This window comes from Pseudoalteromonas sp. APC 3355 (genome assembly GCF_030407615.1).
In the GTDB taxonomy this organism is placed as follows: Bacteria; Pseudomonadota; Gammaproteobacteria; order Enterobacterales; family Alteromonadaceae; genus Pseudoalteromonas; species Pseudoalteromonas distincta.
The window spans coordinates 1-230,686 of the sequence record NZ_JASDDB010000010.1 but is presented as its reverse complement, the minus strand read 5'-3'; the positions used below and the strand labels follow the sequence as shown (position 1 = coordinate 230,686).

Here is a 230,686-nt window from a genome sequence, read left to right as displayed (position 1 = left end):
GTTTATTTTATCTAAATAGCCAATGAGTGTACTTGCATTGTCTGTTTCTCTAGCAAGTGAAGAAAAACCAATAACGGCGTTTAATGGTGTGCGTATTTCGTGGCTCATATTCGCTAAAAATTGGCTTTTAGCCTGATTAGCTAAATCGGATTGCTTCTTTGCTTGTGCGAGTGAGTGTGTACGCTCTGCAACTTGACGTGTAAGCGCTATTTGTTGCTGATTAAACAGCAGTAAAACCATTAAAATTAAAGAACATACGGCAACTTGAAGTATGAGTAATAATAAAGTTAGTTGACTATTATGTTGTGTTAAAAAGCTTTCTTTAAGGGCTACTTTTACAATCCATTTTTGCCCTGCAAAGTCCACATCAAACGACATTAAGCGGCTGCCTTTCGCTTGCTGAACATTTTGAGAGTAATTACTATAAAACGGCGGAGTGTTTGTATCTTCGTATATACCAATCGAAAACATATCAGACTGTTCTTTAGAAATTGCCTGCTCAATAATACTACGCACTAAAAACACACCAGTGGCATAGCCTTTAATTGTTTTTTCATCACTATGCTGGGAGTACACAGGGGCAAATAATAAATAGGCTGGTTTAGGTTGTTTGGTTTGCACCAACTGAATTATTTTAGTTCCTACTGGCATGTACTTTATAGCGGGGTTAAGCAGAGAGTTTTTTCGATCAGGGTTTGAAAATACATTAAAGCCAATAGCTTTTTGATTACCATTAAAGGGAGCTATGTATTTTACTATCACAAGGGGATCGCTACTTTCAAGAGGTTCGCCAACTACATCAATATCTAAATGATAAATGTTTGATATTTCTTGGGCAAAGACGTCGCGTTGATCTTGAGGTATTTTTGCGTTCCACGATAAGGCGTTAATAAATGCGTGCTGAGTTAGTAACTGGCTAGCATAAGAATAAAAATCTTGCTGGCTTAGCATGGGAGATGACTGTACCTGACTTGCTAGGCTCTGCACTGCAATAATACTACGATTTGTATATCTATAAAGGCTGTTTTCTATAACGTGGACTTCACGTTCAGCAATTTTAATAGTGTTTATACGATTTTCTTGATCGTATAACTGCGTTGTTACCGCGACTGATAAAAATAAAATAGAGCATACTGCAATTGTCGGAAACGCCGATATATTATGTTGATTAGACTTTTGTGGTAATAAAGAAAGTAAAAGCGGAGTCGCAATTAATACTCCTAATGTATCACCAAGCCACCAGTAAGTAACATTCTTCCAATGATTATCAACACTGTAAACCGAGTTGAATTGGCTTAAGGCAAATACGCCAAAGTTAGCCGAAATTAAGCTGACCAATATTGCTATAACAAGGATAAAGTAAATTATATTCTTGCGTTTTTTAAAGCGCAGCGGGTGCCCAAGCCAATACTTTAAAAGAGCTGCGCCGACCATTGCCTGTATAACAACACCAAAGGCGATATACATAGCCTCGTTAAATGAGTTGCCGACCAGGACTAGCTCATGAGCTGAACTATCAAAAATATTTAGGTTAAAGGCAATTGCAGCTACAAATAAAGGCGGGATAAAGCGCCACCACCAAATATAACAACCGACTAGAGCTATGCCGGCAGGTAACCAAATTGGAATGATTTGCGAGTTAAAAGCAAGTTTAGTGAGTGCTATGCCGACTAAAAAATATGCTAAAGCAAACATGATGTAAAAAATAATGGAATGATTTTTAGAGTTAAAATTTTTCACATAAGGTCCAAGCAATTATTATTGTCGTTTTGAAATATCAGTATAGCTAACAGTAAGTTATTTTGGTTATTTTTATAAAGGTAACTGTTTTTTGCTAAATGACTGCTTTAACACAACTGTTGATTCTATATTTGCGATACAGCTTAAGCCACCTAGTTGATGTTTTACAAACGTTTCGTAGCTCTCAAGATCATGTGCAATGATTTTTAATAAATAATCATAGCTTCCTGATATTACACAACACTCTAATACATGTGGTAATTTTTCTACATGTTGCTCAAATTGCTCTGCAGCACTTACCGAGTTTTGGCTTAATCGTACAAACGCATATACCAACACATTAAGATTAAGTGCTTTGGGATTTATGGCGGCGTGGTAGCCGGTAATAATGTTTTCTTGCTCTAACTTTTTTATACGCCTTAAACAAGGCGTATCTGATAGGTTAATACTGCCAGCTAAATCTGAAACCGACATACGAGCTTGGCTTTGCAGTGCAATGAGTAATTGCTGGTCTTTTTTATCTAACATAGTTGTCGGCTTTTATTAATTATTTTTATATTTGTAGTGATTATTGCTAAGTATTGCAGTTTTTACTAATTTTTTTGGCATTTTACCCTAATTGAACTCTGTTAGCATTTAACTATAAAAATAATAGAGCGCAGCAATGAACACACATACCGCTATTTTCGATCACTGGATACGAACAGAGTTTGTCACTTTAAATAGTGAATTAGAGCAGCTTTATTGGCAGCAAACCGATAAAGCAAATGTAGAAGGGGTAGGCGAGGCCTTAAAGCAACAATTAGAAAAAGAAGGCAACGTATTAATTAGCAATTTATTAGCCGAGGGAAACACAGATCAAGGCTTTGATAGCGCTTTTGACTTACTCGGTAACGTAGGATTATTTATGGCAGCGTGCAGGCGCCATGAAATTACTGAGCCAAGCAGAGAAACCAGCTCACCGCTAATAGAAGCCTCAGCGCTTGCTATGCATATAGGCGCATCCATTGGCGTAACCCCTCGTTTTGCTACCGCCCACTTAACTACTCATAACAAAGCACTTAACGGTATTTATAAACGATTTACTAATTTACCTGATGAAAAGCTGTTTCTTGATTATAACACTCAAGGCATTTTGGCCTATAAACGTGCAAGTGATGCTTTATTAAAAATATTGCCGTTAGGTATTTCACACCCCTTGTGTGGTGAGTTATTAAAAGTAGCTAAACAAGCGCTTATAGATGTAATTGAGTCAAACAATGTACTTTATTCTGAGCTCGATACAGATCGCTTTTTTAACTGCGTTCGCCCTTATTATAAACCGTACCGTGTAGGAAAAGAGGTTTACAGAGGGGCAAATGCTGGTGACTTTGCAGGTATTAACGTGATTGATATGCTGTTAGGGCTGTGTAGTGCAAACGAGCCTAGTTACTCGCAAATGCTGGTGGATAAGTTTTTATATATGATGCCAGAGGATCAACAAATCCTGCGAGAAGCCATGCGTATGCAAAGCTTTATGGATGACTTTTTACAAGCAGAGCAATATAAAAATACAGATTGGTTTAAAAGCCACGCAACGTTATTTATCCAAGTGTGTAAATTACATGGCGACACCGCAGTCGGTCATCATAATCAACTGGTTGAAAAGTTTATTGCTCAGCCCTCAAAAAATATGCAACAGCAGCATATGAGCAAGGTAACAGCAAGTGGTCCGCCGCTTCATGTGTTGCTTGATTCGCTCGAAAAATTAAGAGATAGGCGAGCCAGTGCAAAACGCGACGATATAAAAACACGTTTTGACGATCTAAACACACTTAAAGAATGGGTTAAATAGCATGCTTAAAAATGATTTTTGTATGGCTGATAGCTGTTATTTACTAAACCACTCGGTAGGGCGTCCTCTTAAAAATACGCAGCAATATTTAGCACAGCACTACTTTTTACCGTGGGAGAGCTCAAATAAAGAACCTTGGCAACAATGGCTGCCCGCAGTTGAGCAATTTACTACCGCGCTTGGTAAGTTATTTAATGCGCCTAGTTCGCAGTTTTGTCCTCAGGCTAATTTATCAAGTGGCTTAACAAAGTTGCTTATGTCGCACCCTCGATTACAGCAAAAAAATTGTAAAGTGCTTATGGCGCAAAGTGATTTTCCGAGTATGGGTTTTGCAATGCAAAAAGCGTTGCCAAAGTGCGCGCAAATCATATTTATACCTGAGCACGAAAACCTAACTGATATTAGTGTTTGGCAGCGTTATATAACCGCCGACATCGATTTAGTTTTTATAAGTCATGTATATTCAAATACAGGTGTACAGGCGCCTGTGTACGATATTGTAGCTATAAGTAAATTAACCAATAGTTTATCAATAGTTGATGTTGCTCAGTCAGCGGGGGTTATACCGCTTGATTTAAGCGTGCTCGATGCGGACTTTATGATTGGATCGAGCGTTAAATGGTTATGTGGTGGCCCAGGTGCAGCTTATTTATGGGTTAACAAAAATCAAATAGAGTATTGTGAGCCTAAAGATGTGGGTTGGTTTTCGCATCAAAATCCATTTGAGTTCGATATTAACCACTTTGAATATAACGCCAGTGCGCTCAAGTTTTGGGGTGGCACTCCCTCTGTAGCGCCTTATATTATTGCCGCAAATAGTATTGCCTACTTTGCAGAGCTAACAGCTCACAAGGTAAGGGTGCATAACTTAGCGATGCTTACGCTTATTCATGAGCAACTAGCTGAATATGTTGCATCACCTATGAGTGGTGATAAATGTAGCGGGACTGTTATTTTGTTTTTTAACAAGCAGCAAGACCATGTACTTACAGAGCTTAATAAAGCGAAAGTCAGTGTAGATGCTCGCAAATTTGGAATACGAGTATCGCCACATGTTTATAATACTCAAGAAGACGTTGCGCAGTTTATTTCTATAGTAAAACGAGCGCTTAAGGGTTTTGGCTAAGCTGCTGCTTTCTTTGCTTTAATGACTCTATTTTTTGCTGCGTTTGACTAATTGATGCGTCGTAGGCTTGTTTTAATGAATTTGTTTTAGTTGCGATAGCATCAGCAATAGACGAAGCGCCTAAACGATTGGCCTTATCTTGGGTCATATAATCTATTTGTTGTTTTTTAGCTGCGTATTCTTTTTGGCTTTGTTCAATAGATAGCTCAAGGCGCTTTATTTCACGCTCTATTTGCTGAACCTCTAAGTAGTCATCAACAGAGGTATCGGTTATACCTTTACCGGGCGTAGAGCTTTTATATGCTTCAATTACATTTATATCTTTTAGAGTAATAACTTGTGCATCTTTAGCGCAAGGCGTTTGGCTAAAAGTAGGAACGCCCTTAATTACACACTTATACACTGTTGTATTTTGTGCCAAGGTAAAAAATGGTGCTGCCGCGCAAAATGATAGCAATATGAACCGGATCATAGCTAAACCTAAAAGTGGCTAAAGTTGTGTTAATAATGCCCTAAGTTATTACTAGGCACAATTTGTTTAATTTTTATAAAATTTAGGCACAAAAAAAACCACAATTAAGTGGTTTAAATTAAGTATGGTCCAGAGGGAGGGATAGACTTGCTTACATCCATGTAATCAATCGCTGCGCGACGCTTGCAGCGGCCTAAAATGTTCCAGACATTTTGTCGAACCCTGTCGAGGGTTCTCACCCTCCCAATTTAGTATCGGTGTTAAATTTTAGGCACAAAAAAACCACAATTAAGTGGTTTAAATTAAGTATGGTGGAGAGGGAGGGATTCGAACCCTCGATAGAGCTACAAACTCTATACTCCCTTAGCAGGGGAGCTCCTTCGGCCACTCGGACACCTCTCCAACGCATAACCGGTTGTATTGATGGAGTAAAAAAAGCCACCAATTAAAATATGGTGGAGAGATAGGGATTTGAACCCTAGATGGGCTATAAACCCATGCCGGTTTTCAAGACCGGTGCATTCGACCACTCTGCCATCTCTCCGTGACGCAGAATAATACTTAGGTGATACCGCTGTGTAAATAGCAAAATGACTGTTTGCCTAAAAAACATACGTAAATGAGGTTTTTTTTGTAAATAAGGGGAAATTAAGGCAATTTTTAATAAAATAAATAGGTTGCAGCAAACAATGGGAGCTAAATAAGTGACTTCATTTAGTGGTTGAGTGTTCGCTGCACCGAAAAATAATCATGGTTGGGTGATTATTTATATTGAGCTGCACCGCTAAGTGCTAGTCTTTTACCAATAGTGTTAAGTTTAGCTAACATTCTTGCTTTACGGTTAGTTGGTTTAACGGCTACTTGCGCTGCTGCTGTTTGATTTAATGTATTAATTGGTTTCATTATTTTGCTCCGGTTGTATCTGTTGAAATCGCGTGCATTTTGCACGTTGTTTGATTAAAAATACAACGATAAAAATTGAGCCTGAGGGATTAGTTAAACTAATCTGAATTGATTTTATTAATATGCGATTCAGTAAGTTGCATTTCTGTTTTTGCATAGCTATTTATATGGCAGTTGGCTTTAGCCCCTTTACTGTTGGGGTTTTTACTTTTTTAATTTGTTTTTATGCATTTTATACAATGTTTTTTGATTATTTATTCAGATTAAAAAAATTTAATTAAACGTTTGTTATCTCACTCTAAAATACATTGCTGGAAACAAAAGCTTGTCACTACTAATAATTATTAAACCAAGTATCAAAAAACAGAGCCAAAAATCATTGGCATGGCTTAAAAACATCTGTAAAAAACGCAGCTTTTCTTATTGTATATTTACTACAACGGGAAGCTTTGACGATGACTGCGCTCAAATAAGGTTGTTGCTGAGTAAATTTACCAAAGTAGTTGCACTAGGTGGTGATGGGACATTGAACTTGGCGGTTAATGCGCTAATAGGGAGCAGTTGTTCGTTAGCATTATTACCTTGCGGTACAGGTAACGATTTCTCCAGAGGGTTTAATTGCAAAGAAGATGATTGGCGAAAGGCATTATTTAATACACCGACAGCAATTGATATAGGAAAAATTAATAGCCGCTATTTTATTAATATTGCAGGGGTAGGATTTGATGCTCATGTGATTAAAACTATTAACGATAAAGCTAATTTTTCATCTTTTGATTACAGTTGGACGAGTATCAAAGAGCTATTTTATTATCAAGCTCAGCAGTTACAAGGTACGTTTAATAACGATGCTCGGCAGTATCAAAATTTAATTACTGTATTTGCTAATCATAAGTACTTTGGTGGTGGGCTAAAAATAGCGCCAAAAGCGGATTTAATTGATGGCCAGCTTGAGTGTTATCAAATGCGAACGGGTGGGCTTTTTTATAATGTAATAAGCTTTATTAAGTTATTTTTTAAGCGTCATGAGTATATAAAAAACCTTACCTATAGTCGCTTAAATACAGCTTCCATAAATACTGAAGGGCTATTGATTGAAGCAGATGGTGAGCTGATAGGTAAGACTCCTGCAGTTGTTAGTGTGCATGGACAGGCCTTACTTTTTCATATGCCAATAAAAAAGCGCCTACAGTAAAGTAGGCGCTTTTGCGTTAGTTGCGTTAATAACGCGTCTAACTGGGGACGGAGCCACTTTTAGCTATTGCTCTATTAGCTAAAAAGGCGTTAATTCGTTTTGTTGGGGTAAGCACAATGGCGTTACCTAATAGCACTAAGCTAAACCCTGCAAAGGTATTTGCGTGCCATTCAAAGCCTTCAAAAAAGCTACTCAGTGTTACTGCCACTAATGGGAATAAAACAATAACGTAGCTGGCTTTTTCAGGGCCTATATTTTTTAGTAGTGCAAAGTAACAACCAAAAGCGATTACGGTGCCAAATATTGATAAATAAAGTAATGATAGCCAGTAGCTAGTTGGGGCGTTTAAACTAAATTGCACATCGTTCATTAATACATATAAAGCTAAGCCTATAGCACTATATAACATGCCCCATGCATTGCCCTGCAATACGCCAATTTGCTTACGAGAATTACGAACGCTTACCATGTTGCCCAATGAAGCCACAAAGGTGCCACCAAGGGCAAGTAGTAACCCGACCAATGCACCGTTACTTAAGTCGAACTGCTGTAACTGTGGCCAAAACAGACACGTAATACCTAATACAGCGAGTGCGGCACCGGTATAAATTCGTTTTGAGATAGGCTTACCAAAAAATAGTCGAGTGTTAACTATGTTCATAACCAGCAACAGTGAAAAGGCGATAGAGGTCATAGCGGAGGTTAAGTAATTCTGTGCCCAGTAAAGCATTAAGTAATTTAAGGCAAAATTACAAATAGCCAACAAAGCAAAAAAGCCATGATCGATTAATGAAAAGCGCATATCCGGTTTTTTGTACGCTACATATAACCACATTAAAAGCGCTGCAATAGCAAAGCGATAAAATAACGATAACTCTACCGCAATATCACCTAGCTGAAATTCGATGGCTAACCAAGTAGAACCCCAAATTAAAACGGTTGTAATGTATAGCGCTGCACTTTTCATGGTTACTCTCCAAAGCCCGATTGAATGGCTATTTTAAGACCTATCTGTATACTTACCATATACAGAAAAGTAAAAATGTAACCTATACAGATTTGGATGCGTGATGATAAGACAAAAAAATAGCCAGGGGCATGAGTTTCTATATCAGCAAGTTATTCAGTTGATCAGAGATATGAGCGCTCAACAGGTTTTACTCCCTGGCGAAAAACTTCCATCACTGCGTAAAATGGCAGATAACTTAAACATTAGTATTCCGACAGTGAAGCAAGCTTATCAAACACTTGAAGATCAGGGGTTAGTAGAGGCACGTGAAAAATCAGGGTATTTTTTAAAAGTCGTTAGCATGGCGCATAATTTACCTAAGCGAGTTAAATTAAGTCGCGAACCTGTTGTGGTAAATAAACAAGCCTTAATAGAGCAGGTATACAGTGCGATTCATCAAGCTAATGTAGTTCCTTTTGGTATCGCTAACCCAATTGCTGCTGCACCTACCGATAAAGCACTGGCCAGAAATATGCGCCGAGTAATGACTACAGCTGGCAGTAAAGCTATTAACTATGGACCAACAGATGGGTTTGTGCCGCTGAAAAAGCAATTGGTGCATCGCTATTTAGATTTTGGTATTGGTATAAATATGGACGAGCTTGTGATCACCAATGGTGCACAAGAAGCCATGGCTATTGCACTTAAGTGTGTAACAAAGCCAGGCGATGTAGTTGCCATTGAGACGCCTTGCTATCACGGGATTATCGAGTTAATAGAAAGCCTAGGGCTTAAAGCGCTCGAAATACCACTGTGCCCAGATAATGGTATTTGGTTAAGTGATTTGGAACGCGCTTTAAATGAGCATGACATAAAAGCGTGTTTATTCTCGACTGCAATTAGTAACCCTGTGGGCAGCTTTATGCCTGATACAAATAGACAGCAGCTGGTGGAGCTACTTGAAAGTCATGACGTAGTGCTTATTGAAGATGACGTATATGGTGATTTATATTTTACGGCAAAACGTGGCACACCTGCTTTAGCGTACTCTAAAAAAGGATTAGTGATTAGTTGCTCATCTTTTTCTAAAACGGCAGCGCCGAGCTATCGTGTAGGTTGGTTAGTTGCGGGTAAATTTGCAACGCAAGCAAGGCGATATAAAAGAGCACTAAGTTGCTCTGCTTCGTTAATAAACCAATGGACGTTATCTGAGTTTATTGCCAGCGGCGAGTACGACCGAAATTTAAAAGTACTTAGGCAACGCCTGCGCGATAACAAAGAGCGTATGCGATGGTGCTTACAACAAGCTATGCCAAAAAATACACGTATAAGCGATCCAAAAGGAGGCTGCGTTATGTGGCTAGATTTAGGTGGCGAGTACGATAGCCAAACATTGTTTTTACTTGCGCTTGAGGTTGGTATTAGTATTACCCCTGGGCTTGTTTTTTCGGCCTCTAATAAATATAAAAGCTGCGTAAGGTTAAGTTATGGTGTGCAATGGAGCGCGCAAATTGAGCACGCAATAGTTACATTGGGTAAGCTCACTTTATTAGCTAAAAAGTAATACCAATCTGCTTATATATGGGGTCTATTTAACGTTAAGAAAATTACGCTAGAACTAGGCAAAAGCTTTTGTATCTAGTTGTTCTAAATAAAAATTTTTAACGAAGTTATAGTGCAATTTAATTCATTAAATTGATCAAAGATTTATGCAGGTTGGTATAAATTTGCGAAACACAAAAAAGCAGCATTTAAGTAAACTTAAGTGCTGCCAAAGGGATGTTAAATAACGTTTGCTGTACTAATTTTGTTTAAAGCTAAATAACTGGTAACCTTCTAGCTCAGGCACTTGCATTACTAATTGCTCTTCTTGTTTTGCAATATCAGCAAAGTTTCCACATAAAGAGTTAGCACGTTCTTCAAGTGCGCTTGCATGTAGCTCTACTTTTTCTTCTATTTGTGCACCCATATTTTCCATACGTTGTTCAAAGGCATCCATATCACCGCCTGAACCAAGTAACTCAGAACCTAAAGCTACTAAAATACTGCCCATTGATTGCATCACTGCTGATTCAACCGCTGTTTCTATCTGCTGCTCAAATTGTTGTTCAAAGTTTTCGCCAAATTGATTAAAACTTTGTTGGCCCATCACAAATGTACCTTGTTGGTAAAATGTGTTTTCTACTTCGATTTTAATGTCATCCATAAGCTCAGACATATTATCAAGACCGTCAATATTAAATGCATTGCCTACTTCTTCTAATGCTACTCCGGCAATTTTAACACCCTCAAGCGCTATATTAGCTACTTCAGGTAATTGAGTGCGTAAGCTATCAGAGTACTTGGTTAGCGCGTCGCGCTGCGAATTATTCAGCGCTACAAGTTCGCCATTTACGGTTAAGTCACCATAGGTATTAAACTGCATGGTTTTATTGTTGGCGGTAAAAATTTCCAATTCGTTTGGCTTAATGCGCACATCATTTTTAAATTCGACGTTACATTCATCATTACTAAATGAAATTGCAGAATCGTTATCGTTATGAGCCATAGCGGCTGGTGAACAAATTAATGCGCTAACTAATAGTAATTTTTTCATGTTTTTTCTCTACTTTTTGTTGATGACGATTAATTAATAACAAGTTTGATGCCAGTTTTATTTTTTAATATAAAACATATGCTTAACTGTTTTTGTTTGTTTTTTAGTAAATGAAATTAATTAATAAATAACTATTTTTTAGTCAAATTGGCTAACTAATAAAAATTAATAAATTTTATTTATCGATACGATAAAAAACTCTCACTTTCCTCAATTCAAATTTAGCGCTATTTATTCACATTACTGACATGAAGACTATTTACAGTAGTCACGTGGCTTTATTTTGATGTTAATTTGCACAGCATTTTGACGTTAAACATTTTAATTTTACCGACTATTGCGATAATAAAATCCTTGGTTGGTCTCAAACACTTTATGGAGTGGGTTGTGGGTAAGACATTTAGTTACGATGCGCTAGATGACGATTTTGTTGAAGACGAGTACGAAATGCTCGGCCGTAATCAACACGATAAGAACAAGCAAAAGGTTAAAAAGAAGTTGGAAGACTACCTTGAGCAAAAACGCTTGCGTAAAAATCTAGGCGAAGACGATTTAAGCGATTACACCGATTAAATTTCACTAGTATAAATAAAATACCAATTAATATTGAGAGTTTAAATGTGCAGTTATGTGTATGTTTAAGTTTCAATAGTATTGGCAATAAAGAGGCCTTGCGCCTCTTTATTACTTTTTAAAGCGTGCTTTTAGCCTGTGCCAAAGCTTTTTGAATTGTAAGTTCTAGCTTTTCGGGTTTAGTAAAAGGTGCATAACGTTTAATTGGCGTGCCATCTGCGGCAATTAAAAATTTAGTAAAATTCCACTTTATTTTACGTGTTAAAAAACCAGGTAAAGCCGATTTTAAATAACGAAAGACTGGGTGAGCATGCTTACCGTTTACATCTACTTTGGCCGCCATTAAAAAACTCACACCAAAATTAATTAAACACCCTTGCTCTATCTGTGTAGCGTCGCCGGGTTCTTGCTGACCAAATTGATTACACGGAAACCCTAAAATAACTAAACCTTGGCTGGCATATTTATTATGCAAAGCTTGAAGCGACTCGTATTGGTAGGTAAATCCACATTTACTTGCGGTATTAACAATAAGCACAACCTTACCTTCAAAATCACTAAAGTTAATAGGTTGACCCTGCAAGCTTGTTGCGCTTAATTGATGGAATTTGTGCATATTGGCGTCTTTTTTATTATTGTTATCGGTATTTTAACCTGAGTACAGTATTTCATAAAGTATAAAGAGCGCTCTAATTTAAAATTAGAAATAGCCCCATACCGGCAAGCGTTGTGTAATAAATATTATGTGTTTTATAGGCAACAATGATGGCGACTATCGCTGCGCTTAAATAAGGGTTTTGCCAGTTTAAGTTAATGCCATCTTCATTCAAAAACACGATAGGCACCCAAATTGCTGTAAGCACCGCAGGTGCGCTAAAGCTTAAAAATTGCTGCATTTTAGGACCTACTTTAAACGGTAAAGCGCGGTGCAAAAATAAATAACGCGTAAAAAATGTAATGCACGCCATGAGTAAAATAGTTGTCATCATAGCGTTGCTTCCTTTTTAGCGGTTAGCCTTGCTGTGCTATAACCTGCGGCCATTGCCTGCAGCGCTGAGCAAACAAGCCATAACTCAAATCCGGTACTTTTTAAAAGCGTTGCGCTAACGCCTGCTACAATTACCGTAACGAGTGAGGCCAAATTTTTGATTCCCGGAATAACCAACGCGATAAACGTGGCAGCAATCGCAAAGTCGAGCCCTAAATTAGTTAAGTCGGGCAGCATTGTGCCCGCTACAATGCCAATTAACGTCCAAATATTCCATGCAATATAAAAGCTAAAACCAGCGCTCAATGCGTATATTAAGCGTGTTTTTGTTCTGTATGCTTTTCGATGATGAGAAAACGCAAATAGCTCGTCGGTTAAAACAAAGCTCACCGGTAAGCGCCAACGCATAGGTTGATCAATGACCTTATGACGCACAGCTAAACCGTATAAAAAGTGCCGAGAGCTAATAATAAATGTTGTGAATAAAATTGTGAGCAATGGTGTGTTGCCCGCCATAAGTTCAATCGCAACAAGCTGTGCAGAGCCTGCAAATACTAATAACGACATTGCTTGGGTTTCAAAGGCGCTAAAACCATTTTGAATCGCTAAAGAGCCGCATAAAATACCCCAAGGAACAACGGCTAAACACAGTGGTAGCATATCTAAAAAGCCTTTTAAAATAGCTTTTTTAACTGGTTGCATGATATTTACTCTCACGGCTTGTAGAATGGCTCATAAGGATACCTTAATATTATGATGTTAAAGTAGTTAACAAATTAAATAATACTGTTTTTTTAAGGATAGGCACAATGACGACGTTAAAAGTGTGGGATGGGTTTATTAGATGCTTTCATTGGTTTTTGGTTGTAAGTATTGCAGTGCTTTATTTTAGTATTGAAGAGGGCATGATTGAGCTTCACTTTGTCGCTGGTTTTTTTACTTTAGCACTTATAGTAACACGTTTAATATGGGGTGTTATTGGTAGCAAAACCGCGAGATTAAGTGGGTTACTGCACTCTCCTAGTGCTATTTTAAAGGCGCTAAAAACACCAAGCGACTCGTTAGGCCATTCAGCACCCGGTAGCTGTATGGTGATAGTGTTTTTTATATTAATCATAACGCAACTTGCAAGTGGCTTAATGAGCAGTGATGGTATTTTAACTGACGGGCCGCTTGCTCAATATGTGTCTAGCGATACGATTGATTTTGCCAATTGGCTACATGAGCTGAATTTTGACATTTTACTTTATGCTATTGGCTTGCATGTATTAGCTATTATTGTTTATAGAATAAAAGGCAAACCGCTAGTTAAGGCGATGATCACAGGCTCAAAAGAGTTAAAAGCGGATGACTCTGAGGCTAAAGTAACTAAAGCGTCTTGGCCTGCGTGGTTAATATTTATATCTTTATTGGTGTTGCTGGTATTTACGTGGGCGAAAGAGCCTTTAACTTATTTATTTAGTTAAAAACACATTAAACCAATCTTAAAGGGCTGGTTTTTGTTTTTGGTTACATTCTTTTGTTTGATTGTTATGCGGGGTCGAATTATAATCGCCGCATTGCTGGCAAACTAGCCGAAAGGTTAGGACGCAAAGTTTCCGGTCTAAGGCTTTTTAAAAGCTATGGTAGCGGGACTACTGCATAACGTGTTGTTATGTATCACTTGCCCTCAGTGTATTTTTTGTGTATCCATAGTGTATGGATAAGATTTTGTAACTCTTAAGGTGTTGCCGTGTTTATGCATACGTCGTTGGCCTGTGGAAAGTGGTCAACAATAGGTTGCTTAAATCATCATACCCAATTATTTATTGGTGATGTGGTGAGTGTAACCTTTTACGACATGCAAGGAGAGCTGGTTAGTTTATCATTTGATTACAAGATCACCTCGCTTGAGCAAGGTGAGCCCCACGCATGGCCACGTTTAGTTGCCGAGCATATTAATGTACATGTTCCTCTGGTTAGCGCAGGTAAAATGACCGAACAGGGTTTAATTGTAGCCTATAGAAATAATGAAATTTTTGCTTTGCAAAGCAGTGGTATATGTAAAGCACACGTCGACTTTCATTGTATTGCAAAATGCGATGAGCGTGTTGTTAATAACCTTGATACTTATGATTACGTGTACCCTGAAAATTGTGAAAACTATAATGCGGGTACAAAGGTATTGCAGCCAAAAACTGGGCATGTATATCAATGCAGGCCTTGGCCATTTAATGAGTTTTGCCGCACGAATGACGACAATAAGTCTATGTTCGAACCCGGTGTAGGGCAAAGCTGGGCTATGGCTTGGCAGCAAATATAAAGCTTAAATTATCTTCCCAAAGGTATAGCGGTTTTAGTAATGAAGCGTTTACCGTTTTAGCCCATCCAACTATTGGATGGGCTTTTTTATTTTTATGATAAACTGCAAATCACATTATTTTTTTAATTGGTTTTGTTGTGTCTCGTCCTGACTACTCTTTAAGTTTATTACCTAATTTCCCGATTGCTAAACAGCAAGCCCATACATTAAGTACTCATAATAAGATACGTACCGATAATTACTATTGGATGCGCGATGACGATCGCCAGGATGAGCAAGTACTTGCGCATTTACATGCCGAAAATGCGTACTGCGATGAACAGTTAGCTGCTATGAAGCCACTACAAAATACACTTTTTGAAGAGTTAAAAGCACGCATTGTAAAAGATGATAATTCGGTACCCGTTAAAGACGGGAAATACTGGTATCACTCAGAAGTTCGTGGTGATGATGAATACTCGCGTCATTATAGAAGTACGAGCATAAAGGCCGATAATAAAGAGCTTTTACTCGATGTGAATGTATTAGCTGAAGGATTTGAGTTTTTTGAGCTGGGCGAAGTCGCACTAAGTCCATGCGAGCAGCTTATGGCTTACTCTGAAGATACTGAAGGTCGTCGTATTTATAATGTTCGCTTTAAAAGCTTAGCGACCGGTGAGATGCTACCTGATGTACTTGAAAACACAGAAGGGCAAGTTGTTTGGGCTAATGACAATAAAACCGTTTTTTATGTTAAAAAAGATTTAAAAACATTATTAGGCTATCAAGTGTTTCGGCATGAGCTTGGTAGCGAGCAAAGCCAAGACGTAATGGTTTACGAAGAGCAAGACAGCAGCTTTTTTATGGGGCTTGGTAAAAGCCGCGACGAAAGCTTAATTATTATTGATTTAGCATCGACAGAGACCAACGATACATGGGTGCTTGATGCTAATAAGCCCACTGGCGAATTTGAAGCATTAATGCCGCGTGAAGATGGCCACGAGTTTGACGTAGATAAGCTAGGTGACACATTTTATATTGTGACTAACTGGCAAGCTAAAAACTTTAGATTAATGACGGCAACAAACGAAACGATTGCTGATAAAACACAATGGTTTGAGCATACAGCTCACAGAGAAAATGTCCTGCTTGAAGGTGTTGAGTTATTTAATGACTTTTTAGTATTGAGTGAACGCGAGCAAGGGCAAGCTCGATTTGTAGTTGTTAATAGGCAAGGGGATCGTATGGCACTTGAGTTTGCCGATCCTTGTTATTATGCTGCAATAGCAATGAACCCAGAGCCAGACACACGCACTGCGCGTATTTATTACTCAAGTTTAACAACACCAGGCTCTTTATATGATGTTGATTTAGCAACTGGCGAAAAAACACTACTTAAACAGCAAAAAGTACTCGGTAGTTTTAATGCCGATGACTATCAGTCTGAGCGATTAATGGTAACTGCTCGCGACGGAGTTAAAGTACCTGTATCAGTTGTTTATCGAAAAGACAGCTTTAAAAAAGATGGCTCAAATCCGTTATTTCAATACGGCTATGGTGCGTATGGCTATACGATTGATCCAAGTTTTTCAAGTTCATCGCTGAGCTTGCTCGATCGTGGTTTTGTTTATGTAATAGCACATGTTCGAGGCTCTGAAATGCTAGGTCGCGAGTGGTACGAACAAGGTAAAAAAGAGCATAAACAAAATAGCTTTAGTGACTTTATTGATGTGACAAAAGCGCTTGTTGCACAAGGCTATTGTGATAGCAGCAAGGTGTTTGCCTCAGGCGGCAGTGCAGGTGGTTTATTAATGGGGGCGGTTGTAAACCAAGCACCAGAGTTATATTGCGGTGTTGGCTGTCATGTACCATTTTTAGACGTATTAACCACGATGCTTGATGAAAGTATTCCGCTCACAACAAATGAATATGATGAATGGGGTAATCCAAATGAGCCTCAGTTTTACGATGTAATTGAAGCTTACTCGCCGTATGACAATATTCGCGCCCAAAACTATCCGAACATACTCGTTACTACCGGTCTTCATGACTCACAAGTGCAGTATTGGGAGCCTATGAAGTGGGTTGCAAAAATGCGTGAACTTAAGACTGATAGTAATATTTTAGTATTTAAAACCGATATGGATGCAGGGCACGGTGGTGCATCAGGTCGCTTTAAAAGTTTAGAGGAAAAAGCACTCGAAATGGCCTTTTTTATTGCTTTATTAAATTAACTGCAAAATCGGAAAATTGTATTATCCTATATATAGAAGTTGATATATGTAAGGCGATTTATGTTTGGTGCACATGGTGAATTTCAAATTTGTTCACAGCCCCCTCAGATGTATTTAGAATTGAAAGGGAGCTTTAATAATGAAGGCATTACGCTGTTAACTAATGGAGTTGTTCAGGAGTTGAGCACTCACCCTGAAAATACGATTAAGTTTGTGGTTGTTAATTTAAAAGAGTTTGAGCTGTTAACTTTGGATGGCCTCGATTCATTAGAGGCCTATTTTGCCGGTGTAAAAGAACGTGGCTATCAGCGAGTTGACTATATAAACATTAATATCATAGCTAAAAATATGTTTGAAAAAGTATGGAAAAATAGCGATGTAGAAGTTAATTTTTATAAAGATACCGAAAGCTATTTATTAGTGCACCCAAATGACAGTTATATAAAACAGAACTGGTAATTAATATGAGTATTATAAACCGCTATTGAAGAGGGCTTATAATACTCTCTAAACACCCTTTATAGCGCCGTGAAAGGTTTAAACACATATCGTTTTTCAGCCTTACTCTATAATCGCCACTGTCAGTAGGCATCAGTTCGCAAATAGCTTGTTTTCTTACCAGCGTAGAGCGGTGAATGCGAACAAATCCTTCTGGTTCTAGTTGTTGTTCAATATTTTTCATGGTTTCGCGATGTAGTACCGGCGTATTACCTTGGGTAAAATGCAGCTCTACATAGTTGCCCGCGCCATTAATCCAAATAATATCATTTATATCAATTAGCCTTACCTTACCTACATCTTTAACCACAATATGTGATGATGGCTTTTCAGCTTGTGCGCTTTGCTGGTATTGGCGTTCGGCCGCACTTGCAATCGGGCAAAGGTGAATCAGCTTATCAAAGCACTTATCAATACGTGATGCAGTTGAATCTAATATTAAAAAATCAACAGCGCCAACTTCAAAGGCAAAACTCGCAAAATGTCCCGATTGAGCAATAATGACTAACTTCAGCTTTTTAGCAAGCTCAGTTAAATGCACTATTTGCATAGGGTCAGCTAGGTTGGTTAGTTCGTAAAACAGTACGTTGTATTGATCTGTGTCTATTTGATCTAATCTATTTGTTTGAAGAAAAGATTGAGATTCAAAGTGCCGGTGATCTTGCACACGCTTTGTTAAAAATGTTGCAAACTTAGTGTTACTAACAAAAGTTAATGCATGAAAAGAAGCGATCATTATTTTATATCTCTTGCTGTATATAATAATAAAGACCGTGCTTAGCGGAAAAACTGTTATGAAAAGTACAATATATTTATAAAATAATTGTGACGTACTGATTCATCCCATAAAACCTGCTATTCGTACCAAAGACTACGCCTCATAAATAATGCCCGTAGAGTGTTTAAATAAATCCCCTTACTGTAATCCGCGAAGTAACCATTTAGTTACAAAAATAACAATTCAGGGGAATTATATGACATTAACTAACAAAGGTAGCGCGCGCTTATTTAAAAAATCGTCGTTAACAGTTGCGCTAAGCAGCGCGATACTTGCAAGCTTTTCATTTCAAGGTGTTGCAGCAGAAGATGACGAAATAACTAAAATAGAACGCGTACAAGTTACAGGTTCTCGAATTCGTTCAGCTGAGGCAATGTCATCGGCTCCTATTCAAGTTGTAGATAGTGCCGCTATTGATGCATCAGGGTCGTTAAATATTCAAGACTTATTATTAGAGAACCCTGCATTTGGTACACCAGCTATTAGCCGTACTAACTCAAACTTTAATACCGCAAGTGCGGGTGTTGCTACTGTTGATTTACGTAATTTAGGCTCTAACCGCACATTGGTTTTAGTGAATGGTCGTCGTTATGTATCAGGTGTACCAGGTAGCTCTGCTGTCGATTTAAATACTATTCCGAGTCAATTCATCGAACGAGTTGAAATTATGACAGGTGGTGCTTCATCTGTTTATGGTTCTGACGCTGTTGCTGGTGTAGTTAACTTTGTACTAAAAGATGATTTTGAAGGTATTGAATTCGAAGGCCAATATGGTGAATCAAGCGAAGGCGATGATGAATCACGCCAATTTAACTTTACCTCAGGCTTATCAAGCTCAGATGGGAAAGGGCACGCGATGTTCCATCTTGGGTATTCTGATCAAGGTGCTGTTTTTTCACGTGATCGTGACCGCTCGGCAGTAGACCAATTTTCAGGTATCTTCTTTGAAGATGATCCAGTAGCAAACCCAGGCTCTGTATTTGATGCTGTAAGCCCATTTTTATCTTCATTTCCGCCACAGGGTCGCTTTAGCGCTGGGGATGAAACATTTACGTTTAATGATGCAAACACCCTACAAAACTCGTTTAGTACTAACGGTGGCGATGGCGTAGCTGCAAATGGTTTTAACCGAAGTGGCGTACGTACGATAGCGATACCTACAGAACGTTACTTATTTGCCTCAAATGGTAGCTACGAGCTAAGCGACAAGCATAGCTTTTTTTATGAAGGTACTTACGCTGCAACAACAACCGTTTCTGAATTAGAGCCATTCCCTTTTGCCTCTGACGACATCTATGCAAATGGCCAAGTACCAATTGAATTTAATGTAAACGGTGAAATATTGCGTAACGCATTTGTACCTGATGATATATATAACGCAGCAACCGACACCGACGGTGATGGTATGCGTGATATCTTTTTTGCAAAGCGCTTAAGTGATATCGGTAACCGTGGAGCACGAGCTGAGCGTGATACATTCCGTTTAGCACTAGGCTTTCAAGGTGAAATAGCAGATGGTTGGTTCTACGATACTTACTATGTATACGGTAAAACAAAAGAGCAGCAAGTTTCTGGTGGTTTAGTTAACGTACAAAGCTTTCGTCAAGGTTTAGAGGCTGTTATCGATAGCCAAGATTTAGATGGCGATGGTATTACTGATGAGGCTATTTGTATCGATGCGACAGCACGTGGCTTTAACTGTGCGCCGGTAGACATTTACGGTTTCAATTCGCTATCGCAAGGTGCTATTGATTTTGTAAGTGCACCTAGCTCACTTTCAACGTCGGTTGAGCAAGAAATCATTGGTGGTAATATTTCAGGTGATTTATTTGATTTACCGGCAGGTACGGTAGGTATCGCTGCTGGTTTTGAATACCGAGAAGAGTTCTCACGTAGTGAGTTTGATGCTCTACAGCAAGCTGGCCTTAATGCGGGTAATGCAATTCCAGCAACAGAAGGCTCGTTTGATGTAACTGAATATTATGTAGAAGCAAACATCCCCGTGCTTGATTCTGTAACAATGAATGCAGCAGTTCGTTTGTCTGACTACTCAACAGTAGGCAATACTGAAAGTTGGAACGTGGGTGTAGATTGGGAAGTAATGGATAGCTTACGTTTACGCGCTACCCGTGCACGTTCAACACGTGCTCCAAATATCGATGAACTATTTTCTCCACCTTCACAAACTTTCCCAAGTGGTTTAAACGATCCATGTTTAGGTGTTACTAATAGTGGCGGTGGTGCTGCAGGTGATGCTTGTCGTACAGATGTTGGTGTTACAACTAATATCGCCTCAAATGGCGAGTTCACGCTTAACCAGTCTGACTTACAAGGTATTAGTGGTTTTAACCGTGGCAACCAAGATTTAAAAGAAGAAGTTGGTGACTCTGTAACAGTAGGTTTAGTATTTACACCAGAAAATCTAATATCAGGCCTAGACATTACGCTTGATTACTTTGATATCGAAATTACAGATGCAATCGTATCAACACCTCGTCAGTTTATTCTTGACCAATGTTATGGTGGTGGCGATACAAGCTTTTGTGACTTTGTAACTCGTCGTAGTGCGCCATCAGGTAATAATAGTGCTGGTTCACTAGAGTTTATTGATAGTGGTGTATCTAACAGTGGTGGTTTAGGTACAGAAGGTGTTGATTTAACACTAACGTACTCTACTGATATTGGCCCAGGTGCGTTTAGAACTCGCCTTGCTTATACTTACCTAATCGATGGTTATAGCATTCCACTTCCTGGCGCTGATAAAGATGAGTTTGCTGGAGAAATTGGTGCATCAGAGCATAAAGCTAACTGGAACTTTGGTTATAAACTTAACGACTTTGATTTTAACTGGAGCTTAACTTACATTGGCGCTGCAGACTTTGATGATCAATTCTTAAGTGGTTTTGGTATTGCTCCAGGTGGAGTTGGGATTGGTTCAGTGACATATCATGATGTTCAAGCAAGTTACCATATCAGCGATTCAACAGAGCTTTACGCTGGTGCGAGTAACTTATTTGATAAAGAGCCACCACGCATTTTATCGGGTGTGAGCGGTTCAAGTACTGGTACTGAAACAGATGCAGGTACGTATGACCCAATTGGTCAATCATTCTACATAGGTTTTAGAAGTAAATTCTAACCAACAATAACGACACTAATATAGTTACTTAATTAGTAACGTTCACAAAGCCTCAGTATTGCTGGGGCTTTTTCATGGGGAAAAATAATGTAGTAGTAATGCTTATACATTGTTTATCCCAATATATGAGCATTACACCCACTTAAACCCAAAACAACGCCACTGGTAACAGGGGCGTTGTTTAGTATGGGGAGGAGGCTAATATAGTAACCGAATCGCTTGATTATTTAACGATTTATCCCTATTTGTGGCCCTCTTCATTGAGGGCTTTTTTTTTGCTGGTTTAGTCTAAGTAAGCCTTTAGCATCCAAACCAGTTTTTCTTGCTCTGAGATGTAATCGCTCATTAGTGAGGCTGTACCTTCATCGTCTGCATCACCAGCTTGGCTTAAAATATCACGCTGCATGTGAATTAATGTACTGTAACCAGCAAGTAGGTTTTCTACGGCTGTAACGCCATCACTAATACCTTTAGCTTCTTTAATTTTACTTACTTCAAGGTAATCAGAAAATGCATGTAGAGGTGCGCCATCTAACGTTAAAATACGTTCTGCAACTTCATCTACTTTGAGAAGTAGTAAGTTATAAATTTCTTCAAACTTAACGTGTAGTTCAAAAAAGTTACGGCCTTTAATATTCCAGTGAAAGCCACGCGCGTTCATGTATTGAATCTGGTAGCTACTCAATAATGTATTGAGTGACTTTATGATGTCTTCGCTTTTTGCGCTGTTTAGACCAATTGCGTTTACATGTGACATAACTTGCTCCTGAATAACCGTTTGTTTGTGAACTTGTGATAAGTATTACTAATTTCGATAAATTAGTAAAATCGTTTAAATATATCTAGTTAATAGTTTTAACCTATTAGCTGTTTTTGATACCTGTATTCACTTTAGACTATTAATAGAAATGGGACTGATTAATAAAAATACTACCCCTCAAAAATAAATAAAACCCAGAAGTATATAAATCATGATCTAAAACAAACTTTATTCAAGGTAATAACTTAGCTATTTTTTTATTGATGCAGGTCAAAAATCATCCATCCTAACGGCGCATAATAATGTTGTCGAAATAATTAGGAGAGATAACATGCATGCAAAAACAGCGAAACAAAATAAAGCAGAGTTAATAGTGGTAGGAATTGCAGTCATCGCATTTGTGCTTGGGCTAGTAGCGCACTTAGCAGGAGCAAGCTTTGCGAACTCAGATTTTTTTGGTTACATTGCGGCGCCCATTCCGCTGATACTGGCTGTGATATTTTTAATTAGTTATAAAATAGCAGCCAATGCTGAGGATTAATCTTTCTCGTTTAAGCACTTTAAAATGTAATCGAGTACTTGGCGCGAGTAAATCATACTGGTATGGCTTAAATGAAACACTTTGTGTTCGGCCATACCTTTAAGTTTGGTTTCATCTAGTAATACGGTGCCATCTGACTGGCTACCTTTGACTATTAAAGGCATAAGCCCAATAGGTAAATCGCCTGCGATACTATAAAGCTTAGCTTTAAAAGGCCAATTACCATTTTTAGTAAGCAAAAACTCAACACTATTTTTTAAAAATGATTCAAACCCTTTTTGCTTCATTTTTTGCGCTATATGGCTGCCTTTATGTGGAGTACCCAGTGTAATTACCTTCGTAATATTCTGGCTAGCAGGAGAGTTTGCCTCTAGATAAGCACGTGCAATCAGCCCTCCCATTGAGTGGCATACAAGCGCTGCAGGTTCGTTAGAAATACACTCATCAATTTGTGCAAATATGGTATCGCGGTGAGGGTCGAGCGTATTGTAGGTAATGTTTAATACCGTCATACCCGACTCTTCAAGTCGTGAACAAAGTGGGCGCATAACAAAGCCAGACATATACAAGCCATGTAAAACAATAACGTGTTTAACTTTCATATGCTCCCTAATACCAATTTTATTAAAAACATGATCATTCTAGCGTATTAAATAATCCGCTACCTGCGTTAAAAATTATTTATATAAAACAACTACATGTCATAATTTTCGCCTTGTTATCGACTTATTTATTTGTCGCTATAATAGATAACTAATTTAATGCAATTGGTATAACTACCGTAATTACATTAACTGTAGCGGTTTTATTTCAATATTGGTTGTATCGGTATTTACCCATACTTCACCATCTTGAATGGTAATGGCGAGCTTAATTCCACGATCAACCAAAGCAGCAAGTGCTTGTGTTGCTGCGTAATCAAGGCTAAAAATACTTAGATTTTTAAATTCATACAATTTAGGTTGATGTTTTTGCCACCAAATTGCTTGATTGTTTTCACCATAAGTATACAGCACCACTTTTTTAGATTTATTACAGGCTTTTTTAAGGCGTTTCTCATCTGGTAACCCAAGTTCAACCCATAGTTCTATTTCTTCACTATAGCTTACATGCCAAAGTTCAGGCTCATCATCAGCACTTAACCCTTTAGTAAATTCTAAACCATCACAGCTATTTAGCGCAAAAGCGAGTAAGCGAATCATCAACCTTTGGTCGGTTTCTGATGGGTGTTGAGCCAAGGTTAAATTAAAATCTTGATAAACGTGGCGGTCCATATCGCTAAGCGATAACTGCACTTTCATAATGGTGGATTTAAGAGCCATAACAACTAATCTGAAAAAATTTGCGCCAGTATAGCGCAATTAAATGAATTGCCAGTTAAAATAGCGGTTAATTATACGTTAGGAGTTAAAAATGGCTATCCAGTGGTTCCCTGGGCACATGAATAAAGCCCGCAATGAAATTAAAGAAATAATGCCACAAATGGATGTGATCATTGAAGTGCTTGATGCGCGCATTCCCTACAGTAGTGAAAACCCGATGGTGGCAACCTTGCGTGAAGGTAAGCCGGTCATCAAAATTTTGAACAAAGCTGATTTAGCTGATCCTAAAATGACTCAAATCTGGAAAGATTATTTTGAGCAAGAAAACGGTGTTAAAGCGATTTCTTTTGGGCATGATAAAGCAGCTGAAGTACACCGTATAAATGAGCTTTGTAAAAAGTTAGTGCCGCATAAAGTGGGTGCCGATAAGCAGATTAAAGCCATGATAATGGGTATTCCTAACGTGGGTAAATCTACGTTAATTAATGTACTGGCTGGGCGTATAGTTGCAAAAACAGGTAATGAACCTGCGGTAACCAAAGCACAACAACGCATTAAGCTTGAAGACGGTATTATGCTTTACGATACGCCAGGTATGCTTTGGCCAAAAGTAGAGAATGAAAACTCAGGTTATCGTTTAGGCGCTACCGGTGCCATTCGTGATACGGCGCTTGAGTATGAAGAAGTAGCAAGTTACACAGCTGAGTACTTATTGCGTGCATACCCTGAGCTTTTAAAAGCGCGTTATAAAATAGATGAATTACCAGAAAGTGATTGGGAATTTGTTGAAATGGCGGGTAAAAAACGCGGCTGTATTCGTGGTGGTAATCAAATAGACACATATAAAATGTCTGAAATACTAATCAACGAATTACGCGACGGTATTATTGGCCGTATTACTATGGAAACTCCGCAAATGCGTGAGGAAGAAGAGGTAATGGTTGCTGGTCTACGCGCCGCTGCAGAAGCTAAAAAACAAGCTAAAGAAGAAGAGAAAAAACAACGCCGAGCACGCGCACGTAAAAACCGTCGTTAATTGATTTAGTTTAATTTAACCAACTAAATTACAGATATAAAAAAAGCCCGTAAGGGCTTTTTTAGTTTCATATCTACCGTCACCGATATGAGCAATGTAGCAAGTAAAATAGTAGGGCGGTTACTCATCATCAACATCAAGGGGCGTTGCGGTTCATAACAAGTAACCATAGCTGTTTACGTGCGCCACACGTTGTTTCAGGGTCGAGAAACAAATCAATTCATTCCTTAACAAGTGGTATGCAATCCGTCTTGTTGATATTGATTATCAGTTAGATCTAACTATCTGTCAATACCTAAATGCAAATAATTCTTATTATTGTGGCGCTTGTTTTTTATTCATATATAAATCGACTAGTGAGTACTAAAGTACATGCTTAATTTCATAAAAATTTAGACTCATGCGGCGGTACGTTAGAAATTGGTGAGTCAGACCTACTTGGTGCAAGACTAAGTGTTTATATTCCAAAATAATAAGAGCATTAAACATGACGTATTCAGTAGTAATAATTGAAGACGAAGTAGAGGTAGCACAGCTTTTAGCGCAGTACTTGTTATTACCAAATGGTATTGCAGGCAATCAAACGCCAAAGCAAAGTTTAAGGCAAGCACAGTATCAGGTAGTGGGCATTGCAGGTAATTTAAGCACGGCAACAGCTTTGCTGCATGCAATTGAACCTGATTTAATTTTACTCGATATACACCTGCCTGATGGTAATGGCTTAGATTTGTTAACTGATTTACGACGACGAACAATTAAAAGTGAAGTTATGCTGCTCACGGCTGCAAAAGAGGTTGAAACCCTTGAAAAAGCAATGCAGTTAGGCGCATGCGACTTTTTAGTTAAGCCATTAATGTTAAACCGACTAGATCAAGCACTTGCACGTTTTGAATCACGTCAGCAATGTTTTTCTGATGCAAGTGAAGTAACGCAGTCAATGGTTGATACGTTATTTGGCTCAAAGCAGCAAACCAATATTTCTAATCGTTTACCAAAAGGGGTCGACCAACTTACCCTGCAAAAAATACATGATGCTTTTGTAGAGCACGCAACCACTGCATTTACTGCTCAGCAAATGGGCGATTTGGTCGGTGTGAGTCGCTCTACAGCACGCCGTTACTTAGAGTATTTGCTTGAATCAGGTAAGTTAACAGCGGATCAAAGTTATGGCAGTATTGGCCGTCCTGAACGTTGCTATAAAATAGCGAAGTAACTTGGTGCATCTGAAACTTAAGTATTAAACACTATTAATTTCAATGTCTTGCGTTTTTTTTGTTATGTTTGATATTTAATAGATTCTGACGATAAAAAAAATATGTTGAATTGATTGCATTTTAAGCGGCTTGTATGGTGATGTTCGCATTAAGTGATGTTATACTCCTGCCGAATAATTTATCGACTTTATTAAGAGTAAAATTAATGGCAGATTTATCGAAGTACAGAAACATTGGTATTTTCGCGCACGTTGATGCGGGTAAAACCACGACTACTGAGCGTATCCTAAAGCTTACTGGTCAAATCCATAAAACAGGTGAGGTTCATGATGGTGAATCTACTACTGACTTCATGGAACAAGAAGCTGAGCGCGGTATTACTATCCAGTCTGCGGCTGTAAGCTGTTTCTGGAAAGATCACCGTTTTAACGTTATCGATACTCCTGGACACGTTGACTTCACAGTTGAAGTATACCGTTCACTTAAAGTATTAGATGGCGGTGTTGGTGTATTCTGTGGTTCTGGTGGTGTTGAACCACAATCAGAAACTAACTGGCGCTATGCTAACGAATCAGAAGTTGCACGTATTATCTTTGTAAATAAATTAGACCGTATGGGTGCTGATTTTTACCGTGTAACTGAGCAAGTACGTAAAGTACTTGGCGCAACTCCACTAATCATGACTTTACCAATCGGTATCGAAGATGAGTTTGTTGGTGTTGTAGATGTTTTAACTAAAAAAGCGTACGTATGGGATGACACTGGTCTTCCAGAAAACTACGAAATCACTGACGTTCCTGCAGACATGGTAGAAAAAACTGATGAATACCATGAAATGCTTATCGAAACTGCTGTAGAGCAAGACGATGATCTTATGGAAGCGTACATGGAAGGTGAAGTACCTTCTATCGAAGATATCAAGCGTTGTATCCGTAAAGGTACTCGTGACCTTGCTTTCTTCCCTACGTTCTGTGGTTCTGCTTTCAAAAACAAAGGCATGCAACTAATCCTTGATGCTGTTGTTGACTACTTACCTGCTCCAACAGAGGTTGATCCTCAACCTCTTATGGATGAAGAAGGTAACGAAAATGGCGAATTCGCAATCGTATCTGCTGACGAACCTTTCAAGGCGCTAGCATTTAAGATAATGGATGACCGTTTTGGTGCATTAACTTTCGTACGTATCTACTCAGGTAAGCTTAATAAGGGTGACACTATCCTTAATGCGTTTACTGGTAAAACTGAGCGTGTTGGCCGTATGGTTGAGATGCAAGCAGATGACCGTAACGAATTAACTAGCGCACAAGCTGGTGACATCATTGCTATCGTAGGCATGAAAAATGTGCAAACTGGTCACACTCTATGTGATCCTAAGCACCCAGTAACACTTGAGCCAATGGTATTCCCAACTCCAGTAATCTCGATTGCTGTACAGCCTAAAGATAAAGGCGGTAATGAGAAAATGGGTGTTGCTATCGGTAAAATGGTTGCAGAAGATCCATCTTTCCAAGTTGAGACTGATGAAGATTCAGGCGAAACTATCCTTAAAGGTATGGGTGAGCTTCACTTAGATATCAAAGTTGACATCCTTAAGCGTACTTACGGTGTAGACCTTATCGTTGGTCAACCACAGGTTGCTTACCGTGAAACTATCACTCGTGAAATCGAAGATAGCTACACGCATAAGAAACAATCTGGTGGTTCTGGTCAGTTCGGTAAAATCGACTACCGCATCAAGCCAGGCGAAGTTGCTTCAGGCTTCACGTTTAAATCATCAGTTGTTGGTGGTAACGTACCTAAAGAATTCTGGCCTGCAGTTGAGAAAGGCTTTAAGTCAATGATGGGCGAAGGTGTTCTAGCTGGCTTCCCAGTATTAGACGTTGAAGTTGAACTTTTTGACGGTGGTTTCCATGCCGTGGATTCATCAGCAATCGCGTTCGAAATCGCTGCTAAAGGTGCTTTCCGCCAATCGATCCCTAAAGCGGGCGCACAACTTCTTGAGCCAATCATGAAAGTTGACGTGTTCACTCCAGAAGATCACGTTGGTGATGTAATCGGTGACCTTAACCGTCGTCGTGGTATGCTAAGCGACCAAGAAGCTGGTTTAACTGGCGTTCGCATTAAAGCTGACGTTCCGTTATCAGAAATGTTCGGTTACATTGGTTCACTACGTACAATGACATCTGGTCGTGGTCAGTTCTCTATGGAGTTCTCACACTACGCACCATGTCCACAAAACGTAGCTGACACAGTAATCGCTGCAGAAAAAGAGAAAAAAGCTGCTAAGTAATTAGCTCTTTAACTCTTTAAAAAAACCCGCACATGATGCGGGTTTTTTATTGCCTATAATTTGGTTTTATTTTTTATAGTTTTTTATAACTGCTCTTTATTATTAATTAGTCCTATATTTTTAATTAATAAAAAGGTACTAGAGAGCAATTTATTTATATTGTTACAAAGCAGGGATTTGCTATACACGTATATGCACAGAGCGTTATATCAATAGTGAGGAAATTACTGTTGTATCATTTAGCTCGTTTTTTCTTTTCACTATTTTAAAGTAGAACTGGAGAATGGTAAGGTTTTTCATTTTTATAACTGGCAGCTTGATGATGAAACGCAATCAGCTATTTCTAAAATGTACTGTAATAAGTTAGCTAGAAAAATAGAAAAAATTAGCGGTAAATGCAGCGCGTGATTTTTAATTTAGATAAAAAAAGGAGCAATTAATTGCTCCTTTTTTGTTTTTATTTTATAACGCGCTAATTAAACTTTTTTATAGCCTTAGCTTTTAGCGCTTTCATCTTTAGCCTGCGTGGCTTTTTAAAAGATTGTATAGGCATTGATACCATATGCTCTTGTGGCAGTGCCGGAATTGTTTGTGGGTAAGTTCCTTCCTCTGGCACGGAAATCTCTTTTAGATGTACTTTAAGCGCCTCTAGAGTTGAGTCGTTATCAACTTCACTAGGGCAAATAAATATACCTAACTTTCTTAGCTGTACGCCGAGTTTGATACTACTGGTATAACGGATAATTGGAGCACCTAATACTAAGCCTAATAATATAGGTGATAGCCACCAAAAGAATACAGGTGTGAAGTAGTAGGCTGTGCTACCCCATGCTATAGCCACAATAGTAGAGAATAACGTATAACCAAACGCTTCTTTCCACGGAACCATACGACCTTCGCGCGGTTGTGCATCCCACTTCACTTTTTTACCTAAAAATACGCAAAGTACAAAGTAAGCATGAAATACCATCATTAATGGCGCAACAATAATAGCAAATACGGTTTCAATGATTGAACCTAGTATGAGCTTAATTGAACCACCAAAGCGTTTGTTTCTATGTATTAGGGTGACTATTACGCCCATTAATTTAGGCATTAATAAAATAACAATAGTTAAATACAAGAGTGAATCAATAAGATCGGTTTTAGCTATTTGCCATGTAGGAAATAATTGATAAACACGATTAAAGTACACATCACTATTTAATGCGCGCGTTACTGCATCAATAGTACTTAGCGCTAGCATTGAGAGCCAAATTAGTGATGAAATATAGGCTGTTGCACCTAATAGAAAGTGCAGCTTACTCATTAATTTTAATTTAGATGACGATAGTAAACCTAAGTGCTGAATATTACCCTGTACCCAGCGTCTATCGCGTACAGCATAATCGAGAATATTACTTGGTACTTCTTCGTAGCTGCCTTCAATATCTGATAGTAATAGTACATCCCAACCTGCACTATGAAGTAGTGATGCTTCTACAAAGTCATGACTTAAAATCTCACCGCCAAAGGGTGCGTTACCTTTGAGTGTTGGCAAGCCACAGCACGTTATAAATGCTTCAACTCTAATGATTGCATTATGACCCCAGTAGTTGGCTTTATCTGTTTGCCAAAATGCTGAGCCAGTAGCGAGCATTGGGCTATATAGCACTGATGCAAACTGTAAAAAACGACCAAAAAAGGTATCTTGACGAACAGGGATTGGAATCGTTTGGATCAGGCCTGCTTGTGGGTTGTTTAGCATGCTTGTAGTAAGTTCTAACATACATTTACCGGTCATTACGCTATCTGCATCAAGCACAATCATATGGTCATAATTACTTCCCCAGCGCTCACAAAAGTCGGTTAGGTTACCTACTTTGCGGTGTTTGTTATCTTCGCGACGACGATAAAAAACATGCTTTGCTGTATCCCCTAAACGTTCGCACAATGCATGCCATGCACTTAGCTCGTTTTTAACTATTTGAGGGTCTTGTGTATCGCTTAATAAATAAAAATCAAAATTATCAAGCTGACCAGTTTCTTTTAACGATTGTAGACTTACTTCAAAGCCCGCGATAACACGGTGGGTATCTTCGTTATAAATAGGCATTACAACGGCGGTTTTCTGAGCGTTAATTGCCTCGTTATTGAACTCAATTGGTTTAATACGTTTTAACGTAAGCGGGTCAATTCGAAACAACTGTAGTACAAAGCCGATTGTGCCACTACAAAAAGCCGTTACAATCCAAGCAAATGTGATTGAGAATAATACTAAAAGGGCATACTCAAGTAATGTCATACCGTTTGAGCTTAAAATCTCAAACATAATAGATATGCCGTAGCCAGATGTGCCAAGTGCCGCAATGGCAAATAGCCATACTCTTAGTGTTTTGAATGGCATTGGAGTGCCCCTACCTTTATTACTTGATGTCATTTGGGTACCAAACATAGCTCCATACCTCGCTAATTTCTTTGTCACGTAGTTTTAACGATAAACGCATATCAACGGGTTGATCGTCCTGTGGTGCAATTTTAAAGGCTACACGCCATCCACGTGAATCCGGAAGTTTTTGTACATTCACGTCGGTTACTTCGCCTGTTGTAAGTTGAATGTCGGCATCTAGTTTTAACTGTTTAGACAGTTGATTTATTTCTGATCCAGTAAAATCAACAGTAAATTGGCGGTGGCTTTTTGGTGGTGGGTTGTCCTCACCTGGTAAAGCGGCGCTACCAATTCTTGTACGTAGTACACGTGCTTTCTCGTGCTGAGTTAAAACTGAATTAAAGGTCGTCATTTTGTAGCTTAATTTTAATGAATCTCCGGCCTTCATTGGTTTTTCTGGTACCCAGTAACTTACGATATTGTCGTTAGTTTCTGTATCAGTCGGTATTTCTACAAGCTCTACACGACCATTTCCCCACTCACCTTGTGGTTCAATCCATAGGCTAGGGCGGTCGTGGTAATGTGCTTCTGTGTCTAGATAGTTATTAAAGTCTCGGTCTCGTTGAGCTAACCCAAAACCTTTTGGGTTATTGTACGAAAATGAAGTAACGCTGAGTTGTGATGGGTTGTTAAGAGGACGCCATACCCACTTGTCATCAGCAGATTGAGTTAATAGGCCGTCCGAGTCATGAACTTCAGGGCGATAGTCATCAAAAAATTTGGTGCTGTTTTCGCCGTGATAAAACATACTCGTTAATGGTGCTACACCTAGTTTTTTAATATCTTTACGCGCAAAAATCTGCATATCAACATCAACTAGCATATTAGTTGTAGGGTCGACGCTAAATTTGTACGCACCAGAAATAGATGGACTATCCAACAATGCAAAAATGGTGATTTGTGTTTGCTCTGGCTTTGGTTTAACTAACCAAAACTCTTTGAACATTGGAAATTCTTCACCCGAATTCTCAGCAGTATCAATGGCAAGGCCTCTTGCTGATAAGCCATAAACTTGTTGAGGGCCAACGACTCTAAAATACGATGCTCCCTGAAATACCATTACTTCGTCTTTATACTCGTTAGTATTTATTGGGTAATGTAAGCGAAATCCAGCATGGCCCAGTTGAGTGCCCGCCACACTTTTAGCTATTTCTTCTTGTAGTGGTGCAGCAGTGCCATCGTATTGGTAAAAGTCGGTGCTGAAAGGTAAGCGGCTACGTTTAGAGTCGCTATCAACAGTATTTATTGTTACAGGTGTTTTATATAAAAAACCAGGGTGGAATAATTGCAGCTCGTACAGGCCTTCATCTTTCCACACCGCTTTGTCTTTTTTAAATCGAATTGAACGGTAGTCTTGATAATCAATATTATTTAGCGCTTCAAGCTCTATGTTTTTAGGTGCAACATATTCTTCGCTTGCTAACTTTTTAGCGCGAGCGCTAATTACATCAAATAAGCTACTTTGTGGAATTGCTACATCAACAGTTGCAGCAATCGCTTGGTTGCTATTGCCCCAAGTCGAAAAAATAATAAGTAGACCCAGTAGTGGTGCTGACTTTTTTTGCCATTTAGGCAAGTTTTGGGTTAGTTGTTTCATTCTCATTCCTTTATAAAAACACGACTTATTTTTACGTTTAGGGTAAATATTGATTTGTTTTGTAAGTATCTTCTAATTTACTTAAAGCAAAATGTGAACCTTTATAAAAGTTCATATTTTTCAATAGGAAAACCAATATACGTAACTCACTGAGGTTTTTGTTGTGTAAAATTCACTCAATCTTATGTAGTTGTTACTGATTAATTACTAGAAGACTCACTAATCGTATGAACATATTACGGGGAGTTTAATGAAGCTTGTCTGAATTACATTTGTATAAAATAAAAAAAGCCGCAAAAGCGGCTTTTTATATGTTTAGATTTTACTTAATTATTTCTTTTTAAATCGACGCACTATTGATAGTGGTGCTAAAAGAAGTGATAACCATAGTAATGAACCTGCATCATTATCATCATCTGAGCGTAAGTTATTTACCTTAACGGCTACTTTTTCAATGTTTGATAAGTTACCAGCACTATCTTGAGCTTGTACTGTTAAAGTAATACGATTTTCGAATTCGTAATCAATCTCTCCAGCAACAATTAACTGCCCCTCATTGTTAATAGAAACGCTGTCATTATCAGATGTAATAAATTTAACAACAGGTGATTCATCGGCATTTGGATCACTAAAATCGAGCGTGCCGATAATTGTGCCAATTGCGCTGTTTTCATCGATTGTAAAAACTTGATCGGCTGCAATTACAGGTGTTTGCTCTTCAGGGGTTAAAGTAATTTCAGATTTAATATCAATGATCACAGGGTCATGGTCTGATGCGCGGTATGCACTTTCAGAGTACAAGCTAGATTGTTGACCTTCGCTTTTAAACTCTACATTGTAATCAAGTGAAATAGGTTCATCTGCGTTGATATGCCAATCTGTTGCAGCGACAACTTTGCTAAGTAATGATTGTGTAGCTACTGCATGGTCTAAACTTCCTGCACGACCAGAAAAGCTATAAGAATAACCAAGTGTATCACCATCAATTTCAGCAACTACATTTTTGTAGCCTTTATCAGCAAATGCACGTATTGGATCTTCCATTGCGTAAGCATTCATATCGCCGACTAAAATAGTATCTTCGTCATCAACACCGGTTGGTTTGCTATCAAGCCAATCTGCGAACGCATTAGCACCTTGCGTGCGTATTTCATTCCAACAGCCTTGGCCATCACCTAAATCTGCATTATTTCCAGAAGCACTACCACAACTTTTAGATTTAAGATGTGACACAGCAACAGTAAATACTTCATCAGTTTCTATTGATTTAAAGCTTTGTGCAATTGGAGCACGGTTACTAAAATCAAATGGAGCCTCAGTTGTAATGGCAGCAGTGCCTACTTCTTCTACTTTGTTAGCACGATAGATAAGTGCGGTAGTAATTGCATCGGTACCAATTTGATCTACGTTAAAATCAACAAATGCATAGTTGTTAGCACTATCTGCATCATTTAATGCATCTACTAAGCTAGCAATTGCACTAAATTCGCCAAAGCCATCATTCTCAATTTCCATTAAACCAACAACATCGGCTTCAATAGCGCTAATGGCACTTACAATTTTAGCTTCTTGACGAATAAATTCAGCTTCAGTATCTGCACCTCGAGATGTAGGGAACCCTCCGCCTTGGCCATCACCATTGAAGTAATTAAGTACGTTAAAGCTAGCTACACGTAAATCTGCTTCAGCATTAAGTTCAGGCGCATCTTCACGTGCATTTGTTGCAATAAATGAAGGCGCTAAAGTTGGGTGAATTCGGTAAAGACCGAAGCTATAAGCAAGTGCCCCTGTCACAGTATTAACAGTATCGCCAGTTCGTAAAGTATTTTCTGCCGATAAGCCTGGAGTTGGATAAGCTGTAGGGTCTAAGTTTTGTACTGTAGAGCCATCATCTATTAAAATCTTTTTAAGTAGATTTTCAGTTTCAACTGCATTAGCAGCATCGCCAGGTAACGCAACCTGGGTACCTTGGTACAAGCGCTCTGTTGCTAATTCAACTTCACCATATCGACCAAGACCAAAGTTATTAGTCACTACTAATGGTTGCTCTAATGTAACTAACATACCTTCAAAAGCTTCTAAATCAGTTGTATTAGCTAAAGGTAAAGTGATTTTTGTAGCTGCTGCAGCTAAACCAGTGCCACACACCGCAACTTGGCTAACACTGCCAATTTGTGTTGCATCAAAATATTCTTCAACAGTACCTTGTACACGTACATGGTCGCCTACATTCACGTCAGTATCTGCAAAATATACAAATACACCTTCAGAGGTAAGTGGGTCTGCATCTATATCAGCAGCCAGTGAGTTAACAAAAAAGCCTTTTAATTGTTCATCACCTTGAAAATCGGCGCTTACAACACCTTCAAGTTCTACTAATGTACCTACAAGTGGGCTAGCAGAGCCGTCACCTTGAATAGCATTTATTAGTGTTTTTTCTGCACCACAAACTAGTGGTTCAAGTGGCTCTGGTTCTGGAATTGGTTCAGGTGTTGTTCCACCATTACCTGCATGTGAACCTAAGCCATCAAAATCATCTTGATCGAACTGTACCCATTCTTCACTTGGGTTGAACTCTGCGTCAGGTGTTGTTCTGCCTGCGGTAATACTATCTTTTCTACGAAGTGTTTTATTTTGTGTTTGTACTGCGCCTTCAGACCAAAACGAACCGGGATCTACACCGCGCTGGCCGAAGCTATCGACTACGGTACTACCTTGCATTAGGACTAATGCATCATCACCATTAAAGCTAGCAACACTATGTTCTAAATCGGCTTTTTCTTTTAGTGCATCATTTGAACTTGAATGAACGATAACAAAGGTACTGTTAGCTGCCAAAGTACCAGACAAATCAAGAGTTGATTGAATTGTAGTTTTGCCATTTACATACAAACTTAGTGAGTATTGATCAAGAGAAAGCTCCGTATCAGCGTTATTATAAAGCTCAATTGCTTTATTATTACTGCTTCCCTCTATATATTCTGAAATGATTAGATCAGCGGATGCTGGTGCACTGAGACTTGCTATAACAAGTGCGAGTGGTGTTATTTTTGTTTTAAACATTTTTTATTATTCCCGTGTATTAATCCCAAAATGGGACACCAGTTTAGAGAATAAATATGACGGAAATAATACAAAAATGTAAACGAATGTAAATAAAAGGCGGTTTAACCGCCTTTTAATAGAAAATTACTTTTTAGCTAGATATTTTGCGGCTTGCTTAGCAAAGTAGGTTAATATTCCATCGGCTCCTGCACGCTTAAATGCAAGTAAAGATTCCATTATTGTAGCCTCTTCACTTAACCAACCGTTATCAATTGCTGCTTTGTGCATTGCATACTCGCCACTTACCTGATATGCGAAAGTAGGTACACCAAATTCGTCTTTAACACGCCGTACAATATCTAAATAAGGCATACCGGGCTTTACCATAACCATATCAGCGCCTTCTTGTAAGTCTAATGCGACTTCACGTATTGCTTCATCAGAGTTTGCTGGATCCATTTGGTAAGTTTTTTTATCAGCACCTTTTAAGTTACCAGCAGAGCCTACAGCATCTCTAAATGGGCCATAGTAGCTAGATGCGTATTTAGCTGAGTAGGCCATAATTCGAGTATGAATAAACCCATCAGCTTCAAGTGCTTCGCGAATAGCGCCAATACGACCATCCATCATATCAGAAGGGGCAACAACATCAGCACCAGCTTCTGCATGGGAAAGTGCTTGTTTAACTAAAATTTCAGTAGTGACATCATTAATAACATAACCTGAATCATCAATAATACCGTCTTGGCCATGCGTAGTGAAAGGGTCAAGTGCTACATCAGTAATCACACCCAACTCAGGAAAAGCTTCTTTTAACGCTCTTACGGTACGTTGTGCTAAGCCATCATCGTTATATGCTTCTTCGGCAAATAATGATTTTTTATCCGCAGGCGTTACTGGAAAAATAGCAACGGCAGGTACGCCAAGTTCAACGAGTTCTTTTGCTTCAACAAGCAGTAAATCAATTGATAGGCGCTCAATACCAGGCATTGATTCAATTACCTCGCGGCGATTTTTACCATCAAGTACAAATACAGGGTAAATTAAATCATTTACGCTAAGCTGGTTTTCAGCCATTAAGCGGCGAGAAAAGTCGCTGCGGCGCATTCTGCGCATGCGAGTATATGGGAAAAGGTCTAATCCTGATTGGGCCATATTAATATGCTCCTACTGTGGTAATGGAAAAGTGATTACTTGATTACGGCCATGCTGCTTTGCGTAATAAAGTGCTTTGTCGGCGCACTCAGTAAAAATTTGAGGGTTGCTAACATCATCAGCAATGCTGGTGTATACACCAGCGCTAATAGTAAATTGAATATCATTATTGGCAACCGTTACTGTACTTACTGAGATATCAGCTCGTATTTTTTCAGCTATGTCTTGTGCGCCTTCACTAGGGGTATTAGGTAATAGCACAACAAATTCTTCACCGCCATAACGGGCAACTTCATCGAGTGGTCGTTTTAAATGGTCTTTTATAAGGTCAGACACTGCTTTAATAACTTGATCGCCTATGATATGGCCGTACGTGTCGTTGATATTTTTAAATCGATCTATATCAAGCATAACAATGCTAAGAGGAGTTTGTTCTCGACGAGAACGACGAAGCTCCATTACCAGTTTTTTATCAAAAAAGCGTCTGTTTTTTATTCCAGTCAATGCGTCTTCAGTATTTAGTAACTCAAGTGAGCGGTTTTTTTCTTCAAGCTCTCTAAGCGTCACTTGTAATTCAAAGGTGCGCTCGTCCACCTGAGATTCAAGTTCTTGGCGAGTTTTTTCTTGTAATTTTAAGCGCTCTTTAAGTAGTGTATCTTGTGCTGTGTTTTCAGCAATCAAGGTCTGTTGGGCAATCACTTCTTCATCGCGTTGTAAAATAAATAACTTCATTACGCTGTAGCATAAGCAAAAAGTGCAACCAAAAAAGCATGCAAATACAAATGCGAGCGTACTTCTGTCAAAGGCGTATAGGCCCATTACTGCAACAGTAAAATAAAGCATTACCACCAAGAAAAAAACCAATACAAGTAATAGTGCTTTGTTTGGTTTAGAAGGCGTTAAACGCACGCACATAAACGTAGTTACAATATAAAAGCCTAAAACGATTGGAGTAGTGATTAAACAAAATAATGTAACTATGTTGTTTGGAAGTAGCCAAATAAATAATAACGAAATGGCTAAAGCGTTAACTACAACTTTTTGAATAGTTAGCAGAAGAGAGGGCCTGGGATGGCAAACTTGCTTCTGCAAAGGCAAAAACATTAAAGTGATAAGCATAAGCAATATAGGGATCATAACTTGCTGTAATGCAGGCAAATTAGGATGAACGTACCTTAAGCCAAAACCACAAAGGTAGGCTAATACACTACCTAATGTGAGAGATATAACCCCAGCATAAACAAAATAACCTTTACGTGAAAAACCATATAAAACTATGCAACTCACACCCAAAGAAAATATAAAACCAATCAATAAGCCATAGAGTAAATTGAGTTTTCCTTTGTGTGTCAAATAAGCTTCTGGTTGCCACAGTGTTAAAGGGACTCGCAAGCCTGAACTATTCGCCACTTTCATTATAATAAGCGTTTCGCTATTTGCAGGGCTGAGCAGTTTAACTAATAAAGACTCACTTTTAATTTTGCGCTTATATAAGGGGTAGGCATCACCAATTTGAGTATAAGAAAGTAATTGCGAGTTATGTAATTGATATACTTGAACGTCGTTTAGCAAAGGATTGTTTAGTGACAATATTTGCTCAGTATTATAACTAAGTGTGTTTTTTATTTTAAATTTTATCCATACAGGACGCTGCTCTAGTCCTAAATTAAGGGGTTTTCCTGTGTTTTTTTGCCACTGTATATGGCTACTTTGTTGTGCGCTTAATAGCGACGTTGGTTCAAAAGAGTAATACAGGTTATTAATGTTTTGAGAGTTAAAATCGTGTTTTATTATTACTGGGTTTGCGAAAGAGCAAAAAGTGCAAAGGAATACTAATAGGCTTAAAAGTGCCTTTGCATAGGCCATTAACGATCTTCTAAACCAAAAACACGGTGAAAGTTTTCTGTAGTTTTACGGGCCACAACTTCTTCATCTATTTGATAAAGTTGTGCAACCGTTTGACAGATATAAGGAAGCAGGGCAGGTTCATTTTTACGTGATTTAGGTTTTGGCTTAACTGTTCGTGGAATTAAAAATGGTGCATCAGTTTCTATTAATAATCGATCTAGAGGAATGCTAGGCACTAGCTGTTGTAACTCTTTTCCACGCCTTTCATCACATACCCAACCCGTTATACCAATATATAGACCTAAATCTAAATATTGCTTTAGAGCTGCTGAGTTACCCGTAAAGCAGTGGAGTACACCGCGAATATTAAACTCATTTAATATACTTAACATGTCGTCACTTGCATCACGTTCATGCAAGTAAACAGGTAAATCTAATTTTTCAGCAAGTGCTAATTGGCGCCTAAAAACACTGCGCTGTACATCGCGAGGCGAAAAGTCGCGGTTATAATCAAGGCCACATTCACCAATAGCGATAACATGCTTACTATTTGCAAGTACAGTTAGTTGTGCTTCTAGTTCATTAGTGGCTGATTTTGCATCATGCGGGTGGATACCCGCCGTAGAATATTGAAGGTGCTTTGTTGCAAGTTCAAGTGATTGCTGACTGCTTGCAATATCACAACCAATAATAAGCATATTTGTAACACCCGCTTCATTGGCACGGGTAATTACATCGTGATGCTGCTCATCAAATTGATGATTAGTTAAGTTAACTCCAGCATCAATTAACGTATATGACATTACTTAGTACGTTTAACGCGAATAGAGCGGTTTTCACCGTCAATTTTAAGTAAAAATGAGTTAAAAACACCACGGCTAATTACAATCGTATCGTTCTTTTTCAAACGCATGCTGTCAGAGCCAATTTGACGCCATTGTTGACCGTTATCTAGCGAAATAATTAACTCGCCGTAAGCAGCTTCTTCAACTGAAGCAACCATCGCTTTAATTTCAGCGTCTTTTTCTGTCTGTGATTTTTTGTACTCTAACCCAAACTCATCAGCTGTTGTTTTTACTTCTGTTGGTGTTGTGGCTACTGCCTGAGGTACATTATTAGCTGTTGGTGGTGTGAGTGTTTTTGTTACTGATGGCTTAACCAGCGACTTACCCGCGATGGTATTGTCGTAACAAAGTAAGCGGTTAAAATCGTTTTCGATAAAGCTACATGCTTGTAACGCTTGAGTATTAAACTCTGTTTGCGCAGCAAAAGTTGGTGCGCTTAATAAAACCAATAGTGAGAGTAGTTGTTTTTTCATTTTATTCCTCAGATTCTTTTTGTGGTTTAGCGGTATAAAACTTTGCTAAAATTAGACCTAGTTCAAACAGAAGAAGCATCGGAAATGCTAGCAATGTTTGTGATAATACATCAGGCGGTGTTAAAAACATCGCGACTACAAAAACACCCACGACGATATAAGGGCGCTTTTCTTTTAAGCTTTTTGTTGTTGTTGCGCCACTCCAGCATAGCAACATAATAGCCACTGGAATTTCGAAAGCGACGCCAAATGCAAAAAACAACTTTAATACAAATCCTAGATAACTACTTATGTCAGGTGCAAGGGTCATCATTTCGGGACCGGTACTTGTAAAAAATCCTAAAATAATTGGCAGGACTACAAAGTAACAAAAGGCTATACCGCCATAAAATAATATTATACTTGAGGCGAGAATAGGCATGAGCATTTTCTTTTCGTGCTGATATAAACCCGGCGCTATAAACCCCCAAACTTGATGCAATATCCATGGAATCGACGCAAATAAAGCGACAAATAAAGTAAGTTTGAAAGGTGCAAAAAAGGGAGCTGTTACATCGGTTGCAATCATGGTTGCCGTACTTGGCAAATGCGAGACTAACGGCTGTGCAACAAAAGCATAAATATCATTTGCAAAATATACTATGGCAATAAAAATAACAAAAATGCTTAGTAGCGCTTTTATTAGCCGATCACGCAACTCAATTAGATGAGCTACAAACCCTGATTTTACTTCCTCAGCCATTATTTTTTATACCATGTAGTAAGTTGACCACAAAGTGAGAAATAAATTTCACTTTTTCTCATCAATTTGTTGGTTATTTGATGTATCAGATTGTTGTTTCTTGTAGCTGTGAGTAACTGATTCAGCCGCTTTTTGTAGCTCTGTTAGTGAGCTTTGTAACTCAGGGCTTAAATCTTTTAATTCTTGCTGTTCTGCTTTTTTAAGGTTTTCGTGCAGCTCATGAATGCGAAGCTCTTCACTTACTTCGGCTTTTACTGAGTTGGCAAGTGATTTAGCGGTTTTAACCCATTTACTCACTGTTCTAATCGCAACAGGTAAGCGCTCAGGGCCGAGCACCACTAAACCAACAATAAAAATAACAACAAGTTCCCACATGCCCATACTAATTAAACCTTATTGTTATCTTTGTTTTTTTCAGTATCGGTTGAGTTGTCAGCAGTGTTTTTTTCTGATTGTTGAATTTGCTCGGATTTCTCTTTCTCGCTCATTTGATCATCCGACATTGCTTTTTTGAAGCCCTTTACAGCGCCCCCAATATCGCCACCCATACCGCGTAGTTTTTTTGTGCCAAAAAGTAAAACTATGATCGCTAAAACAATTAATAATTGCCAAATACTAATACCACCAAAACCCATGGTTTTCTCCAATATATAAAACGGTTAAATGTTTATTTTAAATACTAATTATACGCTCACTAGCGCAAATAGCACCCAGTTTATGCGCTGCGCCATGCCGCTATAAAGCTAATAGCCGATAAGCTTATTGCAAGACTTGCAGCTATTAAATCGTGCTGTAAATAACAAAGTGTTGCCATAATCATTGTAGCACTACCAAATAAACTCAATATTAAAGGTTTGTGAGAGACCTTTTGTTCTTGAGGTTGAATGTGTGGTGCACGCTTTAAATTTTGATAAATTAGATCCGGTAACTCAGGCATTTTTTCAGCCCAAAATGGCAAGTTAGCATACATTTGCTTCAGTACTGATAGCGGTCCAACTTGTTGCTTTACCCAGTCTTCTAAAAAGGGCTTAGCTGTTTTCCATAAGTCGAGTTGCGGGTAAAGCTGACGCCCTAATCCTTCAACGTATAATAAAGTTTTTTGTAGTAGTACTAATTGCGGCTGTACCTGCATGTTAAAACGACGTGCAGTATTAAATAGATTTACGAGTACGTGCCCAAATGAAATTTCGGCCAAAGGTTTATTAAATATAGGCTCGCAAACTGTGCGAATCGCAAATTCAAATTCTTCAATGCTAGTATCTGGTGGTACCCAACCAGAATCAACGTGTAGCTGTGCAACTTGGCGATAATCACGATTAAAAAAGGCGATAAAGTTTTCAGCTAAATAGCGTTTATCTTCTTTGCTTAACGTACCAACAATACCGCAATCAATACCGATATACATTGGGTTTTCAGGGTGCTCTCGAGAGACGAAAATATTACCCGGATGCATGTCGGCATGAAAAAAACTGTCTCTAAACACCTGCGTAAAAAATACTTCTACGCCACGCTCAGCAAGTAATTTCATATTAGTGTTTTGCGCCATAAGTGCATCGGTATCAGAGACGGGTATGCCGTAAATACGCTCCATCACCAGCACATTGCTACGGCTGTAATCACTGTAAACTGCAGGGATGTATAATGAATCAGAGCCTTCAAAATTGCGTTTTAGTTGAATGCCGTTGGCACCTTCTCGCATTAAGTCGAGCTCGTCTAGGAGTGTTTTTTTATATTCTTTAACTACTTCAACCGGGCGCAGGCGTTTTGATTCGTTATGTACTTTTGCAAGTACCTTTGCGAGCTTTTCCATTAACGCTAAATCGGCATTAATTTGCTCATAAATATTGGGTCTAATAACCTTAATTACGACATCTTGCTCAATACTGTGCTCATCAATCAGTTTTGCTGTATGTACTTGCGCTATAGATGCAGAGGCCAGTGGAGTTTGTGAAAACTCACTAAATAATTCACTTATATCGTTAATTTCGAGCGCTTTTTCTATTATTTTTTGTGCAAGTTCGCCTTCAAATGGTTGAACTTGATCTTGTAAAAACGCAAGCTCTAAAGCGATATCATGAGGGAGTAAATCACGACGAGTAGAGAGCATTTGACCAAATTTGATCCAAACAGGACCAAGCTCTTGCAATGCTAAACGTAAACGTAGCCCTGCCGGTTTTTCTTTGTGCTGATTACGCAGCCAAAATAAACTGCCACGGGCTACTTTACCAAACCAAGGTACTTTATGCTTTGGAATTAGCTCGTCTAGTCCATAGCTAAGTAACGTTTTGGTGATGTTATACAAACGTGCAGTCGACACAAAAAATCCTTAGCGGGTGTTTGAAGGTAAAAAAGAATTTAAGAGGGCGTTAATGCGTTGCTCAACGGCAGCGACTTGTCCTTTGAGTTCTCTATTTTTTTGTTTAAATTGCTCAAGTTCTAATGGATGAATAGTAATTGCGAGCTCATCTTGGCATAAACTTGTAAGCATGGTACTTATTTTAGTATTGGTTTTGCTGCTCTTTTGTTTTAGCTCTTTTAAGTGCAGGTATAACTGCTGAGCGGGGGCATCGCCAATGTATTTAGAAAGTTGTTCAGGCCAATCAATATCAATACCTGAAAATGCATTGCTATAAGTTTGCGCAATGTTTAAATCGCCTTGTAAGTCGAGCTTATCTTGGCGAATTAATTGGGTAAGTATTGCAGGGTTTTTGAGCGCTAAAAGTGTCTCTATATCTGCGCTGATCATACAATCTGCATTTTCATTGCTTTGAGCGCTGTATAAGTGTAATTGATCAGCACTATAAACGAGTTGGATGCTTTGTTGCCAATCTCTTATTTCAACCACTAAGCGCTTATGTTTAACTGCGTTTAGCTTTTGAGATAATTGTGGGTCAAGGCTAAGCGCTTGATTTAGTACACGCTCAATAAGCGAAAGTACAAAATTGGGTAACATAAAAAACTCAGATGACATTGCACCATTATTGCTTTTTGTTATTTTTTCAAGCGCCATAACTGCTAGCCTTAATATTTAAAACCACGATGCAGTGCAACAATTCCGCCTGTGAGGTTTTGGTATGTTGTTTGTTCAAAGCCCGCATCTTCCATCATCGCTTTTAATGTGTCTTGATCTGGATGCATACGAATAGACTCAGCTAAATACTTGTACGATTCACTGTCGTTAGCAACTAGCTTACCCATTGTTGGCAATAAATTAAATGAGTAAAAATCGTAAGCTTTACTAAGTACGTCATGCTCTGGTTTTGAAAACTCTAAAACAAGTAATCTGCCACCTGGCTTTAAAATACGGTACATAGAGCGTAATGCTTTGTCTTTATCGGTAACGTTACGTAAGCCAAAGGCAATAGTGATCACATCAAAGCTATTATCTGGAAATGGCAGCATTTCTGCATTCATTTGTACGTAGTCAATATTGCCTACTAAGCCAAGATTGTGTAGTTTTTCACGACCAACCTTAAGCATAGATGAATTTATATCGCCCAAAACAACTTGACCGGTCTCGCCAACTAGTTGACTAAATTTTGCCGTTAAGTCGCCAGTGCCACCGGCTAAATCGAGTACATGATGGCCTTTACGAACACCTGAGCTTGCAATAGTTTGACGTTTCCATAAACGATGCACACCAAAAGACATTAAATCATTCATTACATCGTATTTTGCAGCTACTGAGTGAAATACATCAGCAACCATAGAAGCTTTGTCGCCCTCGGCTACTGTTTTATAACCAAAATGCGTGGTCTTTTGTTCGGTTTCGTTCATGATTAATCTCTATCGTGACAATAGAGGTTAGTGTACTTTATTGTACGCAGTAGGTGCAATTTGAATATGATTTATCAGGTAATTTATTGCCCTGCAGTGTAGCTACTTTGCCCTAATGACCGCGCTTTAAAAGCCGCATGAGACGCTTTTTTAGCTAACTGGTTAAAATCATCTTCTTGTAGATGTTGAGCAATTCCTAGAGATAAGCCAATACTAGGTAACTTAATCCCTGTTTTTGAACTAACAAAGCGAAGCTTTTCGACTCCATTTCGGACTTTTTCAGCTATAACATTGGCTGTTTCTGGGTCTATATCGGCGAGTAAAACAGTAAATTGATCTTTAGCTGTGCGGCCAGGCAAGCCACTTTGAAAAACATATTTTTGCACTTGTTTAGCTACTTTATTCAAAATAACTTCACCAATTATATCACCGTAATTTTCAGTAAAGTGATCAAGGTTATCTATTTGAATCGCAATGGCGCAAATAGACTTTTTTTGATTAGTCCATACTTGAGTTTGTTGCGTTAAATAATGGCGTTTATAAAGCCCTGTTTGGCTATCAATAATATGTTGTTTACGAAGTTGATTTAGCTGCTTTTTTGTTTTTTCGTGTAGTTGTTTAGCTTTACTTAGTTCTTGCTTAAATTGCTTGTGTTGATTTAGTAATTCGGCGGTTTGATTATGAAGTACTTCAAGCGCTTGACGGCTTTGTTCTATGTTGTTCTCATCTAGTGAATGTACGCATTCGCTCACCTGACCCGCAAAGCGAATTATCTGTTTTTCAGTAGCTTGAGAGTTTTGAGAAAGTGAACTTATAACACCATCAACATTTTGAATCATGTTGACTTGCTCTGTGTGACCGGTATTTAAAAATTCAGCATGGAGCTGTTCAATTAAAACACTGTCTATATTATCTTCAACCGCAATAGCGCGGTCTAAGGCTTTATTCAGCTCAAGGTTAGTTTGGCTAGTATAGGTATAAACAACTTGATAATTGAGCGGCGTAGGAGAAAGTGCATAGCGCTCTAAAAACACACACACTTTAGTCATCTTCTCTTGTGCAATAGCCATGGAATCATGGAACATCATTTTAAATACCAACTAAGTACGCATAAGTGCAAATTTTAAAATATCTCATTCCATGAGGCGGTTATGCGTCCGAGCTTTTTATTATTTTTTTATACAGTAATCATTATCCGCGCTATTTAAAAGCAAAAACGATAGTTAGGGAACTTAAATTTTACTTTAGCAGCCCAATCGCTGTTTTTCTCATCAATTCGGCTGGTTTTTACTTCTGTTAACGTATGTAGCATTATTTCAATATGCTAGTTTGTCTCATTTACTTGCTATTTCTTTAGCCTACGATAGTTTTATGCAATCTATTGCATCATCAAGTTAAATAATAATGAATCTTTTTTTACCAAAAACGCTTCGCCAAACGCTTCTTGGCATAACTGCTTTATGTTCGTTAAGTGCATGTCAAATAACCACACCCAATGCGAATGAGCAGTTTACTCAAGTAGCACAATCTATTGTTCAATATAGAGAAAGTATAAACCCTTATAGCACTTCAAAAGGGTTTGATGGCTATTTACTTGCCAATTTATCGCCAGAATTTCTAGCAGAGCAGTACAAAAGTAATACTCAATTATTAGCAGACTTAGATGCCGTCGATGCAACTAAGCTTAGTGACGAAAATCAAATTAACTTAAGTATTATTCGTGCTCAGGTACAAAATAGCGTAGACGAATATGTGTTTAATGCGCATTACATGCCGCTTACATCTGAGTATGGTTTTCACTCCGGTCTGTCGTACATCGTTAACAGTTCTCAATATAAAAAAGAGCAAGATTTAGAGACATACCTTGCACGTTTAGCACAAATCCCCCGCTTTTTTGAGCAAAATATATATTGGATGAAAAAAGGGATAGAAACAGGTCTCACCCAACCAAAAGCAGTGTTAGAAGGATACGAAGACTCCATAAGTACTTATATTGTTGATGATGTAACTCAATCAGAATTTTATAAACCGTTTTTAGCTAACACTGCCAGTTTAAGTGATAGTGACTTTTATGCACTTCAACAGCGAGCTAAAGTTGTTTTAAAAAATAAAGTAATACCAGCATATAAAAGCTACTTAACGTTTTTTACTGAGCAATACCAACCGGGCGCCCGCACAAGTATTGGTATTTCAGAAACCCCTAATGGCAAAGCTTTTTATAAAAACCGTGCTAAGCATTACACCACTACCGACATGACACCAAAAGAGATCCACGAGCTAGGCTTAAAAGAAGTTGCTCGCATTCGAGGTGAAATGGAAGCTGTAATAAAAGAAGTTGGTTTTAAAGGCTCATTTGCTGAGTTTATTCACTTTTTACGTACCGACCCACAGTTTTACGCAACAACACCTGAGCAACTTTTGAAAGAAGCATCTTACATTGCTAAAAAAATGGATGCACAGCTGCCTAAGTTATTTCATACCTTACCGCGCAAACCTTATGGCGTGGCACCGGTGCCCGCAAGTATTGCCCCTAAATACACAACAGGTCGGTATTCTGGCTCTAATCGAGATGATGAAGCTGGATACTACTGGGTAAATACTTACGCTTTAGATAAGCGCCCTTTGTATGTTTTAGAAGCATTAACGTTGCACGAAGCAGTGCCAGGTCATCATTTACAAATATCACTTAATGCAGAGCTTGAAAATTTGCCGAGCTATCGTCGTGATGCTTACCTTTCGGCATTTGGCGAAGGTTGGGGGCTTTACTCTGAATATTTAGGTTTAGAGGCAGGCTTTTATCAAGACCCATATAGCCGTTTTGGTCGCTTAACTTATGAAATGTGGCGAGCAGCACGTTTGGTTGTTGATACAGGGATGCACATGTATGGCTGGAGCCGCGAGCGAGCTATGAACTTTATGAGCGAGAACACCGCGCTTTCGCTGCATAATGTTAAAACAGAAACTGACCGTTATATATCTTGGCCAGCTCAGGCACTGTCATACAAAATTGGTGAGTTAACTATTAAACGTTTACGTGTTGAAGCAGAGCAAGCGCTTGGACCAAATTTTGATATTCGCGAATTTCACCATCAGGTTCTCCGCCATGGTTCAGTGCCCTTGTCAGTATTAGAAACACAGGTACGTTTATATATAAAAAATGAGTTAACTAAGCTGCAAAATTAGCTTTGTAGGGCTTATAAACCTTGAACAAACAAAGGTGTTGTGTCATTTTGACCGCAACACCTTTTTTATACCACAGACCTAGTAATGTAGTTTATTTTAGCGACTCCAATCGTCAAAATATTCACATACTACGCATTAGGTATTATTTAAAAATATAGCCATCAAGGGGCCTTAGATGAGCAATTTCATTATGTTTAGTATTGACGTATTTGCGAGTATTTTTATTATCGCACTTGGGTTAATTGTGCTTACTGTTATTATTTTTTACTTTCGCGATATAACACAAACAAAACATGCTATTAGGCGTAACTACCCAGTAATTGGCCGCTTTCGATATTTTTTTGAACGCCAAGGTGAATTTTTCAGACAATACTTTTTTGCCCTCGATCGAGAAGAAATGCCATTTAACCGCGCTGAGCGCAGTTGGGTTTACCGCGCAGCAAAAGATGTCGATCGCACCGCTGCATTTGGTTCAACACAAAGCTTAGAAGTGACGGGTACGGTTATGTTTATGAACTGTGCTTTTCCTACTTTAGATGAAGAGGCACTCGACCCGAGTAATGTTACTTTAGGTCCGTATTGTAAAACACCTTACACCACTAATTCGTTATTTAATGTGTCGGGCATGAGCTTTGGTGCGCTTTCAAAGCCTGCTGTGCGCGCTTTATCAAAAGGTGCTAAATTAGCAGGTTGCTGGATGAACACAGGTGAAGGGGGCTTAAGCCCTTACCACCTTGAAGGTGGCGCCGATTTGGTATTTCAAATTGGTACAGCTAAATATGGTGCCCGAGACGAGCATGGAAACTTAAGCACCGAGAAACTTAAAGAAATAGCAGCTCACGAACAAGTCAAAATGTTCGAGCTAAAAATGAGCCAAGGTGCAAAACCAGGTAAAGGCGGTATGTTACCAGGGCGCAAAGTTAACGCCGAAATAGCTAAAATTAGGGGTATTCCAGAAGGGCAAGATTCGATTAGCCCAAATGGACACCCTGAAATTAAAAACCCAGCCGATATTCTCGATATGATTGCCACTGTACGTAATGCCACAGGAAAACCAACAGGCTTTAAAGCCGTTATTGGTGATTACACCTGGTTAGAAACGTTATTTGCAGAAATAAATCATCGTGGCATTGAGTCGGCACCCGATTTTATAACAATTGATAGTGCTGATGGTGGTACGGGGGCTGCACCGCAGCCGCTTATGGATTCGGTGGGTTTACCTCTTCGCGAAAGCTTGCCACTTGTAGTTAATATGCTTGAAAAGCACGGCCTTAGAGATCGCGTGAAAATTATTGCTTCGGGTAAGTTAATCGTCCCTTCAAAGGTTGCATGGGCATTAGCGCTTGGTGCTGATTTTGTTGTATCGGCTCGTGGTCATATGTTTGCACTGGGTTGTATTCAGGCAATGCAATGTAATAAAGATACCTGTCCGACGGGTATCACTACGCATAACGAGCGTTTGCAACGCGGCTTAAATGTAGCTGATAAAGCGCAACGAGTAGCTAACTATAATAAATACATTCATTACGGAGCCGGTTTAATTGCTCACTCATGCGGTGTAACAAGTGCACGTGAGTTAGGCCGTAAACATGTTCGGATAGTACAAGAAAGTGGGCTTTCAGAGCCGCTTGATAAGATTTATGAAAACTACAAGTAAGTTTTAACTAACTAGAAGGCGCTTATAGCGCCTTTTTTAATGCTTGTTAGTTTAATTGGCTTATTAATAAACTAAAGAATGCTTCTTTGTTGTTGCATGTTTGTGCATTTAAAATAAGTTGCTCGCCTAGTGCTAATGTTTGTTTTTGCACTGTAAGGCGCGCATTGTCATCACTAATACTATCTATATCGCTTACGTGCGCAAGCCCAATAGTACGCCTAATTAACTCAGCACCACAGTAACCAACAGCATCTTGCAATACGTTTTTCATAAAGTATTGCGCATAGCCTACTGGCGCTAGTGATTCATCTAATGTTTTAGTGCGTATTAATTCAAGCCATTGCTGCTCAAATAAACTATAGGTGTCTACGATACAGCTAAGTAAATGTGTTTGGTAATTACGACGTGCTACAAAGTCTTCAATATGCCCTGCTTGTGCGCAGTAATTCAATAGTAAATTACCAATAAAAGAGCCAATATCGAACCCAATAGGCCCAAAAAAGCCAAACTCCGGGTCAATCATCTTTGTATTATTACAATCAACAAAAATGCTACCGCTGTGCATATCGCCATGAAGTAATGTTTGCGGGTTAGATAAAAAATTAGCTTTTAGTTTTGCTATTTCTAACTTCAATGCGTTGTTTTTTTGTATTGCGTCAACTTCGTTTTGTAGTTGCTTTGGGTAGTTATTGCGTTCGTGCTCAATGTACGGATCGCTAAAAAATAAGTCTTCAGTGATTTGGCAAAGCTCAGGATTAGTAAATTGGCTAACGAGTGCTTTTTTAGTTTGCGCGGTTAAGTAAAAATCTGAATTATAAAAGCCGGTGTGGCTTAAGTAGGTCGCTACGTGCTGCGCTAATTTAGGGAATTGCTCTGCATTATTTTGTGCAGTACGCAATATTTGTAAATTACCTAAATCTTCTAAAATAGTCAGCGCTTGCATTTCACTATAATGTAAAACATTAGCAGTATAAGTAGGGCAAATAGCACCATGGTTAAGTAAAACTTGTGCTTCTATACGGGCTCTATCAAGCGTTAATGGCCACGACTCACCCACGCAACGCGCGTAAGGCAGAGCTTGCTTTAAAATAACACTATTGTTTTGCTCATCAGTAATTCTAAATACTAAATTAAGATTGCCATCACCAAACTCATATGCCGATAAGGTTTGTCCGGAATCAAAAAAATTACATTGTTTAGATTCAATTAATGTCGATACGTAATCGATAGCGCGCTGTGCATTAAAAGCAACATAGTTAGTCATGGTTTAAATCTCAAAAATCAGCTTTTAAGCATTCTATACTTTTAAATGTTTAGATGTCTACAAGTCTAACTTGAGAGTTATTCAAAGTGGTGTAAAATAACGTTACGCATTTTTAATACCTTAAGCATTATGCAAAACTTAATCGCAAGCAGTTTAAAATATGAAAACGGGTCGCTTAGTGTGCTCGACCAATATTTACTACCTCACCAGCAGGTATGGCATCAGTGCCATGATGTAGAAACCATGAAAGAGCTGATCATTAACTTAAAAGTGCGTGGAGCCCCACTTATTGGTTTAGGCGCGAGCTTGTTAGTGGCGTATTTAGCTGAGCAAGGGGTAGTGAAAAGTGAGCTTGAAAAAGCAATCAATGAACTAGAAGCCACTCGTCCAACGGCGGTTAATTTAATGCATTGTATGGCGGCATTGCGAAAAGCTTTAACGCAAAGCGATTATGTTGCCGGTATTGTTAGTACTGCTGAGCGGTTGTTTATTGAAGATATTGAGCTGTGTGAACGAATGGCAAACCGTGGCGCCGAGCTTATAAATAGTGGCGACAACATATTAACTCATTGTAATACAGGGGCGCTTGCAACCGCTGGTATTGGTACTGCACTGGGTGTTATTTACAAAGCGCAGCAAAAACATGGCAACGTACATGTGTGGGTTGATGAAACACGACCATTATTACAAGGCGGCCGCTTAACTGCCTTTGAGCTTGAGCGCTGGGAAATACCGTACACATTAATTTGCGATAATATGGCGGCAAGTTTAATGGCTGCAGGTAAGGTAGATAAAATAGTAGTAGGGGCTGATCGTATTGCTGCCAATGGTGATTTTGCTAATAAAGTGGGCACCTATAATTTAGCCGTACTTGCGTATTTTCATAACATTCCATTTTATGTAGTTGCGCCTATTACCACGCTTGATACCAACACCGCGTGTGGTGATGATATAGAAATAGAGCAACGTAATCCTCAAGAAGTGCGCGGAGTTAGCGGTAGCTTTGGCGAGGCTCTATGGGCTCCCATCAATGCTAATGTATATAACCCTGCATTTGATATAACGCCGGCAAAACTGGTCACAGGGTGGGTGTTAGATACTGGTGTGTATAACCAAAGTCAGGTTGAAAATGGCGATCTCATAAAGCTTAAGTAACTTCGCGATATTTTTGGTCCACGTTATGTTTATCAGTGTGGACCAAGGTTTTTAATGAATAACTTACGTTAATAGCGGAAATTGCTCTGCAATAGACGAGTCAGTGCTTTTTGCTACCCAGCCCTCTGTATTGTTAAATAAGCGAATGGCAGTAAACTCAGGGTCACTTCCCATATCAAACCAATGCGGGGTAAGTTCAGGCACTGAAATTAAATCGCCTTGTTGGCAAAGTACCTGGTAAACCTTATTGCCTAAATGCAGGCAAAATAGCCCTTGGCCTTTTACAAAAAAACGCACTTCGTCTTCACTATGAGTATGTTCAAATAAAAACTTTTTGCGCAGCTCTGATGCGCCAAGATTACCTTTCGCTAGAGATATAACGTCTACTGTTTGATAGCCATTTTCGGTTTTTAACCGTTCTATATCGTTTTTGTACGCACTAATAATTTGCTCGTGGGTGGTGTGCTCATTAATATCTGCATTTGCTTGCCACTGTTCAAAACGTACGTTTACTTTAGCTAGTTGCTTTGTAATATCATCAGCATTTGATGTGCTTACAAGTGCTTTGGTTGCATCGTTGTCAGCATATATTGTTAATTGGCTCATACTAATTGCTCCAATTTAAATTGGCTAAAGTCATTAATATAAGGGTGTGCTTTAGTGCTTGCTTGCCCATCACGAATTAAATGTAGTGTTTTTAAGCCCGCAGCTTGCGCGGCATCAAGCTCACCGGCTACATCACTTAAAAAGAGTATTTCTGCTGCTTTAAACGGTAACAGCTCAACAATGGTGTTATAGGCCATTTGCTCTTGTTTTGCGCCAACTTTGGTGTCAAAAAAGTCAGTAAACAAGTTGCGAATGTCACCATAATCACTGTATTTAAAAAGTAGCTGCTGCGCTTTTACTGACCCTGACGAGTACACATATAAAGCTATATGGTTGTTGTACTGAGCTTGTAAAAAATCAAATGCATCTGGGTATAAATGACCCTTAAAATCACCGTGTTCATACCCTGTTTGCCAAATTAAGCCTTGTAATTGCTTAAGTGGAGTGATTTTTTTATCTTCATCAATCCAGGTAAGTAAAGTGCTAATGACTTCTTCAATATCGGCGTTTGGCTTTTCGATAAGGGCTTTTATGGCACTAATTTGCTCAGCTACATCTGGCTTACTAGCATTGGCACGTACAAAGGTAGGTAACTGTTTTGCTGCGTAAGGAAACAACACCTCTTTAACAAACGAGATACGGGTTATTGTGCCTTCGATGTCGGTTAAAATGGCTTTAATCATTTAGTTACTCCCGCTTGAATGCCTATTATTTTTAGGCGCTCTAGTTCGCAGCTAAATAAAAACTCTAAGGCTTCTAAGTGGCGACGAACTTCATCAATATTACGTCCTACTGCATATAAACCATGACCACGTATCAGTACGCCATGCTCTATAGGCGTGTGTAAATGATGGTCACTGACTAGTAGGCTTAATCGGTCAATATCTTGATCGTTATCGAAAATAGGAATGCTCAGCGTTTCTAAATGCGAAGTAAAGCCGCTCAGTGCTTTTTGCATTTCATAGCCTGTTAAATCAAGCTGATGCCCTTGGGTAATTTGCGACAGTACGGTAGCGGCTACAGAGTGAGTATGCAAAACACACTGCGCATCAGGTATAAGCTGATACAAACTTAGGTGTAATTGTGTTTCTGCCGATGGTTTTACAGCTCCTGCTAGGCGCTCGCCTTGGTGATCTAATTGCAAAAAATGCTCTTGCGTCAGTGAGCCTTTATCGTGCCCACTTGCTGTAACAACAAAGCCAGTGCTAGTACGAGCTGAAAAGTTTCCGCCTGTTGCGGGTACCCAGCCTTTTTGGCTAACCCATTTTCCGGCTTCAATAAGTTGTGAAATAGCGGTATTGTTTTGCATACATTCCTCACTAATGAGCGTAAAGTTAATTGTTTTTAGACGGCTATACTTCTGTTTTAAGCAATGATAGCATCGCTTTAAGCGCAAAACCATCATTAAGGGCATCACGTGTTTGAAAGTAAATTACCAAATTTAGGCGTTAGTATATTTAGCCAAATGAGTGGGTTGGCTAATGAGTTTTCGGCAATTAATCTCTCTCAAGGCTTTCCTGAGTTTGATGCTCCTGATCTTTTAAAAACGCAGTTAAATTATTATGTGCAGCAGGGCGTTAATCAATATTCACCTTCAAGTGGTGTACCACGATTACAGCAACAAATTGCTGATTTAGCAAAGCGCAAATATGCAGCTGATATAAACGCGGCTGATCAAGTGACTGTTACCTCAGGTGCAACAGAGGCATTGTTTGTGGCTATTCAAACAATTGTGCGCCCCAGTGATGAAGTGATTGTATTTGACCCTGCATATGACTCTTACCAACCGGCAATTGAACTCGCTGGTGGAAAGTCGGTACACATTGCTTTAAGTGCGCCAAATTACACTATTGATTGGCAAGTAGTAAGCCAAGCAATTACTAAAAATACCCGTGCAATTATTATAAATACGCCTCATAACCCAAGCGGTAAAATATTACAGCCACCAGATATAAAGCTCTTAAAGAGTTAGTTAGTACTCACAATTTGTATGTAATAAGCGATGAGGTATATGAGCACATTACGTTTGATCAGCAACCGCATTTAAGTGTATTACGCGATGATGAATTATTTACCAAAAGCTTTGTTATATCGAGTTTTGGTAAAACGTTTCACAGCACGGGCTGGAAAATGGGTTACTGTATTGCACCTGCCGATTTAGCTGTCGAATTTAGAAAAATTCATCAGTACGTTACGTTTTCTAGTTTTACCCCTGCACAGCATGCGCTTGCCGATATGCTCGAGCAGCAAGGTGAGCATATAGATGAGCTAAGCGGGTTTTATCAGCAAAAACGTGACTTATTAGCGAGTCATTTAAGTAACAGCCGTTTTAAAATTTTACCTAGCCAAGGCACTTACTTTTTATTGTTAGATTACAGTGATATATCGGATTTAAACGATGTTGAATTTTGCCATTGGTTAGTTGAGCAAGCCGGTGTTGCGGCTATTCCGTTAAGTGTTTTTTATCAAAATCCACCAACCGACAAAGTAATTCGTTTATGCTTTGCTAAAAACGACAACACTCTCATAGAGGCTGCGCAAATATTATGTCAACTTTAACCATTACAGCATTGCAAAGCTCGCTTTATTGGCTTGATAAAGACGCTAATTTAGCCATGTTTAATAAACAGCTTGAAGCAATTACGCATCAGCCCGATCTTATTTTACTGCCAGAAACATTCTCGACTGGCTTTGCTATTAATTTAGATTGTGCAGAGCCCGAAAATGGTAAAGTACTGACGTGGTTAAAGGCGCAGGCTCATAAACATAATGCGGTTATTGCGGGTTCGGTACTTGTTGCGCAAGGCGATAAAAAAGCAAATCGGTTTTATTGGGTAAAACCCGATGGTGAGGTGAGTTATTACGATAAGCGCCATTTATTTCGCTTAGGCAGTGAGGGCGACTACGTTGTAGCAGGGCAAGAGCGCAAAGTTTTTGAAATCAATGGTTTTAAACTATTACCGCAAGTATGCTATGACCTGCGCTTTCCGGTATTTCAACGTAATAATAACGACTACGATGTAATGATAAACGTAGCAAATTGGCCTGCTGTACGCCGCCATATTTGGGATACGTTACTTATGGCGCGTGCAATGGAAAACCTATGTTACGTAGTAGGTGTTAATCGCGTGGGGGAAGACGGTAATGGTGTGGCGCACAATGGCGGTACAGCGGTATACGACTTCAAAGGCGATGCATTAACTAAAGCGCAAGATAACGCTGAGCAACTAGTTACTATAACACTTGAAAAAGCGCCACTGGATGAGTTTAAAGCAGCGTTTCCTGCCTATTTAGATGCAGACTCTTTTACATTAATATAGACACGTTAATTTAGCGCAGAGCCAATAAAGTGTTAAAATAGTCGCTGATATTTTTGTTGGCGGCTAATGTACATTATGAACACTTTAATCACTCCTGTAATTTTAGCTGGTGGCATAGGCTCTCGCTTGTGGCCGCTTTCTCGCCAAGCAATGCCTAAACAATTTTTACCACTACTTAGTGAAAGCACGTCATTACTGCAAAGTACATTGACGCGTGTTTCCAATGAGTTGTTTGATAATGCTATTTTAGTGTGTAATGAGCAGCACCGGTTTATTGCCGCCGAGCAAGCTGCAAGCTCAACTCCTACTGCGTTATTACTCGAACCCAAAGGTAAAAATACCGCGCCTGCTATCGCATTAGCCGCCCACTATGCACTGCAAAATGGGATTACCGGCCCGCTATTAGTGATGCCTGCCGATCATCATATTAAAAACTTTGATGTATTAACGGCTAAGCTCCCTGAAGCTGTAAAACTTGCTGAGCAAGGAAAGCTAGTGACATTTTCTATTACTCCTACAGAGCCTCATACCGGTTATGGCTACATAAAACAAGGCGCGGCTATTGCTGGAACGGGTTGTTACGATGTTGCACAATTTAAAGAAAAGCCTGACGTAGATACAGCGAACCGTTATTTAGCTCAAGGTGGTTATAGCTGGAATAGCGGCATGTTTTTATTTACCCCCACAGCCTATTTAAAAGAGCTCGAGCGGTTTGCGCCAAAAATAGCAACGAGTGTCGCTGCAGCGGCGCAATTTACCAAAGATTTAGGGTTTACCCGCCCAAGCAATAGTGCGCTTGAGCACTGCCCAAGCGATTCAATTGATTACGCTATTTTAGAGCGCAGTAATAACGTAGTTGTTATGCCTGTTGATTTAAAATGGAGTGATGTAGGTAGTTTTTCATCCCTTGATGCGCTTACAAAAAAAGATGAAAACGGTAATAGTTTAAATGCTAATTATATGGCTCAAAAAAGCACTAATAACTTAGTTATTAACGAGGCTGAGCACACTATTGCCACGCTTGGAGTAAGCAATTTAGCAATTATTCATACTCATGACGCCACGTTAATTGCAAACCAAAATGAGCTAGATTCTCTGCCTTTGTTGCTTAAGCAAATTGCTACAACACAGGCTGATAAACTTAACCATCATCAAGTGGTTTTTCGCCCATGGGGGAATTACCGTACTTTGGTTGAAGGCACTGGCTTTAAAGTTAAAAAAATTACTGTTAACAGCGGTGCTAAGCTTTCGACGCAGCGCCATCAGCATCGTGCTGAACATTGGGTGGTGGTTTCGGGTATTGCAGATGTGTGTATTAATGAGCAAGCGTATACGCTAACGCATGACCAATCGTGTTATATCGCGGCTAAGCAAATTCATAGTTTGGCTAATAATCAAAAAGACCCGTTAATTGTCATTGAAGTGCAAACCGGTGCTGTACTTGATGAAAGCGATATAGAGCGATTTGATGATAAATATGGAAGGGATTAATCATTAGCTTTTTTAAAGCTAATTCACTATTACTCTAACTGCCCACGCACAAACTTTAAATATTGCTCTAAGCTGCGTTGCCACAGATCTAACGCTTCATCAAGCATATTGTTGTGTGGTTTTTTATCAAGTAAACGGCGCTCTATTTTTTTAAGCTCAATACCATAGCGATTAAAACCAAGTTGCAGAGCGGTACTTGCTTGGCGATGTAAAAGTTTAATGCATTGCTCTGGATGTTGATCAATAAGCTTTTGACAGCGAATTAGCTTGTTGCGGGCTGAAAGCACAAATTCATTATAAATTGAAGACACTTCATCTTCACTAAATGAACTGGTGAGTGTTTCGGCCGCTGTTTTGTCATACAAGGTATCAATAAGCTCTACTGCAATACTCGCAGTTTGATTAGATTGAGAGTCGCTAAGTGCTTGTCGAAGCTTTTCGTGCTTAATAGGCTTGCCTACAATGTCTTTTATTCCTAATTCTAAATACTCTTTTACTTCGTCAGGGCTAAGGCTTGCAGTAAATGCGAGTACTGGCGTTCGTTGATTTTTATGATCAATGCGTTTTAGACGTTTAAGTACTTCTTGGCCTGTTAAATCAGGTAGGTTCATATCAAGCAAAACAACATCGAAGTGGTGAGCTTGCATGAGCTCTATGGCGCTTTTTCCATCTTTTGCGAGCTTAATTTTGTGTTCATCGTCGGCCATAAATTCTATAGCAATTTTTTGATTTAAATCTAAATCTTCAACCAGTAATACATCAAGACCTGTTAAGTAATCTTTAGTTTGATGGCGCTGCTCTACAAGGCTTAATTCACCTAAAGTAAAAGTAACGGTAAAGCTAAATACACTACCAGTACCAAGCTGGCTGGCTATTTCGAGTCGGCTACTGAGTTTTTCAAGCAGGCGGCTAGTAATAGCTAAACCAAGGCCGGTTCCGCCTTTCTCTTTGCCTGCACTACTTTGTACATAAGGTTCTGTTAAGTAGGCTATCTCATCATTTTCAATACCTGGCCCTGAATCTTTTACACTAATTTTTATCGTGTGCTCAAGTTGTTTTTCTAATACTAAATCAACCTGAATTTTAACGGTTCCGCGATCTGTAAATTTAATAGCGTTACCGACTAAATTAATAATTATTTGTCTAAGTTTTTGTTGGTCGCAGTAATAACAGGCTTGCTCAGGAATATTATAGATAAGCTCAAATTTTAGCTGCTTTTGCTCGGCCATTGGGCTTAGTAATAAACATAAATTATTAAGCCATGTTTTAAATTCTACATCTTCTTCGTAAAGCGCTTCGTCACTTTGATCTAGGCTCGCGTAATCAAGGACCTTATCTACTAACAAGTTAAGTGATTCGGCAGAATTTATAATCGCCTCGCAATAGGCTTTATTGCGGATATCACTTGTTTGGTTCATAACAAGTTGGGCGCTGCCTAAAATACCGTTTAGTGGGGTGCGAATTTCGTGGCTTATTGTTGATAAAAAGAGCCCGCGTATTTCTAAGTCTTTTTGTGCTTTATCGGCGAGTTTATTGAGGTGCTGCTCTCTGCGCTCATTACATAATAAGGCCATACCTGCAGCATAAAACATGGGTGCAATTACGCCATTTAAAAATAATAAAGAGCTAAACCAGCCGTTTACTAAAAGATTTTTTTGTTCAATGTTATCCATAAATAACGAGCGGCCAATAAAGCTTAAAGCAACAAGCGTTAAAATGGTTATGTATACAATGCTGCCATTAGGGTAGGGTTTGCGCGCGTACTTAATAAATATAAAGAGTAAAAAGCCGGCTTCTGCTATGTGCTGTATATCGGATGCAATCACTCTTTCGTGTAAAGATGGGTCAAAAAAGGTGTAATAACCAAGCATTACAGTGCAAAAAGCGGTCACTGAGCAAAGTAATTTAAAACCAATACCGTGATAATTTAAAAACTGACTGAGCGATAAACAATGCACTATTGATGCGGCAAACATCATGCTACTAGCAGCGCTAATAATCACTAAATTATGTGTATCACCAACAAGCGTAAAACCAATAACAGAGCCTAAAAGCAATATAGGATAGAAAATGTATAGCAGCGTGCCCGATATTTGTTTGTTCGTTCGCCATGTTAAAAAGTTAAGTAAGGTCATTACAACCATGATGGCGATGCTGGCAAAATAAAGAGTGAAAGAGTCGAGCATTAATATTCCAGCAAAGTAGTTTTAAACTAAGATTATCAAAAGTATACACTTATACCAATTATCAAAACAGATCACTTAGGCAAGCAAATTGGTATTAAATCAGTGTGTAACACATACAAAAACAGACACCTAAGTGTCTGTTTTTAATTTTAAACTAAATATATGATTAACGAATTTCATCAGGGATATTTTGTTGTGCCCAAGATAGGAGCTCAATACGGTTACGACATTTAGTTTTTCTAAATGCGCTATATAAATGTGTTTTAACTGTGTGTGGACTGATACTTAAATCTTCTGCGATTTCTTTATTCTTCGAACCTTTACTCATTAGTGAGATTATTGCTTTTTCTCGCTTAGTAAGTTTAACAGGCTCAATATCGCCTTCGGTTAGTTTATGCAGCGCATCTTTATTAAATTGCAGCATACGATTTAATGCATTACACATAATATCGCGACGGTACCAAAGCTGATCTTCAAGTAGTAAGCGAATACCTTTCATCAATACATCGGCGTTATCTGTTGTGTAAAATACGCCACGAATACCGCTCAACAATGCACGATTAGCAAGCTCAGGGTTTTCGTCTAGATTAAATAATATGATATCGCATTTAATACGTAGGTTTACTAGTTGTTCTTTTAGTTTTCCCCATGCATCCTTGCTAGATGTTTCGATAAACAAAAGTCGAGTCCCTTCAGGTATATCTAAAATATTAGTACCCGTGGTTACGTCAAGGCCTTGCGTTTTTAACAAAGGTTCTAAAACGTTAATACCAATAGTGTTAATTGGCTCTTGATCTAATAACAAAAAGGCTGAACTGCTCATGTTTTTATACTCTTTTATAAAGCTGACTGTTTAAGTTTATCACGACTTCCGCACCTTTTGTATTAGAAAGTCGCTGAAGCACTCAATAACAAATACGATTTTACGATTATTTAAACATAAAATGTTGCAAATAAGTAACTATTTATTCTTTATAACCATGAAAAATCATAACATTTGTAACTAATTGGCTGAGCAGAATAGTTAGATAAAAAATCTTTAATTAATTTACTTTTTTTACATTTTGGTAAGGTGGCCATCCCATTTCTTTACCGCCAAGCATATGTAAATGTATGTGATAAACGGTTTGTCCACCATGTTCGTTACAGTTCATGACTACGCGGTATCCGTCCTCAGCAAAATTGTGTTGCTTAGCTAATTTTGCCGCAACAACGTATAAATTGCCTACTAAATGTGAGTTTTCAGGGTTTATATCATTTATAGTAGCAATTGCTTTTTTTGGAATAATTAACACGTGAAATGGTGCTTGTGGGTTTATATCTTTAAATGCGAGGGTGTCTTCATCTTCGTAGACAATGTCGGCCGGAATTTCACGATTAATTATTTTGGTAAAAATAGTCTCTTGGCTCATAGTGTGTTCCTAATTAAGTGTTATGAATTTTAAGCTCACTAATGACAAACTTTCAAAGCAGTGTCAAACTGAAATCAAATAAAGGAGTTAATATGCTTAAACCAATTTTAATAAGTAGTGCAGTTGCATTACTACTTAGTTTTTCGGCTAATGCTGAAAACATTCACTTTCCAGAAGAAATTGTACCACTACAAGTGGGCGATAAAATGCTAGAAAGCTCTTTGTTTAGCCGTATTGATGATGTAGAGCTTGCGCCAGGAACTTACCAGCTTAGGCTAAAATATACCGATTTATATGAAGATGATTATGACACGCATGAAGTTGTGGAGTCGGAACCATTTTGGGTAAGTGTAACTGTTGAAGCAGGTAAAGATTATACCTTAGTGTTTAATCGTGCTGAAAATGCAGTATCTGCAAAAGTATTTGCAGAAGCACCACAAGTTAGTTTAAAAGCAAAAAGTAGCGCTGTTGCTAAGCCTTTAAGTGTTATTTCTAACACGCAGCTAGCAAGCAATAAACCGGTAATGCAAAATACAATGCCTGCAGGACCTTCACGTCCTAGTCAGCCAATAAAGCCGATAGCACCAATTACAGGTAAAGGCATGCCAAGTGCGCCGCAAATGCTTGATTTTTGGTGGCAACAAGCCACAACTGCAGAGCGTAAAGCTTTTTTAGAAAAAGTGACAAAGTAGAAAAATAGCAAAACAAAAGGGCCAAATTTGGCCCTTTTTAGTTTCTAGTTAACGCTATTTATTCAAATAATGCGTCAATAGTACCTTGTGCAAGTGGGTGATAACCCGGGCGTGCTTTTAAGTACACGCTTTGTGCCCACTCTTTTTTACCGTTAGTGATAAGGGATTTATATAACGGTACAATTAACTTACGACGGCCAATGCCTGATAAGTGCTTATCAAGTGCAGGGTAAATTGGTTGATAACCATTTCCTACTGCTAGCATAAACCAAGCAAATGCACGTTCAGCATTAGTTGACTGTGTTAGGTTAAATTCTGAGTCAAGCTCTACCATGTGCTCTTGGCTTAAATCACGTGGTAAGTTATTTAAAAAGTGTAGCCACTCATGCACAGACCAATTAGCTGTTGGCAGTTGAGCTGCAGTTGTGTCGCCTTTTAGCCATGCTGCTGTTGCAGTATCTACCTTATCAAACGCATCAGAAGTAGGGTTTGGCGCATCACTTGGTAATCCAGGTTCAAAAATCCATTCGTTTACTTTATCCATGCTTACAACACCAGGATACTTTTCAATTAAGTTAGCTTTTAAGTAAGTAACAAATTGCGCGGTAGTAAGTGATTTAAACGAAAACTCTTTAAAGTACGCTTTTACAAACGGGTCAAACTTATCGCGACCATATTTGTTTTCTAGGTAAATTAAAAATAATTGACCTTTAGTGTAAGGCACTGAGCTGAATGCATCGTCTGGGTCGCGGCCGTTAAGTTTTAAATTAAGGCGTGTATCTGGTGCATCAATTGTTTTAAGTTGTGCGCGTAAAGACGCTGAATCAAGTGCTTGTTCCATAACCGCACGGTCACGACCAAATACTTCTTCCATGATGCGGTTTTCAACGTACGAGGTAAAACCTTCGTTTAACCATAAATCTTCCCACGTTGCGTTCGTAACTAAGTTACCTGACCAAGAATGAGCAAGCTCATGGGCAATAAGGTTAACTAAGCTTTTATCACCAGCAACAACCGTTGGAGTTATAAACGATAAGCGTGGGTTTTCCATGCCACCAAACGGAAAACTTGGTGGTAGCATTAATAAGTCGTAGCGACCCCATGCATATTCGCCGTACATCGCGTTTGTTTTATCGATCATGGCTTGGGTGTCGTCAAATTCAGCAACTGAGGCATCTAAAATTGTCGGTTCAGCAAATATGCCTGTTTGATGCGACATTGCTTTAAATTCTAAGTTACCTGCGCCAATAGCAATTAGGTAAGGTGAAATTGCTTGTGGCATATCAAAAATGTAGTCGCCATCTTTATAAAGCGCATCTTTGTTATCGGCACTCATTACAGCACGTATATCTTTTGGTGTATGAATTCGTGCAGAGTAAGTTACACGCATTGCGGGTGTATCTTGCACTGGGATCCAACTACGTGCATGAATTGCTTGCGATTGGCTGTACATAAATGGATGCGTTTTACTTGCCGTTTGCTCTGGTGTTAACCATTGCAGGCCTGAAGCTTCTGGACGACTGTTGTAATAAATACGAACTACTTCAGCTTGGTTTTTAAACACAATAGTAAGCTTTGAACCTTTAACGTCATCTCGCTTAGCTAAATCAAAAGTCGCTTTTTTCCAGTTACCGCTTTGATCTTTGTACATTACTTTATCAATGTCTAAGTCGCGGGTATCAAGTACGAGAGTTCTACTTTTGCTGTTGTTCCACTGAAGAGTATGCTCTACAAAACCTTCTAACTGCTTGTCGGCAAAATCGACATCTAAATCAAGGTTTAAGTGAGTAGTAACAACATCATCAAGGTTAGCATACGAGTTTTGGTCAATCGCATTAGCCATTGCTTGCGAACACATACCCGCCATAGCGAGGCTTAAAAAAAGAGGTTTAATTTTCATCATTACTCTGAACACAAATAAAAAAGTGCTGGTTTTATATCACGATTGACACGGCGGGTTGAGTGATTTTTACAATCTAGTGCCACATTTGCGACGATGAGGTAAACTATTGCGATTAGTTACCGGTATTTTTAGAGAGCTTTGTGGCGCATTCATTACACTCCTTACATACATTCGCATTAAACAGCCAATGCCAAAATTTTGTTGAAATTACTCAGCTTGAGCAACTTAAAACGCAAAGTTTTAGTGCACCGTTTTGTTTGCTGGGCGAGGGCAGTAATACCGTATTTTTAAATGACTACATGGGTACGGTTATAAAAATAGCTTTAAAAGGTATTAAAATTACCGAGCGCGAGAGCGACACACTAATAAGTATTGCCGCAGGCGAAAACTGGCATCAACTAGTTAGCTATTTATTAGAGAAAAATATACCAGGGCTTGAAAATCTAGCACTTATACCGGGCACTGTTGGCGCATCGCCGGTACAAAATATTGGTGCTTATGGCGTTGAGATAGCTAAATTTGTTGAGTTGGTAGAGTACTTTGATATAACCACTAACACTATGCATTCATTAAATAACGAGCAATGTGAATTTGCTTACAGAGACTCAATATTTAAACATGCCCTTAAAAATAAAGCGGTGATCACGCAAGTACACTTAGCGCTCCCAAAAAAATGGCAACCAGTATTAAATTATGGCCCTTTGCAGCAGCTCTCAAGCATCACCCCGCAAGCTGTATTCGATCAGGTTATAAAAACGCGTAATAGCAAATTACCTAACCCATATACACTTGCCAATGCGGGCAGCTTTTTTAAAAATCCAATAATAACCAACCAGCAGTTAGCTGAGCTATTAAAGCAATTTGCCGATTTACCTCATTACGAATATGGGCAAAGTCATCACAAGGTCGCAGCAGGCTGGCTAATCGATCAAAGTGGTTTAAAAGGGCACCGCGAGGCTGGTATAGAAGTGCATCAACAACAAGCTCTAGTACTTGTTAATCATGGAAATAGTGAAGGCAGCGACCTAATAAAAATGATTAAACACATTCAGCAAGTTGTTTATAGGCGTTACAACATTAAGTTAGAGCATGAAGTACGTTTAATTAATGCACGCAGCGAATGCCATATTAACGCGGAGCCTAAGTAATGAAAGCACCTGATGGGAACAAACTCGCTATTTTAAATGCACTCAACCAAGGAGGCTTTGTATCTGGCCAAGCCTTGGGTGAAACGCTAGGTATTAGCCGGGCTGCGGTAAGTAAACATATTAAAACGTTACAAGAAATGGGCTTGGATATTTTTAAAGTGACTGGCAAAGGCTATTGTTTGAATAGTCAGGTGGGCCTTTTAAATAAAACGCAAATTGATCAGCACTACAAAGCGCTAGGTGCAAATACTGCCGATGTAGAAGTACACCCTATTATTGATTCGACCAACAGCGAGCTTATGCGCCGCATACAGGCCAAAACAACGCTTGAGTCTGGCACTGTTATTGTTGCTGAAATGCAGCAAGCAGGACGTGGCAGACGCGGCCGTGTTTGGCAATCCCCATTTGGTGCTAATTTGTATTACAGTTACTTTTGGCGTTTAGATGACGGCTTACAAGCTGCAATGGGCGTATCAATTGCGGTAGGCCTAGCTGTTTATGATGCTATTAAAGCGTTATACCAAGTTGACGTAGAACTTAAGTGGCCTAACGATATTTATATAAATAAGCAAAAACTTGCAGGTGTATTGGTTGAATTAGATGGACAACCGCAAGGACCTTGTCAGTTAGTGATTGGTATCGGTATTAATTTACAAATGCCTGAGAGCTTTAGTCAGCATATAGACCAAGCGTGGACCGACTTAAATCAACATACTCAAAAGCTTGATAAAAACCAACTTGTGGCTTCTCTTACTCACCACTTAGAGCAGCGTTTAGCGCAGTATCGTCAAACAGGCTTGCAAGCTATGTATGAGCAATGGAATTCGCTCAATGCGTTTGCTGGTGAATATGTTGAACTAAACACAGGACACCGAAGTTGGCGTGGAATATGTGAAGGTATTGACGCACAAGGTGGAATACGAATTCGCCAAGACGGGGAAGTAAAAAGTTATTACGGTGGGGAAGTCTCCCTTAGAAAGGCGCAATTATGAGATTATTGATCGACGTAGGAAATACATCATTAAAAGCTGTGTTGTGGCATAACGAGCAAGCACAACCGGCAGATATAAATAACCTGCCTTGGTTACAAATAACCGAAGTGATTTATGCATGTGTAGGGCGCAGTGATTTACTAAACGATATTCTCGCGCAAGCGGCTAGCAATAATATTATTTGTTTTGAAGCCAAGGTAACCAAAACGCTTGGAAATCTTGTATGCGCTTACGAGCATGTAGCTAACTTAGGCATAGACAGGTGGCTTGCGCTTATTGCTGGATTTACGTTATATCCAAACACAGCATGCATTGTTGTTGATGCGGGTACTGCGACAACAATTGATGTGCTTAGTAGTGAAGGGTTGCATTTAGGTGGCTGGATTTTACCTGGGCTTGATTTAATGACCTCATCACTTACACAAAATACTCAACGTGTTTTTGATGATAGTAAAACTCCATTTACCAATGAACTGGGTAAAAATACGCCTAATGGTTTAAAAAATGGTGCTTTAGTGGCAACCATTGGAGCAATTGAGCAAGCTAAGTTGCACTTAACGGATAAAAAAACAGAACAAAAAGTACAAATAATTTTTGCTGGTGGCTATGGCTTGCTTTTACAACAGCAATTTGAGGGAAGTATTTTTGATTCATTACTCGTAATGAAGGGGTTAAATTACTGGCACCAGCTAAGCAAAACAACATAAAAAAGTGCAAAAAACGTGTTTTCGCATGAATATTGAGCATTTAAACTAAAAATTTACACTTTTTTTAATTTTATAGTTGCATCCCAATAAACCTTACTCTAATATCTCGCCCCGTACTAAAGCAGTGCCGACTTAGCTCAGCTGGTAGAGCAACTGACTTGTAATCAGTAGGTCAACCGTTCGACTCGGTTAGTCGGCACCACTTTCCTTTTACCGGAAGTGAATTAGTAGAGAATTATCGTGGAGGGGTTCCCGAGCGGCCAAAGGGATCAGACTGTAAATCTGACGGCTCAGCCTTCGCTGGTTCGAATCCAGCTCCCTCCACCACTTTATTCTTGACGGTTAGAGGTAGTTTAAGAACAGATTTTTATGCGGGCATCGTATAATGGCTATTACCTCAGCCTTCCAAGCTGATGATGCGGGTTCGATTCCCGCTGCCCGCTCCAGTTCTTGTGTTGCTGATATAGCTCAGTTGGTAGAGCGCACCCTTGGTAAGGGTGAGGTCGGCAGTTCGACTCTGCCTATCAGCACCAGTCCTAAGAATCTCCTTGATTACTTCCTTTATCTGTCAGAAAATACTATTTGAAAAAGATTAACTTAATCTACCTTTGGTGGATTATTTTCATATGTAATTTAGATACACAAAACTGATAGGTTCCGTCATGGCAAAAGAAAAGTTTGAACGCGTAAAACCGCACGTAAACGTTGGTACAATCGGCCACGTTGACCACGGTAAAACTACACTAACTGCAGCAATCACTAACGTACTTGCAAAAGTATACGGCGGTGTTGCTAAAGATTTCGCATCAATCGACAACGCTCCAGAAGAGCGCGAACGTGGTATCACTATTTCAACGTCTCACGTTGAATACGATACTCCTACACGTCACTACGCACACGTAGATTGTCCTGGTCACGCCGATTATGTTAAAAACATGATCACTGGTGCTGCTCAAATGGATGGCGCGATCTTAGTAGTTGCTGCGACAGATGGCCCTATGCCACAAACACGTGAGCACATCCTTCTTTCTCGTCAAGTTGGCGTTCCTTACATCGTTGTGTTCATGAACAAATGTGACATGGTTGATGACGAAGAGCTACTTGAACTAGTAGAAATGGAAGTTCGTGAACTTCTTTCTGAATACGATTTCCCAGGTGATGACTTACCTCTAATCGCTGGTTCTGCGCTTAAAGCGTTAGAAGGCGAGAAAGAGTGGGAAGATAAGATTGTTGAGCTTGCAAATGCACTTGATTCTTACATCCCAGAGCCAGAGCGTGACATCGATAAGCCATTCATCATGCCTATCGAAGACGTTTTCTCAATCCAAGGCCGTGGTACTGTTGTAACTGGTCGTGTTGAAGCTGGTATCATCAACGTAAATGACGAAGTTGAAATCGTTGGTATCAGAGAGACTACTAAGTCTACTTGTACTGGTGTTGAAATGTTCCGTAAGCTTCTTGACGAAGGTCGTGCTGGTGAGAACATTGGTGCACTTCTACGTGGTACTAAGCGTGAAGACGTTGAACGTGGTCAAGTACTAGCTAAGCCTGGTTCAATCAACCCACATACTACATTCACTTCAGAAGTATACGTACTTTCTAAAGATGAAGGTGGTCGTCATACTCCATTCTTCAAAGGTTACCGTCCACAGTTCTACTTCCGTACAACTGACGTAACTGGTGACGTACAGTTACCAGAAGGCGTAGAAATGGTAATGCCTGGTGATAACATCAAGATGACAGTAACTCTAATCGCACCAATCGCGATGGATGAAGGTCTTCGTTTTGCTATCCGTGAAGGTGGTCGTACTGTAGGTGCTGGTGTTGTAGCAACTATCGTAGAGTAATAATTAACTTTTAAGTTAATTGTTAGAAAAAGGTCACTCAGGTGGCCTTTTTTAATGCCTGAAGAAAAGTGATTTGCTCCTAGGTATAGAATTATTGCCGTAGCTTGGGTTGAGTTTTACGAAACCCGAGGGGGAAATAGCACCGAAGATAACTATGCTGGTAAATATAAAAAAGCACGGCTAGGCCGCGCTTATATTGAGTTAGCTCTTGGTCTTTTAGCCAATTACTAATATATGATAAAAGCTTTAGTGCTTCTTCGCATACTCTTGCGCTTGTTTTAAAACTCTTAATAAATTGCCACTTAAAATCTTTTTAATATCTTTGTCGCTATAATCTCTATCCATTAAACCTTGGACAAGATTTGGGTAGCTAGATACGTCTTTTAAGCCGATAGGTAATGAATCGCCAACTCCATCATAATCAGAGCCAATACCTACATAATCAATACCAATTAGCTCAACTACGTGATCAATATGGTCAAGTACTTGCTCAAGACTTGCAAATGGATACGGATTTTTAGCACGGTACGCAGCATCAAAATCTTTACTTAACTTAGTGCCTTCTTTTTTAGCTGACTCTTTTGTACTTTTTAATTGCTTGCCCCAACTACCTGCTTTAGCGGTAACAAAGCTTGAGCCAAAATTGATTTGAATAACACCGCCATTTTCTTTAAGTGCTAATAACATATCGTCATTCATATTACGCTCAAAGCCAGGCGTGTATTTACGAAGTGATGAATGAGAGGCAATTACTGGTGTTTTAGAAAGCTCCATAACCTGATAAAACGCATCATCAGAAATATGCGATACGTCAATTAGCATGCCTATATTATTCATTTCAGTGACAAGCTTTTTACCAAATGGGCTTAAGCCTTTCCATTTACGGCGTATATCGTAAGACGAATCCGAAATATGGTTGCTTTGAGAGTGCGCTAGCGTGATGTAACGAATGCCGCGGTCGTAAAAGTGCTGAAGGTTTTTCATATCACCTTCGATTGGAGAGCCATTTTCCATACCCATGGCTATAGACAGCTTACCTTGTTTAAATTGCTCTTCAATATCAGTGCTTGAGCTAGCAATAGCAAACTTATCGGGTGCGCGCTGGACTATGGCTTCCATACTATCAATCATTTGATTGGCTAGCTGGTAGCTTTTTCCTTTACCCTCAAACTCTAAATGCGCAGGAATATAAATCGACATAAACGGTGCGTTTAAACCGCCTTTTACAGCGCGAGGATAGTCAAAATCGCCATCACTAGTTGCTTTGGTTACATCAACCCAGCTTTCATGAATTCGATAAGGTACGTCAATATGGGTATCAATTAAAATGGTATCTTTAGCGAGTTTAATTGCCTTATCAGATGCTGTTATTGTTTGTTCTGCTTGGGCTTGGCTAGTTAAAGCTAGTGATATGGCTACCACTAGAGTGCTGAGTTTTATCATGTTTTGGCTCTTTGGGTAAAAAGCCATTGTGTACGTTCAATTCAAAAGTTACAAGTACTACGCCCTAATCAAACGACTGTGCTTGATGCTCTTCACTTTGCAGGGCTTTAAATTCGCCTTTTGAAATTATAGTTACAGACTCGTGTAATTCTGAGAAAAACACCATCGCTTCGCCATTTTTAAGCTGCAGCTTTACTTGGCTTACTTTAGATTCGATGCTTGCCTCTACTTCACCATAATCGGTACCTTCGCGTAATACGTAGCTTTCGATTAAGTTATAAAGAGTGTCTTGATCGAGTTGTTCAAAAGGGATAATCATTACTACTTGTTACTCGCTTTATTTGATACGTGCTGGCTAAAATAATGAGGGACGGCTTTTTCTAACCAAAATATAGGCTTAAACGGATTTTTACCGCTAATAAAACCAACGTGTCCGCCTTTGTCAGAGATGCGCAGCGTAACATGCTCACTTACGTCTTGCCTACTCGGTACGGCTTTAATTGAGAGCATAGGGTCGTCTTTGGAATGAATAATAAGTGTGGGCACAGCGATATCTTTCAAGTACGGCATAGCACTGGCTTTACGGTAGTAATCGTGTGCGTTTTCAAAACCATGTAGAGGGGCTGTTAACTGATTATCAAACTCTAATAAATCGTCAATTTTCATTAACTGTTTTGGCGTTAATGAAATTTGCTGCTTAATTTGTGGCAGCTTTCGCTGCATTGATTTTTTCATCCGATCGAGCAGATATTTTTGGTAAATTTTACCTAAGCTTTTACGAATAACATCGCTCGATGACGACAAATCATAAGGAGCAGATACCACCGCTGCTGCACTTAATGGGCATTTTTCGCGTTCTTCACCTAGGTATTTGGCAAGTACGTTACCGCCCAATGAAAAACCAACAGCGACCATAGTGCGCTTAGGAAATTGCAGCTTTAAGTGATTTATAAAAAAAGCTAAATCGGCGGTGTCACCGCTGTGATAAGCACGTGGTAGGCGATTTACTTCGGTTGAGCAATTTCTAAAGTGCATAAGCACAACTGCATAACCTTGTTTTTTTAATGCCTTCATCATGCCTTTGGCATAAAAGCTATTTATATTGCCCTCAAGGCCATGCAAAACAACAGCAAGTGGTGCGGTTTCATTATGTGGAAGTGACCATGCAAGCTCAATAAAGTCACCATCAGGTGTATCAAGTTGCTCAAGTTCGTAGGACGTATTGTGAAATGGGCGGAAAAAACGCGGCATTATGGTCTGAACGTGACGATTGGTCATCCACCATGCTGGTTTGAACTGAGAGATCATGTTTGTACTACGTATTTTGTATTAAACGAAAAGCTAGTGTATCAAATTTTTCGCTTCAGAAAATAAAAAGCGCCTAACTAGTAAACTAATAAGGCGCTTTAGTGCGTCGTGCTTAATTTTGTTCGGGAATTTCTGCGTCATGTATTTTTTTCAAAAAGAAAAAAGCAAAAAAGATACACAAAGAAACAACGATGGTTAAAAACCCAAAAGACATAAATAAAACTGGATCTGTAAAAAAGTCTCTAAAGAATACGTTCATGAGTTGCTCCCCTCGTTGTTGATGGGTTAATCATAGGCTGTGTTTGCAGGTCGCAACGTGATCGAGATCAAGTTATTTTTCTAAGCAGGTGTAGGAGTGAAGCTAAGTTGATTTAGATCATGTTTTAAGGGTTGGTAAGTTATTACCACTGAGAGCTAAGAGAGTTTTTCACTTTACCTAAAAGCGTAGCGCTTTAAACTTTTTTGAGTAAACCACTTAAAGATTTTTTGCACAAAGAGAAAAGAATGAGAAGTAAATGAGGGTAGAGCAACAAACTGCTCAATATTTATATCTAAGTTATTTTGTTTTCCTCTAAAAGCGAAGCGCCTCTTAACCTCTTTGTGAGTAAATTACTTGAAGGTTTTGTGCACAAAGAAAATAAGAAGTGGAGGAGGGTATAAAAACTAATACCCTAAGTGGCTTTCACATATAGCTCAATGTTGTTTGGCTCTGAAAGTTTGACTAATTCAAGCTCATTTACTGTTTCAATCAACATATGTTGCTGTTGTTTTTCAAGCTTCAGCTCAGCGCTTAGCAACTCTGCACGTATTGTGACGTAATTACTTATCGCATTCTGGTTAGCTTTTAAATAGCTACGAGCGGCGCGCAGAGGTTGTAATGCGTGAGTATCAAAGTCACTAGTTACGTTTATTAACTCGTTTAGCTGTTGGGTATTAACACTTAAATTTAATGAGTCTAAATAAAGCAGTAATAAGCATAAATTAACATTTTTTCCTTGCTGGTTTTGTAGTGCCAGCAAGGTTGTTTGTTGCTCAGGCTTTGCGTACAAAGTGCACGCAAATTGCCAAAAATGGTCGCTATTGAGCAAGTTCATCGGCGAATGCCTGCTCTTTTTCTTCCATTTCTTCAAGTGCCATAAGTAACTCTTCTTCAACGTCGTTAAGTTTAGGCGTAAGGGTTGCTTGCTTGGCTAATAACTCTTTAAGCTTGGCTTTGTTGTCGTCGTTGTAGAGTTCGTTATCACCTAAGGTCACTTCCACTTCACTTAATTCCGCGGTGAATTTATCGAGTTGCTTTTCAAGCTTTTCAATTTGCTTTTTAAGTGGTTGAGTGGCCTTTCTAAACTCAGCCTCTAAGCGTTTTTGCTCTTTGCGGTTAACACCCGGGTTTGCTTTAGGCTCGTCGCTTTGCTGCGCTTTAACCGCTTCTTTATTGGCATTGAGTAACCATTGGTAATACGCATCTAAGTCGTAACCAAACTGGGTTACTTTGCCGTCATCGACTAGGTAAAACTCATCGGCGGTATTTTTAAGCATATGGCGATCATGCGATACGGTAACCATAGCGCCTTCAAAGCCTTGTAGTGCCATCACAAGTGCATGGCGCATTTCTAAATCAAGGTGGTTAGTTGGCTCATCGAGAAGCAGTAGGTTTGGTTTTTGGTATACCAACATGGCAAGCACTAAACGTGCTTTTTCGCCGCCCGAAAACGGGGCTACAGGCTCAAGTGCTTTATCGCCAATAAAGGCAAAACCACCTAAAAAGTCACGTAGTGATTGCTCAGTGGCTTTTGGATCGAGGCGTTGTAAATGCATTATTGCACTGGCTTTTAAATCAAGGGATTCAAGTTGATGCTGCGCAAAGTAACCAATATTTAATCCGTGATGCTGAACAACTTCGCCCGCTTGCGGCTCTAAATCACCAGAAAGCAGTTTAATTAACGTTGATTTACCTGCGCCATTTCGACCAAGTAAAGCAATTCGGCTGCCTGGTACAAGGTTTAGCTCTATATTATTTAAAATAGTGACGTCACCATAACCCGCTTTGGCTTTATCTATCGTCATTAGTGGGTTTGGCAATGCTTTTGGCTCTGCAAACTCAAAGTTAAACGGCGAGTCGGCATGTGCCGGCGCCAGTTTTTCCATGCGTTCAAGCGCTTTCACACGGCTTTGTGCTTGTTTAGCTTTACTGGCTTTTGCTTTAAAGCGCGTTATAAACTGCTCAAGGTGAGCAATTTGATCTTGTTGCTTATCAAACATTGCTTGTTGTTGTAGTAAGCGCTCAGCTTTTTGGCGCTCAAACTGCGAGTAGTTACCTTTGTACACGTTAATAAGTTGCTTATCTACATGCCAAATTTGATCAACCACCGCATCTAAAAACTCACGGTCATGCGATATAAGTACAAGGGTGCCGGTATAAGCACGCAAAAAGCGTTCAAGCCAATAAACGGCATCTAAATCAAGGTGGTTTGTTGGCTCATCGAGTAATAGTAAATCGGCGTCGCGTATTAATGCTTGGGCAAGGTTTAAACGCATACGCCAACCACCAGAGAACGAGCTTACTGGATTTTCTATAAGGTTATTGGCAAAGCCTAAGCCGTGTAATAGCTCACCTGCGGTTGATTCAATGCTATAGCCTTTAATGTTTTCAAGCTGAATATGTACTTTAGCTTGTGTGTCGCCATCGTTGTTTTTCTCGGCCTCACGCAGTGCTATACGCATTGCGTAGTATTCTGGGTGGCCTTGAAGTACATAATCAATCGCGCTTATTTCAAGTGCAGGTGTCTCTTGCTTAACAGAGGCGATAGACCAATCTTTTGGAATGCTGCAGTTACCGGCATCTAGTTGTAGTTCTGATTTTAGTAAACCAAATAACGTTGATTTTCCACAGCCATTAGCGCCAACAAGGCCTACTTTGTGTTCTGGAAATAACGTAGCTGATGCGTTTTTTAATAAGGCTTTACCGCCACGAAGTAGTTCTATTTCTGAGATTTGGATCATGAATGCGTTACTTTGCTGTGCCCTTGTTAAGTTGGCGCTATCATAACATAGAACTTAATGCTCTTATCAAGCGTATCAACAAGTGAAGTTATACGATAAAATGACAGCAGTTCAAACCACAGGAAAAATGTTGTGAGACAAAAGAAGCGATTTATTGCTGGTGCATCGTGCCCTGACTGCAAAGCCATGGATACTATGATGCTATACAGAGAACATGATGTTGAAAAAGTAGAGTGTGTTGAGTGTGGTCATAAAATGGCGCAACCCGATAACGCTGTTCAGGCGTCTACTCGCCAATTTGAACAAGTAATTGGTGTGTTTAAACCGGGCGACTAACCCGGTTTTTTATTGCCTAATTTTTACCGGTTTTAGTAATGCGGTGGAGGTGGCTCAGGTACTTCAGACATCATAGACGATGATGACTGCGACTCTTTAATTTTTTCTGCTAGCAGCTCGGTTTGGCGTTTCATTTTTGCTAACAGCTGTTGGTGCACTTTTATTTCATCATTTAAGACTTCAATCGTTTCGTCTTGAAAAGCCACTTTGGCTTCAAGTTCCATTAAGCGATGTTCAATTGTGTTCATTATTCTCTCGTATAATAAATCGCTCTGCGATCCCGCTGGAGCTTTCGGTTAACAACGACTTACCGTTATCTGTAAATGTCACATCTAGCACCACCGCCGATTTAGGCTTACTGCCTTCGCGCGGGGTAACCTGCCAAGTTTGAATTTTTTCACCGCTTGGTATTTGCCACAAATCTACGCGCTTATTTGGCGAGCCGGTTGCAAGCAAAGTGCCTTGTCCGTTAAAACGCACAGCAGTAAAAATTTTCTGACGCGCAATATACTTCAGTTTACTCACAAGATCACCTGTAGTCAGCTTCCATACATTTGCTTGTGCCATACTATCGGCCGTAAACGCATAGCGACCTTGTGGATCGAGCGTTACTTGGGTAACACGCGTTGGGTGATTAAAACGATGAATTACTTGGCCTGTACGTGTATCCCAAAAGTAAGCAACATAATCGTTAGAGCCACTTAAGGCAAAGCGTCCGTTAGGTGAAAGGTCAACGGTGTTAACTTTATCTTGATGACCTAAAAACTCAATACGACGTCCGGTTTCTAGGTTTACAAATACGACAACGCCGTCGCTACGGCCGTATAAAACACTACGGCCTTGATTGCTAATGGCAATATCGCGAATACTGGCTTTTTGTATTTTGTAATAACCTTTATTTTTGCCTGTGGTTATATCCCACACAGCAAATGTGGTTTTTTCGGCGGTAACTGCCACGCTGTTATCAAAAGCAATGGCAACAGCGTACACTAGGCTGTCTTGTGACTGCTGCTGAAACCATTGGTATTTTAGCACCTGCTGTTGATTATCCCACAGAGCGACCCCATGGTTGATAGAGGAGATCAAACTGTATTTACCATCGTTTGAAACTGTTGATGAAAACGCACCTTGTGCAGCATGTTCGTAACTTGCTACAGCGTGTTGTTTTTTATCGGTACAGGCGATGGCTAAAAAACAGCTAAATACGATTAAAAAAGTACGAAATATCGACATATTACAGGTATTTCCCCTTAACTCTTAGTGACTGAGAGGTTAGACTAGGACGCGTTAAATGCCTAGGTTGTTTGTCTAATCACTGGATATGTTTTTAGTTTAGCTAACAATATGGAATTTAGTCATTAAACAAGCAGCCTATCATGTGGGCCGTTAATCTTTCACTAGTAATAATACATTAAAATGACAACTGCAAAGTGTGTCGGAGATTTAAAATGAAAAAGACGATTAGATTGTCATTGATTGCAGCGTCAGTTTTAGCGCTTACAGCTTGTAATCAAGAAGCAAAAAAAGAACAAGCTGAAGTTAAATTAGACACTGTAGAACAGCAACAAGCATACGGTATTGGTGCATCTGTAGGTAACTTTTTAAATAAAGACCTAGCAGACAAAACAGAAATTGGTATTGAACTAGACCAAGCACTTTTAATTCGTGGTTTTGAAGATGCGCTTGCTGGCAATGCAAAAATTGACGAAGAAAAAATTCGCGAAGTATTAACTGCACTAGATACATCAGTACGTACTAAGCAAGAAGAAAAAGCTAAAGTAGAGTCTGAAAAAAGTAAAGAAGCAGGCGCTAAATACCTAGCTGACAACGCTAAAAAAGAAGGCGTTACAGTAACTGAGTCTGGTCTACAGTACGAAGTACTTAGCGAAGGCGATGGCGAAAAGCCAGTGGCAACTGATGTAGTTAAAGTACACTACAAAGGGACTTTATTAGACGGTACTGAGTTTGATAGCTCATATGCACGTAACGAACCGACAACTTTCCCTCTTAACCGCGTAATTGCGGGTTGGACTGAAGGTTTACAACTTATGTCAGTGGGTTCTAAGTACAAGTTCACTATTCCTTCAGAACTTGCTTACGGCGACCGTGACTTAGGTAAGATTCCAGCTAATTCAACTCTTGTATTTGAAGTTGAATTACTTGAAATTCAAAATGAAGAAGCACCAGCACAATAATAAGCTTATTGTGTAAATGCAAAAAGGGACCTTAGGTCCCTTTTTTAATATGCGTAAGTAACGTATTAATTCGTGTGATTAGAAAACAAGTTATCAATAAGCTCATCTTCAAGTGCAAAACGTGCTTCTAATGCCTCACCAATAACAGATAAGTCATTATCAAAGTCTTTCAATAAGTCTTCTTTGTCTACTTCTGCGTACTTATCATTAAAATCTAACGCCACATCGGTTGTGCTAGAAATACGCGGGTAAATAGAGTTTGCAAGCTCTTGGCTTTGTAAGCCCTTTTTTTCGCATGCTTTTGCTATATCGTCATATACTTCAAAATGGCCTGCAGATAGGTAATCCATTAAAAGCTGGCAAAATGATTCAATTAGTTTTGGCTCTGGCAATGCTTGATCTTGCTTTTCGTACGGCGTAAAGCCTGCAATTTTGCAGTAAAGTACAATAAGTTCTTGGCGTTCGTTTAGCCATTTATCAATTACTGTGTGGCTACCACCCCATTTCTGTTGAGCTTTTTCTACACGCGTCAGCATAACTGTTCTCCTAGCTGGGTTGGTTTTTAATTTAAATATAATAAGTTTATGTACATCAAGATATATTTAATTTGCGCGTATATCAACAAGTAAAGTTGAGCTACTTTGAGGGTTGTACCTTTTTATATAAACCGAGGTGAGGTATTTTATTTTAGGCAAGAAAAAACCACCAGTTACGGTGGTTTAATTTCTTTCAGTGACTTGTTATAACAAGCTTTCTTATTTTTATGAGATGATTTTTATTGTTATTATTTTAAAACATTTATTTTTATTGTTTTAAGATTTTTATTATTGTTTTTGTTAACGCGGGACAAACAATAACAAGGATTTTGTAATGTTGCAAACATATTAATAAAAAGTTTTAAATGTTATTCCTTTTTGTTTGTTTTATAGTCAAAAGGGATTAAAAAACTCTATTCTATTGATCTACCTCTAGGTAAAGCTGTTTTCGTCCCTAAGCAATAGAGGGTCGGAGAATATGGTGGTACAATCTTGCACAATTTATACAAGTCTTAGGATCATTTACGCCATGAGCGAATTAAAAAACGACCGTTATTTACGTGCACTTGCAAAACAACCTGTTGATGTAACTCCGGTATGGATGATGCGCCAAGCAGGACGCTATTTACCAGAGTATCGCGCTACACGTGCACAAGCGGGCGATTTTATGAGCCTGTGCCGTAATGCTGAGCTTGCATGTGAAGTAACACTGCAGCCACTACGTCGCTACCCGTTAGATGCCGCTATATTATTTAGTGATATTTTAACGATTCCAGATGCGATGGGTTTAGGTCTTTACTTTGAAACTGGCGAAGGCCCTAAGTTTGAACGTCCTATTTCATCTCTTGCTGATGTTAAAAAAATTCCAAAGTTAGACCCTACAGACGAGCTTGGCTACGTAATGAACGCAGTAAGCACTATTCGTCGTGAGCTTAAAGGCGAAGTACCACTCATTGGTTTTTCTGGTTCACCTTGGACGCTAGCAACTTATATGGTTGAAGGCGGTAGCAGCAAAGTATTTGGTAAAATCAAAAAAATGGCGTTTGCAGAGCCGCAAACACTTCATTTATTACTCGATAAGTTAGCTGACTCAGTTATTGATTATTTAAATGCTCAAATTAAAGCTGGCGCGCAATCGCTAATGGTATTTGACTCATGGGGTGGTGTATTAAGCCCGCGCGATTACAACGAATTTTCACTGCAATATATGCATAAAATTGTAGATGGCTTAATTCGTGAATACGATGGTCGTAAAGTACCGGTTACTTTGTTCACTAAAAATGGTGGTCAATGGATTGAAGCTATTGCAGCAACTGGTTGTGATGCAATTGGTCTTGATTGGACTATTAATATTAGCGACGCTAAGCGCCGTGTGGGTGATAAAGTAGCTCTACAAGGTAATATGGACCCATCTATGTTACACGGTACACCAGAGCGTATTCGCCAAGAAGTAGGCACTATTTTAGAAGACTTTGGTACAGGCAATGGCCACGTGTTTAATTTAGGCCACGGTATTACACCAGATGTAGACCCTGAAAATGCTGGTGTATTCATTAATGCAGTACATGAGCTAAGTGCTAAGTACCATAAGTAATAGTCACTTAAACAAGCTTTAAAACTGTTTAAAAGTAAAAAACCCGCTAAGTTGCGGGTTTTTTGTTACCTATTTATAAAGGCTTTTAAAACTTCTTAGTTAAGCAGTTATTTAAATAAGCGATTTAAACCATTTAATGCCGCAACACGGTAGGCTTCAGCCATGGTCGGGTAGTTAAATGTGGTATTTACAAAGTAGTCGATATTATTACCACCATTTTTTTGTTCCATAATAGCTTGGCCAATGTGAACAATTTCAGAGGCACGTTCGCCAAAACAATGTACGCCAAGTACTTCTTTGGTTTCGGTGTGGAATAATATTTTTAAACTACCTACTTCAGTACCTGCAATTTGCGCGCGAGCCAAATGCTTAAACTGAGCACGGCCAACTTCATATGGTACTTTAGCGGCTGTAAGCTCTTGCTCGGTTTTACCGACTGAGCTCATTTCTGGGATGGTATAAATACCAGCCGGAATATCAACAATCAGCCTGTCATCGCAGTTACCACATGCAATTGCATCAGCAGCTATACGACCTTGGTCAAACGCAGCACTTGCAAGGCTTGGATAGCCTATTACATCACCTACAGCGTAAACGTTATCAATTTCTGTTTGGTATGTTTCGTTAACTTTTAATTGGCCACGGCTATCGGCTTTTAAGCCAATGGCTTCAAGATTTAGTGTATCAGTGTTACCAGTACGACCATTAGCAAATAAAATACAGTCAGCTTTTACGCGTTTACCTGATTTTAAATGCATTATAACGCAGTCGTCACGGGTCTCTATTCGGTCAAACTCTTCGTTATGACGAATAACAATACCGCTGTTCCAAAAGTGGTAGCTAAGCGCGTCAGATATTTCAGCATCCATAAAAGCAAGTAGTCGGTCACGTGTATTAACTAAATCAACTTTAGCGCCTAAACCTTTAAATATTGACGCGTACTCACAACCAATTACACCTGCACCATAAATCAGTACACGATGAGGGTCATGCTCAAGGCCAAGTATTGTGTCACTTTCGTAAATACGAGAATGCGTAAAATCTACCTCTGGTGGGCGATAAGGGCGTGAACCCGTTGCTATAACAATCGTTTTAGCAGTCAGTCGCTCAGTTGAACCATCATTTCTTTTTACTTCAATTGTGTGCTTATCTACAAAGCTCGCATCACCTTGAAACATATGAATGCGGTTACGATCGTAAAAGCTGCTACGTAAATTAGATTGCTTAGAAATAACAGAACTTGCGTGACGTAAAATATCAGGAAATGTTAAGCGGCTAGGGCGCTCACCAACATTAAATAACGGATTTGCTTTGTATTCAATATAGCGGCTAACAGAGTGGCGAAGCGCTTTTGAAGGAATTGTTCCCCAATGTACACAACCGCCACCAACTGATTCTTGGCGTTCGATAACCGCTACTTTTTTATCGTTTTTTGAAAGGTTCATGGCGGTACCTTCACCGCCAGGACCCGTGCCAATAATTATTGCATCATATTGGTATGTCACGGGTACTTTTTTTTGTTCTGGTTGTTTGGCCACAGCCACTCCTAAATTAATTAAAAGAGGCTTTTAATAACCTCGCATTAAGTGCTAGCCATGCCTGTTTTTGATTTTCCCAGGCGGCTTCCAACTCATGGTATTGTGCCATTAATGCTGAGCGTTCACACTGCTTTGCCATGTTATTTTTTTTAACTTCTAACACTTGTTTTTGTAGTGAACAATAATTTTGCAGTTTTTTCAGCAGTAAATCGTACTCTTGTTGTAATAATGTAATCTTATCTTGTGCTAAAGGCAATTTTGCAAGACGCGTTTGCGTTTTGCTCATGAGCGTTTCGGCCTTCGCTTTTTCTATACGTTCAACAGGAGTACGCTTTAACTTATTGGCTAAACCAACAGCTGCTAAAGAGCGGATCATCCATTTTGTTGGATCGTAATGAAACCACTTAATACCATTACGGTAGTCGCTTGCAAAAATATGGTGGAAGTTGTGATACCCCTCACCGTATGTAAATAACGCTAAAAAGCCGTTATCACGTGCCGTATTTTTTTCGGTGTATGGGCGAGAGCCCCAAATATGTGCAACTGAGTTTATAAAAAAGGTAAAGTGTTGACTCAGTACTAAGCGTAGTAAACCTGCAAGAATTAACATCCCCCACACATCACCAACCAATAAACCAAGTGCTAGAGGCAAGCCTACGTTCATAGCAATCACAAGCTTTAAGTAATGTTTGTGTTGCCACATAACAATTTTATTGCGCTGTAAGTCGCGACAATTACTATAATCACCGTAGCTATCGCCTTGGTAGTCACGTAACATCCATCCGATATGGCTATACCAAAAACCATTGGTCGCCGCGTAAGGGTCTTTTATTGGGTCGTCAACTTGACCGTGATGTATACGGTGATCGCTACTCCAATGCAATGCACTGTTTTGCAGCGCAAAAGCACCGCCAAGCGCAAAAATAAATTCAACTGCAGGGTGTGCGTTATAGGTTTTATGTGCCCATAATCGATGGTAGCCGGCAGTAATTGATAAGCCTGCATAAAACATGCAGGCTACAAAAGCAATCCAATGCGCGCTGGTAAATCCGTAGCTAATGGCGTACCAAGGTACAAGTGTGGCAGCCGCCAAAAAGGTTAGGCTAAAAAATAGGACGTTTGTCCAAATAATCGGTGGTTTATTCATAATTCTCAATCTCAGCGTACAACTGTAAGCTAAAATAGTATTTCAAACTCTTGTCGTCAAGTATTAGACTGTACAATTGAGCTAATATCACTAAATATTCATATAAAATAATTCAGGGAGCTGTTGATGTCGGGTGTTAGAGCGCAACAGAAACAAAAAACACGACAGGCGTTAATTCAAGCGGCATTTAATCAGCTGAGTGCTGATCATAGTTTTTCGAATTTAAGTTTACGCGAAGTAGCACGAGAAGCTGGTATTGCCCCAACTTCTTTTTATCGTCATTTTAAAGACATGGATGAGCTAGGTTTAACCATGGTAGACGAAGCCGGTTTAACCCTTCGCCAACTAATGCGTCAAGCTCGCAGACGAATAGCAAACGATGGCGGCAGTGTTATAAATACCTCAGTGGTTACTTTTATGGAGTTTATTGATAACTCAAGTAACCAATTTAGATTATTACTACGAGAGCGCTCCGGGACTTCTAAAGCATTTAGAGCCGCAGTAGCGCGCGAGGTAAAACATTTTATTTTAGAGCTGGCTCATTATTTAGAAAGTGAAACTAAGTGCAACGCTATGCATGCCTATATTCAGGCGGAATCTATGGTAACGCTCGTATTTAATGCGGGTGCAGAAGCGCTCGATATAGAAGGATTGCAACGCGACGAATTAATTGAGCGCGTTATTTGGCAGCTGCGTTATATTACTCGTGGGGCCGGGCATTACGTAAGAGAAACGAGTAAAGAAGCATAGCTTAAAAAAATTGTAAAAAGTTAATATAAGCACGGTATATTGCAGTGCTTATTAATTTAAGCGTCACTAGTCATGTATTTGTTATTTTAATTCTTAATAGGTGCCTTGGTTGAATTAAAAAACCCAATTGAATCGTTTTTAAATCTGTTTTGTGGAATTTTTATGCTTGCTTCCGTCGCTTTGTAATGTTAAAAATAGGCTTCACTGAACACACACACAAGAAAACAAGATGCATATGATTCGTTTAATTACACTAAAACTTAACCTCTTACTGCTATGGTCAGTGAGCGGGGATTAGTGTGTTTGCATCGAGTTGAACACTAAAAACCCCGCAATTGCGGGGTTTTTTTTATCTCGCGGCTGGGATTAATTGAAATTTGGGTAACATAGGAATGAGGGGCAGTTATGCAAGAGCAAGATAAAGTATGGATTTTTGATACCACCTTACGTGATGGCGAACAGGCACTTAAAGCAAGCCTTACTGAAGATGATAAAATTCAATTAGCGCATACAATTAGCCGCTTGAATGTGGATGTGATGGAAGTGGGTTTTCCGGTTTCGAGCCCTGCTGATTTTCGCTCGGTGCAACGTATTGCAACCGAGGTAAAAGGTCCGATTATTTGTGGTTTAGCACGCTCTGTTGCCAAAGACATTGAAGCCTGTGGCGAAGCACTTCGCACAGCACAACAAAGCCGTATTCATACTTTTATTGCTACAAGCCCTTTGCACCTTGAACATAAATTACGTATGAGCCTAGATGATGCAACGGCAATGGCTGTTAAATCAATTAAATTGGCGCGTAACTATACTGATGATGTTGAGTTTTCGTGTGAAGATGCCGGTCGTACGCCGCATTGGGATTTATGTAAAATTGTTGAGCAGGCTATTAACGCCGGAGCTTCAACTATTAACTTGCCAGATACCGTTGGTTTTGTAACGCCAGACGAATACGCCGCAATGATCCGCCATTTAATGAATAACGTGCCAAATATTGATAAAGCGCGTTTAAGTGTGCATTGCCACAACGATTTAGGTTTAGCAGTAGCAAACTCGGTGGCTGCAGTGCAAGCCGGCGCACGCCAAATTGAGTGTACTATTAATGGCATTGGTGAGCGGGCTGGTAACTGCTCGCTTGAAGAAGTGGCGATGATCATGAAAATGCGCAAAGACCATTTAAAAGTATACACAGATATTAAAAGTGAAGAAATTTACCGCGCATCTCGTCAAGTGGCTAAAATTTGTAATATGCCAGTACAACCAAATAAAGCGATTGTTGGCGAAAACGCATTTGCACATAGCTCAGGCATTCACCAAGACGGTGTATTAAAAGCGCAAAATACTTATGAAATTATGTCGCCAGAAAGCGTTGGTGTGCCAAGCAACCAATTAAATATGACTTCGCGTTCGGGTCGTCATGTTATTGAGCACCGTTTAGAAGAGTTAGGCTATCAAAAATCTGATTACGATATGGATGGCTTATATAAAAGCTTTATCGAATTGGCTGACCAAAAAGGCACCGTATACGATTACGACCTTGAGGCGATGATTTACTTTAATCAAATTAACGATAAAGACGAAAAATACCAATTAGAATTTGTTAACTCAGCCTCTAACTCACAATCGGTAGCAAGCTCTACGATTGGAATGCGCATTGATGGCGAAGCTAAACAAGAAGCCGCGACAGGTAATGGTCCAGTAGAAGCCTCGTTTGCAGCTATTGAGCGCTTAACCGGTATGAGCGTTGAAATGATTGAATATAACTTAGAAGCGACAGGCCAAGGTGCAAGCTCATTAGGCCAAGTGAATATTATAGCTAAATACGATGGCCGACCTTACCACGGTGCGGGCATTGCAGCGGATGTGGTTGAAGCGTCGGTACGCGCCATGATCCGTGTTTATAACTTAATTTATCGTGCACAAAAAGTGTCTGATTTAAAACAACAAAGGAAAGCAGGATGAGTAAAACAAACTACAGCGTTGCCGTATTAGCTGGCGACGGTATTGGTCCAGAAGTGATGGCAGCAGCAGAACAAGTACTTGATGCTGTGAGCAATAAGTTTGGTTTTACCCTGAACCGTGAGCATTATGCAATTGGTGGCGCAGCCATTGACGAATTTGGTAAAGCATTACCAGAGAGCACACTTGCAGCGTGTGAAAACGCTGACGCTATTTTATTTGGTTCGGTAGGCGGTCCTAAATGGGAAAACTTACCACCAAACGAGCAGCCTGAGCGCGCATCGTTATTGCCGCTTCGTAAGCACTTTGGTTTGTTTTGTAATTTGCGCCCTGCACAGTTATTACCTGCATTAAGTGCAGCGTCACCACTTCGCGCTGATATTAGCGAAAAAGGGTTTGATATTTTATGTGTGCGCGAGCTAACCGGCGGCATTTATTTTGGCGAAAAAGGCCGTAGCGGCGAAGGCGCTGAAGAAGCTGCTTTTGATACGCAAACATACTCACGAAAAGAAATCGAACGTATTGCACGCTTTGCTTTTGAAGCTGCAAAATTACGTAGTAACCATGTTACCTCTGTTGATAAAGCAAACGTACTTGCATCAAGCGTATTATGGCGCGAAGTAGTCACCGAAGTAAGCAAAGACTACCCAGAAGTAAGCCTAGATTACATTTACGTAGATAACGCCGCTATGCAGTTAGTTAAGCAGCCTAGCCAATTTGATGTATTGCTTTGCGATAACTTATTTGGCGATATTTTGTCAGATGAGTGCGCCATGATCACAGGCTCAATGGGCTTACTACCATCGGCAAGTTTGAATCAATCGGGTTTTGGATTGTATGAGCCAGCAGGCGGTTCAGCACCAGATATTGCAGGTAAAGGCGTTGCAAACCCAATAGCACAAATTTTAAGTGCCGCATTAATGCTACGTTACTCGCTAGGGCAAGACGAAGCTGCTCGCACAATTGAAAAAGCAGTAGCAGAAGCCGTAGAAGCAGGCGTTGGCACACCAGATATATATCCAAATGCAGGTTACAGCACAAGCGATGTTGCAGCAGCCATCGTTTCACGCATTTAATAACATAGTAAAGTTGCAGCACCGTTATGCTGCAACTCAAACAGATTAGGGAATTAGCAAGTGGCCCAAACGTTATACGACAAAATTTGGCAAGCACATACCGTTGCCAGCATAAACGAGCAAACCGACTTACTTTATATTGACCGCCATTTAGTGCATGAAGTTACTTCTCCGCAGGCTTTTGCAGGTCTACGTGAAAAAAACCGTACTGTACGTTGCCCAGGAAAAACCTTTGCAACGATGGATCATAACGTATCGACTAAAAGCCGATCACTTGATGCCGCAAGCGAAGTGTCTAAAAACCAATTAATGGCGCTTGATAAAAACTGTAAAGAGTTTGGTATTGTACTTTACGATTTAAACTCAATTAACCAAGGCATTGTGCACGTAATGGGCCCAGAGCAAGGTATTACTTTGCCAGGCACAACCATTGTATGTGGCGATAGCCATACTTCTACGCATGGTGCGTTTGGTGCATTAGCGCATGGTATTGGTACGTCTGAGGTTGAGCACGTATTAGCAACTCAAACCCTACAGCAAAAAAAGGCGAAATCGTTAAAAATTCAAATTAACGGTGTATTGCGCCCAACAGTTACGGCTAAAGATTTAATTATGGCGGTAATTGGCAAGTTAGGTACTGCTGGTGGCACAGGCTATGTAGCAGAGTTTTGTGGTGCAGGCATTGAAGCGCTTTCAATGGAAGCCCGTATGACGCTATGTAATATGAGCATAGAAATGGGTGCAAAAGCGGGTTTAATTGCATCTGACCAAATTACTTATGATTATTTAAAAGGTCGTCCGTTTGCACCAAAAGGCGCAGATTTTGATGCAGCCGTTGAATATTGGGAAACCTTAAAAACGGATAAAGGCGCACACTTTGATTTAGTTGTTGAGCTAAATGCTGACGACATTCAACCGCAAATTACCTGGGGCACAAGCCCAGAGCAAGTAATTGGTGTTGATGAGTGCATACCCGATCCAGATAAAGAGCCAGATTTAATTAAAGCCGATGCCATTCGCAGCGCACTTAAATACATGGACTTAAAAGCGGGCGATAAATTATCAAGCGCAAAAGTAGACACGGTATTTATTGGCTCATGTACAAATAGCCGCATTGAAGACTTGCGCGCTGCTGCAAAGATTGTTGAAGGCAAACATGTTGTTGCCGGCATAGAGGCGTTAATTGTACCGGGCTCTGGCTTAGTTAAAAAACAAGCTGAAGACGAAGGCTTAGCCGATATTTTTAAAGCCGCAGGCTTTGAATGGCGCGAACCAGGTTGTTCTATGTGTTTAGCGATGAACGATGACCGCCTAGAAGCAGGCAAGCGTTGTGCATCTACTTCTAACCGTAACTTTGAAGGTCGCCAAGGTCGTGGCGGGCGTACACATTTAGTTAGCCCTGCAATGGCGGCAGCCGCTGCAATACATGGTCACTTTGTTGATATTAGAGGAGAAGCATAATGAGCGTATTTTTTAGTGGCTTAATGGCTCCACTTGATAAAAACAATGTAGATACTGACCAAATTATTCCTAAGCAGTTTTTAACATCAACTAGCCGCGAAGGTTTTGATGCTGCCTTGTTTTATGATTGGCGTTACCTAGATAACGGTGAGCCAAACCCTGACTTTATTTTAAATCGCCCATGCTACCAAGGCGCGCAAATATTATTAACGCGCGACAACTTTGGTTGTGGCTCATCTCGCGAGCACGCGCCATGGGCACTTAAGCAATATGGTTTTGAAGTTATTTTAGCTGAAAGCTTTGCAGATATTTTCTTTAATAACTGTGGTAACAACCAAATGTTAGCCATAGCGTTACCTGCCGACACGCTTGAGCAATTGTTTGTACTTAGCGAGCAGCACGACGATATTAACATTGAAATCGACCTTGAAAATCAAACACTAACAAGCAGTAAGTTTGCACCAATTAGTTTTGATATTAGTAAAGAGGTAAAAGAACGTTTGTTAAGTGGTTTAGACTTTATTGGTGTAACCGAAACACTAAACCCACAGATTGATGCGTTTGAAAAACAACTAGCAGCTGAGCGCCCTTGGCAGTAATTGTTTAATCTGTATATAGTAAAATCACGTATTGAAAAGCACGGCAATTGCCGTGCTTTTTTGTGGGTAAATATTAGGTTCAGTACCTAAGGCTTAATGTCTAAAGTCAGCCATTAACGCAGGTATACCAGGTAACATGCCTACAATAGCCATTACAGTGGTAAGTAGCACAAACATAATAAGTGGAATCACCCAGCGGCTCATCTTAGTTAGCTCAGCGCTACGTTCTTTACAGCCAATAAGCCCTAAGTTATCAAGTAACATAGTAAGCGACCAACCAAAAGCCGGGTTAACCAAGGTTGAGGCAAACACCACAATAGCGGCTGATTGCGTTGTTTTGCCTTCGCGCGTCATTTCCATGCCAGCTTCAAGTAGCGGAATAAACACTCCTACAATAAGCGCTACACAAAGCACAGGTTGCCAAATGGCTAAATCCATAGGGTAACCCCATAAACCAGCAATAATACAAAATACGGCTGTTAAAATGGCGCCAGCCGGAATAGGGCGTTTAGCAATAGCAGCAGGTACAATGTAGGTTCCCCACGATGAGGTAAAGTTAGCACCACCGGCAAGTGAGCCAAATGTTTGTCTAACCGATGCGCTCAGCATGGTGTCGTCGATATTCATTTGCACTTTTTCGGTGCGTTGCGGATAGCTTATTTTTTGAAATACTTGATGGCCTAAAAAATCAGGAGACCACATAGCAACGGCGAGCACTGCAAATGGGAGTACAACAACAAAGCTTTCAAGCGTTGGTAAACCTAGCATCCAACCCGTGTTTTCGCCCCACCAGTAAGCTGGGTTCATATTTGGTAAACCCGGTGCAGTATGAAACTCAAACGGTGCACCTAAGGCAAAGGCGACCACGCCACCAATAAGGCAGCTTAACGGCACAGCTAACCAACGCTTTTTAAAGTGCTCTAATAGCGCATACAATAAAATGGTGGCTAAAATAACAATAAACGCAATATGCGCCATATCAATAGCCTCAGCCCAGGCAAACAGCTTTTTAACCTGCGAAATAGTACCAATAAAACCTAAATAAATGAGTAGCCCGCCACATACACCTTTACTGGTTAGGCGCGCGAGCATACTTCCTCCTTTGGTTATGGCCAAAATAAAACCAAAGGCACCAATGAGTAAGCCAAACGCCATAGGGTGACCGCCAGCAGCAACAACAATAGGAATTAACGGTATAAGAGGGCCATGAGTACCAGCCAAGTTAGCTGTTGGTAAAATAAAGCCTGAGAATAAGATGATAAAAATAGAAACAATGAGTAATTCGTAGCGCACATTTTCTAAAACAAAGGCATCGCTTAAACCAAGAGGCGCTGCAAATGTTGCTGCAATAGCCCCCACCATAACGACTTTACCAATAGTGCCCGCCATTGCAGGAATGGTGTCTTCAAATTCAAATCGGTAATCTCTAAACGGTAAATTAGGACGCCAGCGCTTAGGCTGCATAATCTGTAATTCATGTTCGAGATACTCGTCGCGAGTATTAAACTCTGAACTCGGTTTGTGAAGCTGCTCGTAGCTTTGAGCATTCTTGTGCGTGTTTGATGGTGCATCACCGGGTGGTGTAGTTTGCATGCGTTCTCCTGCAACATTGTTGCTTAATCAAATAAATACGGCTTTTGTTAAAGCAAATGAATATTGAATATGCAGGGTAGATCAGCTTTTAGGCTGGGATGTATAGGCAAAAGGTCGTGCATGGTTGTTTTTAATACAGTTAATTTAAAAAACTGCTTTACACTAAAAGTTATAAAACTACACAAAGTGATTAAAAGTTGTTATAAATCATAATCTTGAATGAGTTATTAAGGAAGCGGAGCACTATTTACCTAATAGTATAGTGTTAACGGCAGGTTATTATCCTTTAGTCTTAGTGGCTGTGAAAGCCGTTTTTATTTCAAGCTATTTGCTTGCAGGAGCCGTTAATTTTGTTTTATTTGTGGTGGAATAATACTTCTGTTACTTTCTGATTGTTAATAACAATAAAGAATAGACATGCAACTCAACTCCCCTAAATCAATTGGTATTTTACTTGGTACGTTTTACGGCATATTTATGCGGCTGTTTATAGAGCTACTTGATACTTATAATTTAAGTAGCCTAGTCTCTATATCATTTATGTTTTTAGTGCCCGTTGCAATTGGTTATATTCGTGTTCACTTTGAGTACAATGAATCAAAAACATTAACTAAAAGGCAAATGGTCACGATTGCTTGGCAGCCTATTTTTGTTTTTTTATTTGTAAGTGTAATTACTTTACTTGAAGGCAGTATTTGTGTGGCTATGGCTTTGCCTGCTTTTATGTTTTTTGCCAGTATCGGTGGATTACTTGCGGGTTTTGTTAGAAAGCGTGAAATAAAAAAAGCGAATAGTTCTTTATTATCAATCGCGTTGTTACCTATATTGCTCTCACCTATTGAAGTTAATTTTTTAAATTTATCAAAAACATACGAAGTAACAAATTCAATAACTATTAACGCGCCCATCAATGTTGTGTGGCAACAGTTAGCTAATGTGAGTGATATAAAACCACAGGAAGTGCCTTTTTCACTCACTCAATTAATTGGTGTACCAAAGCCATTAAAGGCAAGTATGAATGCAAGCGGTATAGGCGCTGTTCGCACAAGTACTTGGCAAAAAGGCGTTGTATTTAAAGAAGTTATTACGGATTGGCAACCAAATAAACAGATGGTTTATAGATTTGACATAGACCCAGATGCTATTCCCGATGACGCACTCGATAAACACGTAAAACTTGGCGGTGAATACTTTTCTCCACTTTACGGTGGTTATCAGCTAAGTGAAGAAAAAAGCGGCAATACAATTTTAACGTTAAAAACGACCGTGCAAGACAATACAAATTTTGGTATTTATTCACGAATATGGGGAGAGATGATATTTCAAGATTTCCATCATTCACTTTTAACGTTGATGAAAAACAGAGCTGAAAAGTCACTTATCGCAACTGTTTCTTATAATTAGCTTAAATCATCATATTTTTAAAAAATATTACACGCTAAAAGATAAAGCCTTTGCATTTGCAAAGGCTTTTGTTTTAACTGCTAACTTTTACCAAATCATTTCCACAAATTCAGGGTGGTCGATATACGGGTTACGATTACCTTGAAATTCAAAGGCTGCTTGGTTACGGTCAAGTTCCATTTGGCTTACAGGATCGCTGTTATGCCAGTTAAGCAGCATGGCTACAACCCAGCTTTCAAACACTTGGTTGCTTGAACCATTAAGCACTGCATTACTTGAGGTCGTTTTGGTTTGCCAAGTGCCTATTACATTTTCGTAGCGCGTTGCCATGTAAAAATAAGCGCGAGCAAAGTCACCTTTAAATTCGTCAATTGGCTCAAATACAGTACCTGAGTAATTTAATGAACTTGCGGCAGAGCCTAATTTACTTCCGTTGGTTGATGTAAATGAAGCGCTTGCTACTTCACCAAATGGGAAATTACTACGCTTTGAGTTTACATAACCGTCGGTTGCGTAAATATGATGCACATCTGAGTTCATTGGCTCAATAGTGCCGCCAAACCAGCTTTTAGGAAATGAATGCTCACGGTTGTAACAGCCGCCTTCTCCACTATAGTTACCACATTGATCGCTCACCGCAGTATAATTGTAGCTATCTGAGCCGTTTGGTTTCTCGCTATACATATCTAAAATGCTGTTATCGTTTTCAAAGTATTTATCACGTGCAGATGAGTCGTAAAAATTCCAAATAGCCGAGTAACCCTGTGCATTATGATCTTTAATAATATTATAAAGCTCAGTTTTTAGTGCATAACCCGATAACCCTTGAGCAGTAACATAGTAGCCAGTGGGTGTTGGGTTGGTCCCGCCGCCATCACCAGAGCCACTACCTAAAGTAAATGCCGTGCTGTCTGTATTATTAAAACTTGCACCGCTAGCAAGTGTGGAAGAGCCTTGCTTAAGCGCATAGTTGCCATTACCTGTTGAACAACACATGCCATCGCCGTAGCTGTCGCTAATAACAAGTGTGTAAGTACCATCAGTTAGGCATATTTGCTCATCATACTGAGTGTTTGATGCGTAACCACTGCCGTTAGCAACAGCGCTACCTTGATTGTTATTAACGGCCCAGCTAGTTTCGCTACCGTAATTATCGGTGTTAAGCGTTAAGGTAAGGCTATTGTCGGTGCAACTTGTTGATGCGTTGCCATCAGTATTTGGTAAAAAGTTATCTACGTATACGGTTTCGCTGCCATCAAATCCACTTACATCGTAAAACCTAAGCCCAACACTAATTGTTTTATCACTGCTTGCTGTATAGCTATGGCTAATTGTTTGCCATTGGTTAGTTTGTACTTGATTTGAATAGCCATGATAGCCATCTACATATAAGCGCGCTTTAATTTTACCTTCGGTGTGGTAAACATCAGCCGAAAAGTTATAGGTTTTACCAGCTTCTACAGCAACCTGTTGTAGTAAATCAGTGTTACTTTGCGATCCTGTTGTTACATTGACAGCAGCAGAGCTACTACCGCTTTTAACTGTACTAGTTGAGCGCGTTAAGCTGATTCCGCTATCAATAGTGCTCCAAGAGCTAGGTGTATTACCTGACCATTGTTCAAATCCGCCATTAGCTACATTGGCCATTACAGGTAATGAGCCAAGTAACAAAGCGGTACTAAGTAGTTTATTTTTATATTTCCCGTGTAACATAGTTGTTCCTATTTTTATTTTGAATGAAGAATATACCCTACATTAGTTAGGTTACAAAATTGTTAATTTAAAGTGCAGTAAAAGGCAATAATAAGTCTTTAATCTGTTTTTGAAGGTATTTTTATAAATTAATAACTAAATGGAATATCAAAGCAGATTCTATTCTTTTTTTATCTATGCTGAGCCCGTTATCCTACTAACTTAGAAAACCTCAACAGATACGCTCTGGATGAGGTAAAACTCATTTTTAACAATACACAAAGTGTGTTGTGTTTAATTTTCAGGGTTATGGGGAATCGATTCATGTTGTTAGGTCAACTAAATGCTGCGGCAAGCCCGCTATCGCAAGATCAAATACAAAAGCTGCAAGGTTTAGTGGCTGAACTTAATCCAATTCAACAAGCGTGGGTAAGTGGTTACTTAGCTGCAAATGCTAATTCGGCTGCGTTAGGTGCTCCTACGGCAGGCGTACCGGCTGCGGGTGATGCAGCAGCGCTAACTATTTTATATGGTTCGCAAACAGGTAACGCAAAAGGTGTAGCTACCAAAATGAAAGAGCAGGCTGAGTCGCGAGGCTTAGCAGTTAAGCTTGTTAGCATGTCAGATTACAAACCAACAGCCCTGAAAAAAGAAAAGTTTTTAACTATCGTTGTATCTACTTACGGCGAAGGTGAGCCACCTGAAGACGCAGAAACACTTCACGAATTTTTAGCCACTAAAAAAGCGCCAAAACTAGACGATGTAAAAATAGCGGTTATTGGCTTAGGTGATTCTAGCTATGAGTTTTTCTGCCAAACAGCAAAAGATTTTGAAGAGCGTTTAAATAAACTCGGTGCACAAACTATCTATCAACGTGCTGATTTAGATGTAGATTACGAAGATGAAGCCGCTACGTGGATCGCCGGTGCAGTTGATGCATTTGAACCTGATTTAAAAGCGCAGCAAGAGGCCGCTGGTGGTCAAGTTGTATCAATGCCATTTGGCGCTCCAACCGCTGCAGCAAGCCAATATACAAAACAAAATCCATTTGAAGCAGAGCTATTAACTGTTCAAAAAATTACCGGTCGCGACTCGACTAAAGATGTACGTCACGTTGAAATTTCGCTTGAAGGTTCTGACATTACTTACACGCCAGGTGATTCATTAGGTGTGTACTTTTTAAATGACGATGTATTAGTTGATGAAGTACTTACACTTACACAAATAGATGCAACAAGCATTGTAAAAGTAGGTGATGAAGAGCTAAGCGTACGTGATGCACTTATTGAAAAGCTAGAGCTGACTCAGTCGTACCCAGGTTTTGTAGAAAAATACGCAACAGCAACAGGTACGCCTGAATTATTAAAGCTTGTAGAAGATAAAGCGGCAATGCGTGCGTATATTGAACCTCGCCAAATATTTGATGTGATTCGCCAAAACCCAGCAAAAATTGATGCGCAAACATTAGTAGATTGCCTACGTAAACTACAAGCTCGTTTGTACTCAATTGCATCTAGCCAAGCTGAGGTTGAAGATGAAGTACATTTAACACTAGGTCTAGTGCAGTTTGATGCATTTGATAGTGAGCATTTAGGTGGCTGTACTGGTTACTTAACTCGCCGTGCAGAAGAAGGTTGTAAAGTTAAAGTATTTAGCGAACACAACGACAATTTCCGCCTACCAACTAACGATGATACACCGGTGATTATGGTTGGTCCTGGTACGGGTATTGCGCCGTTCCGTGCATTTTTACAAGAGCGTGATTCGCGTCAAGCACAAGGCAAAAACTGGTTGTTCTTTGGTAACCCACATTTCACTCAAGACTTTTTATACCAAGTAGAAATACAGGGTTATTTAAAATCGGGTTTACTTAACAAAGTAGATGTTGCATTTAGCCGTGACCAAGCAGAAAAAGTATACGTACAAGACAAATTACGCAGTAACAGTAAAGACGTGTTTGAGTGGTTAGAAGCCGGCGCTCACTTTTATATTTGTGGCGATGCAAATCGCATGGCAAAAGATGTACACAACGCCTTACTTGATATCGTTAAAGAAAACACAGGCAAGAGCAATGAAGACGCAGAGCAATATTTAAAAGATTTGCGTAGCGCAAACCGCTATCAGAAAGACGTGTATTAATCACGTTTCTTATTTTATTAACAGCTAGCAGCCGTCACTGTAACAAATTTAGGATTTAAAATGAGCGAACAAGATAAAAACGTAAAACTTTCTGATAACGAACGTTTGAAAAGAGAAAGCAACTTTTTACGTGGCACCATAGAGCAAGACTTAAAAGACGAAATTACCGGTGGTTTTACCGCTGATAACTTTCAGTTAATACGTTTTCATGGCATGTACCAACAAGATGACCGCGATATACGTGGTGAGCGCGCTAAGCAAAAGCTAGAGCCGCTACATAATGTAATGTTACGTGCACGTATGCCTGGCGGTATTATTAAGCCAGAGCAGTGGTTAGCAATCGACAAGTTTGCTGATGAAAAAACAAGCTACGGCAGCATTCGTTTAACTACGCGTCAAACGTTTCAGTTTCATGGTGTATTAAAGCCAAATATTAAAGGCATGCACCAAATGCTTGATAGCGTAGGTATAGACTCTATTGCTACAGCGGGTGACGTTAACCGTAACGTGCTTTGTACTACTAACCCTGTTGAGTCTGAGTTACACCAAGAAGCTTACGACTGGGCTGCAAAAATTTCTGAACATTTATTACCAAAAACGAAAGCGTATGCTGAAATTTGGCTAAATGGCGAAAAGGCAGAAACCACAGAAGAGCCAATTTTAGGATCTAACTACTTACCGCGTAAATTTAAAACAACGGTAACCATTCCGCCTAATAACGAAGTTGATGTGCATGCGAATGACTTAAACTTTGTGGCAATTGCTGATAACGGAAAGCTTGTTGGCTTTAACGTACTTGTTGGTGGTGGCCTTGCCATGACTCACGGTGATACGGCTACGTATCCGCGTAAGGCTGATGACTTTGGCTTTATTACGCTCGAAGATACCTTAAAAATTGCAGAGCATGTTGTATCTGTGCAGCGCGATTGGGGTAATCGTTCAAACCGTAAAAATGCAAAAACTAAATACACATTAGACCGTGTTGGCGTTGATGTATTTAAAGCAGAAGTAGAAAAACGCTCAGGCGTTACATTTGCACCAAGCCGCCCGTTTGAGTTTACTCACCGTGGCGATCGTATTGGTTGGGTTGAAGGCATTGATGGTAAGCACCACTTAACGCTATTTATTCAAAGTGGTCGTATTTTAGACTACCCAGGCAAGCCGCTTAAAACTGGTTGTCGTAAAATCGCAGAAGTTCACCAAGGTGACATGCGTATGACGGCAAACCAAAACTTAATTATTGCTGGCGTACCTGCAGATCAAAAAGCCGTGATTGAAGAAATTGCACGTAGCCATGGCCTGATTGACGACAAAGATTCGCAGCAGCGTAAAAATTCTATGGCGTGTGTTTCACTGCCAACGTGCCCACTTGCAATGGCCGAAGCAGAGCGTTACTTACCAAGCCTAGTAGAAAAAACTGAAGCATTACTTGCTAAGCACGGTATACCAGATGACAGCATTATTATGCGCGTTGTAGGTTGCCCTAACGGTTGTGGCCGCGCAATGCTTGCAGAAGCTGGTTTAGTGGGTAAAGGGCCAGGTAAGTACAACGTTTACCTAGGTGGTAATTTAGAAGGTACACGTATTCCTAAATTGTACCTTGAGAACGTAGGCGAAGACGTTTACCTAGAAGCATTCGATAAGCTCATTGGGCAATGGGCAAAAGAGCGCAATGACGGTGAGTGTTTTGGTGACTTTGTTATACGCAAAGGCATAGTTGCTGAAGTAAAAGTATCAGTAACCGATTTTCACGCTTAATTAAATACCAGCGCCAAAGCGCTGGTGAGGTTTGGAATTTACCATGAGTGAATTTAAAAACATTTTACAGCTAGATAAACAAAGCCAGGCGGCTATGTTAGCTGATGCTAATGGTTTGCTAGCGAATATGAGCGCAGAACAGCGTGTTTCATGGGCGCTTGATAACTTGCCTAATACGGCTTTTTTATCATCTAGTTTTGGTATTCAAGCGGCAGTAATGCTGCATTTAATGACCTCACAACGTCCAGATATTCCCGTTGTATTAACAGATACAGGCTATTTATTTCCTGAAACGTATCAGTTTATTGAACAAATGAGTGAGCGTTTATCACTTAACTTAAAGGTGTATAGAGCGCAGCTAAGCCCAGCATGGCAAGAAGCTAAGTTTGGCAAGTTGTGGGAGCAAGGCGAGGACGGCATCAAGCAATATAACCAGCTTAATAAAGTTGAGCCGATGACCCGCGCACTTAAAGAGATAGAAGCGGGCACGTGGTTTAGTGGTTTGCGTCGCGATCAATCATCTACACGTGCTGATAAACAGTTTGTAGAAATAAGCCGTGGTACCGTTAAAGTGTACCCGATTATTGAATGGTCTAACCGCGACGTGTATCAGTACCTGACTAAGCATGATTTACCTTACCACCCATTATGGGAACAAGGTTATGTGTCGATGGGTGACGTACATACAACACGTAAGTTAGAGCCAGGAATGACAGAGGAAGAAACTCGCTTTTTTGGTTTAAACCGAGAATGTGGACTACACATGGATGGTGACGGTATTTAACGTCACTACGATGCAGTTAAATCGCAAATAAATACGCAGCTTCGGCTGCGTTTTTATTTTCTTTTATTCGGGTACAAAAAATTGCCTAATTAAGTATTTTTTATTAGACTCAAGACATTAAAGGATTAATTAAAGCAGGAACGCTATGAAATACTTTACCTACTTAGCTATATCAATCATGGCTATTGCAGTCATCTCTTTGTTTTATTTAAAAAAGCCCGATGGTCAAACATGGCTTTCTGCATCATCAATTAGCAGTGAATCTCAGCAAATTAAAGAAAAAATGGTCGCGCTATCTAGCAATACTTTGGACCAAGCAGTGTTGGGCGTTAAGCAAGCAGGCGATAAAATTGCGAGCAGTATTTCTGATGAACCAATTGCTACAAATGCCACCTCAAGTGGTAAAATTTTTAAGTGGCAAGACGAAACAGGCCAATGGCACTTTTCTGATACACCTAACCCACATGCAAAAAGTATTGAAGTAAAACTCGATCCTAAAGATATTACTGTTATTGCTGCAGAAGACACGTCTATTTTAAATACCTCTTCAACTCCAAACACAATGTCGGCTGCACCAGAGGGGATCAGTATTTTGAACCCAGATTCGGTTAAAAAGCTATTTAATGACGCCGAAAATGTAAAAGACAAACTAGAAAAACGTAATAAAGAAATTAATAATTTAAGTGCACTTTAATTATTTAGAGTGAGTGCTTTTATTGTTTTTTAAATAACGTTTTTCGGCTTCCATCAATAATACTGTTAAATATATTTTAGTGGGAAGCGACAGCGGCACGCCTACAGCAATGCATGCCGCCGCTATAATTATTCCTTTAATACCATGCTCGACAGTAAAGTAGTTCGATACAATTAACGTATGGCCAGTCACGATAAGGCACAACCCAAGCACTATTGATGTTTTAAGCAGTCTAATTATCATTGTTGGCGACATAGTTACCTCACTAAGAGTAGCCCTAGGGCCTGTTTATCTTTCGAGGTTAAATTTGCAGCAGTGTGTTTGGTATTTAGGCAAGGCAGAGCCTATGTAGTGTGGTTATTCACCATGAATAGGCGTTAACGTGGAATAAATGCCAAACATGCGCTGCCCGAAGGGTTCTGCCTAGGGGCTATTTACTCTTTGTTGCCTACATGGATGTAGGTAAGGGGCGTGAGCAGGACGCGGAAGCTTTGCTCGGTTTTTACTTAGCCCACTAGGTTACAAGCCTCACGCCGCGATTAAATAGCCCCTAGGTTGAACAAATTTTAATCCTGAAAGGTCAACAGGCCCTAGTGTAGGCACGCTTTAAATGCTTAGCATTGATTTAAGACAACAAACAGCACATATAAAAAAGCCCAGCTTATTACTAAACTGGGCTTTTAGATGTATTAACTACTGTCTTTGTTAGTCGAGCATATTACGCAGTACATATTGTAAAATGCCGCCGTGTTTGTAGTAATCCCACTCTTTAGGGGTATCAATACGTACGTCTGCACTCAAGGTTACTTTTTTACCTTCGGCATTTGTAGCAATAACGGTAACTTCATCGGTTTTATCGTACAGGCCATCAATATCAAATTGTTCTTGGCCTGTTAACCCGTGTGACTCGTAGCTTTCACCTTCTTTAAATTGCAGAGGTAATACACCCATACCAATTAAGTTAGAGCGATGAATACGTTCGTAGCTTTGTGCTACAACGGCTTTAACGCCTAATAAAAGTGAGCCTTTAGCAGCCCAGTCACGAGATGAACCCGTGCCATATTCTTTGCCCGCTAAAATAATGAGTGGAGTATTATTTTTTTGATACTCCATTGCTGCATCATAAATGCTCTCTAGCGTATCGCCAGGCTGAGTACGTGTTACTCCGCCTTCAGTACCAGGAGCTAGTAAGTTTTTAAGACGCACATTAGCGAACGTTCCACGCATCATTACTTCGTGATTACCACGGCGTGAGCCGTACGAGTTAAATTGCGCTTTATCTACACCTTTCTCTTGCAAGTATAAACCTGCTGGCGCTTCTGCTTTAATAGCACCCGCTGGAGAAATATGGTCAGTGGTTACTGAATCCCCAAGTTTAGCTAAACAACGTGCACCTTCAATAGAAGGAATGCCCGGTGGTTCTACTTTCATACCATCAAAAAATGGTGCTTTTTTAATGTAGGTAGATGCATCATCCCAATCGTAAAGTTTGCCATCCGGTATTTTAATTTGCTGCCAACGGCTATCGCCTTCGTAAACGTTAGCGTAGCTTTTTTCAAACATTTCTTTAGTTACGGTTTCTTTAACTAAGTCACTTACTTCTTTAACGCTTGGCCAAATGTTTTTAAGGTAAATATCGTTACCGTTAGCATCTTGAGCAAGGGGTTCGTTGTATACGTCAATATCGGTTCTACCTGCAATGGCATAAGCTACGACAAGCGGAGGAGAGGCTAAAAAGTTCATTTTAACATCTTGGTGAATACGCCCTTCAAAGTTACGGTTACCCGATAAAATAGAGCTCACTACTAATTTATGTTTTTGAATCGCGTCTGATATTTCAGTTGCAAGTGGCCCTGAATTACCAATACACGTAGTACAGCCGTAGCCAACTAAGTTAAAGCCTAGGCTTTCTAGGTCATCCATCAGGCCTGCTTTTTCTAGGTAGTCGGTAACTACTTTTGAGCCTGGAGCAAGTGATGTTTTAACCCAAGGTTTTACATTAATGCCTAACTGTTTTGCTTTTTTAGCAACCAAACCAGCAGCTAAAATAACACTTGGGTTAGAGGTGTTGGTACAGCTGGTAATTGCGGCAATAACACAAGCGCCATCGTTTAGCTCAAACTCTTGGCCTTTAAATTTAACCTTAGCGGCACCCATAAACTGCGCTTCGTTAACTGGCTCATCTGGATTTGTTGTCGGCCCTTCACTCTCAATACGAGCTTGTTCTTCATCGCTTTTATCACGACGAGCCATACGTTCGTCTTGGAAGCCTTTTAAATGATCGCCAATAACTTTGCCAGCTTCGTTTAAGGCAATTCTATCTTGTGGGCGTTTAGGGCCTGCAAGGCTTGGTACAACGTCATCTAATTTAAGCTCAAGTGTATCGGTATAGTTGGCTTCGTCGCCATCGTTACGCCATAAGCCTTGATGCTTAGCGTAATCTTCAATTACTTTTAAGTGTTTTTCGTCGCGGTTTGTTAAACGAAGGTAGTTAATGGTCTCATCATCAATTGGGAAAATACCACACGTAGCGCCGTATTCTGGTGCCATATTGGCTATGGTTGCTCTATCGGCAAGTGGTAGGTCGGCAAGGCCGTCACCATAAAATTCTACAAATTTACCCACTACGCCATGATTACGCAGTATTTCGGTTACTGTTAACACTAAATCGGTTGCGGTAGTACCTTCAGGTAAACGTCCGCTTAGCTTCATACCTACTACTTGTGGAATGAGTAAGCTAATTGGCTGACCAAGCATGGCTGCTTCGGCTTCAATGCCGCCTACACCCCAACCAAGCACACCTAAGCCATTAATCATGGTGGTGTGAGAGTCAGTCCCTACAAGCGTATCTGGGTAAGCAAATTTTTTGCCGTCGCGCTCTTCATTAAAAACAACGCGCGCTAAGTATTCTAGGTTTACTTGGTGAACAATGCCGGTTGCTGGTGGCACTACTTTTAAATTATCAAAAGCGGTTTGCCCCCAACGTAAAAATTCGTAACGTTCTTTATTTCGGTCGTACTCAAGTTTTGCATTTAAATCAAATGCACCATCATTTCCGTAGCCATCTACTTGTACCGAATGGTCAATCACAAGTTCAGCAGGCGATAACGGGTTTATTTTTGCAGGATCCCCACCTAGCTTTTCCATTGCATCACGCATCGCGGCTAAATCTACAATAGCGGGTACGCCGGTAAAATCTTGCATAACAACACGGGCGGGAGTAAAGGCAACTTCAGATGCAGGCTTTGCTTGAGGATCCCAATTAAGAAGGGCTTGAATGTCTTGTTCTTTTATATTTACGCCATCTTCGTTACGAAGAAGGTTTTCAAGTAGTACTTTTAAGGAAAAGGGCAATCGTTTCGCTTTGTCGCCAAGTCCTTTTAGAGAATGAATATGATATTGCTCACCATTTATTGTGAGCTGATGTTGGGTATCGAAACTATTATTCATTATTTGCCCCTTTATGAATTATAAAAATGTTTTGAAGAGTGACCTCTGTAGTGTTCGAGTTGCAAAGTACATACCAGTGTAAAAAATCGCGTTTAGAGAACGAATTTTATACAGTTATTATAGTAGAGATGATGCTGAAAAATTTAATTTCAAGAGATGATTTAAAAGAAGAGATAGGGTCAAAAGTTATTTCGACCCTTATTAATTACTGTAACCAACCTTGTTGCTTACCTTTAATACTCAAGCAAAGTAAAGCGATGGCAATAATGATTACAAAAATAGGCATAAATACCGCACTTGCGCCAAGTAGCTCAATACTATTTATGACCACAAAATTATAATATTGCTGAATTAAAATAGCGCCGAGCGATAGCGCAAAAGTAGGTGTTGCCAGCGCGTTTTTAGCAAGTAAAAACAGACAACCCAAAGTGCTTCCAAATACAGCTACAGCAAATGCAATGGTTGACCAAAGAGGGATGTCAGAGTAGGCAGCTTGTTGATCTAAAGGAAGTTTACCTATCATTTCGGGTGTCATCATCATGTGCATAGCAAATGCAATAACGCCAAGTAAGTTCCATACGAGTGCCGCCCATACAACGGGTTTAAACCAATTTTTAGGTGTGTTTACAGACATTTTATAACCTTGTTTTTATTATTATTAACGAGGTTATTAAAGAGTAAAAAGGCCAACTATACAAGTTGGCCTTTTCATATAAAAAGAGTGCTTTTAAATGCTTAACCAAATGAAATAGGACGACGACCTGTTTTATCATCTACTTTTGGTTTTTTAGTTCGCTTACGCTTACTTTTAGCTGGTTGATTTGTTGGTTGTGGTGCAGCTTGCTTTGACTCTGCTTGAGTTTGTACCGCAGGTTTTTCTGCAGGGATTGCATCTTCACTTAGTGAGAGTTTAAAAAACTCACCATCAAACTCTAGTACATCACCACTGTATAATTTTTTCCGTTTAATTGTACAAATTTCATGGTTAACACCCACATAGCCTTCAGTAATTAGGTTTTTAGCTTGGCCGCCACCTTCAACTAAGTTTAGTACTTTTAATAATTTACAGAGCTCAATCGGCTCTTCTTCTAATTCTATTTCTATGTATTCTTCGTTCATATTTGCTCTCGGTGGGGTAACGCACAAGCTGTAGTATAAAGGCTTGCAGCTACTTTTGCACCAAAGCAAGTAACTTTAGCTAATTGTAATAGGGAAATAACGACGAAAGTTTTTATGTATTTTATCTGTCTTTAAAAAAACTGAAGCAATTGAAGAGTAATCTTTGCAGCAGTTAATTTTACGTATGGCCTGCTAATTGCTAAAACTTTGGCGGAATAAATATTTTTCATTAAATGGAGTAGGAAATGGGCGTAAGATTAGCAATGAAAAAAGAGCTAATGGGGTTAGATAATTCAGGTATGTTAACTGCTGACGATGTTAGAGAGCACCTTGCTAATTCTGTAAAAAAGCAAGCTGATCAAGGTGAGCGCGGTTTTTCTGTAATTTCAAAATTCAATGATACCCATAGCCGTTTAGTTAGTGGTGATGCCACGAGAAAAACAAAACTTGAATTTGAACGTCATCGTTTGTTTAAAGAAGTTTTATATACTCGCAAAAGTGTTGATGCTTGGTTAGATAGCCAAATTAGCTGATTTGCTATTTATCAAAAATATAGTTTTAGTGTGCTTAGCCATTTTATTAAGTACGTGTCAGTAACCGACTGCGTATATTTATACATAAACGTTGAGTGCAACTCAAAGGTAGCAGCTAGAATCAACTTGGGGATATAAACAGTCTCTAACCGTGAGTTTCTATATGCTCGCTTAATTTGGCAATGCGCAGGCTCATACCTTCAATAATTCGGTCTTTAATTTTTTCGCGGATAACATTAGGTAAGCGGGTGAGTGCTTCAGGGGTAATGGCAAGTACTATGGTGTCGGTTTTAGCGCGAGCGCTAGTACTGCGCTCTCGGTTATTTATAAAGGCACCTTCACCTATAAATTCACCGGGCTCAATAGTGCCAAGTTCTAGTAAATGGTTATGCTTAAATACTAATAATGCGCCGCTAAGTACAATGTACAAACGCTTGTCGTTATCGTATTGCTTAAATAAAAATTGATGCTGACTTACTAAATATAACAGGCCGAACGACTCCAATAAGACTTGGCGCTCGCTGAGCGTAAATTCTTTAAAAAAGTGCAGCCTGTTTATAATTTCCATTTGTTTGAATAATGGAATATGCTCGATTAGCTTCATCAATAACCAAATGTGTTAAAAGCGTTTAATCAGCTAATATTGCGCTCTTTTAATTTTCGGGTCAACGTGTTGCGTCCCCAACCAATTTTTATAGCAGCATCTTGCTTATGACCAGAACAATTAGCGAGGGCTGTTTTTATTAAGCGAGTTTCTAGTTGAGCTTGAATGTCAGGCCAAATATTTTCTTTGCCTTTTTTTAGCTCTTGATTAAGCCATTGTTGGAATGCATCGAGCCAATCACCTTCTTCTTGGGTTGGTGAAGCATCCAGAATCTCCGGCGGTAAATCTTGCTCGCTTACAAGCTCACCCGGTGCCATAACTGTTAGCCAGCGACACGTGTTTTCTAATTGGCGTACATTGCCTGGCCAATTAAATAAACGTAATTGCTCAGTCGCTTTAGGGCTGAGTACTTTGCTTTCTACTTGTAGCTCTTTAGCGCTTTTATGTAAAAAGTGTTGCGATAAGCTTTCTATATCTTCAGTACGCTCTCGAAGAGCGGGTAAACGTAGGCGCACAACATTAAGACGATGAAATAAATCATCCCTAAACTTGCCTTGTTTAACTAAATCTTCAAGGTTTTGGTGCGTAGCTGCAATAATGCGTACGTCCACTTTTATACTTTGATGGCCACCAACGCGATAAAACTCACCATCGGCAAGAACGCGTAATAAACGTGTTTGCACATCAAGTGGCATATCACCAATTTCATCTAAAAATAGTGTACCGCCATTGGCTTGCTCAAAGCGGCCTTTACGTACGCTATCGGCGCCCGTAAACGCGCCTTTTTCGTGGCCAAATAACTCTGACTCAACAAGCTCTTTTGGAATGGCCGCCATGTTAAGTGCAATAAATTGATTTTCTTTACGTGGACTATGATTGTGCAAAGCACTGGCAACCAGTTCTTTACCTGTGCCAGATTCACCATTTATTAATACGCTCATGCTTGAGGCCGATAGTTTACCTATCGCTCTAAACACTTCTTGCATAGCGGGTGCTTCACCAATAATGTGGGCACTTTTTGGTGGAGCTTGCTTTCGCTTAGTTTTTTTAGTGGAGTTTGCTCTGCATGCGCTCTCGACTAGCGCCACTGCTTCGTTTAAATCAAACGGCTTAGCTAGGTATTCAAAAGCACCTTTTTGAAATGCATTAACTGCAGAGTCCAAATCAGAGTGGGCTGTCATTATAATAACCGGCAGCCCAGGGTTTTGCTCTGCTATAAGCTCAAGCAACGCCATGCCATCCATACCAGGCATTCGTACGTCCGAAACTAAAACAGTAGGTTGACTAAACTTTAATGCGCTTAATACATCTTGCGCATTAGCAAAGCTTTCTGCGTTAAACCCTGCACGGGTTAGTGCTTTTTCAAGTACAAATCGAATAGAAGCATCATCATCTACAAGCCAAACTGTTTTCATGCAAACTCCAAACATTAATCTGCAAAGGGCAGATAGATATTAAATTCAGTATGTCCAGGCCAGCTATCACATTCTATATAGCCATCATGTTGATCTATCAGCGTTTGCGCTATTGAGAGTCCTAACCCTGAGCCATCTTCTTTATTGGTGATCATAGGGTAGAACAGTGTTTCACGTACACTGGGATCAATACCTGGTCCGTTATCAGATATTTGGATCAACAAGGCTTTTTTAGGTGCTTTACCTGGGCGACGATGTTGATGATTAATGCGGGTTTTTATTGTTATTTCACCGCCATCTACAAGCGCCTGCTGAGCATTTCGAACAATGTTTAATACTACTTGCTGAATTTTGCCTTGATCAATGTATACATCAGGAATGCTTGGGTCGTAATCTTTAACCAAGCTAATGTTAGAACAATTATCTAACGTACTTAGTCGTGCAACTGATTCAAGTGATTGATGTATATTGCCATACGATTTTTGCGGAAGCTGATTTGGCCCTAAAAGCCTATCTACTAATTCGCGTAATCGGTCAGCTTGCTCAATGATAAGTTCAGCACATTGGTCTCTTTCTTGTTGATCAACCTCATACTGCAATAACTGCGCCGCTCCGCGAATTCCACCTAAAGGATTTTTAATTTCGTGAGCTAAGCCTCTAATTAGATTTCGGGCTGCTTGGTATTGATGCATTTGATTAGACGCTTGGTCGTGCTTAATTTCGTCATCAGTTTGGCGCCACTCAAATAAAATATAAAGTGAGCCATCAAACTTAATTTGTCGTGTACTTACGGCTACTTTTGCATGGCGAGAATCGCTAAAAACCACGTCAGCTCTGTGCTGCTGGCAATCTACACCTTCAACTAATGAGTATTGTTCTATACGCTGCAAATCGATTGAATGGTAATTAAAAAGACTGTCGAAAGGCTGATCTAATAGGCGCTTGTTACCAAGGCCAAGCAGTTCGCTAGTACTGGTATTGGCATAGACAACGGTAAAGTTTTTATCAAGCAACATGATAGCGGTTGTTTGATTTTGCCAAATAGCATCGAGTAGCTCAGGGCTAAAGTTTTTATTATTAATCATAGCTGCACCATTTTAGTGCGTTGATATTTACAAGCAAGTTATATAGTAAAATACACTGCTGCACGTTTAGTAATGCCCCAATTTAGTTACTTAGGTTTAGTCCTTTTCGGTGCATAAAAAATATGCAGGGCTCACTTATAGCAATAACTTGGTTTTTACTATTAAAAAGCTTTAATTGTAGTGTGTGCTCACCACGTTCTACATCTCTTATTGCAAAGGTTGAACTGTCACTGGCTGGGCCATGTGCTTTGCCATCAATAAAAAGTTGTATAGTAAAACCAGTTTCAAAGCGCGGTTTTATTCGGCTAGTAACATAAACAGTGCCGGTATTTTCACGAATAGTCTGGTTATGATCAGGTGAGGAAATGGCAATACTAAAGCCCGCTTGTCGAGGCTGGGGTTGCTCGTCAAAAATGTCAGTATTTGTTGCAGGCATATTAAGATCTTGGCTGGTAAGCTTTACCTCTTTAGCACCTTTATGAGGGGTGTCAGAGAACACTAATACGCCATTTTTATCTTTCCAAGCGTATATCTTTGTTTCACCAGCGTAACCATAATTGCTTAATCCTAAAGCAATTAATAGTAATAAAATCTTGTTGTTCACTCTGCAGCCCTGCATTTTTGTCGGTAACTTAACTTTAGTGGAGATTGATTAATTTTACCATTAAAAAAGCCCGCAAAGCGGGCTTGAGAACACACATATTTTATACAGCTAAATTAACAGCTGTAGTACATTTCAAACTCAACTGGGTGAGTTGTCATGTTAAGCTTTTCAACTTCTTTAGATTTAAGTTCGATGTAAGCATCGATTAAGTCATCAGTGAATACACCACCTTGAGTTAAGAATTCACGGTCTGCGCTAAGTGCAGATAGTGCTTCGTCAAGTGATGCTGCAACAGTTGGGATTTCTGCTGCTTCTTCAGCTGGTAAGTCGTATAAATCTTTATCCATAGCATCGCCAGGGTGGATCTTGTTTTTGATACCATCAAGGCCAGCCATAAGCATTGCTGAGAAAGCAAGGTATGGGTTAGCTGTTGGATCTGGGAAGCGTACTTCAATACGACGACCTTTTTCAGATGGAACCACTGGGATACGGATTGATGCAGAACGGTTACGTGCAGAGTATGCAAGCATAACTGGTGCTTCAAAACCTGGTACTAAACGTTTATACGAGTTAGTAGAGGCATTTGCAAAAGCATTGATTGCTTTAGCATGCTTAATGATGCCGCCAATGTAGTAAAGTGCATCTTCAGAAAGACCGCCGTACTTATCACCAGCAAAAAGGTTTACACCATCTTTAGCAAGTGACTGGTGACAATGCATACCAGAACCGTTATCACCAACAACTGGCTTAGGCATAAACGTTGCTGTTTTACCGTATAAGTGAGCCATGTTATGGATAACATATTTCATTTCTTGGATTTCATCCGCTTTTAATACCATTGTATTAAAGCGAGTAGCAATCTCGTTTTGACCTGCTGTTGCAACTTCGTGGTGATGTGCTTCTACTACTTGGCCCATTTCTTCTAGAACTAGACACGTAGCTGAACGCCAATCTTGGAAGTCATCAACAGGAGCAACTGGGAAGTAACCGCCTTTAATACCTGGACGGTGACCTGTGTTGCCATCTGCATATTCTTTATCTGAGTTCCAAGCAGCTTGCTTAGAATCAATTTTGTACATAGAACCAGACATATCTGATTTGTATTTAACGTCGTCAAATACGAAAAACTCTGGCTCAGGGCCAAATAACACTGTATCTGCAATACCTGTAGAGCGCATGTAATCTTCAGCACGCTTAGCAACAGAACGCGGGTCGCGCTCATAACCTTGAAGCGTTGAAGGCTCTACTACGTCACAACGTACGATTAATGTTGATTCTTCAGTGAAAGGGTCTAGTTTGATTGATTCAGCAACTGGCATTAATACCATGTCTGATTCGTTTATGCCTTTCCAGCCTGCAATTGAAGAACCGTCAAACATTTTACCGTCTTCAAAAAAGTCTTCATCAACTTGGTGATGAGGAATAGATACATGTTGTTCTTTACCCTTAGTGTCAGTAAAGCGTAAATCAATGAACTTAACGTCATTTTCTTTAATAAAATCTAAAACCGATTGTGACATGTGTCCTCCAACTATTGGGTTTTGTTATTGCTGCATAATTGCTTTGGGATTTACTAAGCTGATTTTGTGCCATTTTTATAACTAGCTGTTTATAAATTAAAAAAATATCGTTGCATCAAAATGGAATGTACAAACGCACTATGTTGGTGCGTAAATTTTCCTTTTTGGTGCAAAATTTACAGGGCACAATTTGCTGCTAATTTAATCGCTCGGAAATAGCATAACCTGAATGCAAAAGAGTACCAAAAAGATCAGCAAAATAGCCAAAAAGGCTGTTTTTCAAAAAAAATTTGAAATTTAATTCATATAATTGTCATATATAAAACAGATACTTAGTAAAAGTATTGAGAAAGTTTTGAAATTTATATTGGATAAACTTTCATCCATGTCATTAATGAGGGATAATATGCGCCCTTTTAAATCCTATGCTGGGACATCTCGCGAAAGCGTGGATGAGTGCGTAGATCTTGCAGGATCAATGAGAATTTAATTTCTCTGAGTAAATATATGAGCATCGAACAGTTAAGAAATATAGCGATTATCGCGCACGTTGACCATGGTAAAACAACTCTGGTTGACAAACTACTTGAGCAATCAGGTACATTAGAAACACGCGGCGGTAACGAAGAGCGCGTGATGGACTCAAACGACATTGAGAAAGAACGTGGTATTACCATTTTGGCTAAAAACACAGCCATTTCTTGGAATGACTACCATATCAATATCGTAGATACCCCGGGACACGCCGATTTCGGTGGTGAAGTTGAACGCGTACTTTCGATGGCTGACTCAGTATTATTACTTGTTGATGCTCAAGAAGGTCCAATGCCGCAAACGCGTTTCGTTACGCAAAAAGCATTCGCGCAAGGCTTAAAGCCAATCGTCGTTATCAATAAAATTGATAAGCCAGGCGCTCGTCCAGATTGGGTTATGGATCAAATCTTTGATTTATTCGACAACCTTGGCGCGACTGACGAACAGTTAGACTTTAAAGTAATCTACGCTTCAGCAATCAACGGTTGGGCAACACTAGATTTAGACGAACCATCAGACAACATGGAACCTATGTTCAAGATGATCGTTGAAGAAGTATCACCACCGGATGCAGATCCTGAAGGTGACTTCCAAATGCAAATTTCTCAACTAGATTACAACTCTTATGTTGGTGTAGTTGGTATTGGTCGTATTAAACGTGGTTCTGTTGCTCCTAACCAACAAGTTACTATTATCAGTGCTGATGGCACTACACGTAATGGTAAAATTGGTGCAGTACAAAGCTACCTAGGTCTTGAGCGTATCGAAACTGATAGAGCTTACGCTGGTAACATCGTAACTGTAACAGGTATTGGTGAGCTTAAGATTTCTGACACAGTTTGTTTCCCAGGAAACGTTGAAGCATTACCACCACTAAGTGTTGATGAGCCAACTGTAACAATGACATTCTCTGTAAATAACTCACCTTTCTGTGGTAAAGAAGGTAAGTTTGTAACGTCACGTAATATCCGTGAGCGTTTAGACAAAGAATTAGTACACAACGTAGCACTTCGCGTTGAAGATACTGCTAGCCCAGATAGCTTCCGTGTTTCTGGTCGTGGTGAATTACACCTAGGTATCTTAATCGAAAACATGCGTCGTGAAGGTTACGAGCTTTCAGTTTCTCGTCCAGAAGTTATCTTACGTACAGTAGATGGCGTTCTAGAAGAACCGTTTGAAACAGTGACTATTGACTGTCAAGAAGAGCATCAAGGTTCTGTTATGGAACAAGTTGGCCTACGTAAAGGTGAACTTACTAACATGACTCCAGATGGCAAAGGCCGTATGCGTTTAGACTTCATGATCCCAAGCCGTGGTTTAATTGGTTTCCAAACTGATTTCATGACGCTTACTTCGGGTTCTGGTCTTATGTACCATACGTTCGATCATTATGGTCCTCATAAAGGTGGCGCTATCGGTGTTCGTAAGAACGGCGTAATGATTGCAAATGCAACTGGTAAAGCACTTACTAACGCATTATTTAACTTACAAGAGCGCGGCCGTTTATTCATCGGTCACGGTGTTGAAGTATACGAAGGTATGGTTATCGGTATTCATAACCGTGATAACGACCTTACAGTTAACGCCCTTAAAGGCAAGCAGTTAACTAACGTACGTGCATCTGGTACTGATGAAGCGCAAACGCTTTCTCCGCACCTTAACTACTCACTTGAGCAAGCGCTTGAATTCATCGATGATGACGAGCTAGTTGAAGTTACTCCACTAAACATTCGTATCCGTAAGAAACACCTTACAGAAAACGAACGTAAACGTGCGGGTCGTGCACCTAAGTCATAATCTATTAATTTAGAATAATGATTTTAAAAGCCGCTGTATTGAAAAATATAGCGGCTTTTTTGTGGATGAAAATAAGAGCTGTTAGCTATAGTCGTCAGTTGAAAGTATTTAGTTCAAAATTATATGACTACTGTTTTGAGATGAAATTTCCATAATATATTTACCTCTAAAAGCGCAGCGCCTCTTAACCTCTTTGTGAATAATTTACTTAAAGATCTTTTGCACAAGGAGAAGGGAATGAGAAGAGAAAGAGAGAGCTGAAACAGCCGATAATGCAAAGTAGCTGCGTTTGTTGGTGGGCTTTTTTCGTTGGGTTTCGCTTCGCTCAACCCAACATACGTGTTCAATTATTTTATTGGTAGCTACTTACTTTTTAGGAAGTAGGGTTATTTTGCCAAATACGTCGGCATCTATAAAACCACGGTTTCTGTCGCCATTTACTGGTTGTACTTCGTGTGAGCCCATAAAGTGCTCGCGCACGTCACTGCCATCGTTATCGCAATACGCTAGCATAAAGCCGATTACTTGTTTTTCGCTAAGTGTAAGTGGGGTGTTTTTAGCCCCTTCTTTGTAATCATTAGGGTAGAGCTTTATCGCTACTTCCCACGTAATGTTAAAAGGTGCGGTGGTGTTGCGCTTCCAGTTACTGACTAGGTGGTCGGTGTACAAATGGGCTTTTTTATCAGGTCCGTAATCGGCAGCTTGGTTATCAAGGCCAATATGGTACGCCAATGCGGTGTGATTAAATTGATGATTACCGCCCGATGCATCGCTATCAATAAATACTTCAAGCGCATCGTCATCCCAATATTTATAGGTTGGATCTGCGTGTGTATCTATTAAAACATCATCCACAATATCGGCTTGTAGGTATAAATAGTTTTGATCCCACAATAAACGATAACGCCCTTTAAAGTCGGCATCGTTTGATGGCAGTGTGCCATCCATTAGATAAGGCATGTCGTGCCAAGCGGCTTTATCCCATGCGCTTTCTGATACGCCATCAACAGTAATTGGAGTTGATGTATGTTCAACATCAATAGCCATTGCTGGGGTGCTTAACAAAAAGCTTAAGGCGAGTGCTAATTTCTTCATTAATCTCTCAATTTTATTGTCGATTTGTCTTAATGTAATAACAATCTTAAAACAGCTAAGTGAATAGTTACAGTGAAATACTCTCGCCTTCGTTTAAAATATACAGCGGCACTTTTGAATCCATTTTATTGTACATATGCAATAAGCGAAGTAAGGCTGAATGACTGCTGTGGTCGCCCATTTTCCAACTTGAGTTACCGTATCCCCACGGTATCATTACTTTACAATTAAGCTCTTGTGCTGCGTTGAGCGCGTCTTCTGGTGTGGTGTGAACGTAACGATAAAATTTACCACTTTCTTTACTGTAGTAAGAAGCGATTGGCATTAAGCACACATCTATATCGCCATATTTTTGCTGTATGTCTTTAAAGTGTTTTGAGTAGCCTGTATCGCCTGCAAAAAATAAGGTGCTACCGTTTTGTTCAAGCAGCCAGCCATTCCATAAGTCTTTATTGTTATCTTCGTAAATAAAGGGCACTAATACGCGAGCGCTAAAATGATGAGCTGGCACGGCGTTAATAACTAAGTCGTCAATGTTGGTTGTTGAGTACCATGGCATTTCGGTAATGTTAAAACCGCCGGTAGGGAAGTTGTCGGCCATCCCGAGTGGTGTTAAATAGCGAGGTTTATTGCCAATGCTTTGTATATCGGCTTTATTAAAATGATCGTAATGAATATGCGAATACATTACCGCATCAATATTTTCGAGTTCTTGCTCACTAGGCCAAGCGCCTGCTTTACGATAAATGCCACCGCTGAGTTTAAAGCCAAGTGCGACTGGAGAATCAAACTGATTTTTTACCGGATCAAACAGCACACTTTGACCATTTGGTGTGTTAATTACAAAACTAGCGTGGCCAAGCCAGCGTACGGTATAGCCGGTGCTAAGTTGTGGCTTAGTTTGCTGGCCTTGGTACTGGCAGTTTTCGCTGCCGGTTTTGCATAGTAAGTCTGGGTGAGCTGGGTAGCAGTTTTCAGTACAGGTAGTGGGATATGTTTTTTCATTTGTGTATAAATTTTTATAACGACCGTTCTTATCATTAATAACAACAACTGAGTCAGAACTGGTAATACGATGAATATTATTAGGTGCACCGCAGGCCGTTAATATACATAAGAGCGTTGTTGCGATTAAAAAGCGTTTCATTGTAAATCCCTTTTAGTATTCCCTTTAACATAAAAAAGCCTGCAATTAAGCAGGCTTGTTAAAGTAACAAATGATTAGCCAGCGCTATTCATTTGTTCAATAAATTTGTTTGAGTCGGCAATCGATTTGTTCATGTCGTTCATCAACAATTGAATATCGCGCTTAAGGTTAGTGAACTCACCTTTAATAGCCGATACCGCTTGTGCATTTAAGTTATGCTTTAAGTATAAAACGTTATCATGAAGCGAGGTTAATACTGGCTCCATTTTACTCTCTGCGCTGCGCATTGAGCGTAATAGCTGATCAAATTGACGCTTAGTCGCGGCTAGCTTTTTGCTGCTTTCACGCTTAAGTGATGCGCTTTTGTATTGCTCTAACTCATCGCCCCACTCATCAAATAGCGCTTCTGCCACGTCTTCTACTTTATTGATGTTAGTTGACACTTCGTTAGCGGCATTTAAGCTCGACTCGTAATCGTCGTTTAATTGATTGTAAGTGTCTTGTAGTTCGCCACCATTAAAATCGATTAGAGTCGTTAAGCGCTCTAATGCCGATTTAAATTCTTCTTGTGACTCTTGCTGAGAGTCTTTGGTTTCTTCTACGCGGTCAATAAGAATATCGCGTTTGTGAACACCCACTTTTTCCATCGCAGAATAATAAGCTGATTGGCAGCCAGTTAAAGTAAGTGTTACTACAAGCATTGAAACACTGAGTAATGTTTGTTTTTTCATTTGAATTCCTGTTTACGAGCGTTAGTGCTGTAAATTATGGCGCTGATTGTTATTATAATCAAAACTATATAAGCACAAGTCAATTGTATGAATGATAAGCTCTCACATTACAAACAGCAAGTTAAGTCCTTTATACGCCAGCAGCCTGGTTGGTGGATGCAGTATTTTAATCGTTGTATAGACGATCAGATAACGGTTAATGCAGGTTACCTTGCTTACGTAACCCTTCTTTCTTTAGTGCCATTAATTGCGGTGGGTGTTGCTATATTTTCAGCTTTTCCGGGCTTTGAATCTACTCGCATGGAAATTGAGAGCTTTTTGTTTACCAACTTTGTCCCTACCTCTACCGATGTTATTAGAGAGCACATTAGCTCCTTTGCCGGTAACGCTAATCAAATGACGGCGGTAGGTATTGGCTTTTTAGCTGCAATAGCCTTGCTGTTAATACGTAATGTAGATGCCACACTAAATCGAATTTGGCGAATTAAGAAAAAACGCCCAATGATGATCTCATTTGCTGTGTACTGGATGGTTTTGAGCTTAGGGCCTGTATTACTCGGAGCGAGTATTGGTGTTACCTCTTATATTGTATCTTTGGTATCGTTTGCTGATCAGGGTATTCCTGGGTTTAGCGGGTTTTTGTTAAAGTTATTGCCGTATGGAATTTCGATGGTGGGCTTTATTATGCTCTACACCTTAGTGCCTAATACGCGTGTATCGTTCAGAGCGGCAATACCTGGCGCTTTTTTTGCGGCACTTTTATTTGAGCTGACTAAAAAAGGGTTTGCACTTTATATTAGCCATTTTCCTTCGTACGAAGTTATTTACGGCGCAGTAGCAACCATTCCTATTTTGTTTGTATGGGTGTATTTGTCGTGGGTGGTTGTTTTGCTTGGTGCTGAATTTACTGCGTGTATTAGCCCAAATGATATTCCAGAAACACCAGAACTTGAACTAGAAGATGATGAACCAGCAGTAAAGGACACAGTTTAAATGCAAGGTTTAATACAACGCGTAAAGCATGCCAAAGTAGAAATTAACAACCAAGTAGTAGGTGAAATTAGCCAAGGTATATTGTTGTTGCTGGGCGTTGAAAAGCACGACGATACGCAAACGGCCGATAAGCTTTTACACAAGGTAAGTAATTATCGTATTTTTACTGACGAAAACGACAAAATGAACTTAAGCCTTAAAGATATCAAAGGTGAGTTACTGGTGGTTTCGCAATTTACGCTAGCGGCTGATACTAAAAAGGGTATGCGCCCTAGTTTTTCATCTGCGGCAACGCCAAGCCAAGCTAACGAGCTTTACGAATACTTTGTAGCTCAAGCTAAAGAGTTGGGGCTTACAATAGCCACAGGTGAGTTTGGTGCCGATATGCAAGTAAGCTTGTGTAACGATGGGCCCGTTACGTTTAACTTATCTGTTTAAACTTTTTTAGTAACCACGACAATATGATTTACATAGCCCGTAATTTTTTGCGGGCTAATGTTACAACCAAATACATCGAGTAATAGCTGTTGAAGTTGTTTTAATTGCGACTCATGCTGCGATAAAAAGTTAATAAATAGCACACCATTGTTATTTAAAGCCGAGTAAATTTTTTTATAAAATGCCTCTTCAAATAAAAATCGAGGTGCATCTATCTGGCTAAACAAATCTAAAATAATCCAATCAATATTTTGCGCACTTTTTAAAATCTGTTGCGCATCGGCGCAAAGCAGTTGCTCATTTTTATTTGACGAAAAAAATTGGGTATAGCAATCAATAATATCGGCGTTTTTTTCAACCGATGTTATTTGTGCTTTAGGGTATTTGTGTTGTAAATAATTACGAATTGCTCCGCCGCCGAGGCCGAGTTCTAACACTTTTTGTGGCGGCTTAAGAGCCTGCCAATGCTTACCTAGGCATAATAAGTGTGGAAAAAGTAATAAATCCGGGTTATTTAAATCAATAACAGACTGAAGAGTGTCGTTAATCAGTAACCAGCGTAACTGCTCGTGCTCACGTACTTGAATGTGATCGCCACTGTATTTATGCCAATAGATTAACTGACCAACGCTGTGGCTATTTTCAATAAATTGATCGCCCAGCAAACCCGTCAGTGAATTTATATAATTGATTTTTTCAGTCATATTCTCAGCATAAACTAGCAACGTTAAAGCGCAATGGACTTTGCCATTATTTTTTACGTTATTTTACAGCCATCACCAAAGTCGTATTTGCAGTTTTTTTAAGATGGAGTATGGTATTTGCCATAAATAATACCAACGGACTTAATTATTTAAGCTTTTTAGTTTGGTAGATAATCAATACTATTAGTATAGCGCCGTAGCCTTTTTTGACTTTTATTTACGGCTTATATAACAACAGGAGTATGTATGTTTCAGGTAAGCACCCCACAAAGTAGCGAAGATTGGCAAGCGTATTACCAATTGCGTTGGCAGGTATTACGCGCGCCTTGGGGCGAGCCACGTGGCTCTGAACAAGACGATATGGAACAAGACTCTGAGCACCGCTTTATAAAAAATAAAGAAGGCGAAGTGCTAGGTGTAGCACGTTTGCACTTTAACAATCATGAGCAAGCACAAGTGCGCTATATGGCGGTTGCAGAGGGTAATCGTAACCAGCATATTGGTAGTCGCTTACTGCACGAGCTTGAAAAAATTGCATGGGTTCAAAACGCAGGCGAGCTTGTATTGTTTGCACGCGAACGAGCGCTTGAGTTTTATAAACGCCACGGTTACGAATTAAAAGAAAAAGCGCACTTAGCGTATGGCGATGTTCAACACTTTAAAATGGTAAAGCAAAAACCGTCTGAGCCAGGTTGGTTTCGTCACCCTAATTGGACGCAAGTACTACAAAATACGTGGCGTGAGTCTATTCCAATTAGTGACGCGATGGGTATTAAGGTAGAAAGTTATACCGATTGGCAATTTACAACCAGCGCCGACCTAGACGCTAACTTAAACCTACATAACACTATGTTTGCAGGTTCTATTTATAGCTTGGCCACGCTAACAGGTTGGGGCGCTACGTACTTAGCACTTAAAGAAGCTGGGCTTGAAGGTAATATTGTATTAGCCGATGCTAACATTAAGTACTTAAAACCGCTTACTACCGACCCACGTGGTTGTGTCGATATACAAACCTGTAAGGGCAAGTTAAGCGATTTAGAAACCGATGGTAAAGCAAGTTACGTAGTGCCTGTAACTATTTACGATGGTGATAACGTGGTTGCAGAATTTGAAGGGCAGTTTGTAGTAAAAAAATAACTGTTTAGCTGCTCTAAACACAAAAAAGCCAAGCAATGCTTGGCTTTTTTGTGCGTAAAACTTAGGGAAGTATCACAGCAGATCGGTTAATAATATACCGACACCAATACGTTCTACATCCGCATTGTAATCAATTAAGCTTTCGCCATAACCGTTAAAGTATTGTGCATAACCACGAACGCGACCCCATAAAGGAAACGACCAGTCGAGTTGAATTGCACCACGATTATCTGAATTTAAATTGTTACGCGTCATAAAGCTAAATTCATGGTCATGAAAACGATACGCGCCGCTAAATTCAAAGTAACCCATGTATTTGTATATGTCTGGGTTGTCGTCGCCATTGGCTTCTAAAATATCTTCTTTTTCGTCCTCAGCTATTCGGTACCAAGGTTTAAAGCTAAAAACAAAGCCTCTGTTTTCCCAGATAAAGTCTGCATAAATACGGTTCCACGAACGTGAGTTTGGTTGGCTTCGACCATTTGATTGATGCGAAATACCTAATGCGATTGCCATTTCGTCGCCCCATAATACGTTTTCTGGGTCGAGGTAATTTATCCAAAATATCTCTGGTTCGTAGTTTGTTTCACGAAATGGAGAAGAAATTTCTGAGTTATAAATTTGCCAATATGATTGCAGTGTAAAGCCAAAAAATATGGCTTGGTCTTTATCCGAAAAATCATCGTAAAGTGGCACTTTTATCGATAGCTGATATTTTGCTTCTAGGTTGTCGAGCGGTTCGCCGTCGTTATCATCTGTTAGTGCATCAAAACCATCAAAAGGGCGATCGTTTGGGTGTGATACGTACGAAAGCGGTAAAATATAGTTACGCTTATGTGGCGTAATTACATTTCTATTTTTTTTACCTACTTCTTCACGGGCTTGGCGTTTATCAAGCGCGGTAAGTTGTTTATTTTCTTCAAGAGCTGAACACTTTTTACGAAGATCGTCTAATGTCTGTTTACCATCTCCGCCAATTACCTCATTTAAAATACACTGTTTTACAAGCTCGATGTCGTTATCTTGCTCGTTTGTAGCAACTTCTTCTTGTGCGAAGGTAGCGGTACTAATTAAAGCAGAAAGAGTTATCCAGTGGCGCCAGCTCATTGTAATTCCTTGTGAGTTTGGGTTGTTGTATACGTTAATTTAATTATAACGTCTTTTTACATATGTAACGGTGAACTTTTACTGAATTTGCATTTATAACAAGGTCTATACGTATACAAAGTAAAGATAGATCAAAAGAAAAGCGGCCTAAGCCGCTTTTCTAATGCAAATTAACTATTTTAGTTAATTTATACCAATTTTATTAAAAACATGATCATTCTAGCGTATTAAATAACTCACTAACTACGTTAAAAATTATTTATATAGAACAACTATGTACCATAATTTTAGCCTTGTTATTAAGCTATTTCCTTATCGCTATAATAGATCACTAATTTAATGCAATTGGTATTACTCTCACGCAATGAGAAGGGTGAGCTAAAGCTCAAATATGTTAGTAAAAAACTTATAAAGCTCGGTACCTTGATTAACACTCGCTGAGGCAAAGTGCAAAATAGCAATTGCATCGCAATCAAGAGTAAGTGTTTGCAATGGTTGCTCACTTAAGTAGCGCTCCATGCGTAAAATATTGGCAATAGGCTCACCAGCTTTAATGTGCCCGCCAAGTGGAGCTAAGTATTCAACCATGCCGCCAATAGGGGCATAATAGGCAAAGTAGTCATCTAAGTTACATGCATAACGAGTGATATTAGCTGGCGTATGCGGTGCGTTTTGTAATACGCCTTTGTGATTTAAGTAACTTAAAATGCTGTTTGCATCGTTTAATGCTTCTTTTAAGTCTATTTTTTCTTGGCTGCCTAGCTCTACAGTAAATGCTTCTACAGGTATTGATAATTCGCGACCTTGTCCGCTAAGTGCATCACTTAAATGCCACCATGGGCAAAAGTTAGCTTCATCCATAGCGCCGTCAAAATCACTAGGAATAAGCAATACATGTTCAATATTAAAGTAACGTGCGCTGTCGGTTGCATAGCTTGGGCAGTACAGATGCTTGCTTGAAATAGGGCCTGTGTGTAAATCGAGTACTATATCAGCCTGATGAGCGAGCTTTTGTAAGTTAAGCGCAATGCGTTTACCCGTATTGAGTAAATAAGCAGGGCCGTTAAGTTTGCTGTCTACTTCGTCAATAAGTGCCTTTTTGAAGTTACTTTTTAATGTAGCGTCGTCATACTGAGTATGATTTTGTGCAAACTGTGTCACTAAATTTTTATTGTAGTGATACATGCGATTCCAATTAGTGCCCGTAATCGGATCGAACCTGCCAAGGGTAAACTCGCCAGATTTTTGATTACAACCAATCGGATTTGCATAAGGTACAAGGGTAATATCGCCACTAAGGTTAAGGTGTTTTAATTGCTCAAGCAGCTGAAAAATAACTGCGTTACCTTGCACTTCAGCGCCATGCATATTGGCCTGAATGTAAACACTTGGCCCTGTGCCATCGCCTTTTAAACGATACACAGGAATTGTAAGCGGTAAGCCGTTTGCAACTTCCCCTACTACAATGTTCTCTTGGCTAATGTGTGTTGTATTACTCATACTTGTTACCTTAAATAATGGCTGGCATTTTCGGCTTGGCGAACACAGGTAAGTGTACCGTTTTGCAAGGTGTACTCAGCAGCTAGCTCATGGCATAAAAAATACGGCATACTTTCGGTAAAGCCGTAAGCACCGCATTGGCTAAACACTAGCCAGTCGTGCTCATTTAAATCGCTTGGTAAGTTATGTTCACCCAAGCAATCAAGCGCTGTACAAAGTGGGCCATATAAAGTGACCGCTTGAGTTTTAGCACTGGATTCACGCAGTAATGCAGCAGGAAAGTCTTGGCTGGTAACAGCAGGGCGTAATAAGTGATTTATACCGCCGCTTAAAATTACTTGTTCTTGATTGTAGTTTTGTTTGCGCTCTACTACTGGGTTTGCGTAATGACCGCATTCGCCAACGGCATAGCGACCAAGTTCCATCCATAATTCTTCTACACCCGCATCATTTTTAATTTTAGCGAGCGCAGCAATTAAGTCATCCCAATCAAGTGTTGCTTCGTTTTGTGTATAAGGAATACCTAAGCCGCCGCCTAAATCGAGAATCTTAAGGCTAATATTTAAATCGCTGGCAAGTTGGCTAAGAGGTGCAATCATTTGTGACCACAAGTCGCTTAGTTTTTGCGTGCTAAGCATGTTGCCCCACTGAAAAATATGCAGGCCGTCAAATTTAAGCGCAGGGTAGTCAGCTACATTGAGTGCTTGCCACTCATCACAGCCCAAACCAAATGGCGTAAGGCTGTCGCCGCCCAGTGGGTTTTTTTCACCTTCAGGCCAACGTAATTGTACACGCAGTAATACTTGTAACTGCGTATTTTGTAATTGTGCTTGTTGGTTTAACCAACGTACTTGATTGAGGCTTTCGGCTACGAATATACGCACGCCGCGCTCAATAAAGTGTTTAATTTGTTTAGGGCTTTTTGCAGGCCCTGTGTTGAGCACGCGCTGCGAGCTAATACCTTGTGCTAGTACTTGCTCAAGCTCACCTTTACTTGCTACGTCAAAATTAAAGCCAGCACTGTCTAAGCTTTGAATAATTTTAGACAGTGGGTTTGCTTTTACCGCGTACCATAGTTTTACATCGGTTTGCGCAACTAAACGCGCAAGATGCGTGTTTAGTTGATCTAAATCGTAAACAAAAAAAGGTGTATCAAGTTGTTGTGTAATAGTATTTACAGCGGTTTTGATAGGCGTGCTCAAAAAGCTCATTATCGTAAAACCTCTTCAAGCAATAACGATGCATCGCTTTTCTCGTCGCGGTATTTAACTATTAACGCACACGACATGCTTAGGCCTTGCTCGCGCGCCCATTCGTTTGACGCAGGGCGAGAGCCTGGTATTACAATCGCGTACTCTGGGATTGGCTCGCCTTTATCAAGTTGGCGCTCGTTTACGCAGTCGTATACTGGAATAGTTGCTGATAAACGCACGCCAGGGGCAAGTACTGCGCCTTTTTTAATGACTACGCCTTCAACAATAATACAGCCTGCACCAATAAAGGCGTCGTCTTCTACAACTACTGGGCTTGCACCGATTGGCTCAAGTACACCACCAAGCTGAACTGCAGCACTTAAATGTACGTTTTTACCTACTTGTGCACAAGAACCCACTAATGCGTGGCTATCTACCATTGTGCCTTCGTCGATATATGCACCAATGTTTACATACGCTGGTGGCATAATAATCGTGCCTTTAGCAACATAAGCACCACGGCGAACACTTGAGCCACCTGGTACCATACGAACGCCATCATCAGTACTAAATTCTTGCGGAGCTAAGTTATGTTTATCAACAAAGCCGCCTGCAAACTCAGTATTAGTGCCATTTTTAAAGGCTTCTAAAATGCCTTGCTTTACTTCTACGTTAGCTTGCCATTGGCCGCTTTCGTTTTGTGATGCTGCGCGTACTGCGCCCGATTCTAAATTATTTAATAGTTCTAACCAGCTCATTATAAAAACCTGTATTTAATGCCAAGATAAAATGGTGTTGTTTGCAGTTGTAATGCAATCGGTTTGAGTTAACTCAAGATGTGTTAAAGGTGGACGAAGTTGCGGGCTGCTTAAGCGGCCTTGCAAATGCATCAGTACCTTTACGGGAATAGGGTTTGCGACAGCAAATAGACTATTAATAGCGCTTGACCACTGGGCAAATAAGTTAGGGTGTTGACCACTTAAACTGCGCTTAACAAACTCGTGAGTTTGTTCAGGCCATGCGTTTGCAGCTACCGACACCAAACCTTTTGCGCCAGCTTGAGCAAAATAAGGCATTAGCGCATCGTCGCCACTAAAAATAGCTAAATTAGGCGCCGCTTGGCGGTAAGCTTCAAACTGAGCAATACTGCCGCTCGCTTCTTTTAACGCCCATAAATTTTTATTGTTTTGTAAGTTTTGAATTGTTGCCGCTGGGATGCTAACAGCGCTTCGACCCGGTACGTTATAAAGCATACATGGGTGAGCGCTTGCATTTAGTAGGCTTTCAAACCAATGAGTTTGACCTATAGCACCAGGCTTTGCATAAAGCGGTGAGCCAAGTAAAAAGCTATGAATTGGTAGTGTATTACAGTAGTTAACCCACTCAATTTGTTGCTTTAAGTTACTACCGCCCACAGCAACCATGAGTGGTACTGTTGGTTTTAGCTGGCATACGTGTTCAACAATGGCTTGTTGCTCTTTTAGCGTTAGTGCTAAACCTTCGCCCGTACTGCCAAGTAGCAAAATACCGTTATGTGCCGCTTCTTGATCGCTAACCAGCTTAGTTAACGTGTTGTAGTCAACATCGCCGTGTTGATCAAATGGCGTAACGAGCGCGGTCCACAGTGAGTAGTCGTTTAAATTGAAGTTGTTGATCATCTCTCACGAACTTATAATTTGTACCAACTTTATTAAAAACGTGATCATTTTAGCGATAACTAATTTAATGCAATTGGTATTATTCGAAGAGTTAAAAAGCTTTATGGAAGGAGCCGCATTAACGTCGTTCGAACTAATAATTCGAAGAGCGAATGGGCTTAAAATAATAGGGCGCACGGCCTTAATATTTAAGACCAGAAGCTCTCCACCAAACTAACAAGCTGCTTTTTATAAGCAGCTATTGGTGACAGTCGCTAGGGTTCAACCTAGTCGCCCGAAATAAACACCTCGCAAAAGTGGTTACTTCTCGGCGTTAATTCCCCTCACGTATGCTTATTGGAGTTTGCGCTCCTAACATACGCTACCTGAATAACGCACCTCTTCTAGCCCTTTGCACCTGTTTGTAGAGTAAAACTTACAAACCTGTGCAATTTAAATAGGGTAATTACGGCGATTAAAGCATTTTAGCCGTCTAGGTGTCAAGCGACTAAATACAGATTAATTCATCGAAAAGAGGGGTGGTTACGTATTAGGTGCTTTTCTCGTACACTAGCAATATAAGTAGTGAGGTATTTAATTAGTATGGAAAAATTTAGCGATATTTATAAGCGAGCGGTAGAGCGAAAAGGCTCTGAAAAAATGCTTAAGTTATTACTTGCAAAACCGCTATCTAAAAAACAACTAAGCACGTTAAGTGACGACGATTGGCTTGAAGAATTTACTCGAAAAGTATTTCAAAGCGGCTTTTATTGGTCAGTCATAAATAATAAGTGGCCGGGCTTTAGAGAGGTTTTTTGGGATTTTAGCGTTGATAAGTTATTAATGATGCCACCTGATATGCTGGAACAAAAAGCAACGGATGAGCGCATTGTTCGTAACTATAAAAAAGTAAAAACAATTACCGAAAATGCTTACATGATCCACGAAATAGCAGGGGAACATGGCAGTTTTAGTCAGTTTATCGCTAATTGGCCAACAGACGATATTATTGGTTTGTGGGCGTATTTAAAAAAACATGGTTCGCGTTTAGGCGGAAATACAGGGCCTTACGCGTTGCGAGCACTTGGTAAAGATACATTTTTACTATCACGCGATGTAGAGAATTATTTGCGTGCCCATAAAATTATAGACGGCGGCTTACAAACTAAAAAGTCACTAAATGCAGCCCAAGCTTTTTTTAACGAAATGCAAAAGCAAAGCGGCTTAAGTATGCAAGAGTTAAGCTTAATTGTTGCTTATGGCGTAGGTGACAACCGTGTTGGTATAAGTCAGCAACAATAGGAATTACCATGAAATTAGTGCCAAGATACACAGATGTTGCGGAAAACTTCGCGATAGAAGATTTTCCTGCAAGTGTCGCCTCTCCTCAGTTATTGCTGTGGAACGAGAGTTTAGCAAAACAATTTAATATTAACGTTGCGGCTGATTTGCGTGCCAGCACTTTTAGCGGTAACGAAAAACAGGCGATTCCTGCAGTAGCACTTGGTTACTCTGGGCACCAATTTGGACATTTTTCACCACGCTTAGGCGATGGACGAGCGCACTTACTGGGCGCTATTAGTGATGATGAAAACCAGTTATGGGATATTCAATTAAAAGGCTCTGGTGCTACTCCTTACTCAAGAGGTGGGGATGGACGTTGCGCACTTGGCCCTGCTATTCGTGAATACGTAATGAGCGAGGCAATGCATGCACTGGGAGTTAAAACCACACGCTGCTTAGCGGTTGTTGGTAGTGGTGAAACGGTTTATCGTAATCCGCCACAAGCTGGGGCTATCGTTACGCGTGTAGCAACTAGCCATATTCGTGTTGGCTCGTTTCAATATTTAGCGACGCAAGGCGATGTTGAAGGGCTTAAAAATTTAGCCGATTTAGCTATAGAGCGTCACTACCCAGAAATAACCGATACAGGTTCGCAGCGATATTTAGCATTTTTAGGCGCTGTGATTAAAAACCAAGTTAAGCTAGTTGTGAGCTGGATGCGTGTTGGCTTTATTCACGGAGTAATGAATACAGATAATACGCTAGTTAGCGGAGAGACCATTGATTACGGCCCGTGTGCCATGATGAATAGCTTTGATTTTGATACCGTATTTAGCTCTATAGACAAACAAGGCCGCTATGCATTCGGTAATCAACCTAATATAGCTAACTGGAACTGCGCACGCTTAGCTGAGAGCTTAATACCGCTTATTAGCGATGATGACGAGCAAGCGGTTTCATTAATGACGCCATTTATTAATCGTTTTGCTGAGCAGTTTAATACTGAGTTTACGGCTATGTGGGCACAAAAACTGGGTTTAAATGAATCTAGCGATAGTAGTGGCGAGTTAATAGCAGAGTTGTTAACGCTATTAAAAGATAATCAGCTCGATTACACCAATACCTTTGATGCGCTTACTGAATCCTTAAAAGGAGAAAAAAGCGTACCTGAGTCGCTAATTGAATGGAGAGCTAGGTGGGTAAGTTTAACTGACGATAATAGTTATGAAGTAATGAGAGCGGCAAATCCTCGTGTTATACCGCGTAATCATGTGATCGAAGAAATAATTGCACAATATAACGCTACAGGATCTAGCGAGTTACTACAGCGCTTTATAAAAATAGCTGGGAATCCATATTCTAACAGTGAAGAGTTATCAGAGTTTTGCTCTCCACCGACGAATGATAATGACTACCAGACTTTTTGTGGTACTTAATACTTAACTTTAAATATAACCACATGATTAAAAAGAGTCATTTTTTAATCAAACATGCGCATATACCTAGGGGAATGCTAATTCTGGTGGTATTATGCGCACAATTAAAACTAAGCAATATTTCTTTGCATTTATAAGTGCATTCAATTTAATTGCTCTTACATTCCTTGCTAAGTACTAATTTACAAAAACCTACTATATTTATTTTTCAATAAAGTTTTAATTTCGCCTATAGTAAGTGGATGTGTGTTGCGACAAGGCATAGAAAAAAGTAATAAACTTTATTTTTCGTTAAGTATTGATTAACAAAGGCTCAGTTAGTCTATATAAAACTGATTGAGCTAGTATCGATTAGCTACAATTTAAAATTGTTCAAATGGGAAGAAAACAATGAAATTAAAATCACTTACAATTGCAATCGCGTTGGCTGCAACTAGCGCATCTACATTCGCTGCTGATAAAGAAGAAGGTTTCTACATTGGCGCATTTGGCGACTACTATGACGCATCTTGGAAAAACATGCGTGACCAAGCAGGTCTTGACGTAAACGAATCAACTGGCTGGGGTGTTGAAGCTGGTTACCGTTTCAGTGATTACTGGAGCGCACGTCTTGAATATGCAGACATGGATTTTAATGCTTTTGATAAAGTTGCTGGCAACCGTAACAATATTGATGGCGAGCGTTACGGTATTGATGCTCTTTACCATTTAGACGGCGGTCCTTTCTATGGTCTTTTCGGTATTAAAGAAATTGACGTAGTTGATGACAACACATTCTTAAATGCAGGTGTTGGTTACCAACATTTCATTACAGATGGTTTATTTGTAAATGCTGAAACAGCTGTATATCAAGGTCTTGACCGTGGTTACACAGATGTTGGCGCTAAAATTGGTATTAACTACTTATTTGGCCAAAACTCTGCTCCTGTAGAGCCAGTAAAACCAGCTCCAGAGCCTAAAGTAGTTGAAGTAGCTGTAGCTCCTGTAGACAGCGACAACGATAACATTCCTGATGCAGATGATAAGTGTGCTAACACACCTATGACTGATGCTGTAGATGGTACTGGTTGTACTTTATATGAAGATAAAGAAGTAACAGTAAGCTTATTAGTGACTTTCCCTAACAATGCTTCTGCAGTATCTACTCAATACTTAAATGATATTGAAAAAGTATCTGCATTCTTAAAAGAGTACCCAGATACAACAGTACTATTAGAAGGTCACACTTCTGCTGTAGGTAAAGCAACTTACAACAAATGGTTATCTAAAAAACGTGCTGATGCTGTAGCTAAGCAACTTGTTGCTGATGGTATTGCTGAAGACCGTATTACTACAGTTGGTTTAGGTGAAGAGCGTCTTAAAAATGATGCAAACACTAAAGCTGCAAACGCAGAAAACCGTCGTGTAGAAGCGCATATCAAAACTATCAAAAACGTTAAAGTTTTACGTTAATTAAATAGTTTGTAATAAAAACCCAGCCAAGTGCTGGGTTTTTTTATGCCTGTAATAAATTAATATTAGTTAATGGTAATGATTCTTACTTAATAAGTATTCATGAAAATAGTTTTTACCACAACCACTATTCATAGTATTTATAATCGGTATAATCAGTTGCGCAACTGGATGGATTTTCATCTATCCATAAAAGCTTTATAATTACGCGTTAGAATACTATAAGTATTGGGTAACTTATTTGCGCCCAAAGCGCTACCGGATACTTTCACGTCACCAAGAGGGCAATATTGTGCTACAAGAATATCGTAAACACGTAGAAGAACGTGCCGCGTTAGGTATCGTACCAGCGCCATTAGATGCTCAGCAAACTGCTGATCTTATTGAATTAATAAAAAACCCACCTGCAGGTGAAGAAGAATTCATTTTAGATTTGTTCATTCAGCGTATACCAGCTGGTGTTGATGATGCTGCTTATATTAAAGCGGGATTTTTAGCAGCTGTAGCTAAAGGTGAAGCTAATTCTCCACTTGTTTCTAAAGAAAAAGCGGCAGAATTATTAGGTACAATGCTGGGCGGTTACAATATCGCGCCAATGATTGACCTACTTGATGACGAAACACTTGCACCAATCGTAGTTAAAGGCCTTTCAAATACATTACTTATGTTTGATGCGTTCTACGATGTTGAAGAAAAAGCAAAAGCGGGTAATACATTCGCTAAGCAAATTATTGAGTCTTGGGCAAATGCAGAATGGTTTACTAATAAGCCAGCTGTTGCTGAAAAGATCTCAGTTACTGTATTTAAAGTAACTGGCGAGACAAATACTGATGACTTATCACCAGCACCAGATGCATGGTCTCGTCCAGATATCCCACTTCATGCTTTAGCAATGCTAAAAATTGAACGTGATGGAATTACACCAGACAAGCCAGGCGAAGTAGGTCCAATCTCTCAGCTTGAAGAATTAAAAACTAAAGGCTTACCACTTGCATATGTAGGTGATGTTGTTGGTACTGGTTCTTCTCGTAAGTCTGCAACTAACTCTGTACTTTGGTTCATGGGCGATGATATCCCATTCGTACCAAACAAGCGTGTTGGCGGTGTATGTCTAGGTAATAAAATTGCTCCAATCTTCTTCAATACAATGGAAGATTCAGGTGCATTACCAATCGAATTAAATGTTGATGAGCTTAACATGGGTGAGCAAATCGATATTTACCCGTACGAAGGTGTTGTTAAGAGCCACGGTACTGACAAAGTAATCTCAACTTTTGAACTTAAATCTGATGTAATTTTAGATGAAGTTCGTGCTGGTGGTCGTATACCACTTATCATTGGTCGTGGTTTAACTGACAAAGCACGTACATCACTTGGCCTAGGTCCAACTGATGTATTTAAAGTACCAACAGTGACAGAAGTTTCTGAAAAAGGCTTCACACTAGCGCAAAAAATGGTTGGTAAAGCGTGTAACGTTCCAGGTATTCGCCCAGGCCAATACTGTGAACCTAAAATGACAACTGTTGGCTCGCAAGATACAACAGGTCCTATGACACGTGACGAACTTAAAGACTTAGCATGTTTAGGTTTTTCTGCAGATTTAACAATGCAGTCTTTCTGTCATACGTCGGCTTACCCTAAACCAATCGATGTAAACACTCACCATACGCTTCCTGATTTCATCATGAACCGTGGCGGTGTGTCACTTCGCCCTGGTGATGGTGTAATTCACTCATGGTTAAACCGTATGTTATTACCAGATACTGTAGGTACTGGTGGTGATTCACATACACGTTTCCCATTAGGTATTTCATTCCCAGCAGGTTCGGGTGCAGTAGCATTCGCAGCAGCTACAGGTGTTATGCCTCTTGATATGCCTGAGTCAATTTTGGTTCGCTTTAAAGGTGAAATGCAACCAGGTATCACTTTACGTGACCTTGTACATGCAATCCCTTACTTCGGTATTAAAGAAGGTTTATTAACAGTTGAGAAAAAAGGTAAAATTAACGAATTCTCTGGTCGTGTACTAGAAATTGAAGGCGTTGAACACCTAACTGTTGAGCAAGCGTTCGAACTATCAGATGCATCTGCAGAGCGTTCTGCAGCAGGTTGTGCGGTTAAACTTTCTAAAGAGTCTATCGCAGAATACCTAGAATCAAACATTGTTATGCTTAAATGGATGATCTCTGAAGGTTACGGCGATGTACGTACTATTGAGCGTCGTATTACTGCAATGCAAGATTGGTTAGCTAACCCAGAACTAATGGAAGCTGACGCTGATGCAGAGTACAAACATGTACTTGAAATCGATTTAGCAGATATTAAAGAGCCAATCCTTTGTGCTCCAAATGACCCAGATGATGCACGTTTATTATCTGATGTTACTGGCGAGAAAATCGACGAAGTATTCATCGGTTCTTGTATGACTAACATCGGTCACTTCCGCGCAGCAGGTAAGTTACTAGATGGCTTTAAAGGTCGTATCCCAACTCAGCTTTGGGTTGCCCCGCCAACTAAGATGGATAAAGATCAGCTTACAGACGAAGGTTACTACGGTATCTTTGGTCGTGTAGGTGCACGTATCGAAACTCCAGGTTGTTCACTATGTATGGGTAACCAAGCACGCGTTGCAGACAAAGCAACGGTTGTGTCTACCTCTACACGTAACTTCCCTAACCGTTTAGGTAATGGCGCGAACGTATTCTTAGCTTCAGCAGAACTTGCTGCAGTAGCGGCTATTTTAGGTAAACTACCTACTCCAGCTGAGTACCAAGAATACGCAGCGAAGATTAATGCAACGGCTGCAGATACTTACCGTTACTTAAACTTCCACCGTATGCCTGCTTACACTAAAAAAGCAGACAACGTGATTATTCAACAAGCTGTATAACTTTTAGAGTTTGTTTAAAAACCCGCTTCGGCGGGTTTTTTATTGGCTAAAACAAATATTAGATAGTTCATGCTTCTTTTTTTGTATTATTGTATTAACTCTAGTCTTAAATTACTTTTAAAGTAATTAATCGCGCAAAAATTCCTATCAAAATGCATTAAAATCCTTATCAATATTCTCATTATTTTAGGCGAGATTTTATGACAGCATTAAACAACCAGAATTTATTGCAACTACGTTTTGTTAACCAAGCAAATATTGATTTGGTTAAACCTTCTTTTGATAACCTTCCTGCAAACCTTTATGCAGATGGTGCCTTTCGTAAACGTCGTTATTCAGTAGTAAAAATGCAAAATGGTGAAATAAAGCTACAGCAAGCCAAAGCATTTGTTCAAGATGATTCAATTAATACTTTTCAAGGTAATGTAGAGCGTACTTACGAAAATTTAGAGCAAAGTTTACTTGAGTCAGAGGGCATGAAAAGCATTGTAAATGAGTTTCGCCAACTTACCGGTATTGATGAGCAGCGTGATATTGAAATTCATCAGTTCCGTATGCTTGCCATCGATAGCGATACACCTGCAGCGCCAGAAGGCGTGCATCAAGATGGTTTTGACCATGTATGTATATGCGGTGTTTCTCACGAGAATTTAGAAGGTGGCGAACTGCTTGTATACGAAAACAAGCAAGCTGAGCCTTGTTTTAAAATGGAAATAAAAGACGGCATGTTTGCATTAATAAACGACCGTCAAGTGTGGCATAACGCAACACCTATGAACAAAATTGATGCTAGCAAACCAGGTTACCTGGATTGTTTTGTATTAACGTCTTAAGGAAGTTAGGCATGAACATAACGCAATTACGTGAGCAGTTTCCAGCATTAATGCAGAACGTTGATGGTAAATCGCCAATATTTTTAGACGGACCAGGTGGCTCGCAGGTACCAACATCGGTGCTTACTGCGATGACAGCTTATTTAGGTCATTATAATTCGAACTTAGGTGGCGCGTTTTTTTCAAGTGATAAAACGGTTGAGTTGATGGCGAATGCGCGCCAAGCCGCCGCTGACTTACTTAATGCACCTAGCTCACAACAAATTGTGTTTGGTCCAAACATGACCAGCCTTACGTTTAGTTTTAGCCGTGCAATTTCACGCGACTGGCAGGCTGGCGATGAAATAATTGTAACCAATGCCGATCATTTCTCAAATGTATCGTCGTGGCAACAAGCTGCAGAAGATAAAGGCGTTAAAGTTAATACGGCTTTAATTAATGAAGCTGATTGCAGCTTAGATATGGTGCAATTTGAAAGCTTATTAAACAGCAACACTAAGCTTGTAGCGGTAACGTATGCGTCAAATACCACAGGTTCAATTAACAATATCAAACGTATTGTAGAGCTTGCTCACGCTGTAGGTGCACTTGTTTATGTTGATGCCGTACACTATGCACCGCATGAACTTGTTGACGTACAAGCACTTGATTGCGACTTTTTAGCGTGCTCTGCGTATAAGTTTTTTGGCCCGCATTTAGGTATGGTTTATGGTAAAAAAGAACATTTAGACGGGTTTACGCCTTACAAGGTTGAGCCAGCTAAAGACGTAGCACCAGGTCGCTGGGAAACCGGCACGCAAAGCTTTGAAGCAATGGCTGGTTTTATCGCAGCTGTTGATTACATTGCGGCGATTAGCGAACTTGACGATAGCCACTCACGTCGCGAAAAGTTAAGCGTTGCTTTTGCTAAAACTAAGCAGCACGAAATGGCGCTTAGCGAACACTTTTTAACGCGCTTAGTTAATTATCCACGTATTAAGTTATTTGGTATTGATGATTTTGATCGCCTTAATGAGCGTACACCTACTTTTGCTTTAATTTTTGAAGGGCTTGAGCCACGCGCCGTTTCAGAATTTCTAGGTAAGCAGCATATTTGCGTGTGGGATGGTAATTTTTACGCGCAAGGGTTGTGCAAGCAATTAGATGTGCTTGATAAAGGCGGCGTAGTGCGCATTGGTTGTATGCACTACAACACCATTGAAGAGCTAGATCAGTTGTTTAATTTATTTGATGAACTGCTCGGTTAAATAATACTGATTTTGGTGCGCTAACTCTTAGGCGCACCATATATTTGTTCTGCACGGTTAAACAATACCCACGAGGTTAAAATATACTTATCGTTTGATACTGGCTTATTGCCTCTATGAGTATGTGTAAAGTAGCCAGGTGCTATTACCATAGTGCCTTTTTTAGGGGCGATTTTACGGTTTTGATAATAAAACTCTGTTTCACCACCTTCCTCTACATCGTTTAAGTAAAACATAAATAACAACACGCGATGCAAAGCTTCATTGTGCTGTAGCTGCGGATAAACTTCACTGTGCCAGTAAGGGTAGCCACCTTTGTTTACTTCGTATTTTTGCGCTTGAATGTTACCGAGTCTAAAAATTTGCTGAACTAAAACGGGTAATTGCGGTTTACCCACTTCTTCAAAATTCTCTTGGGTTAAATCGACTACCTCACCTGTTTTTGGATGATAAACCTTTAAGCCAAATGCCCCAATCATCATAAAAATATGCTCTTCAACATACTTAAAAACATGCTGTGCAGTCGTTTGTTGTATATGTTTTAATTGTTGTGCATATTCGGGGTGATTATTTAAGTGCAGGTCGTGGCTGTCTTTTTTCTTTAAGTCGATACCGCCCGATGTTACCCCTTGTCTTACATGCGGGCTTTGCGCGAATGTGGAAATAAATTCATCGCAAAACTCATCGCTTAATGCGTTATCAATAACGCGTATAAAGTCCGTCATGGTTTACCTTTATATAATTATTATTGGATTTTTATGTTTATTGAAAAAGTGATGCCGCGCTTTAGCGAAACAGATGCACTCGGACACATTAACAATACCGTACTCCCTGTATGGTTTGAAGTCGCACGTGGACCTATTTTTAAGTTTTTTACACCGGACTTAAATCCACATGATTGGAAATTGATTATCGCCAAAGTTGAAGTGTCGTTTGTAGGCGAATTATTTTATGGCCACGAAGTGACCGTAAAAACCTCTGTAGAGCATATAGGAACTAGCTCTTTTACGCTTAGGCAAGAAGCATGGCAACACGATAAATGCTGCGCAATAGGCAAAGCTGTGATGGTGAGGTACGATTTTATTGCTAAATCAAAGCAAGCGCTTAGCATTGACGAAAAAGCAGCGCTTAACGAGCACATTACTGCTGAGTTATAACTTAGCTAATAAATGACCTTTTAGTGACAAACGCTTGGTTTGTCATATTCTTAGCATAATTGAATGCTAAATTAATCCTCTTAAATACAACTGCTAACACAGTTGTTTTTACTTTTGAATTAAGAGGTTTTTAAGGTCATTTTATGATTATCGAATCATTTTTTGAAAAGTTATATACCGAGCACAACGGTGAACTAAACCGTAGAGTCCGTGATTTTTTTGGGGCAAGCCTTAGCGATCATGAAGATTTAGTGCAAGAAGCATTTAGTAATATGTTATCGCATCAGCATATTGATAAAATAGAGTTTCCGAAAGCTTATCTGCTTCGTTCAGCTATTAACATTGGTTTAAATTATCGTTCTCGCTTTAAAAACACTCAACATTTTTTAGACGATACCCGCGATAATATTGATGAGCCACTATGTACGCAAGGTAGCCCTGAGGATCTATGTAGCATGAATTTGCGAATTGAATATATTTCAGATGCGATGAATACGCTTACAGATAAGCAGCGAGACCTTATTGTACGTAGTCGTATTCATGGTGAAACATATCAACAAATTAAAGTGGCAACAGGGTTTAGCCTAGGTGATATAAGCCGCCAAATGCAAAGTGCTATTGAGCAATTGCATAGCTACATAAGTGCCAAAAATGCGTGACTAAGTTCCCTAGTCACGCTAATTCTCTCCTTGTACGCGTTATTATATAGAGCCATAGGTTATCTTCGTTTTATTGCGGTTATTTAATGGGAAGAACCATTGAAGGCTGCCTCCCTTGACCATTAATTTTAAGTTGGGTTAGCGAAAATTCAAGAGTGCTAAATGCAGTTGTATCGGTATCAAGCATCGCATGAAAAGTTACAAAGTGAATGCCGTCTTTTTTTGCGTAATTACCTACATGGTTATGACCATTAAACCATGCTTTTACGGCTGGATACTGGCTAATAAGGGTTAGCACTTCTTGCGCGTTCCATAGGTTATGGTTGTTCTCAGGAAAAATAGGGAAATGACTCAGCAGTACTACAGGTTGCTCTTTTACTTGCGCTACTTTTAGTTTTTCTTCTAACCACTTAAGTTGTTTTATACCAATTGCGCCATTCCAATCTTCGTGCCCTTTATATTGAGAGTTAAACAAGGTCATATTTTGTTGATGTTTTTTACTATTTTTAGGCCATGCGTAAGTGCTCACATCGTTGCCATCTAATGCGATAAAGAGCCAGTTGTTTATTTCAAAACTGTAATAGCGAGATGGCATGTTTAAAGTGTTAGTTATGCGCATTTTAAACTTATCATCTACCGAGAATTCATGGTTTCCTAATACATGATAAAGGGGAGTATTAAGCGACGATGATATTGTATTTAACGGGGTAAAACTTTTAAATTCACGGTCGATAAAGTCGCCTAAATGCAATACACCCGATAAAGGCTGCGCATTAAATTGCTCAACTGCCGTACTCAATTTTTGAGGGCAAGATGTATAGTGTCGAGTACCTTTATTGGCTTGTTCTGCATATTGGCAATCGGCAATAACACCTAAAGTAAATGTGTCATTTGCAGCAATTGATGGGCAGCAAACTAAAAGCAATAATAAATTAATGAGAAATGAAATAGTGTATTTTTTCATAACTTTTTTCCTTAAAGTAACTGGCTGCAAAAGCAGCCAGTTTAGAGGTGAGAGCTAAAATTTATACGACATACCTAACGCAAAATTACGACCACTTTGTGAGTAAGATTGAGTTCTGTGATCAAGGAATTGGCGAATTGCTTCATCCGTTAAATTTGTTGCTTCAAAGGTTATTTTTACTTGCTCTGTAATATTCATGAACGATTTAAAATCAACAAACGTTGTTTCATCGTATCCTGCAACAATGTTTTGCTCTGAGCCTTCCCCTGTAATATATTCATCACGATAAGAGCTCGAAACACGCATGCCCCAATGCGGCGTTTCATAATAAAGGGTAAAGTTGTGAGACAGCTCAGATAAGCCAGGAGGAGTAACGCTTATGCGTTCACCTTCGTTAAATAAAATAGTTTCGCCATCAGCAATGGTTACATTACCTAGCATTCCTAAGTAATTAAATGGCTCTGGTAAAAAATCAAAGTCCATTTGAAACGCAACTTCTAAACCAGTGACATCTGTAGAATCACCATTTATCGGTTGTGAAACGGTAAACTCAGATTGCGCATTTACGCGAGGGTCAAAGTCTAAAAACTCTAGAGGGTAACCCGTTTGCTCATAAGGTAGAGTCACTGATTGCTGGACAATAAATGACTCCATATCTTTATGAAACACTGCAATAGCTAAGCTTGACGAATCACCATAAAACTCAAATGATGTTTCGAATGAATCAGCAACAAAGCGCTCTAAGTTAGGGTTACCAGCACTAATAAATTGATCTGCAACACCCACTTGTCCTGCGGCCTTTAATTGATTTAAATTAGGTCGAGAAATATTGCGATTAGCACCAAGGCGTACTAACCAATTATCAGAAATATCAGCAACAACATTTAAGCTTGGTAGTAAATCGGAATAGGTTTTACTAAATTCAATTTGTTCAAAACCGGTTCCAGTATTAACTTCCCCGCTCGATGTTTGTTCAGTTTCGTACCAACGTAAACCTAAGTTACCTCTAATTGGGAAGTTACTTATTTCGGTGTTCCATACATACTGTGCATAAACCCCAATAGTATCTTCTTCAATTTGATATACAGTACCAGGGCGATTATGAGAGGCGTCTAACTCGCGAGAAATTAAACCTGTTGCAACAACACGCTCAAAAGTAGCTTGGTTATCTGCAATAACATAGTCATATAAAATTGGAATACTAGTTATTTGAAAAACAGCTTCAGGTGAATTTGGGTCATTTTCCCAATCAACACGGTCTCTGCGTTCAAAACCATCTGATTGATAGTTTTTAGACTGAAGACCAAACTTAAATGAATGCACATCATTAAGTTCGTAATTAAAATCAACTTGATACGTGTTGTATTCATTGCTTATTTCATCTTCGCGGACATCAGTTCGCATTAATGCCCACTGGTCAACGTCGGTAATATCAAAGTCGTAAGTATTTTGACCATATTTAGCATTGCGCCAATCAACAGAAAACGCATGATCGACAGATTCACTAAAAACTTTATCGTTTATAGGCTGCTCAAAAGTAGATTTTGATAAACCAAACATGGTTGTCATGTATAGTTTATCGGTTAGTTCAAAATTACCACTGAGTGATATTTGGTGAAAATCAGTTTCGCCAAAACTTACTTTTGACTCAGTACGTAAATCAAGACCTTCAAATGAGGCGTATACTAAATCGTCACCTTCAATGGCTGCATCAACGAGTAATTGATTTGCTGTCACATCGCCAGTAAATGCGTTTGTGCCCGCTGTTGATAATTGATTTTCAATGCGATCGTTAGATAGCTTTCCGTACAAAATATCCAAATCGAAAGACATTGCATCAGAAGGTTGCCACTGAAATGCAGCGGTAATACCGGTACGTTTTCGAGTATTAGCCCAAGATGCAATGTTATTAGCGCGAGATACAAACACACGGTCATTACCCGTGGCGTTGACTAAACGGTTTTTGATATCGCCATCAACTGAATCTGCAACATTATCATCACCAAAGCTCGCTTGCTTCCAAGACCACACATGATAGCCTTCTTCAATCGTATCTACTTCAGAATAAGCAACCGATACGAGCGCACCAAAATTCCCCCAAGTATTCGATAACAAACCAGCAAAGCGAGGGTCTGAATGCTCTGTTCTATCATTATAAATACCTTTTACACTTACAGCACCTTGTAGTCCTTCTTCAGAATTATCAAAAGGTTTTGCAGTATGTAAGTCAACAGTACCGGCAATACCCCCTTCATCTAATGATGCATCATACGATTTATACACATCTACGCGATTAAATAGTTCTGAGGCAAAAATACTGAAATCAAAATCTCGAGAGCGGGATGCACCGCCACGTTGGTCAATACCTGAATCGCTTGTAAAAAGTGCTTCCATGCCATTTAAGCGTGTGCGTGTAAAATTAGGACCCAAGCCACGTAGCGATATTTGACGACCTTCACCTGAGTCACGCGAAATAGATACACCCGGTACTCGCTGTAATGACTCTGCTAAGTTAGCATCAGGGAATTCGCCAATGTCTTCAGCGAGTATGCTGTCTTGCGAGCCAATGGCATTTTTTTTGAGCTCTTTACTACGGGCTAGGTTAGAGCGGTAGCCTGTTACCGTGATCGCTTCCATTTCTTGCTGAACTTTATCACTTTGAGCTGCATGTATAGGGCTGCTTGCTAATACAAATGTGCCAGATACAGCGCCAACTAATATGCTCAGTTTATTAAGTTTAAATGGGATCATAATTCCTTTCTTCTCTCAGTTAATGTTTATAAATACTAAAAACAAAGTGCACACGCAGCGATTAAGCTGGATTAAATGGTGCAGACATCAACTAAACAAACTAGGACTGATAATTTTCCAAATAAAAGAAAGGTTTAATAAAAACTTAACATATGTCAATTAATTGAGTTGCTTAAGTCTACACTTGCATTGAACTTTTTATTTGATGGTTAATTAAGAGGCTTTGGGGGTAAAAACGATAAATATTCAATCTACTCGCCTCGTGTAAATAAATAATGGCAGCTGTAAATTTTTGTCGAGAAATTTTAACGTATTTAGATTGAGTTGCAGGCTCCAATTATATACTATTTATATTATATATTGTTGCGCCGTTATAACAGGAAATGTTAATTCGGTAATTTGATTGGAGTATGCGTGTGACATCTATTGCCAGTAACCAGCCTTTACAAGTTATTCAGCTCAGTGATGGTAAGAATTTAGCAGCTGAAATTTTGCCGTTTGGCGCAATAATAAAAAGCATTAAATTTAAAAAACAAGAAATGACGCTTAGCGTCGATGATCCTCAATATTATCTTGAAAACCCATTTTACTTAGGCGCTACAGTAGGTCGATACGCTAATCGTATTGCAAAGGGGCGTTTTAACTTATCTGGTACGCAGTATCAACTAGAGGCAAATAACGGTCCTAATAGCCTACATGGCGGTGTTAAAGGTTTTAATAAAGTACTTTGGCAAGTAACTAAACAAACTGAAAGTGAAGTTGAGCTTTATTATTGCTCGCCCGACGGCGAACAAGGTTTCCCCGGTGAGTTGCAGGTTTGGCAAACTATTAGCGCTAAAAACGGCGAGCTTACTCTGCACTTTAAAGCGCTAACCAATAAAGAAACGCTCGTTAACTTTACTAACCATTGCTATTTTAATCTTGATGGCAGTGAGTCAATTAATGAGCATCTTGTTCAAATTAATACCGATCGTTACCTTCCTATTGATACAACTAGTATTCCACTTAATGAAGCCGCTTTAGTTTGCGGTACCTGCTTTGACTTTACTAAGCCAGCTCAAGTTGGTGAGGCCTTAAGTGCTGTTCATCCTCAGCTAGAAGCTGGAAATGGCTTTGATCACTGCTATATTTTTAATGATGACAGCAGTTTAAAGACGATGGCTACATTAACTTCGCCACACACGAACGTTAGTTTAACCCTTAAAAGTACGCAGCCAGGCATGCAGCTTTATACCGCAAACTTTGTTGGTTCGCCTTTTAAAGCACGGCAAGCTTTGTGTTTTGAAGCGCAAAATTGGCCAGATGCGCCAAATCGTGAAAATTTTCCAAAGGCTAATTTATTGCCAGCAGAGAAATACGAACAGGTTATTATTTACGCTTTTTCTGAGTGAATACAGCTCTTTAATGTTAATTAAAAGAAAACCAAAAGAAAATATACGGTAATTAAATGCTATCCATAATTAAGGAAAAGGTTGCACTTTTTGCCAGTTTAAAGTATTTATAATATAAATAGTATTTGAAACTATACGCACTACCACAACGACACAACGACTACACACAATCAGGAGTTTTTAAAAAATGATAATTAACAATAAGTTATCGTTCAACAAGAAAACCGCGCTCAGTATTGCTATCACTGGTATATTGGCAAGCGGAAGCGTTGCAGCTCAAGGCGCTGAAGGCAATACGCCTACAGTAGTAAATGAAGATGTTGAAGTTATCGCAGTAACGGGTATCCGCAGCAGCTTACGTTCATCAATGTTAGATAAAAAAGCATCTAATGTTGTTACAGACGGGATTAAAGCAGAAGATCTTGGTAAATTTCCTGATTTAAACGTAGCAGAGTCTCTGCAACGTATTACAGGTGTGGCAATTGACCGCAGTGGTGGTGAAGGCCAAGCGGTAACTATTCGTGGTTTTGGTCCACAATTTAATACTGTACTTGTTAATGGTCGTCAAATTGCGACAGACAGTGCAGGTCGTGAATTTAATTTTGATGTATTGGCGGCGGATCAAATCACCGGTGCTGATATTTATAAAAGTAATACAGCAACGCTTCAAGAAGGCGGCATTGGTGGTACGGTTAACGTAACTACAGCACGCCCTTTTGATTTTGGTGGGTTACATATTTTAGGTTCAGTTAAAGGTATGTACGAAAGCCTTTCTGAAGAAGTATCTCCATCAACATCATTTTTAATAAGTAATACGTTTAACGATGACAAGCTAGGTGTGCTTTTTGCCATAACTAATCAGCAACGTAAACTTCAAAACAACCAAATTTTAACGGCAGGTTGGCGCGGTGGCCAAACAATATCTAACCCAACTGATGGTGTATTGTTTGAAAATGCCTACATACCACGTAACTGGGACCAAGTAGTTGATGAGCAAGACCGTGAACGTACAAACGCAAGTTTAGTACTTCAATATGCGCCATCTGACGATGTTACGATTACGGTTGATGGAATGATTTCAAAATTTGAAGTTGATTCGTCAGTGCGTGATTTAGCATCTTGGTTCGAACCAGACCGTGTAGGCAGCGCAACAATTGATGCTGAAACGGGTACGCTTTTAACTTTCTCTCAAGAAGTTGGTTTAGGCGCACCAAGTGGCGACCCTGCAAGTGATTTTGTATCACACACGCGTAACTCACGTGACGTAACCAACAAAGCATTTGGTATTAACGTAGATTGGCAAGTAAATGATTCATTAAAAGCAAAATTTGATGTATCTCGCTCAACAGCTGAAAACGACCGTGCAGGTAATGATCGTTTTAACGTAGTGGGTATTATTAACAGCTATACTTTTGACGGTACAGGCAGCATTCCTACCGTACAGCATGATGGTTTTGAAAATGGTTCATTGCCAGATCCAAGCCTAGCGCGTCTTCACTACAATGAAATTGGTAACCAATTTACTGATGAAGATGAAATCACTGAAGTAAAAGCCGATTTTGAATACGTGCCAGATAAAGGCCCAGTAGAGCGTATTAACTTTGGTGCTTATCGCCAAGAGCGTGAAAAATCTAGCTTCCAAATTTTTGGTAGCCAATGTCAATTTTGTGGTTACGGTACACAAGCACCGCTTGATGAAATTGATTTTGAAGCATACACAGCGAGTAATTACTTCCCTGGTTTAATCGATACATTTTATAGCTACGATGGCGATAAAATGCTTGATTACTTAGCCGATCAAGGTTTTCCAGTAGAGCCAACGCTACAAAATAACCGTTACACAATTAACGAAGACATCACTAGCTTATACATGGACTTTACGCTTGGTTTTGACCTAGCTGATATGCCGGTAACCGTTAATATGGGTGCTCGTTACTCAGAAACCGATATTGAAGTTGCTGCTATACAAAGCTTTATTAGCGATGTAGTTCCAACGTCAGATGCGACATTGTTTGCTAACGTATTTGGTCCTGCGACTAATATTGAACAAGGTACTAGCTACTCAAACTTACTACCGTCTTTCAACGTTAAGCTTGAGCTACAAGATAATATGATTTTACGTTTTGCCGCGTACGATAGTATTACTCGTCCAACTATGTCTCAGTTATCTCCTGCGACAAACTTTAACGAACCACGTCGTCAAAACTTAACGGCAAGTGGTGGCAATCCAGCACTTAAACCATTCCAATCAGAAAACTGGGATATCTCTTACGAGTGGTACTACAACGATGCTAACTTATTTAGCTTTGCGGTATTTAGTAAAGAAGTTGACGACTTTATTGTTACGTTAACGGGTGCAGAAACATACGAAATGTCTGACCGTTCGGGCCCTGATTTTGCGTGTACTACATGTACAGACCAAACAGATGACGAACTTATTGGTAGCTCAGAAGTTTACACTGTAAGCCGTCCTCAAAATGGTGAGTCTGCAACCGTAACCGGCTTCGAAGTGGGTGTTACTCACATGTTTGAAAATGGTTTTGGTTTTATCGCTAATGCGACTGTTGTGAATAGCGACATTAGTGTAGGTGATGATACAACTCAAACATTTGCACTTGAAGGTTTGGGCGATTCACAAAACTTAGTATTGTTTTATGAGCAAGACAACTGGCAAGCACGTGTTGCATTTAACAACCGTGAAGGCTTTTTACGCTTAGTTGATAACGGCTTCAATGGTGAACCAGTGAACGTAGAAACGTACGGCCAGTGGGATATTAGTGCAAGCTACGATATTAACGAAAACTTCACTATTTTTGCAGAAGGCATCAACATCACTGAGGAAGAGTTAGTACAAACAGGTCGTTTTGCTAACCAAATTTATTCAGTGGAAGATAATGGCTCACGTTACGCGTTTGGTATTCGCGGATCGTTTTAATTAATGTTTGAGGCGAACTTCTCGCCTCTTGTTTCATTGCAGTACATTAGTGCTAATACCAATTAGGTTAATTTAACAGTAATGTATATTAGTTAACCTAATTGGCTAAAATGAAGCCACATTAAATCCAAATGCCCTACCGGGCATTTGTTGTATAAAACGTTATCAAAGATACTCAAAGAGTAGTCCATTATGAATAAAACAATAAAAACAATCGCAGTAATTGGTGGCGGCACAGCAGGATGGTTGAGCGCTGCAATTATAGCTTCGTATCACCAAGGTAAAAATGGTGATGGCTTAAAAGTGATGTTGGTTGAATCGTCAGATATTCCAACAATTGGTGTAGGTGAAGGTACCTGGCCCACTATGAAAAACACACTTCAGCAAATAGGTTTGCGTGAAGTTGATGTATTTAAAGCCTGTAACGCTACCTTTAAGCAAGGTGGTAAATTTGTAAATTGGACGCACGGCAACAACGACTTTTACTACCATCCATTTACTGTACCGCTAGGCTACGGCCGCATAGATTTAGCTCCTTATTTAGATAATGTTGAAGACTTTGCACAGCAAACTAATTTTCAACATGATATTTGCGAAGCAAGCTTAGCCCCAAGAGGTATAGCGCAGGGTGAATATCAAGGTAATTGTAATTACGCTTATCACTTAGATGCCGGCGCTTTTGCAGAAATGCTTAAACAGCATTGTAAAAGTAAGCTTGGCGTAGAGCATATTATTGGTACTGTTGATCAGGTAAAACTTGATGACGATGGTGCAATAAATGAGCTTACTCTAAAAGATCAAACCCGCATTATAAGCGCCGATTTATTTATAGACTGTACTGGTTTTTCATCATTGTTATTAGGCCAAGCGCTCAACGTACCGTTTAAAAAAATGGACCACGTGCTATTTAACGACAGCGCACTGGCGATGCAAGTTCCTTACGATGAAAACGATGACTCCTTAGCCAGCCATACCATAGCAACAGCTCAAAACGCTGGATGGATTTGGGATATAGGTTTAACGCATCGTCGTGGTGTAGGGCATGTATATTCAAGCAAATTTTTATCAGACGATGAAGCAGAGCAAAACTTACGAAACTATTTAGGCGATGCAGCAAACGGTTTAACTGCCCGTAAAATTAGCTTTGAGTCGGGCTACCATGAGAAGTTTTGGCATAAAAACTGTGTTGCAGTGGGTATGTCAGCAGGGTTTGTAGAGCCGCTTGAAGCAACCGCTATTATGCTTGTTGAAATTTCAGCACGCTTTGTAGCAGAGCATATGCCAGCAGATACACAAGTAATGCCTATTGTAGCTAAACGCTTTAACGAGCAAATGGACTACCGCTGGCAGCGCATTATCGACTTTTTAAAGCTGCATTACATGCTAACCAAGCGCCCAGAACCTTACTGGCAAGCACATGTGCAGCCCAATACTATTCCACAAACCCTGCAAGAAGATTTACTTCTTTGGGGAAGCCGTGGCCCGCTTATTCAAGATTTTCATGGCGCATTAGAGTTATTCCCAGCCGCCAGCTACCAGTACGTTTTATATGGTATGGGCTTCAAACCAGACTTTACTAAACAGGCTTATTTGTATTCACAAGACGCGCAAGCCAAACAAATAATTGAACGTAACAGCCAGCTTACACAGCAGATGTTGCAAACTTTGCCGCCACACCGCGCTTATATTGAGCAGTGGTTAGCGGCTAAACCAGTTTAAGGATGTGTAACTATGGCTATTAGTGAACTAGTAAACACCAAACACCAAACATTAAAAATTAACCCTAATGCAGGTGTTGAATATGCAAAAACGCAGCATTTAGTTAATTTAAGAGCTAACGAAGTGGCAAAAGCTGCATGCGACTTACCTATATTTTTAGCGCGAAATGCGCAAAACGGCAGTTATACCGTATCGGGTTTAACAAGCTTTAGTGCTGGGCAAAGTTTATTGGTTAATAACAACCAGTGGCAGGCGCTTTACACACCGGTATGTATACAAACTCACCCTCTTTATTTAATGACCCGTGAAGCAAATAGCAGCGACTACTTTATTGCGATTGATGATCAAAGCTCAGCCGTAAATACGCAGCAAGGCGAGGCACTATTTGATGCTAAAGGTAACCCAAGCTTATTTTTAAATTCACAGCAAAAGCTACTTGAAAGCGATTTAAAAAATGATTATCAAACGTATCAATTTACCCAGGAAGTAGCGCGCTTAGGGCTTATTAAAAACATAGATATTATATTGCAGTTTGAACAAGGCGAAACCCAAACTATTCAAGGTTTGAGCACAGTTGATGAAGACAAACTGCAAACTTTAGATAGCGATACCGTTGCAAACTTACACAAGCAAGGTTACCTAAGTGTGCTTAACAGTATGCTTATTTCACTGTTTCAGTTAAATGCATTGGTAAAGCTGCACAACCAACGTCCCGAACTTATGCCTTTAAAGCAAATTAAGTTAGAACTAAGTCGAGATGCGCACGCGCTGTAGCGTGCACTTTTTTATTACACAGACATTGCGCGTAACGCGTAGGAGACACACACATGTCAGATAACATTTTACAGCTGGTGGTTTTTGTTTTTGTCACCGCTTTAATTGGTGGCCTTACTTATTGGAAATGCCGAGGCCAAAATCGTAATAACGGACAAAGCCAAACCAAAGAGTATTTTTTAGCAGGTGGTGGCCTTACTTGGATGTTTGTTGCAGGTTCAATAACACTTACTAACTTAAGCACCGACCAACTAGTAGGTATGAATGGTAACCAAATGGCTTTGCTTGTTTGGTGGGAGCTTGCGGCGATTATTGGCTTAATTATTTTAGCTAAGGTCTTCATTCCTGTTTATTACAAATACAATTGTACTACCACCACAGAGCTTTTAGAAAAGCGCTATAACAATAAACATATTCGCGCTGTTATTGGGGGATTATTCTTTTTAGGTAATGCACTTATTTACATGCCAGCGGTAATTTACTCAGGTGCGCTGTTTATGCAAACCATGTTTAAGGTTGATATTCCGCTAATGTATATTGCCACCGCATTTGCCATTGTAGGTGCTATTTATGCGTTTTTTGGTGGTCTACGTGCAGTTGCAGTGTCTGATACTTACAACGGCTTACTGGTACTGGGTATGGCGGTTTTAGTGGTATTTTTAGCATTAAATGCCATTGACTACGACTTTACGGGCATTCCAGAGGAGCGCTTAACACTCATCGGCGATGCTGATTCACCTATTCCATGGCCAACACTTTTAACCGGTATGATCTTTATTCAAATGTATTACTGGGGTACTAATCAAACAATTACACAACGAGCCATGGCTGCTCCTAATGTTAAAGAAGCACAAAAAGGGATATTTGCCGCAGCGGGAATTCGTTTTTTAATCGTCCCTGCCATTGTGGTATTACCGGGTATTATTTCGTTTAAACTTTACGGCGATATTGGCGACGCTGCTTATGGTCGAATTGTAGGTGATGTAATGCCAGCATGGTTAACCGGTGTGTTTGCAGCGGCAATGGCAGCGGCAGTGCTGTCTACTTACAACAGCTTATTAAATTCAGCTACAGCACTATATGTGTGTGACATTCACGAAGCTTACTTTAATAAAGAGCCAAGTGTTGTAAAGCTAAGTGGTTACGTAACATTGCTACTAACAAGCTTAACACTGGTACTTGTACCAATTTACCAGCAAGCCGACAGTATTATTAACTTACTACAGCAATTAAACGGCTTATTAAGTATGCCTATATTCTCAATTTTTGTAGTGGGCTTATTATTTAAAAATGTTGATGCACGTGCAGGTATTGCAGCAGTAATTTTAGGTGTTGTAATGTACGGCATGCTTACGTTTGCAAACTCACCACTACATACTGACATTCATTACATTCACTTAATGCCAATTACACTGATTGTATGTGTAGCTTTTGCATTGATAGTAAATAAAGTGGTATTTGGTTTGAATGCGCAGTGGGCAGGTAAAACACCGGCACTTGATGACGCAGGACAAGTACAAGTACAAAAATAGATTGTAAATAGTTTAAGCTGACAAAATCGGTCATGGGGCAACTCTGGCCGATTTTTTATATATATTAAAAGCAATAACAGAGCTTTAAAGTAAAGGTTAGTTTAATACCTTTTATTACAGTGGTACTTCCAGTGAGTTTATCTGACTATTTGCGATGTAAAGACTATCAAAACCTAATTTGTATGATATATACTATTATTATTGAGTGTCACCATCTGATAGATTGTGGCTCAAGCAAAGAGATACATTTAGTAAATAGTGTAGCTTACTAATTTTCGTTATATTTATAACTCACACAATGAACAAGAGGATAGGAAAATCATGGCCGACACTAAATCATTTTATCGATTAGACAGTGTAAACAGCACCGTTATTTTCGACTGCCAGAGCAAAACACCGGCGTTACTGTACTTTGGTAAGCGCCTATCTGAGCAAACAACAGAAACAATGCTTACTCAGCTTGCTACCCGTCAAGAAGTAAAATGTGCCGTGGTTGAAGAAGCGCCTATTTCTCTATCTCCTTTATTAGGCGAAGGCTTTACTGGCGCGCCAGGGCTTGAGCTAGTAAATGACTCAATCGCATGGTCAGTTGGGCCAGAGCTTCAAGAAGTGCGTCAGCCTTCAAGTGCGACTGTTGAGTTTGTAAGTGTAGATAAGCTTCGTGGTATTGAAGTCGTGCACAGCATTACGCTTGACAACAACAGTGACGTACTAAGTGCACATACTGTATTAACTAATTTAGGTGACTCACCACTGAGCGTTAATTTTTGCGCTGCGCCAACATTTCAATTGCCAGATAGCGTAAGCAAAATAGTGAGCTTTGAAGGTCGTTGGTCAAACGAATTCCAGCGTCAATCGGTTGATTTAGTGCTTGGAAGCTTTGTACGTGAAAACCGTAAAGGCAAAACATCACACGATGTGTTTCCTGGTTTATTAGTGCATAACGAAAATGCAGGCGAGCAACACGGCGAATGTTACGGCTTTCATTTAGGTTGGAGCGGCAACAATAAACTACGCGCAGAGCTTCTAGCTGAAGGTCGTCGTTATGTACAAATGGGTGAGCTATTACTTCCTGGTGAGCTTACGCTTGCTAAAGGTCAAACGTATCAAAGCCCGAGCATTTATGGCTCGTTTTCAAGTGAAGGTTTTAGCGCGCTTTCTCGTAATTTCCATCGTTTTGTTAAAGCTAATTTACTTAGCCAAGCGCAACGTGAAAAAGCGCGCCCTGTGCATTACAACACGTGGGAAGGTATTTACTTTGATCACGACGTAGACACGCTTAAGCAACTAGCCGACAAAGTAGCGCCGTTAGGTATTGAGCGTTTTGTACTTGATGATGGCTGGTTTAAAGGCCGCCGTGGCGACAATGCAGGCTTAGGTGATTGGACTGTAGATTATAAAATTTACCCCGATGGCTTATCGCCAGTCATTGATCATGTTAATAGCTTAGGTATGGAGTTTGGTATTTGGTTTGAACCAGAAATGGTCAACCCTGATAGCGATTTATACCGCGCGCATCCAGATTGGGTTTTAAGCTCAGAAAATAACGAGCAGTTAAGCTTTAGAAATCAGCTCGTACTTGATTTAACGCGCTCTGAGGTTGTTGAGTACCTATACAAAGCGATTGACGATATTTTAGTTGAATACCCAACTATTAAGTACATTAAATGGGATATGAACCGCGATATTAACCATGCGGGTAATTTTGATGGTAAGCCAGCAGTGCACCAGCAAACATTAGCACTTTATCGTTTAATTGACCGTATTAAAGCGGCGCACCCAGGGCTTGAAATAGAAAGTTGTTCGTCAGGTGGTGCACGTGTAGATTACGGCGTACTTGCACACACAGACCGTGTATGGACGTCAGATTCAAACGATGCGCTTGATCGCCTTGAAATACAGCGTGGATGTTCGTTCTTCTTTCCATCGTCGGTAATGGGTGCACATGTAGGCCCACGCGATTGCCATATCACAGGGCGTAATGTGAGCATTGAAATGCGTGCTGCGGTATCAATGTTTGGCCACATGGGCATTGAAATGGACCCACGTGAGCTGACTAATCACGAATTCAATGCACTTAAAGCGGCAATAGCACTTCACAAAGAGCATCGTGAGTTTATTCATAGCGCCGATTTATACCGCCTAGATAGCGACGATTTATCAATTAACTTTGGTTTAATCGATGCGCAAAAAACAAAAGCGTTATTTGCCTATAACAGCGTTCGCGAAACACCGCGTACAGCGCCTAATAAGCTTCGTTTTGTTGGCCTAGATGCCGATGCGCAGTACACACTTAATTTAGTGTGGCCGGTTAAATTTGAAGAGTATCGCCCATCTTCTATTGCTGCGGTAAATGGTCAAACATTTACCGGTGAAGCGTTAATGCAGTTTGGTTTACAAATGCCAATCTCATTCCCGCAAACATCGCTTATATTTGAGCTTAACAAAGCGTAAATTTAACTAAGAGCAGTAAAGGGCGAAAATCGCTTTTATGCTGCTCTATTGAGATATCAGGAGTCAGCTCTATATTGTTTAGAGCTGACTTTTTTATATCCTTAGTAAGCTAATTTAGTAAATTAACTTAGTAAACTCAAAAGTATAGAAAATAGAGTGGTTACGCTTGCGCGTAATTTTGCTTGTTACCCAACCAACGTTGAATTAGTGGGTCAACAGCCTCTGGGTGTTGCTTAAGCATTTGCTGTGCAATCGGTCTTACTTGATTAAGTATGTGCTTATCGCGGGTAAGATCGGCAATTTTAAACTCGGCTAACCCTGTTTGTTTTGTACCGAGTACTTCACCAGGGCCACGAATTTCTAAATCGCGCTCTGCTATCACAAAGCCATCGTTACTATCGCGTAGTACACCTAATCGCTTTTGAGCAGTATGAGACAGTGGTGCGTGGTATAAAAGCACGCAATGCGATGCAGTAGCGCCACGGCCAACCCGCCCACGTAACTGATGCAGCTGTGCTAAGCCTAAGCGCTCGGGGTTTTCTATAATGATTAAGCTCGCATTAGGGACATCTACACCAACTTCAATAACCGTAGTGGCTACTAATACGTGTATATTACCTGCTTTAAACTCGCTCATAATGGCTTGTTTTTCAGCTGATTTCATTCGCCCATGTACTAAGCCTACGTTTAGCTCTGGTAATGCTTCTTTTAACTGCAGTGCACTGTCTTCGGCGGCTTGGCATTGCAGTACTTCAGATTCATCAATAAGTGTACACACCCAATAAACTTGGCGGCCTTGCTCGTTACACGCTAATTTAACGCGGGCAATAATATCGTCTCTGCGAGTATCAGGAAGTGCTACTGTTGTGATTGGCGTACGCCCAGGTGGCAGCTCATCAATCACAGAGGTTTCTAAGTCGGCATAGGCGGTCATGGCGAGTGTGCGTGGAATGGGTGTTGCGGTCATGACTAGTTGATGAGGGTAACAATCACCAAACTTACCCTTTTCGCGTAGTGATAAACGCTGGTGGACACCAAAGCGGTGTTGTTCATCAATAACTATAAGCACTAAGTTATTAAACTTAACTTCATCTTGAAATAAGGCGTGAGTACCTACAATCATTTGCGCTTCACCAGAGGCTATTTTTTCAAGTGTTGCTACGCGCTCTTTGCCTTTTGTTTTACCGCCAAGCCAAGCAACTGTTATACCTAGTTGATTAAACCACGTTGTAAAATTAACACCATGTTGCTCTGATAAAATTTCAGTAGGAGCCATTAAAGCGACTTGAAAGCCCTGCGCAATGGCTGTTAGTGCACTAAGTGCTGCTACTAGGGTTTTACCAGAGCCTACATCGCCTTGTACTAAACGCATCATGGGATACGCGTGTTGCATGTCACCTTTAATCTCAGCAACTACGCGGCTTTGCGCATTTGTGGGTGCAAAAGGAAGTTGCTCTAAAAATTGGCTTTCTAATGTGTTTACCGGATTTAATGCCACGGCTTTAACTTGTTGCCCTTGCTCTCGTACTTTTAATAAGCTGAGGTTTTGAGCAAGTAACTCCTCAAATACAAGGCGCTGTTGAGCAGGGTGAGTACCTTGCTCTAATGCAGTTACATCAACATCATTTGGTGGGCGGTGCAGTAATAATAGTGCGTCACTTAGCGGCATATTTGATGGCTGCCACTGTGAAGGCAGTAGTTCTTCTACTGAGTATTTATTTAGTAAATCAATAGCTTGCTCGCTTAAAGCTCTAATCGATAGTTGCTTTAAGCCTTCGGTTGTTGAATAAACGGGCGTTAATGTTGTCGCTACCGGCTGCTCGTTAGAGGTATCGCTGATGCTGTATTCAGGATGACTCATTTCAAAGCCAACACGGCCACGGCGCACTTCACCAAAACAACGTATTATTTTACCAGCGCTAAATGCGTTTTTTTGTGCGGCGGTAAAATTAAAAAATCGTAGTGTTAGCCTGCCAGTACCATCATTGATTTGGCAAACAAGCATGCGCCTTTTTCCAAACGTGATTTGGCTTGTTTCAATTGTTGCTTCAACACTCACGTGGCTGTGCAGTGACAACTCATTAATCGCGTATAAGCGAGTGCGATCTTCATAGCGAAGTGGCAAATGAAAAAGCATATCTTGCACAGTTAAAATACCTAGCTTTAACAAACGCTCAGCCATTTTTGGGCCGACCCCTTTGAGCTCTGTAATTGGGTATTGATTTAAGCTAGGTTTAGACAAATTATATCAATCTTATTATTTGTGAATAAGTTAAGTGTACTTACAGAGCTTTAGTCCATCAAGTATGTTTTAAAGCTTGCCAAAATTGCTCGTCAGCGACTATTTCGCCGTTTTCATCAAGTGCAGGATAAGGTAATTTTTTTTGTTTACACTGCCTTGCGATAATAGGGTGGCAGCCTTCAAAGTAAAGTGGATGTTTAACTTCGGCGCTCAACATATCTCTATTATATAAACCAGCCAGCTCGCGTTGGCGCTGTGCTTCAAACAATATTAGCGCAGCAGCAACTGAAACATTTAGTGATTGCACCATGCCTTGCATTGGAATAATAATATTTTGATCGGCATATTCTAGGGCTTTTTCTGATATCCCTGTTTTTTCTTGTCCAACAATAATAGCCGTTGGCTTGGTGTAATCTACTTCTCTAAAGTCAACGGCATCTTCTGATAAGTGAGTTGCTAATATTTGTATTTCTGGATTGCGTTCACGCATTGCAGTAACAGCATCATCAATATTTCTATGTAAGTGCGTCTCTAGCCAGTTTTTACTGCCGCCTGAGGTATTGTTTGTTAGCCATTTTTGCTTCTCAGGCCATACAGCATGTACGTGATGGCAACCAACCGCATCAGCACTTCGTACTATTGCAGATAAGTTATGGTGTTTGTGCACATCTTCTAAACACACGGTTAAGTCTGTTTGACGGCGCGAAAGTACGTCTTCGATTCTTTGATAGCGAGTTTGCTGCATGGTTATCCTCTTTTTTCGGCAATTATACGAGATTTTTGCAGTTAAGGCATTACCGTACGGCTAATTGGATTTTGTAGAGAAATAAGTGTTTCTGTTGACTGAATGGCTTCTATTGCCTGTATTTTATTAATCAGCACATCTTGTAAGTGATCAATGGACTTTGTCATTACCTTTATAAATATACTGTAGTTACCTGTTGTGTAATAAGCCTCTACCACTTCCTCCAATGCTTCTAGCTTTATAAGTGTTTGTGGGTAGTCACGTGCGTTATTTAAATTAATACCTATAAAGCAACACACATCGTAGCCTAGCTGTTTAGTATTAATCGTTAATTGGGTGCCTGTAATGATTCCTGCTTGCTTCATTTTTTCAATTCTTACGTGAATTGTCCCAGCGCTTACATTAAATCTTTTTGCTAATTCGGCGTACGCAGTACGGGCATTTTCCATTAATGCATGAAGTATCTGTTTATCGAGATTATCGATTAAATAATTTTCCATTATATTTTTATCATAAAATTATCGAATATATGATTTTTATACCACTTAATTGATGGTTTTAATATGTTAAAGCTATTTTTATTATGGGATATTGAATTAATTCATCAAATCGTTACATTAACCTCATTAAAGGCGCTCATTAGGGCGCTTTTTATCAATTAAGCAAGTAACAATAACTGGGAATGAGGCCAATTATTATGAGTTCACACTATGTGCAGCAACAGCAGCAAATAAGTAAAGTTAAGCATTTTTTTTCACAGCAACTTGAAACCCAACTTGGGCTGGTTGAGGTTCAAGCCCCTATTTTGGCTAAAGTAGGTGACGGCACGCAAGATAACTTAAGCGGCCATGAAAACGCAGTTGCTGTAAATGTAAAAGCGATTACAGATAGCCGCTACGAAGTGGTGCATTCATTGGCTAAGTGGAAACGTAAAACACTAGCAACTTATGGCTTTGGTGTTGGTGAGGGTATTTACACTCAAATGAAAGCTTTGCGCCCAGATGAAGATTCATTAAGTCCTATTCATTCTGTATATGTTGATCAATGGGATTGGGAAAAAGTAATTAACGAAACCACAGAGCGTTCGCTGGCAACACTAAAGCAAACTGTTCAATCTATTTATAAAGGGATAAAAGAGACGGAAGCTTTTGTAAGTGAGTCTTATGGTTTGACGCCTTTTTTACCGGATGACATTAAATTTGTGCACAGTGAAGAGCTACGTAAAATGTACCCTGACTTTAGCGCTAAACAACGCGAAAAAGCCATTGCACAAGAATATGGTGCTGTATTTTTAATTGGTATTGGTGGCGCGCTTGGTGATGGCAAAATCCATGATGTAAGAGCCCCAGATTACGATGATTGGTCTACGCCAACATGCGAGCAATACATGGGTTTAAATGGTGATATTTTAGTATGGAATCCAGTACTTGAAGACGCCTTTGAAATTTCATCAATGGGTATACGTGTAAGTCCTGAAGTTTTAAAAGCGCAGTTAAGGGTTACTGGAGATGAAGACCGCTTAGAGTTTGATTGGCATAAAGCGCTACTACAAAGTAAATTTCCGCAAACAATTGGCGGTGGAATAGGGCAGTCGCGCTTGGCTATGCTCTTGCTACAAAAGCAGCATATTGGTCAAGTACAAGTGGGTGTATGGCCGCAGCAAACACATGCTGAGGTAAGCGGTTTACTTTAAATGTGAATAAATTTGAGTGCTCAATAGAGCACTCAGTTATTAGCTTGTTTTGAACTCTATTTCAATTTTGTTATTCAAAAGTTTAACGTTGCACGGAGGGTAATTGCGGATTGTTTTGAGTACTTTATCAAAAATATGAATCTCTACACCTGAATGCAAAACAGAATTTACCGCTAAATTAGCGTCGTTAAGTAAATCGTGTAAGTCGTGATCTAAGTTTGAAAGACGTTTTTCTAACTGCTCTGCCTGCTCACAATAATGCTTTTGAGTAGCACCAATTTTAGTAATTAATAGTTTTTTCTTTTCGGCATCCTTCACTAAATCAGTTTTTTCTAGCGCTGCTTGCAACGTGTCTAGCTGTGCATCTGTTTTAGCTAAGTCTTTAAAGCAATTATCAGTATCAGCGGTTATTTCGGCGCCAGAAGCCGCTAGGTTAATAATCATTTTAGCGCCTGATTCATTCCCAATTTCGCCAGCAATGAGGGTCGTTGCATCAAGTATTTCGCCACCAAATATTTTACCCTTAGGTAAGTCGGATTGACCAACTTGCAGTAAGCGTTTAGCTTTCATTACACAGTGGCTTGTTTGGCGATCAATAAAAATATTATTTGCTTCTAGGTAGCAATACTGTGAATGGGATACGTGAATATCACCACGTGCAATAAGCTTACAAGACAGTGATTGTTCGTCGGCTTTTTGATGGCCAATAATACCTTGTTTAACGGTGATGTTTCCGCCTGCGGTAAGCTCTCCTGATTCAACCGTGCCAAATATAGTAATATCGCCTTTGGCTGTTACTTTCATTCCAGGGTCTATATTGCGGGTAACAATAACACTGCCTTGAAAGTCAATGTGGCCGCTTTTTACGTTTACATCTGAAATGGTAAAAATATCGTCGACACGCATACCATTATTAATTTCAACCGGAACACCTGCAATAGTAGAGACTAGTTCAAGCGGATTCAGTTTTGATATTTCGGTGCCTTCGCCTGCCACTAATTGTTTATTTTCTCCGGGTTTTGCGGGCAGTATGTCACCTATTACGGTGAAGCCTTCTTTACCAGGGGTTGCTGGTTGTTGGCGAATAAGCACAGAGCCTGGCTCTACGCTTGCAAGCTTGCCAAAGTCGCGCATATCCACGCTCCCATCTTCTTTGAGCTTGGGGGTTTTTAAACGGTCTTTTAAAGTCTCTACGGTTGTTATTAGTTTAGTGGCCAAACCATCACTTGGTAGTCTGCCTTTAGCTAATACTCCCTTAACGACAGAACCCGCTGTATGCTCAAACTGTTTTTGCAGTAGCAACTCTAAAAATGCTTGCTTATAGCCACGCACAATTCCTGCTTTAACGAGTTGTTTTTTTGCATCTTCTAAACTTAATAATTTTCCGCCTTGGGCAAGGGTTAGCTCGCCAATGGCCAGCATTTTATCGTCGCTAATTGTTACATTTAAAGTGGCATTGTGTTTTGTTGCTACAACCAGAGTGTGTTGTGTGTTTTCGTTTTTAAAAAAATCATTAATAGCGTCATGATCTATTTTGCAGTCGCAAAAAGCTGACTTTTCGAGAGCCTCTAAAATAAATGCAGCGCTGGGAGGAATATGTTCTTTTACATCAAGTAAAACATTTCCATTGTTAGCAAGCTTAAACACGAGTTAATCCTTTTTTACTACTTAAGTTAAGTTTGTTTTGTAAAACACAACTACAGATTCACAGATTGCTAGAAATTCACTTATGAGTCAAGAAGTCACAGAGAACGAAGTGCTAAGAGGGAAAGAAAGGCTATAGAGAGGCTCTATAGCCTGTAATACTTAATTGGTAGAAGGAAGTTCCATTATTCCATCTATTTCAACTTGTGCACCTTTTGGTAGTGCACGAACACCTAATGCAGCTCTCGCTGGGTAAGGTTGCTTAAAGTATTGGCTCATCACTTCATTTACAGTAGCGAAGTTAGATAAATCAGTTAGATAAATATTTATTTTCACTAAATCTTGAATTTGCCCGCCTGCTTTTTCACATACCGCAGTGATATTTTTAAATACCTGATGCGTTTGCTCACTAAAGTCTTCTGAAATCATTTCCATCGTTTCTGGCACTAATGGAATTTGACCAGATAAATAAACAGCGGTGCCTACTTTAACTGCTTGGCTGTAAGTGCCAATGGCAGCAGGTGCTTTGTCGGTAGAGATAAATGCTTTATTCATGTGTTTCCTATTTTACTTTTTACGATAGACTTTTTGTACATCAGGCATAACGCGAATGCGGCGCATAATGTTAGCAACGTGGATACGGTTTTTAACGGTAACCCCTAAATCTATCACGTATAAATTACTTTCTTTTTCATCGGTGGTAATTTCTACAATATTGGCTTGGGTTGTAGTAACAACATTGGTTAATTTAGCCAGAGCCCCCTGATGATTAATAATTTCAACTCTCAGAGCTGCAATATATTCTTTCTCTGGGTTATCGTCCCATTTTACAACTAAGTATTTAGAGCGCTCATTTTCCCAGCCACGGATGTTTTTACATTCTTGGCGGTGAACGGTCAGGCCCTTACCTTGGCTTACATGAGCTGTAATAGCATCGCCAGGTACAGGTCGGCAACACTTAGAGTAATTAACTAGCATGCCCTCAGTACCAATAATGGTCGCTTTGGCTTGGCTGGTAATATCAGTTAAGTCGTCACTGTCATTTTGTAATAGGCGTTTGGCAATTAACATGCTCATTAGGTTACCAGAACCAATTTCTACAAGTAATTCAAGAAGCGTTGTTAGTTCTTGCTCCTCAAGTACTCTCGCTATATTTTCATCAGCAATGCTATCTAGTTTGTTTTCACCTAATGCTGAATCAAGTAAGCGGCGCCCTAAAAGCATAGCTTCTTCATGATGCTGGCTTCTAAGGTAATTACGAACGCCCAAACGCGCTTTACCAGTAACAATAAAGTTTAGCCATGTTGCATTAGGGTGGGCACCTGAGCTTGTTATTATCTCTATCGTTTGCCCTGTATCTAAGGGCCTACTTAAAGGGTGCGGCTTGCGATTAACGCGCGCGCCTACACAGGTGTTGCCTACATCTGTATGCACGGCATAAGCAAAATCGACTGCGGTAGCGCCCATCGGTAGCTCAACAATGCGCCCATCTGGTGTAAATACGTAAATTTCTTCTGGGAATAGCTCAGTTTTTACATTTTCAATAAATTCAAATGATGAACCCGCACTTTGCTGAAGCTCTAATAAGCTCTGCATCCATTGGCGAGCACGTTGCTGCGAAGTATTACCTGCGCCATCACCTGCTTTTTTATACATCCAATGCGCCGCTACACCTTTGTCGGCCATATGATCCATATCGTGAGTACGAATTTGAATTTCAACAGGTATACCGTGAGGACCAACTAATGAAGTATGAAGCGATTGGTAACCGTTTGTTTTTGGTACTGCAATATAATCTTTAAAGCGTGTTTCAATAGGTTTATAAAGGCTATGAGCTACACCTAATACACGATAACACGTATCCATAGAGTCAACTGCAATTCTAAACGCGTAAATATCCATAACTTCGTTAAATAGCAGTTCTTTATTAAGCATTTTTTTATAAATACTATATAAATGTTTTTCACGGCCTGACACTGTTGCTTTAATGCCTGATTCTTCAAGACGTGCTTCTATTTCATGTTGGATATTAGTAATAACTTCTTTGCGATTACCGCGTGCTTTAGCAACTTCCGATTTAAGTGCGCGATGACGCATAGGATATAAAGCTTGAAAACCTAAGTCTTCAAGTTCATTTTTAATATCGTGAATACCTAAGCGGTTTGCAATTGGTGCGTAAATTTCTAGTGTTTCACGCGCTATTCTGCGGCGCTTATCTGGGCGCAATGCGCCTAAAGTACGCATATTGTGTGTTCTATCAGCAAGCTTGATTAAAATGACTCGAATATCCTGAGTCATTGCCATAATCATTTTGCGGTAGTTTTCAGCTTGGAATTCTTTTTTATCTTTAAAGCTAAGCTTATCGAGCTTACTCACACCTTCAACTAGCTCTGCAACAGTTTCGCCAAATATCTCGGCTAAATCTTGTTGACTAAAATCAGTATCTTCAATTACATCATGCATTAGCGCGGCCATGAGCGTTTCATGGTCAAGATGCATGCCTGCAAGAATTTGGGTTACTTCTACTGGGTGCGTTATGTAAGGTTCGCCACTCGAGCGAGTTTGTCCTTCATGGGCCTCTCGGGCTACCACGTAAGATTTTTGAACCAGCTCTACATCAGCAGCGGGCAAGTATTCTGAGATTTTCTTTTTAAGACCTTCAAAAAGATACATTCACACTCCAATGTTCTAGGGCCTGTTGACCTTTCAGGATTAAAATTTGTTCAATCTAGGGGCGACTTAATTGCGGCGCGAGGTTTTTAGCCTAGCGGGCTAAGTAAAAATCGAGCAACAAAGAGTAAAGTGCCCCTAGGCAGAACCCTTTAGGCAGCGCATGTTTTGCATTTATGCTGCGTTATCGCCTATTTATGGGGAATAACCACACTACATAGGCTCTGCCTTGCCTAAATACCAAACATACTACTGCAAATTTAACCTCGAAAGATAAACAGCCCTAGTGAAGCAAATTAGGTAAGTTACGAATATACGATGAAAAGAGAGGATTGCCAACGGCTATAGTAGAAATACTGCGCCGTTGGCTAAATCAGACCGGGAGGTCGATTATTGGTTGCCACCAACAATAGCAGCAACAGCAGCTAATTCAGCTGCTTCTTGGTGTTGTTGTTCTTCACGGTCAATTAAGTCCATTGAAGAGCTATCAACTAAACCTAGTTCAATTTCACGTAAAGCAACTACCGTTGGCTTATCGTTTTCAGGGTCTACTAGTGGAGTTTTACCACCAACAGCAATTTGGCGGGCACGACGAGCCGCAACTAAAATTAAGTCAAAACGATTACCAACTGCATCTACTGCATCTTCAACTGTTACGCGGGCCATCACAGCACTCCAAAAATAATTTAAATCAAAGACGTAGTTTACTGCAAGCAGCCACTTTCGCCAATAGCCAGTGTTCAATTTTTATCAGTTTTACTTGTCTAAGCCTGATTTAAATAGACTTAAATTATTTAAGCAGGCTATTTAGTAAAACTTGATGGCGTTCTTCTTGCGCTTTTAGGGTTAAGCGCTGAGCCATTACAATCATTTCTATGTCGCCAAGCGCAGTCTCAAAGTCATCATTAACAATTACATAGTCGTATTCGTTATAATGTGATGTTTCAGATTGTGCTTTTGCCATACGAGAGGCAATAACCTCAGCCGAATCTTGGCCGCGATTATTTAAGCGTTGCTCTAACTCTTCTTTTGAAGGAGGTAGTATAAAAATAGTTTTTACGCTTGGCATTATTTCGCGCACTTGTTGCGCGCCTTGCCAATCAATATCTAAAAACACATCAATACCCGCATCAAGTTGCGACTCAATAGCCTGCTTTGATGTGCCGTAGTAATTGTCAAACACTTGGGCCCATTCAAAAAAGTCATCTTTGGCAATAAGCGCTTTAAACTCATCTGTAGATGCAAAGTGATAATGCACACCATTTTCTTCGCCTGGGCGAGGGGCGCGAGTTGTATGTGATACAGATACTTTCATATCAGCGTGTTTTTTTAATAACGCATTGATTAAGCTTGATTTACCAGCACCTGAAGGGGCTGATAAAATAAATAAGTTACCGCGAGTTTGTGCCATGCTTTTCTCTACCTAAAAATAAACAGGCTTGGATTACAAGTAAACCAAGCCTTTAATTAACTGCATTGTACTTTAATTAGCTCACCTTGCTCAAGTTAGACGTGCTCAAGTGAGCCATGCTTAAATTGAAGTGGCAGTGTTAGACTTTAAATAAAATTGCAATTTAAAATTGCCAACAGAACTAGCCGCTAGATATAAGTATTTGATAAGGTGAACTATCACCTATTAAAGGAGCCTTTATGCTTAATAAAACCTTATTTACCGCACAACAAGTAAGAGATAATGAAGCTTTAGCGGCTAAAAATAGTCATTGCGATTTATTTACCCTAATGCAGCGGGCAGGAGAGGCTGTATATAAGCAATGGCAGTTATTTGATGCGCAGCATACATTAGTCATTGTTGGCCATGGTAACAATGCTGGAGACGGTTACGTTGTAGCTAGGCTTATTATGCAATCAGGTAAAAAGGTAACAGTATGCGCTGCTGAACCCGAAAAAACATTAAAAGGTGATGCTGCAAAAGCGCAGCAGCTATGGATAGAAGCGGGTGGGGTGGTTTCTCATTTTACAAAAGATGCTCTTAATGAGTGCGATATCGTTATTGATGCGCTCCTTGGTACTGGGCTTAATAGCGCCGTGCGCGATAATTTTGCGAATATAATTAACGCTGTAAATAACAGTGGTAAGCCCGTAATAAGCATTGATATTCCATCAGGCATTGAAGCAAATACAGGACAGCCTTTAGGGTGCGCAGTACAAGCTACTTCAACCGTTACTTTTGTAGGTATAAAGCAAGGGCTCACAACGACGGCAGGTAAACAACATAGCGGTAAGTTAGTTTTTGATGATTTAGCAATTGGCGATGCGTTTACTTGTATAGCTCAATCATCAGGTACCTTGATAAATATTAATAGCTTTAAAGGAATTGCCACGCGGGCAATCAATAGTCACAAAGGCAGCCATGGTAAGCTTTTATGTGTTGGTGGTAATCAAGGTACTGCAGGTGCAATTAGATTAAGTAGTGAAGCAGCACTTAGAACGGGTGCTGGCATGGTAAGGGTGTATACACACGAAAGCTCAATAACGCCTATTAGTATTGGCAGACCAGAACTTATGGTAAGCAGTAATAACTTACATCAAGCGCTAGAGTGGGCAAGCTGCGTTGTTATTGGCCCAGGGCTTGGGCAAGATGAGTGGGCACAACAAACATTCGATGAAGTAATGCAATATTGCCAAAACAATAAAATGCTATTGGTTATAGATGCAGATGCCCTTAATTTACTCGCTAAGCAAGCTTCATCATATATGTTAGATCAATGCGTTTTGACGCCACATCCAGGCGAAGCTTCGCGACTGCTAAGTGTGAGCACCAGCGACATAGAATCAGACCGCTTTAATTATGCCCGCCTTTGCGCCAAGCGCTATAACGCGACTTGTGTATTAAAAGGCGCTGGAACATTAATAGCTAATGCCCAGCACACGTGGGTATGTGAAGATGGCAACCCAGCACTGGCAGTTGGCGGCAGTGGCGACGTACTCACTGGTATTATTGGGGCATTACTTGCTCAAGGTTTAAATATTGATGAAGCAGCACGCTATGGCGTAACACTGCACGCTAAAGCCGGTGATATCGCAAGTGAGCGAGACGGGCAAAGGGGAATGCTACCCAGTGATCTATTCCCAATTGTAAGAGAGTTAGTTAATAAAGTGACGTGAGTTTAAGCGTCACTTTACATAACTAATTATTAAGCTGTAATAAATCCCATTTTGTACCATATAGGTCTTCAAAAACCACTACGGTGCCATAGGGTTCTACTCTAGGCTCTTCGTTAAATGTAACGCCTTTAGAAAGCATTAAATTATAATCTCGCCAGAAATCATTAGTATGCAAAAATAAAAACACGCGACCACCCGTTTGATTACCAATAGCGCTAATTTGTTCGGGCGTTGTGGCTTTAGCAAGCAGTAGATTAGTCCTGCTCGAATTAGCTCTGTTTGAACAAGCCCCGTTTGAATTTGGAGGTGAAATTAATACCCAGCGTTTACCATCTCCTAAATCAGTATCCTCGACTAACTCAAAGTTGAGCTTTTGAGTATAAAATTCAATGGCATCGTCGTAGTCCTTAACAACTAATGCAATGCCGCTTATATGCTGTTGAACGTTAGTCATGTTTGGTTTACTCCGTACTATTAAATAAATGTACTTTTTATCATATTTAGTAAACGATCAAGTAAGGTATATGCTCGCAGTATGTAGCTTATTTATAGGTATAAATTAAACAGTAACAATCTGGTTTATAATAAAAAGCAAAACCCAGCCGAGGCTGGGTTTACTTTAAGTCGAGTTTTAGCGTTAAATGCATAAAATGTTTATCTGTGTAATTCGCCAGCACGTTCTGGTTGATAGGTTACTTCTTTTATTTTTACCTTTATTAAGCCACTCGGTTTAGGCCACTCAATTTCGTCGCCTTGGTTTAGTCCAAGTAATGCGCTACCAACGGGGGATAATATCGATATTTTATCGCCGCTAGAGTCACTGTTTTTTGGGTACACTAAGGTTAACGTAAATTCTTCTTTAGAAGACTCAACAATAAAGTTTACAGTTGAGTTCATTGTTACAACTGACGATGGCATATCTTTAGGTTCGACTATTGTCGCTCGTGCCAGTTCAGCTTCCAATTCTTCTTTATTAGCAAAGCTACCTGCAGGCAATGATTCCATTAAGTCATACAATCTATCTGCATCGAGTGATGAGATGATTAGTTCAGGTTTTTTATTCATCTTAATATCCTTAATAATTTTTAATAAATAAAATTAACTCTGAGTATGGCTTGGCATGCATTTAAGAAGCAAAGGGATACGCGAAGTCATTTTATTAATTAGCCACACCTGTGGCTTTTACTTTATTTGTGCCCAATAGCTAAAAACCCAGCCGAAGCTGGGTTTTTATTTGGGCTAGGTGTTTAGGGGATGATTACATCATGCCGCCCATACCACCCATTCCGCCCATGCCACCCATATCAGGTGCACCAGCAGATTCGTCTTTAGGGATTTCAGCTACCATTGCTTCAGTAGTGATCATTAGACCCGCAATAGACCCTGCAAACTGTAGCGCAGAGCGTGTTACTTTAGTTGGATCTAGGATACCCATTTCAATCATGTCGTTGTATTCGCCAGTTGCTGCGTTGTAACCGTAGTTACCATCGCCGCCTTTAACTGCGTTAATTACAACTGATGCTTCGTCGCCTGCGTTAGTTACGATTTGACGAAGTGGTGCTTCCATCGCACGAAGTGCAACTTTAATACCGTGGTTTTGATCTTCGTTGTCGCCAACTAAATCAACTAGCTTGCTAGCAGCACGTACAAGTGCAACACCGCCGCCAGGTACTACGCCTTCTTCAACCGCTGCACGAGTTGCATTTAATGCATCTTCAACGCGGTCTTTTTTCTCTTTCATTTCGATTTCAGTAGCAGCACCTACTTTGATTACTGCAACACCGCCAGCTAGCTTAGCCATGCGCTCTTGAAGTTTTTCTTTATCGTAGTCTGATGTTGCTTCTTCAATTTGTGCTTTAATTTGAGAAACACGACCAGTAATACCTGCTTCTTCACCAGCACCATCAATGATAGTTGTATCATCTTTAGTGATAATTACGCGTTTAGCTGTACCTAGGTCTTCAACTGTTGCTTTTTCAAGCTCTAAGCCGATTTCTTCAGAAATAACAGTACCGCCAGTCAATACAGCGATATCTTGTAGCATTGCTTTACGGCGATCGCCAAAGCCAGGTGCTTTAACCGCTGATACTTTAACAATACCGCGCATATTATTAACTACTAATGTAGCTAGTGCTTCGCCTTCAAGGTCTTCTGCAATGATTAGTAGTGGTTTACTTGCTTTAGCAACCGCTTCTAATGTTGGTAATAATTCACGGATGTTAGATATTTTTTTATCTACAAGTAGAATAAATGGGTTATCTAGCTCAACAGTGCCTTTTTCTGGGCTGTTGATAAAGTAAGGAGATAAGTAACCACGGTCAAACTGCATGCCTTCAACAACATCTAGTTCGTTTTCAAGTGATTGACCTTCTTCTACAGTAATAACACCACTGTTGCGGCCTACTTTTTCCATTGCTTGAGCAATGATATTACCAATCTCTTGATCAGAGTTAGCTGAAATAGTACCTACTTGTGCAATTGCTTTAGTATCAGAACAAGGAACAGATAACGCTTTAAGCTCTGCAACAGCAGCAATAACTGCTTTGTCGATGCCGCGCTTAAGATCCATTGGATTCATGCCTGCTGCAACAGCTTTAAGGCCTTCATTTACAATAGACTGTGCAAGTACTGTAGCGGTAGTTGTACCATCGCCGGCTGCATCATTTGCTTTAGATGCAACTTCTTTAACCATTTGTGCGCCCATGTTCTCAAACTTGTCTTCAAGTTCGATTTCTTTTGCTACAGATACACCATCTTTAGTGATAACTGGAGAGCCAAATGATTTGTCTAGTACAACGTTACGGCCTTTAGGACCTAATGTAACTTTTACTGCGTTTGCCAGGATGTTTACGCCAGTTAGCATTTTAGCGCGTGCGTCACCTGCAAAAAGTACTTCTTTTGCTGCCATGTTTTAAATTCCTCTAAATTCTTAAATGTTTATAAACGAAAAGTAGGTTTAGCCTACAATGCCTAAAATATTATCTTCACGCATGATCAGGTACTCTTGACCTTCGATCTTTTCAACTTTTTCAACATATGAGCCAAATAACACAGTGTCACCGGCTTTAACTTCTAACGCTCTCACGTCACCGTTATCTAAAACGCGACCATTACCTACGGCTACAACTTCTCCGCGAGTTGATTTTTCAGCTGCAGAGCCAGTTAATACAATACCGCCAGCAGATTTTGTTTCTTCTTCTAGACGTTTAACGATTACGCGATCTTGTAAAGGACGAATGTTCATGTTTTTTAGTTCTCCTAACAGTTTCTGAACAGTACAGAAAAAAGCTTTTCTAATTTGCATTCATTAATGGGGGTAGAGTGTAAAATTCCAAGAGAAAAAATGATAAATTTTTAATCTTTTCGCTCATATTCGCCATCAATAGTCGTTGGTCGTTCCATTTGCCCTTGCTCTCGTTCAGCATGTTGCTGCCCAGCAAACGGCGATGGCCCTTGTTGCCTACCTGCGCTCATTCTAACAGTTGCTTGGCTAGCAAGGCCTGCGGCCAGTTTGTTACGAATTGCAGGCGTTAATAATAGTAACCCAAACACGTCGGTCATAATGCCAGGAGTAAGTAATAATACCCCTGCAATTACAACGCATATTCCGGTAAATAATTCTTTGGCTGGCATTTGCCCTTGCGCCATTTGCGCTTGTACGTTTTGCAGCGCACCCATACCTTGTGTTTTAACCATTTTGGCACCTAAAATCGCGGTAATAACAACAAGTGCAATTGTTGCAAATCCGCCAATCACATCGCTTACTTGAATCAGTAAGGCGATTTCGATAATAGGGATGATGATAAACAACACAAATAAAAATCTAAACATAGCGCTCTCTAAATAATGACACTCAAAAGAGTTGATGAAATATAAATGAGGGTGACTAGGTCTCTTTTCAAGGTTAGGGCATAGGTATAGTCATTTTACTGATATTTAAGCGTCTACACATTGTATCGGCTATCAGATACTATGAAGCTAGACACTGTCCAATAAGAATAGGTTCATAATGACTACGCATTTTAAAATGATTTTTACGACCTGCAAAGACGAAGCAGAAGCACGCAGCCTAGCAAGGGCGTTGGTAGAAAAAAAGCTAGCAGCTTGTGTAAATATTTTACCTAACATGGGCTCTATTTATATGTGGGAGGGCGAAGTAGCAGAAGCAACTGAAGCCAAGCTACTTATAAAAACAAAAGCAGATAAAATGAACGATGTATTTTTAACAATAAAAGATCTACATAGCTACGAAGTGCCGGAGATTCAGGTTGTAGAAGTTTCAACTGGTAATTTGGCATATTTTAATTGGATGGACGAGGTACTGAATTAATGCGTTTTTTCTTTTTATTGTTGGTTACATTATTAACCGTACCCGTAAAGGCTGCGACTAATAATGTGCTTGGTGATCTACTTGGGCCTCCGCAACAGACTTTTTTATCTGTAGACCAAGCGTTTGTTTTTGATTTTGACCAACAAGGCAGTACCTTGTTTGTAGGTTGGGATATAGCACCAGACTATTATTTATATAAAAAGAAAATAGAAATTATCGCCAAAGGTGCAAACATTCAAGTAGGCGACTCTGGCAGTGGCGAAATTATTGAAGATGAATTTTTTGGTAAAACAGAGGTTTTTTTTAACTCCGCGAGTGTTATTAGTAAGCTAAGTAATGTAACCGAAGGCGCCGTGGTTAAAGTTCGTTACCAAGGCTGTGCAAAAGCAGGGCTTTGCTATCCACCAGAAGTAATTAGCATCCCACTTAGTGTTATTAGTGGCGCACAGATTAAAAATGTAGATCAAAATAGCGCCACCGATGAAGCGGCAACTGCGCAAAGTACACTTGCAGCACTCAACGAGCCAACTACTGAACCTCCAACAAATTCGGATGATGCCGAAAAAGAGCTTACTTTTACTGAACAGTTAGCAAGTCAGGGCTTAATAACTAATTTACTCATATTTTTTGTTGTTGGTGTAGGCCTTGCTTTTACGCCCTGCGTATTCCCTATGTTTCCTATTTTGTCGAGCTTAATTGCGGGTCAGCAAAACCTTTCAACTAAAAAAGCGTTTGCGTTGTCGTTTGTATATATACAAGGTATGGCAGTTACCTATGCAGCGCTTGGTTTAGTTGTTGCGGCGCTTGGTGGGCAAGTTCAGGGGTATTTACAGCATCCATTTGTACTAGTTAGCTTTAGTTTACTATTTGTATTATTGGCTATGTCGATGTTTGGTTGGTACGAAATAAAACTGCCAAGCAGTATGATGAGCAAGCTAACTCAGGTAAGTAACAACCAAAAAGGCGGCAACTACGTTGGCGTATTTTTAATGGGCGTACTGTCGGGATTAATAGCATCACCGTGTACTACTGCGCCACTGTCGGCAGCGCTCTTATTTGTAGCGCAAAGTGGTGATTACTTAGTAGGTGGTTTAACGCTATACGTGCTTAGTTTAGGTATGGGGTTACCACTTTTATTACTTGGTACATCTGGTGGTAAATTACTGCCTAAAGCCGGTGGTTGGATGGAGCAAGTTAAAACTTTGTTTGGCTTTGTAATGCTTGTTGTGCCGCTTATATTACTTGAGCGACTAGTAAGCGCCGACATTATATTATTAATGGCTGGTGTGCTTGCATTAGCAACGGCACTTTACCTACATCACTGGCAAAGTAGCCAAACACAAAGCAAGTTAAAAACTGTATTATGGTTTGCTGCAACGCTATTAGTTATGACTGGTTTTACGTTAACTAAAAACTACTTTTGGCCAGTACAAGCTGCGCAAGTAAGCTCACAAAGTAATGAGTTTAAAAAGGTGGCGGATTTAGCTGAGCTAAAAGAAGCCGTAGCGCAAGCGAATAATGAAGGTCGAATGGTTATGGTCGACTTATATGCTGACTGGTGTGTGGCGTGTAAAGAGTTTGAGCATTACACGTTTCCAGATGCCAAAGTGCAAAGTGAATTTAGCCATTATCAGCTAATTCAAGTTGATTTAACTAACAGTGACAATAAAACAATTGAGTTAATGGAAGAGTACACCGTGTTTGGTTTACCTAGTATTTTGTTTTTTAACACCCAAGGTAAAGAGCTAACTACACAACGTGTAACCGGCTTTTTAAACGCAGAAGATTTTGCTAAACACCTTGCTACAGTGCGCGCCAGCGCACAATAATAGTGCAATAGAGCCACTTGGATATACCAAGTGGCTTACGACTCCCTCCTAGTTATTTGTTCCCAAAATAGAGATTGGACCAGTATTTTGCTGCTATTTACATCGAAATCACTATAATAGTTGGTTAACGTGAGAATTTGTTGCTACATTACTTTTTTCTGCTTACTTAAAAGCGAAAAACTACTTAGCAACCGCTTAACTCATTACTTATAGGATATATCGCGTATTATGGCTGCAAAATTTAACCTTTTAGTTATAAATGGTCCAAATTTGAACATGCTTGGCAAGCGTGAACCGGATAAATACGGTTTTCAAACGCTAAGTGAAATTATGAGCGAACTAACCAGTGCCGCTGATAGTCTAGATGTTGAGTTAGCACATTTTCAAAGTAATAGTGAGCAAGCCCTCATTGAGCGAATACACAGTGCTTGGCAAGCGGTTGATTACATAATAATTAACCCTGCTGCATTTACGCATACAAGCGTTGCATTACGTGATGCATTGCTAAGTGTTGATATTCCGTTTTTTGAAGTGCACTTAAGTAATGTGCACGCACGTGAAGCCTTTCGTCATCATTCGTATTTTTCTGATGTGGCACAAGGCGTGATATGTGGATTAGGTGCAATGGGTTACCACGCAGCATTAAATGCCGCTGTGAGCCGGTTGAAAAACTCGATTTAATTTTAAATTAACACACAAACAAATAGGCGGGTCGTGTAATGGATATTCGCAAGATAAAGAAGCTTATCGAATTAGTAGAAGAATCAGGTATTGCTGAGCTAGAAATCACTGAAGGTGAAGAATCAGTACGTATTAACCGTAACAACATGAGCGCAGGCCCTGGTTACCCGCAATTTGCTCCACAGCAATATGCACCGGCGCCAGCAGCCCCAGCTCCAGTTGCAGCAGCTCCTGTAGCAGTTGAAGCAGCAGCTCCAGCAGAACCTACTGGCCATCAAGTTAAATCACCAATGGTTGGATCTTTCTATGCAGCAGCGTCTCCTGAAGCTCCAGCGTATGTAGAAGTTGGTCAGCAAGTTAAAGTTGGCGATACGCTTTGTATTATCGAAGCTATGAAAATGATGAACCAAATTGAGTCAGATAAAGCCGGTACAGTAAGAGCTATCTTAGCTGAAAATGGCGAGCCAATAGAATTTGATCAACCTCTATTCATCATTGAATAATAGCGTAACCTAAAAGGCCAACTCTAATGTTAGATAAAGTAGTCATTGCAAACCGAGGTGAAATTGCACTTCGTATATTGCGCGCCTGCAAAGAGCTTGGGATCAAAACGGTTGCTGTGCATTCAACGGCGGATCGCGATCTTAAGCATGTATTGCTTGCAGATGAAACCATCTGTATTGGTAGACCATCAGCAACTGAAAGTTATTTAGATATCCCGCGCATTATTGCTGCGGCTGAAATAACTGACGCTGTAGCGATTCATCCAGGTTACGGTTTCCTTGCAGAAAACGCTGATTTTGCCGACCAAGTTGAGCAAAGTGGTTTTGTATTTATTGGTCCAAAAGGTGACACTATTCGCCTTATGGGTGATAAAGTTTCTGCTATTTCAGCAATGCGTAAAGCAGGCGTTCCATGTGTACCAGGGTCTGATGGTCCGGTATCAGATGATAAAGAACGTAACATGCAAATCGCTAAACGAATCGGTTACCCGGTAATCATCAAAGCCGCTGGTGGCGGTGGTGGTCGTGGTATGCGTGTTGTTCGTAGCGAATCTGAACTTATTGATTCAATTGCATTAACACAGCAAGAAGCTAAGCAGTTCTTTGGTAATAGCATGGTGTACATGGAGAAATTCCTTGAAAACCCACGCCATATCGAAGTTCAAGTATTAGCAGATGGCCAAGGTAATGCAGTACATTTAGGTGAACGTGATTGTTCTATGCAACGTCGTCACCAAAAAGTAGTTGAAGAAGCACCAGCGCCAGGTATTACTGCAGAAACACGTAAATTTATTGGTGAACGCTGTACACGTGCATGTATCGAAATCGGTTACCGCGGTGCAGGTACGTTTGAGTTTTTATACGAAAACGGCGAGTTTTACTTCATCGAAATGAATACACGTATTCAGGTTGAACACCCTGTAACTGAAATGGTTACTGGTATTGATTTAATCAAAGAGCAGTTAAAAATTGCTGCGGGTCAACCATTATCATTCACGCAAGACGACGTTGTTATTCGTGGTCATGCTATTGAGTGTCGTATTAATGCTGAAGACCCTGAAACGTTTATCCCTTCACCGGGTAAAATTACACGTTTCCATCCTGCTGGTGGCTTAGGTATTCGTTGGGACAGCCATATTTACGCTGACTATACGGTTCCACCACATTACGATTCAATGATTGGTAAGTTAATCACTTACGGTGAAAACCGTGACGTAGCTATTGCCCGCGCGCGCAATGCACTTAACGAGCTAGTAATTGACGGAATTAAAACTAATACTCCTTTGCATAAGAGAATTCTTGCAGATGAAAACTTCCAAAATGGTGGTACTAACATCCACTATCTTGAGAAGAAATTAGGATTGTAATTCTAGCCTGTAAAAAGGCGTTTTATCTTAGTTAATAACCCGAGTTATTTAGCTGATTTAAATAATTAAAAATCCGATATCAGGAGACTGATATCGGATTTTTTAATGCCTGTAATTTAAGTTTTATAGGCAATAAAAAAGTCCATAAAATATACTGCAAAGAGTAAATTCTATGGACTCAATATTTATATAATATGTTGAACTAACATTACACTAATTTAGATTCAATTAACTGTAGTGCTTCTTCTAAAATTGTTTCTACTGCTTTTTTAGCGCGCTCAGGGTCGCGTGACTTTATGGTCTCTAAAATATCAGCGTGCTTAGCAACATCTGCGCCCGGTACACCTTTAATGTGGTTTGTATAACGAATACTTACTCTAAGAGCTGTACTAATAAACTCAGTTAACTGCACAAAAAAGCGATTATTACTGGCAACTAATATGCTGGTATGAAAAGCAATGTCGGCTTCTAGTGGGTCGTCTAAGCCTTCGTCTGCTTCAGCCATACGGGCTAAGGCACTATCTATATCAGCGAGTTGTTCAGCAGTTGCATTTAGCGCAGCAAGAGCGGCCGCTTGTGGTTCAAGGGCTACGCGTACTTGAGTAAACTCTTTTAATAACGACAGTGATGGCTTACTGCTTAAAATCCAACGTAGTACGTCGGTATCAAACATGTTCCAGCTACTTTCAGGTAATACACGAATACCTTGCTTAGGACGCGATGAAATTAACCCTTTAGCAGAGAGCATTTTTACCGCTTCGCGGGTAGCGCTGCGACTTACATCATACTTTATACATAAATCGGCTTCAGAAGGCAGGCCTTCGCTTACAGGGTAAACACCACGCACAATAGCAAAACCCAAATCGTGGGTTAGTTGTTGTGTTAAATTTTGACGGGGTTGGCTTTTCATTGCGCAGGATTCCGAGTTGATATATTGCTTTATTATATATCATATATCATATTAATGTACTTAAGGATATGATATAAACTTTTAATTAGTTAAATATTTTAGCACAGCAATAACAACTTAGTTTGGCTCTTTATACTGTAAATGTAAGTTTATAAAGGGTTTAATTAAAATTGAAAATGCGCTGTATGGAGAGTTGAATTTGAACACCCTAGCTCAATATCATAGTCTTTCTGGTAAAGTTATTTTTATTACAGGCGGTGCATCAGGCATTGGTAGAGCAATGGTTAAATCCTTTGTAAACCAAAATGCAAAAGTAGCATTTATAGATATTGATGATAAGGCAGCGCAATCGCTTATTCGTGATTTACCCAATGCAAAACTATGGTATAGGCAAGTTGATGTAACTGACTCTCATGCACTTCAGCAATCACTTGTGGATGCATGCGCCGCTTTTGGTGCCATTAATGTACTAGTTAATAATGTAGCGAACGATCGCCGTCAAGCAAGCGAAGACGTTACAGTGCAAGACTGGGATCAGTGCTTACAAATAAACTTAAACCCTGCATTTTTTGCCTCTCAAGTTGCTATGTCTTTTATGAAGGGCGATGGAGCGGGCAGTATCATTAACTTTAGTTCTATTAACGCTATTATGGGGCAACCTCAAATGGCAGGCTATGTAACCGCAAAAGCAGGCCTAATAGGTATGACTAAGGCACTGGCTCGCGATTACGGCGAGTTTGGTATTCGCGTTAACGCTATTTTACCAGGGTGGGTGGCTACCGACCGTCAACTAGCAAGCTGGTTTACCGAAGAAGAGCAAGTTAAGTGGATGGAAGCCATGGCACTTAAAAAATTAGTAACTCCTGAAGATGTTGCTAATTTGGCACTCTTTTTAGCCGCCGATGAAAGCAGTATGATCACCGGGCAAAGTATTAAAATTGACGGTGGGAGGCTTTAAAGCTTGGCTACTTCATCTCTTTTTATTGCTGTTGACTGGGGCACGAGCCATTTACGCGCTTATTTGTGCGAAGTACGAGCGCAATCAACACTTGAACTATTAGCACAACGTGATGGCCCTGGTGTTGTTAAGGCAAATCAAAATTTTGAGCAAACCCTAATCGACACCATTGCAGTGTGGAAGCAAGAGTATGGCAGCTTACCTATATATATTGCTGGGCAAATTACCTCAAGCATCGGCTGGCACGAAACGCCTTATTTAGAATGCCCGATTAATCCCGAAGGGTTACTTAATGCTGCTGTTAGCTTTGATTGCGATGGACATATTATTAAAGCGTTACCTGGCACAAAGTGTACGCTGCAAAATGGCTTGTTTGATGTAATGCGTGGCGAAGAGCTGCAAATTTTAGGGTTTTTAAAGCAAAATCCACAGTATCAACAAGGTAAAATATTACTCTGTTTGCCTGGCACACATACCAAATGGGTGCTTATAAACAATGGCGAAATCATTTGCTTTAAAACAGCCATGACCGGTGAGTTATATGATTTGTTATGTCATCAAAGTGTTTTAATTCCTAACGACTGCGCAGAAGGTGAGTTTGACTTTAAAGCATTTGAGCAAGGCTGTGAGCTAACTTTAGGTAGTGATAGCGGTAACTTGGCACATGGTATTTTTAGTGTGCGTACCCGCCAGCTTTCAAAGGAGTTAACGCCAGTACAAGCTAAAGCCTATTTGTCGGGTGTATTAATTGGCAGCGATGTACGAGCAGCTCGCCACGCTAGTGAATGGCAATTATTAAGTGATACACAAGTTGTGGTGATTGGCACAAAGCAGCTGAATAAGTGTTTTACTACGGCGCTTAACCAAATAGGTGTGAAGTGTGTTGAGTTTGATATTAAAACAGCGACGCTTAGCGGCTTTAATTATTTATTTAATTTAGAGTCAAAAAAATAAACCCCTTTATAACGGTTAAATTATAAAGGGGTTAGCAGGAAGCTATTATAACTGAATAATTAAGCGCTTTTAGCTGCTTGGTTATGCTCAATATAATCATTAAGCGCAGCAACTTGCGCCTCATTAAAACGTAGTCCTAATTTACTGCGGCGCCATAAAATATTGTATGCGTTTTCTGCCCACTCTTCATTTAGCAAGTAATCTACTTCTGCTGCAAATAAACCATGGCCAAAATCTTGGCCTAAATCACTCAACCCAGTTGCACTACCTAATATATGTTTAGCACGAGTACCATAAGTGCGTACAAAACGTTTAAGTGTTATTTCAGGTAGCCATTCGTATTTTGCTTTTAGCTCTGATTTAAGTGCTTCTACAGAGCTAAAATCACCACCAGGGAGCGGACTATGTTTGGTCCACGCATTGCTCATTTGCGGATAAAAATCTTCAAGCTTATTAACCGCAGCTTCGGCAAGTTTGCGATAAGTTGTAATTTTTCCGCCAAACACACTCAGTAGAGGTGTTTGTTTAGCATCACTCGAAAGCTCTAATTTATAATCGCGAGTAACGGCTTGTGCATTAACTGATTCGTCATCAAGTAATGGGCGTACACCAGAAAAGGTATGTACTATGTCTTCGCGTTTAATCGGTTGTTTAAAGTAGGTATTAGTAATATCAATTAAGTAATCAATTTCTTCATCACTAATTTTAACGTCTTGTGCTTCACCTTTGTGTTCTACATCGGTTGTGCCAATAAGTGAGAAGTCATCTTCAAACGGAATAACAAACACAATACGCTGATCTTTATTTTGTAAAATATAAGCTTGTTTTTCATCGTGAATACGAGGCACTACAATGTGGCTACCTTTTACAAGGCGAATATTTTGTGGTGATTTTTCTGTTAGTGCTTCGTCAAATAATTTAGCTACCCAAGGACCCGCAGCATTAACAATCCCTTTGGCAGAAATGGTGTATTTAGCTTTACTCTTTTGCTGCTCAAGCGTTACCTGCCATTTACCTTGCTCACGTTTAGCATTTACACACTTAGTTTGCGTGGTAATAACGGCGCCTTTTTGCTGCGCTGCTAGGGCGTTTAAAACGACTAGGCGAGAGTCATCAACCCAGCCATCTGAGTATTCAAAACCTTTAGTAATAGAGGGTTCTAAAACGCTATTTTCACCAAATTTAATGCTTCGAGAACCCGCTAGTGTTTCGCGTTTTGCTAGGTTGTCATACATGAACAAGCCAATACGAATCATCCAAGCAGGGCGCAGGTGTTTTTGATGCGGCAATCTAAAGGTTAGCGGCCACATAATATGAGGTGCGTTTTTAAGTAGCACTTCACGCTCTGCTAAGGCCTCTTTTACTAATCTAAATTCGTAGTGCTCAAGGTAGCGCAGACCGCCGTGGATCAGCTTAGAACTGTTTGAAGAAGTTGCACAGGCAAGGTCTGATTGTTCGCACAATAGAACCTTTAACCCTCTGCCAGCTGCATCAGCTGCTATTCCAGTGCCGTTTACACCGCCACCGATGACTAGTAAGTCATATTCGTTATCTGCTAATTCCACCGAGCTAACCTTTTTATTTGTAATATAAATAAGACATAAGCATCATAAAGCTGCTGTTTTCATTTGACAATAGAAAACCCAGATTTTTATTCGTTAATTTTGACGCCAATCCATTTTCAATTTTAAGCAGTAAAGCATGCCTTTTAAATCTAGCATTTAGCTAAGTTAAAAAAGCAAAGTGGCTAAAGTATTAGCCTTAGCCACTTAGTATTTACTGCGGGCAGTTTTTATTCGTTAAGCAGACTTGAGCTACGCAGTGCTGCCATTTTGCGTATAGATCGTTACGCTCGTCGGCACTCATGGTGGGCTCAAAGCGACGGTCGCATGTCCACATTTTAGATAACTGTTCAGTCGACTCGTACACACCTGCTTGCAAGCCCGCTAAATAAGCGACCCCTAAAGAAGTGGTTTCGGTCACTGTTGGTCGCTCAACTGTTGCACCTAAAATGTTTGATAAAAAGGTCATAACCCAATTATTTTTTACCATACCGCCATCTACACGAAGCACACTTGGGCGAAGGCCATCACGCTCCATCGCTTTTTGTAAATCTTTGGTCTGGTAACCAACTGATTGCAAAGCAGCCGCAACAATAGTGCTAATACCAGAGTCGCGTGTTAGCCCTAAAATAGCGCCACGCGCATTAGGGTCCCAGTAAGGAGCGCCTAAACCCGTAAACGAAGGCACTAAAAATACACCATGATCGAGCGGTACATCTTTAACCATCGACTCACTTTCGCCAGCATGGCTAAGTAGCTTTAAGCCTTCAACAATCCACTGCATAGTTGCGCCAGCCATAAATATACTGCCTTCAATGGCGTAAGTTGGCTTGCCGTTTAATCTGTAGGCAACAGTGGTCAATAAGCGGTTTTCTGAGGTCAGTGCTTTTTCGCCAGTGTTAAGCATTAAAAAACAGCCAGTACCGTAAGTACTTTTAGCCATGCCTTGTTCAAAACATGCGTGTCCTACAAGCGCAGCTTGTTGATCGCCTGCAATACCACAAACACGAATTGGCGCGCCAAAAATATCAGCGCTGGTTGAACCAAACTCGTCAGCTGAATCCATTACTTCTGGCAGCATAGATTCTGGAATATCGAATAACTCTAAAAGCTCTTGATCCCACTGCTGGGTGTGAATATTAAATAACATGGTGCGCGATGCATTGGTTGCATCGGTGCGGTGCTCTTTACCGCCTGTTAGCTGCCAAAGTAGGTAAGTGTCTACCGTACCGAAGGCGAGTTCGCCCGCAAGGGCTTGTTCGCGTGCGCCTTCAACGTTATCTAAAATCCAACGAACTTTAGTGGCTGAAAAATAAGGGTCGAGCAGTAAGCCTGTTTTATCGCTTATCGTTTGGCAAAGTTCATCAGTTGTTAGGCTTTCGCAATAGTCACTGGTGCGACGGTCTTGCCATACAATAGCGTTATAAATTGTTTTGCCGGTTTTTTTGTTCCATACCAAAGTGGTTTCGCGCTGATTGGTGATACCAATGGCAATAATTTCTTCAGGCTTTACATTGTTTTTAGTTAACACTTCGCGACTAGTGCTAAGCACTGTTTGCCAAATATCGTTAGGGTCGTGTTCTACCCAACCATTTTGTGGAAAATGCTGCGAAAATTCTTGTTGTGCTGTACCAAAAACGTCTGCATCTTTTGTAAACAAGATGGCCCGAGAGCTTGTGGTTCCTTGATCAATTGAGAGTATGTATTTGGACATGATATTTGTGTTATTTATCTTATCTTATATATGACTAGATTGCCTTTAACCGAAGTTAATGGCAATGGTTTTTTCTTAAAATAGCAGATTAAAAAATAAACACGCTAATATTTGCTAGTAACTCTTTTATATAAAAGGCGTTTTATTTTTGCATTATTTTAAGGGCGTACGCGGCTATTGATTAAAACAACCGCTTAAAGCTTATTATTACTTGGTGTGAGGTTTAGCTTGTTGCCAATCCATACCGGTAGAAAAGCGATTATCAAACCCGCGCCACTGTGGCAGCGGCTTACCATCAACAACAGCTTGGTCGCCGTTTTGTGGTAAATCTAAATATTTACACTCGCTGGCTATGCCTTTTACGTGGCAATCCATCATGGCAAGTACAAAGTGTTTGTTGGTCTCGTTTAGTGTGCGCATAGACCACGAAGGCTCGTAGTAATGACCTATATCTAGCTCACTGCTGCTTTGTGCAATAGCAGGGGCTGGGTGTGGTGCAATATTATGGCGTGCATTTTTGTAAGTAAGCATGTACTTATCTTTGCTGCCTGTTTGTTCATAAAGACTTTTAATGCCTTCATAGCCTGAAATGTCATCTAAGTTACCAGCTACATAAAGCGAAGGTACTTTAATATTTTCCATTGCTTTGGCATCAAATATAGCGTGCTGTCCGCCCCACGCTGCAAAGGCCACCATGGCTTTTATACGAGGGTCTACTTTTGGATTTTGGTATTGTCCACCAGCGCAGCTGTTTAGTAATTGCTGTACTTGTTTAATTTGAGCTGGGTCTTTCATACCCGTAAACATAGCCGTAGTTTGCTCATTAAAAGCGAAACAACCACCTATTGTATTTACCGCGCCATAGCCACCCATTGAGTAACCAATTACACCTGCGCTTTTGTTGTCTACTTGCTTGCTTGCAAAGTTGTTTTGCTCATTAAAATAATTAATAACAAACTGCTGATCGCGTGAGCGATTTATAAGCGTGCTAAAAAAGCCAGAGAACGGTGCGTTTTCAAAATCAACATCGGCATTGGTTGAGTCAGTATGATCAATAGCTACCACAATGTAACCGTGCGACGCTAAATGCTCGCCAAGGTAGTACATAATTGTACGGTAACCGGTATAACCGTGCGAAAGCACAATGACAGGGTAGTGCTCTTTATTATTAATGGCGACATCACGCATTGCATCGGCTTGCAAAGTAAACTCTTTACCTGAGCGAGTTTCATCTTTGTAGCTGGTAAGTGGCGCTTTTGCTGTATTTGCAGCCGGATACCACACTTCTACTTTTAAAGGACGATCTTTTTGGCCTTGTGTAGCGGGGTCAAATTGCGCAGGGTTAACTAAATCAAGTGTTTGCACACCTACATTGTAGCTACCTTTAGCTGCAAGCTCTGGGAGTACTTCGCTAGTGATTGGCGGGTATAGCTGCTCTGGTTTATTAGATTGAGCAACAGCTACACTGGCAGATAAACTGCACGTAGCAAGTAATATGGCTTTTGAAAGCGCCTTGAGTGTGTGTGCCATTGTGTGTCCTTGTTGTGTATTTTTATTTTTTAATTTGTCAGTTCAGCCGACTCGACGGCATTGCTATATTGCAACTGCCATTGTGCTCGTAAGGTATCCATTATGTTCATAACTCGTAAGCTAGTGCTGAGGGGCAACACGCTGCTTTGGGTTTGTTTTTGTAATATACACTGCGTGACATGTGCAATTTCAAACTTAAAGTTTTCATCGTCACTAAAGTTGTATTCAAAGCATTGCGGGTCTTGGTCGTTTATGTGTAGCTCTAGTGTTTTTGCACCTACAAACTGAGGTATTCGAATATAGCCAAGCTCACCATTAATACATGCTTCTGTGGGGCCACTTTGTTGTAGTGCGCTGGCAAGAGATGCAAATTGCCCGTTACCGTAATCAACTATAGCAGTGCTTCGCTCATCAACGCCGGTTGTGCTTTTATGTACAAAGGATTTGATGTGTTCAGGGGCTTTATTAAATACCACATCAGCAATCGAAATAGGATAAATACCTAAATCGAGCAGGGCGCCACCCGCTGTTACAGGGTTCATTAATCGGTGAGTGTCGGCAAAGCTGCCAGGTAAACTAAAGTTGGCATTAACGCTGTGCACATTACCAATAACACCTTCACTTAGGAGCTGTTGTAATTTTACTATGGCGGGTAAAAACCGCATCCAAACGCCTTCCATTAAAAAGCAGTTTTGTTGCTTGGCAAGCTCAGTGAGACTTTGCAACTGCTTAGCATTAACGGTAATTGGTTTTTCGCTTAGCACGTGCTTATTGTGTTTTAAGCATTGGGCTATTGTTTTAAAGTGTTGATCGTGCGTATTGGCAATATAAATAGCATCTATATTTGGGCATTGCATGAGAGCTTGATAGCTCTCATAGCCTTGAATATTGTACGGTGTGGCAAATTCTTTAGCGCGCTGCATACTCGTTGATGCAGCGCCAATAAGCTGTGCATCACTGCAATACGCAATGCTTTTAGCAAAGGTGTGAGCTATATTGCCACACCCAATAATTCCCCAATTAACCTTTGCCATGCTTATTCCTTAAGTTTATTTAAAAAGACGTAATTTGTAACCCTGAACCCGCTGAACATACGTAAATATCAGCATTTAGGCTAAAACGCTCAAAGTAATGCTTTTCTACCGCTGCTTTAATTAGTGGTACTTCCGCATCGCGACACAAACATACAATTGCGCCACCAAAGCCGCCACCCGTCATACGTACTGCGCCACGCTCGCCCATCGCTTCTTTACAAATTTCTACTAGGCCATCGGTTGCAGGTACGGTTACTTCAAAGTCGTGTTTAAGAGATTGATGCGATGCAGCCATTAGCGTACGAAGTGCATCCATATCGTTATTTTGTAGTGCAGTAGTTGCTGCAATTACACGGTCGTTTTCGCTAATTACGTGGTGTGCACGTTTATATTCGTTTTCGCTTAATGTCGCTTTTACTGCTTGCAGGCCAGCCATGGTGGCTTGGCGAAGTGTTTCTACACCCATTTTTACAGCAGCTTGTTCGCAGTCAATGCGGCGCTGGTTGTATTCGCTATCAACCAACTTACGCGGGTAGTTAGAGTTAACAATAACAATATTTAAATCATCAGGAACTTTAACTGATTTGGTTGCGAGGTTTTCACAGTCGATTAATAGTGCATGACCGTTCTCGCCTTTAGCTGAAATAAGCTGATCCATAATGCCGCATTGGCAATGCATAAAGTCGTTTTCGGCTTCTTGACCAAATAGCGCAATTTGCTCTGGCGGTAAACCAAGCTGTGCAATATGGTTAAACATACCGCCAACTGCAACTTCTAGTGCGGCCGATGACGACAAGCCACTACCTTGCGGTAAGTTGCTGTCAATAAGTAGGTCGGCGCCACGAAGTGTGTAGCCCGCTCTTTTAAGAACATAAGTAACAGCACGAATGTAGTTACCCCATTGCGACTGGCCTTCAGGGATTTCTTCATCAACACTAAAGCTGTCTTTTTCGCCTGGGTAATTTAAAGAATGCACAGTAATAATATTGTCGTCGCGTTCTTTAAACATCACTTGGGTGCGAAACTCTAACGAACACGGTAAAACAAAACCGTCGTTGTAGTCGGTAAATTCGCCAATAAGGTTTACACGCCCCGGTGCTGCTGCAATACCTTGAGCAGGCGCACCATACAGTGACAAAAATTGTTGTTGGAATTCGTTAAGCTTCATCTGTGTGTCCTGCTGTATCTTTATAGTGTGTTGTACTGGCTGCTTTTAAAATAGAAGCAGCGGTTTCTGCGCTTAAATCGCGTTGGCTTTCGCCTAGCATTTCGTAGCCTACCATGTGTTTTTTAACAGTAGCAGAGCGAAGTAGCGGCGGATAAAAGTGTGCATGCAAACGCCAATGTTGCTCATCAGAGCCTCTGTTAGCCGGTGCATTGTGCCATCCCATTGAGTATGGGAAGCTGCAATTAAATACGTTGTCGTACTTAGTAGTTAATACTTTAAGTGCCTGTGCTAGGGCGTCTGTTTGCACATCGTTTAGCTGGCTAAAGTTTTGAATATTATCTTTAGTTACTAGCATTGTTTCAAACGGCCACGCAGCCCAAAATGGGACAACAACAAGCCAATGTTCGTTTTCAAATACAACACGTGTTTGATCTGCTTGCTCTTTTTGTGCGTAATCGGCAAGCATAGCTGTGCCATGCTTTTTATAATAGGCGAGCTGCTGGGTATCTTCGGCTTCTATTTCGGTTGATAAATGCGAGTGAGCCCAAACTTGGCCGTGAGGATGAGGTTGCGAACAACCCATGATCTCGCCTTTATTTTCAAAAACTTGTACGCATTCGTACTGCTGTGCAAGCTCTGTGTAATTTTGTTTCCAGGTTTTTACTACTTCGTGCAATGCATCGTGCTCAAGCTCTGGAAGTGTTTTATTATGCTCTGGAGAAAAACAAATTACGCGGCATTCGCCACTGGCTTCGTCGGCAATAAATAAATCGCTGTCTGATTCTAAGCTTTGTAATTGCTCGCTGGCATTAGGCGTTAATGCACCAAAGTCATTTCTAAATACGTGTGTGTATTTATAATCAGGGTTACTGTCGCCATTTGCACGGGTATTACTTGGGCAAAGTGGGCAGCTTTCATCGTGTTTTGGTAATACGTTTTCGTTAACGGCTTCTGTTGCCCCTAACCATGGGCGGTTATTACGATGTGGTGACACTAATACCCAACGACCCGTTAGCGGATTTTTACGTCTGTGAGTACTTTCTAATAAAGCCATATTAACTCTCCAACCCACTTGGGTAATTAGTTTGCCAGCGCCATGTGTCGTTTGTCATGTCGCTAAGTGTTAGTTCTGCGTGCCAGTTAAGTGTGTTTTGCGCTTTTGTGGCATCGGCGTAGTTACAGGCAATATCACCTGCACGGCGCGGTGCAATCTTATACGGAATATCTTTATTGGCTGATGCGCTAAATGCGTTGATCATATCAAGCACAGAATAACCTTGCCCTGTGCCTAAGTTGTAAGCATGAAATGCGGTATCTGTTTTATGCTGCATAAATGCCGCAACATGACCTTTAGCTAAATCTAAAACATGAATATAGTCGCGTACGCCTGTGCCATCTTCGGTGTCGTAGTCGTCACCAAAAATATTTACCACGTCACGTTTACCTACTGCAGTTTGAGCAATAAAGGGCATTAAGTTATTAGGAATACCATTAGGGCTTTCACCTAATAAACCACTTGGGTGTGCACCTACTGGGTTAAAGTAACGAAGCGCAATACCCATAAATTGACTGTTGGCATTACATACGTCTTGCATGGCTTGTTCAACCATGACTTTAGTCCAACCATAAGGATTAGTTGCGCGTATAGGATGCTTTTCGTCAATAGGGAGGTAGTCTGGCTCACCGTATACTGTAGCCGATGAGCTAAATATAATATGGTTAACGCCTTCATCTTGCATGTTTTGTAGCATGCTTAATGTGCCCGACACGTTATTTTGATAATAACGCAGCGGTTGCTCGGTAGATTCGCCAACGGCTTTTAAAGCTGCAAAGTGAAAGACAGCTTCGGCTTTAGTATGTTTTAGAGCGAGCTTAAACTGTTGCTCGTCTTGTATGTCGCCCAAAATAAACTCAAACCGAGTACCCGTAATCTTTTCGAGTTGGTCAAGTACCCGCGCACTTGCATTAGACAAGTTATCATAAATAACAGGCGTAATACCTGCTTCATGCAATGCAATACATGTGTGGCTACCTATGTAACCCATGCCGCCAGTAACTAAAACTTTCATGTTATTTCTCGAAAAGTGTATTTATATGATAAATACTACTATTAAGGTGGTTTAAAAACAATAGTTATGATTGCTGAGTAATTCAAATAAAAGCATAAAAAATATTCAGCTTAAACACTCATCTGCCTTTTAAAGGAATGCTTTTATATTAACTAACATAGGCTTAGCTTTATCAATTAATTCTATAAACTGATTCAACTATTGGCCTAATTATCAGCAGTAAGTCGGGGTGCTAATATAGCGAAAATAAAGTAAGGAGAGATCAACATGAACAAAACAATTTTACTTACCGGCGCAACCGATGGCATTGGGCTAGAAACTGCAAAGATGTTATTAGCACAAGGTCACACCGTATTATTACATGGCCGCAGCCAAGCAAAGCTCAGCGCGCTACAAGTAGCTTTAACCGAGCAATACCCAAATGCAAGTACACATAATTATATTGCTGATTTAAGCGATATGAGCCAAGTTCAAACTTTGGCAAAAAATGTATTAGCCGATTTGGCCGAAAATAATAACCAGCTTGACGTACTTATTAATAATGCAGGCGTTTATCAATTAGTTGATGCTACAACAATTGATGGCCTTGATGCTCGCTTTGTTGTAAACACGATTGCGCCATATCTTCTTACAAAACTATTGTTACCTGTCCTTGGTCATGATTCGCGAGTGGTTAATGTATCATCAGCTGCGCAATCAAGCGTTAACTTAAATGCACTTATAGGTAACACTGAACTTTCTGATAGTGCCGCTTATGCACAAAGTAAATTGGCTATTACTATGTGGTCGCGTCATTTAGGGCTTGAGCTTAAAGATACTGGGCCATTAGTTGTATCGGTAAACCCTAAATCGTTACTGGGAAGCAAAATGGTAAAAGACGCTTACGGTATAGATGGTGGGGATTTAAAAATTGGCGCAGATATTTTTTGTCGCGCAGCGCTTAGTGATGAATTTAAAGATGCCGCAGGCCTGTATTTTGATAACGATACAGGACGCTTTGCGCCTCCTCATGTTGATGCGCTTGATAATGCTAAAAATCAACAACTAATAGATACGTTAGACAGTATTTTAGCACAGCTTAAATTAGGTAAAGCATAATGAAAAATCATGTTACCTGGACAGTACAAGGCCAAATTAAAGAAGGTAAATACGATGAGTTTTTACTGGTAATGGCACGATTAGTTACTTTGGCTAAAAGTGAAGCGGGCACTTTAGTGTATGAGTGGACAGTAAGTGAAGACAAGCACAATGTACATATTTACGAGCGTTACCAAGATGAAGATGCTGCTAAAGCGCATCTTGCTGGTTGGGGCGAAAGTGGCCCACTATTTTTAAGCGTAGTTGATATGGATAAAGTAACGGTATTTAGTCAATTATCAGAAGAGTTTGCACAAACCTTTGCAGGCCCAAGCAGTGTATTTATGAAACCTGTGGGTGGCTTTGTAAAGTTTTAGAGAAAATACCCATTGTTGATCTAAAGAGCTCACCTCATCAGTGAGCTCTTTTTTTAGTTGCATTACTGCTCTTGCTGCAAGCGCTCGTATAGCCAATCTTTTAGTTCTGTACGTTCGTGTTTTAATAGATGCATTTGATCATCGCTTATGGGCGCATCTTTGAGCTCTAACACTCTAATCTCTTTATCTAGCTTGTCGTACTTATCTGCTTTTTTTGCAAATTCAGTATCGCTTTCATTTAACTCGGCAATGGTCTTTAAGTACTCTGGAAAGTCATTTGTTAATGAGTGGTCTTCGCCTAACATATTCGCTCCTTAGTAGGATATAAATGAGCTCACAAGTAAGTGAGTTGTATAAGTGAATTACTGCCTTTCATATAATACACTGGGGCTTACATAGATATAATTCAACCATCGAGCCGCTAATTTGATGTAGCACAAACAACCGTTTTTACTTTTTAGCCGTTACTGTTTTTCCCAATAAGGGACTTCACCAAAGTAGGCAATAAAATGATCGATAAACGCACGCACCTTAGGGGCTAATAATCTATTGCTTGGATATACAGCCCAAATATCGGCATTAGCTACCAGCGGAAAGTCTTTTAACACTTCTACTAGGCTGCCATCTTCTAAATATTTATAGCTACACCAATTTGAACTAATAGTAATACCTAACCCTTGTACGCACGCATCACGAACGGCTTCACCGTTATCAAAACGAAGTGCGCCTTTGGTTTTAATATTAAGAGTGTCTTTACCTGATTTAAAACCCCAGCTCTCTATACTGGCTAAGTTAATAGTTTGATGATTAACTAAATCTTGCGGTGTTTTAGGCAAGCCGTTTTTAGCTATATACTCAGGCGATGCGCATACAATACGGTTATCAGATGCCAGTTTGCGAGCAATTAGGTTTGAATCTTTAAGTGCCGCATCGCGAATTGCAATATCAAAACCGCCTTCTACTAAATCAACAATAGTATCGCTAAAGCGGCAATCTATAGTCAGCCCTGGGTATTTTTGCATAAAGCTTTTTAAGGCAGGGACTATATGCATGCGTCCAAAAGAAGCAGGCGCAGTGATACGTAATATACCTTGCGGCACTAAGCTTCCTGCACCTACCGAGGCGCGTGCGGTTTCTAATGTTGCTAGCACCTCTTGTGCATGAGGTAAAAATGCCTCGCCTTCTTCGGTCAGCGACACCTTGCGCGTAGTACGATGAATAAGTCGTACTCCTAAGTTCTCCTCAAGCTTGCTAATATATGCACTCGCTACTGCTGGTGATAAATCAAGCTCTCTTCCTGCTAGGCTTATATTATATGTATTAGCAATGCGTACAAACAAAGCAAGGTGGTCATTATTCATACTCGATTCTCAATATTATGTTGAAACAGATTGTGTATTTAGCCTTATTATCATTTATTAAAGGCAAAGCTACAATGAAACCTCATTACACATTAACTATAAACAGCTAATAGAGGCAACACTCATGAAAGCAATGACAATTAATAATTTTGGTGGCACTGAAGAGTTTGTAGCAGCAGAGGTTGCAAAACCACAAGTAACCGCAGGTAACGTATTGGTTCGCATTGCTGCAACTAGCGTAAATACAATTGATATGATGATTCGTCAAATGGGTGCCGATTTACCATTTGCTCCAAAGTTACCAGGCATTTTAGGTATGGACTTTGCGGGCACTATTGAAGCTGTGGGAGACGGTGTAACAGAGTTTACTGTAGGTGATGAAATTTACGGTTGTGCTGGTGGCCTAGGCGATTTACCAGGTGCACTTGCTGAGTTTATGCTTGCTGATAAGCGCTTAATTGCTCACAAACCTAAAAATCTAACCATGAAAGAAGCAGCCGCTATTCCACTAGTAGGTATTACAGCACTCGAAGGCTTAACACGTGCAAATGTAAAAGCAGGACAAAAAGTGTTAGTGCACGGTGGTGCAGGTGGTGTAGGCCATTTAGCAGTACAACTAGCTAAACACTTTGGCGCTGATGTTTACTCAACTGGCGGTAACGCAGAGCAACTAGCACTAATAGAAAGCTTTGGCGCTACAGGCATTAACTTTAAAGACGAAACTGTAGAGCAATACGTTGAAAAACACACCAGTAATATGGGCTTTGACATGGTATTTGATACAGTAGGTGGTGGTAACCTTACTAACTCATTTGCTGCAGCAAAGCTAAATGCACAGATATCTACAACGCTTTCTTTATTAGAAGTAGACTTAAGCCCAGTACACTTTAAAGGGTTATCGTTAAACGTAATCTTTATGCTTATCCCGATGATCCACGACTTTAATCGTCAAGATCATGGCGACAAACTAGCAAAGCTTGCACAAATTGTAGAAGCTGTCGGTATGCGCCCAGTACTTGATGAGCAAGATTTTACATTAGAAGATACAGCTAAAGCGCATGATCGTTTAGCAAGTGGCCAAGCACTGGGTAAAGTGGTTATAAACGTACAATAATGCATTAAGGCCGGCTTTTTAGCCGGCTTCTTTATAATTCTAATATTCCTTCTAAAGATAGCTCTAACATAAGATAAACAAACCTCATTTATGTTGACGAATTAATAGTGGTAGAATGCAGCGCTTAGTACCACTTGTGTAAAGTAGTGGTCAATAATTTATAAGGTCTGTTGTGTAATGCTGTTGATGATCGACAACTACGATTCGTTTACTTACAACTTAGTGCAATATTTTCAGCGTTTAGATCAAGACGTTTTAGTAAAGCGTAATGATGAGCTAAGCATTGCACAAATAAAACAGTTGAACCCGAAACACATCGTGTTATCGCCAGGGCCATGCACCCCTAACGAAGCGGGTATTTCACTAAATGTTGTTGAGCAACTAAAAGGGCAATATCCTATTTTAGGGATTTGCTTGGGACATCAAACTATCGCGCAAGCTTTAGGTGGAGATGTAATTCGTGCTAAAAAAGTAATGCACGGTAAAACATCACCCATAGTTCATACTAATAAAGGGGTGTTTAAAGGCTTAGCTAATCCGTTAACGGTATGTCGTTATCATTCTTTAGTGGTTAAAGCGCAAACTCTGCCTAAAGAGCTTGAAGTAACCGCATGGACTCAAACTGAGCAAGGCGAGTTTGACGAAATTATGGGGTTGTTACACAATGAACTTGCTATCGAAGGTGTGCAGTTTCATCCCGAAGCTATTTTAACTGCTCAAGGCTTAGAACTGCTTGATAACTTTTTAACTCGCTTCTAATGTTATAATACACATAGCATTTTATACTTTATTAATGGATGTCATGACTGAACTTGTAGCCCAGCAGCGTACTGCCAAAATACTAAGCCAACGAGCTCATGACTTATTGCTTGGGCATAGCTTTGCGCATCAGCAAATTGGTTTCATTCATACATTAGATATAGATTACGGCGAACCCATGAAGCAGCGTACCTTGCTTCAGGTTGAAGTGGCCGCACAGAATAAACGCCAGCAAAGCAGTACTGCACATCATAAGTACCGCGCTCAAGCGAGTGAACAGCTGCACAAAACTATTGAAACAGCTATATATAAGCAGCTCGAAGATATAGATGGCGTAATTCATAGCACCATAGGTATTGAAGATGGTATTGCCAATATACTCGATATATTAGCGGTAAAGTCAGCGTCGGTAGGGCGTTTAGAGCCATTGGTTAATGATATAAGCTGGTTGGGTAGGGAGTTAGTAACGCTCGTTAATTTACCTTACTATCGTAATCAACGTAGTAAAAACACGTCTGTAAAAGTAGATAAGCCATCGCTCGCCCTTCGTTATATTGGCCTTGATAACTTACAGCTAGTTATTCCTACATTTGCTGCCCGCCATTGGATGCCACATAGTACCGAACCATTTTCGTTATTAAAACGTCGTTTACGTGACAGTGCCATGGCAAACGCCATTGCTGCGCAAAAAATTGCACAAATTAATAATGTAAATGACGTTCATGCATTTACCCTTGGTATGCTTTTAGATGTAGGGCGAATTGCATTAGTGCGCTTGTACTTAAAAACGTTTGAGCAAATATGGCAACGTAAAGTACAGCTAGCCCGAAATGAAAACCAAAAAGATTTACACACCGCATTATTAGAGCTACAGCCCGACCCGTTATTTTTAACCACCCTACTTAGCAATAAATCGATAGAAGTAAGCGCTAAGGTAATAGACAAAATGGCTTTTAAATATTTACCGTTTAAAGGGGTAATGCAGCAGCTAGTAAATGGGGTAGATAAGGGCGATACATTACTGCCATTAACAGAAGTAATGCTAAAAGCACGGTGCTATTCTCAATATCTTAATTTAAAAGAACATCAACTTATTGAACCTGATGAAGCTCTAAGCTGGTTTTCGCACTTTAAGTTCACTAAAACGGAACTAAAAACCCTCCAATCGAGTAATTTTACCAATTTAGCTATTCAAATTGACTAAAAATCTGAATTTTTTGTTAATTTTTTTGCGACTAACCATTCATTCTCATCTTATTGTTATATTACATATTTGCCGATTAAAGCGTGTGCGCCTCTGTACTCATGCGGTTAGTTGCCTAAAAATAAGCATAAATAGCTATGCAAATAGTTATTCACTATCTATGAAATAATATCTTTAGCCCTTTATTTTCAAGGGATACATGAAAGTTTTTAACGAGACAGATATAAGTAATTCTGAAATAATGTGCGTCTGAAAATTGAACCACAAAGCAATTTTGCGCAATTATCAGGTTACTGATCTTGCCTATAAAGTTGGTTACAAATATTAACCAAACACCTATTTTGATGTTTTGTGTTGCTCACAATTAAGAGGAAATAAAATGACAGTCAATCGCGAATTATTTGATCACGTAATGGTTCCTAACTACGCACCTTCAAGCGTAATTCCTGTTCGAGGCGAAGGCTCTCGCGTATGGGATCAACAAGGTCGAGAGTTTATCGACTTTGCTGGTGGTATTGCAGTTAACTGTCTTGGCCATTGCCACCCTGCATTAGTAGGCGCATTAAAAGAGCAAGGCGAAAAAATCTGGCATCTATCTAACGTAATGACCAATGAGCCGGCACTTCGCCTAGCTAAAAAAATGGTTGATGCGACATTTGCTGAAAAAGTTTACTTTGCCAACTCTGGCGCAGAAGCAAACGAAGCCGCGCTTAAATTAGCGCGTCGTTTTGCACTTGATAAATTTGGCGCAGAAAAATCACAAATCATCGCGTTCAACAAAGGTTTCCACGGTCGTACATTCTTTACCGTAACTGTTGGCGGCCAAGCTGCATATTCAGATGGTTTTGGTCCTAAGCCTGGCGACATTGTACATTGCGATTACAATGACCTTGCTGCTTTTGAAGCACTTATCAGCGATAAAACATGTGCCGTAATGATGGAACCTCTACAAGGTGAAGGCGGTATTGTTTCACCAACTGATGAGTTTGCTCAAGGCGTTCGCGATTTATGTACTAAACATAACGCACTGCTTATTTTTGATGAAGTTCAAACAGGTGTTGGTCGTACTGGCGATTTATACGCATACCAAGGCTTAAACGTAGTACCTGATATTTTAACTTCAGCTAAAGCACTTGGCGGCGGTTTCCCTATTGGCGCTATGATCACAACAACTGAAATTGCACAGCACCTTAAAGTAGGCACACATGGTTCTACTTATGGCGGTAACCCGCTTGCGTGTGCTGTTGCAGAAGCTGCATTTGATACAGTAAATACCCCAGAAGTACTGGCTGGCGTAAAAGAAAAAGCCGCATTATTTAATGAACTACTTAGCGCGGTTAACGAAAAATACAACGTATTTAGCGAAATCCGTGGCCAAGGTTTATTAATTGGTGCAGTAGTGAACGAGCAATACAAAGGTCGTGCAAAAGAGTTTTTAGTGGCAGGTACTGAGCAAGGCCTTATGTCACTAGTTGCCGGTGCAGACGTAGTACGTTTCACTCCATCTTTAGTAATTCCTGAAGCGGACATTCGCGAAGGTATGGCACGCTTTGAAAAAGCAGTAGCAAGCGTAGTAAACGCATAAGCGACTTAAGCCAACCAATTAAGGGCAAGCACCGCTTGCCCTGCAATTCCTATTTACCGTTATTTATAAGGGAGCAAGCGGACTCATGATGATCCTTCGCCCAATCCAGCAAAATGATTACTCAGCATTACTGAAAATTGCCCACGAATCTGGGCATGGTTTTACGTCTTTGCCATTAAACGAAGAACTATTGCAAAAGAAAATAGACCATTCTGTAAGTTCATTTGCTAAGCAAACGTCACAACCCGGTGACGAAGGCTACCTGTTTGTTCTTGAAGATAGCGAAACCGGTGATGTTGTAGGTACGTCTGCAATTGAAGCTGCGGTAGGGCTTGATGATGCATTTTATCATTATCACTTAAGTAAAGTGATTCACTCTTCGCGCACATTAAACGTATACAAAGCGGTTGATATTTTAACGCTATGTAACGACTACACAGGCGCTACAGAGCTTTGCACATTGTTTTTAAAAGATGGCTATCGTAAAAATTGTAACGGTAAGCTACTTTCAAAAGCGCGCTTTATGTTTATAAAGCAGCATCAAGAGCGTTTTGCACAAACAGTGATTGCAGAAATGCGCGGTGTGTCTGACGAAAACGGCAGTAGCCCTTTTTGGCAGTGGCTTGAAGAGCACTTTTTCTCAATGGATTTTCCAACAGCTGACTACCTAACAGGTATTGGCCAAAAGGTTTTCATTGCTGAATTAATGCCTAAATACCCAATTTATGTAAATTTGCTAAGTAAAGATGCGCAAGCCGTAATAGGTAAAGTACACGACAACACACGCCCAGCAATCGAGTTATTAAAAAGCGAAGGCTTTACGTTTAATGGCTACGTAGACATTTTTGACGGCGGCCCAACGGTTGAAGCAAAAGTAGATAACATTGCGACGATTCGTAATGCAAATAACTTTAACGTTGAAATTGGCGAAATGACTGGCGACACCATGGTGTTACTAGCTAACGAAAAGCTTGAAGATTTTAGAGCAACCGTTGCACCAATGACATTTGACGAGCGCGCAAAAAGCCTTATTTTATCGCAAGAAGTAGCAGATGCATTGCATTTGCAAACTGGCGATATTGTTAGTGCAACCACGATTTAATTTAGGAGAAAGTATATGACTCATCCTGCACAATTTATTAATGGTCAATGGTCACAAGGCCAAGGCACAGAATTTAATTCAGTAAACCCTGCAAATAACGACGTTATCTGGCAGGCATCATCAGCAACTGCGGCGCAAGTAGACACCGCAGTAAATGCAGCGCGCGAAGCGTTTTATGCATGGGCTGATAAAAGCTTTACTGAGCGTTTAGAAATAATTAAAGCATTCGCAGCGCAATTAAAAGAAAACAGCGAAGAGCTCGCTATTACTATCGCACAAGAAACAGGTAAGCCACTGTGGGAAACTCGCACAGAAGCGGGTGCTATGGTTGGTAAAATTGCCATTTCTGAAAAAGCATTTTTAGAGCGCACTGGCGACGTAGAAAACGCAATGCCACTTGGCCGTGCGATGATTCGTCACAAGCCACATGGGGTTGTAGCCGTATTTGGTCCGTATAACTTTCCGGGTCACTTACCTAATGGCCACATTGTGCCAGCGCTTTTAGCAGGTAACACGGTTGTATTTAAACCGTCTGAACTGACTCCTAAAGTTGCCGAGCTTACGCTTAAACTGTGGGAAAAAGCAGGCTTACCAGCCGGTGTAATTAACCTAGTTCAAGGTGAAGTAGAAACGGGTAAAGCCCTTGCTGCTCACAAAGGGATTGATGGCTTGTTCTTTACGGGTTCTTCGCGTACTGGTCATATTTTACATGAGCAGTTTGCGGGTCAACCGGGTAAAATTTTAGCGCTAGAAATGGGTGGTAATAATCCACTTATTATTACTGACGTTGAAGACACTAAAGCGGTTGTTCACGATATTATTCAATCAGCGTTTATCTCAAGCGGCCAGCGTTGTACATGTGCACGTAAATTGTTTTTACCTAAAGGTAGCAAAGGCGATGCAATTTTAGAGCGCCTTATCACTGCAACTAAAGCGATTAAAGTAGGTAACTATGACGATGCAGACCAGCCATTTATGGGCTCTATGATCTCATCAGCGGCAGCAGCGGGCATGGTTAAAGCGCAAAACGAGCTTGTTGAGCTTGGCGCTCAAGTATTAGTAGAGCTTGAGCACACAGCCAATACCGGTTTTGTAACACCAGGTATTATTGAGTGTACAAATATTAGTGACTTCCCAGATGAAGAGCATTTTGGACCACTTTTAAAAGTATTCCGCTTTGACGACTTTGACCAAGCCATTGATAAAGCAAACGATACAACCTTTGGTTTATCGGCTGGTTTATTAAGTGATAGTGCAGCAGATTACGACCATTTTTTACGTCGTATTCGCGCTGGTATTGTTAACTGGAACCGCCCAATTACTGGCGCATCAAGCGCAGCACCATTTGGTGGTATTGGCGCATCGGGCAATCACAGAGCAAGCGCGTATTACGCAGCTGATTACTGTGCATACCCAGTTGCTTCAGTAGAGCTTGAAAAAGTAGCGATGCCAGCAACACTAAGCCCAGGCTTAAAAATAGATTAAGTAGTAATACTACTTAATTATTATAAAAGCAGCTTCGGCTGCTTTTTTTGTATTGCTATCGTACAAGGCTAGTAATTATCGACTCTTTCTGCTTAAATCAGCATAATTAAATATATTTAGGTGGTTCGCATAATGGTTTTAGATAGGCAAGGGTACGATGATTTGATCATGTATCTAACTCAAAATTTAGCATTGTTTGAGAAGCCAGGCGAAATAAAACCAGGCGCTCCAACAGTAATGGAATTAATCGAAGACGTTATTGCACAAAATGTGATGCTTATTTGCGAGCAGCACACAGACCTCAACACAGAGCAGCGTAGTCAAATTGTACGTGAAGTTGATGGCATAGTTTACGATTTAGAAGAAGTCCTCAGCAGCATCACCTCACAGCCTGTCACGGTTGAACAGCATGCCTTTATAGATGAATTTGCAGGTTTAGTGAAAAACCTCTTTGATAGCGCATTAGCACAACAATCTTAGCCATTTTATAGCCCTGCGTTGCATTTTCATTTGCAACTACGGCTAAGTTGCTTACAATCAAGAAAATATTTTTTTGAGATATAACAATGCAAGCAAATGTAAAATGGGTTGAAGGCGATACGTTTATTGGCCGTTCTAATTCTAACCACAATGTAGTGTTTGATGGCGGCAGCGATAGCGCAGCGCCAAGCCCAATGGAAATGGTTTTAATGTCAGTTGGCTGTTGCTCATCAGTTGATGTGGTTAGTATTTTAAAAAAAGCTAAACAAGATTTTTCAGACGTACAAGTGCAACTCAGTGCAGAACGCGCCGAAACAGCACCGCGCGTGTTTACCAAAATCAACTTACACTTTGTTGTTAAAGGTAATAATGTGTCTGAAAAGCACCTTGCACGTGCAGTTTCACTCTCTGCTGAAAAGTATTGCTCGGTTGCATTAATGCTTGATAAAACAGTAGAAATTACGCATAGCCACGAAGTTGTGCAAGATCAAGCAAAATAACGCTTTTTCCACGAGGAAAATTCGTATAAAATCCGCGAACTTTTCATTCTGCAGGTGCAGAACCCACTAATTTATAGGTTGGTTTATTATGAACAAACCCTTCGATAAACTTAAACTTCATGGCTTTAACAATTTAACCAAAAGTTTAAGCTTTAGTATTTATGATATTTGTTACGCAAAGACCGAGCAACAACGTAAAGAATATATTGAATATATCGATGAGCAGTACAGTGCAGATAGACTAACCGATATTTTAGGTGAAGTTGTTGATATTATTGGTGCTAACATTTTAAATGTAGCGCGCCAAGATTATGAACCGCAAGGCGCAAGTGTAACTATTTTGGTTTCAGAAGAACCAGTAGAAGAGCAGCAAAATTACGATGCTGACGAAGCACCAGGCCCATTACCTGATTCAGTTGTTGCACACCTAGATAAAAGCCATATTTGTGTACACACATACCCAGAAGCTCACCCTGATGATGGTATTTGTACATTCCGTGCTGATATTGAAGTGTCTACTTGTGGCATTATTTCGCCACTTAAAGCGTTAAACTTCTTAATTCATAGCCTTGAGTCAGACGTAGTAACAATAGACTACCGCGTTCGTGGTTTTACCCGCGACATAAACGGTGTTAAGCACTACATTGATCATGCTATTAGCTCGATTCAAAACTTCATGACAGAAGATACAAAAGAAGCGTACCAAATGATGGACGTGAACGTGTATCAAGAAAACCTGTTCCATACCAAAATGATGTTAAAAGAAACCGACTTAAATACCTATTTATTCGGCCTTTCTACTGATGAGTTATCGGACGAAGAAGAAGACGAAATTCGCTCTAAGCTGACTCGCGAAATGCAAGAAATATTCTATGGCCGTAACCTGCCAGATACAGAATAATAGCAACGAATTAAATTAAAAATGGCGCTCAGTGAGCGCCATTTTTTTGCTTTATTTTATAAGCAATAATTGTGTTTGTCGGCCATTTAAATACCAGACACCGCTTTTATCAAAAATAGCATCTTCCTCTAGCATTATTCTTATTTCTTTATTCCACTGCTTTATAAACACCGCATTGTTAAGCTCAATTGAGTAAGCCGTATTTAAATGTAGCGGATAGTCCCCATCTCCCGGTACACCTTGCTGAGAATCCCACATACCTAATGTAGTACCAGCAGCATGACCATGAAAGCCAAGAGGATGAGTATAAATAGTGGGTTTTAATCCCTGAGCAATAGCGGCTTTTCGTGCTGCAGCTAAAACTTCATTACCGGTTTTTCCTACCGCAAATTGATTGGTAAATATATCTTGGAGTTTATTACCGCTTTTTAGTGCTTCAACTAAGTAACTAGGCGCACTCGTTTCGTTTTCTTTGAGCACATACGCATGCTGCTGCGTGTCGGTATTTAAACGTAAATAAGTAATACCAAAATCGACATGAAGTAAATCACCGGCTTGTATAACGTTATCATCGTAGCCATTAGTGAAGCTTTCTTCATGATTAAACGACTTCGCATCGGCGCGTTGAATAGCAACGCTTGGATGAAACCATGTTTGTAGTTTTAGCTCTTTTACGCGCTCTCTAAACCACCATACCAAGTCATCGCTAGTTGTTTCACCCACCGTAATTGTTTTACCCGAAAACCCCTCTGCAATAATATGATGAGCAATAGCCACAATATGTTTATACATTTCAACTTCTTCAGGAATGCGTTGTTCTAGCCACGCAACACCAAGCGGCTCTGCAGAAATTATTTTATTGTGATAAGTGGCGGGTAAGTTAGCCATTAAGGTTTTGTAATCGCCTAGCACAAGGCCATCGGCATGTGCCCAGTCGGTAGAAGTATTAAGCGCAATGTTGCGAGGTTTGTATTGCTCAATAAGCGTATTGAGTGCCTGCCACTGGCTAGGTTGTGTTTGCTTATCCCAGCCTTTTTTAAATACATTACCTATTTTATAAGGCGCAATAGCGTAAGCATCAACCCCACCTTGCTTATTAAGTGCAAATAGCAAAATAGTGGTGCGTCTGGCTGAAAGCCATGTTGCAGGCAGCATTGTTTTTAATATTGGATCTTCATTGTATTCTCGGCTTATAAGAAGCCACATATCAGTGTTGTGCTGCTTCATTAACGAGGGCATTAAGCTATTGATTCTAAGCTCAGTTATTTTATCTATAAACGCTGCGCGCTCTTTCATTGATAAAATTATTGGAGGTTCTGAGGCTTTAACTAAAGGGCTTACAAATAGTGTTGCGAGCAAACATGCGCTTATTAGTAATAATTTATTGTATTGCATAGTTGGGCTATTTTTAGGCTAATTTGTACTTAACATGTCAGAACCCACACTATAAAAAAATAATTTGAGACAAAGCGTACAAACAAAAAAGCCCAGCTAATTAAATTAGCTGGGCTTTTGAATATATAGCGTATTAATTAATCATGCTGTAAATAAGTGCAAATACAGCAAGTGAGCCAACCGCTAATATAAATAGCGTGCTTAAACGGTTGCGGTATTTATGAAGTGCAGGCACTTTATAAACTGCAATCATTGGCATGATGAATAAAATCATCGCAATGATAGGGCCCGATAACTGATCCATCATGTCTAAAATACTTGGGTTTTTAACAGCGCAAAACCAAATAGCTAAAAACATAATTAACACACCAATTTTATCGGCCGCTTTTGCGCTTAAGCTTGTTTGTTTAGTTACTAAACCCGTAAAGCTTTCACGCGCCCCTAAAAAGTGACCCAAAAACGACGATGTAATAGCAATAAAGGCAACAAGCGGCCCAAGTGTGGCAATAAACGAGTTATCAGTAATATTAGCAAGGTAGGATAAAACCGATACGTTAGCGGCTTTAGCCGCTGCCATTTGCTCGCCTGTAAGCGACAGCACGCAAGAGAACACAAATAACAGTACAAAGGTAATAAGTAGTAAGCTAGTGCGCTTTAAAATCGCCTCAGACTTATGTGTAGCTTGTTCACCGTAGTGACCGCGTTGCACGTTTACAAAGCTTGAGATAGCCGCTGCGTGGCTAAACGAAAACACAATAATAGGAATCGATAACCACAACGTTTTTCCAAAGCTGCCCATTTCAGGCAGTGTCATATCTGGCATTTGCCAGCTAGGGATTAAATAAAGTGATAAAAAGAACAATATACCCACAAGCGGATAAACTAAAATAGCAAAGGCACGCAGCATTAAGCGCTCTCCGCCCATCATTAAGCTAATCATACCTGCAACTAATACACCCGAAAGCAACACGCGAGAAGGTGATTCCATCCCCATTTGATTAACCATAAAGCTATCAATGGTATTGGTTAAGCCCACACCGTAAATAAGCAAAATTGGGAATATAGATAAAAAGTACAATAAAGAAATTAACCGCCCCGCAGTCACACCAAAGTGTTCTTCAACTACATCGGTAAAATCGGCATCTTTATTTTTTGATGAAAGTACAAAACGCGCTAATCCACGGTGTGCACAAAAGGTCATTGGAAATGCTAAGCATGCCAAAATAATTAACGGCCAAAAACCGCCAATGCCAATATTAATAGGTAAAAATAAAATACCCGCACCAACGGCGGTACCAAAAAGGCTTAAAGTCCACTGCGTATCGTGCAGATTCCATTTAGAAGTGGGTGTGTTTGAAGGTGTGTGTGCACCTGTTGTTGATGCATTTGAAAGCGTTGCATCTTGAGATGTTGTCATGTGTGTGTTTATCCATTATTTAAATAATAATCGCGCGCAAGAATATAGTTTTTAGCTAAAAATTTCATGTTTTGAGAGGATTTGTAGACTAATTAATTAGACCAAATTGAAGGGTAAGTGTCATGAATACGAAACAGCGGTGTAAAAGTGAGCAACACCCTTAAGCGGCAGCACCACATTATAATTTTAAAGTAGGTTGGTTAGAGCGCAGCGAAACCCAACACGCTATAGTGTCACGCGAGCAACAAAGCCGAGATAGGCGGTTCTCATAACGTAAAAATAGGGACTGGTCATTTTTATTGGTTTTCATTTAAAAATCAGAATCTGCAGCGAAAAGCTGTTAAGTAGAAGCCATTGATCTGAACTTCATAAGAGATTTTTATTAAACTCCGTTATACTTCCTGCAATTGAATATGCCAAACGAAGTAAATAGGCCACTAACTGTAATGAGCAAAGAGATTCTCTTCCATACTACTTTTGCGCACGAAACCAGTAAAACATGGGTTGTATTTGTCCATGGAGCAGGTGGTAGTTCGGCAATTTGGTTTCGTCAGCTTAAAGCCTATAAAAAAGAATATAATGTATTGCTGCTAGATCTTCGTGGTCACGGTAAATCGAATAACTTAGTACAAAACTTTGTTGATAATAATTATTCATTTAATAATGTCTCTAAAGACATTATCGATGTGTTAGATCATAACAATATCACCAGCGCACACTTTGTTGGCATTTCATTGGGCACAATACTCATCCGAAATATTGCTGAAATTGCTCCGCAATATGTTTCTAGCATGGTACTAGGTGGAGCGGTTACTCGTTTTAATACCCGCAGTAATACATTGGTTTATTTAGGCAATACTTTTAAACACTTCTTGCCTTATATGTGGCTGTATCGCTTATTTGCTTTTATTATGATGCCGAAAAAGCGTCATAAAGAATCTCGACTTTTGTTTGTTCGTGAAGCAAAGCGCTTGTGCCAAAAAGAGTTTATAAAATGGTTTAAATTAGCCATGGACGTAAATCCTTTAATGCAATATTTCAAAGAAAAAGACATTGATATTCCCATTCTGTACATTATGGGTAAGGAAGATCATATGTTCCTTGGCCCTGTTAAAGAAATGGTTAAGCGTCATAAAAATAGCGTACTGCAAACTATTCACCATTGTGGCCATGTCTGTAATGTAGAGCGCCCTGACTTATTCAATCAGCACTCGCTTGCTTTTATCGCCCAGCAAAATCGTTAAGGGTTGTTGCTTTTAAAAAGCGTTTAATTAATGGGAAGTACTTAGTAAATTGGATTAGGTCATTCTTTTTGGCTTTCGTCCTAAACTAAAAACAAGACCTACCTCTGAAGGAATAAAACCCAGCTTATGAAGCGTAGGTTGGGTAGAGCGAAGCGAAACCCAACAGCCATAGCGTCATTCGAGCGGTAAAGCCAAGAGGCGACTTTATTTCTTAAACTTGCTTATCCAATAATATTCAATTGATATACACTGGTAAGGTAACGTATTGATAAGGATATTAAGTTGTCGCAAGTTAAAACTCTCCCCATTACAGCCACACGCTGGCTCTCTCTTTTATTGTGTGCAATTACCGCCGCAACAATTACTGTATTTTTAAGCAAAGTCGGTTTTGTACAAAAGGCATATTCAAGTTTAGGCGCTATTTTACATGCCAATCCGGTTTTGCATTACAGCAGCGCGTTTTTAGCGGGTATTGGCATAAAGCTCCTGCTTGATAAGTTTTATATATCGCACCCTAAACGCAGTGTTGGGTTTAACTGGCGATATCCGCCTGTGACAATCGCTGTATTAGCGTCATTGTTGATAACTGCTTTTTACATGCTAAGCACAGCAGCAAAACTTAATGAAGCTGCGTTATACGCACAAAGTTTTATGAGCTTAAAATACTTAGCACTTACGTTTATTGGCATGCAAATAACCGTCATTTATCAGATAAAGCTTTACACCAAAAAGCCAATATTTACTGCTGTATTGGTTGCACTATCGACTATGTATGTAGGTTTTGCTGTTGGTCTTGCTGATATAGCAGCTGCTTTTTATGTATTTATCAGCCTAGCAGTTAATTATTTAATTTTAGCGATTTACTTAGTGGGCGATGAGTACAGGCAGAGCAAACAACAAGACTCCGTATCTAAAAATGAACTGCTTGAAACTAAAGGAAGTTCAGAATTAAAAACGTTAGAGGATTTTAGAGAATGGTTCAAAGATGATTCAACTATCAAAAGTACAGATCAATTAGAGCCAGATTTAAAAGTTTATGCCAACCGTATTACTGAGCGGTTACAAAATGGCGGTGATAAATATGAAAAAGATTTAGCACAACACATAGCTCTTTGTGGGCCTTATGGTTGCGGAAAAAGCAGCATCGTTGAAAGTGTTGTGAATGATTTAGCAAAAAAATCTGAAAAAGAGAGTGTTTGGATACACAGTGATATATCTACGTGGGGTACAGCCAGTGGCAGCGTCGCTCATGTAATACTTAGTAATATTATTGATGATATAAGCCAATATATTGATATGTGTGCCTTTCGTGCGTTACCGAAGCATTACACTGAAGCGTTGAAGTCTGGCGGTAGTGTATTTCAGTTTGCATCTACGTTACTCGCAGGCCCCGTTGATATTGAGGGAAGTTTTCAAAATCTTAATGATGTTCTTGATGCAACCAACCACAAATTACTGATCACTTTGCAGGACGTAGATCGTGGTACAGGCGATGAAAACGAAAAGCGTTTGAATGATATAGCTGCGCTACTCGATAGACTAAAAAATCGAAGGTTGAGTCATATTAATTTTATTATTGCTATGGGAAATGAAAGTGAGGTTGCTGCTGAAGTGATTTCAAAAGCGACTGATTATAGAGATGATATTCATAAACCGTCCATTATGGGTGTTTTATTGAAATTTACAGAAAAGAGTGTTTTAGATGCTATTGAAGAGCAACGGGTTTTCATAATTGAAAATAGTGAAATACTTAATAAAGAAGAGTTAACCAGTATTCTGTACGGAAATAAAAAGTGGTATGGGGTAAATAGCAAACTTATCGAGATCGAAAATCAAATATCTTCCATCAGACAATTGAAAAAGATACTTTGCAGGGTTAATCAAGTTTGGCAAAAAGAAAAACTGATGGGCGAGATTAACCTTTTTAATTTAATGATGGTTATTACTCTGAAGGAAACTAATATTAAATCCTTTGAAAAGTATAAGAAATTAGAAAAAGATAATATAAAAAGTTTAGTTACCAGAGGTGATTACGATTTAAAGCCATTTATACATGAGTGCGCTAAAAACAAAACAGAAGAAAGCTTAATTACATTTTATATAGAGATGCTTGATATAACCGCAGATAGTGTTTTAAATCCAGCTATAAATCATGTGTTAGATAACCCCAGTGCTAAATGGCAGCAACATGGGAGCACTAAAAATCAAAGTGTTGGTTTTAACAATGGCTACAGTGATTATTTATCAAGAATCTTATCTGAGGAAGTACCGAAATATCAGGTGTCAGATCAAATTAGTATTGCAAATGTTCTTGAGTTATACAAATTAAAGCCAAGCGATACAAAAGGGATACTTTTATTTATAAATCAATTTCTTAGTTTCAGTGATAAGGAGGTGGTAAACTTTGAGCGATTCTTTGGATTAATTGATAATAAACTTGATATTACAGACTGTATTGGTAAACACTTTATTAAGCGAGGGTTTTTCGTAGATTATGCTGTTAATAATGGTGTGGAAGAAATATTCAAAAAGCTACTGGCAGAAAGTTTAACTATAAATAAGTTGCATTTAATATTCGATTCATTTTTATCTAATAATAAAATTTATAGTGATAATATAGGCAATAATATTGTCACTGAGTTTTTATATGAATTTTTAACTTTTCTAGGGGTTACTACTAGCAGCAAAGAGACTTTTAGTCCTCAATCTTTAATTGATGCTATTCGAAGTTTAAATACTACTGAAAATCCACTTGGATATACATTTTTTTATACGTTATTAATTTCCTATAAAAATAATTTTGGAGTAATTACTGGTAAAGTATCTTTGTTAGACAAGATCAATAAAGTACAAGTTGGAGACCATACGCTAGGCAAGCTTTTGGTAGGTGGGAGTTTACAATCTCTACCACAATTAGACAAAAAACAGTTTATGACTTTTAAACATGCTGAGCAGTTAAATAAAGAGATTGAGCAACTAACAGGTAAAGAGTTGATAGAAGGTTGATACAGAGATTATCCACTTTTAGATTAAACATTATCTTATATGCTAAAAATAAAAAATTGACATGAAGTGTGCTATTCGTTGGATTTCGTTCCACTCAACCCAACCTACGGCACTAATTATCCATTTTGAATGGAAAACAAAGGGATTTAATAAATGGCACTTTTATCGATTTCAGTAGGCACTGTGTTTTTTGCAGTTGCTATTATTTTGTTTGGGTTAAGCGTTATATTTGGCCATATGGAAGATTCAGGTTTTGCATTTGGCTTTATGTTAGGTATGTTCCCCGCGTTTATTGGCTTGGTTTTAATAGTGCCCAGTACGCTTTACCGAACTGTTTTAGTGTTTGCCCGAAAGCCTGAACAAACCCTAAAAGAAAAGGTTATATTATCACTTGGTATGTTTATAACGTTGCTGTGTTTTAGTACGCTTTATCAATTGGTAGGCAAGCTTTTTTAGTGCGAAATAGTGTAGGGGGTCAACGGGTACTTGTTGGGTTTCGTTCCACTCAACCCAACCTACGGTGTTTAGATTTGCATCGAGCTGCTCGTGGCTAACAGCTCGCAACTTTTAGCTCTTACTCTTCTATCGCACTCACTACAAAATACGGATTCAAGTACTCATCTTTGGTGTTATAAATAAGCGGGCTGCCATCAAGCTTAGTGACTTTAGCGCCGGCTATTTCGGCGATTGCATGGCCTGCGCCTGTATCCCATTCGCAAGTAGGCCCTAAGCGCGGGTATATATCGGCGCTGCCCTCAGCCACTAAACATAACTTTAGTGAGCTGCCTTTAGACACCATTTCAACCTCGTCAAAGCGTTTTACAAACTCGGCTAAATCGGGTGATGGGTGCGAGCGGCTGCCTACAACTCGAATTAACCCTTTGTTAGGTTTAGTAGTTACCTTAAGCTCAATTCGCTCATCGCCTTTATCTTTAAATGCGCCAATTGCTTCGGCGGCTAAGTACGATACGCCAAGGGCGGGTGCATCAACTACGGCTAAAATAGGAATGCCGTTTTTAATTAGGGCGATGTTTACGGTAAATTCACCGTTCTTTTTAATAAATTCTTTAGTGCCGTCGATTGGGTCAACTAACCAGTAGCTTTTCCACGTTTGGCGTACATCCCAACTTATGTCGGCGTTTTCTTCACTAAGTATTGGAATATCAGGTGTGAGCTGTTGAAGCCCTGCCACAATCAGTTTATGAGCTGCTAAATCGGCGTCGGTTACGGGGCTTTCATCGGCTTTGTACTCAACGTTAAAATCCTTTTCGTAAATTCCCATTATCGCTTGGCCTGCTTTGCGGGCAAGGATGAGGGTTTCTTCTAGCAGTTCGGTTTGATTCATGGGGTTAACCTATATTATGTGCTTTTGTTTTAGATACGTTATCAGTTGTGTAACCGATTGGTCTAGGGTGTTTTTACTTGTATCTAAAATTATTTCTGGATTGTTTGGCACTTCGTAGTTTGAATCGATACCAGTGAAGTGTTTTATCTCCCCTGCGCGGGCTTTTTTGTATAAGCCTTTTGGATCGCGGCTTTCGCATACATCCAGTGGGGTATCGATAAAGACTTCGATAAATTCGCCATCATCTACTAAGCTGCGCACCATGTCGCGTTCCGCTCTAAAAGGCGATATAAACGCAGTAAGTACTAACAAGCCAGCGTCGGTCATTAGTTTTGCAGTTTCGCCCACGCGGCGTATGTTTTCAATGCGGTCTTCGTCGCTAAAGCCTAGGTCTTTACATAAACCGTGGCGTACGTTGTCGCCATCGAGCAAGTAAGTGTGCGTACCTTGCTGATTAAGCGCCGCTTCTAGTGCGTTTGCTACGGTGCTTTTGCCAGAGCCTGAAAAGCCGGTAAACCATAAAATAGCGGGCTTATGTTTTTTTTGCTCACTACGCTGTGCTTTTGTCGTTGCGTAGTTATGCCAAACTATATTTTCATCCATAGTGAGAGTCTCTTATGCTGTGAGCGCTGGTATTAAAACGGAAATACCAGCGGGATCAGGGTTAATACCGTGATTGAATAAATAATAGAAAGGGGTAAGCCCATCACTATGTAATCTTTTAAGCGATAGTTACCCGCGCTATAAACCATTAGGTTAGTTTGATACCCAAATGGCGATATAAAGCTGGCTGATGCGCCAAAGGCAACCGCCATAATAAACGGTAGCGGGTCTACATTAAAACCAACCGCGAGCGAGTAAGCAACAGGGAACGACAAGGCAGCAGCTGCGTTGTTAGTTATAAGCTCGGTAAATAATACGGTCATTAAAAATATAGCTATAAACGCGCCGTACGGGCCAAAATCCCCAAGTACCATAAACATGGCGTCGGATATTTGCCCGGCAAGTCCGGTGCCTATCATTAATTTAGCAAGGCCAATGGCGCTACCGACAACCACTAATAACTCGATAGGAAAACGGCGTTTTACTTCGTTAAGTTTTATGGTGCCGCTGAGCATTAAGCCAATCAGTAATACTAATAAGCCTTTAACCAGCGGCACTATGCCAATAATGCTTAAACCCAGTACTGCGGCAAAGCTTAGTAGCACAATGTTTGATTGTTTAGGTGCAAGGTGGGCTTGTAAGTCAAACCCTGAAATATACACAAATTCGCGCTTTAAATTAGGCAAGGTGTAAAAGTTTTTGCCTGGGGCGAGTATTAACGAGTCGCCAGCTTGTAATTGCACTTGCCCAAGACCGCCTTGTAAACGGTCGTGCCCACGGCGAATGGCAATAACAGCAGCATGAAACTGCTCTCTAAAGCGGGCTTCTTTTACGGTTTTACCAATAAATTTTGAAGATTGACTTACGACTACTTCTACTAAGTGTTCTATGTCTTTTTGATGATTCTCGTGCACTACTTTTAAACCGTCAAAACGGGTAAGTAATGGCACCGATTTTATGTCACCTACAAACAGCAGCACGTCGTCTTTTTGAATAATTTGCTGCGGAGTGACTGCGCAAATGCGGCTCCCGTCGCGAATGATTTCAGCAAGGAATAAGTCTTTTAAATCACGCAGGCCGTTTTCTTCTACGGTTTGGCCTATTAATTTTGAGCTTGCTTGTACTTTACCTTCTAGGTAAAAAGGCACGACTTCTTGGTCGCTTTTACCGTTGTCGGGTAAGTATTTAAGCATTACTAAAATGGTAATTAGGCCTACGCTTAGCGCGCCTAAACCGACTAAGGTAAAGTCAAAAAAGCCCAGCGGTTCCATGCCCGCATCTACTGCAAAGCCATTGACGATTAAGTTGGTTGATGTGCCAATAAGCGTAATAGTGCCGCCCAAAATAGCAGTGTACGACAGCGGTAATAATAGCTTTGAAGGGGAGTGATTAGGATTGTCTTTTATCGCGGTAATAAGCGATGCAACAACGGCGGTATTGTTAGTAAACGACGATAAAAAGGCGGTTGATAACCCCAATTTTGTTACCGATTTTACTAAACTACCTTTAGATAGCGATTGCGCTAACTTTTGAATTAGGGTGGTTTTTTCTATTGCGGTCGACACTAACACCAATAGTACTAAGGTGATAAGCGACGGGTTAGCGTAGTTAACTAACATACTTTCAAGATCGATTAGCCCTGCTAAGTAGCTGGTGCCAATAGCGCTTACAAATAACCATGCTGGATTAATGCGGGTGCCAAAAAGGCACCCGACTAAGGTAAGCATAATGCCTGTTAAAACGAGCTGTTCTACCATGCTTTTAAATTCCTAACAGGCTAAAGTTAACTTATAACTTAGAAATATCAAGCGCTTGCCAATGCGGGAAGTGCTTGCGTACTAAGCTGTTAAATTCAACTTCAAATTCGCTAAAGTTACTTTGCTTTGTTTGGCTTTGCAGTACTTGTTCAATCATGCCCGCAGCAACCGTTAGGTTTGATAAGCGATCGATTAGGATAAACGAGCCTGTTTCGTGATTGCTGTGGTACTCGTCTGCCAAAATAGTTTCGGTTAGTTCAAGCGTTACAATCGCAATTTCGTTTAGCTGTAATGAGTCGCTAGTGCCGTGCTCAAGCGTGTTCACATCAATTGTGTAATCAATCTTTTTAACAATAGCTGAGGTGTTTTTGCTGCCTAGTTTTAGGTTATAGCTTTTACCTAACACTAATGGCGACTCATGCATCCACACAATTTTAGCTTGCAACTGGTTAGTTACAGCGGCCGTTGAGTTTGCAGGTACTATTACATCCCCTCGGCTAATATCAATTTCGTTATTTAGGGTAACGGTAATTGCTTGGCCTGCTTCTGCGCTATCTAGGTTGCCATCAAAGGTAACAATTTCTTTAATGCTTGATGTTTTACCCGACGGTAATACTTTTATTGCATCGCCTACATGTATCTTGCCCGATGTAAGTGTGCCCTGAAAACCACGGAAGTTTAAGTTAGGGCGCACGACATATTGCACAGGTAGGCGCGCTTCAAAGCCTGTATCTGTTTCGGCTGCTGGCGAATCTTCTAGTAATTCTAGTAGCGGCTTGTCGGTGTAATACGGTGTATGTGCAGAGCGTGTTACTACGTTGTCGCCTTTAAGCGCCGACATAGGCACAAACTTAATGTTTGATACGTTAAGTTGCTCAGCAAATTTAAGGTAATCGGCCTTAATTTTTTCATACACGGTTTCGTCAAAATCAACGATATCCATTTTATTAACGGCAACAACAAACTGCTTAATGCCCAGCGAGTCACAAATAAAGCTATGGCGCTTAGTTTGTACTTGTACGCCGTAACGCGCATCAACCAAAATAATGGCGACATCGCTTGTTGATGCACCCGTTACCATGTTGCGGGTGTATTGCTCGTGCCCAGGCGTGTCGGCAATAATAAATTTACGCTTAGCCGTTGAAAAGTAACGGTACGCTACGTCAATGGTAATGCCTTGCTCACGCTCAGCTTGTAGGCCATCAACTAATAATGCAAGGTCAAGATCTTCACCTGCGTTACCTACTTTTTCGTTATCTTTATGAAGGGCTGCTAGCTGATCTTCATAAATTTGGTGGCTGTCGTGCAGTAGGCGGCCAATCAATGTTGATTTACCGTCATCTACGCTGCCACAAGTAAGCATGCGTAATAAGCTTTTGTCTTGTTGGCGTGCTAGGTAGGCGTCTATGCCTATTTCTTTTACTTCGTTAAATGTATCGTTATTTTGGCTAGACATTAAAAATACCCCTCACGTTTTTTCTTCTCCATTGAGCCGGCTGAATCATGGTCAATAACACGACCTTCACGTTCAGATGACGTAGATAGCAGCATTTCTTCGATGATTTCGGTTAAAGTACTGGCTGTTGACTCAACTGCACCGGTAAGTGGGTAGCAGCCTAGTGTACGAAAACGTACAGATTTCATTTGCGGTACTTCACCTTCATTAAGAGGCATACGCTCATCGTCAACCATAATCAAAGTACCGTCGCGCTCAACTACTGGGCGATCTTTAGCTAGGTACAATGGCACCATTTCGATGTTTTCTTGATAAATGTATTGCCAAATATCAAGCTCAGTCCAGTTAGATAATGGGAAAACACGAATGCTCTCACCCGGATTAACTTGGCTGTTGTAGGTATTCCAAAGCTCCGGGCGTTGGTTTTTAGGGTCCCAACGGTGGTGTTTGTCGCGGAACGAATAAACACGCTCTTTTGCGCGTGACTTTTCTTCGTCGCGGCGTGCGCCACCAAATGCAGCATCAAAGCCATATTTATCAAGCGCTTGTTTTAAGCCTTGGGTTTTCATTATGTCGGTATGTTTACCCGAGCCATGCGTAAACGGGCCTACACCCATTTCAATACCTTCTGGATTTTTGTGTACCAGTAGGTCAAAGCCGTATTCTTTAGCTATACGGTCGCGAAACTCGATCATTTCACGAAACTTCCAGTTGGTGTCTACGTGTAATAACGGAAACGGTATTTTTGCAGGGTAAAATGCTTTACGCGCTAAGTGCAAAAGTACCGACGAATCTTTACCAATAGAGTAAAGCATTACTGGGTTCTCAAACTCAGCGGCGACTTCGCGCATGATTTTGATACTTTCAGCTTCAAGTTGCTGAAGGTGAGTTAAAGCCATTGTTAGTCGTCCTACTAAAATGATTAAAAGTTACAAATTTAAAATTCGGTTATGTATTTGATACATCTGTTAGCGGCTGTGCAAAGCTGCTTGTTTGCTCGTTTTTCCCAAACCACGCTAGTTGCGAGTGCAGGGCGGCTACTTCGCCAATAATGAGTAGCGCAGGCGATATAATGCTATTGCGTTCAATTAAGTCGGCAAGTTCGCCTAATTGGCCTGTTACTACACGCTGATTTTTACGTGTACCGTTTTCGATAATGGCAACAGGGGTGTCGGCTTTGCGGCCATGTTTTAAAAGCTCGCTTTGTATGTGCGGCGATTTAATTACGCCCATGTAAATAGCCAGCGTTTGATTTGCTTTTGCCAGCGATTGCCAATCAAGTTCTTGACCGTCTTTTTTACAATGCCCAGTTACAAATTGAATGGCTTGTGCATGGTCACGATGCGTAAGCGGAATACCCGCATAAGCACTACAACCTGCAGCGGCTGTAATACCTGGTACAATTTGATAATTTACGTTGTTAGCAGCCAGTACTTGTACTTCTTCGCCACCACGGCCATAAATAAACGGGTCACCACCTTTAATGCGGCATACTTTTTTGCCTTGTTTAGCAAGGTCGACCAACATTTGGTTGGTATCTTCTTGAACAACACTATGATCGCCTAAGCGTTTACCTACACAAATAAGGTCAGCATCACGGCGCACTAGTTCCATAATTTCGTCAGAGACTAAAAAGTCGTATACAACCACATCGGCTTGTTGCATAAGTTGCAGTGCTTTAAGTGTTAAAAGCTCTGGATCGCCAGGGCCTGCACCTACTACATATACTTCGCCTTCAGGTTCTGCTTTCGCATCTAGCATTTGCTCTAGTTGCTGCTGTGCGGCTTGGGTATCGCCGGTTTGTACTTTACTCACGACAGATGAGTCGAACACGCCTTCCCAAAATTGGCGGCGGTCTGAAAAATGCTTAAAGCGTTTTTTTACTTTGTCTCTAAAGCCACCGACAAGTGTTGCAAGTGGGCCAATATGATGTGGAATAAGAGTTTCGAGCTTTTCGCGTAAGCGACGTGCAAGTACCGGCGCTGTGCCAGCACTTGAAATAGCAATCGTAATTGGGTCACGGTCAACAATGGATGGGAATATAAACGTACATTTAGGTTGGTCATCAACCACGTTTACAAACACATTGCGGGCATTGGCAAGTTCAAATACGTTGTTGTTTACTTCATCGCGGTCGGTTGCTGCAATAACAAGCATTTTGCCATCAAGGTGCGATTCATCAAAATAAGCATCAATAAGCGTTACTTCATTATTATGTGCATGCTCTTTTAGTTCGTCGCAAAACCAAGGTGCTACTAAAGTAACGCTTGCTCTCGCTTTTAAAAACGCGCGACATTTGCGTAATGCGACCTCTCCACCGCCAACAACCAATACTGGTTTGTTGTCGAGTTTGGTAAAGATAGGTAAATACTGCACGTTAATAAGACCCCTAAACAAATTCAAATATAAGAAAACGCTTTATTCTGATAAGCAGAATATAGCGGCTATCAATAAGTAAAAAATAATTAAAACCAAGTTGATATAACCAAAAGTTATAATAGGTGGGCTTTTTAGGCCTAAGAGCTAGTTAACAAGGGATTGCGCCGAGTTACAAGTAAAATAACCAGCTTATAGTGTTTGGTTATGAGCTATAGCGAGTTTGGTTTAATTTGTTAATATGGAGGCATATCAAATTTTGTACTTATACCATTTGCATTAAATTAGTGATCTATTATAGCGACGAGAAAATAGCTCAATAACAAGGCTAAAATTATGATACATAGTTGTTCTATATAAATAGTTTTTAACGTAGTTAGTGCGTTATTTAATACGCTAAAATGATCATGTTTTTAATAAAATTGGTATTACATAAGCAACGGAGCTCTAATGACACAACACCAAAAAGATGCCGCATTAGCAGTCGCACTGATGGATTTAACAAGCTTAAACACCAGCGATACCACCAAAAGCATTCAAGCACTTGTTGATAGCATAAATCCTACCTTAGGTACGCCTGCCGCAGTATGTATTTATAGCGATTTTGTTGATGATGCAAAAATAGCACTCGCAGCGCGTGAGCTTAACCACGTAAAAGTCGCAACAGTTACTAACTTTCCAACGGGTGTTGCTCCACTGAGTGATGTTATAAACGAAACACTCATTGCTATAGAGCGCGGTGCTGATGAGATTGACTTGGTTATTCCTTATAAAAAGTTAATCGCGGGCGATGCTCAAACTGTACTTAACTATGTAAGCGAAAGTAAAAAAGCGTGTGGGTCGCGCGCGCAACTTAAAGTAATAATAGAAAGCGGCGAGCTAAAAACCGACGCGCTTATTACTCAAGCCACGAAACTTGCAATTGAAGGCGGTGCTGATTTTGTAAAAACCAGTACAGGTAAAGTGGCTGTAAATGCCACGCTTGAATCAACAAAAATTATGCTAACAGCCATTAAAAACTCAAACAAACGTGTGGGCTTTAAAGCGGCCGGCGGTGTTAAAACTGTTGCCGATGCTAGTGATTATTTAGCACTAGCACGCGCAATAATGGGTGATGATTATTTGCAAGCAAATACATTTAGGTTTGGTGCTTCAAGCTTGTTAAGTGACGTTTATAAAACCATAGGGAAATAATCAATATCTTTGGATTATAGGTTTATCTAACCGATTAAATTATTAGCAGTTTAAACAATAATGTAATTAATTAATTAGATTTTCCAATGTGGGTATCTTTTAGGCTTGTGTTAATGAACTGCGTAAGTATAATAGGCATCCACTTTGCAGGGGCGTAGTTCCAATTGGTAGAACAGCGGTCTCCAAAACCGATGGTTGGGAGTTCGAATCTCTCCGCCCCTGCCAGTTTTACTTGTTATTTGAGTAGTCTGAGATTAAAAACCGGTTTAAATTAAGTCTGTTTTTAAGTTTAGATTTTAATGGATTAACCCTGCCGTAGTGTAGGGTTGTTGTGTCTGTAGTTAAGGTAATAATATTATGAGCACGAATGTAGAAACACCATCAAGTGCGATGGAGTCAGTAAAGTGGTTAGTAGCAATCGCGCTACTTGCAGGCGCAGTTGTTGGTAATCACATGTATGCAGATCAATCTGTATTACTACGTGCTATTGGCGTTGTTGTTGCAATAGCGGCCGGATTAGCAATTGCCTCGCAAACATTTAAGGGACGTAACTTTCTTGCTTTCGCTAAAGAAGCTCGAATTGAAGTACGCAAAGTTATTTGGCCAACGCGCCAAGAAACTACCCACACGACATTAATTGTAATGGTTGCAACAGTGATTATGGCACTTATCCTTTGGGGATTAGATGGCATTTTATTCCGCGCTGTAGGCTTTTTAACTGGATTGGAGATCTGATCCCATGTCGGATGAGAACGAGAACAAAGAAATTAAGTTACGTTGGTATGTAGTACAGGCCTTTTCTGGTTACGAAAAGCGTGTAGCTCAAACGTTAATTGAACATATTAAAATCGAAGGTCTAGAATCGAGCTTTGGTGAGATATTAGTACCAACTGAAGAAGTTGTTGAGATGCGCGCTGGCCAAAAGCGTAAATCTGAGCGTAAATTCTTCCCAGGTTATGTATTAGTACAAATGGATATGAATGACGCAAGCTGGCACTTAGTGAACAGCACAGAACGCGTTATGGGCTTTATTGGTGGTACGTCTGATCGTCCTGCTCCTATCAGCCCTAAAGAAGCTGAGCGCATTCTTAATCGCCTACAAGAAAATGCTGAAGCACCTAAACCTGCTACATTATTTGAACCAGGTGAAGTTGTACGCGTTACAGATGGTCCATTTGCAGATTTCAGTGGTGTAGTTGAAGAAGTTGACTACGAAAAGAGCCGCGTAAAAGTATCTGTACTTATTTTTGGTCGTTCTACGCCAGTTGAGCTTGAATTCGGTCAGGTTGAGCAAGATAAGTAATTGATTAAAAAAGCTTCGCTAATTTTTATTTAAATTTTGGCATGAAGCTTGAAAAAGGCCGCTGATTAACTTATAATCAGCGGCCTTTTTGTATTAAGGTAAAATTTATTTTTTACTGTGCAAAAAGTACGAAACCAATTTTTAAACTGGGAAGCCGTTAGAGTACGCGTCCTCGCGCGCACAAGGCTGAGACCCACCAAATGAGGTATTTATAATGGCTAAAAAAGTTGAAGCTCTAATCAAGCTACAAGTTGCCGCTGGTATGGCTAATCCTAGTCCTCCAGTAGGTCCTGCACTAGGTCAACACGGTGTAAACATCATGGAATTCTGTAAAGCGTTTAACGCACGTACAGAGTCTATCGAAAAAGGCGCTCCAGTTCCTGTAGTGATCTCTGTTTACGGTGACCGTTCATTTACGTTCGACATGAAAACGCCACCTGCTGCTTACTTACTTAAGAAAGCTGCTGGTATTAAGTCAGGCTCAGGCCGTCCTAACACTGATAAAGTAGGCACAGTAACTCGTGCTCAACTTGAAGAAATTGTTGAGACAAAACGAACTGACCTTACAGCTGCCGATATGGACGCAGCGGTTCGCACTATCGCAGGTTCTGCGCGTGCGATGGGCTTGAACGTAGAGGACTAAGAAATGGCTAAATTAACTAAACGTATGCGTACTATCCGCGAAAAAGTGGAAGTAACTAAAGATTACGAAATCAATGAAGCAGTTGCTCTTTTAAAAGAGTTAGCGACAGCTAAATTCGTAGAAAGTGTTGACGTTGCCGTTAACCTTGGTATCGATGCTCGTAAATCTGATCAAAACGTTCGTGGTGCTACTGTACTACCTAACGGTACTGGTCGTGACGTTCGTGTTGCTGTATTCACACAAGGCGCTAATGCAGAAGCTGCAAAAGAAGCCGGTGCTGAATTAGTAGGTATGGAAGATCTTGCTGAACTAGTTAAAAAAGGCGAGATGAACTTTGACGTTGTTGTTGCATCACCAGACGCTATGCGTGTTGTTGGTCAACTAGGTCAAATCTTAGGCCCACGTGGTCTAATGCCAAACCCTAAAACTGGTACTGTAACGCCTAACGTTGCAGAAGCAGTTAAAAATGCTAAAGCAGGTCAAGTACGTTACCGTAATGACAAAAATGGCATCATCCATACTACTATTGGTAAGGTTGATTTCACTGCAGAGCAGTTACAACAAAACCTTGAAGCTCTAATTGTTGCGCTTAAGAAGGCTAAACCTTCTCAAGCTAAAGGTGTTTACTTGAAGAAAGTAACTATCTCTACAACAATGGGCGCAGGTGTTTCTGTTGACCAAAACACTTTAAGCACTATTGTTGCTTAATTGAGTGTTTACATGGCGTGAAATTTGTACTATAATTTCGCGCCATTTTGTTGATTAATTTATTAATTTGCAAAGTAAAGAATTCGGGTTGAAGTCCATAATTTCGTTAAGCCTTTGGGGTTAACGATAAATTGGGCTTCCGTCCAAGACCGTAGGTGGCTTCGGCCTTAATATTCACCTACGTAGACGGTGTAGACCCCAGATAGATTTTTCCTAATCCTTCTGGCTCTCGCCGTAAAAAGCATCTCTACCTTGTTTGGTAGGGAAGAGTAGAACAGGGGAATCCGATAATCGGTACCCCCATTAAACCAGGAGTAACACCCATGGCTTTAAATCTTCAAGGCAAAAAAGCAATAGTTGCTGAAGTCAACGAAGCAGCCAATGGTGCTCTATCTGCAGTTGTTGCAGATTCTCGTGGTGTAACAGTTGGCGCAATCACTGCCCTTCGTAAAGAAGCTCGTGCAAATGGTGTTTGGATGAAAGTTGTCCGTAACACTTTAGCAAAACGTGCTCTTGAAGGAACAGATTTTGAGTGTCTTTCTGATTCATTTGTTGGTCCAAGCTTAATCGCTTTCTCATCAGAGCACCCAGGTGCTGCTGCGCGTATCTTTTCAGATTTCGCGAAAAAGAATGAGAAATTCGAGCTTAAAACGGCCGCTTTTGAAGGAAATGTTGTTGATGCAGCAATGCTTGCTACATTACCTACATACGATGAAGCTGTTGCACGCTTAATGAGTGCTATGAAAGAAGCGTCTGCTGGCAAATTGTGTAAAACAATTGAAGCAGTACGTGTACAGAAAGAAGAGCAAGCTGCTTAATTTTAAGCTGTTTAATCTCACTTTCGGTGTAAAATTTATTTGGACTTAATGTCCGTTAATTATTAGGAAATTTGTAATGTCTGTATCTAAAGACCAAATCCTTGACGCAATTGCTGAAATGTCAGTAATGGACGTTGTTGCTCTTATCGAAGCAATGGAAGAAAAATTCGGCGTAACTGCTGCAGCTGCAATGGTAGCTGGTCCAGCTGCTGAAGCTGCTGAAGAGAAAACAGAATTTGACGTAATCCTTACTGGCGCTGGCGCTAACAAGGTTTCTGCAATCAAAGCTGTTCGTAGCGCAACTGGCCTTGGCCTTAAAGAAGCGAAAGCTCTTGTTGAAGCTGCTCCTACACCTGTTAAAGAAGGTGTATCTAAAGAAGAAGCTGAAGCACTTGCAAAAGATCTTACTGAAGCTGGTGCTGAAGTTGAGGTTAAGTAATTTAGCTTTTGCTAAGTTCGCTGCCTGAGAAATCAGGCAAGGGCTGGTGATTATTTAATCACCGGCCTTTTTGCGCTATAGAGTGATGCACTCTTTTAGTTCAAATAAAATCTGATTTTTTCTTTACTTTCAACGCTTTATAGTTTGCTAGTGTTAAAGTGGGATCTAATTAGAACAACAGTTAAATGTTGTAAAATCTTGGCATAGCTGCCAGTTAAGTCTGTTCTTACAAGAACAGGTCGGGTCAAAGATCAGCAAGCTGAGGAACCCCATGGCTTACTCTTATTCTGAAAAGAAACGTATCCGTAAGGATTTTGGTAAACGTCCACAAGTTTTGGATATACCTTTTTTACTGTCTACACAGTTAGAATCGTTTAAAAAATTCTTAGTGCCGGACGCTGATGGCGATCATGGTTTGGAAGCTGCCTTCCGTTCTGTGTTCCCTATTAAAAGCTACTCGGGAAATTCTGAGCTTCAATACGTAAGTTACCGTATTGGTGAGCCAGTTTTCGATGTAAAAGAATGTCAAATTCGCGGTGTGACTTATTCTGCTCCACTTCGCGTGAAACTGCGTCTTGTTGTTATGGACAAAGAAGCACCAGGCACAGTTAAAGACATTAAAGAGCAAGAAGTTTACATGGGCGAAATTCCGCTCATGACAGATACCGGTACTTTTGTAATCAATGGTACAGAGCGTGTTATCGTTTCTCAGCTACACCGTAGCCCTGGTGTATTCTTTGATAACGACCGCGGTAAAACCCATTCATCGGGTAAAGTATTATATAACGCACGCGTTATACCTTACCGTGGTTCATGGTTAGACTTCGAATTTGATGCAAAAGATAACTTATATGTACGTATTGACCGCCGTCGTAAATTACCGGCGTCTATCATCCTACGTGCACTAGAGTATTCTAGCGAAGAAATCCTAGATATGTTCTTCGATAACACTACGTTTGAAGTAACGAATGGTAAAGTTCTTATGGAACTTGTACCTTCGCGTTTACGTGGTGAAACTGCCGCTTTTGATATCAAGAGCGAAGACGGTGAAGTATTTGTTGAAAGCGGTCGTCGTGTTACGGCTCGCCACATCAAGAGCATCGAGAAGAAAGGCATTAAGCAATTAGAAGTACCACATGAGTACATCATTGGCCGTATTGTAGCTAAAAACTATGTTGATGAGTCAACTGGTGAAGTTATTGCAAATGCAAATGACGAGCTAACTCTAGAGCTAATGGCTGAATTGGTTAAAGCCGGTCACACTAAAATTGATACGTTATATATCAATGAAGTGGACAGCGGTGCTTACATGTCAAATACATTGAACATTGACTCTTCAAGCAGCCGTTTAGAAGCACTAGTAGAAATTTACCGCATGATGCGCCCAGGCGAGCCACCGACGAAAGACGCGGCTGAAGCCTTATTCCAGAACTTGTTCTTCTCTGAAGAGCGTTATGACTTATCTACTGTAGGTCGTATGAAGTTCAATAGCCGTGTTGGTTACGATACAGACACAGGCCCAGGCACATTAAGCAAAGAAGACATCGTGTCTGTTATGAAAGTATTAATTGCTATTCGTAACGGTCAAGGTGATGTTGATGATATCGATCACTTAGGCAACCGTCGTATACGTAGTGTTGGCGAAATGGCTGAGAACCAATTCCGTGTTGGTCTAGTACGTGTTGAACGTGCTGTACGTGAGCGTTTAAGCTTAGGTGACCTTGACGCGATAATGCCACAAGATCTTATTAACGCTAAGCCTATTTCGGCAGCGGTTAAAGAGTTCTTCGGCTCGTCTCAGTTATCACAGTTTATGGACCAAAATAACCCACTATCAGAAGTTACGCATAAACGTCGTATCTCTGCATTAGGTCCGGGCGGTCTAACTCGTGAACGCGCAGGCTTTGAAGTACGTGACGTTCACGTAACTCACTATGGTCGCGTATGTCCAATCGAGACTCCTGAGGGTCCAAACATCGGTCTAATTAACTCGTTGTCTACGTACGCACGTACAAATGACTACGGTTTCTTAGAAACACCTTACCGCAAAGTGGTAGATGGTGTTGTAACTGATGAAGTTGATTACTTATCAGCCATTGAAGAAGGTCAGTTTGTTATCGCACAGGCGAACTCAAACTTAACTGAAACCAATGAGTTTGTTGATGAACTTATTCCATGTCGTCACAAAGGTGAATCTACCTTTATGGGTCGCATGGACCAGCAGTATATGGATGTATCACCACAACAGGTGATCTCTGTAGCGGCAGCACTTATCCCGTTCCTAGAACACGATGATGCTAACCGTGCATTGATGGGTTCAAACATGCAACGTCAAGCAGTACCAACATTGAAAGCGGATAAACCGTTAGTAGGTACTGGTATTGAGTTAACACTAGCGAAAGACTCTGGTGTAACTATCGTTGCTAAACGTGGTGGTGAAGTAATGTATGCTGACGCAAGTCGCATCGTTGTAAATGTACATGAAGAAGAACGCATCCCTGGTGAAGCGGGCATCGACATCTACAACTTAACCAAATACACACGTTCTAACCAAAATACATGTATTAACCAAAAACCAACTTGTATGGTTGGCGAACCGGTTACTCGTGGTGACGTGTTAGCAGATGGTCCTTCGACTGACTTAGGTGACTTAGCCCTTGGTCAAAACCTTCGCGTGGCATTCATGCCATGGAACGGTTACAACTTCGAAGATTCAATCTTGTTATCAGAGCGCGTAGTTGAAGAAGATCGTCTAACGACTATCCATATTCAAGAACTACAGTGTGTTGCCCGTGATACTAAATTAGGTCCTGAAGAGATCACTGCAGATATCCCGAATGTGGGTGAGTCTGCGCTAGGCAAGCTTGATGAATCAGGCGTTGTATATATTGGTGCTGAAGTTAAAGGCGGCGATATCCTAGTAGGTAAAGTGACTCCTAAAGGCGAGACACAGCTTACACCTGAAGAGAAGCTACTACGTGCTATCTTCGGCGAAAAAGCGTCTGACGTTAAAGACAGCTCTTTACGTGTACCAAACTCTGTAACTGGTACTGTAATTGACGTGCAAGTTTTCACCCGTGATGGTGTTGAAAAAGATAAACGTGCGTTAGAAGTTGAAGACATGCAGCTTCGCGAAGCGAAGAAAGACTTCAACGAAGAGTTCCGTATTTTAGAAGCAGGCGTTTTAGACCGTGCACGCAAGCTACTTATAGCTGCTGGTTTTGATGAAGATAAACTTGCATCTCTTAATGCTGAAAAAGTACTTACGCAAAGCCTTGCTGAAGAAGACAAGCAAGCTGAGCTTGAGCAACTAGCTGCACAGTACGATGAGCTTAAAGCTGAATACGATAAAAAGTTTGAAAACAAACGTCGTAAAATTACCCAAGGTGATGATTTAGCACCAGGCGTACTTAAGATTGTTAAAGTATACCTAGCTGTTAAACGTCGTATCCAACCGGGTGATAAAATGGCGGGTCGTCACGGTAACAAAGGTGTTATCTCGACTATCGTACCAGTAGAAGATATGCCTTACGATGACAAAGGTCGTACGGTAGATATCGTATTGAATCCACTAGGTGTACCATCGCGTATGAACATCGGTCAGATCCTTGAAACACATATGGGTCTTGCTGCACGTGGTATCGGTGAACGTATTGAAGAGATGATGAAAGAACAACGTGAGCTTCATGAGCTACGTGAATTCATCAAGCAAGCTTACGAAATTGGTGAATCTCGCCAAGTTGTAGACATTGCTAGCTTCACTGATGACGAAATTCGTCGTCTAGCTGAAAACTTAAAAGGTGGTTTACCAATAGCTACTCCTGCATTTGATGGCGCGAAAGAAAGCGAAATCAAAGACATGCTTGAGCTTGGTGGATATCCTCGAAGTGGTCAGGTTACACTTTATGATGGCCGTACTGGCGATCAGTTTGAACGTCAAGTAACTGTTGGTTACATGTATATGCTTAAACTTAACCACTTGGTTGACGATAAGATGCACGCACGTTCTACTGGTTCTTACAGCCTTGTTACTCAGCAGCCGCTGGGTGGTAAAGCACAGTTCGGTGGCCAGCGTTTTGGTGAGATGGAAGTATGGGCACTTGAAGCTTACGGTGCTGCTTACACTCTACAAGAAATGCTAACAGTGAAATCGGATGACGTGAACGGACGTACTAAGATGTATAAAAACATCGTTGATGGTAACCATAAGATGGAACCAGGTATGCCAGAATCGTTCAACGTATTGTTGAAAGAAATCCGCTCACTGGGTATCAACATCGAGTTGGAAGAAAATTAAGCCAATTAGATGCTGCAGTTAACGCTGCAGCATCTGTTACGGCTGAATAGAATGTAGGGACGAGACTATCCGTCCTCAAGATTAACTCCGACAGGAGAGCTAAGGTGAAAGACTTACTTAAGTTTCTGAAGCAACAAAATAAGACCGAAGAATTCGATGCAATTCGCATTGGTCTTGCTTCACCAGACATGGTTCGTTCATGGTCATACGGTGAAGTAAAGAAACCTGAGACTATTAACTACCGTACTTTCAAGCCTGAGCGCGACGGCTTATTCTGTGCCCGTATTTTCGGCCCAGTGAAAGATTATGAGTGTTTATGTGGTAAATATAAACGCCTTAAACACCGTGGTGTGATCTGTGAAAAGTGTGGCGTTGAAGTAACACTCACTAAAGTGCGACGCGATCGTATGGGTCATATCGACCTTGCGAGCCCAGTTGCACATATATGGTTTTTAAAATCATTACCGTCACGTATTGGCTTAATGCTAGATATGACGCTTCGTGATATTGAACGTGTTCTTTACTTCGAATCATTCGTAGTAACTGAGCCTGGTATGACAACGCTTGAGCGTGGTCAACTATTAGGTGAAGAAGAATACTTAGATTCACTAGAAGAGCACGGTGATGAATTTGAAGCGAAGATGGGTGCTGAAGCAGTTTTAGACTTGCTTCGTGAACTTGATCTTGCTCAATTAATTGCTGAGATGCGTGAAGAGTTACCAACAATTAACTCTGAAACTAAGCGTAAAAAAATCACTAAACGTCTTAAGTTAATGGAATCGTTCCACCAATCAGGTAATAACCCTGAGTGGATGATCATGACAGTACTTCCAGTATTGCCACCTGATCTACGCCCATTAGTACCATTAGACGGTGGTCGTTTTGCGACATCTGATCTAAACGACCTTTACCGTCGTGTTATTAACCGTAATAACCGTCTTAAGCGTCTACTAGATTTAGCAGCACCAGACATTATTGTACGCAACGAAAAACGTATGTTACAAGAAGCGGTAGATGCGCTACTTGATAACGGTCGTCGTGGTCGTGCAATTACAGGTTCTAACAAACGTCCTCTTAAATCTCTTGCTGATATGATCAAGGGTAAGCAAGGTCGTTTCCGTCAGAACTTACTTGGTAAGCGTGTAGATTATTCAGGCCGTTCTGTAATCACAGTAGGTCCTACACTTAAGCTTCACCAATGTGGTCTTCCTAAGAAGATGGCACTAGAGCTATTCAAACCATTCATCTATGGCAAGTTAGAGCGTCGCGGCATGGCTACGACAATCAAAGCAGCTAAGAAGATGGTTGAACGTGAAGTTCCGGAAGTATGGGATGTACTTGACGAAGTAATTCGTGAACATCCAGTATTACTTAACCGTGCACCAACACTTCACCGTTTGGGTATCCAAGCGTTTGAACCTGTGCTTATCGAAGGTAAAGCGATTCATTTGCATCCATTAGTATGTGCGGCCTACAACGCCGATTTCGATGGTGACCAAATGGCGGTACACGTACCGTTAACAATCGAAGCACAGCTTGAAGCTCGTGCATTAATGATGTCAACAAACAACATTCTATCTCCTGCGAATGGTGAGCCAATCATCGTTCCTTCACAGGATGTTGTATTGGGTCTTTATTACATGACTCGTGACCGCATTAACGCTAAAGGCGAAGGCGCGATATTTAAAGATCCAAAAGAAGCAGAAAAAGCATACCGCAGCGGCAATGCAGACCTTCACGCAATCGTGAAAGTACGTATTAGCCAATCAGTTAAAAACGAAGACGGCATAGTAGAAGACACTGTTACTGTTATCGATACAACTGTTGGTCGTGCAATTCTGTCTCTAATTTTACCTAAAGGCATGCCGTTTGCGTCAATCAACCAGCCGCTAGGTAAAAAGCAGATTTCTGGCTTATTGAATGAGTGTTACCGTCGTCTAGGTCTTAAAGATACAGTTATCTTTGCTGACCAAGTTATGTACACCGGTTTCCATTATGCAATGAAGTCAGGTGTTTCTATCGGTATTGATGACTTAGTTATCCCACCGATTAAAGCACAGATAATTGAATCAGCTGAAGCTGAAGTAACTGAAATCAATCAACAATTCCAATCAGGTCTTGTAACGGCTGGTGAAAAGTACAATAAAGTTATCGATATCTGGTCACGTGTAAACGAAAACTTATCACGTGAGATGATGGCTAACTTGTCAAAAGATACAGTTATCAATGCAAAAGGTGAAGAAGTAGAGCAACCGTCATTTAACTCAGTGTTTATGATGGCCGACTCAGGTGCTCGTGGTAGTGCTGCACAGATTCGTCAGTTGGCGGGTATGCGTGGTCTAATGGCACGTCCAGATGGTTCAATCATCGAGACGCCAATCACAGCTAACTTCCGTGAAGGTCTAAACGTACTTCAGTACTTCATCTCAACGCATGGTGCGCGTAAAGGTCTTGCCGATACAGCACTTAAAACAGCTAACTCGGGTTACCTAACGCGTCGTCTAGTAGACGTAGCACAAGATTTGGTAATCAACGAAGATGATTGTGGCACAGAAGATGGCTTAACAATGAAACCGCTTATTGAAGGTGGTGATGTTGTAGAAGCACTTCGTGAACGTGTTCTTGGTCGTGTTGTTGCTGAAGATATCGTTATTCCAGGTACTAATACTGTACTTGTTGAGCGTAATATCATGCTTGACGAAAAACTGTGTGACCTTTTAGAAGAGCACTCAGTGGATGAAGTTCGCGTACGTTCTGTTATCACATGTGATAACGACTTTGGTGTATGTGCTAAGTGTTATGGTCGTGACCTTGCACGTGGTCATATCATCAACGCGGGTGAATCAGTAGGTGTTATCGCGGCGCAGTCAATCGGTGAGCCGGGTACACAGCTTACGATGCGTACATTCCACATCGGTGGTGCGGCATCAAGAGCGTCAGCTGAAAATAATGTACAAGTTAAAACTAACGGTACATTAAAACTTCATAACGCTAAATATGTATTAAATACAGATGGTAAGATTGTTATTACCTCACGTTCTACTGAGATCACTATCATTGATAGCTATGGTCGTGAAAAAGAGCGTTATAAAGTACCTTACGGTGCGGTATTAACAGTGCAAGACAATGCTGAAGTTCAAGGTAACGACATCGTTGCTACTTGGGACCCGCATAGTCACCCAATCGTTCTTGAGCATAAGTCAAAAGTATCGTTTAGCGACATCGATGACTCAAATACTGAAGCACAGACTGATGAACTAACAGGTTTAACCCGTGTAGTTGTTAAAGATCTTGCTAAAGTAAATACTAAAGAACCTAAGCTTATCATTGAAAGTGAAGAGCGCGGTCTGCAAGAAACACGTCTTCCTTCATTCACTACGATTGAAGTTATTGACGGCGTTACAGCAAACCCTGGTGACGTGTTAGCACGTATACCACAAGAAGGTTCGAAAACTCGTGATATCACGGGTGGTCTACCACGCGTAGCCGACTTATTTGAAGCGCGTAAACCTAAAGAGCCAGCTATCTTAGCTGAGATCACAGGTACTATTAGCTTCGGTAAAGAGACTAAAGGTAAGAAGCGTTTAGTTATTACTCCAGCTGAAGGTGATCATTACGAAGAAATGATTCCTAAGTGGCGTCAACTTAACGTGTTTGAAGGTGAGCAAGTGTCTAAAGGTGAAGTTATCGCCGATGGTCCTGAATCGCCGCATGACATCTTACGCCTACGTGGTGTGACTCATGTTGCTAACTACATCGTTAACGAAGTGCAAGAGGTTTACCGTTTGCAAGGCGTTAAGATCAATGACAAGCACATTGAAACAATTATCCGTCAGATGATTCGTAAATGTACCATCATACACGGCGGTGATACTGACTTCTTAGCCGGTGAACAAATCGAAGTGGCGCGCGTTAATATCGCAAACCGTGACCTTGAAAAACAAGGTAAGATACCAGCTAAGTTTGAAATCCAGTTAATGGGTATCACAAAAGCATCACTAGCAACAGAATCTTTCATCTCTGCAGCGTCTTTCCAAGAGACAACACGTGTTCTTACAGATGCGGCAGTGAATGGTAAGAGCGATGAGCTTCGCGGTCTTAAAGAAAACGTAATTGTGGGTCGTTTGATCCCAGCCGGTACCGGTTTTGCGTATCATCAAGAACGTATGGCTCGCCGTAAACAAAGCAAAGTAGTAGTAGAAGAGCAAACAGTAAGTGCAGAAGAGGCGACTCAAGCACTTACAGACGCTCTAAATGCTGATTTGTCTGGAAATCAATAAACTGTTCTTAATCAATGGATTAAGTGATCGTAAGGCAGTTATATGCTGTCTTACGATTAGTTTAGGTTGACAGGTTAAACTTTGCTCATTAAAATTCCGCCACCCATTTACTTGTGTGCTTGATGCAGGCTCGTAAATAAAGGGCGGATTTTTTATTTTTTTCAGTAGTAATTTTAATTTCAGGAGCTATTTAAATGGCAACTATTAACCAGCTAGTGCGTAAGCCACGCCGTAGCAAGGTTACGAAAAGTAACTCAGCTGCACTAAAAGCGTGTCCGCAAAAGCGCGGTGTATGTACTCGCGTATATACAACTACACCTAAGAAACCAAACTCGGCGTTACGTAAAGTAGCACGTGTACGTTTAACTAACGGTTTCGAAGTAACTTCATACATTGGCGGTGAAGGTCATAACCTTCAAGAGCATAGTGTAATCCTAATCCGTGGTGGTCGTGTTAAAGATTTACCAGGTGTGCGTTTTCACACTGTTCGTGGTGCACTTGACTGTGCAGGCGTTAGCGATCGTCGTCAAGCTCGTTCTAAATACGGTGCAAAACGCCCTAAAGGGTAATTGTATTCCGTTAGTAAGGCCAAGCACTAAATATTTATAATTATTGTTTTGGGTGATTGACTCGAAAGAGCAAACCTGAATAAACCGGAGATACAAAATGCCTAGAAGACGCGTAATCGGTCAACGTAAAATTCTTCCAGATCCTAAGTTCGGATCGGAACTTCTTGCTAAATTCGTTAACATCGTGATGTTAGACGGCAAGAAATCTACTGCTGAAAAAATTGTTTATGGTGCGCTAGACGTGGCTGCTGAGAAATCAGGCAAGTCGCACCTAGAAATCTTTGAAACTGCACTTGATAACATCCGTCCACAGGTAGAGGTTAAATCTCGCCGTGTTGGTGGTTCAACTTATCAAGTACCAGTTGAAGTACGTCCAGTTCGTCGTAACGCATTAGGTATGCGTTGGTTAGTAGACGCTGCACGTAAGCGTGGCGAAAAATCTATGGGCTTACGTTTAGCTCAAGAAATCGTTGACGCTTCTGATAATAAAGGCACTGCGGTTAAGAAACGTGAAGACGTTCACCGTATGGCTGAAGCGAATAAAGCATTCGCTCATTACCGTTGGTAATCTGTCTTTAACCTTTAAGAGGATCATATGGCACGTACAACTCCACTTGAGCGCTATCGTAATATAGGTATTGTTGCTCACGTAGATGCAGGCAAAACCACCACAACAGAACGTGTTCTGTTCTACACAGGTCTTTCTCATAAGATCGGTGAAGTACATGATGGCGCTGCAACTATGGATTGGATGGAGCAGGAACAAGAGCGTGGTATCACAATCACTTCTGCTGCAACAACGTGTTTTTGGAAAGGGATGGACGCTCAATTTGACGCCCATCGTATCAATATTATTGATACTCCAGGACACGTAGATTTCACTATCGAAGTAGAGCGTTCTTTACGCGTACTAGATGGTGCGGTAGTTGTTCTTTGTGCTTCATCTGGTGTACAGCCGCAAACTGAGACAGTTTGGCGTCAAGCGAACAAATACGAAGTTCCGAGAATGATCTTCGTAAATAAAATGGATCGCACGGGCGCAGACTTCTTAGCAGTGGTCAGCCAGGTGAAATCTCGTCTTGGAGCAACGCCTGTTCCAATTCAGTTGCCTGTAGGCGCTGAGGACGACTTTAAAGGTGTTATTGACCTCATAAAAATGAAAGTGATTAACTGGAACGAAGCGGACCAGGGTATGACTTTCTCTTATGAGGCAATACCGGCAGAACTTCTGGAATTAGCTGAAGAATGGCGCGCTCATTTAGTTGAAAGCGCTGCTGAAGCAACAGAAGAACTAATGGATAAATACTTAGAAGGTGAAGAGTTAAGTGAAGCAGAAATTAAAAATGCTTTACGCCAACGAACATTAGCAAATGAGATTGTTCCAGTTACTTGTGGTAGCGCATTTAAAAACAAAGGCGTTCAAGCTGTGCTTGATGGCGTTGTTGAATATATGCCGTCACCAGAGCAAGTGAAACAAATCCAAGGTATCTTAGAAAATGGTACTGAGGAAGAACGTCCAGCTAATGATAAAGCGCCGTTTGCTGCACTCGCATTTAAGATTGCAACAGACCCGTTCGTTGGAACCTTGACCTTTTTCCGTGTTTACTCTGGTACTGTTAAACAGGGTGACACGGTATATAATCCAGTAAAAAGTAAGCGTGAGCGACTTGGCCGTATCGTACAGATGCATTCAAACTCTCGTGAAGAGATCAAAGAAGTTTTCGCAGGCGACATCGCGGCAGCTATTGGTCTTAAAGACGTAACAACAGGTGAAACACTGTGTGATCCGAATTCTATTATTACGCTTGAGCGTATGGAATTCCCAGAACCAGTAATCTCTATTGCGGTTGAGCCCCGCACTATAGCTGACCAAGACAAGATGGGTATTGCACTAGGTAAACTAGCTGCTGAAGATCCTTCTTTTCGCGTACAAACTGACGAAGAATCAGGCCAGGTTATAATCTCTGGCATGGGTGAACTTCACCTAGATATCATCGTCGACCGTATGAAACGTGAATTCAGTGTTGAATGTAACGTTGGTAAGCCGCAGGTCTCATACCGAGAAGCTATTCGTTCAACTGTTAAGGTTGAAGGGAAGTTTATACGTCAGTCAGGTGGTCGTGGCCAATATGGGCACGTTTGGATTAAACTTGAACCGATGGATATTACGGATGATGAGTCACCAATTTACGAGTTCGTTAACGAAACCGTAGGTGGTTCAGTTCCTAAAGAATTCGTTCCTGCGGTAGACAAAGGTATCCAAGAGCAAATGTCTCAAGGTGTACTGGCAGGCTACCCATTACTTGGCGTTAAAGCGACTTTATATGATGGTTCATTCCATGATGTAGATTCGAATGAAATGGCATTTAAAATAGCAGGTTCACTGGCAATGAAAAACGGGGCGCTTGAAGCTAATCCTGTACTTTTAGAGCCAGTAATGAAGGTTGAAGTACTCACTCCTGATTCAAATATGGGTGATGTAGTTGGCGACTTAAACCGTCGCCGCGGCATAATCGAAGGCATGGAAGATGCATTAGGTGGACTTAAGCAAATTAATGCGCAAGTTCCTCTTTCTGAAATGTTTGGTTATGCAACTGCTTTACGATCTGCAACACAGGGCCGTGCCTCATACTCTATGGAGTTTGTGAAGTACGCTGAAGCCTCTAAAAATGTCGCAGATACAATAATTTCAGCTCGCGCTGTTATATAATTTTAGCTTGTCTGGCTCAATAGTGAGTCAGGCTTTAATTTCTTTATTAGGAATTTTTTAAGATGGCAAAAGAAAAGTTTGAACGCGTAAAACCGCACGTAAACGTTGGTACAATCGGCCACGTTGACCACGGTAAAACTACACTAACTGCAGCAATCACTAACGTACTTGCAAAAGTATACGGCGGTGTTGCTAAAGATTTCGCATCAATCGATAACGCTCCAGAAGAGCGCGAACGTGGTATCACTATTTCAACGTCTCACGTTGAATACGATACACCTACACGTCACTACGCACACGTAGATTGTCCTGGTCACGCCGATTATGTTAAAAACATGATCACTGGTGCTGCTCAAATGGACGGCGCGATCTTAGTAGTTGCTGCGACAGATGGCCCTATGCCACAAACACGTGAGCACATCCTTCTTTCTCGTCAGGTTGGCGTTCCTTACATCATCGTATTCATGAACAAATGTGACATGGTTGATGACGAAGAGCTACTTGAACTAGTAGAAATGGAAGTTCGTGAACTTCTTTCTGAATACGATTTCCCAGGTGATGACTTACCTCTAATCGCTGGTTCTGCGCTTAAAGCGTTAGAAGGCGAGAAAGAGTGGGAAGATAAGATTGTTGAGCTTGCAAATGCACTTGATTCTTACATCCCAGAGCCAGAGCGTGACATCGATAAGCCATTCATCATGCCTATCGAAGACGTTTTCTCAATCCAAGGCCGTGGTACTGTTGTAACTGGTCGTGTTGAAGCTGGTATCATCCGCATCAATGACGAAGTAGAAATTGTTGGTATCAATGATACAACTCGTTCTACTTGTACTGGTGTTGAAATGTTCCGTAAGCTTCTTGACGAAGGTCGTGCTGGCGAAAACATCGGCGCACTTCTACGTGGTACTAAGCGTGAAGACGTTGAACGTGGTCAAGTACTAGCTAAGCCTGGTTCAATCAACCCACATACTACATTCACTTCAGAAGTATACGTACTTTCTAAAGATGAAGGTGGTCGTCATACACCATTCTTCAAAGGTTACCGTCCACAGTTCTACTTCCGTACAACTGACGTAACTGGTGACGTACAGTTACCAGATGGCGTAGAAATGGTAATGCCTGGTGATAACATCAAGATGACAGTAACTCTAATCGCACCAATCGCGATGGATGAAGGTCTTCGTTTTGCTATCCGTGAAGGTGGTCGTACTGTAGGTGCTGGTGTTGTAGCAACTATCGTAGCGTAATTATTAGCCTAGCTAATTATTACCAAAAAGCCCGAGCTTAGTCTCGGGCTTTTTAATGTCTAAAATAAAGTACTATTTAAGATGCCGCTTTAACCTTAGGTGAAGATACTTGGTAACAATACTCAAAGTATCATTAGTGGTATTACTAAAAACCCGAGCTAAGCTCGGGTTTTGATAAGTTATGAATGTGTCATATTTAGCTGAAAACTATTCAATATTTTGAATCTGAATGTAGAATAACCTTTTTAATATTATATTTATCAGTGCTTTAGCTGGTGTTTAGGGTGTTTGTTCTGTGTTTGGTAACCGGTATAGTAACCACTTGGAGTCGGTTTCTGATAAATAGGGTTTATTTTACTAAAGAGGAAATAAGCTTAAATCAGTACCGAGTAACATACATAAAAATTGATAAACTGTTTAGTTTTTGTATTATACACCCAAACATAATCAAATAATCAAGGAAGAGTGTTTTATGAAACCGCTGCACGCGTATCCCCATCCCGAGAGACCTCAAAATCCTTCACCCTTAGAAATGGCTATTTATAACTATGAGTTAAAAGCTAAAGAGTTCCATAACAAGCGAATAGCTCAAAAAGGGAAGGCGAGTGAAGATCTAAAAAATAAGATGGCTCGTGATTTTAATCATTTGCAAAAAGAGAAAGAGAGAATTACAGCTCACGCTCGCTTACAAACAGATTTAAAAGAATACCGAGAGCTAAGTGCAAGTTCTACGGTCACGCAATTAAAGCAAGAAAACATCATCCAACAAAAAAGCTTGCTCGTCACTTGGTCGCAATAGGGGAACCCAAACCAACTAAGCTGCACGAGGCTCACCATATTATTTGTGGCACAGGGCAATATCAATCAGCGAATATGTTGCAAACAAGGCTTAATCTTCATCTGCATGGAGTTGGCATTAACGATCCCATTAACGGTGTATGGTTAATTAACTTTGAAAAAAATACAGACCAGAACTGGGATAGCCCAGCCTCGCCGCCTCATGGAAAGCTACACAGATATAACTATGAGACATGGATTAATACTAACTTTGGTAATGCGGCTACGCCTAAAGCTTTATTTTTGAATAGGCTGAAAACGGTTAAAGTTAAAATAAAAACAGGTACTGTGCCTGCAGGTTTACTTGCACCAAAAGATGAAAACTGGAAGGCTTTATAGTGACTGTATATCAAATTAAAAACGAAGCTTACACATACGACGTGATCGACCTTGATATTGTTGAGCTCTCAGAAACAATTTCAAAAAATAACGACCTTGATACAGATACTGTACTAAGGATGTTTATGTCATCCTCGCTAAATAATATCGAATTTAGTCACCTATGGCCCGAGGGGTTAAACTTTGATTATTTTGGTAAAGCTAAAAAACAAGACTATGACATATCGCGCTTAGGTCATTTTTTAATAATGAAGATGCCAGTATATGAGTTGTTAAAAGAGCGCTTAGCAAATTTTGGAGAGTTTTTACCCGTTAAAGCTGAAGGCAACAACATGATATTGTTTAACTTGCTTACCTTCGGGCAAGAGCAAAAAGACATGTGTTTAACCAAATACGAAGATGGCTTCGAAGACGGTTTAGAGTTACTTACCTTTGAGCAAGACGATATACAAAATAAACTGCTATTTAAATCTAAGCTAGAAGGTGCTCAAAAAGTTTATTGTACTGATGAGTTTAAAAATATTATCCAAAGTAACAACCTTAAAGGTTTAGTATTTGACGAAGACTTATTAGACCCGTTTGTTTAGTATCGCTCAACACAAAGGCGAATATATTAAGTAGCCAAAGAATCATTAATTGTGAATACAATACTTTCAGACTCTTTATAAAACAACACCCCTCCCGCTACCCGTAAGCTCAGCGCCCTGCGAGGGGGTAATTGTTTATAATGCATAGTAAAGTTGCGTACATAACCTTTGCCCCATAATTTTAATTTGTATATTATCTCAACTAATAAGAACAATGGATTAGCTTTATAGTAACTAATACGGCTTGCCAGGGAATAGTATGTAGTTACCAGATTACCAATCATTCATGACCCCATTACTGCAATGCTTAGCTAACGGCGAAACAGTAAAGCTCAAAGAGATTGAAGCACACGTTTATCAAAGCATAGGCTTATCTGTAGAGCAGCTTAAACTGCGTATTCCTAGCGCCAAGCAAACTTATGCCTACCACCGCTTAAGTTGGGCTAAAACTTACCTTGTTAAAGCAGGTTTATTTAGAAGCTGTGGTGTGCCACTCATTAGCCATCCTCCGAGAATATATCTTCAATGGTATCCCAGTCTGGTAGAGAGTGTTGTTTTGAGGTAACTTCAAATTGTAAATCAACTGCATCAAGCAGTCGCTCAAATATATCGAATGAACCCGTAAAGCGTCCGTTCTCAATCTCGGAAATCGTCGTTTTATTAATTCCCGCGATCTCTGATAGCTTTTGTTGCTTGTAGCCTAAAGCTTTCCTGCTAGTACTTATTTGTTTGCCAATATCTGCTCTACTCGACATATATTCACTTATTTGATGTTAGCTATATAGCTAATAAAAATTATCAATATTTCACAGGCATTGCATTATTTATATAAGACGGTTTAGCTTAAAAAACCAAACCGTCAACCGTTGACGGTTACTACCAATTAAACTTAAAGGCTTTATTAATAGGTAAAAACTGTTTTTTTGCTTTTTTACTTTTTATCTTCAAACCAGTCATTAAATAGGTCATTCATTGTTATAATAATGTCTGTCCCTGCCTTACCTCTTTCAGCAAGCGGATCTATACCATTTTTAATTTCTTGTTTTGGTTTCTTTTACATTAATTGAGTCGTATGAAAATGGCTATCAAGGATTTTAAAAGTGGTTACGGTGATATCAAGTAGTTTGGTAACCACTTGGACACGTACAATAGAGGGCTAGTATGAACGGTAGAAAACAAATAAGCCTAGAAAAATCCAGGCTTATTAATTGGTTATAAACAAGCTGAAAACTATTCAATATTTTGAATCTGTTCTCTCATTTGTTCAATTAGTACTTTTAGCTCTACAGCGGCAGTAGTGATGTCACTATTGATAGACTTAGACGCTAGCGTGTTAGCTTCACGATTAAATTCTTGCATCATAAAATCTAAGCGGCGGCCACATGCGCCTCCTTTTTTAAGGATTTTTTTAGTTTCTTTAACGTGAGACTTTAAGCGATCTAATTCTTCAGCCACATCTTGTTTTTGCGCAAGGTAAATTAGTTCTTGTTCAAGGCGTGACTCGTCAATGTTTGCTGTTAAGTCTTCTAGCTTTTGAGCAAGTTTTTCACGCTGCCATTTAGCAATCTCAGGCATATGCGTTTCTACAATTTCTACTTGCTCTAGAATTGCATCAAGGCGTATTGCTATCATTTCTTCAAGGTTTGCACCTTCATCGCCACGTGCAGATTTAAAATCTTTGATTACTTGATCAAGACCAGCTATTAATGCTGTATTAACGCTATCCATATCAAGCTCTTCTGCTTCCATAACGCCAGGCCAACGTAATATATCAACAGGGTTAATATCACCACTACTTTGTTGTTGAACCCATTTAGCGCTATTTATTAGTTGTTCAGCAAGGGCTTGGTTAATTGATAGCTCGCCAACATGGGCTGGATTTGCCACGAACTTTAAAAAGACCTCAACTTTACCGCGTTGTAAGTGTTTGCGTAAACGCTCACGAATAACTGGCTCCATGCCACGAAATTGCTCTGGTGCGCGTATAAATGTTTCAAGGTAACGCTGGTTTACTGAGCGAACTTCCCAAGTGCCAGTACCCCAATCGCCTTTTATTTCGCGACGCGCATAAGCTGTCATACTGTGGATCATGGATATTTTCCTAAATTTATAAATACAATATTATGATGATTATACCGTAACACTGCTTAAGCTCTAGGGAAAATTTAATACACTGAATATTTTGCATACAGCTATTTATTTAAATCAACATGGTATCTATACCCACATACACTTATAATGTCGCAAATTCTGAATTAAGGGGATCGTCAATGCGTCCAAGCGAAAGAACACCTAACCAAATTAGACCTGTTACATTTACACGTAATTATACTTTGCATGCTGAAGGCTCAGTACTTGTTGAGTTTGGTAACACCAAAGTACTTTGTACAGCTACTGTTGAATCGGGCGTTCCTCGTTTCATGAAAGGTCAGGGTAAAGGTTGGATCAATGCTGAATACGGTATGTTACCGCGAGCAACGCATACGCGTAATGCTCGTGAAGCTGCACGTGGTAAACAGGGCGGCCGTACTATGGAAATTCAACGCTTAATTGCACGTGCACTTCGTGCGGCTGTTGACTTAAAAGCACTTGGCGAAAACACAATTACTATTGACTGTGACGTTATTCAAGCTGACGGCGGTACACGTACTGCTTCTATAAGTGGTGCATGTGTTGCACTTGTTGATGCACTAACGCATATGCGTGCAAAAGGTATGATTAATTCAAACCCACTTAAACATATGATTGCAGCTATTTCAGTTGGTATTTACAAAGGCCAAGCAATTAGTGATTTAGAATACATTGAAGATTCAGTCGCAGAGACTGATATGAACGTAATTTTAACCGAAACAGGTAAAATTATAGAAATTCAAGGTACAGCCGAAGGCGAACCTTTCTCGTTTGATGAGCTAGATGAGTTACTTACTCTAGCTAAACATTCTATTCGCGAAATCATTGACGTACAAAAGCAAGCATTAGCATAAATAGGTAGGCTACTAGATATGAAAGATTATCAGAAAGAGTTTATAGAATTTGCTCTAGAGAAGCAGGTGTTAAAATTTGGTGAGTTTACATTAAAGTCTGGACGTACAAGTCCTTACTTTTTTAATGCTGGTTTGTTTAATACTGGTCGAGACTTAGCGCGTTTAGGTCGCTTTTATGCATCGGCACTCGAAGATTCTGCTATAGAGTACGATGTATTATTTGGTCCTGCGTATAAAGGTATTCCAATAGCGACAACAACAGCGGTTGCCTTAGCGGATCATCATGATAAAGATGTACCTTACTGTTTTAATCGTAAAGAGAAAAAAGCACACGGTGAAGGCGGTACATTAGTAGGCTCAGAACTCAATGGCAAAATTATGCTAGTTGACGATGTAATTACCGCAGGTACTGCGATTCGAGAGTCAATGGAAATCATTGCACAAAATGGTGCTGACCTTAGTGGTGTTTTAATTGCGTTAGATCGCCAAGAAAAGGGTAAAGCTGAACTATCAGCTATTCAGGAAGTTGAGCGTGACTTTAATACCAAAGTGATTTCAATTGTAAAATTAGCTGATCTTATCAGTTACCTTGAAAGCCAAGGCACAATGGATGAGCATTTAGCCTCAGTTAAAGCTTACCGTGATCAATACGGCGTAGCATAAATAAAAAGCCTCGCAGTGCGGGGCTTTATTTTGACCTTCATTCATAGAGTTTATTAATGAAAGATGTATTAAAACCAAATGGCTTAGGCCTCAAGCGTGTTTTCAAAGCAACCTATTGCTCTTACCTTGGCTTTAAAGCAGCATTTAAAGAAGAAGCAGCATTTAGGCAAGAGCTACTATTAAGCCTTATATTATTTCCTATTTCATTTTGGCTTGCTTCATCACTATTGCACTGGGCAATACTAATTAGCTCATTGCTTATTATATTAATAGTTGAATTACTAAACTCCGCCATTGAAGCATTAACAGATCGAGTAAGTACAGAGTTACATGTATTGTCAGGTAGGGCCAAAGATATGGGATCTGCAGCCGTAACACTTTCATTAACGATCGTATTGATCATCTGGGGTGTAAGCCTCTATATGAAGATTGTTTAACTCTACTTCTAATATAAAATAGGTTTTAACCCCGTTAGTTGTTAATAACTTGATGGTTATGTTGTGTTTTTAACGTGTTTAGCTCAAATTCTCAGCGAACAGCACATTATTTCAAGTTTTCTTCAAAAAAGGGTTGATCTGTTTTCGGATCTCCCTATAATGCGACCCCACTGAGACGGGAAACGCGAAGCATAGCGAGGCACGAACTACTCAGAGAGTTAAATAAAACTTCGGTTTTAAATTGTCGAAAAAGAAAGTTTAAAACTAAGTATTGACTCGAAAAATAAAGGGTGTATTATTCGCATCCCTTGAGGCGCTAAAGCGACTCAAAACGTTCTTTAACAATATAAAGCAATCATCTGTGTGGGCACTCGTACAGATTGAGTTCTAACAGCCAAGCTACTTAGGTAGCGAGGCAAACAAATTAGAGTCTCAATTGAAAACTGAGTGACCAACAGAATAGTTATTTCGGTAATTATTCGGCACAGTCAATTCAATATCGAAAGATATTAAAAAATTCAGAATTCATTGAGCTGTCGAAAGACATAAAACTTTTTAATTGAAGAGTTTGATCATGGCTCAGATTGAA

200 protein-coding genes, 7 tRNA genes, 1 pseudogene and 2 riboswitches (1 of these 210 cut by a window edge) are annotated in these 230,686 nt (G+C 40.1%); of the genes and pseudogenes, 105 read left to right on the top strand and 103 right to left on the bottom strand.

The features are described from left to right. Both QMA08_RS14740 and QMA08_RS14735 read right to left on the bottom strand, forming a co-directional pair. Nucleotides 1-1,740, bottom strand: partial view of an ATP-binding protein gene (locus QMA08_RS14740; protein WP_290174800.1) — the 5' portion only. It extends 981 nt beyond the left edge of the window; 1,740 of the gene's 2,721 nt are visible here — the first part of the coding sequence; the start codon lies at nt 1,738-1,740; its stop codon lies beyond the left edge, outside the window. 72 nt (nt 1,741-1,812) lie between these two features. Beyond that, nucleotides 1,813-2,268, bottom strand: coding sequence for an Lrp/AsnC family transcriptional regulator (locus QMA08_RS14735; RefSeq protein WP_024604725.1), 456 nt, complete (start codon nt 2,266-2,268; stop codon nt 1,813-1,815). A 136-nt stretch (nt 2,269-2,404) separates the two neighbouring features. Between QMA08_RS14735 and QMA08_RS14730 the strand changes: the two genes are divergently transcribed. Together QMA08_RS14730 and QMA08_RS14725 are read left to right on the top strand one after the other, a co-directional pair. Beyond that, nucleotides 2,405-3,574 (top strand): monodechloroaminopyrrolnitrin synthase PrnB family protein, encoded by a 1,170-nt coding sequence (locus QMA08_RS14730; protein ID WP_290174799.1) that lies wholly within the window; start codon nt 2,405-2,407, stop codon nt 3,572-3,574. A 1-nt stretch (nt 3,575) separates the two neighbouring features. Continuing rightward, nucleotides 3,576-4,700, top strand: coding sequence for an aminotransferase class V-fold PLP-dependent enzyme (locus QMA08_RS14725; RefSeq protein WP_290174798.1), 1,125 nt, complete (start codon nt 3,576-3,578; stop codon nt 4,698-4,700). Here QMA08_RS14725 and QMA08_RS14720 read toward each other — a convergent pair. From QMA08_RS14720 to QMA08_RS14705, 4 genes are all read right to left on the bottom strand, one after another. Continuing rightward, complete coding sequence (locus QMA08_RS14720; RefSeq protein WP_024604723.1) at nt 4,684-5,172, bottom strand: RNA-binding protein; 489 nt, start codon at nt 5,170-5,172, stop codon at nt 4,684-4,686. The genes QMA08_RS14725 and QMA08_RS14720 overlap by 17 nt on opposite strands. A gap of 309 nt (nt 5,173-5,481) precedes the next feature. Beyond that, nucleotides 5,482-5,574: transfer RNA gene (locus tag QMA08_RS14715), tRNA-Ser, on the bottom strand. A gap of 51 nt (nt 5,575-5,625) precedes the next feature. Further along, nucleotides 5,626-5,716 (bottom strand) — tRNA-Ser (locus tag QMA08_RS14710). Nucleotides 5,717-5,934: 218 nt separating this feature from the next. Then, complete coding sequence (locus QMA08_RS14705) at nt 5,935-6,075, bottom strand: hypothetical protein (protein ID WP_004335040.1); 141 nt, start codon at nt 6,073-6,075, stop codon at nt 5,935-5,937. Between the two features lie 325 nt (nt 6,076-6,400). Between QMA08_RS14705 and QMA08_RS14700 the strand changes: the two genes are divergently transcribed. Next, nucleotides 6,401-7,270, top strand: a complete 870-nt coding sequence (locus tag QMA08_RS14700) for a YegS/Rv2252/BmrU family lipid kinase (protein WP_290174797.1) — start codon at nt 6,401-6,403, stop codon at nt 7,268-7,270. 37 nt (nt 7,271-7,307) lie between these two features. On the opposite strand, the gene QMA08_RS14695 is transcribed toward QMA08_RS14700, so the two are convergent. Then, entirely contained in the window at nt 7,308-8,237 is a 930-nt protein-coding gene (locus QMA08_RS14695; protein WP_039488714.1) for an EamA family transporter, read from the bottom strand. Nucleotides 8,238-8,340: 103 nt separating this feature from the next. On the opposite strand from QMA08_RS14695, the gene QMA08_RS14690 reads away from it, so the two are divergent. Next, a complete protein-coding gene (locus QMA08_RS14690; protein WP_272451740.1) occupies nt 8,341-9,783 on the top strand; it encodes a PLP-dependent aminotransferase family protein in 1,443 nt (480 codons plus the stop codon). A 237-nt stretch (nt 9,784-10,020) separates the two neighbouring features. Here QMA08_RS14690 and QMA08_RS14685 read toward each other — a convergent pair whose 3' ends face one another. Continuing rightward, entirely contained in the window at nt 10,021-10,815 is a 795-nt protein-coding gene (locus QMA08_RS14685) for a YggN family protein (protein WP_004335029.1), read from the bottom strand. A gap of 387 nt (nt 10,816-11,202) precedes the next feature. Here QMA08_RS14685 and QMA08_RS14680 point away from each other — a divergent pair, with 387 nt between their 5' ends. After that, complete coding sequence (locus QMA08_RS14680; protein WP_007579801.1) at nt 11,203-11,388, top strand: PA3496 family putative envelope integrity protein; 186 nt, start codon at nt 11,203-11,205, stop codon at nt 11,386-11,388. Between the two features lie 118 nt (nt 11,389-11,506). Here QMA08_RS14680 and QMA08_RS14675 read toward each other — a convergent pair whose 3' ends face one another. The 3 genes from QMA08_RS14675 to QMA08_RS14665 all read right to left on the bottom strand — a co-directional run bounded on the left by QMA08_RS14675 (nt 11,507) and on the right by QMA08_RS14665 (nt 13,078). Further along, nucleotides 11,507-12,004, bottom strand: coding sequence for a glutathione peroxidase (locus QMA08_RS14675; protein ID WP_033030969.1), 498 nt, complete (start codon nt 12,002-12,004; stop codon nt 11,507-11,509). A gap of 73 nt (nt 12,005-12,077) precedes the next feature. Further along, the gene (locus tag QMA08_RS14670; RefSeq protein ID WP_004335020.1) at nt 12,078-12,377 is read right to left on the bottom strand and encodes an AzlD domain-containing protein; all 300 of its coding nucleotides are present in this window, start codon (nt 12,375-12,377) and stop codon (nt 12,078-12,080) included. Then, on the bottom strand, nt 12,374-13,078 hold the full coding sequence (locus QMA08_RS14665) for an AzlC family ABC transporter permease (protein WP_290174796.1): 705 nt from the start codon (nt 13,076-13,078) through the stop codon (nt 12,374-12,376). Before QMA08_RS14665 ends, QMA08_RS14670 begins: the two co-directional genes overlap by 4 nt. A 107-nt stretch (nt 13,079-13,185) precedes the next feature. Between QMA08_RS14665 and QMA08_RS14660 the strand changes: the two genes are divergently transcribed. From QMA08_RS14660 to QMA08_RS14645, 4 genes are all read left to right on the top strand, one after another. Continuing rightward, nucleotides 13,186-13,842, top strand: coding sequence for a cytochrome b/b6 domain-containing protein (locus QMA08_RS14660; protein ID WP_004335011.1), 657 nt, complete (start codon nt 13,186-13,188; stop codon nt 13,840-13,842). An 88-nt stretch (nt 13,843-13,930) separates the two neighbouring features. Next, nucleotides 13,931-14,018: riboswitch (cyclic di-GMP riboswitch) on the top strand. A 96-nt stretch (nt 14,019-14,114) separates the two neighbouring features. Continuing rightward, nucleotides 14,115-14,678, top strand: coding sequence for a chitin-binding protein (locus QMA08_RS14655; RefSeq protein WP_182672463.1), 564 nt, complete (start codon nt 14,115-14,117; stop codon nt 14,676-14,678). A 137-nt stretch (nt 14,679-14,815) separates the two neighbouring features. Further along, nucleotides 14,816-16,891, top strand: a complete 2,076-nt coding sequence (locus QMA08_RS14650) for a S9 family peptidase (RefSeq protein ID WP_272451741.1) — start codon at nt 14,816-14,818, stop codon at nt 16,889-16,891. A 60-nt stretch (nt 16,892-16,951) separates the two neighbouring features. Beyond that, nucleotides 16,952-17,350 carry a hypothetical protein gene (locus tag QMA08_RS14645; protein WP_024597142.1) on the top strand — a complete coding sequence of 133 codons (399 nt, stop codon included), beginning with the start codon at nt 16,952-16,954 and terminating at the stop codon, nt 17,348-17,350. A gap of 22 nt (nt 17,351-17,372) precedes the next feature. Here the strand turns inward: QMA08_RS14645 and QMA08_RS14640 are convergent, their stop codons facing one another. Then, nucleotides 17,373-18,125, bottom strand: coding sequence for a LytTR family DNA-binding domain-containing protein (locus tag QMA08_RS14640; RefSeq protein ID WP_182682765.1), 753 nt, complete (start codon nt 18,123-18,125; stop codon nt 17,373-17,375). A gap of 238 nt (nt 18,126-18,363) precedes the next feature. On the opposite strand from QMA08_RS14640, the gene QMA08_RS14635 reads away from it, so the two are divergent. Then, nucleotides 18,364-21,306, top strand: coding sequence for a TonB-dependent receptor (locus QMA08_RS14635; protein WP_004334996.1), 2,943 nt, complete (start codon nt 18,364-18,366; stop codon nt 21,304-21,306). A gap of 283 nt (nt 21,307-21,589) precedes the next feature. Here QMA08_RS14635 and QMA08_RS14630 read toward each other — a convergent pair whose 3' ends face one another. After that, complete coding sequence (locus tag QMA08_RS14630) at nt 21,590-22,063, bottom strand: Dps family protein (protein ID WP_004334993.1); 474 nt, start codon at nt 22,061-22,063, stop codon at nt 21,590-21,592. Between the two features lie 334 nt (nt 22,064-22,397). Here QMA08_RS14630 and QMA08_RS14625 point away from each other — a divergent pair, with 334 nt between their 5' ends. Further along, nucleotides 22,398-22,607: a hypothetical protein gene (locus tag QMA08_RS14625; RefSeq protein WP_024597139.1), complete on the top strand. Its 210-nt coding sequence runs from the start codon at nt 22,398-22,400 to the stop codon at nt 22,605-22,607. On the opposite strand, the gene QMA08_RS14620 is transcribed toward QMA08_RS14625, so the two are convergent. Together QMA08_RS14620 and QMA08_RS14615 are read right to left on the bottom strand one after the other, a co-directional pair. Beyond that, nucleotides 22,604-23,209 (bottom strand): alpha/beta fold hydrolase, encoded by a 606-nt coding sequence (locus tag QMA08_RS14620; protein WP_004334986.1) that lies wholly within the window; start codon nt 23,207-23,209, stop codon nt 22,604-22,606. The two genes, QMA08_RS14625 and QMA08_RS14620, sit on opposite strands and share 4 nt — an antisense overlap. 183 nt (nt 23,210-23,392) lie before the next feature. Further along, nucleotides 23,393-23,929 (bottom strand): YaeQ family protein, encoded by a 537-nt coding sequence (locus QMA08_RS14615; protein ID WP_024593828.1) that lies wholly within the window; start codon nt 23,927-23,929, stop codon nt 23,393-23,395. Between the two features lie 91 nt (nt 23,930-24,020). Between QMA08_RS14615 and ylqF the strand changes: the two genes are divergently transcribed. The 3 genes from ylqF to fusA (QMA08_RS14600) all read left to right on the top strand — a co-directional run bounded on the left by ylqF (nt 24,021) and on the right by fusA (QMA08_RS14600) (nt 28,469). Then, on the top strand, nt 24,021-24,965 hold the full coding sequence (ylqF, locus tag QMA08_RS14610; protein ID WP_290174795.1) for a ribosome biogenesis GTPase YlqF: 945 nt from the start codon (nt 24,021-24,023) through the stop codon (nt 24,963-24,965). Nucleotides 24,966-25,452: 487 nt separating this feature from the next. Then, nucleotides 25,453-26,178 (top strand): response regulator, encoded by a 726-nt coding sequence (locus QMA08_RS14605; protein WP_039488685.1) that lies wholly within the window; start codon nt 25,453-25,455, stop codon nt 26,176-26,178. A gap of 206 nt (nt 26,179-26,384) precedes the next feature. After that, nucleotides 26,385-28,469 carry an elongation factor G gene (gene fusA / locus QMA08_RS14600; RefSeq protein ID WP_004334977.1) on the top strand — a complete coding sequence of 695 codons (2,085 nt, stop codon included), beginning with the start codon at nt 26,385-26,387 and terminating at the stop codon, nt 28,467-28,469. Between the two features lie 472 nt (nt 28,470-28,941). On the opposite strand, the gene mdoH is transcribed toward fusA (QMA08_RS14600), so the two are convergent. From mdoH to QMA08_RS14530, 14 genes are all read right to left on the bottom strand, one after another. After that, a complete protein-coding gene (gene mdoH / locus QMA08_RS14595; RefSeq protein ID WP_024597082.1) occupies nt 28,942-30,903 on the bottom strand; it encodes a glucans biosynthesis glucosyltransferase MdoH in 1,962 nt (653 codons plus the stop codon). Next, on the bottom strand, nt 30,875-32,494 hold the full coding sequence (locus QMA08_RS14590; protein WP_278380155.1) for a glucan biosynthesis protein G: 1,620 nt from the start codon (nt 32,492-32,494) through the stop codon (nt 30,875-30,877). The genes mdoH and QMA08_RS14590 overlap by 29 nt, the downstream gene beginning before the upstream one ends. Before the next feature lie 330 nt (nt 32,495-32,824). Further along, entirely contained in the window at nt 32,825-35,557 is a 2,733-nt protein-coding gene (locus QMA08_RS14585) for an ExeM/NucH family extracellular endonuclease (protein ID WP_290174794.1), read from the bottom strand. A gap of 126 nt (nt 35,558-35,683) precedes the next feature. Then, on the bottom strand, nt 35,684-36,694 hold the full coding sequence (hemB, locus tag QMA08_RS14580; RefSeq protein ID WP_024597079.1) for a porphobilinogen synthase: 1,011 nt from the start codon (nt 36,692-36,694) through the stop codon (nt 35,684-35,686). A gap of 12 nt (nt 36,695-36,706) precedes the next feature. Beyond that, nucleotides 36,707-38,560 carry a diguanylate cyclase gene (locus tag QMA08_RS14575; RefSeq protein ID WP_290174793.1) on the bottom strand — a complete coding sequence of 618 codons (1,854 nt, stop codon included), beginning with the start codon at nt 38,558-38,560 and terminating at the stop codon, nt 36,707-36,709. Further along, the gene (locus QMA08_RS14570) at nt 38,560-39,345 is read right to left on the bottom strand and encodes a TatD family hydrolase (RefSeq protein ID WP_138489907.1); all 786 of its coding nucleotides are present in this window, start codon (nt 39,343-39,345) and stop codon (nt 38,560-38,562) included. The genes QMA08_RS14575 and QMA08_RS14570 overlap by 1 nt, the downstream gene beginning before the upstream one ends. Next, nucleotides 39,345-39,860: a hypothetical protein gene (locus tag QMA08_RS14565; protein WP_004334960.1), complete on the bottom strand. Its 516-nt coding sequence runs from the start codon at nt 39,858-39,860 to the stop codon at nt 39,345-39,347. The genes QMA08_RS14570 and QMA08_RS14565 overlap by 1 nt, the downstream gene beginning before the upstream one ends. Before the next feature lies 1 nt (nt 39,861). Further along, a complete protein-coding gene (gene tatC / locus QMA08_RS14560; RefSeq protein WP_004334958.1) occupies nt 39,862-40,602 on the bottom strand; it encodes a twin-arginine translocase subunit TatC in 741 nt (246 codons plus the stop codon). Nucleotides 40,603-40,650: 48 nt separating this feature from the next. Then, nucleotides 40,651-40,983, bottom strand: coding sequence for a Sec-independent protein translocase protein TatB (tatB, locus tag QMA08_RS14555; RefSeq protein WP_004334956.1), 333 nt, complete (start codon nt 40,981-40,983; stop codon nt 40,651-40,653). Between the two features lie 5 nt (nt 40,984-40,988). Then, nucleotides 40,989-41,237, bottom strand: coding sequence for a Sec-independent protein translocase subunit TatA (tatA, locus tag QMA08_RS14550; protein WP_004334954.1), 249 nt, complete (start codon nt 41,235-41,237; stop codon nt 40,989-40,991). Between the two features lie 80 nt (nt 41,238-41,317). Continuing rightward, nucleotides 41,318-42,919, bottom strand: coding sequence for a ubiquinone biosynthesis regulatory protein kinase UbiB (gene ubiB, locus QMA08_RS14545; RefSeq protein ID WP_004334952.1), 1,602 nt, complete (start codon nt 42,917-42,919; stop codon nt 41,318-41,320). A 9-nt stretch (nt 42,920-42,928) separates the two neighbouring features. After that, a complete protein-coding gene (locus QMA08_RS14540) occupies nt 42,929-43,612 on the bottom strand; it encodes an SCP2 sterol-binding domain-containing protein (protein ID WP_290174792.1) in 684 nt (227 codons plus the stop codon). 11 nt (nt 43,613-43,623) lie between these two features. Continuing rightward, nucleotides 43,624-44,379: a bifunctional demethylmenaquinone methyltransferase/2-methoxy-6-polyprenyl-1,4-benzoquinol methylase UbiE gene (gene ubiE / locus QMA08_RS14535; protein WP_024597074.1), complete on the bottom strand. Its 756-nt coding sequence runs from the start codon at nt 44,377-44,379 to the stop codon at nt 43,624-43,626. 83 nt (nt 44,380-44,462) lie between these two features. Continuing rightward, nucleotides 44,463-45,449, bottom strand: coding sequence for a GGDEF domain-containing protein (locus QMA08_RS14530; protein WP_004334947.1), 987 nt, complete (start codon nt 45,447-45,449; stop codon nt 44,463-44,465). 334 nt (nt 45,450-45,783) lie between these two features. Between QMA08_RS14530 and QMA08_RS14525 the strand changes: the two genes are divergently transcribed. Together QMA08_RS14525 and QMA08_RS14520 are read left to right on the top strand one after the other, a co-directional pair. Next, on the top strand, nt 45,784-47,562 hold the full coding sequence (locus tag QMA08_RS14525) for a DUF885 domain-containing protein (protein WP_290174791.1): 1,779 nt from the start codon (nt 45,784-45,786) through the stop codon (nt 47,560-47,562). A 175-nt stretch (nt 47,563-47,737) separates the two neighbouring features. Beyond that, nucleotides 47,738-49,219, top strand: a complete 1,482-nt coding sequence (locus QMA08_RS14520) for an FMN-binding glutamate synthase family protein (RefSeq protein WP_033020964.1) — start codon at nt 47,738-47,740, stop codon at nt 49,217-49,219. A 46-nt stretch (nt 49,220-49,265) separates the two neighbouring features. Here the strand turns inward: QMA08_RS14520 and mtnK are convergent, their stop codons facing one another. Then, a complete protein-coding gene (gene mtnK / locus QMA08_RS14515) occupies nt 49,266-50,483 on the bottom strand; it encodes an S-methyl-5-thioribose kinase (RefSeq protein WP_290174790.1) in 1,218 nt (405 codons plus the stop codon). A gap of 129 nt (nt 50,484-50,612) precedes the next feature. Here mtnK and mtnA point away from each other — a divergent pair, with 129 nt between their 5' ends. Further along, nucleotides 50,613-51,638 (top strand): S-methyl-5-thioribose-1-phosphate isomerase, encoded by a 1,026-nt coding sequence (gene mtnA, locus QMA08_RS14510; RefSeq protein WP_182756794.1) that lies wholly within the window; start codon nt 50,613-50,615, stop codon nt 51,636-51,638. Between the two features lie 63 nt (nt 51,639-51,701). Here mtnA and QMA08_RS14505 read toward each other — a convergent pair whose 3' ends face one another. The 3 genes from QMA08_RS14505 to QMA08_RS14495 are packed head-to-tail and all read right to left on the bottom strand — an operon-like array spanning nt 51,702 to nt 53,553. Next, nucleotides 51,702-52,244: an acireductone dioxygenase gene (locus QMA08_RS14505; RefSeq protein ID WP_290174789.1), complete on the bottom strand. Its 543-nt coding sequence runs from the start codon at nt 52,242-52,244 to the stop codon at nt 51,702-51,704. Beyond that, nucleotides 52,241-52,927, bottom strand: coding sequence for an acireductone synthase (gene mtnC / locus QMA08_RS14500; protein WP_290174788.1), 687 nt, complete (start codon nt 52,925-52,927; stop codon nt 52,241-52,243). Before mtnC ends, QMA08_RS14505 begins: the two co-directional genes overlap by 4 nt. Further along, nucleotides 52,924-53,553: a methylthioribulose 1-phosphate dehydratase gene (locus QMA08_RS14495; RefSeq protein WP_004334937.1), complete on the bottom strand. Its 630-nt coding sequence runs from the start codon at nt 53,551-53,553 to the stop codon at nt 52,924-52,926. The genes mtnC and QMA08_RS14495 overlap by 4 nt, the downstream gene beginning before the upstream one ends. A 108-nt stretch (nt 53,554-53,661) precedes the next feature. On the opposite strand from QMA08_RS14495, the pseudogene QMA08_RS14490 reads away from it, so the two are divergent. The 3 genes and pseudogenes from QMA08_RS14490 to QMA08_RS14480 all read left to right on the top strand — a co-directional run bounded on the left by QMA08_RS14490 (nt 53,662) and on the right by QMA08_RS14480 (nt 57,055). Next, a pseudogene (locus QMA08_RS14490) lies at nt 53,662-54,803 on the top strand (methionine aminotransferase). Next, the gene (locus tag QMA08_RS14485) at nt 54,791-55,564 is read left to right on the top strand and encodes an amidohydrolase (protein WP_290174787.1); all 774 of its coding nucleotides are present in this window, start codon (nt 54,791-54,793) and stop codon (nt 55,562-55,564) included. Before QMA08_RS14490 ends, QMA08_RS14485 begins: the two are co-directional and overlap by 13 nt. A 75-nt stretch (nt 55,565-55,639) precedes the next feature. Then, a complete protein-coding gene (locus tag QMA08_RS14480; protein WP_290174786.1) occupies nt 55,640-57,055 on the top strand; it encodes a mannose-1-phosphate guanylyltransferase/mannose-6-phosphate isomerase in 1,416 nt (471 codons plus the stop codon). Between the two features lie 29 nt (nt 57,056-57,084). Here QMA08_RS14480 and QMA08_RS14475 read toward each other — a convergent pair whose 3' ends face one another. The 3 genes from QMA08_RS14475 to QMA08_RS14465 all read right to left on the bottom strand — a co-directional run bounded on the left by QMA08_RS14475 (nt 57,085) and on the right by QMA08_RS14465 (nt 60,653). Beyond that, a complete protein-coding gene (locus QMA08_RS14475; RefSeq protein ID WP_290174785.1) occupies nt 57,085-59,241 on the bottom strand; it encodes a response regulator in 2,157 nt (718 codons plus the stop codon). 166 nt (nt 59,242-59,407) lie between these two features. Then, the gene (locus QMA08_RS14470; RefSeq protein ID WP_004334929.1) at nt 59,408-60,064 is read right to left on the bottom strand and encodes a response regulator transcription factor; all 657 of its coding nucleotides are present in this window, start codon (nt 60,062-60,064) and stop codon (nt 59,408-59,410) included. Nucleotides 60,065-60,284: 220 nt separating this feature from the next. Then, nucleotides 60,285-60,653: a histidine triad nucleotide-binding protein gene (locus QMA08_RS14465; RefSeq protein ID WP_004334923.1), complete on the bottom strand. Its 369-nt coding sequence runs from the start codon at nt 60,651-60,653 to the stop codon at nt 60,285-60,287. A gap of 92 nt (nt 60,654-60,745) precedes the next feature. Between QMA08_RS14465 and QMA08_RS14460 the strand changes: the two genes are divergently transcribed. Beyond that, on the top strand, nt 60,746-61,345 hold the full coding sequence (locus tag QMA08_RS14460) for a DUF2057 domain-containing protein (RefSeq protein ID WP_004334921.1): 600 nt from the start codon (nt 60,746-60,748) through the stop codon (nt 61,343-61,345). Between the two features lie 58 nt (nt 61,346-61,403). Here QMA08_RS14460 and QMA08_RS14455 read toward each other — a convergent pair whose 3' ends face one another. Further along, the gene (locus QMA08_RS14455) at nt 61,404-63,245 is read right to left on the bottom strand and encodes a M1 family metallopeptidase (RefSeq protein ID WP_290174784.1); all 1,842 of its coding nucleotides are present in this window, start codon (nt 63,243-63,245) and stop codon (nt 61,404-61,406) included. Between the two features lie 143 nt (nt 63,246-63,388). Here QMA08_RS14455 and murB point away from each other — a divergent pair, with 143 nt between their 5' ends. The 8 genes from murB to tuf (QMA08_RS14415) all read left to right on the top strand — a co-directional run bounded on the left by murB (nt 63,389) and on the right by tuf (QMA08_RS14415) (nt 67,942). After that, nucleotides 63,389-64,396 (top strand): UDP-N-acetylmuramate dehydrogenase, encoded by a 1,008-nt coding sequence (gene murB, locus QMA08_RS14450; protein WP_149601948.1) that lies wholly within the window; start codon nt 63,389-63,391, stop codon nt 64,394-64,396. Next, the gene (gene birA / locus QMA08_RS14445) at nt 64,396-65,388 is read left to right on the top strand and encodes a bifunctional biotin--[acetyl-CoA-carboxylase] ligase/biotin operon repressor BirA (protein WP_290174783.1); all 993 of its coding nucleotides are present in this window, start codon (nt 64,396-64,398) and stop codon (nt 65,386-65,388) included. Before murB ends, birA begins: the two co-directional genes overlap by 1 nt. Then, nucleotides 65,385-66,095 carry a type III pantothenate kinase gene (locus QMA08_RS14440; RefSeq protein ID WP_290174782.1) on the top strand — a complete coding sequence of 237 codons (711 nt, stop codon included), beginning with the start codon at nt 65,385-65,387 and terminating at the stop codon, nt 66,093-66,095. The genes birA and QMA08_RS14440 overlap by 4 nt, the downstream gene beginning before the upstream one ends. Nucleotides 66,096-66,221: 126 nt before the next feature. After that, nucleotides 66,222-66,297: transfer RNA gene (locus tag QMA08_RS14435), tRNA-Thr, on the top strand. Nucleotides 66,298-66,337: 40 nt separating this feature from the next. After that, nucleotides 66,338-66,422, top strand: a tRNA-Tyr gene (locus QMA08_RS14430). A 44-nt stretch (nt 66,423-66,466) separates the two neighbouring features. Beyond that, nucleotides 66,467-66,541 (top strand) — tRNA-Gly (locus QMA08_RS14425). A gap of 11 nt (nt 66,542-66,552) precedes the next feature. Beyond that, a tRNA-Thr gene (locus QMA08_RS14420) sits at nt 66,553-66,628 on the top strand. A gap of 129 nt (nt 66,629-66,757) precedes the next feature. Further along, a complete protein-coding gene (gene tuf / locus QMA08_RS14415; protein WP_039488657.1) occupies nt 66,758-67,942 on the top strand; it encodes an elongation factor Tu in 1,185 nt (394 codons plus the stop codon). A gap of 246 nt (nt 67,943-68,188) precedes the next feature. Here the strand turns inward: tuf (QMA08_RS14415) and QMA08_RS14410 are convergent, their stop codons facing one another. The 5 genes from QMA08_RS14410 to QMA08_RS14390 form a co-directional block, all read right to left on the bottom strand. After that, nucleotides 68,189-69,385, bottom strand: a complete 1,197-nt coding sequence (locus QMA08_RS14410) for a dipeptidase (protein ID WP_154903728.1) — start codon at nt 69,383-69,385, stop codon at nt 68,189-68,191. A gap of 64 nt (nt 69,386-69,449) precedes the next feature. After that, the gene (locus QMA08_RS14405; protein WP_004335925.1) at nt 69,450-69,704 is read right to left on the bottom strand and encodes a YheU family protein; all 255 of its coding nucleotides are present in this window, start codon (nt 69,702-69,704) and stop codon (nt 69,450-69,452) included. A 2-nt stretch (nt 69,705-69,706) separates the two neighbouring features. Beyond that, nucleotides 69,707-70,693: a hydrolase gene (locus QMA08_RS14400; RefSeq protein WP_024606596.1), complete on the bottom strand. Its 987-nt coding sequence runs from the start codon at nt 70,691-70,693 to the stop codon at nt 69,707-69,709. A 671-nt stretch (nt 70,694-71,364) separates the two neighbouring features. Next, nucleotides 71,365-71,787, bottom strand: a complete 423-nt coding sequence (locus QMA08_RS14395) for a TIGR02444 family protein (protein ID WP_290174781.1) — start codon at nt 71,785-71,787, stop codon at nt 71,365-71,367. Continuing rightward, the gene (locus QMA08_RS14390) at nt 71,771-73,693 is read right to left on the bottom strand and encodes an ATP-binding cassette domain-containing protein (RefSeq protein ID WP_008165349.1); all 1,923 of its coding nucleotides are present in this window, start codon (nt 73,691-73,693) and stop codon (nt 71,771-71,773) included. Before QMA08_RS14390 ends, QMA08_RS14395 begins: the two co-directional genes overlap by 17 nt. 132 nt (nt 73,694-73,825) lie before the next feature. On the opposite strand from QMA08_RS14390, the gene QMA08_RS14385 reads away from it, so the two are divergent. Then, nucleotides 73,826-74,029 (top strand): YheV family putative zinc ribbon protein, encoded by a 204-nt coding sequence (locus QMA08_RS14385; RefSeq protein WP_007378899.1) that lies wholly within the window; start codon nt 73,826-73,828, stop codon nt 74,027-74,029. Nucleotides 74,030-74,061: 32 nt separating this feature from the next. On the opposite strand, the gene QMA08_RS14380 is transcribed toward QMA08_RS14385, so the two are convergent. Further along, a complete protein-coding gene (locus tag QMA08_RS14380) occupies nt 74,062-74,277 on the bottom strand; it encodes a SlyX family protein (RefSeq protein ID WP_004335946.1) in 216 nt (71 codons plus the stop codon). Continuing rightward, the gene (locus tag QMA08_RS14375; RefSeq protein WP_290174780.1) at nt 74,264-75,262 is read right to left on the bottom strand and encodes a hypothetical protein; all 999 of its coding nucleotides are present in this window, start codon (nt 75,260-75,262) and stop codon (nt 74,264-74,266) included. The genes QMA08_RS14380 and QMA08_RS14375 overlap by 14 nt, the downstream gene beginning before the upstream one ends. Before the next feature lie 215 nt (nt 75,263-75,477). On the opposite strand from QMA08_RS14375, the gene fkpA reads away from it, so the two are divergent. After that, the gene (gene fkpA / locus QMA08_RS14370; protein ID WP_004335950.1) at nt 75,478-76,224 is read left to right on the top strand and encodes an FKBP-type peptidyl-prolyl cis-trans isomerase; all 747 of its coding nucleotides are present in this window, start codon (nt 75,478-75,480) and stop codon (nt 76,222-76,224) included. 65 nt (nt 76,225-76,289) lie between these two features. Here the strand turns inward: fkpA and rsd are convergent, their stop codons facing one another. Then, nucleotides 76,290-76,760 (bottom strand): sigma D regulator, encoded by a 471-nt coding sequence (gene rsd / locus QMA08_RS14365; protein ID WP_138489928.1) that lies wholly within the window; start codon nt 76,758-76,760, stop codon nt 76,290-76,292. Between the two features lie 529 nt (nt 76,761-77,289). On the opposite strand from rsd, the gene hemE reads away from it, so the two are divergent. Next, entirely contained in the window at nt 77,290-78,354 is a 1,065-nt protein-coding gene (gene hemE, locus QMA08_RS14360) for a uroporphyrinogen decarboxylase (protein WP_002961084.1), read from the top strand. Nucleotides 78,355-78,461: 107 nt separating this feature from the next. On the opposite strand, the gene sthA is transcribed toward hemE, so the two are convergent. Further along, the gene (gene sthA, locus QMA08_RS14355; protein WP_007378904.1) at nt 78,462-79,892 is read right to left on the bottom strand and encodes a Si-specific NAD(P)(+) transhydrogenase; all 1,431 of its coding nucleotides are present in this window, start codon (nt 79,890-79,892) and stop codon (nt 78,462-78,464) included. Between the two features lie 13 nt (nt 79,893-79,905). Continuing rightward, nucleotides 79,906-81,039, bottom strand: a complete 1,134-nt coding sequence (locus tag QMA08_RS14350) for a fatty acid desaturase (protein ID WP_033021447.1) — start codon at nt 81,037-81,039, stop codon at nt 79,906-79,908. Between the two features lie 126 nt (nt 81,040-81,165). On the opposite strand from QMA08_RS14350, the gene fabR reads away from it, so the two are divergent. From fabR to leuD, 5 genes are all read left to right on the top strand, one after another. Beyond that, a complete protein-coding gene (gene fabR, locus QMA08_RS14345; RefSeq protein ID WP_002961087.1) occupies nt 81,166-81,789 on the top strand; it encodes an HTH-type transcriptional repressor FabR in 624 nt (207 codons plus the stop codon). A 405-nt stretch (nt 81,790-82,194) separates the two neighbouring features. Then, nucleotides 82,195-83,748 carry a 2-isopropylmalate synthase gene (leuA, locus tag QMA08_RS14340; protein WP_002961090.1) on the top strand — a complete coding sequence of 518 codons (1,554 nt, stop codon included), beginning with the start codon at nt 82,195-82,197 and terminating at the stop codon, nt 83,746-83,748. Then, nucleotides 83,745-84,821, top strand: a complete 1,077-nt coding sequence (gene leuB, locus QMA08_RS14335) for a 3-isopropylmalate dehydrogenase (protein WP_002961092.1) — start codon at nt 83,745-83,747, stop codon at nt 84,819-84,821. The genes leuA and leuB overlap by 4 nt, the downstream gene beginning before the upstream one ends. Before the next feature lie 60 nt (nt 84,822-84,881). Continuing rightward, entirely contained in the window at nt 84,882-86,282 is a 1,401-nt protein-coding gene (gene leuC, locus QMA08_RS14330) for a 3-isopropylmalate dehydratase large subunit (RefSeq protein WP_290174779.1), read from the top strand. Then, complete coding sequence (gene leuD, locus QMA08_RS14325) at nt 86,282-86,881, top strand: 3-isopropylmalate dehydratase small subunit (RefSeq protein WP_290174778.1); 600 nt, start codon at nt 86,282-86,284, stop codon at nt 86,879-86,881. The genes leuC and leuD overlap by 1 nt, the downstream gene beginning before the upstream one ends. A 93-nt stretch (nt 86,882-86,974) precedes the next feature. Here leuD and QMA08_RS14320 read toward each other — a convergent pair whose 3' ends face one another. Beyond that, nucleotides 86,975-88,474, bottom strand: a complete 1,500-nt coding sequence (locus tag QMA08_RS14320; RefSeq protein WP_039488646.1) for a DUF3360 family protein — start codon at nt 88,472-88,474, stop codon at nt 86,975-86,977. Nucleotides 88,475-88,891: 417 nt separating this feature from the next. Between QMA08_RS14320 and QMA08_RS14315 the strand changes: the two genes are divergently transcribed. Then, nucleotides 88,892-89,878 carry a hypothetical protein gene (locus QMA08_RS14315; RefSeq protein ID WP_290174777.1) on the top strand — a complete coding sequence of 329 codons (987 nt, stop codon included), beginning with the start codon at nt 88,892-88,894 and terminating at the stop codon, nt 89,876-89,878. A gap of 87 nt (nt 89,879-89,965) precedes the next feature. Here QMA08_RS14315 and QMA08_RS14310 read toward each other — a convergent pair whose 3' ends face one another. Further along, nucleotides 89,966-91,591, bottom strand: coding sequence for an endonuclease (locus QMA08_RS14310; protein WP_290174776.1), 1,626 nt, complete (start codon nt 91,589-91,591; stop codon nt 89,966-89,968). Nucleotides 91,592-91,894: 303 nt separating this feature from the next. On the opposite strand from QMA08_RS14310, the gene QMA08_RS14305 reads away from it, so the two are divergent. From QMA08_RS14305 to QMA08_RS14290, 4 genes are all read left to right on the top strand, one after another. Continuing rightward, complete coding sequence (locus QMA08_RS14305) at nt 91,895-93,709, top strand: assimilatory sulfite reductase (NADPH) flavoprotein subunit (RefSeq protein WP_290174775.1); 1,815 nt, start codon at nt 91,895-91,897, stop codon at nt 93,707-93,709. Between the two features lie 60 nt (nt 93,710-93,769). Then, a complete protein-coding gene (gene cysI, locus QMA08_RS14300) occupies nt 93,770-95,467 on the top strand; it encodes an assimilatory sulfite reductase (NADPH) hemoprotein subunit (protein WP_182769414.1) in 1,698 nt (565 codons plus the stop codon). A gap of 43 nt (nt 95,468-95,510) precedes the next feature. After that, nucleotides 95,511-96,251, top strand: coding sequence for a phosphoadenylyl-sulfate reductase (locus tag QMA08_RS14295; protein WP_089367568.1), 741 nt, complete (start codon nt 95,511-95,513; stop codon nt 96,249-96,251). A 145-nt stretch (nt 96,252-96,396) separates the two neighbouring features. Continuing rightward, entirely contained in the window at nt 96,397-96,945 is a 549-nt protein-coding gene (locus tag QMA08_RS14290) for a DUF4124 domain-containing protein (RefSeq protein WP_290174774.1), read from the top strand. Here QMA08_RS14290 and QMA08_RS14285 read toward each other — a convergent pair whose 3' ends face one another. The 4 genes from QMA08_RS14285 to QMA08_RS14270 form a co-directional block, all read right to left on the bottom strand. Continuing rightward, nucleotides 96,946-97,200 (bottom strand): hypothetical protein, encoded by a 255-nt coding sequence (locus QMA08_RS14285; protein ID WP_290174773.1) that lies wholly within the window; start codon nt 97,198-97,200, stop codon nt 96,946-96,948. 450 nt (nt 97,201-97,650) lie between these two features. Continuing rightward, complete coding sequence (gene acnA / locus QMA08_RS14280; protein ID WP_165743531.1) at nt 97,651-100,395, bottom strand: aconitate hydratase AcnA; 2,745 nt, start codon at nt 100,393-100,395, stop codon at nt 97,651-97,653. Nucleotides 100,396-100,600: 205 nt separating this feature from the next. Then, nucleotides 100,601-101,029 carry a hypothetical protein gene (locus QMA08_RS14275; RefSeq protein WP_039488637.1) on the bottom strand — a complete coding sequence of 143 codons (429 nt, stop codon included), beginning with the start codon at nt 101,027-101,029 and terminating at the stop codon, nt 100,601-100,603. 101 nt (nt 101,030-101,130) lie between these two features. Then, entirely contained in the window at nt 101,131-101,514 is a 384-nt protein-coding gene (locus tag QMA08_RS14270; protein WP_002961114.1) for an RNA-binding S4 domain-containing protein, read from the bottom strand. A 245-nt stretch (nt 101,515-101,759) separates the two neighbouring features. Between QMA08_RS14270 and QMA08_RS14265 the strand changes: the two genes are divergently transcribed. Beyond that, nucleotides 101,760-102,047: a hypothetical protein gene (locus QMA08_RS14265; RefSeq protein WP_182712460.1), complete on the top strand. Its 288-nt coding sequence runs from the start codon at nt 101,760-101,762 to the stop codon at nt 102,045-102,047. 145 nt (nt 102,048-102,192) lie between these two features. Here QMA08_RS14265 and QMA08_RS14260 read toward each other — a convergent pair whose 3' ends face one another. The 5 genes from QMA08_RS14260 to glnA form a co-directional block, all read right to left on the bottom strand. Beyond that, entirely contained in the window at nt 102,193-102,651 is a 459-nt protein-coding gene (locus QMA08_RS14260) for a cyclic nucleotide-binding domain-containing protein (RefSeq protein ID WP_002961116.1), read from the bottom strand. Between the two features lie 29 nt (nt 102,652-102,680). Continuing rightward, entirely contained in the window at nt 102,681-104,066 is a 1,386-nt protein-coding gene (ntrC, locus tag QMA08_RS14255) for a nitrogen regulation protein NR(I) (RefSeq protein WP_002961117.1), read from the bottom strand. 14 nt (nt 104,067-104,080) lie between these two features. Beyond that, nucleotides 104,081-105,151 carry a nitrogen regulation protein NR(II) gene (glnL, locus tag QMA08_RS14250; protein WP_002961118.1) on the bottom strand — a complete coding sequence of 357 codons (1,071 nt, stop codon included), beginning with the start codon at nt 105,149-105,151 and terminating at the stop codon, nt 104,081-104,083. A gap of 82 nt (nt 105,152-105,233) precedes the next feature. Next, a complete protein-coding gene (locus tag QMA08_RS14245) occupies nt 105,234-105,755 on the bottom strand; it encodes a DUF4124 domain-containing protein (protein ID WP_290174772.1) in 522 nt (173 codons plus the stop codon). Nucleotides 105,756-105,868: 113 nt separating this feature from the next. After that, the gene (gene glnA / locus QMA08_RS14240; RefSeq protein WP_002961121.1) at nt 105,869-107,275 is read right to left on the bottom strand and encodes a glutamate--ammonia ligase; all 1,407 of its coding nucleotides are present in this window, start codon (nt 107,273-107,275) and stop codon (nt 105,869-105,871) included. A gap of 507 nt (nt 107,276-107,782) precedes the next feature. Between glnA and typA the strand changes: the two genes are divergently transcribed. Beyond that, nucleotides 107,783-109,606 (top strand): translational GTPase TypA, encoded by a 1,824-nt coding sequence (gene typA / locus QMA08_RS14235; protein WP_002961123.1) that lies wholly within the window; start codon nt 107,783-107,785, stop codon nt 109,604-109,606. A gap of 366 nt (nt 109,607-109,972) precedes the next feature. Here the strand turns inward: typA and QMA08_RS14230 are convergent, their stop codons facing one another. From QMA08_RS14230 to QMA08_RS14220, 3 genes are all read right to left on the bottom strand, one after another. After that, the gene (locus QMA08_RS14230; RefSeq protein ID WP_290174771.1) at nt 109,973-110,701 is read right to left on the bottom strand and encodes a CBM9 family sugar-binding protein; all 729 of its coding nucleotides are present in this window, start codon (nt 110,699-110,701) and stop codon (nt 109,973-109,975) included. Nucleotides 110,702-110,768: 67 nt separating this feature from the next. After that, the gene (locus tag QMA08_RS14225) at nt 110,769-111,848 is read right to left on the bottom strand and encodes an MBL fold metallo-hydrolase (RefSeq protein WP_290174770.1); all 1,080 of its coding nucleotides are present in this window, start codon (nt 111,846-111,848) and stop codon (nt 110,769-110,771) included. A 74-nt stretch (nt 111,849-111,922) separates the two neighbouring features. After that, complete coding sequence (locus tag QMA08_RS14220) at nt 111,923-112,579, bottom strand: DUF2959 domain-containing protein (RefSeq protein ID WP_010554796.1); 657 nt, start codon at nt 112,577-112,579, stop codon at nt 111,923-111,925. An 87-nt stretch (nt 112,580-112,666) separates the two neighbouring features. Here QMA08_RS14220 and QMA08_RS14215 point away from each other — a divergent pair, with 87 nt between their 5' ends. Beyond that, a complete protein-coding gene (locus QMA08_RS14215) occupies nt 112,667-113,572 on the top strand; it encodes a virulence factor BrkB family protein (RefSeq protein WP_002961130.1) in 906 nt (301 codons plus the stop codon). After that, entirely contained in the window at nt 113,573-114,010 is a 438-nt protein-coding gene (gene dtd, locus QMA08_RS14210; protein WP_024597209.1) for a D-aminoacyl-tRNA deacylase, read from the top strand. Here dtd and QMA08_RS14205 read toward each other — a convergent pair. Beyond that, nucleotides 114,007-114,714, bottom strand: coding sequence for a methyltransferase (locus QMA08_RS14205; RefSeq protein WP_039488629.1), 708 nt, complete (start codon nt 114,712-114,714; stop codon nt 114,007-114,009). The genes dtd and QMA08_RS14205 overlap by 4 nt on opposite strands. A gap of 246 nt (nt 114,715-114,960) precedes the next feature. Between QMA08_RS14205 and QMA08_RS14200 the strand changes: the two genes are divergently transcribed. Beyond that, nucleotides 114,961-115,854 carry a bifunctional GNAT family N-acetyltransferase/hotdog fold thioesterase gene (locus tag QMA08_RS14200; RefSeq protein WP_002961136.1) on the top strand — a complete coding sequence of 298 codons (894 nt, stop codon included), beginning with the start codon at nt 114,961-114,963 and terminating at the stop codon, nt 115,852-115,854. Nucleotides 115,855-115,926: 72 nt separating this feature from the next. Here QMA08_RS14200 and QMA08_RS14195 read toward each other — a convergent pair whose 3' ends face one another. The 5 genes from QMA08_RS14195 to dapA all read right to left on the bottom strand — a co-directional run bounded on the left by QMA08_RS14195 (nt 115,927) and on the right by dapA (nt 121,312). After that, nucleotides 115,927-116,961, bottom strand: coding sequence for a phospholipase A (locus tag QMA08_RS14195; protein ID WP_002958796.1), 1,035 nt, complete (start codon nt 116,959-116,961; stop codon nt 115,927-115,929). A 378-nt stretch (nt 116,962-117,339) separates the two neighbouring features. Continuing rightward, nucleotides 117,340-118,461, bottom strand: coding sequence for a succinylglutamate desuccinylase/aspartoacylase family protein (locus QMA08_RS14190; protein WP_149601967.1), 1,122 nt, complete (start codon nt 118,459-118,461; stop codon nt 117,340-117,342). Between the two features lie 5 nt (nt 118,462-118,466). Next, complete coding sequence (locus tag QMA08_RS14185; protein ID WP_002958798.1) at nt 118,467-119,672, bottom strand: PLP-dependent decarboxylase; 1,206 nt, start codon at nt 119,670-119,672, stop codon at nt 118,467-118,469. Beyond that, nucleotides 119,672-120,412, bottom strand: coding sequence for a 2,3,4,5-tetrahydropyridine-2,6-dicarboxylate N-succinyltransferase (locus QMA08_RS14180; RefSeq protein WP_002958799.1), 741 nt, complete (start codon nt 120,410-120,412; stop codon nt 119,672-119,674). Before QMA08_RS14180 ends, QMA08_RS14185 begins: the two co-directional genes overlap by 1 nt. Before the next feature lie 15 nt (nt 120,413-120,427). Next, on the bottom strand, nt 120,428-121,312 hold the full coding sequence (gene dapA / locus QMA08_RS14175) for a 4-hydroxy-tetrahydrodipicolinate synthase (protein WP_002958800.1): 885 nt from the start codon (nt 121,310-121,312) through the stop codon (nt 120,428-120,430). A gap of 190 nt (nt 121,313-121,502) precedes the next feature. Beyond that, nucleotides 121,503-121,703: riboswitch (Lysine riboswitch) on the bottom strand. A 191-nt stretch (nt 121,704-121,894) separates the two neighbouring features. On the opposite strand from dapA, the gene QMA08_RS14170 reads away from it, so the two are divergent. The 6 genes from QMA08_RS14170 (at nt 121,895) to QMA08_RS14145 (ending at nt 130,433) form a co-directional block, all read left to right on the top strand. Then, nucleotides 121,895-122,593 (top strand): DNA-3-methyladenine glycosylase I, encoded by a 699-nt coding sequence (locus QMA08_RS14170; RefSeq protein WP_007376225.1) that lies wholly within the window; start codon nt 121,895-121,897, stop codon nt 122,591-122,593. Nucleotides 122,594-122,601: 8 nt separating this feature from the next. Next, on the top strand, nt 122,602-124,011 hold the full coding sequence (locus QMA08_RS14165) for a protein adenylyltransferase SelO family protein (protein WP_290174769.1): 1,410 nt from the start codon (nt 122,602-122,604) through the stop codon (nt 124,009-124,011). Nucleotides 124,012-124,401: 390 nt separating this feature from the next. Then, the gene (locus QMA08_RS14160; RefSeq protein ID WP_154903746.1) at nt 124,402-125,463 is read left to right on the top strand and encodes an OmpA family protein; all 1,062 of its coding nucleotides are present in this window, start codon (nt 124,402-124,404) and stop codon (nt 125,461-125,463) included. A 292-nt stretch (nt 125,464-125,755) separates the two neighbouring features. Next, complete coding sequence (gene acnB / locus QMA08_RS14155) at nt 125,756-128,353, top strand: bifunctional aconitate hydratase 2/2-methylisocitrate dehydratase (RefSeq protein ID WP_039488618.1); 2,598 nt, start codon at nt 125,756-125,758, stop codon at nt 128,351-128,353. A 200-nt stretch (nt 128,354-128,553) separates the two neighbouring features. Further along, nucleotides 128,554-129,186: a 2OG-Fe dioxygenase family protein gene (locus tag QMA08_RS14150; RefSeq protein ID WP_002958808.1), complete on the top strand. Its 633-nt coding sequence runs from the start codon at nt 128,554-128,556 to the stop codon at nt 129,184-129,186. An 11-nt stretch (nt 129,187-129,197) separates the two neighbouring features. Then, a complete protein-coding gene (locus QMA08_RS14145; protein WP_024606516.1) occupies nt 129,198-130,433 on the top strand; it encodes a cysteine desulfurase-like protein in 1,236 nt (411 codons plus the stop codon). 20 nt (nt 130,434-130,453) lie between these two features. Here the strand turns inward: QMA08_RS14145 and QMA08_RS14140 are convergent, their stop codons facing one another. After that, nucleotides 130,454-131,158 (bottom strand): 2OG-Fe(II) oxygenase, encoded by a 705-nt coding sequence (locus QMA08_RS14140; RefSeq protein WP_290174768.1) that lies wholly within the window; start codon nt 131,156-131,158, stop codon nt 130,454-130,456. Between the two features lie 33 nt (nt 131,159-131,191). On the opposite strand from QMA08_RS14140, the gene QMA08_RS14135 reads away from it, so the two are divergent. Beyond that, the gene (locus tag QMA08_RS14135) at nt 131,192-131,590 is read left to right on the top strand and encodes an acyl-CoA thioesterase (protein ID WP_039488613.1); all 399 of its coding nucleotides are present in this window, start codon (nt 131,192-131,194) and stop codon (nt 131,588-131,590) included. A gap of 143 nt (nt 131,591-131,733) precedes the next feature. Then, nucleotides 131,734-132,249 carry a sigma-70 family RNA polymerase sigma factor gene (locus tag QMA08_RS14130; protein WP_039488612.1) on the top strand — a complete coding sequence of 172 codons (516 nt, stop codon included), beginning with the start codon at nt 131,734-131,736 and terminating at the stop codon, nt 132,247-132,249. A gap of 79 nt (nt 132,250-132,328) precedes the next feature. Here the strand turns inward: QMA08_RS14130 and QMA08_RS14125 are convergent, their stop codons facing one another. Together QMA08_RS14125 and QMA08_RS14120 are read right to left on the bottom strand one after the other, a co-directional pair. Next, on the bottom strand, nt 132,329-133,213 hold the full coding sequence (locus QMA08_RS14125; protein WP_290174767.1) for a metallophosphoesterase: 885 nt from the start codon (nt 133,211-133,213) through the stop codon (nt 132,329-132,331). Nucleotides 133,214-133,267: 54 nt separating this feature from the next. Continuing rightward, on the bottom strand, nt 133,268-135,964 hold the full coding sequence (locus QMA08_RS14120) for a TonB-dependent receptor (protein WP_290174766.1): 2,697 nt from the start codon (nt 135,962-135,964) through the stop codon (nt 133,268-133,270). Nucleotides 135,965-136,380: 416 nt separating this feature from the next. On the opposite strand from QMA08_RS14120, the gene QMA08_RS14115 reads away from it, so the two are divergent. From QMA08_RS14115 to QMA08_RS14090, 6 genes are all read left to right on the top strand, one after another. Then, a complete protein-coding gene (locus QMA08_RS14115; protein WP_290174807.1) occupies nt 136,381-137,355 on the top strand; it encodes an aldose epimerase family protein in 975 nt (324 codons plus the stop codon). A gap of 187 nt (nt 137,356-137,542) precedes the next feature. Then, nucleotides 137,543-140,290, top strand: coding sequence for a TonB-dependent receptor (locus QMA08_RS14110; protein WP_138489952.1), 2,748 nt, complete (start codon nt 137,543-137,545; stop codon nt 140,288-140,290). A 192-nt stretch (nt 140,291-140,482) separates the two neighbouring features. Next, a complete protein-coding gene (locus tag QMA08_RS14105; protein WP_290174765.1) occupies nt 140,483-142,009 on the top strand; it encodes a tryptophan halogenase family protein in 1,527 nt (508 codons plus the stop codon). A 12-nt stretch (nt 142,010-142,021) separates the two neighbouring features. Next, on the top strand, nt 142,022-142,783 hold the full coding sequence (locus QMA08_RS14100) for a SapC family protein (protein WP_290174764.1): 762 nt from the start codon (nt 142,022-142,024) through the stop codon (nt 142,781-142,783). 53 nt (nt 142,784-142,836) lie between these two features. Further along, nucleotides 142,837-144,315 carry an SLC5 family protein gene (locus QMA08_RS14095; protein WP_002958818.1) on the top strand — a complete coding sequence of 493 codons (1,479 nt, stop codon included), beginning with the start codon at nt 142,837-142,839 and terminating at the stop codon, nt 144,313-144,315. Nucleotides 144,316-144,636: 321 nt separating this feature from the next. Further along, nucleotides 144,637-146,769 carry an alpha-galactosidase gene (locus QMA08_RS14090; protein ID WP_290174763.1) on the top strand — a complete coding sequence of 711 codons (2,133 nt, stop codon included), beginning with the start codon at nt 144,637-144,639 and terminating at the stop codon, nt 146,767-146,769. 160 nt (nt 146,770-146,929) lie between these two features. Here the strand turns inward: QMA08_RS14090 and recG are convergent, their stop codons facing one another. The 3 genes from recG to asnC are packed head-to-tail and all read right to left on the bottom strand — an operon-like array spanning nt 146,930 to nt 150,256. Continuing rightward, on the bottom strand, nt 146,930-149,011 hold the full coding sequence (gene recG / locus QMA08_RS14085; RefSeq protein WP_290174762.1) for an ATP-dependent DNA helicase RecG: 2,082 nt from the start codon (nt 149,009-149,011) through the stop codon (nt 146,930-146,932). A gap of 58 nt (nt 149,012-149,069) precedes the next feature. Next, nucleotides 149,070-149,756 (bottom strand): tRNA (guanosine(18)-2'-O)-methyltransferase TrmH, encoded by a 687-nt coding sequence (gene trmH / locus QMA08_RS14080; RefSeq protein WP_007580009.1) that lies wholly within the window; start codon nt 149,754-149,756, stop codon nt 149,070-149,072. A 41-nt stretch (nt 149,757-149,797) separates the two neighbouring features. After that, nucleotides 149,798-150,256, bottom strand: coding sequence for a transcriptional regulator AsnC (gene asnC, locus QMA08_RS14075; protein WP_024595831.1), 459 nt, complete (start codon nt 150,254-150,256; stop codon nt 149,798-149,800). 197 nt (nt 150,257-150,453) lie between these two features. On the opposite strand from asnC, the gene asnA reads away from it, so the two are divergent. Beyond that, on the top strand, nt 150,454-151,449 hold the full coding sequence (gene asnA / locus QMA08_RS14070; protein ID WP_290174761.1) for an aspartate--ammonia ligase: 996 nt from the start codon (nt 150,454-150,456) through the stop codon (nt 151,447-151,449). 39 nt (nt 151,450-151,488) lie between these two features. On the opposite strand, the gene QMA08_RS14065 is transcribed toward asnA, so the two are convergent. The 5 genes from QMA08_RS14065 to gmk all read right to left on the bottom strand — a co-directional run bounded on the left by QMA08_RS14065 (nt 151,489) and on the right by gmk (nt 157,174). Next, nucleotides 151,489-153,096 (bottom strand): FapA family protein, encoded by a 1,608-nt coding sequence (locus tag QMA08_RS14065; protein WP_182692454.1) that lies wholly within the window; start codon nt 153,094-153,096, stop codon nt 151,489-151,491. A 159-nt stretch (nt 153,097-153,255) separates the two neighbouring features. Next, a complete protein-coding gene (locus QMA08_RS14060; RefSeq protein WP_039488601.1) occupies nt 153,256-153,648 on the bottom strand; it encodes a RidA family protein in 393 nt (130 codons plus the stop codon). A 12-nt stretch (nt 153,649-153,660) separates the two neighbouring features. Continuing rightward, nucleotides 153,661-155,766 carry a bifunctional GTP diphosphokinase/guanosine-3',5'-bis pyrophosphate 3'-pyrophosphohydrolase gene (spoT, locus tag QMA08_RS14055; RefSeq protein ID WP_039488599.1) on the bottom strand — a complete coding sequence of 702 codons (2,106 nt, stop codon included), beginning with the start codon at nt 155,764-155,766 and terminating at the stop codon, nt 153,661-153,663. A gap of 387 nt (nt 155,767-156,153) precedes the next feature. Next, nucleotides 156,154-156,429, bottom strand: a complete 276-nt coding sequence (gene rpoZ / locus QMA08_RS14050) for a DNA-directed RNA polymerase subunit omega (RefSeq protein ID WP_002958829.1) — start codon at nt 156,427-156,429, stop codon at nt 156,154-156,156. 124 nt (nt 156,430-156,553) lie between these two features. Then, nucleotides 156,554-157,174 carry a guanylate kinase gene (gene gmk / locus QMA08_RS14045; RefSeq protein ID WP_002958830.1) on the bottom strand — a complete coding sequence of 207 codons (621 nt, stop codon included), beginning with the start codon at nt 157,172-157,174 and terminating at the stop codon, nt 156,554-156,556. A gap of 239 nt (nt 157,175-157,413) precedes the next feature. Between gmk and QMA08_RS14040 the strand changes: the two genes are divergently transcribed. Further along, complete coding sequence (locus tag QMA08_RS14040) at nt 157,414-158,889, top strand: NAD(P)H-hydrate dehydratase (protein ID WP_290174760.1); 1,476 nt, start codon at nt 157,414-157,416, stop codon at nt 158,887-158,889. Between the two features lie 22 nt (nt 158,890-158,911). Here the strand turns inward: QMA08_RS14040 and QMA08_RS14035 are convergent, their stop codons facing one another. From QMA08_RS14035 to QMA08_RS14015, 5 genes are all read right to left on the bottom strand, one after another. Next, a complete protein-coding gene (locus QMA08_RS14035; RefSeq protein WP_182674085.1) occupies nt 158,912-159,343 on the bottom strand; it encodes a VOC family protein in 432 nt (143 codons plus the stop codon). Nucleotides 159,344-159,543: 200 nt separating this feature from the next. Then, nucleotides 159,544-159,954, bottom strand: a complete 411-nt coding sequence (gene rnk / locus QMA08_RS14030) for a nucleoside diphosphate kinase regulator (RefSeq protein ID WP_290174759.1) — start codon at nt 159,952-159,954, stop codon at nt 159,544-159,546. A gap of 193 nt (nt 159,955-160,147) precedes the next feature. After that, nucleotides 160,148-161,797 (bottom strand): chaperonin GroEL, encoded by a 1,650-nt coding sequence (gene groL / locus QMA08_RS14025; RefSeq protein ID WP_002958835.1) that lies wholly within the window; start codon nt 161,795-161,797, stop codon nt 160,148-160,150. Between the two features lie 48 nt (nt 161,798-161,845). Next, nucleotides 161,846-162,133 (bottom strand): co-chaperone GroES, encoded by a 288-nt coding sequence (locus QMA08_RS14020; RefSeq protein ID WP_002958836.1) that lies wholly within the window; start codon nt 162,131-162,133, stop codon nt 161,846-161,848. A 110-nt stretch (nt 162,134-162,243) separates the two neighbouring features. Beyond that, nucleotides 162,244-162,720, bottom strand: a complete 477-nt coding sequence (locus QMA08_RS14015; protein ID WP_002958838.1) for an FxsA family protein — start codon at nt 162,718-162,720, stop codon at nt 162,244-162,246. A 178-nt stretch (nt 162,721-162,898) separates the two neighbouring features. On the opposite strand from QMA08_RS14015, the gene cutA reads away from it, so the two are divergent. The 5 genes from cutA (at nt 162,899) to accC (ending at nt 167,599) form a co-directional block, all read left to right on the top strand. Beyond that, nucleotides 162,899-163,219 (top strand): divalent-cation tolerance protein CutA, encoded by a 321-nt coding sequence (gene cutA / locus QMA08_RS14010; RefSeq protein WP_149601987.1) that lies wholly within the window; start codon nt 162,899-162,901, stop codon nt 163,217-163,219. Continuing rightward, nucleotides 163,219-165,048: a protein-disulfide reductase DsbD gene (locus QMA08_RS14005; RefSeq protein ID WP_290174758.1), complete on the top strand. Its 1,830-nt coding sequence runs from the start codon at nt 163,219-163,221 to the stop codon at nt 165,046-165,048. The genes cutA and QMA08_RS14005 overlap by 1 nt, the downstream gene beginning before the upstream one ends. 228 nt (nt 165,049-165,276) lie before the next feature. Continuing rightward, nucleotides 165,277-165,729: a type II 3-dehydroquinate dehydratase gene (gene aroQ, locus QMA08_RS14000; protein ID WP_002958841.1), complete on the top strand. Its 453-nt coding sequence runs from the start codon at nt 165,277-165,279 to the stop codon at nt 165,727-165,729. 38 nt (nt 165,730-165,767) lie between these two features. After that, nucleotides 165,768-166,232 (top strand): acetyl-CoA carboxylase biotin carboxyl carrier protein, encoded by a 465-nt coding sequence (gene accB, locus QMA08_RS13995; RefSeq protein WP_002958842.1) that lies wholly within the window; start codon nt 165,768-165,770, stop codon nt 166,230-166,232. Between the two features lie 26 nt (nt 166,233-166,258). Further along, nucleotides 166,259-167,599 carry an acetyl-CoA carboxylase biotin carboxylase subunit gene (gene accC / locus QMA08_RS13990; protein ID WP_002958843.1) on the top strand — a complete coding sequence of 447 codons (1,341 nt, stop codon included), beginning with the start codon at nt 166,259-166,261 and terminating at the stop codon, nt 167,597-167,599. A 208-nt stretch (nt 167,600-167,807) separates the two neighbouring features. Here accC and QMA08_RS13985 read toward each other — a convergent pair whose 3' ends face one another. After that, nucleotides 167,808-168,509 carry a FadR/GntR family transcriptional regulator gene (locus tag QMA08_RS13985; protein ID WP_024596672.1) on the bottom strand — a complete coding sequence of 234 codons (702 nt, stop codon included), beginning with the start codon at nt 168,507-168,509 and terminating at the stop codon, nt 167,808-167,810. 199 nt (nt 168,510-168,708) lie between these two features. Here QMA08_RS13985 and QMA08_RS13980 point away from each other — a divergent pair, with 199 nt between their 5' ends. Both QMA08_RS13980 and QMA08_RS13975 read left to right on the top strand, forming a co-directional pair. Then, nucleotides 168,709-169,467 carry an SDR family NAD(P)-dependent oxidoreductase gene (locus QMA08_RS13980; RefSeq protein WP_002958845.1) on the top strand — a complete coding sequence of 253 codons (759 nt, stop codon included), beginning with the start codon at nt 168,709-168,711 and terminating at the stop codon, nt 169,465-169,467. A 3-nt stretch (nt 169,468-169,470) separates the two neighbouring features. Then, on the top strand, nt 169,471-170,421 hold the full coding sequence (locus QMA08_RS13975) for a 2-dehydro-3-deoxygalactonokinase (protein WP_290174757.1): 951 nt from the start codon (nt 169,471-169,473) through the stop codon (nt 170,419-170,421). A gap of 59 nt (nt 170,422-170,480) precedes the next feature. Here QMA08_RS13975 and glpD read toward each other — a convergent pair whose 3' ends face one another. From glpD to galE, 7 genes are all read right to left on the bottom strand, one after another. Then, on the bottom strand, nt 170,481-171,986 hold the full coding sequence (glpD, locus tag QMA08_RS13970; protein WP_002958847.1) for a glycerol-3-phosphate dehydrogenase: 1,506 nt from the start codon (nt 171,984-171,986) through the stop codon (nt 170,481-170,483). Between the two features lie 211 nt (nt 171,987-172,197). Then, nucleotides 172,198-173,697 (bottom strand): glycerol kinase GlpK, encoded by a 1,500-nt coding sequence (glpK, locus tag QMA08_RS13965; protein ID WP_290174756.1) that lies wholly within the window; start codon nt 173,695-173,697, stop codon nt 172,198-172,200. 207 nt (nt 173,698-173,904) lie between these two features. Further along, on the bottom strand, nt 173,905-175,227 hold the full coding sequence (locus QMA08_RS13960; protein ID WP_290174755.1) for a dienelactone hydrolase family protein: 1,323 nt from the start codon (nt 175,225-175,227) through the stop codon (nt 173,905-173,907). A 29-nt stretch (nt 175,228-175,256) separates the two neighbouring features. Further along, on the bottom strand, nt 175,257-176,261 hold the full coding sequence (locus tag QMA08_RS13955) for a Gfo/Idh/MocA family oxidoreductase (protein WP_002958850.1): 1,005 nt from the start codon (nt 176,259-176,261) through the stop codon (nt 175,257-175,259). Nucleotides 176,262-176,280: 19 nt separating this feature from the next. Further along, nucleotides 176,281-177,429, bottom strand: coding sequence for a galactokinase (galK, locus tag QMA08_RS13950; protein ID WP_290174754.1), 1,149 nt, complete (start codon nt 177,427-177,429; stop codon nt 176,281-176,283). Continuing rightward, nucleotides 177,419-178,483, bottom strand: coding sequence for a UDP-glucose--hexose-1-phosphate uridylyltransferase (locus QMA08_RS13945; protein ID WP_290174753.1), 1,065 nt, complete (start codon nt 178,481-178,483; stop codon nt 177,419-177,421). Before QMA08_RS13945 ends, galK begins: the two co-directional genes overlap by 11 nt. Before the next feature lies 1 nt (nt 178,484). Continuing rightward, nucleotides 178,485-179,498 (bottom strand): UDP-glucose 4-epimerase GalE, encoded by a 1,014-nt coding sequence (gene galE / locus QMA08_RS13940; RefSeq protein ID WP_101164424.1) that lies wholly within the window; start codon nt 179,496-179,498, stop codon nt 178,485-178,487. 267 nt (nt 179,499-179,765) lie between these two features. On the opposite strand from galE, the gene QMA08_RS13935 reads away from it, so the two are divergent. Further along, nucleotides 179,766-180,596: an SDR family NAD(P)-dependent oxidoreductase gene (locus tag QMA08_RS13935; protein WP_290174752.1), complete on the top strand. Its 831-nt coding sequence runs from the start codon at nt 179,766-179,768 to the stop codon at nt 180,594-180,596. Continuing rightward, complete coding sequence (locus tag QMA08_RS13930; RefSeq protein WP_138489976.1) at nt 180,596-180,952, top strand: antibiotic biosynthesis monooxygenase; 357 nt, start codon at nt 180,596-180,598, stop codon at nt 180,950-180,952. Before QMA08_RS13935 ends, QMA08_RS13930 begins: the two co-directional genes overlap by 1 nt. A gap of 62 nt (nt 180,953-181,014) precedes the next feature. Here the strand turns inward: QMA08_RS13930 and QMA08_RS13925 are convergent, their stop codons facing one another. Continuing rightward, entirely contained in the window at nt 181,015-181,257 is a 243-nt protein-coding gene (locus tag QMA08_RS13925; RefSeq protein WP_290174751.1) for a YdcH family protein, read from the bottom strand. A gap of 159 nt (nt 181,258-181,416) precedes the next feature. Next, nucleotides 181,417-182,313: a LysR family transcriptional regulator gene (locus tag QMA08_RS13920; RefSeq protein WP_200219758.1), complete on the bottom strand. Its 897-nt coding sequence runs from the start codon at nt 182,311-182,313 to the stop codon at nt 181,417-181,419. 124 nt (nt 182,314-182,437) lie between these two features. Here QMA08_RS13920 and QMA08_RS13915 point away from each other — a divergent pair, with 124 nt between their 5' ends. From QMA08_RS13915 to speD, 9 genes are all read left to right on the top strand, one after another. Next, nucleotides 182,438-183,427, top strand: a complete 990-nt coding sequence (locus tag QMA08_RS13915) for a zinc-dependent alcohol dehydrogenase family protein (RefSeq protein WP_290174750.1) — start codon at nt 182,438-182,440, stop codon at nt 183,425-183,427. A 177-nt stretch (nt 183,428-183,604) separates the two neighbouring features. Further along, nucleotides 183,605-184,186, top strand: a complete 582-nt coding sequence (locus QMA08_RS13910; RefSeq protein WP_149594491.1) for an aminodeoxychorismate/anthranilate synthase component II — start codon at nt 183,605-183,607, stop codon at nt 184,184-184,186. 43 nt (nt 184,187-184,229) lie between these two features. Beyond that, nucleotides 184,230-185,390, top strand: a complete 1,161-nt coding sequence (locus QMA08_RS13905; RefSeq protein WP_002958858.1) for an HDOD domain-containing protein — start codon at nt 184,230-184,232, stop codon at nt 185,388-185,390. A gap of 379 nt (nt 185,391-185,769) precedes the next feature. Then, nucleotides 185,770-186,975: an aspartate aminotransferase family protein gene (locus QMA08_RS13900; RefSeq protein WP_002958859.1), complete on the top strand. Its 1,206-nt coding sequence runs from the start codon at nt 185,770-185,772 to the stop codon at nt 186,973-186,975. Between the two features lie 85 nt (nt 186,976-187,060). Continuing rightward, on the top strand, nt 187,061-188,077 hold the full coding sequence (gene astA, locus QMA08_RS13895) for an arginine N-succinyltransferase (protein ID WP_024597056.1): 1,017 nt from the start codon (nt 187,061-187,063) through the stop codon (nt 188,075-188,077). A 15-nt stretch (nt 188,078-188,092) separates the two neighbouring features. Next, nucleotides 188,093-189,562: a succinylglutamate-semialdehyde dehydrogenase gene (astD, locus tag QMA08_RS13890; RefSeq protein ID WP_024603338.1), complete on the top strand. Its 1,470-nt coding sequence runs from the start codon at nt 188,093-188,095 to the stop codon at nt 189,560-189,562. 132 nt (nt 189,563-189,694) lie between these two features. Continuing rightward, on the top strand, nt 189,695-190,042 hold the full coding sequence (locus QMA08_RS13885) for a DUF3802 family protein (protein ID WP_002958862.1): 348 nt from the start codon (nt 189,695-189,697) through the stop codon (nt 190,040-190,042). 86 nt (nt 190,043-190,128) lie between these two features. Continuing rightward, entirely contained in the window at nt 190,129-190,542 is a 414-nt protein-coding gene (locus tag QMA08_RS13880) for an OsmC family protein (RefSeq protein ID WP_002958863.1), read from the top strand. Nucleotides 190,543-190,630: 88 nt separating this feature from the next. After that, nucleotides 190,631-191,443, top strand: a complete 813-nt coding sequence (speD, locus tag QMA08_RS13875) for an adenosylmethionine decarboxylase (RefSeq protein WP_024597058.1) — start codon at nt 190,631-190,633, stop codon at nt 191,441-191,443. 51 nt (nt 191,444-191,494) lie between these two features. Here the strand turns inward: speD and QMA08_RS13870 are convergent, their stop codons facing one another. Both QMA08_RS13870 and QMA08_RS13865 read right to left on the bottom strand, forming a co-directional pair. Then, nucleotides 191,495-192,838 carry a M24 family metallopeptidase gene (locus QMA08_RS13870; RefSeq protein WP_197121346.1) on the bottom strand — a complete coding sequence of 448 codons (1,344 nt, stop codon included), beginning with the start codon at nt 192,836-192,838 and terminating at the stop codon, nt 191,495-191,497. Between the two features lie 133 nt (nt 192,839-192,971). Next, a complete protein-coding gene (locus tag QMA08_RS13865) occupies nt 192,972-194,255 on the bottom strand; it encodes an aromatic amino acid transport family protein (protein ID WP_290174749.1) in 1,284 nt (427 codons plus the stop codon). Between the two features lie 446 nt (nt 194,256-194,701). Here QMA08_RS13865 and QMA08_RS13860 point away from each other — a divergent pair, with 446 nt between their 5' ends. From QMA08_RS13860 to QMA08_RS13850, 3 genes are all read left to right on the top strand, one after another. After that, entirely contained in the window at nt 194,702-195,499 is a 798-nt protein-coding gene (locus tag QMA08_RS13860; RefSeq protein ID WP_138489982.1) for an alpha/beta hydrolase, read from the top strand. A gap of 282 nt (nt 195,500-195,781) precedes the next feature. Next, nucleotides 195,782-198,505, top strand: a complete 2,724-nt coding sequence (locus QMA08_RS13855; RefSeq protein ID WP_290174748.1) for a P-loop NTPase fold protein — start codon at nt 195,782-195,784, stop codon at nt 198,503-198,505. A 153-nt stretch (nt 198,506-198,658) separates the two neighbouring features. After that, nucleotides 198,659-198,961: a hypothetical protein gene (locus tag QMA08_RS13850; RefSeq protein WP_290174747.1), complete on the top strand. Its 303-nt coding sequence runs from the start codon at nt 198,659-198,661 to the stop codon at nt 198,959-198,961. A 118-nt stretch (nt 198,962-199,079) separates the two neighbouring features. Here the strand turns inward: QMA08_RS13850 and cysQ are convergent, their stop codons facing one another. The 6 genes from cysQ to cysG are packed head-to-tail and all read right to left on the bottom strand — an operon-like array spanning nt 199,080 to nt 206,042. Continuing rightward, complete coding sequence (cysQ, locus tag QMA08_RS13845; RefSeq protein WP_182712485.1) at nt 199,080-199,850, bottom strand: 3'(2'),5'-bisphosphate nucleotidase CysQ; 771 nt, start codon at nt 199,848-199,850, stop codon at nt 199,080-199,082. Between the two features lie 9 nt (nt 199,851-199,859). Beyond that, the gene (cysC, locus tag QMA08_RS13840) at nt 199,860-200,453 is read right to left on the bottom strand and encodes an adenylyl-sulfate kinase (RefSeq protein WP_033029155.1); all 594 of its coding nucleotides are present in this window, start codon (nt 200,451-200,453) and stop codon (nt 199,860-199,862) included. Between the two features lie 32 nt (nt 200,454-200,485). Continuing rightward, nucleotides 200,486-202,210: an SLC13 family permease gene (locus tag QMA08_RS13835; protein WP_002958871.1), complete on the bottom strand. Its 1,725-nt coding sequence runs from the start codon at nt 202,208-202,210 to the stop codon at nt 200,486-200,488. Nucleotides 202,211-202,241: 31 nt separating this feature from the next. After that, a complete protein-coding gene (gene cysN / locus QMA08_RS13830; protein WP_197121351.1) occupies nt 202,242-203,666 on the bottom strand; it encodes a sulfate adenylyltransferase subunit CysN in 1,425 nt (474 codons plus the stop codon). Continuing rightward, entirely contained in the window at nt 203,666-204,565 is a 900-nt protein-coding gene (gene cysD / locus QMA08_RS13825; RefSeq protein WP_002958873.1) for a sulfate adenylyltransferase subunit CysD, read from the bottom strand. Before cysD ends, cysN begins: the two co-directional genes overlap by 1 nt. 49 nt (nt 204,566-204,614) lie before the next feature. Beyond that, complete coding sequence (gene cysG / locus QMA08_RS13820) at nt 204,615-206,042, bottom strand: siroheme synthase CysG (protein ID WP_024603341.1); 1,428 nt, start codon at nt 206,040-206,042, stop codon at nt 204,615-204,617. A gap of 450 nt (nt 206,043-206,492) precedes the next feature. Here cysG and deoC point away from each other — a divergent pair, with 450 nt between their 5' ends. The 18 genes from deoC (at nt 206,493) to QMA08_RS13730 (ending at nt 226,578) form a co-directional block, all read left to right on the top strand. After that, complete coding sequence (deoC, locus tag QMA08_RS13815) at nt 206,493-207,236, top strand: deoxyribose-phosphate aldolase (RefSeq protein WP_290174746.1); 744 nt, start codon at nt 206,493-206,495, stop codon at nt 207,234-207,236. 148 nt (nt 207,237-207,384) lie between these two features. Then, nucleotides 207,385-207,461: transfer RNA gene (locus QMA08_RS13810), tRNA-Trp, on the top strand. Between the two features lie 132 nt (nt 207,462-207,593). Beyond that, nucleotides 207,594-207,971, top strand: a complete 378-nt coding sequence (secE, locus tag QMA08_RS13805) for a preprotein translocase subunit SecE (RefSeq protein WP_002958877.1) — start codon at nt 207,594-207,596, stop codon at nt 207,969-207,971. Nucleotides 207,972-207,975: 4 nt separating this feature from the next. Then, entirely contained in the window at nt 207,976-208,539 is a 564-nt protein-coding gene (gene nusG / locus QMA08_RS13800; RefSeq protein WP_002958878.1) for a transcription termination/antitermination protein NusG, read from the top strand. 214 nt (nt 208,540-208,753) lie between these two features. Then, nucleotides 208,754-209,182, top strand: coding sequence for a 50S ribosomal protein L11 (gene rplK / locus QMA08_RS13795; RefSeq protein WP_002958879.1), 429 nt, complete (start codon nt 208,754-208,756; stop codon nt 209,180-209,182). Between the two features lie 3 nt (nt 209,183-209,185). Further along, nucleotides 209,186-209,890, top strand: a complete 705-nt coding sequence (gene rplA, locus QMA08_RS13790) for a 50S ribosomal protein L1 (RefSeq protein ID WP_002958880.1) — start codon at nt 209,186-209,188, stop codon at nt 209,888-209,890. 323 nt (nt 209,891-210,213) lie between these two features. Beyond that, nucleotides 210,214-210,708, top strand: coding sequence for a 50S ribosomal protein L10 (rplJ, locus tag QMA08_RS13785; protein WP_002958881.1), 495 nt, complete (start codon nt 210,214-210,216; stop codon nt 210,706-210,708). A gap of 76 nt (nt 210,709-210,784) precedes the next feature. Continuing rightward, complete coding sequence (rplL, locus tag QMA08_RS13780) at nt 210,785-211,147, top strand: 50S ribosomal protein L7/L12 (RefSeq protein WP_002958882.1); 363 nt, start codon at nt 210,785-210,787, stop codon at nt 211,145-211,147. Nucleotides 211,148-211,418: 271 nt separating this feature from the next. Continuing rightward, entirely contained in the window at nt 211,419-215,444 is a 4,026-nt protein-coding gene (gene rpoB / locus QMA08_RS13775; protein ID WP_138488388.1) for a DNA-directed RNA polymerase subunit beta, read from the top strand. A 104-nt stretch (nt 215,445-215,548) separates the two neighbouring features. Next, nucleotides 215,549-219,724 (top strand): DNA-directed RNA polymerase subunit beta', encoded by a 4,176-nt coding sequence (gene rpoC, locus QMA08_RS13770; protein WP_290174745.1) that lies wholly within the window; start codon nt 215,549-215,551, stop codon nt 219,722-219,724. A gap of 194 nt (nt 219,725-219,918) precedes the next feature. Continuing rightward, on the top strand, nt 219,919-220,293 hold the full coding sequence (rpsL, locus tag QMA08_RS13765; protein ID WP_002958885.1) for a 30S ribosomal protein S12: 375 nt from the start codon (nt 219,919-219,921) through the stop codon (nt 220,291-220,293). A 97-nt stretch (nt 220,294-220,390) separates the two neighbouring features. Beyond that, nucleotides 220,391-220,861, top strand: a complete 471-nt coding sequence (gene rpsG / locus QMA08_RS13760; protein WP_010555004.1) for a 30S ribosomal protein S7 — start codon at nt 220,391-220,393, stop codon at nt 220,859-220,861. Between the two features lie 27 nt (nt 220,862-220,888). After that, nucleotides 220,889-223,003 carry an elongation factor G gene (gene fusA / locus QMA08_RS13755; RefSeq protein WP_002958887.1) on the top strand — a complete coding sequence of 705 codons (2,115 nt, stop codon included), beginning with the start codon at nt 220,889-220,891 and terminating at the stop codon, nt 223,001-223,003. Between the two features lie 62 nt (nt 223,004-223,065). After that, on the top strand, nt 223,066-224,250 hold the full coding sequence (gene tuf, locus QMA08_RS13750) for an elongation factor Tu (protein ID WP_002958888.1): 1,185 nt from the start codon (nt 223,066-223,068) through the stop codon (nt 224,248-224,250). A gap of 472 nt (nt 224,251-224,722) precedes the next feature. Further along, complete coding sequence (locus QMA08_RS13745; RefSeq protein ID WP_290174744.1) at nt 224,723-225,049, top strand: hypothetical protein; 327 nt, start codon at nt 224,723-224,725, stop codon at nt 225,047-225,049. Then, the gene (locus tag QMA08_RS13740; protein ID WP_290174743.1) at nt 225,037-225,426 is read left to right on the top strand and encodes an AHH domain-containing protein; all 390 of its coding nucleotides are present in this window, start codon (nt 225,037-225,039) and stop codon (nt 225,424-225,426) included. Before QMA08_RS13745 ends, QMA08_RS13740 begins: the two co-directional genes overlap by 13 nt. Further along, complete coding sequence (locus QMA08_RS13735) at nt 225,426-226,013, top strand: hypothetical protein (RefSeq protein ID WP_290174742.1); 588 nt, start codon at nt 225,426-225,428, stop codon at nt 226,011-226,013. The genes QMA08_RS13740 and QMA08_RS13735 overlap by 1 nt, the downstream gene beginning before the upstream one ends. A 286-nt stretch (nt 226,014-226,299) precedes the next feature. Next, a complete protein-coding gene (locus tag QMA08_RS13730) occupies nt 226,300-226,578 on the top strand; it encodes a winged helix-turn-helix domain-containing protein (RefSeq protein WP_290174741.1) in 279 nt (92 codons plus the stop codon). On the opposite strand, the gene QMA08_RS13725 is transcribed toward QMA08_RS13730, so the two are convergent. Then, nucleotides 226,511-226,768, bottom strand: a complete 258-nt coding sequence (locus QMA08_RS13725; RefSeq protein WP_290174740.1) for a helix-turn-helix domain-containing protein — start codon at nt 226,766-226,768, stop codon at nt 226,511-226,513. The two genes, QMA08_RS13730 and QMA08_RS13725, sit on opposite strands and share 68 nt — an antisense overlap. Nucleotides 226,769-227,243: 475 nt before the next feature. Then, a complete protein-coding gene (locus QMA08_RS13720) occupies nt 227,244-228,104 on the bottom strand; it encodes a YicC/YloC family endoribonuclease (RefSeq protein ID WP_290174739.1) in 861 nt (286 codons plus the stop codon). A gap of 179 nt (nt 228,105-228,283) precedes the next feature. On the opposite strand from QMA08_RS13720, the gene rph reads away from it, so the two are divergent. From rph to QMA08_RS13705, 3 genes are read left to right on the top strand one after another with little or no spacing between them, the layout of a single operon-like run. Continuing rightward, entirely contained in the window at nt 228,284-228,997 is a 714-nt protein-coding gene (rph, locus tag QMA08_RS13715) for a ribonuclease PH (protein ID WP_290174738.1), read from the top strand. An 18-nt stretch (nt 228,998-229,015) separates the two neighbouring features. Continuing rightward, complete coding sequence (gene pyrE, locus QMA08_RS13710; protein WP_002958891.1) at nt 229,016-229,660, top strand: orotate phosphoribosyltransferase; 645 nt, start codon at nt 229,016-229,018, stop codon at nt 229,658-229,660. Between the two features lie 56 nt (nt 229,661-229,716). Continuing rightward, nucleotides 229,717-230,097 (top strand): diacylglycerol kinase, encoded by a 381-nt coding sequence (locus QMA08_RS13705; RefSeq protein ID WP_002958892.1) that lies wholly within the window; start codon nt 229,717-229,719, stop codon nt 230,095-230,097. The last annotated feature ends 589 nt before the right edge of the window (nt 230,098-230,686 follow it).

What these genes read in the sequence shown, in the direction of transcription:
- QMA08_RS14735 (WP_024604725.1), bottom strand. Translation starts at nt 2,268, where the DNA reads ATGTTAGATAAAAAAGACCAGCAATTACTCATTGCACTGCAAAGCCAA.
- QMA08_RS14730 (WP_290174799.1), top strand. Translation starts at nt 2,405, where the DNA reads ATGAACACACATACCGCTATTTTCGATCACTGGATACGAACAGAGTTT.
- QMA08_RS14725 (WP_290174798.1), top strand. Translation starts at nt 3,576, where the DNA reads ATGCTTAAAAATGATTTTTGTATGGCTGATAGCTGTTATTTACTAAAC.
- QMA08_RS14720 (WP_024604723.1), bottom strand. Translation starts at nt 5,172, where the DNA reads ATGATCCGGTTCATATTGCTATCATTTTGCGCGGCAGCACCATTTTTT.
- QMA08_RS14705 (WP_004335040.1), bottom strand. Translation starts at nt 6,075, where the DNA reads ATGAAACCAATTAATACATTAAATCAAACAGCAGCAGCGCAAGTAGCC.
- QMA08_RS14695 (WP_039488714.1), bottom strand. Translation starts at nt 8,237, where the DNA reads ATGAAAAGTGCAGCGCTATACATTACAACCGTTTTAATTTGGGGTTCT.
- QMA08_RS14690 (WP_272451740.1), top strand. Translation starts at nt 8,341, where the DNA reads ATGATAAGACAAAAAAATAGCCAGGGGCATGAGTTTCTATATCAGCAA.
- QMA08_RS14685 (WP_004335029.1), bottom strand. Translation starts at nt 10,815, where the DNA reads ATGAAAAAATTACTATTAGTTAGCGCATTAATTTGTTCACCAGCCGCT.
- QMA08_RS14675 (WP_033030969.1), bottom strand. Translation starts at nt 12,004, where the DNA reads ATGCACAAATTCCATCAATTAAGCGCAACAAGCTTGCAGGGTCAACCT.
- QMA08_RS14670 (WP_004335020.1), bottom strand. Translation starts at nt 12,377, where the DNA reads ATGATGACAACTATTTTACTCATGGCGTGCATTACATTTTTTACGCGT.
- QMA08_RS14665 (WP_290174796.1), bottom strand. Translation starts at nt 13,078, where the DNA reads ATGCAACCAGTTAAAAAAGCTATTTTAAAAGGCTTTTTAGATATGCTA.
- QMA08_RS14660 (WP_004335011.1), top strand. Translation starts at nt 13,186, where the DNA reads ATGACGACGTTAAAAGTGTGGGATGGGTTTATTAGATGCTTTCATTGG.
- QMA08_RS14655 (WP_182672463.1), top strand. Translation starts at nt 14,115, where the DNA reads ATGCATACGTCGTTGGCCTGTGGAAAGTGGTCAACAATAGGTTGCTTA.
- QMA08_RS14645 (WP_024597142.1), top strand. Translation starts at nt 16,952, where the DNA reads ATGTTTGGTGCACATGGTGAATTTCAAATTTGTTCACAGCCCCCTCAG.
- QMA08_RS14640 (WP_182682765.1), bottom strand. Translation starts at nt 18,125, where the DNA reads ATGATCGCTTCTTTTCATGCATTAACTTTTGTTAGTAACACTAAGTTT.
- QMA08_RS14635 (WP_004334996.1), top strand. Translation starts at nt 18,364, where the DNA reads ATGACATTAACTAACAAAGGTAGCGCGCGCTTATTTAAAAAATCGTCG.
- QMA08_RS14630 (WP_004334993.1), bottom strand. Translation starts at nt 22,063, where the DNA reads ATGTCACATGTAAACGCAATTGGTCTAAACAGCGCAAAAAGCGAAGAC.
- QMA08_RS14625 (WP_024597139.1), top strand. Translation starts at nt 22,398, where the DNA reads ATGCATGCAAAAACAGCGAAACAAAATAAAGCAGAGTTAATAGTGGTA.
- QMA08_RS14620 (WP_004334986.1), bottom strand. Translation starts at nt 23,209, where the DNA reads ATGAAAGTTAAACACGTTATTGTTTTACATGGCTTGTATATGTCTGGC.
- QMA08_RS14615 (WP_024593828.1), bottom strand. Translation starts at nt 23,929, where the DNA reads ATGGCTCTTAAATCCACCATTATGAAAGTGCAGTTATCGCTTAGCGAT.
- ylqF (WP_290174795.1), top strand. Translation starts at nt 24,021, where the DNA reads ATGGCTATCCAGTGGTTCCCTGGGCACATGAATAAAGCCCGCAATGAA.
- QMA08_RS14605 (WP_039488685.1), top strand. Translation starts at nt 25,453, where the DNA reads ATGACGTATTCAGTAGTAATAATTGAAGACGAAGTAGAGGTAGCACAG.
- fusA (WP_004334977.1), top strand. Translation starts at nt 26,385, where the DNA reads ATGGCAGATTTATCGAAGTACAGAAACATTGGTATTTTCGCGCACGTT.
- mdoH (WP_024597082.1), bottom strand. Translation starts at nt 30,903, where the DNA reads ATGTTTGGTACCCAAATGACATCAAGTAATAAAGGTAGGGGCACTCCA.
- QMA08_RS14590 (WP_278380155.1), bottom strand. Translation starts at nt 32,494, where the DNA reads ATGAAACAACTAACCCAAAACTTGCCTAAATGGCAAAAAAAGTCAGCA.
- QMA08_RS14585 (WP_290174794.1), bottom strand. Translation starts at nt 35,557, where the DNA reads ATGTTTAAAACAAAAATAACACCACTCGCACTTGTTATAGCAAGTCTC.
- hemB (WP_024597079.1), bottom strand. Translation starts at nt 36,694, where the DNA reads ATGGCCCAATCAGGATTAGACCTTTTCCCATATACTCGCATGCGCAGA.
- QMA08_RS14575 (WP_290174793.1), bottom strand. Translation starts at nt 38,560, where the DNA reads ATGGCCTATGCAAAGGCACTTTTAAGCCTATTAGTATTCCTTTGCACT.
- QMA08_RS14570 (WP_138489907.1), bottom strand. Translation starts at nt 39,345, where the DNA reads ATGTCATATACGTTAATTGATGCTGGAGTTAACTTAACTAATCATCAA.
- QMA08_RS14565 (WP_004334960.1), bottom strand. Translation starts at nt 39,860, where the DNA reads ATGAAAAAACAACTACTCTCACTATTGGTTTTATTAAGCGCACCAACT.
- tatC (WP_004334958.1), bottom strand. Translation starts at nt 40,602, where the DNA reads ATGGCTGAGGAAGTAAAATCAGGGTTTGTAGCTCATCTAATTGAGTTG.
- tatB (WP_004334956.1), bottom strand. Translation starts at nt 40,983, where the DNA reads ATGGGCATGTGGGAACTTGTTGTTATTTTTATTGTTGGTTTAGTGGTG.
- tatA (WP_004334954.1), bottom strand. Translation starts at nt 41,237, where the DNA reads ATGGGTTTTGGTGGTATTAGTATTTGGCAATTATTAATTGTTTTAGCG.
- QMA08_RS14540 (WP_290174792.1), bottom strand. Translation starts at nt 43,612, where the DNA reads ATGGCGCTTGAAAAAATAACAAAAAGCAATAATGGTGCAATGTCATCT.
- ubiE (WP_024597074.1), bottom strand. Translation starts at nt 44,379, where the DNA reads ATGAACGAAACCGAACAAAAGACCACGCATTTTGGTTATAAAACAGTA.
- QMA08_RS14530 (WP_004334947.1), bottom strand. Translation starts at nt 45,449, where the DNA reads ATGGCTATTGCACAAGAGAAGATGACTAAAGTGTGTGTGTTTTTAGAG.
- QMA08_RS14525 (WP_290174791.1), top strand. Translation starts at nt 45,784, where the DNA reads ATGAATCTTTTTTTACCAAAAACGCTTCGCCAAACGCTTCTTGGCATA.
- QMA08_RS14520 (WP_033020964.1), top strand. Translation starts at nt 47,738, where the DNA reads ATGAGCAATTTCATTATGTTTAGTATTGACGTATTTGCGAGTATTTTT.
- mtnK (WP_290174790.1), bottom strand. Translation starts at nt 50,483, where the DNA reads ATGACTAACTATGTTGCTTTTAATGCACAGCGCGCTATCGATTACGTA.
- mtnA (WP_182756794.1), top strand. Translation starts at nt 50,613, where the DNA reads ATGCAAAACTTAATCGCAAGCAGTTTAAAATATGAAAACGGGTCGCTT.
- QMA08_RS14505 (WP_290174789.1), bottom strand. Translation starts at nt 52,244, where the DNA reads ATGAGCCAATTAACAATATATGCTGACAACGATGCAACCAAAGCACTT.
- mtnC (WP_290174788.1), bottom strand. Translation starts at nt 52,927, where the DNA reads ATGATTAAAGCCATTTTAACCGACATCGAAGGCACAATAACCCGTATC.
- QMA08_RS14495 (WP_004334937.1), bottom strand. Translation starts at nt 53,553, where the DNA reads ATGCAAAACAATACCGCTATTTCACAACTTATTGAAGCCGGAAAATGG.
- QMA08_RS14485 (WP_290174787.1), top strand. Translation starts at nt 54,791, where the DNA reads ATGTCAACTTTAACCATTACAGCATTGCAAAGCTCGCTTTATTGGCTT.
- QMA08_RS14480 (WP_290174786.1), top strand. Translation starts at nt 55,640, where the DNA reads ATGAACACTTTAATCACTCCTGTAATTTTAGCTGGTGGCATAGGCTCT.
- QMA08_RS14475 (WP_290174785.1), bottom strand. Translation starts at nt 59,241, where the DNA reads ATGCTCGACTCTTTCACTCTTTATTTTGCCAGCATCGCCATCATGGTT.
- QMA08_RS14470 (WP_004334929.1), bottom strand. Translation starts at nt 60,064, where the DNA reads ATGAGCAGTTCAGCCTTTTTGTTATTAGATCAAGAGCCAATTAACACT.
- QMA08_RS14465 (WP_004334923.1), bottom strand. Translation starts at nt 60,653, where the DNA reads ATGAGCCAAGAGACTATTTTTACCAAAATAATTAATCGTGAAATTCCG.
- QMA08_RS14460 (WP_004334921.1), top strand. Translation starts at nt 60,746, where the DNA reads ATGCTTAAACCAATTTTAATAAGTAGTGCAGTTGCATTACTACTTAGT.
- QMA08_RS14455 (WP_290174784.1), bottom strand. Translation starts at nt 63,245, where the DNA reads ATGAAAATTAAACCTCTTTTTTTAAGCCTCGCTATGGCGGGTATGTGT.
- birA (WP_290174783.1), top strand. Translation starts at nt 64,396, where the DNA reads ATGAAAGCACCTGATGGGAACAAACTCGCTATTTTAAATGCACTCAAC.
- QMA08_RS14440 (WP_290174782.1), top strand. Translation starts at nt 65,385, where the DNA reads ATGAGATTATTGATCGACGTAGGAAATACATCATTAAAAGCTGTGTTG.
- tuf (WP_039488657.1), top strand. Translation starts at nt 66,758, where the DNA reads ATGGCAAAAGAAAAGTTTGAACGCGTAAAACCGCACGTAAACGTTGGT.
- QMA08_RS14410 (WP_154903728.1), bottom strand. Translation starts at nt 69,385, where the DNA reads ATGATAAAACTCAGCACTCTAGTGGTAGCCATATCACTAGCTTTAACT.
- QMA08_RS14405 (WP_004335925.1), bottom strand. Translation starts at nt 69,704, where the DNA reads ATGATTATCCCTTTTGAACAACTCGATCAAGACACTCTTTATAACTTA.
- QMA08_RS14400 (WP_024606596.1), bottom strand. Translation starts at nt 70,693, where the DNA reads ATGATCTCTCAGTTCAAACCAGCATGGTGGATGACCAATCGTCACGTT.
- QMA08_RS14395 (WP_290174781.1), bottom strand. Translation starts at nt 71,787, where the DNA reads ATGAACTTGCTCAATAGCGACCATTTTTGGCAATTTGCGTGCACTTTG.
- QMA08_RS14390 (WP_008165349.1), bottom strand. Translation starts at nt 73,693, where the DNA reads ATGATCCAAATCTCAGAAATAGAACTACTTCGTGGCGGTAAAGCCTTA.
- QMA08_RS14380 (WP_004335946.1), bottom strand. Translation starts at nt 74,277, where the DNA reads ATGAACACAATTGAACATCGCTTAATGGAACTTGAAGCCAAAGTGGCT.
- QMA08_RS14375 (WP_290174780.1), bottom strand. Translation starts at nt 75,262, where the DNA reads ATGTCGATATTTCGTACTTTTTTAATCGTATTTAGCTGTTTTTTAGCC.
- fkpA (WP_004335950.1), top strand. Translation starts at nt 75,478, where the DNA reads ATGAAAAAGACGATTAGATTGTCATTGATTGCAGCGTCAGTTTTAGCG.
- rsd (WP_138489928.1), bottom strand. Translation starts at nt 76,760, where the DNA reads ATGCTGACGCGTGTAGAAAAAGCTCAACAGAAATGGGGTGGTAGCCAC.
- hemE (WP_002961084.1), top strand. Translation starts at nt 77,290, where the DNA reads ATGAGCGAATTAAAAAACGACCGTTATTTACGTGCACTTGCAAAACAA.
- QMA08_RS14350 (WP_033021447.1), bottom strand. Translation starts at nt 81,039, where the DNA reads ATGAATAAACCACCGATTATTTGGACAAACGTCCTATTTTTTAGCCTA.
- fabR (WP_002961087.1), top strand. Translation starts at nt 81,166, where the DNA reads ATGTCGGGTGTTAGAGCGCAACAGAAACAAAAAACACGACAGGCGTTA.
- leuA (WP_002961090.1), top strand. Translation starts at nt 82,195, where the DNA reads ATGCAAGAGCAAGATAAAGTATGGATTTTTGATACCACCTTACGTGAT.
- leuB (WP_002961092.1), top strand. Translation starts at nt 83,745, where the DNA reads ATGAGTAAAACAAACTACAGCGTTGCCGTATTAGCTGGCGACGGTATT.
- leuD (WP_290174778.1), top strand. Translation starts at nt 86,282, where the DNA reads ATGAGCGTATTTTTTAGTGGCTTAATGGCTCCACTTGATAAAAACAAT.
- QMA08_RS14320 (WP_039488646.1), bottom strand. Translation starts at nt 88,474, where the DNA reads ATGCAAACTACACCACCCGGTGATGCACCATCAAACACGCACAAGAAT.
- QMA08_RS14315 (WP_290174777.1), top strand. Translation starts at nt 88,892, where the DNA reads ATGCAACTCAACTCCCCTAAATCAATTGGTATTTTACTTGGTACGTTT.
- QMA08_RS14310 (WP_290174776.1), bottom strand. Translation starts at nt 91,591, where the DNA reads ATGTTACACGGGAAATATAAAAATAAACTACTTAGTACCGCTTTGTTA.
- QMA08_RS14305 (WP_290174775.1), top strand. Translation starts at nt 91,895, where the DNA reads ATGTTGTTAGGTCAACTAAATGCTGCGGCAAGCCCGCTATCGCAAGAT.
- cysI (WP_182769414.1), top strand. Translation starts at nt 93,770, where the DNA reads ATGAGCGAACAAGATAAAAACGTAAAACTTTCTGATAACGAACGTTTG.
- QMA08_RS14295 (WP_089367568.1), top strand. Translation starts at nt 95,511, where the DNA reads ATGAGTGAATTTAAAAACATTTTACAGCTAGATAAACAAAGCCAGGCG.
- QMA08_RS14290 (WP_290174774.1), top strand. Translation starts at nt 96,397, where the DNA reads ATGAAATACTTTACCTACTTAGCTATATCAATCATGGCTATTGCAGTC.
- QMA08_RS14285 (WP_290174773.1), bottom strand. Translation starts at nt 97,200, where the DNA reads ATGTCGCCAACAATGATAATTAGACTGCTTAAAACATCAATAGTGCTT.
- acnA (WP_165743531.1), bottom strand. Translation starts at nt 100,395, where the DNA reads ATGAATAATAGTTTCGATACCCAACATCAGCTCACAATAAATGGTGAG.
- QMA08_RS14275 (WP_039488637.1), bottom strand. Translation starts at nt 101,029, where the DNA reads ATGTCTGTAAACACACCTAAAAATTGGTTTAAACCCGTTGTATGGGCG.
- QMA08_RS14270 (WP_002961114.1), bottom strand. Translation starts at nt 101,514, where the DNA reads ATGAACGAAGAATACATAGAAATAGAATTAGAAGAAGAGCCGATTGAG.
- QMA08_RS14265 (WP_182712460.1), top strand. Translation starts at nt 101,760, where the DNA reads ATGGGCGTAAGATTAGCAATGAAAAAAGAGCTAATGGGGTTAGATAAT.
- QMA08_RS14260 (WP_002961116.1), bottom strand. Translation starts at nt 102,651, where the DNA reads ATGAAGCTAATCGAGCATATTCCATTATTCAAACAAATGGAAATTATA.
- ntrC (WP_002961117.1), bottom strand. Translation starts at nt 104,066, where the DNA reads ATGAAAACAGTTTGGCTTGTAGATGATGATGCTTCTATTCGATTTGTA.
- glnL (WP_002961118.1), bottom strand. Translation starts at nt 105,151, where the DNA reads ATGATTAATAATAAAAACTTTAGCCCTGAGCTACTCGATGCTATTTGG.
- glnA (WP_002961121.1), bottom strand. Translation starts at nt 107,275, where the DNA reads ATGTCACAATCGGTTTTAGATTTTATTAAAGAAAATGACGTTAAGTTC.
- typA (WP_002961123.1), top strand. Translation starts at nt 107,783, where the DNA reads ATGAGCATCGAACAGTTAAGAAATATAGCGATTATCGCGCACGTTGAC.
- QMA08_RS14230 (WP_290174771.1), bottom strand. Translation starts at nt 110,701, where the DNA reads ATGAAGAAATTAGCACTCGCCTTAAGCTTTTTGTTAAGCACCCCAGCA.
- QMA08_RS14225 (WP_290174770.1), bottom strand. Translation starts at nt 111,848, where the DNA reads ATGAAACGCTTTTTAATCGCAACAACGCTCTTATGTATATTAACGGCC.
- QMA08_RS14220 (WP_010554796.1), bottom strand. Translation starts at nt 112,579, where the DNA reads ATGAAAAAACAAACATTACTCAGTGTTTCAATGCTTGTAGTAACACTT.
- QMA08_RS14215 (WP_002961130.1), top strand. Translation starts at nt 112,667, where the DNA reads ATGAATGATAAGCTCTCACATTACAAACAGCAAGTTAAGTCCTTTATA.
- dtd (WP_024597209.1), top strand. Translation starts at nt 113,573, where the DNA reads ATGCAAGGTTTAATACAACGCGTAAAGCATGCCAAAGTAGAAATTAAC.
- QMA08_RS14205 (WP_039488629.1), bottom strand. Translation starts at nt 114,714, where the DNA reads ATGACTGAAAAAATCAATTATATAAATTCACTGACGGGTTTGCTGGGC.
- QMA08_RS14200 (WP_002961136.1), top strand. Translation starts at nt 114,961, where the DNA reads ATGTTTCAGGTAAGCACCCCACAAAGTAGCGAAGATTGGCAAGCGTAT.
- QMA08_RS14195 (WP_002958796.1), bottom strand. Translation starts at nt 116,961, where the DNA reads ATGAGCTGGCGCCACTGGATAACTCTTTCTGCTTTAATTAGTACCGCT.
- QMA08_RS14190 (WP_149601967.1), bottom strand. Translation starts at nt 118,461, where the DNA reads ATGAGTAATACAACACACATTAGCCAAGAGAACATTGTAGTAGGGGAA.
- QMA08_RS14185 (WP_002958798.1), bottom strand. Translation starts at nt 119,672, where the DNA reads ATGAGCTTTTTGAGCACGCCTATCAAAACCGCTGTAAATACTATTACA.
- QMA08_RS14180 (WP_002958799.1), bottom strand. Translation starts at nt 120,412, where the DNA reads ATGAGCTGGTTAGAACTATTAAATAATTTAGAATCGGGCGCAGTACGC.
- dapA (WP_002958800.1), bottom strand. Translation starts at nt 121,312, where the DNA reads ATGATCAACAACTTCAATTTAAACGACTACTCACTGTGGACCGCGCTC.
- QMA08_RS14170 (WP_007376225.1), top strand. Translation starts at nt 121,895, where the DNA reads ATGGAAAAATTTAGCGATATTTATAAGCGAGCGGTAGAGCGAAAAGGC.
- QMA08_RS14165 (WP_290174769.1), top strand. Translation starts at nt 122,602, where the DNA reads ATGAAATTAGTGCCAAGATACACAGATGTTGCGGAAAACTTCGCGATA.
- QMA08_RS14160 (WP_154903746.1), top strand. Translation starts at nt 124,402, where the DNA reads ATGAAATTAAAATCACTTACAATTGCAATCGCGTTGGCTGCAACTAGC.
- QMA08_RS14150 (WP_002958808.1), top strand. Translation starts at nt 128,554, where the DNA reads ATGACAGCATTAAACAACCAGAATTTATTGCAACTACGTTTTGTTAAC.
- QMA08_RS14145 (WP_024606516.1), top strand. Translation starts at nt 129,198, where the DNA reads ATGAACATAACGCAATTACGTGAGCAGTTTCCAGCATTAATGCAGAAC.
- QMA08_RS14140 (WP_290174768.1), bottom strand. Translation starts at nt 131,158, where the DNA reads ATGACGGACTTTATACGCGTTATTGATAACGCATTAAGCGATGAGTTT.
- QMA08_RS14135 (WP_039488613.1), top strand. Translation starts at nt 131,192, where the DNA reads ATGTTTATTGAAAAAGTGATGCCGCGCTTTAGCGAAACAGATGCACTC.
- QMA08_RS14130 (WP_039488612.1), top strand. Translation starts at nt 131,734, where the DNA reads ATGATTATCGAATCATTTTTTGAAAAGTTATATACCGAGCACAACGGT.
- QMA08_RS14125 (WP_290174767.1), bottom strand. Translation starts at nt 133,213, where the DNA reads ATGAAAAAATACACTATTTCATTTCTCATTAATTTATTATTGCTTTTA.
- QMA08_RS14120 (WP_290174766.1), bottom strand. Translation starts at nt 135,964, where the DNA reads ATGATCCCATTTAAACTTAATAAACTGAGCATATTAGTTGGCGCTGTA.
- QMA08_RS14110 (WP_138489952.1), top strand. Translation starts at nt 137,543, where the DNA reads ATGATAATTAACAATAAGTTATCGTTCAACAAGAAAACCGCGCTCAGT.
- QMA08_RS14105 (WP_290174765.1), top strand. Translation starts at nt 140,483, where the DNA reads ATGAATAAAACAATAAAAACAATCGCAGTAATTGGTGGCGGCACAGCA.
- QMA08_RS14100 (WP_290174764.1), top strand. Translation starts at nt 142,022, where the DNA reads ATGGCTATTAGTGAACTAGTAAACACCAAACACCAAACATTAAAAATT.
- QMA08_RS14095 (WP_002958818.1), top strand. Translation starts at nt 142,837, where the DNA reads ATGTCAGATAACATTTTACAGCTGGTGGTTTTTGTTTTTGTCACCGCT.
- QMA08_RS14090 (WP_290174763.1), top strand. Translation starts at nt 144,637, where the DNA reads ATGGCCGACACTAAATCATTTTATCGATTAGACAGTGTAAACAGCACC.
- trmH (WP_007580009.1), bottom strand. Translation starts at nt 149,756, where the DNA reads ATGCAGCAAACTCGCTATCAAAGAATCGAAGACGTACTTTCGCGCCGT.
- asnC (WP_024595831.1), bottom strand. Translation starts at nt 150,256, where the DNA reads ATGGAAAATTATTTAATCGATAATCTCGATAAACAGATACTTCATGCA.
- asnA (WP_290174761.1), top strand. Translation starts at nt 150,454, where the DNA reads ATGAGTTCACACTATGTGCAGCAACAGCAGCAAATAAGTAAAGTTAAG.
- QMA08_RS14060 (WP_039488601.1), bottom strand. Translation starts at nt 153,648, where the DNA reads ATGAATAAAGCATTTATCTCTACCGACAAAGCACCTGCTGCCATTGGC.
- spoT (WP_039488599.1), bottom strand. Translation starts at nt 155,766, where the DNA reads ATGTATCTTTTTGAAGGTCTTAAAAAGAAAATCTCAGAATACTTGCCC.
- rpoZ (WP_002958829.1), bottom strand. Translation starts at nt 156,429, where the DNA reads ATGGCCCGCGTAACAGTTGAAGATGCAGTAGATGCAGTTGGTAATCGT.
- gmk (WP_002958830.1), bottom strand. Translation starts at nt 157,174, where the DNA reads ATGGCACAAACTCGCGGTAACTTATTTATTTTATCAGCCCCTTCAGGT.
- QMA08_RS14040 (WP_290174760.1), top strand. Translation starts at nt 157,414, where the DNA reads ATGCTTAATAAAACCTTATTTACCGCACAACAAGTAAGAGATAATGAA.
- QMA08_RS14035 (WP_182674085.1), bottom strand. Translation starts at nt 159,343, where the DNA reads ATGACTAACGTTCAACAGCATATAAGCGGCATTGCATTAGTTGTTAAG.
- rnk (WP_290174759.1), bottom strand. Translation starts at nt 159,954, where the DNA reads ATGAATAAAAAACCTGAACTAATCATCTCATCACTCGATGCAGATAGA.
- groL (WP_002958835.1), bottom strand. Translation starts at nt 161,797, where the DNA reads ATGGCAGCAAAAGAAGTACTTTTTGCAGGTGACGCACGCGCTAAAATG.
- QMA08_RS14020 (WP_002958836.1), bottom strand. Translation starts at nt 162,133, where the DNA reads ATGAACATTCGTCCTTTACAAGATCGCGTAATCGTTAAACGTCTAGAA.
- QMA08_RS14015 (WP_002958838.1), bottom strand. Translation starts at nt 162,720, where the DNA reads ATGTTTAGATTTTTATTTGTGTTGTTTATCATCATCCCTATTATCGAA.
- cutA (WP_149601987.1), top strand. Translation starts at nt 162,899, where the DNA reads ATGACTACGCATTTTAAAATGATTTTTACGACCTGCAAAGACGAAGCA.
- QMA08_RS14005 (WP_290174758.1), top strand. Translation starts at nt 163,219, where the DNA reads ATGCGTTTTTTCTTTTTATTGTTGGTTACATTATTAACCGTACCCGTA.
- aroQ (WP_002958841.1), top strand. Translation starts at nt 165,277, where the DNA reads ATGGCTGCAAAATTTAACCTTTTAGTTATAAATGGTCCAAATTTGAAC.
- accB (WP_002958842.1), top strand. Translation starts at nt 165,768, where the DNA reads ATGGATATTCGCAAGATAAAGAAGCTTATCGAATTAGTAGAAGAATCA.
- accC (WP_002958843.1), top strand. Translation starts at nt 166,259, where the DNA reads ATGTTAGATAAAGTAGTCATTGCAAACCGAGGTGAAATTGCACTTCGT.
- QMA08_RS13985 (WP_024596672.1), bottom strand. Translation starts at nt 168,509, where the DNA reads ATGAAAAGCCAACCCCGTCAAAATTTAACACAACAACTAACCCACGAT.
- glpK (WP_290174756.1), bottom strand. Translation starts at nt 173,697, where the DNA reads ATGTCCAAATACATACTCTCAATTGATCAAGGAACCACAAGCTCTCGG.
- QMA08_RS13960 (WP_290174755.1), bottom strand. Translation starts at nt 175,227, where the DNA reads ATGGCACACACACTCAAGGCGCTTTCAAAAGCCATATTACTTGCTACG.
- QMA08_RS13955 (WP_002958850.1), bottom strand. Translation starts at nt 176,261, where the DNA reads ATGGCAAAGGTTAATTGGGGAATTATTGGGTGTGGCAATATAGCTCAC.
- galK (WP_290174754.1), bottom strand. Translation starts at nt 177,429, where the DNA reads ATGAAGCTTAACGAATTCCAACAACAATTTTTGTCACTGTATGGTGCG.
- QMA08_RS13945 (WP_290174753.1), bottom strand. Translation starts at nt 178,483, where the DNA reads ATGGCTTTATTAGAAAGTACTCACAGACGTAAAAATCCGCTAACGGGT.
- galE (WP_101164424.1), bottom strand. Translation starts at nt 179,498, where the DNA reads ATGAAAGTTTTAGTTACTGGCGGCATGGGTTACATAGGTAGCCACACA.
- QMA08_RS13935 (WP_290174752.1), top strand. Translation starts at nt 179,766, where the DNA reads ATGAACAAAACAATTTTACTTACCGGCGCAACCGATGGCATTGGGCTA.
- QMA08_RS13930 (WP_138489976.1), top strand. Translation starts at nt 180,596, where the DNA reads ATGAAAAATCATGTTACCTGGACAGTACAAGGCCAAATTAAAGAAGGT.
- QMA08_RS13925 (WP_290174751.1), bottom strand. Translation starts at nt 181,257, where the DNA reads ATGTTAGGCGAAGACCACTCATTAACAAATGACTTTCCAGAGTACTTA.
- QMA08_RS13920 (WP_200219758.1), bottom strand. Translation starts at nt 182,313, where the DNA reads ATGAATAATGACCACCTTGCTTTGTTTGTACGCATTGCTAATACATAT.
- QMA08_RS13915 (WP_290174750.1), top strand. Translation starts at nt 182,438, where the DNA reads ATGAAAGCAATGACAATTAATAATTTTGGTGGCACTGAAGAGTTTGTA.
- QMA08_RS13910 (WP_149594491.1), top strand. Translation starts at nt 183,605, where the DNA reads ATGCTGTTGATGATCGACAACTACGATTCGTTTACTTACAACTTAGTG.
- QMA08_RS13905 (WP_002958858.1), top strand. Translation starts at nt 184,230, where the DNA reads ATGACTGAACTTGTAGCCCAGCAGCGTACTGCCAAAATACTAAGCCAA.
- QMA08_RS13900 (WP_002958859.1), top strand. Translation starts at nt 185,770, where the DNA reads ATGACAGTCAATCGCGAATTATTTGATCACGTAATGGTTCCTAACTAC.
- astA (WP_024597056.1), top strand. Translation starts at nt 187,061, where the DNA reads ATGATGATCCTTCGCCCAATCCAGCAAAATGATTACTCAGCATTACTG.
- astD (WP_024603338.1), top strand. Translation starts at nt 188,093, where the DNA reads ATGACTCATCCTGCACAATTTATTAATGGTCAATGGTCACAAGGCCAA.
- QMA08_RS13885 (WP_002958862.1), top strand. Translation starts at nt 189,695, where the DNA reads ATGGTTTTAGATAGGCAAGGGTACGATGATTTGATCATGTATCTAACT.
- QMA08_RS13880 (WP_002958863.1), top strand. Translation starts at nt 190,129, where the DNA reads ATGCAAGCAAATGTAAAATGGGTTGAAGGCGATACGTTTATTGGCCGT.
- speD (WP_024597058.1), top strand. Translation starts at nt 190,631, where the DNA reads ATGAACAAACCCTTCGATAAACTTAAACTTCATGGCTTTAACAATTTA.
- QMA08_RS13870 (WP_197121346.1), bottom strand. Translation starts at nt 192,838, where the DNA reads ATGCAATACAATAAATTATTACTAATAAGCGCATGTTTGCTCGCAACA.
- QMA08_RS13865 (WP_290174749.1), bottom strand. Translation starts at nt 194,255, where the DNA reads ATGACAACATCTCAAGATGCAACGCTTTCAAATGCATCAACAACAGGT.
- QMA08_RS13860 (WP_138489982.1), top strand. Translation starts at nt 194,702, where the DNA reads ATGAGCAAAGAGATTCTCTTCCATACTACTTTTGCGCACGAAACCAGT.
- QMA08_RS13850 (WP_290174747.1), top strand. Translation starts at nt 198,659, where the DNA reads ATGGCACTTTTATCGATTTCAGTAGGCACTGTGTTTTTTGCAGTTGCT.
- cysQ (WP_182712485.1), bottom strand. Translation starts at nt 199,850, where the DNA reads ATGAATCAAACCGAACTGCTAGAAGAAACCCTCATCCTTGCCCGCAAA.
- cysC (WP_033029155.1), bottom strand. Translation starts at nt 200,453, where the DNA reads ATGGATGAAAATATAGTTTGGCATAACTACGCAACGACAAAAGCACAG.
- QMA08_RS13835 (WP_002958871.1), bottom strand. Translation starts at nt 202,210, where the DNA reads ATGGTAGAACAGCTCGTTTTAACAGGCATTATGCTTACCTTAGTCGGG.
- cysN (WP_197121351.1), bottom strand. Translation starts at nt 203,666, where the DNA reads ATGTCTAGCCAAAATAACGATACATTTAACGAAGTAAAAGAAATAGGC.
- cysD (WP_002958873.1), bottom strand. Translation starts at nt 204,565, where the DNA reads ATGGCTTTAACTCACCTTCAGCAACTTGAAGCTGAAAGTATCAAAATC.
- deoC (WP_290174746.1), top strand. Translation starts at nt 206,493, where the DNA reads ATGACACAACACCAAAAAGATGCCGCATTAGCAGTCGCACTGATGGAT.
- secE (WP_002958877.1), top strand. Translation starts at nt 207,594, where the DNA reads ATGAGCACGAATGTAGAAACACCATCAAGTGCGATGGAGTCAGTAAAG.
- nusG (WP_002958878.1), top strand. Translation starts at nt 207,976, where the DNA reads ATGTCGGATGAGAACGAGAACAAAGAAATTAAGTTACGTTGGTATGTA.
- rplK (WP_002958879.1), top strand. Translation starts at nt 208,754, where the DNA reads ATGGCTAAAAAAGTTGAAGCTCTAATCAAGCTACAAGTTGCCGCTGGT.
- rplA (WP_002958880.1), top strand. Translation starts at nt 209,186, where the DNA reads ATGGCTAAATTAACTAAACGTATGCGTACTATCCGCGAAAAAGTGGAA.
- rplJ (WP_002958881.1), top strand. Translation starts at nt 210,214, where the DNA reads ATGGCTTTAAATCTTCAAGGCAAAAAAGCAATAGTTGCTGAAGTCAAC.
- rplL (WP_002958882.1), top strand. Translation starts at nt 210,785, where the DNA reads ATGTCTGTATCTAAAGACCAAATCCTTGACGCAATTGCTGAAATGTCA.
- rpoB (WP_138488388.1), top strand. Translation starts at nt 211,419, where the DNA reads ATGGCTTACTCTTATTCTGAAAAGAAACGTATCCGTAAGGATTTTGGT.
- rpsL (WP_002958885.1), top strand. Translation starts at nt 219,919, where the DNA reads ATGGCAACTATTAACCAGCTAGTGCGTAAGCCACGCCGTAGCAAGGTT.
- rpsG (WP_010555004.1), top strand. Translation starts at nt 220,391, where the DNA reads ATGCCTAGAAGACGCGTAATCGGTCAACGTAAAATTCTTCCAGATCCT.
- fusA (WP_002958887.1), top strand. Translation starts at nt 220,889, where the DNA reads ATGGCACGTACAACTCCACTTGAGCGCTATCGTAATATAGGTATTGTT.
- tuf (WP_002958888.1), top strand. Translation starts at nt 223,066, where the DNA reads ATGGCAAAAGAAAAGTTTGAACGCGTAAAACCGCACGTAAACGTTGGT.
- QMA08_RS13745 (WP_290174744.1), top strand. Translation starts at nt 224,723, where the DNA reads ATGAAACCGCTGCACGCGTATCCCCATCCCGAGAGACCTCAAAATCCT.
- QMA08_RS13730 (WP_290174741.1), top strand. Translation starts at nt 226,300, where the DNA reads ATGACCCCATTACTGCAATGCTTAGCTAACGGCGAAACAGTAAAGCTC.
- QMA08_RS13725 (WP_290174740.1), bottom strand. Translation starts at nt 226,768, where the DNA reads ATGTCGAGTAGAGCAGATATTGGCAAACAAATAAGTACTAGCAGGAAA.
- QMA08_RS13720 (WP_290174739.1), bottom strand. Translation starts at nt 228,104, where the DNA reads ATGATCCACAGTATGACAGCTTATGCGCGTCGCGAAATAAAAGGCGAT.
- rph (WP_290174738.1), top strand. Translation starts at nt 228,284, where the DNA reads ATGCGTCCAAGCGAAAGAACACCTAACCAAATTAGACCTGTTACATTT.
- pyrE (WP_002958891.1), top strand. Translation starts at nt 229,016, where the DNA reads ATGAAAGATTATCAGAAAGAGTTTATAGAATTTGCTCTAGAGAAGCAG.
- QMA08_RS13705 (WP_002958892.1), top strand. Translation starts at nt 229,717, where the DNA reads ATGAAAGATGTATTAAAACCAAATGGCTTAGGCCTCAAGCGTGTTTTC.